This window comes from Shewanella electrodiphila, assembly GCF_023283985.1.
GTDB lineage: Bacteria > Pseudomonadota > Gammaproteobacteria > Enterobacterales > Shewanellaceae > Shewanella > Shewanella electrodiphila.
In genome coordinates this window covers 1-230,686 of sequence record NZ_JAKIKU010000002.1, presented here as the reverse complement: position 1 = coordinate 230,686, position 230,686 = coordinate 1, and the positions used below count along the sequence as shown (strand labels likewise).

At 40.6% G+C, this 230,686-nt stretch carries 188 protein-coding genes, 4 tRNA genes, 1 rRNA gene and 2 riboswitches (1 of these 195 cut by a window edge); of the genes, 62 read left to right on the top strand and 131 right to left on the bottom strand.

Translation table 11 applies throughout. The annotated features are described in order from the left end of the window. The 6 genes from deoC to prfC all read right to left on the bottom strand — a co-directional run. A protein-coding gene (gene deoC / locus L2737_RS04575) for a deoxyribose-phosphate aldolase (RefSeq protein WP_229368947.1) crosses the window boundary here: on the bottom strand, positions 1 to 54 show its beginning. Its footprint begins 720 nt before the window's first position; only the first 54 of its 774 coding nucleotides appear in the window; it begins with the start codon at positions 52 to 54; its stop codon lies off the left edge, out of view. 451 nt (positions 55 to 505) lie between these two features. Next, positions 506 to 1,366 (bottom strand): nucleoside-specific channel-forming Tsx family protein, encoded by an 861-nt coding sequence (locus L2737_RS04570; RefSeq protein WP_248954928.1) that lies wholly within the window; start codon positions 1,364 to 1,366, stop codon positions 506 to 508. A gap of 362 nt (positions 1,367 to 1,728) precedes the next feature. Continuing rightward, a complete protein-coding gene (locus L2737_RS04565) occupies positions 1,729 to 2,991 on the bottom strand; it encodes a NupC/NupG family nucleoside CNT transporter (protein ID WP_102526912.1) in 1,263 nt (420 codons plus the stop codon). Positions 2,992 to 3,172: 181 nt separating this feature from the next. Continuing rightward, complete coding sequence (locus L2737_RS04560) at positions 3,173 to 3,934, bottom strand: TatD family hydrolase (RefSeq protein WP_248954927.1); 762 nt, start codon at positions 3,932 to 3,934, stop codon at positions 3,173 to 3,175. Further along, positions 3,927 to 4,187, bottom strand: a complete 261-nt coding sequence (locus tag L2737_RS04555) for a DUF5363 family protein (protein ID WP_248954926.1) — start codon at positions 4,185 to 4,187, stop codon at positions 3,927 to 3,929. The genes L2737_RS04560 and L2737_RS04555 overlap by 8 nt, the downstream gene beginning before the upstream one ends. 120 nt (positions 4,188 to 4,307) lie before the next feature. Further along, on the bottom strand, positions 4,308 to 5,891 hold the full coding sequence (prfC, locus tag L2737_RS04550) for a peptide chain release factor 3 (RefSeq protein WP_102526909.1): 1,584 nt from the start codon (positions 5,889 to 5,891) through the stop codon (positions 4,308 to 4,310). Between the two features lie 262 nt (positions 5,892 to 6,153). Here prfC and L2737_RS22430 point away from each other — a divergent pair, with 262 nt between their 5' ends. After that, on the top strand, positions 6,154 to 6,807 hold the full coding sequence (locus L2737_RS22430; RefSeq protein WP_102526908.1) for a LuxR C-terminal-related transcriptional regulator: 654 nt from the start codon (positions 6,154 to 6,156) through the stop codon (positions 6,805 to 6,807). 8 nt (positions 6,808 to 6,815) lie between these two features. Here L2737_RS22430 and L2737_RS04540 read toward each other — a convergent pair whose 3' ends face one another. The 8 genes from L2737_RS04540 to pnp form a co-directional block, all read right to left on the bottom strand. Then, the gene (locus L2737_RS04540; protein ID WP_229368953.1) at positions 6,816 to 7,727 is read right to left on the bottom strand and encodes a hypothetical protein; all 912 of its coding nucleotides are present in this window, start codon (positions 7,725 to 7,727) and stop codon (positions 6,816 to 6,818) included. Next, entirely contained in the window at positions 7,717 to 10,173 is a 2,457-nt protein-coding gene (locus L2737_RS04535; protein WP_248954925.1) for a fimbria/pilus outer membrane usher protein, read from the bottom strand. Before L2737_RS04535 ends, L2737_RS04540 begins: the two co-directional genes overlap by 11 nt. Positions 10,174 to 10,175: 2 nt before the next feature. Continuing rightward, positions 10,176 to 10,985: a fimbrial biogenesis chaperone gene (locus L2737_RS04530; protein WP_248954924.1), complete on the bottom strand. Its 810-nt coding sequence runs from the start codon at positions 10,983 to 10,985 to the stop codon at positions 10,176 to 10,178. A gap of 60 nt (positions 10,986 to 11,045) precedes the next feature. Further along, complete coding sequence (locus L2737_RS04525) at positions 11,046 to 11,783, bottom strand: fimbrial biogenesis chaperone (RefSeq protein WP_248954923.1); 738 nt, start codon at positions 11,781 to 11,783, stop codon at positions 11,046 to 11,048. A gap of 55 nt (positions 11,784 to 11,838) precedes the next feature. Then, positions 11,839 to 12,327, bottom strand: a complete 489-nt coding sequence (locus tag L2737_RS04520; protein ID WP_102526903.1) for a hypothetical protein — start codon at positions 12,325 to 12,327, stop codon at positions 11,839 to 11,841. 97 nt (positions 12,328 to 12,424) lie between these two features. After that, positions 12,425 to 12,928 (bottom strand): hypothetical protein, encoded by a 504-nt coding sequence (locus L2737_RS04515; RefSeq protein ID WP_248954922.1) that lies wholly within the window; start codon positions 12,926 to 12,928, stop codon positions 12,425 to 12,427. 586 nt (positions 12,929 to 13,514) lie between these two features. After that, positions 13,515 to 14,423 (bottom strand): lipoprotein NlpI, encoded by a 909-nt coding sequence (gene nlpI, locus L2737_RS04510; protein ID WP_102526901.1) that lies wholly within the window; start codon positions 14,421 to 14,423, stop codon positions 13,515 to 13,517. 268 nt (positions 14,424 to 14,691) lie between these two features. Further along, the gene (gene pnp / locus L2737_RS04505; RefSeq protein ID WP_102526968.1) at positions 14,692 to 16,794 is read right to left on the bottom strand and encodes a polyribonucleotide nucleotidyltransferase; all 2,103 of its coding nucleotides are present in this window, start codon (positions 16,792 to 16,794) and stop codon (positions 14,692 to 14,694) included. Between the two features lie 383 nt (positions 16,795 to 17,177). On the opposite strand from pnp, the gene L2737_RS04500 reads away from it, so the two are divergent. Beyond that, positions 17,178 to 19,217: a putative bifunctional diguanylate cyclase/phosphodiesterase gene (locus L2737_RS04500; protein WP_248954921.1), complete on the top strand. Its 2,040-nt coding sequence runs from the start codon at positions 17,178 to 17,180 to the stop codon at positions 19,215 to 19,217. A 115-nt stretch (positions 19,218 to 19,332) separates the two neighbouring features. Here L2737_RS04500 and rpsO read toward each other — a convergent pair whose 3' ends face one another. The 14 genes from rpsO to rlmE all read right to left on the bottom strand — a co-directional run bounded on the left by rpsO (position 19,333) and on the right by rlmE (position 32,778). Then, positions 19,333 to 19,602, bottom strand: coding sequence for a 30S ribosomal protein S15 (rpsO, locus tag L2737_RS04495; protein ID WP_055023715.1), 270 nt, complete (start codon positions 19,600 to 19,602; stop codon positions 19,333 to 19,335). Between the two features lie 126 nt (positions 19,603 to 19,728). After that, complete coding sequence (gene truB, locus L2737_RS04490; RefSeq protein ID WP_248954919.1) at positions 19,729 to 20,673, bottom strand: tRNA pseudouridine(55) synthase TruB; 945 nt, start codon at positions 20,671 to 20,673, stop codon at positions 19,729 to 19,731. Then, entirely contained in the window at positions 20,673 to 21,113 is a 441-nt protein-coding gene (gene rbfA, locus L2737_RS04485) for a 30S ribosome-binding factor RbfA (RefSeq protein WP_102526898.1), read from the bottom strand. Before rbfA ends, truB begins: the two co-directional genes overlap by 1 nt. A gap of 61 nt (positions 21,114 to 21,174) precedes the next feature. After that, a complete protein-coding gene (infB, locus tag L2737_RS04480; protein WP_102526897.1) occupies positions 21,175 to 23,823 on the bottom strand; it encodes a translation initiation factor IF-2 in 2,649 nt (882 codons plus the stop codon). 25 nt (positions 23,824 to 23,848) lie between these two features. Next, the gene (gene nusA, locus L2737_RS04475; protein WP_102526896.1) at positions 23,849 to 25,348 is read right to left on the bottom strand and encodes a transcription termination factor NusA; all 1,500 of its coding nucleotides are present in this window, start codon (positions 25,346 to 25,348) and stop codon (positions 23,849 to 23,851) included. Between the two features lie 29 nt (positions 25,349 to 25,377). After that, positions 25,378 to 25,833 (bottom strand): ribosome maturation factor RimP, encoded by a 456-nt coding sequence (gene rimP / locus L2737_RS04470; RefSeq protein WP_102526895.1) that lies wholly within the window; start codon positions 25,831 to 25,833, stop codon positions 25,378 to 25,380. A 170-nt stretch (positions 25,834 to 26,003) separates the two neighbouring features. Continuing rightward, positions 26,004 to 26,080 (bottom strand) — tRNA-Met (locus L2737_RS04465). A gap of 82 nt (positions 26,081 to 26,162) precedes the next feature. After that, positions 26,163 to 26,247, bottom strand: a tRNA-Leu gene (locus L2737_RS04460). 100 nt (positions 26,248 to 26,347) lie between these two features. Beyond that, entirely contained in the window at positions 26,348 to 26,680 is a 333-nt protein-coding gene (secG, locus tag L2737_RS04455) for a preprotein translocase subunit SecG (RefSeq protein ID WP_248954918.1), read from the bottom strand. Between the two features lie 4 nt (positions 26,681 to 26,684). After that, positions 26,685 to 27,467: a triose-phosphate isomerase gene (gene tpiA, locus L2737_RS04450; protein ID WP_102526893.1), complete on the bottom strand. Its 783-nt coding sequence runs from the start codon at positions 27,465 to 27,467 to the stop codon at positions 26,685 to 26,687. Positions 27,468 to 27,636: 169 nt separating this feature from the next. After that, positions 27,637 to 29,046 carry a phosphoglucosamine mutase gene (gene glmM, locus L2737_RS04445; protein WP_283108254.1) on the bottom strand — a complete coding sequence of 470 codons (1,410 nt, stop codon included), beginning with the start codon at positions 29,044 to 29,046 and terminating at the stop codon, positions 27,637 to 27,639. A gap of 69 nt (positions 29,047 to 29,115) precedes the next feature. After that, positions 29,116 to 29,955 carry a dihydropteroate synthase gene (gene folP, locus L2737_RS04440; RefSeq protein ID WP_102526891.1) on the bottom strand — a complete coding sequence of 280 codons (840 nt, stop codon included), beginning with the start codon at positions 29,953 to 29,955 and terminating at the stop codon, positions 29,116 to 29,118. A 180-nt stretch (positions 29,956 to 30,135) separates the two neighbouring features. Further along, complete coding sequence (gene ftsH / locus L2737_RS04435) at positions 30,136 to 32,094, bottom strand: ATP-dependent zinc metalloprotease FtsH (protein ID WP_248954917.1); 1,959 nt, start codon at positions 32,092 to 32,094, stop codon at positions 30,136 to 30,138. A 54-nt stretch (positions 32,095 to 32,148) separates the two neighbouring features. Then, on the bottom strand, positions 32,149 to 32,778 hold the full coding sequence (gene rlmE / locus L2737_RS04430) for a 23S rRNA (uridine(2552)-2'-O)-methyltransferase RlmE (RefSeq protein WP_102526889.1): 630 nt from the start codon (positions 32,776 to 32,778) through the stop codon (positions 32,149 to 32,151). Positions 32,779 to 32,868: 90 nt separating this feature from the next. Between rlmE and yhbY the strand changes: the two genes are divergently transcribed. Beyond that, a complete protein-coding gene (gene yhbY / locus L2737_RS04425; RefSeq protein WP_055023703.1) occupies positions 32,869 to 33,168 on the top strand; it encodes a ribosome assembly RNA-binding protein YhbY in 300 nt (99 codons plus the stop codon). A 153-nt stretch (positions 33,169 to 33,321) separates the two neighbouring features. Here the strand turns inward: yhbY and greA are convergent, their stop codons facing one another. From greA to dnaK, 9 genes are all read right to left on the bottom strand, one after another. Beyond that, positions 33,322 to 33,798, bottom strand: a complete 477-nt coding sequence (gene greA, locus L2737_RS04420) for a transcription elongation factor GreA (RefSeq protein ID WP_102526888.1) — start codon at positions 33,796 to 33,798, stop codon at positions 33,322 to 33,324. Between the two features lie 266 nt (positions 33,799 to 34,064). After that, positions 34,065 to 37,289: a carbamoyl-phosphate synthase large subunit gene (gene carB, locus L2737_RS04415; protein WP_248954916.1), complete on the bottom strand. Its 3,225-nt coding sequence runs from the start codon at positions 37,287 to 37,289 to the stop codon at positions 34,065 to 34,067. Positions 37,290 to 37,316: 27 nt separating this feature from the next. Then, positions 37,317 to 38,474 carry a glutamine-hydrolyzing carbamoyl-phosphate synthase small subunit gene (carA, locus tag L2737_RS04410; RefSeq protein WP_102526886.1) on the bottom strand — a complete coding sequence of 386 codons (1,158 nt, stop codon included), beginning with the start codon at positions 38,472 to 38,474 and terminating at the stop codon, positions 37,317 to 37,319. A 180-nt stretch (positions 38,475 to 38,654) separates the two neighbouring features. Beyond that, the gene (gene dapB / locus L2737_RS04405; protein WP_102526885.1) at positions 38,655 to 39,467 is read right to left on the bottom strand and encodes a 4-hydroxy-tetrahydrodipicolinate reductase; all 813 of its coding nucleotides are present in this window, start codon (positions 39,465 to 39,467) and stop codon (positions 38,655 to 38,657) included. Between the two features lie 52 nt (positions 39,468 to 39,519). Further along, positions 39,520 to 40,134 carry a BamJ family beta-barrel-assembly machinery protein gene (bamJ, locus tag L2737_RS04400; protein WP_102526884.1) on the bottom strand — a complete coding sequence of 205 codons (615 nt, stop codon included), beginning with the start codon at positions 40,132 to 40,134 and terminating at the stop codon, positions 39,520 to 39,522. Between the two features lie 101 nt (positions 40,135 to 40,235). After that, positions 40,236 to 41,033, bottom strand: a complete 798-nt coding sequence (locus L2737_RS04395) for a M48 family metallopeptidase (protein WP_248954915.1) — start codon at positions 41,031 to 41,033, stop codon at positions 40,236 to 40,238. A 148-nt stretch (positions 41,034 to 41,181) separates the two neighbouring features. Continuing rightward, complete coding sequence (locus L2737_RS04390) at positions 41,182 to 42,423, bottom strand: DEAD/DEAH box helicase (protein WP_248954914.1); 1,242 nt, start codon at positions 42,421 to 42,423, stop codon at positions 41,182 to 41,184. Between the two features lie 143 nt (positions 42,424 to 42,566). Next, positions 42,567 to 43,700 carry a molecular chaperone DnaJ gene (gene dnaJ / locus L2737_RS04385; RefSeq protein WP_102526881.1) on the bottom strand — a complete coding sequence of 378 codons (1,134 nt, stop codon included), beginning with the start codon at positions 43,698 to 43,700 and terminating at the stop codon, positions 42,567 to 42,569. A gap of 87 nt (positions 43,701 to 43,787) precedes the next feature. After that, positions 43,788 to 45,707: a molecular chaperone DnaK gene (gene dnaK / locus L2737_RS04380; RefSeq protein ID WP_229368967.1), complete on the bottom strand. Its 1,920-nt coding sequence runs from the start codon at positions 45,705 to 45,707 to the stop codon at positions 43,788 to 43,790. A gap of 274 nt (positions 45,708 to 45,981) precedes the next feature. Between dnaK and L2737_RS04375 the strand changes: the two genes are divergently transcribed. After that, on the top strand, positions 45,982 to 46,905 hold the full coding sequence (locus L2737_RS04375) for a DMT family transporter (protein ID WP_248954913.1): 924 nt from the start codon (positions 45,982 to 45,984) through the stop codon (positions 46,903 to 46,905). Positions 46,906 to 47,001: 96 nt separating this feature from the next. After that, the gene (locus L2737_RS04370) at positions 47,002 to 47,352 is read left to right on the top strand and encodes a hypothetical protein (protein ID WP_229368969.1); all 351 of its coding nucleotides are present in this window, start codon (positions 47,002 to 47,004) and stop codon (positions 47,350 to 47,352) included. Between the two features lie 173 nt (positions 47,353 to 47,525). On the opposite strand, the gene L2737_RS04365 is transcribed toward L2737_RS04370, so the two are convergent. The 4 genes from L2737_RS04365 to L2737_RS04350 all read right to left on the bottom strand — a co-directional run bounded on the left by L2737_RS04365 (position 47,526) and on the right by L2737_RS04350 (position 53,880). Then, positions 47,526 to 48,794, bottom strand: coding sequence for a glutamate-5-semialdehyde dehydrogenase (locus tag L2737_RS04365; RefSeq protein WP_248954912.1), 1,269 nt, complete (start codon positions 48,792 to 48,794; stop codon positions 47,526 to 47,528). Continuing rightward, a complete protein-coding gene (gene proB, locus L2737_RS04360; RefSeq protein WP_248954911.1) occupies positions 48,784 to 49,923 on the bottom strand; it encodes a glutamate 5-kinase in 1,140 nt (379 codons plus the stop codon). Before proB ends, L2737_RS04365 begins: the two co-directional genes overlap by 11 nt. Positions 49,924 to 50,215: 292 nt before the next feature. Continuing rightward, positions 50,216 to 51,505, bottom strand: a complete 1,290-nt coding sequence (locus L2737_RS04355) for an NCS2 family permease (protein WP_248954910.1) — start codon at positions 51,503 to 51,505, stop codon at positions 50,216 to 50,218. A gap of 842 nt (positions 51,506 to 52,347) precedes the next feature. Then, on the bottom strand, positions 52,348 to 53,880 hold the full coding sequence (locus tag L2737_RS04350) for a M17 family metallopeptidase (RefSeq protein WP_229368973.1): 1,533 nt from the start codon (positions 53,878 to 53,880) through the stop codon (positions 52,348 to 52,350). 238 nt (positions 53,881 to 54,118) lie between these two features. Between L2737_RS04350 and L2737_RS04345 the strand changes: the two genes are divergently transcribed. Next, positions 54,119 to 55,579, top strand: coding sequence for an aminoacyl-histidine dipeptidase (locus L2737_RS04345; RefSeq protein WP_248954909.1), 1,461 nt, complete (start codon positions 54,119 to 54,121; stop codon positions 55,577 to 55,579). A gap of 73 nt (positions 55,580 to 55,652) precedes the next feature. On the opposite strand, the gene dinB is transcribed toward L2737_RS04345, so the two are convergent. From dinB to L2737_RS04270, 15 genes are all read right to left on the bottom strand, one after another. After that, entirely contained in the window at positions 55,653 to 56,750 is a 1,098-nt protein-coding gene (gene dinB / locus L2737_RS04340) for a DNA polymerase IV (RefSeq protein ID WP_102528443.1), read from the bottom strand. A gap of 326 nt (positions 56,751 to 57,076) precedes the next feature. Next, the gene (bfr, locus tag L2737_RS04335) at positions 57,077 to 57,544 is read right to left on the bottom strand and encodes a bacterioferritin (protein ID WP_102528441.1); all 468 of its coding nucleotides are present in this window, start codon (positions 57,542 to 57,544) and stop codon (positions 57,077 to 57,079) included. 12 nt (positions 57,545 to 57,556) lie between these two features. Continuing rightward, complete coding sequence (bfr, locus tag L2737_RS04330) at positions 57,557 to 58,027, bottom strand: bacterioferritin (RefSeq protein ID WP_220751761.1); 471 nt, start codon at positions 58,025 to 58,027, stop codon at positions 57,557 to 57,559. 393 nt (positions 58,028 to 58,420) lie between these two features. Continuing rightward, on the bottom strand, positions 58,421 to 58,642 hold the full coding sequence (gene nqrM / locus L2737_RS04325) for a (Na+)-NQR maturation NqrM (RefSeq protein WP_102528439.1): 222 nt from the start codon (positions 58,640 to 58,642) through the stop codon (positions 58,421 to 58,423). A 72-nt stretch (positions 58,643 to 58,714) separates the two neighbouring features. Next, positions 58,715 to 59,728, bottom strand: a complete 1,014-nt coding sequence (locus L2737_RS04320) for an FAD:protein FMN transferase (RefSeq protein ID WP_102528438.1) — start codon at positions 59,726 to 59,728, stop codon at positions 58,715 to 58,717. Between the two features lie 136 nt (positions 59,729 to 59,864). After that, the gene (nqrF, locus tag L2737_RS04315) at positions 59,865 to 61,112 is read right to left on the bottom strand and encodes an NADH:ubiquinone reductase (Na(+)-transporting) subunit F (protein WP_102528437.1); all 1,248 of its coding nucleotides are present in this window, start codon (positions 61,110 to 61,112) and stop codon (positions 59,865 to 59,867) included. A gap of 46 nt (positions 61,113 to 61,158) precedes the next feature. Further along, positions 61,159 to 61,767, bottom strand: coding sequence for an NADH:ubiquinone reductase (Na(+)-transporting) subunit E (nqrE, locus tag L2737_RS04310; protein WP_102528436.1), 609 nt, complete (start codon positions 61,765 to 61,767; stop codon positions 61,159 to 61,161). Between the two features lie 5 nt (positions 61,768 to 61,772). Beyond that, the gene (locus L2737_RS04305) at positions 61,773 to 62,405 is read right to left on the bottom strand and encodes an NADH:ubiquinone reductase (Na(+)-transporting) subunit D (RefSeq protein WP_102528435.1); all 633 of its coding nucleotides are present in this window, start codon (positions 62,403 to 62,405) and stop codon (positions 61,773 to 61,775) included. Beyond that, positions 62,405 to 63,199 (bottom strand): Na(+)-translocating NADH-quinone reductase subunit C, encoded by a 795-nt coding sequence (locus tag L2737_RS04300; RefSeq protein WP_229368978.1) that lies wholly within the window; start codon positions 63,197 to 63,199, stop codon positions 62,405 to 62,407. The genes L2737_RS04305 and L2737_RS04300 overlap by 1 nt, the downstream gene beginning before the upstream one ends. After that, complete coding sequence (locus L2737_RS04295; protein ID WP_102528433.1) at positions 63,189 to 64,391, bottom strand: NADH:ubiquinone reductase (Na(+)-transporting) subunit B; 1,203 nt, start codon at positions 64,389 to 64,391, stop codon at positions 63,189 to 63,191. Before L2737_RS04295 ends, L2737_RS04300 begins: the two co-directional genes overlap by 11 nt. Further along, positions 64,391 to 65,725 (bottom strand): Na(+)-translocating NADH-quinone reductase subunit A, encoded by a 1,335-nt coding sequence (locus L2737_RS04290; protein ID WP_229368979.1) that lies wholly within the window; start codon positions 65,723 to 65,725, stop codon positions 64,391 to 64,393. Before L2737_RS04290 ends, L2737_RS04295 begins: the two co-directional genes overlap by 1 nt. 430 nt (positions 65,726 to 66,155) lie before the next feature. Continuing rightward, positions 66,156 to 68,231 (bottom strand): TonB-dependent receptor, encoded by a 2,076-nt coding sequence (locus L2737_RS04285; protein ID WP_248954908.1) that lies wholly within the window; start codon positions 68,229 to 68,231, stop codon positions 66,156 to 66,158. A gap of 195 nt (positions 68,232 to 68,426) precedes the next feature. After that, the gene (luxS, locus tag L2737_RS04280; RefSeq protein WP_102528431.1) at positions 68,427 to 68,936 is read right to left on the bottom strand and encodes an S-ribosylhomocysteine lyase; all 510 of its coding nucleotides are present in this window, start codon (positions 68,934 to 68,936) and stop codon (positions 68,427 to 68,429) included. Positions 68,937 to 69,243: 307 nt separating this feature from the next. Then, on the bottom strand, positions 69,244 to 69,543 hold the full coding sequence (locus L2737_RS04275; RefSeq protein WP_102528430.1) for a BolA family protein: 300 nt from the start codon (positions 69,541 to 69,543) through the stop codon (positions 69,244 to 69,246). A gap of 153 nt (positions 69,544 to 69,696) precedes the next feature. Continuing rightward, complete coding sequence (locus tag L2737_RS04270; protein WP_248954907.1) at positions 69,697 to 70,335, bottom strand: alpha-ketoglutarate-dependent dioxygenase AlkB family protein; 639 nt, start codon at positions 70,333 to 70,335, stop codon at positions 69,697 to 69,699. A gap of 347 nt (positions 70,336 to 70,682) precedes the next feature. Here L2737_RS04270 and L2737_RS04265 point away from each other — a divergent pair, with 347 nt between their 5' ends. Continuing rightward, positions 70,683 to 72,398 carry a sensor domain-containing diguanylate cyclase gene (locus L2737_RS04265; protein WP_248954906.1) on the top strand — a complete coding sequence of 572 codons (1,716 nt, stop codon included), beginning with the start codon at positions 70,683 to 70,685 and terminating at the stop codon, positions 72,396 to 72,398. 62 nt (positions 72,399 to 72,460) lie between these two features. On the opposite strand, the gene L2737_RS04260 is transcribed toward L2737_RS04265, so the two are convergent. Then, on the bottom strand, positions 72,461 to 72,817 hold the full coding sequence (locus L2737_RS04260) for a winged helix-turn-helix domain-containing protein (RefSeq protein ID WP_248954905.1): 357 nt from the start codon (positions 72,815 to 72,817) through the stop codon (positions 72,461 to 72,463). Positions 72,818 to 73,001: 184 nt separating this feature from the next. On the opposite strand from L2737_RS04260, the gene L2737_RS04255 reads away from it, so the two are divergent. Both L2737_RS04255 and L2737_RS04250 read left to right on the top strand, forming a co-directional pair. Next, positions 73,002 to 73,835, top strand: a complete 834-nt coding sequence (locus tag L2737_RS04255; RefSeq protein ID WP_248954904.1) for a PH domain-containing protein — start codon at positions 73,002 to 73,004, stop codon at positions 73,833 to 73,835. Continuing rightward, positions 73,828 to 75,471 carry a PH domain-containing protein gene (locus L2737_RS04250; protein WP_248954902.1) on the top strand — a complete coding sequence of 548 codons (1,644 nt, stop codon included), beginning with the start codon at positions 73,828 to 73,830 and terminating at the stop codon, positions 75,469 to 75,471. Before L2737_RS04255 ends, L2737_RS04250 begins: the two co-directional genes overlap by 8 nt. A 218-nt stretch (positions 75,472 to 75,689) precedes the next feature. On the opposite strand, the gene L2737_RS04245 is transcribed toward L2737_RS04250, so the two are convergent. Next, a complete protein-coding gene (locus tag L2737_RS04245) occupies positions 75,690 to 76,121 on the bottom strand; it encodes a universal stress protein (protein WP_102526158.1) in 432 nt (143 codons plus the stop codon). A gap of 478 nt (positions 76,122 to 76,599) precedes the next feature. On the opposite strand from L2737_RS04245, the gene L2737_RS04240 reads away from it, so the two are divergent. The 4 genes from L2737_RS04240 to L2737_RS04225 all read left to right on the top strand — a co-directional run bounded on the left by L2737_RS04240 (position 76,600) and on the right by L2737_RS04225 (position 81,280). Continuing rightward, entirely contained in the window at positions 76,600 to 78,024 is a 1,425-nt protein-coding gene (locus tag L2737_RS04240; RefSeq protein WP_102526157.1) for a coniferyl aldehyde dehydrogenase, read from the top strand. A 141-nt stretch (positions 78,025 to 78,165) separates the two neighbouring features. After that, positions 78,166 to 78,855 carry a TetR/AcrR family transcriptional regulator gene (locus L2737_RS04235; protein ID WP_102526156.1) on the top strand — a complete coding sequence of 230 codons (690 nt, stop codon included), beginning with the start codon at positions 78,166 to 78,168 and terminating at the stop codon, positions 78,853 to 78,855. Between the two features lie 129 nt (positions 78,856 to 78,984). Further along, on the top strand, positions 78,985 to 80,079 hold the full coding sequence (locus L2737_RS04230; protein ID WP_248954901.1) for an alkene reductase: 1,095 nt from the start codon (positions 78,985 to 78,987) through the stop codon (positions 80,077 to 80,079). Between the two features lie 112 nt (positions 80,080 to 80,191). Then, on the top strand, positions 80,192 to 81,280 hold the full coding sequence (locus tag L2737_RS04225; RefSeq protein ID WP_248954900.1) for an alkene reductase: 1,089 nt from the start codon (positions 80,192 to 80,194) through the stop codon (positions 81,278 to 81,280). Positions 81,281 to 81,465: 185 nt separating this feature from the next. On the opposite strand, the gene L2737_RS04220 is transcribed toward L2737_RS04225, so the two are convergent. After that, positions 81,466 to 81,849 carry an MAPEG family protein gene (locus tag L2737_RS04220; RefSeq protein ID WP_102526153.1) on the bottom strand — a complete coding sequence of 128 codons (384 nt, stop codon included), beginning with the start codon at positions 81,847 to 81,849 and terminating at the stop codon, positions 81,466 to 81,468. 497 nt (positions 81,850 to 82,346) lie between these two features. Between L2737_RS04220 and bufA2 the strand changes: the two genes are divergently transcribed. The 3 genes from bufA2 to L2737_RS04205 all read left to right on the top strand — a co-directional run bounded on the left by bufA2 (position 82,347) and on the right by L2737_RS04205 (position 84,693). Further along, a complete protein-coding gene (bufA2, locus tag L2737_RS04215) occupies positions 82,347 to 82,805 on the top strand; it encodes a BufA2 family periplasmic bufferin-type metallophore (protein ID WP_102526152.1) in 459 nt (152 codons plus the stop codon). Between the two features lie 140 nt (positions 82,806 to 82,945). After that, positions 82,946 to 83,899, top strand: coding sequence for an MNIO family bufferin maturase (gene bufB / locus L2737_RS04210; RefSeq protein ID WP_248954899.1), 954 nt, complete (start codon positions 82,946 to 82,948; stop codon positions 83,897 to 83,899). Next, the gene (locus L2737_RS04205; RefSeq protein WP_248954898.1) at positions 83,896 to 84,693 is read left to right on the top strand and encodes an HvfC/BufC N-terminal domain-containing protein; all 798 of its coding nucleotides are present in this window, start codon (positions 83,896 to 83,898) and stop codon (positions 84,691 to 84,693) included. The genes bufB and L2737_RS04205 overlap by 4 nt, the downstream gene beginning before the upstream one ends. Before the next feature lie 75 nt (positions 84,694 to 84,768). Here the strand turns inward: L2737_RS04205 and L2737_RS04200 are convergent, their stop codons facing one another. From L2737_RS04200 to L2737_RS04155, 10 genes are all read right to left on the bottom strand, one after another. Continuing rightward, entirely contained in the window at positions 84,769 to 85,215 is a 447-nt protein-coding gene (locus L2737_RS04200; RefSeq protein WP_248954897.1) for a DUF3291 domain-containing protein, read from the bottom strand. Between the two features lie 29 nt (positions 85,216 to 85,244). Next, complete coding sequence (locus L2737_RS04195; RefSeq protein WP_248954896.1) at positions 85,245 to 86,585, bottom strand: ATP-binding protein; 1,341 nt, start codon at positions 86,583 to 86,585, stop codon at positions 85,245 to 85,247. A 47-nt stretch (positions 86,586 to 86,632) separates the two neighbouring features. After that, a complete protein-coding gene (locus L2737_RS04190; RefSeq protein WP_229368991.1) occupies positions 86,633 to 88,000 on the bottom strand; it encodes a sigma-54-dependent transcriptional regulator in 1,368 nt (455 codons plus the stop codon). 170 nt (positions 88,001 to 88,170) lie between these two features. After that, a complete protein-coding gene (locus tag L2737_RS04185) occupies positions 88,171 to 89,379 on the bottom strand; it encodes an ABC transporter permease (RefSeq protein ID WP_248954895.1) in 1,209 nt (402 codons plus the stop codon). A 22-nt stretch (positions 89,380 to 89,401) separates the two neighbouring features. Then, positions 89,402 to 90,715: an ABC transporter permease gene (locus tag L2737_RS04180; protein ID WP_102526145.1), complete on the bottom strand. Its 1,314-nt coding sequence runs from the start codon at positions 90,713 to 90,715 to the stop codon at positions 89,402 to 89,404. A gap of 20 nt (positions 90,716 to 90,735) precedes the next feature. Further along, positions 90,736 to 91,485 carry an ABC transporter ATP-binding protein gene (locus L2737_RS04175; protein ID WP_248954894.1) on the bottom strand — a complete coding sequence of 250 codons (750 nt, stop codon included), beginning with the start codon at positions 91,483 to 91,485 and terminating at the stop codon, positions 90,736 to 90,738. A gap of 91 nt (positions 91,486 to 91,576) precedes the next feature. Next, a complete protein-coding gene (locus tag L2737_RS04170) occupies positions 91,577 to 91,810 on the bottom strand; it encodes a hypothetical protein (protein ID WP_102526143.1) in 234 nt (77 codons plus the stop codon). A gap of 46 nt (positions 91,811 to 91,856) precedes the next feature. Then, positions 91,857 to 93,116 carry an efflux RND transporter periplasmic adaptor subunit gene (locus L2737_RS04165; protein WP_102526142.1) on the bottom strand — a complete coding sequence of 420 codons (1,260 nt, stop codon included), beginning with the start codon at positions 93,114 to 93,116 and terminating at the stop codon, positions 91,857 to 91,859. A 337-nt stretch (positions 93,117 to 93,453) separates the two neighbouring features. Then, a complete protein-coding gene (locus tag L2737_RS04160) occupies positions 93,454 to 94,260 on the bottom strand; it encodes a cobalamin-binding protein (RefSeq protein WP_346349191.1) in 807 nt (268 codons plus the stop codon). Between the two features lie 261 nt (positions 94,261 to 94,521). Further along, positions 94,522 to 95,559, bottom strand: a complete 1,038-nt coding sequence (locus L2737_RS04155) for a T6SS phospholipase effector Tle1-like catalytic domain-containing protein (protein ID WP_248954893.1) — start codon at positions 95,557 to 95,559, stop codon at positions 94,522 to 94,524. A gap of 238 nt (positions 95,560 to 95,797) precedes the next feature. Here L2737_RS04155 and L2737_RS04150 point away from each other — a divergent pair, with 238 nt between their 5' ends. From L2737_RS04150 to L2737_RS04100, 11 genes are all read left to right on the top strand, one after another. Then, the gene (locus L2737_RS04150) at positions 95,798 to 96,340 is read left to right on the top strand and encodes a hydrolase (RefSeq protein ID WP_102526140.1); all 543 of its coding nucleotides are present in this window, start codon (positions 95,798 to 95,800) and stop codon (positions 96,338 to 96,340) included. Between the two features lie 923 nt (positions 96,341 to 97,263). After that, positions 97,264 to 97,548, top strand: a complete 285-nt coding sequence (gene atcJ, locus L2737_RS04145; protein ID WP_102526139.1) for a cold adaptation protein ActJcold adaptation protein ActJ — start codon at positions 97,264 to 97,266, stop codon at positions 97,546 to 97,548. Between the two features lie 7 nt (positions 97,549 to 97,555). Beyond that, positions 97,556 to 98,092, top strand: a complete 537-nt coding sequence (gene atcA / locus L2737_RS04140) for a cold adaptation protein AtcA (RefSeq protein ID WP_248954892.1) — start codon at positions 97,556 to 97,558, stop codon at positions 98,090 to 98,092. Further along, positions 98,092 to 98,850, top strand: a complete 759-nt coding sequence (gene atcB / locus L2737_RS04135) for a cold adaptation protein AtcB (protein ID WP_102526137.1) — start codon at positions 98,092 to 98,094, stop codon at positions 98,848 to 98,850. Before atcA ends, atcB begins: the two co-directional genes overlap by 1 nt. 12 nt (positions 98,851 to 98,862) lie before the next feature. Further along, positions 98,863 to 99,762, top strand: a complete 900-nt coding sequence (atcC, locus tag L2737_RS04130; RefSeq protein ID WP_102526136.1) for a cold adaptation protein AtcC — start codon at positions 98,863 to 98,865, stop codon at positions 99,760 to 99,762. 252 nt (positions 99,763 to 100,014) lie between these two features. Continuing rightward, positions 100,015 to 101,322, top strand: a complete 1,308-nt coding sequence (locus tag L2737_RS04125; RefSeq protein WP_248954891.1) for an ABC1 kinase family protein — start codon at positions 100,015 to 100,017, stop codon at positions 101,320 to 101,322. Between the two features lie 183 nt (positions 101,323 to 101,505). Beyond that, positions 101,506 to 102,321, top strand: a complete 816-nt coding sequence (bla, locus tag L2737_RS04120; protein WP_248954890.1) for a subclass B1 metallo-beta-lactamase — start codon at positions 101,506 to 101,508, stop codon at positions 102,319 to 102,321. Between the two features lie 105 nt (positions 102,322 to 102,426). Beyond that, positions 102,427 to 102,807 (top strand): VOC family protein, encoded by a 381-nt coding sequence (locus L2737_RS04115; protein WP_248954888.1) that lies wholly within the window; start codon positions 102,427 to 102,429, stop codon positions 102,805 to 102,807. A 449-nt stretch (positions 102,808 to 103,256) separates the two neighbouring features. Then, positions 103,257 to 104,969, top strand: coding sequence for an RluA family pseudouridine synthase (locus L2737_RS04110; protein ID WP_248954887.1), 1,713 nt, complete (start codon positions 103,257 to 103,259; stop codon positions 104,967 to 104,969). A 262-nt stretch (positions 104,970 to 105,231) separates the two neighbouring features. Next, positions 105,232 to 105,651: a GYF domain-containing protein gene (locus tag L2737_RS04105; protein ID WP_102526131.1), complete on the top strand. Its 420-nt coding sequence runs from the start codon at positions 105,232 to 105,234 to the stop codon at positions 105,649 to 105,651. Between the two features lie 82 nt (positions 105,652 to 105,733). Then, positions 105,734 to 106,786, top strand: a complete 1,053-nt coding sequence (locus tag L2737_RS04100) for a DUF4339 domain-containing protein (RefSeq protein WP_229369352.1) — start codon at positions 105,734 to 105,736, stop codon at positions 106,784 to 106,786. A gap of 184 nt (positions 106,787 to 106,970) precedes the next feature. On the opposite strand, the gene L2737_RS04095 is transcribed toward L2737_RS04100, so the two are convergent. The 3 genes from L2737_RS04095 to L2737_RS04085 all read right to left on the bottom strand — a co-directional run bounded on the left by L2737_RS04095 (position 106,971) and on the right by L2737_RS04085 (position 108,346). Then, positions 106,971 to 107,255, bottom strand: coding sequence for a hypothetical protein (locus L2737_RS04095; protein WP_248954886.1), 285 nt, complete (start codon positions 107,253 to 107,255; stop codon positions 106,971 to 106,973). A 234-nt stretch (positions 107,256 to 107,489) separates the two neighbouring features. After that, positions 107,490 to 107,963 carry a Cys-tRNA(Pro) deacylase gene (gene ybaK / locus L2737_RS04090; RefSeq protein WP_248954885.1) on the bottom strand — a complete coding sequence of 158 codons (474 nt, stop codon included), beginning with the start codon at positions 107,961 to 107,963 and terminating at the stop codon, positions 107,490 to 107,492. 2 nt (positions 107,964 to 107,965) lie between these two features. Next, complete coding sequence (locus L2737_RS04085) at positions 107,966 to 108,346, bottom strand: VOC family protein (RefSeq protein ID WP_102526127.1); 381 nt, start codon at positions 108,344 to 108,346, stop codon at positions 107,966 to 107,968. Between the two features lie 155 nt (positions 108,347 to 108,501). Here L2737_RS04085 and L2737_RS04080 point away from each other — a divergent pair, with 155 nt between their 5' ends. Together L2737_RS04080 and L2737_RS04075 are read left to right on the top strand one after the other, a co-directional pair. After that, entirely contained in the window at positions 108,502 to 109,563 is a 1,062-nt protein-coding gene (locus L2737_RS04080) for a hypothetical protein (protein WP_248954884.1), read from the top strand. Positions 109,564 to 109,582: 19 nt separating this feature from the next. Continuing rightward, positions 109,583 to 110,152: a LemA family protein gene (locus L2737_RS04075; RefSeq protein ID WP_102526125.1), complete on the top strand. Its 570-nt coding sequence runs from the start codon at positions 109,583 to 109,585 to the stop codon at positions 110,150 to 110,152. 87 nt (positions 110,153 to 110,239) lie between these two features. On the opposite strand, the gene L2737_RS04070 is transcribed toward L2737_RS04075, so the two are convergent. The 13 genes from L2737_RS04070 to L2737_RS04010 form a co-directional block, all read right to left on the bottom strand. Next, positions 110,240 to 110,875: a Type 1 glutamine amidotransferase-like domain-containing protein gene (locus L2737_RS04070; RefSeq protein WP_248954883.1), complete on the bottom strand. Its 636-nt coding sequence runs from the start codon at positions 110,873 to 110,875 to the stop codon at positions 110,240 to 110,242. Between the two features lie 63 nt (positions 110,876 to 110,938). Further along, a complete protein-coding gene (locus L2737_RS04065; RefSeq protein WP_248954882.1) occupies positions 110,939 to 111,175 on the bottom strand; it encodes a hypothetical protein in 237 nt (78 codons plus the stop codon). Between the two features lie 205 nt (positions 111,176 to 111,380). Then, positions 111,381 to 113,990 (bottom strand): endonuclease, encoded by a 2,610-nt coding sequence (locus L2737_RS04060; RefSeq protein ID WP_248954881.1) that lies wholly within the window; start codon positions 113,988 to 113,990, stop codon positions 111,381 to 111,383. 64 nt (positions 113,991 to 114,054) lie between these two features. Beyond that, complete coding sequence (locus L2737_RS04055) at positions 114,055 to 117,186, bottom strand: ExeM/NucH family extracellular endonuclease (RefSeq protein ID WP_248954880.1); 3,132 nt, start codon at positions 117,184 to 117,186, stop codon at positions 114,055 to 114,057. A 34-nt stretch (positions 117,187 to 117,220) separates the two neighbouring features. Then, positions 117,221 to 118,273, bottom strand: coding sequence for a porin (locus L2737_RS04050; RefSeq protein WP_248954879.1), 1,053 nt, complete (start codon positions 118,271 to 118,273; stop codon positions 117,221 to 117,223). A 1,122-nt stretch (positions 118,274 to 119,395) separates the two neighbouring features. Then, on the bottom strand, positions 119,396 to 120,031 hold the full coding sequence (gene cobO, locus L2737_RS04045; protein WP_229369364.1) for a cob(I)yrinic acid a,c-diamide adenosyltransferase: 636 nt from the start codon (positions 120,029 to 120,031) through the stop codon (positions 119,396 to 119,398). Next, a complete protein-coding gene (locus tag L2737_RS04040; protein WP_248955109.1) occupies positions 120,028 to 121,671 on the bottom strand; it encodes a cobyric acid synthase in 1,644 nt (547 codons plus the stop codon). The genes cobO and L2737_RS04040 overlap by 4 nt, the downstream gene beginning before the upstream one ends. Before the next feature lie 207 nt (positions 121,672 to 121,878). Further along, a complete protein-coding gene (gene cobU, locus L2737_RS04035; protein WP_248954878.1) occupies positions 121,879 to 122,475 on the bottom strand; it encodes a bifunctional adenosylcobinamide kinase/adenosylcobinamide-phosphate guanylyltransferase in 597 nt (198 codons plus the stop codon). Then, positions 122,475 to 123,251 (bottom strand): adenosylcobinamide-GDP ribazoletransferase, encoded by a 777-nt coding sequence (locus tag L2737_RS04030; RefSeq protein ID WP_248955108.1) that lies wholly within the window; start codon positions 123,249 to 123,251, stop codon positions 122,475 to 122,477. The genes cobU and L2737_RS04030 overlap by 1 nt, the downstream gene beginning before the upstream one ends. Positions 123,252 to 123,323: 72 nt before the next feature. Further along, positions 123,324 to 124,391 carry a nicotinate-nucleotide--dimethylbenzimidazole phosphoribosyltransferase gene (gene cobT / locus L2737_RS04025; RefSeq protein ID WP_428848376.1) on the bottom strand — a complete coding sequence of 356 codons (1,068 nt, stop codon included), beginning with the start codon at positions 124,389 to 124,391 and terminating at the stop codon, positions 123,324 to 123,326. Positions 124,392 to 124,395: 4 nt separating this feature from the next. Next, on the bottom strand, positions 124,396 to 125,508 hold the full coding sequence (locus L2737_RS04020) for a FecCD family ABC transporter permease (protein WP_248954876.1): 1,113 nt from the start codon (positions 125,506 to 125,508) through the stop codon (positions 124,396 to 124,398). Continuing rightward, entirely contained in the window at positions 125,505 to 126,335 is an 831-nt protein-coding gene (locus L2737_RS04015) for an ABC transporter ATP-binding protein (protein WP_248954875.1), read from the bottom strand. The genes L2737_RS04020 and L2737_RS04015 overlap by 4 nt, the downstream gene beginning before the upstream one ends. Positions 126,336 to 126,470: 135 nt before the next feature. Further along, positions 126,471 to 126,664, bottom strand: a riboswitch (cobalamin riboswitch). Positions 126,665 to 126,813: 149 nt separating this feature from the next. After that, positions 126,814 to 127,716 (bottom strand): histidine phosphatase family protein, encoded by a 903-nt coding sequence (locus tag L2737_RS04010; protein ID WP_248954874.1) that lies wholly within the window; start codon positions 127,714 to 127,716, stop codon positions 126,814 to 126,816. 462 nt (positions 127,717 to 128,178) lie between these two features. Here L2737_RS04010 and metH point away from each other — a divergent pair, with 462 nt between their 5' ends. Further along, entirely contained in the window at positions 128,179 to 131,895 is a 3,717-nt protein-coding gene (metH, locus tag L2737_RS04005) for a methionine synthase (protein ID WP_248954873.1), read from the top strand. A 486-nt stretch (positions 131,896 to 132,381) separates the two neighbouring features. Here metH and L2737_RS04000 read toward each other — a convergent pair whose 3' ends face one another. Continuing rightward, the gene (locus L2737_RS04000) at positions 132,382 to 132,537 is read right to left on the bottom strand and encodes a hypothetical protein (protein ID WP_248954872.1); all 156 of its coding nucleotides are present in this window, start codon (positions 132,535 to 132,537) and stop codon (positions 132,382 to 132,384) included. A 1,153-nt stretch (positions 132,538 to 133,690) separates the two neighbouring features. On the opposite strand from L2737_RS04000, the gene L2737_RS03995 reads away from it, so the two are divergent. Next, positions 133,691 to 134,020 carry a hypothetical protein gene (locus tag L2737_RS03995; protein WP_248954871.1) on the top strand — a complete coding sequence of 110 codons (330 nt, stop codon included), beginning with the start codon at positions 133,691 to 133,693 and terminating at the stop codon, positions 134,018 to 134,020. Between the two features lie 152 nt (positions 134,021 to 134,172). On the opposite strand, the gene L2737_RS03990 is transcribed toward L2737_RS03995, so the two are convergent. The 5 genes from L2737_RS03990 to L2737_RS03970 form a co-directional block, all read right to left on the bottom strand. Continuing rightward, entirely contained in the window at positions 134,173 to 134,454 is a 282-nt protein-coding gene (locus L2737_RS03990; RefSeq protein ID WP_248954870.1) for a hypothetical protein, read from the bottom strand. Further along, on the bottom strand, positions 134,430 to 136,757 hold the full coding sequence (gene secA2 / locus L2737_RS03985) for an accessory Sec system translocase SecA2 (RefSeq protein WP_248954869.1): 2,328 nt from the start codon (positions 136,755 to 136,757) through the stop codon (positions 134,430 to 134,432). Before secA2 ends, L2737_RS03990 begins: the two co-directional genes overlap by 25 nt. A 571-nt stretch (positions 136,758 to 137,328) precedes the next feature. Then, the gene (locus L2737_RS22295; protein WP_283108250.1) at positions 137,329 to 137,835 is read right to left on the bottom strand and encodes a type II secretion system protein; all 507 of its coding nucleotides are present in this window, start codon (positions 137,833 to 137,835) and stop codon (positions 137,329 to 137,331) included. 302 nt (positions 137,836 to 138,137) lie between these two features. Then, positions 138,138 to 139,481, bottom strand: coding sequence for an MATE family efflux transporter (locus L2737_RS03975; protein ID WP_248954868.1), 1,344 nt, complete (start codon positions 139,479 to 139,481; stop codon positions 138,138 to 138,140). Between the two features lie 238 nt (positions 139,482 to 139,719). Continuing rightward, the gene (locus L2737_RS03970; protein ID WP_248954867.1) at positions 139,720 to 140,709 is read right to left on the bottom strand and encodes a zinc-dependent alcohol dehydrogenase family protein; all 990 of its coding nucleotides are present in this window, start codon (positions 140,707 to 140,709) and stop codon (positions 139,720 to 139,722) included. A 228-nt stretch (positions 140,710 to 140,937) separates the two neighbouring features. Between L2737_RS03970 and L2737_RS03965 the strand changes: the two genes are divergently transcribed. Further along, the gene (locus tag L2737_RS03965) at positions 140,938 to 141,831 is read left to right on the top strand and encodes a LysR family transcriptional regulator (protein WP_248954866.1); all 894 of its coding nucleotides are present in this window, start codon (positions 140,938 to 140,940) and stop codon (positions 141,829 to 141,831) included. A 150-nt stretch (positions 141,832 to 141,981) separates the two neighbouring features. Here L2737_RS03965 and L2737_RS03960 read toward each other — a convergent pair whose 3' ends face one another. The 3 genes from L2737_RS03960 to L2737_RS03950 form a co-directional block, all read right to left on the bottom strand. Beyond that, on the bottom strand, positions 141,982 to 142,854 hold the full coding sequence (locus tag L2737_RS03960) for a B12-binding domain-containing radical SAM protein (RefSeq protein WP_229369390.1): 873 nt from the start codon (positions 142,852 to 142,854) through the stop codon (positions 141,982 to 141,984). 329 nt (positions 142,855 to 143,183) lie between these two features. Continuing rightward, complete coding sequence (locus L2737_RS03955; RefSeq protein ID WP_229369392.1) at positions 143,184 to 143,585, bottom strand: nuclear transport factor 2 family protein; 402 nt, start codon at positions 143,583 to 143,585, stop codon at positions 143,184 to 143,186. Continuing rightward, positions 143,585 to 144,430 (bottom strand): enoyl-CoA hydratase/isomerase family protein, encoded by an 846-nt coding sequence (locus L2737_RS03950; protein WP_248954865.1) that lies wholly within the window; start codon positions 144,428 to 144,430, stop codon positions 143,585 to 143,587. The genes L2737_RS03955 and L2737_RS03950 overlap by 1 nt, the downstream gene beginning before the upstream one ends. A 770-nt stretch (positions 144,431 to 145,200) precedes the next feature. On the opposite strand from L2737_RS03950, the gene L2737_RS03945 reads away from it, so the two are divergent. Continuing rightward, complete coding sequence (locus tag L2737_RS03945; RefSeq protein WP_248954864.1) at positions 145,201 to 147,171, top strand: BCCT family transporter; 1,971 nt, start codon at positions 145,201 to 145,203, stop codon at positions 147,169 to 147,171. A 196-nt stretch (positions 147,172 to 147,367) separates the two neighbouring features. Here L2737_RS03945 and L2737_RS03940 read toward each other — a convergent pair whose 3' ends face one another. The 7 genes from L2737_RS03940 to L2737_RS03910 all read right to left on the bottom strand — a co-directional run bounded on the left by L2737_RS03940 (position 147,368) and on the right by L2737_RS03910 (position 160,639). Next, positions 147,368 to 148,138, bottom strand: a complete 771-nt coding sequence (locus L2737_RS03940; protein WP_248954863.1) for an outer membrane protein OmpK — start codon at positions 148,136 to 148,138, stop codon at positions 147,368 to 147,370. A 409-nt stretch (positions 148,139 to 148,547) separates the two neighbouring features. Next, entirely contained in the window at positions 148,548 to 151,124 is a 2,577-nt protein-coding gene (locus L2737_RS03935; protein WP_248954862.1) for an insulinase family protein, read from the bottom strand. 161 nt (positions 151,125 to 151,285) lie between these two features. Next, entirely contained in the window at positions 151,286 to 151,969 is a 684-nt protein-coding gene (locus L2737_RS03930; RefSeq protein ID WP_248954860.1) for an RDD family protein, read from the bottom strand. Between the two features lie 392 nt (positions 151,970 to 152,361). Further along, positions 152,362 to 155,499, bottom strand: a complete 3,138-nt coding sequence (locus tag L2737_RS03925; RefSeq protein ID WP_102526104.1) for an efflux RND transporter permease subunit — start codon at positions 155,497 to 155,499, stop codon at positions 152,362 to 152,364. Then, complete coding sequence (locus L2737_RS03920; protein ID WP_248954859.1) at positions 155,496 to 156,761, bottom strand: efflux RND transporter periplasmic adaptor subunit; 1,266 nt, start codon at positions 156,759 to 156,761, stop codon at positions 155,496 to 155,498. The genes L2737_RS03925 and L2737_RS03920 overlap by 4 nt, the downstream gene beginning before the upstream one ends. Position 156,762: 1 nt before the next feature. Beyond that, the gene (locus L2737_RS03915; protein ID WP_157936176.1) at positions 156,763 to 158,145 is read right to left on the bottom strand and encodes a TolC family protein; all 1,383 of its coding nucleotides are present in this window, start codon (positions 158,143 to 158,145) and stop codon (positions 156,763 to 156,765) included. Positions 158,146 to 158,524: 379 nt separating this feature from the next. Further along, positions 158,525 to 160,639: a TonB-dependent siderophore receptor gene (locus L2737_RS03910; protein WP_248954858.1), complete on the bottom strand. Its 2,115-nt coding sequence runs from the start codon at positions 160,637 to 160,639 to the stop codon at positions 158,525 to 158,527. A gap of 398 nt (positions 160,640 to 161,037) precedes the next feature. On the opposite strand from L2737_RS03910, the gene L2737_RS03905 reads away from it, so the two are divergent. From L2737_RS03905 to L2737_RS03895, 3 genes are all read left to right on the top strand, one after another. Further along, entirely contained in the window at positions 161,038 to 161,331 is a 294-nt protein-coding gene (locus L2737_RS03905) for a hypothetical protein (protein ID WP_248954857.1), read from the top strand. Positions 161,332 to 161,644: 313 nt separating this feature from the next. After that, positions 161,645 to 162,526, top strand: a complete 882-nt coding sequence (locus tag L2737_RS03900; protein ID WP_248954856.1) for a TolB family protein — start codon at positions 161,645 to 161,647, stop codon at positions 162,524 to 162,526. Between the two features lie 324 nt (positions 162,527 to 162,850). Beyond that, on the top strand, positions 162,851 to 163,438 hold the full coding sequence (locus tag L2737_RS03895; RefSeq protein ID WP_267869129.1) for a NapC/NirT family cytochrome c: 588 nt from the start codon (positions 162,851 to 162,853) through the stop codon (positions 163,436 to 163,438). An 18-nt stretch (positions 163,439 to 163,456) separates the two neighbouring features. Here L2737_RS03895 and L2737_RS03890 read toward each other — a convergent pair whose 3' ends face one another. The 3 genes from L2737_RS03890 to L2737_RS03880 form a co-directional block, all read right to left on the bottom strand. Next, on the bottom strand, positions 163,457 to 163,810 hold the full coding sequence (locus tag L2737_RS03890) for a HopJ type III effector protein (RefSeq protein WP_248954855.1): 354 nt from the start codon (positions 163,808 to 163,810) through the stop codon (positions 163,457 to 163,459). A gap of 184 nt (positions 163,811 to 163,994) precedes the next feature. Beyond that, positions 163,995 to 164,684 (bottom strand): cupin domain-containing protein, encoded by a 690-nt coding sequence (locus tag L2737_RS03885; RefSeq protein ID WP_248954854.1) that lies wholly within the window; start codon positions 164,682 to 164,684, stop codon positions 163,995 to 163,997. A 175-nt stretch (positions 164,685 to 164,859) separates the two neighbouring features. After that, a complete protein-coding gene (locus L2737_RS03880; protein WP_248954853.1) occupies positions 164,860 to 165,852 on the bottom strand; it encodes a cytochrome-c peroxidase in 993 nt (330 codons plus the stop codon). 486 nt (positions 165,853 to 166,338) lie between these two features. On the opposite strand from L2737_RS03880, the gene L2737_RS03875 reads away from it, so the two are divergent. The 3 genes from L2737_RS03875 to rpiA all read left to right on the top strand — a co-directional run bounded on the left by L2737_RS03875 (position 166,339) and on the right by rpiA (position 169,246). Then, the gene (locus L2737_RS03875) at positions 166,339 to 167,655 is read left to right on the top strand and encodes an ATP-binding protein (RefSeq protein WP_248954852.1); all 1,317 of its coding nucleotides are present in this window, start codon (positions 166,339 to 166,341) and stop codon (positions 167,653 to 167,655) included. Between the two features lie 11 nt (positions 167,656 to 167,666). Continuing rightward, the gene (locus L2737_RS03870) at positions 167,667 to 168,491 is read left to right on the top strand and encodes a mechanosensitive ion channel family protein (protein ID WP_229369409.1); all 825 of its coding nucleotides are present in this window, start codon (positions 167,667 to 167,669) and stop codon (positions 168,489 to 168,491) included. 92 nt (positions 168,492 to 168,583) lie between these two features. Next, complete coding sequence (rpiA, locus tag L2737_RS03865; RefSeq protein WP_102528908.1) at positions 168,584 to 169,246, top strand: ribose-5-phosphate isomerase RpiA; 663 nt, start codon at positions 168,584 to 168,586, stop codon at positions 169,244 to 169,246. A gap of 119 nt (positions 169,247 to 169,365) precedes the next feature. Here rpiA and L2737_RS03860 read toward each other — a convergent pair whose 3' ends face one another. Both L2737_RS03860 and L2737_RS03855 read right to left on the bottom strand, forming a co-directional pair. Continuing rightward, a complete protein-coding gene (locus L2737_RS03860; protein WP_248954851.1) occupies positions 169,366 to 170,454 on the bottom strand; it encodes a methyl-accepting chemotaxis protein in 1,089 nt (362 codons plus the stop codon). Between the two features lie 180 nt (positions 170,455 to 170,634). Then, a complete protein-coding gene (locus tag L2737_RS03855) occupies positions 170,635 to 172,500 on the bottom strand; it encodes a methyl-accepting chemotaxis protein (protein ID WP_248954850.1) in 1,866 nt (621 codons plus the stop codon). 342 nt (positions 172,501 to 172,842) lie between these two features. On the opposite strand from L2737_RS03855, the gene L2737_RS03850 reads away from it, so the two are divergent. From L2737_RS03850 to L2737_RS03835, 4 genes are all read left to right on the top strand, one after another. Then, positions 172,843 to 173,370 (top strand): RNA polymerase sigma factor, encoded by a 528-nt coding sequence (locus L2737_RS03850; protein WP_346349190.1) that lies wholly within the window; start codon positions 172,843 to 172,845, stop codon positions 173,368 to 173,370. Then, positions 173,367 to 173,960 (top strand): hypothetical protein, encoded by a 594-nt coding sequence (locus L2737_RS03845; RefSeq protein ID WP_248954848.1) that lies wholly within the window; start codon positions 173,367 to 173,369, stop codon positions 173,958 to 173,960. Before L2737_RS03850 ends, L2737_RS03845 begins: the two co-directional genes overlap by 4 nt. After that, positions 173,957 to 174,916, top strand: coding sequence for a DUF4097 family beta strand repeat-containing protein (locus L2737_RS03840; protein ID WP_248954847.1), 960 nt, complete (start codon positions 173,957 to 173,959; stop codon positions 174,914 to 174,916). The genes L2737_RS03845 and L2737_RS03840 overlap by 4 nt, the downstream gene beginning before the upstream one ends. Before the next feature lie 182 nt (positions 174,917 to 175,098). Further along, positions 175,099 to 176,040 carry a LysR family transcriptional regulator gene (locus L2737_RS03835; protein WP_248954846.1) on the top strand — a complete coding sequence of 314 codons (942 nt, stop codon included), beginning with the start codon at positions 175,099 to 175,101 and terminating at the stop codon, positions 176,038 to 176,040. Here the strand turns inward: L2737_RS03835 and L2737_RS03830 are convergent, their stop codons facing one another. Beyond that, positions 176,041 to 176,958: a LysR family transcriptional regulator gene (locus L2737_RS03830; protein WP_248954845.1), complete on the bottom strand. Its 918-nt coding sequence runs from the start codon at positions 176,956 to 176,958 to the stop codon at positions 176,041 to 176,043. 448 nt (positions 176,959 to 177,406) lie between these two features. Between L2737_RS03830 and L2737_RS03825 the strand changes: the two genes are divergently transcribed. Both L2737_RS03825 and L2737_RS03820 read left to right on the top strand, forming a co-directional pair. Beyond that, positions 177,407 to 182,407 carry a S8 family serine peptidase gene (locus L2737_RS03825; RefSeq protein ID WP_248954844.1) on the top strand — a complete coding sequence of 1,667 codons (5,001 nt, stop codon included), beginning with the start codon at positions 177,407 to 177,409 and terminating at the stop codon, positions 182,405 to 182,407. Between the two features lie 555 nt (positions 182,408 to 182,962). Then, positions 182,963 to 183,232 (top strand): hypothetical protein, encoded by a 270-nt coding sequence (locus tag L2737_RS03820; RefSeq protein WP_248954843.1) that lies wholly within the window; start codon positions 182,963 to 182,965, stop codon positions 183,230 to 183,232. An 83-nt stretch (positions 183,233 to 183,315) separates the two neighbouring features. Here L2737_RS03820 and rsuA read toward each other — a convergent pair whose 3' ends face one another. Next, positions 183,316 to 184,008 (bottom strand): 16S rRNA pseudouridine(516) synthase RsuA, encoded by a 693-nt coding sequence (rsuA, locus tag L2737_RS03815; protein ID WP_229369423.1) that lies wholly within the window; start codon positions 184,006 to 184,008, stop codon positions 183,316 to 183,318. Between the two features lie 317 nt (positions 184,009 to 184,325). Between rsuA and L2737_RS03810 the strand changes: the two genes are divergently transcribed. From L2737_RS03810 to L2737_RS03795, 4 genes are all read left to right on the top strand, one after another. Beyond that, a complete protein-coding gene (locus L2737_RS03810) occupies positions 184,326 to 186,398 on the top strand; it encodes a M13 family metallopeptidase (RefSeq protein WP_248954842.1) in 2,073 nt (690 codons plus the stop codon). Positions 186,399 to 186,697: 299 nt separating this feature from the next. Continuing rightward, entirely contained in the window at positions 186,698 to 187,492 is a 795-nt protein-coding gene (locus L2737_RS03805) for a RelA/SpoT domain-containing protein (protein ID WP_102528918.1), read from the top strand. Between the two features lie 174 nt (positions 187,493 to 187,666). After that, complete coding sequence (locus L2737_RS03800; protein WP_102528919.1) at positions 187,667 to 188,071, top strand: SMI1/KNR4 family protein; 405 nt, start codon at positions 187,667 to 187,669, stop codon at positions 188,069 to 188,071. A gap of 58 nt (positions 188,072 to 188,129) precedes the next feature. Next, positions 188,130 to 188,630 (top strand): DUF4447 family protein, encoded by a 501-nt coding sequence (locus tag L2737_RS03795; RefSeq protein WP_102528920.1) that lies wholly within the window; start codon positions 188,130 to 188,132, stop codon positions 188,628 to 188,630. Positions 188,631 to 188,702: 72 nt separating this feature from the next. On the opposite strand, the gene L2737_RS03790 is transcribed toward L2737_RS03795, so the two are convergent. Together L2737_RS03790 and L2737_RS03785 are read right to left on the bottom strand one after the other, a co-directional pair. Beyond that, the gene (locus L2737_RS03790) at positions 188,703 to 189,362 is read right to left on the bottom strand and encodes a glutathione S-transferase family protein (protein WP_248954841.1); all 660 of its coding nucleotides are present in this window, start codon (positions 189,360 to 189,362) and stop codon (positions 188,703 to 188,705) included. A gap of 157 nt (positions 189,363 to 189,519) precedes the next feature. After that, on the bottom strand, positions 189,520 to 192,114 hold the full coding sequence (locus L2737_RS03785; RefSeq protein WP_248954840.1) for a TonB-dependent receptor plug domain-containing protein: 2,595 nt from the start codon (positions 192,112 to 192,114) through the stop codon (positions 189,520 to 189,522). Between the two features lie 315 nt (positions 192,115 to 192,429). Here L2737_RS03785 and L2737_RS03780 point away from each other — a divergent pair, with 315 nt between their 5' ends. Together L2737_RS03780 and L2737_RS03775 are read left to right on the top strand one after the other, a co-directional pair. Next, positions 192,430 to 193,692, top strand: coding sequence for an Nramp family divalent metal transporter (locus tag L2737_RS03780; RefSeq protein ID WP_229369435.1), 1,263 nt, complete (start codon positions 192,430 to 192,432; stop codon positions 193,690 to 193,692). A 404-nt stretch (positions 193,693 to 194,096) separates the two neighbouring features. Next, positions 194,097 to 194,567, top strand: coding sequence for a YehS family protein (locus L2737_RS03775; RefSeq protein WP_102528924.1), 471 nt, complete (start codon positions 194,097 to 194,099; stop codon positions 194,565 to 194,567). Between the two features lie 59 nt (positions 194,568 to 194,626). Here the strand turns inward: L2737_RS03775 and L2737_RS03770 are convergent, their stop codons facing one another. Beyond that, positions 194,627 to 195,214, bottom strand: a complete 588-nt coding sequence (locus L2737_RS03770) for a C40 family peptidase (RefSeq protein WP_102528925.1) — start codon at positions 195,212 to 195,214, stop codon at positions 194,627 to 194,629. Positions 195,215 to 195,627: 413 nt separating this feature from the next. On the opposite strand from L2737_RS03770, the gene L2737_RS03765 reads away from it, so the two are divergent. Continuing rightward, the gene (locus L2737_RS03765) at positions 195,628 to 197,316 is read left to right on the top strand and encodes an NAD-dependent malic enzyme (protein ID WP_229369449.1); all 1,689 of its coding nucleotides are present in this window, start codon (positions 195,628 to 195,630) and stop codon (positions 197,314 to 197,316) included. 100 nt (positions 197,317 to 197,416) lie between these two features. Here L2737_RS03765 and L2737_RS03760 read toward each other — a convergent pair whose 3' ends face one another. Together L2737_RS03760 and L2737_RS03755 are read right to left on the bottom strand one after the other, a co-directional pair. Then, a complete protein-coding gene (locus L2737_RS03760) occupies positions 197,417 to 198,100 on the bottom strand; it encodes a Crp/Fnr family transcriptional regulator (RefSeq protein ID WP_248954839.1) in 684 nt (227 codons plus the stop codon). Between the two features lie 28 nt (positions 198,101 to 198,128). Then, complete coding sequence (locus L2737_RS03755; RefSeq protein ID WP_102528928.1) at positions 198,129 to 198,563, bottom strand: DUF3069 domain-containing protein; 435 nt, start codon at positions 198,561 to 198,563, stop codon at positions 198,129 to 198,131. A gap of 575 nt (positions 198,564 to 199,138) precedes the next feature. Here L2737_RS03755 and L2737_RS03750 point away from each other — a divergent pair. The 4 genes from L2737_RS03750 to queG all read left to right on the top strand — a co-directional run bounded on the left by L2737_RS03750 (position 199,139) and on the right by queG (position 206,201). Further along, a complete protein-coding gene (locus L2737_RS03750; protein ID WP_248954838.1) occupies positions 199,139 to 200,983 on the top strand; it encodes a tetratricopeptide repeat-containing diguanylate cyclase in 1,845 nt (614 codons plus the stop codon). A 6-nt stretch (positions 200,984 to 200,989) separates the two neighbouring features. Beyond that, entirely contained in the window at positions 200,990 to 202,915 is a 1,926-nt protein-coding gene (locus L2737_RS03745; RefSeq protein ID WP_248954837.1) for a diguanylate cyclase, read from the top strand. Then, a complete protein-coding gene (locus tag L2737_RS03740) occupies positions 202,912 to 204,906 on the top strand; it encodes a tetratricopeptide repeat-containing diguanylate cyclase (RefSeq protein ID WP_248954836.1) in 1,995 nt (664 codons plus the stop codon). Before L2737_RS03745 ends, L2737_RS03740 begins: the two co-directional genes overlap by 4 nt. Positions 204,907 to 205,052: 146 nt before the next feature. After that, complete coding sequence (queG, locus tag L2737_RS03735) at positions 205,053 to 206,201, top strand: tRNA epoxyqueuosine(34) reductase QueG (protein WP_248955106.1); 1,149 nt, start codon at positions 205,053 to 205,055, stop codon at positions 206,199 to 206,201. Between the two features lie 185 nt (positions 206,202 to 206,386). Here the strand turns inward: queG and L2737_RS03730 are convergent, their stop codons facing one another. After that, entirely contained in the window at positions 206,387 to 206,596 is a 210-nt protein-coding gene (locus L2737_RS03730) for a dodecin (protein ID WP_102528932.1), read from the bottom strand. A gap of 566 nt (positions 206,597 to 207,162) precedes the next feature. On the opposite strand from L2737_RS03730, the gene L2737_RS03725 reads away from it, so the two are divergent. Further along, positions 207,163 to 208,074, top strand: a complete 912-nt coding sequence (locus L2737_RS03725) for a LysR family transcriptional regulator (RefSeq protein ID WP_102528933.1) — start codon at positions 207,163 to 207,165, stop codon at positions 208,072 to 208,074. A 96-nt stretch (positions 208,075 to 208,170) separates the two neighbouring features. Here the strand turns inward: L2737_RS03725 and L2737_RS03720 are convergent, their stop codons facing one another. The 6 genes from L2737_RS03720 to L2737_RS03695 all read right to left on the bottom strand — a co-directional run bounded on the left by L2737_RS03720 (position 208,171) and on the right by L2737_RS03695 (position 215,542). Then, positions 208,171 to 208,923 (bottom strand): HDOD domain-containing protein, encoded by a 753-nt coding sequence (locus L2737_RS03720; protein WP_102528934.1) that lies wholly within the window; start codon positions 208,921 to 208,923, stop codon positions 208,171 to 208,173. A gap of 184 nt (positions 208,924 to 209,107) precedes the next feature. Beyond that, the gene (locus L2737_RS03715) at positions 209,108 to 211,093 is read right to left on the bottom strand and encodes a TonB-dependent receptor (RefSeq protein WP_248954835.1); all 1,986 of its coding nucleotides are present in this window, start codon (positions 211,091 to 211,093) and stop codon (positions 209,108 to 209,110) included. 139 nt (positions 211,094 to 211,232) lie between these two features. After that, positions 211,233 to 211,471, bottom strand: a riboswitch (cobalamin riboswitch). 243 nt (positions 211,472 to 211,714) lie between these two features. Further along, positions 211,715 to 212,371, bottom strand: a complete 657-nt coding sequence (locus tag L2737_RS03710) for a hypothetical protein (protein ID WP_102528936.1) — start codon at positions 212,369 to 212,371, stop codon at positions 211,715 to 211,717. 108 nt (positions 212,372 to 212,479) lie between these two features. Next, complete coding sequence (locus L2737_RS03705; RefSeq protein ID WP_102528937.1) at positions 212,480 to 212,797, bottom strand: DUF3622 domain-containing protein; 318 nt, start codon at positions 212,795 to 212,797, stop codon at positions 212,480 to 212,482. A gap of 108 nt (positions 212,798 to 212,905) precedes the next feature. Then, entirely contained in the window at positions 212,906 to 214,834 is a 1,929-nt protein-coding gene (locus L2737_RS03700) for a peptidase U32 family protein (RefSeq protein ID WP_248954834.1), read from the bottom strand. A gap of 141 nt (positions 214,835 to 214,975) precedes the next feature. Continuing rightward, positions 214,976 to 215,542, bottom strand: coding sequence for a phosphoribosyltransferase (locus L2737_RS03695; protein ID WP_102528939.1), 567 nt, complete (start codon positions 215,540 to 215,542; stop codon positions 214,976 to 214,978). 205 nt (positions 215,543 to 215,747) lie between these two features. On the opposite strand from L2737_RS03695, the gene L2737_RS03690 reads away from it, so the two are divergent. Continuing rightward, positions 215,748 to 216,395: a DNA-J related domain-containing protein gene (locus L2737_RS03690; protein ID WP_248955105.1), complete on the top strand. Its 648-nt coding sequence runs from the start codon at positions 215,748 to 215,750 to the stop codon at positions 216,393 to 216,395. 189 nt (positions 216,396 to 216,584) lie between these two features. After that, a complete protein-coding gene (locus L2737_RS03685) occupies positions 216,585 to 217,331 on the top strand; it encodes a thiol:disulfide interchange protein DsbA/DsbL (protein ID WP_248954833.1) in 747 nt (248 codons plus the stop codon). A gap of 199 nt (positions 217,332 to 217,530) precedes the next feature. Here L2737_RS03685 and L2737_RS03680 read toward each other — a convergent pair whose 3' ends face one another. From L2737_RS03680 to L2737_RS03660, 5 genes are all read right to left on the bottom strand, one after another. Then, the gene (locus tag L2737_RS03680) at positions 217,531 to 218,061 is read right to left on the bottom strand and encodes a cytochrome b/b6 domain-containing protein (RefSeq protein WP_248954832.1); all 531 of its coding nucleotides are present in this window, start codon (positions 218,059 to 218,061) and stop codon (positions 217,531 to 217,533) included. 128 nt (positions 218,062 to 218,189) lie between these two features. Beyond that, a complete protein-coding gene (hemG, locus tag L2737_RS03675; protein WP_248954831.1) occupies positions 218,190 to 218,711 on the bottom strand; it encodes a menaquinone-dependent protoporphyrinogen IX dehydrogenase in 522 nt (173 codons plus the stop codon). Between the two features lie 276 nt (positions 218,712 to 218,987). Further along, the gene (locus L2737_RS03670) at positions 218,988 to 220,565 is read right to left on the bottom strand and encodes a di-heme oxidoredictase family protein (RefSeq protein ID WP_248955104.1); all 1,578 of its coding nucleotides are present in this window, start codon (positions 220,563 to 220,565) and stop codon (positions 218,988 to 218,990) included. A gap of 250 nt (positions 220,566 to 220,815) precedes the next feature. Beyond that, the gene (locus tag L2737_RS03665; protein WP_248954830.1) at positions 220,816 to 221,979 is read right to left on the bottom strand and encodes an imelysin family protein; all 1,164 of its coding nucleotides are present in this window, start codon (positions 221,977 to 221,979) and stop codon (positions 220,816 to 220,818) included. Between the two features lie 81 nt (positions 221,980 to 222,060). Further along, a complete protein-coding gene (locus L2737_RS03660) occupies positions 222,061 to 223,485 on the bottom strand; it encodes a hypothetical protein (protein ID WP_248954829.1) in 1,425 nt (474 codons plus the stop codon). A 182-nt stretch (positions 223,486 to 223,667) separates the two neighbouring features. Between L2737_RS03660 and L2737_RS03655 the strand changes: the two genes are divergently transcribed. Beyond that, the gene (locus tag L2737_RS03655; protein WP_248954828.1) at positions 223,668 to 224,864 is read left to right on the top strand and encodes an MFS transporter; all 1,197 of its coding nucleotides are present in this window, start codon (positions 223,668 to 223,670) and stop codon (positions 224,862 to 224,864) included. Between the two features lie 32 nt (positions 224,865 to 224,896). Next, complete coding sequence (locus L2737_RS03650; RefSeq protein WP_248954827.1) at positions 224,897 to 225,727, top strand: TIGR03899 family protein; 831 nt, start codon at positions 224,897 to 224,899, stop codon at positions 225,725 to 225,727. 291 nt (positions 225,728 to 226,018) lie between these two features. Here the strand turns inward: L2737_RS03650 and L2737_RS03645 are convergent, their stop codons facing one another. Continuing rightward, the gene (locus tag L2737_RS03645) at positions 226,019 to 226,669 is read right to left on the bottom strand and encodes a hypothetical protein (protein ID WP_248954826.1); all 651 of its coding nucleotides are present in this window, start codon (positions 226,667 to 226,669) and stop codon (positions 226,019 to 226,021) included. A 489-nt stretch (positions 226,670 to 227,158) separates the two neighbouring features. Between L2737_RS03645 and L2737_RS03640 the strand changes: the two genes are divergently transcribed. Next, a complete protein-coding gene (locus L2737_RS03640) occupies positions 227,159 to 227,581 on the top strand; it encodes an organic hydroperoxide resistance protein (protein WP_248954825.1) in 423 nt (140 codons plus the stop codon). 126 nt (positions 227,582 to 227,707) lie between these two features. Here the strand turns inward: L2737_RS03640 and L2737_RS03635 are convergent, their stop codons facing one another. The 5 genes from L2737_RS03635 to rrf all read right to left on the bottom strand — a co-directional run bounded on the left by L2737_RS03635 (position 227,708) and on the right by rrf (position 230,406). Next, the gene (locus tag L2737_RS03635) at positions 227,708 to 228,232 is read right to left on the bottom strand and encodes a DUF3087 domain-containing protein (RefSeq protein WP_248954824.1); all 525 of its coding nucleotides are present in this window, start codon (positions 228,230 to 228,232) and stop codon (positions 227,708 to 227,710) included. A 168-nt stretch (positions 228,233 to 228,400) separates the two neighbouring features. After that, a tRNA-Trp gene (locus L2737_RS03630) sits at positions 228,401 to 228,477 on the bottom strand. A 143-nt stretch (positions 228,478 to 228,620) separates the two neighbouring features. Then, the gene (locus L2737_RS03625; RefSeq protein WP_248954823.1) at positions 228,621 to 229,556 is read right to left on the bottom strand and encodes a glycoside hydrolase family 16 protein; all 936 of its coding nucleotides are present in this window, start codon (positions 229,554 to 229,556) and stop codon (positions 228,621 to 228,623) included. Between the two features lie 549 nt (positions 229,557 to 230,105). Continuing rightward, a tRNA-Asp gene (locus L2737_RS03620) sits at positions 230,106 to 230,182 on the bottom strand. A 108-nt stretch (positions 230,183 to 230,290) separates the two neighbouring features. Continuing rightward, positions 230,291 to 230,406: ribosomal RNA gene (rrf, locus tag L2737_RS03615) — 5S ribosomal RNA — on the bottom strand. Positions 230,407 to 230,686 lie beyond the last annotated feature (280 nt).

Sequence of the window (230,686 nt, the reverse complement as noted above, 5' to 3'; positions counted from 1 at the left end):
CGTTAAATCCATTAAAGAGATACCTAATTGTGCTGCTTTTTTTAAATCACTCATGTTTGCTCTCCGAAACAAAAACCTAATAAAATCTTGTTTTGGCAATGCGTAAAGCTGGCAGTAGATTAATTGTGAGGCCGGGCCTTCGAGCATTGCCAGTAAATTAATTCATAAGTTACTGAACTAAGTATTCAATATGATAACGAGTACCACGACTTGAATCCTTGAAGACCGGAAGAGGTGAAACAATGACATTGTCCCATCCATTCCGCGAAAAATCCCTTTTAGCGCGCAAATCAATCCAAACTATTAAGTTGAACCATATATGACGAAATCATCAAAAGTTAGTTCAAATAAACCACTGTTTGGACGTTAATATTTATTTAAATACATTCTAACAAACTTTTCGATGTACTTAAGTAAAGACTAACATATTTTAAGATTTTTTTGGATATTTAAGAATAAATTTGGAGCCACTATTTTAGTGGCTCCAATCGCTTACAAGTTTAATTTAGAACTTGTAAGTTGCAGTGAAGTAATGTGCGAAACCTGTAGTTTCTAGGCCAACGATTCCGCCGCCATCTTCAAGTAAGTAAACGTCTTGGTATGCTTTAAGACCGTAACCTACAGCGTAGTTATCTGAATGCCAGTGCAGACCGAAGTATGCAGCACCACCACTAGTAGTTTGTGGTACAAATTCATTACCGTACTTTTCATCAGCACCAAATTGGTAATCTACGTAACCTTGGAATGATACGAAAGAACCATTATCAAAGTTCATAACTGGCTTGAACCAGTTAGCTGAGAACTGGTAACCATTCCACTCTTTTAGGTTCAAGTCGTAAAAACCGTATAAGTTCATGCCAGTTTTACCTAACCATGGAACCATAACGTCAGCACCGATACCAATAGAAGCGTTGTTTACGTCATTTGTCTCATTACCATTCACATCTGTACCACGGATAGCGCCGCCACCCCAGTTAAATAGAGTAGAGATGTAAACTTCTTGAACAGGGCCAAATGATAAATCTTTACCTGTAATTGCGTCTAAAGAGAAACGAGGAGCAAACTTCATGAACATTTTGCTTGCGCCGTTATTCTTATCACCGTAATCGCGGTTTGTGATGTTGAACACATCAACATAACCGTATAAATCAACAACACCAGCGCGACCACCAAATTCCATTTCTAAGTAATCATGGCCATTATCAGTAGAACCATCACGCGGAAGTTCATTTACTGCGTACATTGCATTGAACTGCATCCAGCTGTAATCACCAGCACGAAGATCAGTTCTGTCAGCAGCCATAGCAGGTGCAGACATTGCAGCGATAGTTGTAGCAGCTAAAGCTAAAGTTTTAACGTTTTTCATTATCAACCCCATTGATATATTTATTACCACCTTCGAGGGTGGCGATTTTTATAAACGTTTGCATTGTACATCTAATGAATAAAAGCTCAATAAGAATTGGTAAAAATACGAATACTTAATCCCAAAATGTGAACAATATCTCTACTTTTCACTAACAACTTAGAACGTTTATGTCTAATAAACTGCAATTTTTGACTAAATCAATATAAATCACTACTAACTTGTCATAGCAACTGACATGCCAGACAAAATAAAAACAGATTAAACTTTGGTTAAAGTTAGCTAAAATACACAAAAAAAAAGCCGTTATTACCTGAGTAATAACGGCCTTTAATAAGCTCATCGTCAAACCTATCTTAGGATTAAATCGCTAAGAATAGACCTGCTAGAGTTGCGCTCATTAAGTTAGCTAGTGAACCGGCCATAACAGCACGGATACCTAGTCTAGCTAAGTCATGACGACGGCTAGGAGCCATAGCACCTAAACCACCTAATAGAATCGCAATTGAAGATAAGTTAGCAAAACCACAAAGTGCGAAAGAGATAATCGCTTTGGTTCTGTCAGTCATCATCAGACCCGTTTCTGCTACTACTTGGTAACCTTCAGCTGATGCATCAAGTAAGTAAGGAGCAAAGTTAAGGTATGCAACGAATTCGTTAACAACAATCTTTTGACCGATGAATGAACCGGCAACAAGTGCTTCGTTCCAAGGTACACCGATTAAGAATGCTAAAGGCATAAAGATGTAACCTAGAATAAGTTCTAAAGTAATACCTTCAAGACCAAACCAACCAGTAACACCACCGATGATACCGTTGATCATTGCAATTAGACCAACGAATGCGATTAACATCGCACCTACGTTAAGCGCTAAATGCATACCTGATGAAGCACCTGCAGCAGCAGCGTCTAAAACGTTAGCTGGCTTGTCAGGATCTTCAGGAAGCTCAGACATTTCGTTCTTAGCTTCTTCAGTTTCAGGATGCATTAGTTTAGCCATCATAAGACCACCAGGAGCAGCCATGAATGATGCCGCAACTAAGTACTCAATTGGTACACCCATCTGTGCGTAACCAGCTAATACTGAACCCGCGATTGATGCAAGACCACCAACCATGATTGCGAATAATTCAGAGTTAGTCATTGTCGCGATAAATGGACGTACAACTAGAGGCGCTTCTGTTTGACCAACGAAGATGTTAGCAGTAGCAGACATAGACTCAGTACGGCTTGTGCCTAATGCTTTTTGTAAACCACCACCGATAATACGGATGATCCACTGCATAATGCCTAAGTAGTATAGAACTGCAATTAGAGAAGAGAAGAATACGATAACTGGTAAAACGTTAACAGCGAAAATGAAACCAACTTTAAATTGGGCTAAATCGCCGAATAAGAAGTTAATACCACTTTGTGCATAGCCAATAACGCTAGAAACAGCATCAGAAACACCTTTTAAGATGTCTTTACCCACTGGAACATATAGAACAAAACCAGCAAAGAACGCTTGGATAGCTAAAGCGCCACCAACAGTACGAACATTAATTGCTTTTCTATTATTTGATAGTGCATAACCGATTGCTAGTATGGTAACCACACCTACTAGACTCATTAGTATATCCATTAATCATCACCCTTATTTATGTTAACGATTTGTATATTTGTTGTTAACTCACCTATTTTCCGTTAATGATTATAACTGAGGAGCAGATGAAAATCGTGGATTAGATCATACTTTTAGAGTTTAATTTCAGGATCTTATGCAACATTAATATTAATTAATAACTGTGTTTAAAAAAAAAGAATTACAGCTCAAACAGTTGGGAGGCGTTTTTATTCAATCGTTCTAAAATAGAAACAGTTGTTTTTTTCTGTAAATATGCGATCTCTGAAACGAACTTTGGCAAATGAAGCGGCGTATTTCGTTTTTCAAGTGCATTATATGGCGTCATACTCGGTGAGTCTGTTTCAATTAAGAAATGTTTGATGTCTATTTCTGTGATCGTTTTGCGTAATTTTTTAGCATTAGGGTTCATCAATAATCCCCCTATTCCCAATTTATATCCTAAATCAATATAGCGCTTTGCTAGCTCAGGCCCACCATAAAAACCATGTATCACACCGCCTCGAGGGTTGGGGTTACGGATTAATAATTCAATTAACTGTTGATGACATTTTACCGCATGCAATATGACAGGAAGATGAAACCTGACAGACATTGTTAACTGCCCAGAAAGTAACTCTAATTGCATAGGAAAGTGTGGCTTTAATTTATCAAGACCACACTCGCCGAGCGCAACAAAACGAGCATTATCTTTATGTTCGATTATTTTTCGTTCTAATAAAGTTAATGAATCATCAATATTGTTAGGGACATACCAAGGGTGAATGCCTAAGGCGTAGTAGCAATTAAATTCAGCGGCAATCGCAATTTGTTTACACCATTGCGTTTCACTAATACCGGGTATGATTGCGTTAGTAATGCCATGGGCTCGCATTGTGGTAAATAACGTCTCTCGATCATGATCAAAATCCTCAAGGTCAAGGTGTGCATGAGTATCAATCATGCAGGTTCTCCTTCAAAGACTCAGTCCCCTCATCATTGTTATTACAATCCAATTGGGTTCTTTCAGGTTTTATTCGATTTTTTTTCATGTAAGCAAGAACATCAACATTCAGCTGGGGCTCTTCAATTCGAGGGGCACAACTTCTTTTATTCTCTAGCGTCAGCCCCATCTTGTCACACCAGCGAATATAAGCCTTCCAAGGTAAGAAAAGGTAGCGCAATAAAATCAGAGTTTTATTTGTGTTCAATGGCATAACGCTCCCTTAGAAAAACTGATGGCATACATTTATTGGCTATTGGCTCACTTATTAAAATTCAGGCAATAAAAAAGGCGGTTACCCGCCTTTAAAATTATACCAATATTGAATTAATGCTTAGTTCTCACGAGTCTTAGCAAATTCAATATCAGGATAACGTTCCATTGATAAATTAAGGTTTACCATGGTTGGCGCAATATAAGTTAGGTTATCACCACCATCTAGTGCAAGGTTAGTACTGCACTTACGACGGAATTCTTCTAATTTACGCTCATCTTTACAATATACCCAGCGAGCAGTCGAGACACTAATGCCTTCATAGATTGCTTCTACGTTATATTCACTTTTAAGACGACCAACAACGACTTCAAATTGTAGTACACCCACTGCGCCAACAATAAGATCATTGGTATCAAGTGGTCTAAAGACTTGAACTGCACCTTCTTCAGCAAGTTGCACTAAGCCCTTCAGTAATTGCTTTTGTTTTAATGGATCTTTCAAGCGAATACGACGGAACATTTCCGGAGCAAAGTTAGGAATACCGGTAAACTTAAGCTTCTCACCTTGAGAGAAAGTGTCACCAATTTGAATAGTGCCATGGTTATGTAAACCAATGATGTCACCTGGATAAGCTTCTTCAACTTGCTCACGATCACCTGCAACAAAGGTCAATGCATCTGAAATACGAACATCTTTACCGGCACGTACATGATGCATCTTCATGCCTTTCTGGTATTTACCAGAAACAATACGCATAAATGCCACACGGTCACGATGCTTTGGGTCCATATTCGCTTGAATTTTAAATACAAAGCCACTGAATTTTTCATCTTCAGCTTGAATCACTTTTGCTTCAGTCGCACGCGGCTGTGGCTTAGGTGCCCACTCTGTTAAGCCATCTAATACATGGTCAACACCAAAGTTACCTAATGCAGTACCAAAAAATACTGGTGATAATTTTCCGCTAAGAAACGCATCTAAATCAAACTCATGAGAAGCACCCACAACAAGTTCAAGCTCTTCACGTAAGATTTCAGCAAGCTCACTGCCAATTGCAACATCTAGTTCTGGGTTATCAATACCTTTCACTGTGCGAACTTCTTGGATCATATGACCTAAGCCAGACTGATACAAAACAGCTTCATCACGGTGAATATGGTAAATACCTTTGAATGATTTACCACAGCCAATAGGCCAAGTGATCGGAGCGCAGGCAATTTTCAGCTCATTTTCAACTTCATCCATCACTTCCATAGGATCGCGGATATCACGGTCACATTTGTTCATGAAGGTCACAATCGGCGTGTCACGTAAACGGGTCACTTCCATTAGCTTACGGGTACGATCTTCGACACCTTTAGCGGAGTCAATGACCATCAAACATGAGTCAACAGCAGTTAAGGTACGGTAAGTATCTTCTGAGAAGTCTTCGTGACCAGGAGTATCGAGTAAATTTACCAGACAATCGCTATATGGGAACTGCATGACAGAGGTCGTGATAGAAATACCACGATCTTTCTCCATTTCCATCCAATCTGACTTAGCATGTTGCTTAGAGCCACGGCCTTTAACGGTACCTGCAGTTTGAATAGCTTGTCCGAATAAAAGTACCTTTTCGGTAATAGTGGTCTTACCGGCATCTGGATGCGAAATAATCGCGAAGGTACGACGTTTATCGACCTCGACTGTGTGAGCTGACATGAGTTACTTTGCCCTAGCATGATAAAAATGGCGCAAATTATAGCTTTTCCAAGGATAGTTGGCTAGGTAAAGCGTACCCTACATAAACAAAGTCTATCTAGGTTTATTTTTTTCCCTAAGTATCATGGTAATTTAATATAAATAAGATATTTTTAGCTCAAAAAAACAACTATAATCACTCTTAGGTTAGAGGATATTACTTCTGTTGGTAATTTAACACTTATAGAGGATATGACTCATTCGACTAATCTATGATACTTAAGTGAAATACAAAATTAAGACTATGACTATCTATACCTTAACCTTGCTGGGCTCCGACAATATTCAAAATAGAATATTAAGCCAATTTATTAAAGATAACCTTAACCAAGTAGTTCGTATCTCAAAATGTGAATTGCTTTTGGCTCAATCGTGCCCTGAAAACAGCTTGTTATTAATTGATGTCAATAACTTAGATGAAGACGAAACCCTTCACTGGCAAAATATTCTAGCCTCTAACACTGGCAACATTTCAACAATTCTGCTCAATACTGATGATTTCCATGACAAACAAAAAATCTTAAGATGGCCTAATTGCTGTGGCGTTTTTGCCAATAATACCCCTCTTAAAGAGTTTATTATTGGTATGGAAAAAATTCTCAATGGAGAATACTGGTTGCCACGTAGTGTCATGACAGAGCTTTTGCAACACTATAGAACTGACTTTAAACCATCCGCACAACCAACAACGGCACTCACATCTCGAGAGCTTGATGTATTGGCATTACTACCAACTTGCAAATCCAATATTGAAATAGCTGATATTCTTTTCGTAAGCGAACATACTGTGAAATCTCATTTATATAAAGTCTTTAAAAAAATTGATGTAAAAAATAGACTGCAAGCAATGAGTTGGGTCAAAGAGAACTTACAGTAAGCAAAGTTTTATTCTGCAAAGCCGCCAGGACTAATATATATATGTATTTCATCAGTATATATACCACCTAATTTATCTTCGGTCTCACCAATGACAATTTTCAGAGGTAGACGTTCACCTTGGCTTACCGTTGCTGAGTTAGCATAAAATTGATTTTCATTATGAGATAAATCTATCTCAATATTGTTCAATGTAAGCTGATAATCAATATCCCATTGGCTTTGTTGATTTTGATGTTTCAAGACGCCCTTATTCATAGATTCAAAAGATAAAGAATAGTCAGTCGTACTTTTGACAAATAAATTAGGTGAAGCATTGATGACTTTCCCTGTTGATAAATAACCAAGATCAAGATGATAGGTATTATCTGATACGCCATAAAAGCTCACTTGTGCAGCCTGTTCAATAGAAGCGGCAATCAACTGTTGCAGTTCATCGATCACCTGACCACCGTCAGGTAATTGATGAAGTTTGGCTTCCAATAATGCGTCATAGTTACCATATGTACCAAATTGATGACTTGGAAAGCGTAATTGAAATCTAAAGCGGTCACTTGCGGGTGACACTTTGCCAAACCATCGATTATTTTGGACGCCACTGTCTAATGACTGAGGAACTGGCTCAAAAAATAAACTTTCATTCTTTAAGGAAGTTAATTTAGTTGTTGAATCAAAAGTAGATGCCGAAAAATAAAACAGACATTCCTCCCCTTCTACGACATCTGAAAAAAGCACCTTGGCTTCATATTGTTGAGTTAACCCATATGCTTCTGAGGTAAAAACATCGTAATCATCATAACTTCCAGCTTGAAGGTCTAATGATTGAATCTTCGCAGTGCATGCTAAAACCGCGACCGGACAACATAGATATGAAAAACATACCAATAACAGATTAAAATTTTTAAATTGCTTAATCGACATAGAGTTTCCCTAAGCGCAATAACGCGCTGCTATCTTCATCAATAACCAGTTCGAAGTATCGTGGTGTAGGTGTATTTAATTTAATCTTATATGTGCCAGGCCTTACACCGGAAATAGCAAAACGACCCGTTCTATTCGTAAAAAATTGTAATGGTTCAAGATCATCACGCCCGACCAAAGCCGCTTTTCCTGCGACTAATGTAATCGGTTGCTGAGTTTCTTTATCAAGCAGTGTCCCCATCAAGGTAATTGCTGCCTCTGAACCAATTTGTAAGTTGTAACCTTGACCATTGCCTGGGTAGACAGGAAAAACACCCGCACCTAAATCATACCCTGCAGGTAAATCTTCAACCTCATAAGAGATAACTTGTTCACTGTATGCAGCAAGATCTGGGATAAGTATTGGGCCTAGCCCATCACTATATGCTCTAGCGCCCATTGAAGAAGGAGAAATTTCTGTTCGGTTATCTTCAATGCTTTTATGCTGCTTTATCACTGCAAAACTTTCTCTAACTGGGCGACCAAAAGCCAATTGACCGCCAGAGAACGCAATACCTGTAGCGAGCTTAGCTTGAGTAACATGATTATTGGTATCTTCTGAGAAATCGCTATAACGGCTGACATGTTGAGCCCTCAAGGTAAAGCGATTAGCATCGTAATCAATACCGACATCACCATCAATATCATTAGTTTCGGAGTGAGTGGCCCCAGCAAACATAGAAATTCCGCCACTGTTACCTACATTTTTACGGTAAGAATATTCTGAACTAATTTCTTTGTTATCGGTTTTATAGCTTGAAATAACCCTAGATTCACTACCAAATGGCCAACTCAAGGTCAGTAGCCCTGAGAATTCGCTACTATCGTCTAAAAACTCTTTGTGGGTAACTCGTGCACTCCAAGTCGCACCTGTATCAAAGATAGAACCAGATAATGAAGGACTCAAAGTCCAGTAGCGTTGAGCGTCATCATAAGCATGAACATAATTGCCAGTAAGTGAAACTTTTAAAAACGGGTTGAAAGTATAATTAATACGGCTGGACAAAAAATGTTGATTAGCGTTAATTGGGGCTTCTGGTGTAACCAGAATATCATTCCTCGCACCAATGAAATATTGCGAGTAATAATCGTAATAAATACTAAACTCAAAAGTACTGTCGGTACTCGCACTACCAATTAAGTCATACCCAACACTTGCTGCAAGCCCTTTACCTAACACATCCTGATAACTGTAGGTTGTTTTAATATCAAAAATGCCAATACCTGTAGCAAATAAACTCCTATGACCTAATTGGTAACTGTTATCCCCAACCTGAAAGTTACCACCTAATGTATAAGCAGGTGTTATGCCGTACTCTAATTCACCATTAATAAGGTATTTTTCTCGTTCATACTCTGGTTCAGCATCACTAATATTACTTTTTATACCGCCATTAAAATTATATTCAAACTCACCTTCTTTTAATAAATCCATCCCTGTAGCGATAGAAAAACTGATCCTTTCTTCTTTTCCTGATGCATCTGTAATGATGAGCTCTAAGTCACTGACTCCTTCAGCTAAAGGAATATCTTGTAAGTTGTAAGAACCTGCGCCCAAGGTTAATCGCCGTACCACAACACCATCAACCAGTAGATCTACAGTAGACGCACGTTGAAGGGTGAATTGTCTTGCTGCTGTCGGTCTAACATTTTTGGTTGGAATAAGAGAAAAATCCCTCGCAATCCCTATCCCAAGCATGTCGCCTCCATCTTGAAAAGTAGCACCACTGGAATAGAAATCTCCGATGGTCAGTCGGGTTCCTTGCTCAGGAAAATCATAATTAATTCGGGTTCCTTGCCTTGAATAGAGTCCTTTTTGATTTTGATAATCATTATAAATAGATTCATATTCTAATACTGCACGCTCATAATTGAAGCCAGCATCGAGTGTGTGACTATACTGCACACCCACATCATTCTCGGGAGTGTTATTCTCGAGTCTTGAAGCTCCAGCGGATAAATTAATATAGCCACTGAATAAGGAGGGCGTTAAAAATGAACGTTGTGTTGGTTTATCTCCAAAATCAATTTGCCCTACTTTTAAATCTTCAGAGTTTGCATCAAGCACTAACTCCAGCGAAGACATTTCAAAGCTCAACCCTATATTGAGCTTGGTAAACATAGCTTGGCTAATCATGCCATCTAGCTGTTGCTCAGACAGTGAACTCAGAACTTCATCCGATAAAGTTGCATTAAGCAATGTGATTGTTGCTTCTGCAGGCATTAAAATGAGCTGTTCTTTGGTTATAGTCACTTCAACTTCACCAATCACAGTATCATGCAACCTTAATAAACTCGTTAAGTTAATATCTCGACCTGTGGGGTTTATTATTTCAGAGCCCATAACTGATGTAGTTAATAAACAAAGCAACATGATTAAAATTGAGATAACGGATGACTTAAACATTCCTAATCTCTTTGTGAATTATTGATTTTGAGTTTAGTACCTTGAACCCATAATTTTTCATAGGGAATAGATACCTTTTTAATCATTTGAGGAGGAAAGAATATATCCCCTAACTGGCTAAAAGCGGCTTCATTTAGTAATGGAGTAGTCGAGCCATCTGAGCTTACTACTGCTAAATGGTATGGTTTTAAATAACTGTAACGCTGACCATTATTTTTCACATCAAAAGCTAGCTTGTGTTCTTGTTCATTGAACTCTATTGAACCTTCAACAACGGTTAAATCAGCTAACAAATCATTCGCACTCAAATGAACAACAGCATTGAAATGCACAAAAACCTTAACTCCACTTTGCGTATTTTCCTGAGAATTTTCCTCTGACATAGGCAGCGATAAACTCGGTTGACTAAAACGCACGAAATAACTTACTGACTGCTTCACAGCATGTGTCCCTATCCATTGAACTCTTACTGACTTTACTTCTCCTGGCTCTAATACTAATGCAGGGGGAAAAACCAATAATTCACTATCATTTTCTACAGCTAACAGCGAAAAGGAATTACCTGTTGAAGCAGGATCAAATACAATTTGGTTTAAATTTATTTCAACAGGAACCGTCTTATTTGAAGGGTTTCTAACAAAAATTTGTTGATATTGAGGCCTGGAGTCTGACTTTAACTCAAGTGTCAGTGGGGATATTTCTAATGCGAACGAGTGACTCGTCATAAACAGTAATATCACCAAGCATAAAAAAGTGATTGAGGTGGAAAACGTATTAAGGTTAATCATCTCATCACTCCGTTTAGGGTTCATTATTACTGCTCTTGTTTTATCTAGATCAATGACCTATTTTTGAAATGTTTGAGATTACAATTACTGTTGTAACCATTTAATTTTTACGCTGGCATTAGCCATATCAATTTTATCTATTTGACTGACTGTAAAAATTCGAGATGCATTAGGCATCACCATCTTGCCTACAACAAAGTTCTTAATATTGTCGCGATCTAACGTCACTGAATGGTTACCATCTGAAACGACCCACTCCATTTCAGTAATTTTTGCAAAGCGGTTACCACTATTGACAACTTCAATGTTCCAGGTATCTCCGTGAGATTGGAAAGACTTTGCGTTTAACTCAGCCTTTGAATCATCAGGGGTAACATTCAGCATCGTTTTAAAGTTAAATGCGATCCCAAGTTCAGACGCTGAAACATCTTCCATCGCAACTGTAACTTGGTTAATCTCGATAGAATAAGTTTGTGATTGCTCTATCACAGGCTCACCTAAGTAACGAACCATAATAGTTTGTGACTTTCCTGGCTGAATAACCGCTGTCATAGGTATAACGAGTAAATCATTATCTGCAGGAGATAAGGTGTTTTTACCAAACTCATCTTGAGTAACGAGCCATGGAATAAATTCTAATGAAACAGGAAATGAATCGGTATTATCAACACGAAGAGAATACTGTGATTGCTTTCCAACAGGTTTTATTTCAGCAGACATAGGCTGAACCTGATAAGCAAGCGCGTAAGGATTGATAAGAAAAAAAGAAGTAAAGAGAATGAATATACTGAGTGTTAACTGTTTATTTGATAACTTTTCCATAAGTTTTATTCCGTAATAATGCGGGAGATGTTCTCCCGCATAGGTTGTTAAAGTCTTAAATTGCTGAGATTTGAATTGTTAACTGATCATAATATGCACCAGCCCAAGCACCAGTACCTGTAGTTAGCGCACCAAAGTTAATCTCCAATGTTGCTGCTGCGCCATTTAATAGCTGTGCACCAGTAAAGTCACGAGATTGTGAAGCATCATTAGTACCGGTGTTACCACCTGTTGTTAAATCCAAGATTAGGTCACCAAAACCACCTACAGAAAGCGTCGCTACATAAGGGATAACGAGATCTTCTGAGTCAATTCCTTGTAATCCACCTTCAGCACTTGTAATCGTAACTGTCGCACCATCACGGTCATTACACACAAAAGAAAAGCCTGACATTGTAGTCGTTGACATATCGCTAAGTGATGTTTGGGTAGCACTCGCTTCACAGACTTCTTGAATGTTGCCGCTAAGGTTAACTTCTACTGCGCTTGCTGAACCTACAAATAAAGTTGCTACAGCAGCTGCTGCTAAAGTATACTTTTTCATGGTAAAACTCCTTTTTAATATTCAGATTGGTTTTTTGCTACACCGATTTGTTCTCACCAACAAATCGGTGGTTTTCTTCTCTTCATTAGAAGAATTCTTATATTCCGCTATTAACGAAATTCGGATATACATCAATATGCAATGTATCTTGATATTCACCTGCAAACTTCAATGGCTCAAATAAACTCACTTTGATCATTCCAGATGTATTAAATGGAATATCTGCTCCGGTGATAAATCTTTGTTCATCTATTAACTCTTTAGACTTTTGTTTCAATGAAAAATTTAAAGAGTCGATATTAAGTTCAACTTGGTATTCAGCCACTAAGCTTGTTTCAACTGAACCGTCTATTAACTCCAGTCCGCCATAATCAGAGCGCAATGCTATGAGCATAGGCAAGTTACATTCAATTGATAGATTCGCTGTATGAGATAGCTCCATGCTAAAATCAAAGGGAATTGAATCTACAATTCCAACGACACAACGTTCTTCAATTACACCGCTCATGCTTAAAGTTAAAGAGTCGTTAGCGTAAACATTAGTTAAAGATGTAAGTTGTGCGATCAAAAAACAGATTACCGCTTTAACACACCTTTCCATTTTTACCTCTAGCTTATAAGCAGTAGAAACATCACGTTTAACTCAACTAGAACTTAATAGTCCTTCAATTTGTCATTAACAAGCTTTGTAAATAACTTGTGAGAATTTTAATATAGAAAATCCAAGCTTAAGTCTGATTTAAGGTATGAAGTATTCAGCACACTTGTTGGCAAACTTTTCAGCAACATTCTTTTACTGCTAAAACTTTATTTCCAAAAGCAAAGAAAATTTATCTTTCAAAGTTTGAATGATTGTTCAGATTTTAGTTTTTCGCTCATCATTAAGGTAAAGTAACAAACATAAGACACTGATTATTACTATCTTATTCTGACCCCAACAATTAATGATGGTTTTATAAATTAAGAATAAGAGAAGGTAAATGCAAACTTAACTGTAAGTTTGACATGAGGATAATGAATGGAAGTATGACAACTTTTCGGTGAACGGACTGAAGTATGATCATACTTTGCCTATAAAGTATGATCATACTTTTCGCATTATTAAATGACATAAAATAAAAAAGCTAGCCCCTGTATAGAGACTAGCTTTGTTTCTGACGTTAATACGCTGGGTTTAACGCATATAATTAAGGCTGCTTAGCTGCTTGCTCAGCTAACTTTTGCTGTGTTTGTGCAAGCTCTATACGTGCATAGCGATGTTCAACAAAATCATAAATGTTAGTTGCTAGCGTTAATCGATAATAATCAATCGCTAACTCATAATCCTGTTGCTCGACTGCTTTTTTAGCTAAGTAAAAGTAAGTTTCGCATAAACGCTCAGAGTACTCTTTAGGCTGAGATAAGTTCTCTTTCGCTGCCTCAAAGACCTGTTCTTTAGTCAGTGTACCTAAGTAGTAATCCACTAATACCGTTGACCAGGCTTGTTCGTTCAATGCTTTTCTGTTTTCAACTAATGCGAGTTGTGCAGTTTCAGTGTTTCTAGGCGAGTCAACTAAGTAAAGCCACAGCGCACGGTAACCATCTGATGGCTCTTTGCGTAAAAAGTCTTGCATATCTTGCGCGGCTAATTCGTAACGCTCACCGTAATACAATGCAATACCACGATTCAAATACGCATAGTCGTATTCAGGTGATAATTCGAGTACCCCATCAAAAGACTCATATGCACTTTCAAATTCACCTTCTTGGGTATAATAAATCCCTAAGAAGTTATAAGCATCCGCTAAGTTAGGCTGAAGTTTAATCGCTTGATGAAAGTCTATTCGGGCAAGTAAACGCAAGCCTACACTATCGTAGATAACACCACGGTCATAATGGAAACGAGCTCGTTGCTCAGGGGTTAACTCCATTGTGCCTAAGATTTCATTTAGCTTAGCCAAGGTGACTTCTAATTTATAATCTGGGACATTCGGTGCAACCATCACCTTACCGCTAGTTGCGCTGTCAGCACTTCCAGATAAAGAAGCACAACCTGACAATAATAAACTGGCACCCACACATAATGCGACGACTGTGGTACGTAATTTCTGTTCCATTTAAATACCTTATCAGGTTCTATAATTTCTTTGCATCATATCAACCTATCTACATTAGGGCTATGCAGATGCTGATAAAATTTCATTTACTGAATTTACACTAGCTTCAATTAATATAAAGCGAGCGAAAGTTGCTGCAAAAGCGATTCAACTAGCATTTTGACAAGTGAAGTAACATTAAGTGCCAATCAGCATAAAAAATTACTCTATGTCACAAAACAAAAAAGAGACCCTAAGGTCTCTTTTTAAGTTGAACTGATGTCAGAAGTTATTCTGCAGCAGCTTCTTCTTTCGCGTTAGCTTCTTTGATAGAAAGTCTTACACGACCTTGACGGTCAACTTCCATCACTTTAACGTCGACGTCTTGATTCATTTCAAGATGGTCAGAAACGTTAGCAACACGCTCTTCACTGATTTGTGAAATATGCACTAAGCCATCTTTACCAGGTAAGATGTTAACAAACGCACCGAAATCAACGATACGGATAACTTTACCTTTATAGATACGGCCCACTTCAACTTCTGCAGTGATTTCTTCGATACGACGGATAGCTTCTTTCGTTGCTTCACCGTTTGAAGATGCAATCTTCACTGTACCATTGTCATCAAGCTCGATAGTTGTACCAGTTTCTTCGGTTAATGCACGGATAGTCGCACCACCTTTACCGATTACATCACGGATCTTCTCAGGATTAATCTTGATAGTCGTGATACGTGGAGCGTGGTCAGAGATATCTTCACGTGCGCCACCAATTGCTTGGTCCATAACGTTAAGAATATGAACACGTGCGCCGTATGCTTGCTGAAGCGCGATGTCCATGATCTCTTTAGTAATACCTTCAATCTTGATATCCATTTGAAGCGCTGTAATACCGTCACGAGTACCAGCAACTTTAAAGTCCATATCACCTAAGTGATCTTCATCACCTAAGATGTCAGAAAGAACAACGAAGTCGTCGCCTTCTTTAACTAGACCCATTGCAATACCTGCAACTGAAGTTTTAATTGGTACACCCGCATCCATTAATGCTAATGAAGTACCACAAACAGAAGCCATAGAGCTTGAACCGTTTGATTCAGTAATTTCAGATACTACACGAACACTGTATGGGAATTCTTCTGCAGAAGGCATAACAGCGTTAATACCACGCCAAGCTAACTTACCGTGACCAATTTCACGACGCTTAGGTGATCCAACCATGCCTGTTTCACCAACAGAGTATGGAGGGAAGTTATAATGAAGCATAAAGCGGTTAGTACGTTCACCCATGATGCTATCAATCTTTTGTGCATCACGTTCAGTACCTAAAGTACAAGTTACTAGTGCTTGAGTTTCACCACGTGTAAATAATGAACTACCGTGAGTACGTGGAAGTACGCCAGCTAGTACATTCAATGCACGGATCATGTCAGGCTCACGACCATCGATACGTGGCTTACCACTGATGATGCGACCACGAACAACTTTCTTCTCAAGGCTGCCAAGTAAACCATCAACTTCGCGAGCATCAACATCTGGGTTATTAGTCATTAGTGCTTCTTTAGCAGCTGCTTTAACAGCGCCAACTTGAGCATAACGATCTTGCTTAACTTCGATTTGGTAAGCTGCAGTCATGCCTTCTTCAGCTAGCTCTTTAATTTGAGCAACTAAGTCAGCATCTTGAACAGGTGCAGTCCAATCCCAAGCTGGTTTACCCGCTTCAGCTTTAAACTCAGCAATGGCTTGAACGACAACTTGTTGTTGATCGTGACCATAAGTCACAGCGCCTAGCATGATTTCTTCAGCTAAAGATTTAGCTTCTGATTCAACCATAAGAACAGCTGAATCAGTACCAGCAACAACTAAGTCAAGGTCACTTTCAGCAACTTGATCAACTGTTGGGTTTAATAAGTACTCACCATCAATGTAACCAACGCGTGCTGCGCCGATAGGGCCATTGAAAGGTAGACCTGAGATAGATAGCGCTGCTGATGTACCAATCATAGCAACCATGTCAGGCTCAATTTGAGGATCAACAGAAACGACTGTGATGATCACTTGAACTTCGTTTTTAAAACCATTCGGAAATAAAGGACGAATTGGACGGTCGATTAGACGAGCAATAAGCGTTTCGTCTTCATTTGGACGACCTTCACGCTTGAAGAAACCACCAGGGATTTTACCTGCTGCATAGGTTTTTTCTTGGTAGTTTACTGTTAATGGGAAAAAGTCACGGCTAGGATCAGCTACTTTTTTACCAACGACTGTAACTAATACAGTTGTGTCGCCCATGCTCGCTAAAACTGCAGCGTCTGCTTGACGTGCAATAACACCTGTTTCTAAGGTGACGGTATGTTGACCATACTCAAAACTCTTTACTATTGGATTCACTTGACCCATTCCTTAATTATTGACCTTTAAATTACGCGCATAAGTATACTGCAATTTTTTACAATAGTTAAAGCGCATCGCAATATACCGCTAAAAAATAATTAAAATTAATCTTCTATCAGCCGATAAAACAGCTAATCACTCAATGAATAGATAACCTAACAAGATTCCACTGTTTGAAACACCATTTTTGTTTGAACAAAAATAGCCTATTGATATAAGTTGTAACAGCTATAATTAATGACTTTTAATGTTATTTTGTCTACAGTTAGTTGTTGTTGTCCCTAAATAAAAATAACACATTAAATGAGTTCAACATGTTAAATGCACCAGTTACCCATAAAAGCTGTGATTATTTAATAAAAACAAATGGAATCGTTTGAATGACGCAAAGGTTTAAGTCACTGACATGGAAGCAAACAAACTTAGTTGTATTTACTGCTTTGTTTTTTGCGATTGCCATTTTTGTCGTCGAAATTGCATTAGTTGTTGTCACGACTAAGCAGCAACTTACCGCTTCGCAAGAAGAGTTACTCAACTCAGTAGAACAAACTGCCTCTAATGCTGTCTGGGCGTTAGACGATAAACAAACCGAACAAACACTCGAAGGTATTATCAAGATTGATAATATTAGCTCAGCTGTGATTACCCTTGATGACGGCAGTTTATTTGTCACCGCTAGCAATAAGCCTAAGTTGTTCTCAGAAAACTATGACAACTTAAGCCATTTCCTGTTCAATGATTTAAACGAAATATCACGTCCTTTATATAGACCATTCTATTTCGAAGGGAACAAAAAACAGCAGCTTATTGGTACGTTAACCATCTTTTACGATACACAAGAGATGACTAACAACCTGTTTAATCAACTTCAATTAGGCTTTATTGCTACTCTCGCTCGCGCCTTATTGCTGACGTTGGTACTGACCATTGTATTCCATCGGTTCTTGACTCAACCGATTGCAAGGATCAGTGAAGCCATAGATAAAATTGATCCTGATTTACCTGATGAAAACTTATTACCTATGTCTGCAGCCCATAAAGATGATGAGCTAGGGCTAGTAACATCGAAGTTTAACCAAATTTTATTACAGTTTAGCCAAACACAAAATAAACTTAGAAAGATGGCAACCAGAGACCCGTTAACCAGCTTACCTAACCGTACCTTGTTACTGGAAACTCTCAATGTCACGATTCAGCGTGCTAGAGTTCACAAAAGACATTTCGCATTATTGTTCATTGATTTAGATCGCTTTAAAAACGTCAATGACTCATTAGGTCATGCGATTGGTGATCAGTTTCTTGCCCGCGTTGCCCGCATATTAGAAACTGTTGTCGGCGATAGAGGCAGTGTTGCCAGGTTAGGCGGTGATGAATTTGTCATTGTGGCTGATGATATTGAAACCCCAGATCAAGCTGCTGACTTTGTCGATAAGCTTCTACTACAACTCAATACCCCAGTGCAACTCAATGAACATGCGATACACCCTGCGGCTTCGATTGGTATTTCAATCTATCCTGAAGATGGCCCGGGCGCAGAAGATTTAATTAGACACGCTGATATTGCCATGTATAGCGCTAAAGCGGCTGGTTCAAACCAATGGGCCTTCTTTAAACAACAGATGACAGAAAATGCCGCTGTTAGGTTAAAGACCGAAGCATCACTTCATGACGCGCTAAAACACAATGAATTCTTGCTCTATTTTCAACCTAAATTAGATTTAAGAACCAATCGAGTCATTGGCTGTGAAGCGCTTATCCGCTGGCAAAAAAATGGTGAGCTTATATCACCAATGTCATTCATCCCCATTGCCGAAGAAACTGGGATTATTATCCCTATCGGAAGATGGGTGATTGAGCAAAGCTGTAAAGTTATCCGCGAGTGGGAAAAGAAATACAACTACGCTATCCCAATAGCGGTGAACGTCGCTTCACAACAATTTGCTGATGCCAGCTTGGTTTCTGACATCAAGCAATTAGCTTTACGCTACCAAATACGCCCTGAGCTACTTGAGATAGAGATAACAGAAACATCTTTGATGAATGATGTAGATCAGGCAATTGCTAAGCTTGAGCAGCTAAAGAGCGCAGGATTCGGTATTGCCGTGGATGATTTTGGTACCGGTTATTCATCCTTGTCTTATCTTAGACATTTACCAATCACAACCATGAAAATTGATCGTGGTTTTGTTTCCGACTTACCCCATGATGCAGCAATAGCATCAACCATCTTAATGTTAGGCCAGCAGCTCAATTTAGATATTGTTGCTGAAGGTATTGAAAACGAAGAACAGCTTGAATGGTTACAACAACATAACTGTCAAATCGGCCAAGGATTCTTTTTCAGTAAGCCTTTGCCGCTGGAAGAGTTTGAATCTAAATACCTAACAGAAATGCCGATACAGCAACTCGAGCAAGTTTAAGCACTTTCACGTTAAACATTTCGGTAAATTATACCTAATAAAAAAGGAGGCATAAGCCTCCTTTTTCACGGTTTGAATTTGAGTATGTTAACCATGCCCAAATTAAACGTCGATATTAACGACGTAAACCTAACTTCTGGATAAGAGCAGTATAACGAGCTACGTCTTTACGCTTTAAGTAAGCAGTAAGTTTACGACGTGCGCTAACCATACGTAATAGACCACGACGTGAATGGTGATCATGGATGTGCTCTTTGAAGTGACCTTGTAGATGGTTAATCTGCGCAGTCAATAAAGCTACTTGTACTTCAGTAGAACCAGTGTCGTTTTCGCCACGGCTATATTCAGCTACGATAGCAGCTTTTTGTTCATTACTTAGTGACATATTTATCTCCAGAAAAAATTAAATTAACTCTAGCCAATCACTAACTCAGCCAGAGGGGGCGACATTCTAACTATATTCAGACACTATCGCAATAAAAAACACAGAACAGTTAATAAAAGCTGTTAACTAATCTGCGCTATGATCAACAACCAAACGTTTAGGCGCTAATAAACCATCATCATTCATGGTGCCGATGCCGATAAACTGACGGTCTTCACCAGATGTCATCCGCACTAATACATCAGGTTCTAACCCTGATGCTTGTACAGGCTGACCTTGCATAATGTATTGCACACTTTCCTCAGGTAAATTAACCTCAGGGAAGTTCGCAACCGCTGTATCCATTGGCAGTAACAGCTCATCAAGTACGGTAAAAGTAGACTCATCTTCTTTATCCGTTCCTTCAGCAAGCTCTGTTAACTGCTCAATCGTAACCATTTTGGCATAAGGATATTCAGCGACTTGGGTACGTCTTAACATGGTGACATGCGCACCACATCCAAGCATTTCACCTAAATCATCAATAATTGTTCGAATATAAGTGCCTTTAGAGCAATGAATATCAAGAGTTAAATCATCACCTTCAAGGCTCACAAATAACAATTCAAAAACCGTTATAGGTCGAGCTTCACGCGGAACTTCTATCCCTTCACGCGCATATTTATATAAAGGCTGACCTTGATGTTTCAAAGCTGAAAACATTGAAGGTACTTGCATGGTATCACCACGAAAATGCTCTAATGATTCATCTAATAGTGCTTGAGTAAACTTAACCGGACGGATCTGGACCACTTCACCATCTGAGTCACTGGTATCAGTTCTTTCACCTAACTTAGCAGTTACCAAGTAACGCTTGTCAGCATCGAGCAGATGCTGTGAGAACTTTGTCGCTTCACCTAAGCAAACTGGCAGCATGCCAGTAGCTAAAGGATCAAGCGCACCTGTATGACCCGCTTTATTAGCGTTATAAAGACGTTTGACGCGTTGCAAAGCATGGTTAGAACTGATGCCAGTACCTTTATCTAACAGTACAATGCCATTAATAAAACGACCTTTGCGACGACGAGCCATTAATCTTTATCCTCAGGTTTTTCTTCAGATGCGTCAGCATCGTCAGTTCCAAACTCTTCATGTCTTGCTTTGTCTTGCTTAGCTTTGTCTTGTGTAATCACTTGGCTAACTAAGTTAGACATGCGCATCCCTTCAACAAGCGAGCTGTCATAGACGAAACGAAGCTCAGGCATAACACGCAATTTCATGCGACTAGCAACCAAGGTTCTTACATATGGTGCCGCAGCCGTAAGCGCTTCAATTTTTTGATCGACTAATTCTTGATCTTCTTCGAAAAAAGTAACAAATACTTTCGCAAAGCTTAAATCACGAGAAACATCAACATCGTTAACGGTAACAAAACCGATACGTGGATCTTTCATGTCACGCTGTAAAATCATGGCTAACTCTTGTTGGAGTTGCTGTGCAATACGGCGAGTACGACTAAATTCTTTTGCCATAACATTAATACCTTATAGCTTTGTATAAATAAAAAAGGCGGCTAACGCCGCCCTTTCTGTGTTACAGCGTTCTGGCCACTTCGACCGTCTCGAAGACCTCAATCTGATCGCCAACTTTGACGTCATTGTAGTTCTTCACACCGATACCACATTCCATGCCGTTACGAACATCGCTAACGTCATCTTTAAAGCGACGTAGCGACTCAAGCTCACCTTCGTAGATTACTACGTTTTCACGTAGAACACGGATAGGAGCACTACGTTTGATGGTACCTTCGGTAACCATACAACCCGCAATAGCACCAATCTTAGGCGACTTAAATACATCACGTACTTCAGCAAGACCAATGATTTGTTGCTTGAATTCAGGAGCAAGCATGCCCGTCATTGCCGCTTTAACTTCATCAATCAAGTCGTAAATTACGCTGTAGTAGCGTAAATCAACACTTTCAGCTTCGATGGTCTTACGCGCTTGTGCATCAGCACGAACGTTGAAACCAACCATGATTGCATTTGAAGCAGCTGCTAATGTCGCATCTGTTTCAGTTAATGCACCAACGCCACGAGCAATAATGCTAACTTTAACTTCGTCAGTAGACAGTTTAGTTAATGAATCACAAATTGCTTCAAGTGAACCTTGAACGTCTGCTTTAAGTACAATGTTAAGCTCTTGTACTTCGCCTTCAGTCATGTTGGCAAACATGTTTTCAAGCTTAGATTTCTGCTGACGTGCTAGTTTAACATCACGGAATTTACCTTGACGGTAAAGTGCAACTTCACGCGCTTTACGCTCATCACGTACAACAGTCGCTTCATCACCCGCTGATGGCACACCAGAAAGACCTAAAATCTCAACTGGAATTGAAGGACCGGCTTCAGTGATGCTCTTACCATTCTCATCTTTCATTGCACGGATTTTACCGTACTCAAGACCACATAGAACGATATCACCTTGGCGTAAAGTACCTTCTTGAACAAGAACTGTAGCAACTGGGCCACGACCTTTGTCCAATTTAGATTCAATAACAACACCTGCTGCCATACCTTCACGAACAGCTTGAAGCTCTAATACTTCAGCTTGTAAAAGAATGCCTTCAAGTAACTCATCGATACCAGTACCCGCTTTAGCTGAAACGTTAACGAACATATGTTCGCCGCCCCAATCTTCAGACATAACACCGTGTTGAGCTAGTTCACTCTTAACACGTTCTGGATCAGCTTCTGGCTTATCCATTTTGTTAACGGCAATGATTAACGGTACGTTACCGGCTTTAGCATGTTGAATTGCTTCAATCGTTTGTGGCATAGCGCCATCATCCGCAGCAACAACCAATACGACGATATCTGTCGCTTTAGCACCACGAGCACGCATTGACGTAAACGCCGCGTGACCAGGAGTATCTAAGAAGGTGATCATGCCATTGTCGGTTTCAACATGGTATGCACCAATGTGCTGGGTAATACCACCGGCTTCACCGTCAGCAACTTTTGCACGACGAATATAATCAAGTAATGATGTTTTACCGTGGTCAACGTGACCCATGATAGTTACTACAGGAGCACGAGTCTCTAGTACAACATCATCTTCATCACGATCGCCCAGTACTTGATGCTCTAATTCGTTTTCACGAAGTAGTACCACTTTATGGCCCATTTCTTCTGCAATCATTTGCGCAGTTTCTTGGTCCAAGATTTGGTTGATCGTTACCATTGAGCCCATCTTCATCATTTGCTTGATGATTTCAGTGGCTTTAATTGACATACGTGATGCCAATTCTGCAACAGAAACGGTCTCACCGATACGGATCTCGCCTTTTACTACAGCAACAGGCTTGTTGAAACCATGTGCCATTGATTCAGGAGCAGTACTCTTGTTACGCGCATGGTTGCTACGGTTATCACGACCGCCTTTACCACCACGTTTCTTGTTGTTGCTCTTGTTACGAGCACGACGTCCACGCTTCTCATCAGCAGCATCTGAAGTATCTTCAGCTGCACGAGCCGCTTTCGAAGTAGTGATATGGTGGTCACTATTTTTCTCAGCTTCAATACGTTGACGTTCTTCTTCAGCCCAACGCTTAGAGTTTTCTTCAGCAAGCTTACGAGCAGTTTCTGCAGCTTGCGCCGCTTCTTCTTTCTGCTTTTTAGTCATTGCTTCTTCTTGCGCGGCTTTAATGCGTTCAGCTTCAGCTTTTACTGCTGCAGACTCTGGGTCTTCAGCTTTAGCTGGTTTAGCTTCAGATTTGGCTTTAGCTTCAGCTTCTTTTTTAGCTTTCGCTTCAGCGTCTGCTTTAGCCTTAGCTTCTGCTTTCGCTTTATCTTCAACAGCTTTCGCTTCTGCAGCAGCTTTTGCTGCAGCTTCAGCTTCTTGTTGTTGCTTAGCTTGTTCTTCAGCTTCTGCAGCTAGCTCACTATCATCACGTTTAACAAAAGTACGTTTTTTACGTACTTCTACTTTAACGTCTTTAGATTGTCCGCCACCTGCATTTACACTTAAAGTAGAAACGGTTTTGCGTTGCAGAGTCATTTTTTGAGGCTCTTTATCGCCGCCGTGCTGCTTCTTTAAATGGTCTAGCAAAGTTTGTTTCTCTGTTTCAGAAACATTGTCAGCTTTACTTTTCTTAATTCCTGCTTCGGCAAACTGTTCAATCAGTCTGTCTACATTCTTGCCCACTTCCGCGGCCAATTTATCTATACTTGTATCTGCCATCAATTAAATCCCCCTGTTGATCGACTTATGCTTCTTCGCCAAACCAACAGATATTACGGGCAGCCATGATGAGCTCACCTGCTTTTTCTTCTGTCAATTCTTCAATATCGATTAAATCGTCAATTCCTTGTTCTGCTAAGTCTTCTAAGGTCGACACACCTTTACTTGCAAGAACATATGCTAAATGCTTTTCTAAACCATCTAACGCTAATAGATCAGCAGCCGGTTCAGCACCATCTAGTGCTTCTTCCGTTGCTAATGCTCGAGTCGAAATAGCTGCTTTTGCACGTTCACGCAATGCAGCAACAATATCTTCATCAAAACCGTTAACTTCTAACAGTTCTGCTTCTGGTACATAGGCAATTTCTTCTAAAGAGGTGAAACCTTCTTCAGCAAGAACCGTTGCAAAATCTTCGTCAACATCTAAAGTTTCAACGAATAAGTTTACAATTTTAGCGCTTTCAGCTTGATGCTTAGCATTAAGCTCTTCCACTGTCATGACGTTAAGTTCCCAACCCGTTAACTGAGTTGCTAAACGAACGTTTTGACCATTACGGCCAATAGCTTGCGCTAAACTGTCAGCTTCAACAGCAATATCCATTGAGTGGTTGTCTTCATCAACAATGATAGAAGCAACGTCAGCAGGAGCCATTGCATTGATAACGTACTGTGCTGGATTATCATCCCACATTACGATATCGACACGCTCACCGCTTAATTCGTTAGATACAGCTTGTACACGTGCGCCACGCATACCAACACAAGCACCAATTGGATCGATACGCTTATCATTAGTTTTCACTGCGATTTTAGCGCGAGCACCTGGGTCACGAGCAGCGCCCATGATTTCAATCATCTCATCTAAAATTTCAGGTACTTCAACTCTGAATAATTCGATGATCATTTCAGGCTTGCTGCGAGTTAAGAATAACTGTGCACCACGTGCTTCTGGACGTACTGCATATAGCAATGCACGAACACGATCACCTGGACGGAAAGATTCGCGGCTGATGATGTCTTCTTTGTAAATAACGCCATCAGCATTATTACCTAAATCAACAACGACACTTTCACGGGTGCTTTTCTTAACAACACCAGTAACAATTTCGCCTTCACGTTCAATGAACTGTTCAACGATTTGTGCACGTTCAGCTTCACGTACTTTTTGTACGATAACTTGCTTAGCTGTTTGCGTTGTAATACGGTCGAAAACAACTGAGTCAATTTCATCTTCGATGAATTCGCCAGGTTGAATTTCTGGTTCTTCGTAACGTGCAGCTTCTAACGTAATTTCGCTATATGGGTTTTCTAAAGCTTCACCTTGGTCATCGACAACCATCCAACGACGGAAAGTGTCGTAGTGGCCAGTTTTACGATCGATAGCTACGCGAACTTCAATTTCGCCTTCATACTTTTTCTTAGTTGCTGTGGCTAGAGCAATTTCTAGCGCTTCGAATATTTTTTCGCGTGGGACGGCTTTTTCATTTGATACCGCCTCTGCGACTAGCAGAATCTCTTTATTCATTATGTCTTGCCTCGTTCACCTTGAAACTATCAAAACTTCGCAATAACGTTGCCTTTACGCACATTATCTAAAGCCACAATCAAATCTTCACCATCTACATTAATCGTTAGCATTTGCCCTTCGATTGATGTGATAGCACCTTTTAAATTACGACTACCTGCAACAGGCATCGTTAACTGTACTTTTGCATCTTCGCCGATATACGCGGCGTATTGCGCAGCCGTAAATAGTGGTCTATCTACACCTGGCGATGAAACTTCTAGTGTGTATTCTGTCGAGATTGGGTCTTCAACATCTAGAACAGCACTAACTTGGCGGCTGGCTTCAGCACAATCTTCAATATTGATACCACTTTCACCATCAATAAATACACGTAATATTGAATGACGCCCTGCATGGACAAACTCAATACCCCAAAGTTGAAAACCTAGCGCTTCAACAGGTACTGTCAGCATTTCTGTCAGTTTAGTTTCTAATGTTGCCAAAAATGACCCCCAAAAACGAAAAAAAGGGCAAATAGCCCTCGAAAAGTCCGTAAAATCACGGAGTTACTAAGCTCCATATAACAGAAAACCCCGTAATAACGAGGTCTTAAATATAGAACCTTTTAATTGCCTTTACATTGCACTACTGCAAATAAGTAAAAACAATAAGCTGGTTGCGGGGGCCGGATTTGAACCGACGACCTTCGGGTTATGAGCCCGACGAGCTACCAAACTGCTCCACCCCGCGACAACTTGCGCAATTATATTAACTTACGTCTTTGCTTGCAATATTTAATCAAATTAACTTCAAAATGATTAATAAAATTTAGTGGTGCGGATGGTGGGACTTGAACCCACACGACCTAAGTCACCAACCCCTCAAGCTGGCGCGTCTACCAATTCCGCCACATCCGCTTACTACTAAATTTTTGCAGTCGTTATCATATTTAATTGAGGAAATTAAGATAACTCAATGACTGCGGTCTTACTTTATTTGCTTCTTTTAAGAGGCAAATTAATCAGGGATTTCAGTCTCTGATGTTTCGGCCTGTGTAGGAGCTTCTTCAACTTGCTCTACCGCAGAACCTAAATCGTTCCAAGCATCATCTTTTTTAGAATTGTTTGCGCTTAAGTTACCTAAAGTAAGGCTTAAAGCGAAAAAAGCAATAGCTAAAACAGCTGTGCTTCGGGTCAGGAAATTACCTGCACCGTCTGAACCGAATAGCGTCCCTGATGCACCAGCACCAAAAGAAGACCCCATATCAGCTCCTTTACCTTGTTGAATTAAAATTAGTCCTACAAGACCAATTGCTACAACCAAGTAAACTACAATTAAAACTTCATACATAATATTAAGCGCTCATCGCAATGGAACATAAACTTAAAAACTCGCTAGAATTTAAGCTAGCTCCGCCAATCAATCCACCATCGACATCTGGTTGGGCAAATATATCTGCAGCATTTGATGGAGTCACACTACCACCATATAAAATGCGAATATTTTCTCCAATAAATGGAGACACTTCAGAGAGTCTATTACGAATAAACGCATGAACTTCTTGCGCTTGCTCTGGAGTTGCACTTTTACCAGTACCTACAGCCCATAAAGGCTCGTAAGCGATAATGGCATTATCAAAAGCCATGGTGCCATTCTTTTCGATAACAATGTCTAACTCTTCTGCAATCACTTCAAAAGTTCGTCTTGCTTCACGAGCTGGACCTGATTCTCCAACACAAAGAATCGGCGTTAAACCATGTTTTTGTGCTGCAGCAAATTTCTCTGCAACGATATTACTTGTTTCGCCGTACATACGACGACGCTCGGAATGGCCGATAATCACATATCGACATCCTGAATCTTTTAGCATTTTACCGGAAATTTCACCAGTATAGGCACCGAAGTCGTGTTGACTCAGGTTCTGTGCGCCCATTCTTACAAGCGCACCATCTAAGGTTTGCTTATTTGCTTCAAGCAGTTGTCTAACACTTTCAAGATAAATTGAAGGTGGACATAAAACTACTTCTGCAGAATCATTTTGGAGCTTAGTAGCAAACTTGGTGAATAATTCTTGCGCTAAAGGCGCACTACCATTCATTTTCCAGTTGCCAGCTACCATAGGACGTCTAAGTGCCATTACTGTCTCCTTTGAAAGCGGCGTGAATAATAACGAACCGCCAAACAAGTTACAATAGCTAAGTCAGGAATATTTGTCATAACATGACAGAATGTTGCTTTTTTACGCGCTGACTTTAGATATTAATAAATAACCAAATAATAAATAAAAACTGCTGTCGATTGTATATTCAACTTTGCTGCAAGCCTACCTTTTTAACCACATCTACAATTTGATTTGCATAGGATGTGACAAGGTCAATATCTTGGCCTTCAACCATGACCAGAATGAGTGGTTCAGTTCCTGATTTTCTTAATAAAACTCGGCCAGTTTTACCGAGCTTAGTTTCGACATCATGTTTTATTGATAACACAATTTCTGATTGAAGTGGATTTGAATCACCTTCAAAACGGACATTGACTAATACTTGCGGTAACATTTTTAATGGCGAAACTAATTCAGCGATAGAAGCTTGTTGATTTTGCATCGCAGCCAGCATCAAAATGCCTGCCACAATCCCATCACCTGTTGTGCCGTGATCAAGGTTTAATATATGACCTGAATTTTCTCCGCCTATGCGCCAATCATATTGTCGCATTAACTCCATCACGTATCGGTCACCAACGTTAGAACGAACAAAAGGCACATTAAGTTCTGCCAAAGCTAATTCTAAGCCAAGATTTGACATCAAAGTGCCAACTACGCCGCCTTTGAGTTCATTGTTTTTTATGGCATCACATGCAAGTACATAGAGAATTTGATCTCCGTCAATCACATTGCCTAAATGATCAACCATCATGATCCTGTCGCCATCACCATCTAATGCAATACCCACATCAGCCTGATGTTTTAGCACTTCATCGCAAATAGCCTGCATTGAAGTCGCGCCAACATTGTCATTAATGTTCAAGCCATTAGGTTGAACACCTATGCATATTACTTCAGCACCGAGTTCTTGAAAGACACTCGGCGCAATATGATAGGTCGCGCCATGAGCACAATCGACCACCAACTTAAGGCCATTAAGGGTTAATTCAGCAGGGAAGTGCCCCTTACAGTATTCAATGTAACGTCCAGCAGCGTCATCTATTCGAGCAGCTTTACCTAATAGGTGGGATTCAACACAAACTAGCGGCTTAGTGAGTTCTTTTTCGATTTCAAGTTCGAGTTCATCATCAAGTTTACTGCCATTAGCAGAAAAGAATTTAATACCATTATCAAAATATGGGTTATGAGAAGCACTAATGACTATGCCTGCTTCAGCTCTAAAAGTGCGAGTCAAGTAAGCGATAGCCGGTGTCGGCATTGGGCCAACCAATAGCACATTAAGTCCTGCCGCAGACAATCCCGCTTCTAGTGCCGATTCAAATAAGTAACCAGAAATACGAGTATCTTTACCAATAATGACTTTCTGGGTACCACTGCGTGAAAGCACCCTGCCCGCAGCCCAACCTAGTTTTAAAGCAAGCTCTGGCGTCATCACTCCAGCGCCTACTTCCCCCCGAATACCATCGGTGCCAAACAGGTTTCTTTGTTGCTGTCCTTTATCTCGCTGCTCTTTATCTTGCTGCTCTTTATTTTGTTGGTTATGGTCCTGCATTAGTACCTCACATTAAGTGAATCAACACTAATTTAACCTATTTAAATCGACAACGCTTAAACCGAAACTTTACTGATGTAAACTGGCCATGGTCGCTGACATAACCTTAAGTACGTCAACGGTTTCTTTTACGTCATGTACACGTAAGATCTGTGCACCTTGCTGGGCTGCAATCATTGCCCCAGCCAAACTCCCAGCTAAACGTTCATTAGTATCGCGTTGCAGTAAATCGCCAATCATGCTTTTTCTTGATAAGCCAATTAATACTGGTAAATGTAAACTGTGAAGCTCAGGCAGTTTCGCTAGCAGCTGATAATTGTGTTCAAGTGTTTTACCAAAACCAAAGCCAGGATCTAAAATTATATTTTCTCTCGGCATACCTGCGGCAAGGCAATAATCCACTCGTAAGGATAAAAACTCTGTGACTTGTTGCATCACGTCCTCATATTGAGGCGCATCTTGCATGTTTTGTGGTTGGCCTTGCATATGCATTAAACACACTGGGACATCTAAACTTGTTGCCATGGCTACTGCACCTGGCTCTTGTAATGCACGTACATCATTAATTAAGTGTGCACCCGCAGCAACTGCTTTTTCCATCACTTCAGGTTTACTGGTATCGATTGAAATCCAAACATCATGCTGTTTAGCCGTGTATTCAATCACAGGGATAACGCGAGATAACTCTTCCTCAACAGATACAGCTTCTGCACCCGGTCTTGTTGACTCACCACCGATATCAACAATCAATGCGCCTTCTGAAACCACTTTATCAATCTGAGCGCAAGCTTGCTCTACGGTGGCGTGCTGGCCCCCATCAGAGAAAGAATCAGGAGTCACATTGATAATGGCCATAACCACTGGGCTAGTTAGCGATAAGGTTTTATCACCAGATTTAATTTCAAACACACAACCTCACTCAAATATTTTCAATACTGACTCTTCATAGAGCGCTATCTCAAATAATACGGCTCTACAAAAATTACACACTAATAAGTCTCTTTATAGAAATATGACTTATATATGACACTAGTTCAACAAATATAAAAAAACCCCTTTCGGGGCTTTTTAAAACTTCAAATCAGCAACTTACTTTGCAGGCGATTCGTCAGTTTTCGGTTCCGTATCTGGCTTTTCAGCAGATGGCTCTTCAGTCGTTTCTTCAGTTGAAGTCGCTTCAGGCGTTACCGGAGTACCTTTGTCTTGATCGTCCATAGAGTCATCAGCTTGCCAATCAGCAGGTTGACGCACTTCACGGCGATTCATTAGATCATCAATTTGCTCTGAATCAATGGTCTCATACTTCATCAATGCATCTTTCATTGAATGAAGAATATCCATGTTATCAGTCAAATATTGATTTGCACGTTCATAGTTACTGTCAATTAACTGTTTAACTTCTTGATCGATTAGACCAGCAGTTTCATCAGACATATTCTTAGACTTCGCCATGCTACGGCCTAAGAATACTTCGCCTTCATCTTCAGCATATAAAACAGGACCTAATTTCTCAGAGAAGCCCCACTGAGTTACCATGTTACGTGCAATTGACGTCGCATACTTAATATCTTGCGATGCTCCAGTAGAGACTTTCTCGCCGCCGTAAATTAACTCTTCAGCTAAACGTCCGCCATAGGCTACTGAAATTTGGCTTTCAAGTTTCCGTCGGCTTTGGCTAATTGCATCTGCTTCAGGTAAGAAGAATGTCACACCTAAGGCGCGGCCACGTGGAATGATTGTCACTTTATGCACAGGGTCGTGCTCTGGCACTAAACAACCCACAATCGCATGACCTGCTTCATGGTAAGCAGTCATTTCTTTTTCTTCTTCAGACATCACCATAGTGCGGCGCTCAGCACCCATCATGATTTTGTCTTTAGCACTTTCAAACTCTTCCATACCGACTACGCGGCGGTTACCACGAGCAGCAAATAACGCAGCTTCGTTAACTAAGTTAGCTAAGTCAGCACCAGAGAAACCTGGCGTGCCACGCGCAATAACGCTAGCTTTAACGCCATCACCTAATGGTACTTTGCGCATGTGAACTTTAAGGATTTGCTCACGACCACGAACGTCTGGTAAGCCTACGACTACTTGACGGTCAAAACGACCTGGACGAAGTAATGCAGCATCTAACACGTCTGGTCTGTTTGTCGCAGCAATGACAATAACGCCTTCATTACCTTCAAAACCGTCCATTTCAACCAACATTTGGTTCAATGTTTGCTCACGTTCATCGTGACCACCACCAACACCAGCGCCACGTTGGCGACCTACAGCATCGATTTCATCAATGAAGATGATACAAGGTGCAGACTTTTTAGCTTGTTCAAACATGTCACGTACACGAGATGCACCGACACCAACAAACATTTCAACAAAGTCAGAACCAGAAATAGTAAAGAACGGTACTTTTGCTTCACCCGCGATTGCTTTTGCAATCAGAGTTTTACCAGTACCTGGTGGACCCACTAGCAGCACACCAGTAGGAATACGGCCACCCAGTTTTTGGAATCGAGTTGGTTCTTTTAAGTAATCAACTAATTCTTTAACATCTTCTTTCGCTTCGTCACAACCAGCAACATCAGCAAAGGTGGTTTTAATTTGGTCTTCGCTCATCAATTTGGCTTTACTCTTACCAAATGACATTGCGCCTTTACCGCCACCACCTTGCATTTGACGCATGAAGAAAATCCATACACCAATCAGCAGTAACATTGGGAACCAAGAGATAAATATCTGGGTTAAGAAGCTAGACTCTTCAGCTTCCTGCCCTTTCATTGAAATCCCTTTACGATCAAGATCATTAATTAAATCTTGGTCATACATTGGCATAATAGTGGTGAACTTCTCTCCAGAACGTTTGATTCCTTCAATAGTTCGCTGGTCACTTTTGATTTCAACCGAATTGATATTGCCATTTCGGACGCTATCTAAGAATACGGAATAGTCCATCTTCGACGATGACGAAGAAGAGGGGGAGTAACCCTGAAAAACTGACATCAGCACAACGGCGATGACAACCCAGAGAATTAAATTTTTTGCCATGTCACTCAAATTTCTAGACCTCTTGAAGACCCACGATAATTAATCGTTAGACTACTATAACTTGTAACCAGTCGCCACTATATACACTTCACGTGAACGTGGTCGCGATGAATCTGGTTTTCGTGTTTTAACTGTAGTGAAAGCTTGTCGAACTGCTTTCATATATTCGTCAAAGCCCTCCCCCTGAAAGACTTTAACCGCAAAGCTACCATTAGGTGCCAAAACTTGATGACACATATCTAGTGCTAACTCTACAAGATACATCGCCCTTGGTTGATCCACACCATCTGAACCACTCATATTAGGCGCCATATCAGAAAGTACAACATCCACTTTATCCTCACCTACACGGTCAAGTAAAGCATCTAGCACTTTCTCTTCACGGAAATCACCTTGTAAAAAGTCAACTCCCACGATCGGATCCATTGGTAAAATATCACAAGCTACCAATTTGCCTTTTTCACCCACTAACTTAACAGCGATTTGTGACCAGCCACCCGGCGCGGCACCTAAATCAACCACTGTCATGCCTTGTTTAATCAGTTTATCTTTCTGTTGGATTTCTTCCAACTTAAATGCAGCACGAGAGCGTAAACCTCGCTTTTGAGACAATTTCACATAGTGATCGTCAAAATGCTCTTGCATCCATCGGCTTGAACTTGCCGAACGTTTTTTCGTTGCCATTTAAATTCCGTAACGATTTGGAGTTACATAAAGCTTATATAAGGGTAGAATAGCCGTTTTTCAACAGTAACATTCAAAAAGTTGGTACAAATGAACTTAACAACCAAACAAAAACAGCATTTAAAAGGCCTGGCGCATAACTTAAAGCCAGTAGTGCTGCTTGGTGCTAATGGTTTGACCGAAGGTGTGCTGGCTGAAATTGATAGTGCACTCACTCATCATGAACTAATAAAAGTGAAAGTAGGCTCTTCTGATAGAGAGCTTAAAAATGCTGTCGTTGACGCGATTATTCGCGAAACTCAATCAACCAAAATACAGCTTATCGGACACACCTTAGTTATTTTCCGTCAGTCTGCTGAAATGAAAGTTGCCATTCCAAAAGCAAAATAATTTCGTCAAACAACTTAAGGTCTAGGGTTCATCTTGCAGTCAATACGATTCAAATGTTCATTCTGACCTAAAAAAACCACTGTTTAGCAGTGGTTTTTTTATAACTATAAAATATCAATCTTAAGTCGTAATTAATATTGATATTAAATGCAGTTAGATATATTCAACCGCAGTAATTTCATACTCAGCTGTGCCGCCTGGCGTAGTGATAGCCACTTCGTCATCAACACTTTTGCCAATCAGTCCGCGAGCAATAGGAGAATTAACTGAAATTAAATTCTCTTTGATGTTCGCTTCATCGTCACCAACAATGCGATAAGTCGATTCAGCATCAGTATCAACATTTAAAATTGTCACTGTAGTACCAAAAATCACACGGCCAGAATTTGGCATTGAAGTCACATCGATGATTTGAGCGTTCGATAATTTGCCTTCAATATCGCGAATACGTGCTTCACAAATACCTTGCTCTTCACGTGCAGCATGATACTCAGCATTTTCTTTTAAATCGCCTAATTCACGCGCTTCAGCAATTGCAGAAGTAATTGACGGGCGACGCTCAAATTTTAATTCATCTAATTCTTTACGAAGCTGCTCAGCTCCAATAATCGTCATAGGGACGGTATTCATAATGTCTTATGTCTCCTTTAAAAACAAAAGCACCCCGTGCCAACCTAAGTCAGCACAGTTAAATCTCGATTAATTCGCATAGCGCACGATCTTTACAACATAAATGTTTTAATGATGTGGTGTCTTGCGTTGAGGATGCATCTAATGATGATGGTCTAAGCTTACATAAGCTTGAGTTTAGTTACTAGTGACTGTCAAAAAATAGTAATAAAAAAGGCTGCACGAATGCAGCCTTTTTAATCAAATCAGCAATAAATTAATCAAAATTAATTTTTAGCGATTCTTTCATGTAGTTCTTGTACAGAACTCACGTTATTTCTGTCATCAGCCGAATGCGCCATACAAGTAGCAAAGGCAGCATTTAGCGTCGTTGTGTAGTTCACTTTGTAACGTAGTGCACCACGACGAATTTGACGAGAATCTTCAATCGCTTGACGCCCTTCTGTCGTATTGATGATGTAAGTGTATTCACCATTCTTAATACGGTCGAGAATATGTGGACGGCCTTCGTGTACCTTATTAACGAGACGAGGATTAATACCCGCTTCGCCTAAAATAACTGCAGTACCGTGAGTGGCGTCAATTTGATAACCCAACTCAATTAGCTCAGCAGCAAGTTCAGCGACGCGTGCTTTATCACTGTTACGCACAGAAATTAATGCACGGCCTGACTTAGGCACTTCAGCTGTAGCACCAAGCTGCGCTTTAGCATAGGCTTCAGCGAATGTGTCACCCACACCCATTACTTCACCCGTTGAGCGCATTTCTGGGCCAAGCATTGGGTCAACACCAGGGAACTTGTTAAATGGCAAGACCACTTCTTTCACTGAGAAATATGGTGGGATCACTTCTTTAGTAAAGTTTTGCGACGTTAAGCTTTGACCCGCCATAACACGAGCAGCAATCATCGCTAGTGGAATACCAGTTGCTTTAGACACGAATGGCACTGTACGTGCAGCACGCGGGTTAACTTCAATCATATAGATTTCGTCATCTTTAACCGCAAACTGAACATTCATCAAACCAATTACGCGTAATTCCATTGCCAATTTAGCAACTTGCTCACGCATACGGTTTTGCACATCTTCACTTAAGCTGTACGGCGGCAGTGAACAACCAGAGTCACCAGAGTGAACACCGGCTTGTTCAATGTGTTCCATGATTGAACCAACAACCACGATTTCACCATCACAAACAGCATCAATATCAATTTCAATCGCGTTATCTAAGAAGCGATCAAGCAATACTGGAGAAGAGTTCGACACGCTAACAGCTTCATTAAAGTAGCGACGTAAATCTTGCTCGTCATAAACGATTTCCATCGCGCGGCCACCCAATACATATGATGGACGAACAACTAATGGGTAACCGATACGTGCAGCTGACAGTACCGCACCTTCAACCGTTGTCACAGTATCATTTTCAGGTTGCTTCATTTCAAGACGCTGAATCGCTTGTTGGAAACGTTCACGGTCTTCTGCACGGTCAATAGCATCTGGGCTTGTACCAATAATTGGCACGCCTGCAGCTTCTAAAGCACGAGCAAGTTTAAGTGGTGTTTGGCCACCGTATTGAACAATCACGCCTTTTGGCTTTTCAATACGCACAATTTCAAGTACATCTTCAAACGTAACCGGTTCAAAGTACAAGCGGTCAGATGTATCGTAATCAGTTGATACTGTTTCTGGGTTGCAGTTAACCATAATGGTTTCGTAACCGTCTTCACGTAATGCTAATGCAGCGTGAACACAACAGTAATCAAACTCAATACCTTGACCAATTCGGTTAGGGCCACCGCCAAGAATCATGATTTTGTCGCGCGTTGAAGGCAGAGCTTCACATTCTTCTTCGTACGTTGAATACATGTAAGCGGTATCTGTAGCAAATTCAGCAGCACAAGTATCAACACGCTTATAAACAGGGTGCATACCGTAGCTATCACGAATTTTACGCACTTCAGTTTCACTCACACCCAAGATTTCAGCTAAACGTGAATCGGCAAAACCTTTGCGTTTGAGCTTAAGTAAGAATTCTTGGTTAAGACCAGACATGCCCACTTCTGAAACTTTTGCTTCTTGAGCAATTAAGTCTTCAATTTGAACTAAGAACCAATGGTCAACATTAGTCAGTCTGAAGATTTCATCACGGCTTAGCCCAGCGCGGAATGCATCGGCAATGTACCAAATACGGTCACAACCAGGTTCTTTCAATTCGTGACGAATTTGCTGCATGCTTTCTGGCAATGAAATATCAACAACAGAATCAAAACCGTTACGACCGACTTCTAAGCCACGCAGTGCTTTCTGTAATGACTCTTGGAAAGTACGGCCAATCGCCATCACTTCACCAACTGACTTCATCTGCGTAGTTAAACGGTCATTAGCGCCAGCAAATTTCTCGAAGTTAAAACGAGGAACTTTAGTCACAACGTAATCAATTGCAGGTTCGAATGATGCTGGAGTACGACCGCCAGTAATATCATTCATTAATTCATCAAGCGTGAAGCCTACAGCGAGCTTCGCAGCGATTTTAGCAATCGGGAAACCGGTTGCTTTAGAGGCTAATGCAGATGAGCGAGAAACACGCGGGTTCATCTCAATGATGACCATACGTCCTGTATTTGGACAAATACCAAACTGAACGTTTGAACCGCCGGTCTCAACACCAATCTCACGTAATACTGCTAAAGAAGCATTACGCATTAATTGGTATTCTTTATCCGTCAATGTCTGCGCAGGTGCAACTGTGATTGAATCACCAGTGTGAACGCCCATCGCATCGAAGTTTTCGATAGCACAAACGATAATACAGTTATCGTTACGGTCACGAACCACTTCCATTTCGTACTCTTTCCAACCAATTAGCGATTCATCAATCAATAATTCGCTAGTTGGAGAAAGCTCAAGACCTTGAGAACAAATATCCTCAAACTCTTCTTTGTTGTATGCGATACCACCGCCACTGCCACCCATGGTGAAAGATGGACGGATAATACAAGGGAAGCCAACTTGGTCTAATACGCCGTGTGCTTCTTCCATTGTATGAGCAATACCAGCACGAGGACATTCAAGACCAATGGCTTTCATTGCAGTATCAAAACGACTACGGTCTTCAGCTTTATCAATTGCGTCAGCTGTCGCACCAATCATTTCAACGTTAAATTCTTTTAGTACGCCTTCAGCTTCTAGCTGAAGAGCACAGTTAAGTGCAGTCTGACCACCCATGGTAGGCAAAATCGCATCAGGTTTTTCTTTAGCGATAATATTGCGAACCACTTCCCAATGAATCGGCTCGATATAAGTTGCATCGGCCATTTCAGGATCGGTCATGATCGTGGCAGGGTTAGAGTTAACTAAGATAACTCGATAACCTTCTTCACGAAGCGCTTTACACGCTTGAGCACCCGAATAGTCAAATTCACACGCTTGACCAATGACAATTGGTCCAGCGCCTAGGATTAGAATACTTTTAATATCAGTACGTTTTGGCATTGCTTCTATCTTCTCCGAGTGACCTAACTATTTAGCGTTTGAACGAGATTGCTCAATCAATTCAATGAAATGATCAAACAGCGGTGACGCATCGGTCGGTCCAGGGCTCGCTTCAGGATGGCCTTGGAAACTAAACGCAGGTTTATCAGTAAGGTGAATACCTTGAAGTGAACCATCAAATAATGACTTGTGTGTCACTTTGATGTTCGCTGGTAGTGTAGCTTCATCAGCAGCAAAACCGTGGTTTTGGCTGGTGATCATCACATTACCTTTTTCAATATCGCTCACAGGGTGGTTAGCACCATGATGACCAAACTTCATTTTCAAGGTTTTAGCCCCTGATGCTAATGCAAGCAACTGGTGACCAAGACAAATACCAAATACTGGAATATCCGTTTTTAGTATTTCTTGAATGGCAGTGATAGCGTAATCACATGGCTCTGGATCGCCAGGACCATTTGATAGGAAAATCCCATCAGGATTCATCGCTAATACTTCTGCCGCTGATGTTTGCGCTGGTACTACTGTCACATCACAACCACGGTCAACTAACATACGTAGGATGTTACGTTTGATGCCGTAATCGAAAGCGACAACTTTATATTTAAGTTCTGATTCTGGAGTCTCATCAGGTAAACCACCGACTAAACGCCAGCTTGCTTTACGCCATTGATAAGTAGACTCGGTAGTGACTTCTTTTGCTAAGTCCATACCTTTTAAACCAGGGAATGCCTTCGCTGCAGCTAATGCTTTAGCTTCATCGATATCGCCGACCATAATACAGCCGGCTTGCGAACCTTTTTCACGTAAAATACGGGTCAATTTACGTGTATCAATATCCGCGATACCCACAACATTATTCGATTTTAAATAATCGCTTAATGACTGTTGGTTACGAAAGTTGCTGGCTAATAGAGGTAGATCTCTAATGATAAGACCACAAGCATGAACTGAATCAGATTCTGTATCTTCATCATTCGTACCGGTATTACCAATATGAGGGTAAGTTAAAGTTACGATCTGGCGAGAATATGACGGATCCGTTAAAATCTCTTGATAGCCTGTCATTGAAGTATTAAAAACTACTTCACCAACAGTGAGTCCATCGGCACCAATTGCTGTGCCAGAGAATACGGTTCCATCTTCGAGTACGAGTAAGGCAGACTGTGTCAACGCGACCTCCAAAAAAAAGAGCCAAGCCACTGAAATTATTTGTATTTAATTTTTACAAATCTACCAATTTACGAAATTTTGGCAAATTCCAGCGATTTTATATGAATTAAGTTAAAGCGTCTATGCTTAGTTATTTTATTTTGGGAAAATTTATTCCCAAAAAAAAACCACCGAAGGTGGTTTTTTTAAATATTAATTGAGTCCTAACACTTGCTGCATGTCGTATAAGCCTGAATCCTGATCGGATAACCAATAGGCTGCACGCATGGCACCATTAGCAAATGTCATTCGACTGGTCGCTTTATGAGTTATTTCAACTCGCTCACCGATATCGGCAAACATCACCGTATGATCACCAACAATATCACCAGCACGAATAGTAGAAAAACCTATGGTATTTCTATCACGCTCGCCAGTCATACCTTCACGACCATAAACTGCGCACTCTTCAAGATCTCGGCCAAGGGTATCAGCAATCACTTCACCCATTTTTAACGCCGTACCAGAGGGTGCATCCTTTTTAAAACGATGATGCCCTTCAGTGATCTCAATATCAGTGTAATCGCCCATGACTTTCGCGGTTAGCTCTAATAGTTTCAGCGTTAAGTTAACGCCTACAGACATATTAGGAGCAAACACAACAGGTGTTTGCTCAGCAAACGCATTAATCATCTCTTTTTGAGCATGATTAAAACCTGTCGTACCAATCACAATCGCCTTATTATTTTTTGAACACCAATCAAGATGCACAAGCGACGATTCTGGAGAGGTAAAATCAATTAATACATCAAAATGTTCTGATGCTATGTCTAATGAATCTGTAATCGCAACATTCATAGTACCCACGCCAGCCAACTCACCAGCATCAACACCAATCAGTGTAGAACCTGTGCGTTCAACTGCGGCACCTAAATATATCATGTCATGTTGCTTAGCAGCTTCAATCAATGTGCGACCCATACGGCCACTGGCACCAACAACAGCGACTCTTACTTTTGCAGTCATGTCTTTCTCCCAGTGATACAAAAACGCCTAAGTTAAACTTAGGCGTTAATCATTAAACGATTTCTAACAATTCTACTTCAAATACCAACGCCGAGAATGGCGGGATTGAAGCACCAGCACCACGTTCGCCGTAAGCTAAGTGTTGTGGCACGAATAATTTAAGCTTGGTACCAACTGGCATTAGTTGTAATGCTTCAGTCCAACCAGCGATAACACCAGAAACTGGGAATTCAGCTGGCTCGCCACGAGCAACAGAACTATCGAATACTTCACCGTTGATGAAAGTACCGTGGTAATGAGCACGAATTGTTGAATCAAGAGTTGGTTTCTCACCTTCACCTTGAGCGATAACTTCGTACTGAAGACCAGACTCAGTCACAGTAATACCGTCACGTTTAGCATTTTCAGCAAGGAAGTTTTCGCCTTCAGCTGAAGCAGCTGCAGCAGCTTCTTCTTGAGCAGCTTGTAAACGACGGCTGATTTCAGTGAAAGCCACTTGTAAGTCTTCCATTGCAACAGCGCTTTCTTTACCTGCAAACGCATCCGCTAGACCAGCTTGTACTGCAGGGATATCGATACCTTCGAAAGAGTTAGCAGCTAGTTGCTCACCCATTTGACGACCTACACCGTAACTTGCTTGCTGTTCCATTGTGTTGAACTCTGACATAACGTATTTACTCTCAATTCATCAGTTAAAATTTGCGGGGCAGTTTAGCACACTTTATAACGCTATGGGCGCTAATCTGCGATGATAATGACTATTTTTCATTAGCCTTTTTTACATTGTGTTGGGGACTGTTTTTTTGCCGCTTGATATAAAGGGGTCACCTTAGTTTGTAGCGCTTGTAAATCAGATATACGGCTTGAGTGAGATGGATGAGTAGAGAACAATTCCGGCCCTTGCTCACCGCCAGCTTTCGCCATGTTTTGCCATAAAATAACACTCTTGGCTGGATTGAAACCTGCCTTGGCCATTAACTCTAAACCGAGTTCATCCGCTTCACTTTCTTGATCTCGACCAAAAGGTAATAAAATCCCTACCTGCGCGCCAAGTCCTAAGCCTGCCATATACATGTCTTTATTTGAAACACCACCAGCGCCTAGCGCTACATCCGCTAATTGCATGCCAGTATTGGTCATTTGAGCACGAGACACTTGCTCATTACCGTGTCTTGCCAATACATGTGCCACTTCATGCCCAATAACCGTTGCTAGCTGGTCTTCATCGCTTGCAACAGTTAACAGGCCTGTGTACACCCCGATATGACCGCCAGGCAACGCAAAAGCATTGACTTGTTCAGAGTCAAATACCACGACCTCCCATTGCAAGGATTGATCAGGAAGCTCTGCGGTTATCCTGTTAGCAATGCAACTTACGTAAGCGATTTTCTGTTTATCTGTACTGACCTTTTGCTCTTTTTTCATCGCAGCAAACGATTGCCCGCCCATTTCTGTCATTTGTGTTTTATCAAATAACAGTACCTGACTTCGCCCCGTGGGTGACTTTGTCGTTGCACAACCTGCTAATAACACTGGAAGTAGTAATGTCAGAACTAGTTTTTTCATATTACATCCCTTTAAATATCTTGTTTACGCGTTAAGCCTATCTCATTGCAATTATTTTAAACTATTCCACCCGTTGATTGCACCTTTAGCCAGTTGCAGTTACAGCTACAGTCCATTGCAATATTACAGTCCACTTTCAAATTCAGTATCAGCGTATCTGCTTCTTACTAAATTGACTGGCACTGCGTTTTTTAGCCGTCCGTCGATTAGCCTGTTTATCTTTAGGCGGCCTTTTACTATTAGGATCGATGGGTTTATCCGTTACGGGAAAGCCTTCGAGTTCACTTACTGGCACGGATAACTGGCTTAATTCGCGAATAGCATTAAGCCTTGGCATTTCAGCATGACATATCAGAGATATTGCACAGCCGCTTAACCCTGCTCGTGCAGTACGACCTATTCGATGAATGTACACAGCTGCTTGCTCGGGTAATTCAAAATTAATCACCACAGGCAATGCGTCAATGTGGATCCCACGAGCCATGACATCGGTTGCCACTAATACCGTTAACTGCTTTGCCTTAAATTGGTTCAAAGTATCTGTACGTAATGCTTGGTCTTTATCGCCATGTAAGGAAGCCGCTGTCAGTTTTGCTTTATGTATCTTCTTACATAAAGCATCAGCGTCACCTTTAGCATTCACAAACACCAACACTTGAGACCAGTTATTACGTTTAATCAGATCAATGACTGCTTTTGCCTTACTGCCCTTATTGATGTGATAAATGGTTTGAGTAATATCTTCAACCGCTGTATTAACCACATTAGATTCCAGCCTAATAGCATCTCTAGCTAATATCTGCTGAGTAAATTGCAGCAAAGGTTCTGGCATGGTGGCTGAAAACAACAAGGTTTGTCTTGTGGGCATAAGTGCAATAAGTGACTTAATATCGGCGATAAAGCCCATATCTAATAAACGGTCAGCTTCATCTAGCACTAGGTGTTCTAGTGCTGCAAAGTCCACAGCACCTTGATTAACTAACGCCAGTAGTCTTCCTGGCGTCGCAACTATCAGATTTGCAGGCGTTGATAAGCGTTCAATTTGTAGTTCTGTATCTTCGCCACCACATACCACCTCTACTCGAAGATCTAAGTCTGCACCTACTCTAGATAAATCCCCAGCCACCTGCGTGGCCAATTCTCGGGTTGGCACAATAACTAAAGCCAATAGTTTCTGGCTCAGTTTCTGAATTGGCTTTTGACTCATACTATGCAAAATGGGTAAACCAAAAGCGTAGGTTTTGCCACTGCCAGTTTGCGCTAATGCCATTACATCCTGCCCTTGGATGATTTTAGGTATTGCCTGCTTTTGAATCTCACTGGGTTTCAACACTGAAGCAGGTAAAGCATCGACGAGTTTAGGGTTAAGTGAAAATGATGAAAACGACATATGATTACGCCTAATTAAACATGTGAACTCATTGAATCACGCTTTTAACAAGTGCTCAATAAGGTGATTTTATTGCAATAAAAAAGGCTGTTTACCATAGGTAATCAGCCTTTCAAAATATCAGCGTAATGTGTTTACAACGATTAACTGTTTAAATCGTGAAAAAACTTTTTAACGCCATCAAAGAAACCTTCAGCTTTAGGGCTATGTTTCTTAGATTCGCCTGTCAACGTCGCTTCGAATTCACGCAGTAATTCTTTTTGCTTTTCATTCAGGTTAACTGGTGTTTCCATCACAACCTTACAAAGCAAATCACCGACAGCATGACTGCGAACTGATTTAACACCTTTACCGCGTAAACGGAACATACGGCCAGTTTGGCTTTCTGCTGGGATCTTTAAGTTCACTTTGCCATCAAGTGTTGGCACTTCAATTTCGCCGCCTAAGGCTGCTTTACTGAATGAGATTGGCACTTCACAATATAAGTTGTTGCCATCGCGAACGAAGATATTATGTTCGCGTACCGTCACTTGTACGTATAAATCGCCTGGAGGTGCGCCAAACTCGCCCGCTTCACCTTCACCAGATAAGCGAATGCGGTCACCCGTATCAACACCAGCAGGAATTTTAACTGATAATGTTTTGCTCTTCTCAACGCGACCTTCACCATGACATTTCTTACATGGGTCTTTAATGATCTTACCGCGACCATGACAAGTCGGACACGCTTGTTGAACAGCGAAAAACCCTTGGCGCATTTGTACTTGGCCTTGGCCATGACATGTGCCACAAGTCGTTGCAGAGGTGCCTTTTTTAGCGCCGCTGCCATCACAGGTATCACATGATGCGAGTGTAGGGATACGTAACTCTTTTGATAAGCCACGTACCGCTTCTTCAAGCGACAGCTCAAGGTTGTAACGTAAGTCACTGCCTCTTGCTGCTTGACGTTGACCACCGCCACGACGACCGCCACCAAAAATATCACCGAACACATCACCGAAGATATCACCGAAATCGCCAGCGCCACCATGACCACCGCCACCGCGGTTAGGGTCAACACCAGCATGACCAAATTGGTCATAAGCGGCTTTTTTATTGGCATCGGTTAGAATTTCGTAAGCTTCTTTAACTTCTTTAAAGCTTGCTTCAGCTTCTTCATCACCTGGATTACGATCCGGGTGAAACTTCATCGCCAAACGTTTATAGGCTTTTTTGACTTCTCGTTCACTAGCATCGCGACCGATACCTAGAACTTCGTAATAATCTCGCTTTGACATAATCTCAGTTTTCTCAAGCAGGTATTGTACGAACGGGCGTTAGAGATTTCTCTCAACGCCCGCCTGAAAGTTAACTAACTAATTAGTTTACTTTTTGTCGTCTTTTACTTCTTCAAACTCAGCATCAACAACGTCATCTTCAGGCTTAGCTTCTTGTGCATCTTGTGCAGGAGCTTCACCTTGTTGCGCTTGTGCATTCGCTTGAGCAATTTCCATTAACTTAGCTGACGCTTCCATTAATGCTTGAGTTGCTTTATCAATCGCTTCTTTGTCGTTACCTTGAGTTGCGGTATCAACTTCAGCCATTGCAGCTTCAATTTTCTCTTTTTCTTCAGCTGGTAGTGCTTCGCCAGCTTCTTCGATTTGCTTCTTAGTCGCGTGAACCATGCCATCAGCTTGGTTACGCGCTTGAACTAGCTCTTCGAATTTAGCATCTTCGTCAGCATGTGCTTCAGCATCACGTACCATTTGCTCTACTTCTTCGTCACTTAGACCAGAGTTAGCTTTAATGGTGATGTTTTGCGCTTTACCGGTTTTCTTGTCAGTTGCTGATACGTTTAAGATACCATCTGCATCGATATCAAAAGACACTTCAACTTGTGGTTGGCCACGTGGAGCAGGCTCAATACCTTCAAGGTTGAATTGACCTAAAGATTTATTGTAGCTAGCTTGCTTACGCTCACCTTGAAGTACGTGAATCGTTACTGCACTTTGGTTATCTTCAGCAGTTGAGAACGTTTGGCTCGCTTTAGTCGGGATAGTGGTGTTCTTCTCGATAAGCTTAGTCATTACGCTACCCATGGTTTCAATACCAAATGATAGTGGTGTAACGTCAAGTAACAATACATCTTTTACGTCACCAGAAAGAACACCTGCTTGAATTGCCGCGCCTACAGCTACAGCTTCATCAGGGTTAACATCTTTACGTGGCTCTTTACCGAAGAAATCAGTTACTGCAGCCTGTACCTTAGGCATACGAGTTTGACCACCAACAAGAATAACTTCGTTGATATCAGAAACTGATAAGTCAGCATCAGCTAGAGCAACTTTTAGTGGCTCTAAAGAACGTTGAATTAAGTCGTCTACTAAAGACTCTAACTTAGCACGAGTGATTTTAACCACTAAATGCTTAGGACCTGTTGCATCAGCAGTGATGTAAGGCAGGTTAACTTCAGTTTGAGTGGTGCTTGAAAGTTCAATTTTCGCTTTTTCTGCAGCTTCTTTAACACGTTGCATAGCTAGCGGATCATTACGTAGGTCTAGACCTTGCTCTTTTTTGAACTCATCAGCTAAATAGTTGATTAGACGGTTATCAAAATCTTCACCACCTAAGTGAGTGTCACCGTTAGTTGCAAGTACTTCGAAAGTTTGGTCGCCATCGTTGCTATCGATTTCAATGATAGAGATATCGAAAGTACCGCCACCTAAATCGTATACAGCAACAACATTGTCGCCTTGCTTCTTATCGATACCGTAAGCTAATGCAGCAGCAGTTGGTTCGTTGATGATACGTTTAACATCAAGACCAGCAATACGACCAGCATCTTTCGTTGCTTGACGTTGTGAATCGTTAAAGTATGCAGGAACAGTAATAACTGCTTCTGTTACTTCTTCACCTAAGAAGTCTTCTGCAGTCTTTTTCATCTTTTTCAAGATTTCAGCAGAAACTTGTGGTGGTGCCATTTTCTTACCGTGAGCTTCAACCCATGCATCACCATTGTCTGTACCAATGATTTTGAACGGCATGATGTCAACATCACGTTGAACTTCGTCATCTTTAAAACGACGACCGATTAAACGCTTAATCGCGAAGAAAGTGTTAGTTGGGTTGGTAACAGCTTGACGTTTAGCTGGTGAACCCACCAATGTTTCATCTTCAGTGTATGCGATGATTGATGATGTAGTACGTTCGCCTTCTGCGTTCTCAATTACGCGAGCTTTGTCGCCATCAAGGACAGCAACACAAGAGTTCGTTGTGCCTAAGTCAATACCAATAATTTTGCCCATGAGGATCTCCGAAATATAAATTTTAGTGTTTCTAAATTTGCTTATGGTTGTTGATATGGGGTCAGGATTTGTAATTTCAAGTCCTAATTTTTTAGCCTCTCATATCAGCCTTACTGCATATATTGGGACAGCGATCTAAATTACAAGGGCGAGATCGTAAATTTTATTAAAAATATCTTAAGCAATGAGAAAATAAGTAGTGCATCCACTTTGTATATTGCATACAATCTCGGAAATTATTAAGCCTACGTTTTATTTTCAATTAGGAAAGACAGTGTCGAATACTTCTCTAGCTTATATTTATGGCCTATTGGCCGTATTGTTATGGTCAACTGTCGCGACAGCTTTTAAAATAGCGTTGGGTTATTTCACCCCATTACAGTTAGTTTTTGTTGCCGTCATCACCTCTATTTTCGCCTTAGGTATCATTGTTATCGCCCAAGGTAAATTTGGCTTAATCGCTAAGCAATTTATCAAACGCCCTCTCTTTTATTTATTCACTGGCCTATTGAATCCGTTTTTATATTATTACGTATTGTTTGAAGCTTATGATTTATTGCCCGCTCAACAAGCCTTATCCCTGAACTACACATGGGCTATTTTATTACCCATTTTAGCCGTACCTTTACTTGGCCATAAATTAACTAAGATAGATGTACTTGCAGCGATTATTGCGTACAGCGGGGTTTACGTTATTGCTAGCGGCGGGAACCTCACCAGTTTTAATTTTGACAGCCCTACAGGTATCGCATTTGTGTTAAGTAGTACTGTCATTTGGTGCTTTTACTGGGTGATTAATACGAAAGATGACGGCGATGTGATTGTTAGTTTATTACTGAGTTTTTTAATCGGCTTGCCTTTTGTCACAGCCGCAATGATGCTGCACCAACCCATTGAAGCGATCAGTTGGTCAGCGCTCGTGGCTGGGATGTATGTTGGCTTATTTGAAATGGGTTTAACATTCGTGCTTTGGTTAATGGCACTTAAAACCACTGATAAGACCTCCAATATCACCACGCTGGTTTTCCTCACCCCAGTATTATCTGTTGGGTTAATATCTGTCATATTAAAAGAGCATATAACTGTGAGCACTTATATTGGCTTGTGCTTTATATTATCTGGCTTAATGCTACAAAAAATATTGCCAAAACTGCTGCCTAAATTGAATCGTTTCTCAAAAGTAAAATATGCCAGTTAGCTGCTAATATATTGCACTATCATGCATATACTCAATAAGCTGGTTGTCAGGCAGCAGATTAATTGTTATTAATATGTTACAAGCAAAAAGAAAGCAATGGAGATATTGGCAATGGGAATGCCGCGTTGGAACTTTAGTGATGCCGTCGAAACCAGAATACGTATTACCTGTCTATTGATAACGGTAGGGATTATGGTTTATGAATATTTCAACGGTGACAGTTCAACACAATACCCAGCAATGTATATTTGCGTTTTCATTTTTCCAGCGGTCTATTTTACTAACCGCATTCAAACCAAATACTTCCCATTTATGAAGGAATATGTCCAAGCGACAAGGATTGCTGCAATAATAATGACACTCAGTAGTTTTGCCGTTTGGTGCTATGCCACGTATTTACGTTTATCAATTCCACCTATGCCAAGTCATCTCATTTTTACTCAATAACAGCTAACCTGATACAACATCCCTAATGGCTTGTAGTAAAGCTTACTAATTGGCAGATGGCAGAAAGCAAAAAAGCACCGAAGTGCTTTTTAACTATCAATCACAAACGTTAAGTAATAATCTCAAACATTAAGTATCTATCTCAAACGTTAAGTAAAAAAGAAGCAGACTAACTATCCACGTGCAGTGTAGTCACCTGTTGCTAACCATTTGTATGTGGTTAACGCATCAAGTGCCATTGGTCCACGAGCATGTAACTTCTGCGTACTAACAGCAACTTCAGCGCCTAGTCCAAATTGCGAGCCATCAGTAAAGCGTGTACTTGCATTCACATACACCGCAGCTGAATCGACTTGATTCATAAAATGACAAGTGGCATTAATATCGTCAGATAAAATCGCTTCAGAGTGACCGCTAGAATGCTGGCGGATATGTTCGATAGCCTGATCAATGTCATTAACCACTTTTACACCTAAGGTCAGTGATAACCACTCTGTTGAGTAACTCTCATCAGTAGCTGAATGGATTTCAAAGGCTTGAGTATCCACTAAGGTTTTGGTTTTATCACAAGTATAAAAACTGACACCTAATGCTGACATTTGCTTGAATAAGATTGGCAAAAATTCAGCAGCAACATCTTCATGTATCAGTAAAGTATCTAACGCATTACATACTGTTGGGCGCTGAACTTTTGCGTTAATAATCACTTCTGCACTGCGGCTCAGGTCGGCCATTTTATCTAGGTATAAATGACAAATACCAATACCACCTAAGATCACCGGGATACTGGCTTTTTCAGCACATAAACGCTGCAGCGTTTGCCCACCACGCGGGATAATCATATCGACGTATTGATCTAAGGTTAATAAACCAGTTACCAAATCTCTGTCGGTTGAGTTAATAAGTTGAACCGCATTCTCAGGTAAGCCTTGCAAGGTTAATGCTTTACGAATGACGTCGCTTAATACCTGGTTAGAAGTTAGTGTTTCTTTACCGCCACGCAAAATAACTGCATTACCCGTTTTTAATGCAAGTACTGCGATATCAACTGTCACGTTTGGTCTTGCTTCGTAAATCACTCCCACAACACCTAGTGGCACGCGACGTTGAGTTAAGCGTAAACCGTTATCTAACAGCTGACTGCTTGATTCACTTCCAACGGGATCGGCAAGATTAATCACATTATCAATATCTGCAATTATGCCGCTTAATCTATCGGTATCTAATAACAAGCGGTCAATCATGGCATCTGTTAAACCATTTTCTCTAGCCGCTGCGACATCTTTAGCATTGGCAGTAAGAATAGCTTCGCTGTTAAGTGATAACTGCTCACTAATACAATGCAATAATTCAGATTTATTTTGACTAGATAAATTCGCTAGGGCAAAACTTGCCGCTTTTGCTTGCTTGCCTAATGTGTGTAAATATTCTTTATGAGGCATGTTTGCTTCCTTTAAATTGTTCGCAGTCTAATAGAACCATATCGTTTCGATGTACTATAGAAGCGCCATAATCGTAACCAATTAATTCTTCAATTTGGTTAGAGTGTTTACCGGCAATAAGCTTCAGCGCACGTGAACAGTAACGGCTTAAGCCTTTAGCTATTTCATTGCCAGATTGATCGGTCAATAACACAATCGCACCACGCTCGAATTCGCCTTCGACACTGACTATACCTTTCGGTAATAAGCTGCTGCCAGTTTCAACCACCGCATGACATGCACCGTCATCAAGTTTAAATCGGCCTTCTGTTGCAGGTCCTACCAAAATCCATTGTTTACGGTAACTTAGTGGGTTTTTAATCGCACTAAAATGAGTGCCAATTGCTTCTTTTTTAGCAATTTTAGTCAGGACTTCTGGATGATGGCCTGAAGCAATTACAACCTCAACACCAGCTCTTTTAGCGATGTCTGCGGCTTCTAATTTAGTCGCCATGCCACCAGTGCCAAGCCCAGATACAGCGCCGCCAGCTAACTGACGTAAGTTGTCGTCAATGGTGGCTACGGTAGTGATTAATTTGGCATTGGGGTTTGATCTCGGATCTGCATCGAACAAACCTTTTTGATCCGTCAGTAGCACTAACAGATCGGCTTCGCATAGCAATGCAGCTCTGGCAGATAAATTATCATTATCCCCCACTTTGATCTCACTAGTCGCAACCGCATCATTTTCATTAATGATTGGAATGATGTTGTTTTCTAACAAGACGTTAATCGTATCGCCTGCATTCATGTATCTTTCAAGATCATGTAAATCAGCGCCAGTAAGCAACAGTTGACCGACATGCAAACCATAAATGCTAAACACTTCACTCCAAGCAAGAATTAACTGACTTTGGCCTACTGCTGCAAGAAGTTGTTTGTTGGGCATGTCATCGGGGAGTTCGGGGTATTGGAGGTGCTCTCGTCCTGCAGCTATTGCGCCTGATGTGCAAAGCACAACTTCAACGCCAGAACGAACTAACGCTGACATTTGTCGCGCTAATTCAACCATGTGCGCTTTATCAAGCTTATTACTGCCTGACGTCAGCACGCTGGTGCCTAATTTTACTACTACCCGCTGGTAAGACATTGGTACCTTTCCAAACAAAACAATTTTAGTGGAAGATTTTTATACCTAATTAGACTAAAGAATAATAGCAATGCTTAGCTATGTTAAAAGAAATTCATGACATAGATTATGATCCTGTATAAAAAAGGGCTATGCAATGCATAACCCTTAACAAAAAATCAATAAATCGATTTATTTTAGCTAACAAGATATATTTAATGAAGCCTGTAAAAACAATAGCTGAGGATTAAAATCCAAAGCAAACGAGTAAAATCAACGCAAAAAGTTAACTTAAACCCAACATCTCAACGGTTTAACCATATATAAATTTAACTAAGAATAAGACCGCAATAAATACAATGCCTAGATTCAAATCTTTAAAGCGACCAGTTAATACTTTAATGACAGCGTAAGAGATAAATCCAAAGCCAATTGCGTTAGCAATAGAAAAAGTCAGTGGCATCAGTAAACATACAATCACCACAGGCGCTGCTTCAGTGAGGTCTTCCCATTCAACATTCACCAAACCAGACATCATCAAAATAGCCACATAAAATAATGCACCGCTTGTTGCATACGCAGGCACCATACCCGCGAGTGGCGCAAAGAATAATGCAAGGATAAATAAAATACCGACCACAACCGCTGTTAATCCAGTTCTGCCACCAGCGCTCACACCCGCAGTACTTTCAATATAACTGGTTGTTGTAGAGGTACCTAAGCTCGCACCTGCAATAGTTGCCAAACTATCAGCACTTAAAGCACGCTTCACTCTCGGTAAACGACCTTGTTCATCTAAGAAACCACCGCGCTGAGCCACTGCAACTAATGTCCCTGAAGTATCAAAGAGATCGACAAATAAGAAAGCAAATATCACTGAAATCATGCTGATTTCTAATACGCTAGATAAGTCCATTTTCATGAAAGTAGGCGCAATAGATGGCGGCATTGATACAATGCCATTATAACTAACGTCGCCAAACGCTAACCCCAGCGCTGTGACGATAAAAATACTTAAAATTACTGAAGCTTTTAACCCTCGCTGAACCATAGCAATAATTAAAAAGAAACCGAGTGCAGCCATCACAGCTGGAAATGCCGTAATGTCGCCCATGGTCACTAAGGTTGCAGGACTTGCGACAACAATGCCTGCAGCCTTAAGGCCAATAAAGGCAAGGAATAAACCAATACCAGCAGCAATACCCAAACGTAAACTCATCGGAATACTATTGACAATCCACTCTCTAATTTTCACTAAAGACAGAATAAGGAAACAAATACCCGACATGAATACCGCGCCTAATGCTGTTTCCCAGCTATAGCCCATTTCACCAACTACGGTGTATGTGAAAAAAGCATTTAATCCCATTCCAGGTGCCAACGCGATTGGATAGTTGGCAACAAAGCCCATCACTAAACAACCTACTGCTGCCGCTAAACATGTCGCCACAAAAACAGCGCCTTGATCCATGCCCGCATCCGCCAACATCATCGGATTAACAAAAATGATATAGGCCATGGTTAAAAAGGTCGTGATACCTGCAACCACTTCTTGTTTTAAATTTGATTGATTCTCTTTGAGTTTGAACAGTTTCTCTAACATGAAACTTTAATCCTTGAAAAAGGGAATGGAACGGCTGTTGTCACGCCTTACTTGATCAACTCACTATGATAAGGAACTGATACAGGTGACATTTAAGTGACAAGGATTATAGGTATTTATAGGGAGCTTAACCATATTCACAATATAAACACTCATATTCGCTAGCAAGACAATTTAATAAACTGATTACTGAGGGAAACGTGAAATACAGGTAAAAAAAAGCCTACTCAATGAGTAGGCTGACAAGTTTAATCGTTTTCCGGTATGGGGATAGGAAAACTGAATCACCATTAAGTGATAAAACTTCAAAATAAACTAGCAATAGAGAACTAGCTTGTTGTCTAAGATCGCCGTGAGGCGACAGAAAAAAGGGTTGATACGGGTAAAACTTCAATCAAGGATGGGTTAGCCCTTGAATGTCATGGCATATAAACCACCTGATAAAGCATCTGAACTTAACCAAGTGTTTTGCCAATAAATATATTGATTGCCTGTATAAGACATAGTACGTACTCCAAATAAAGTTGTTTAAAACCTAGTCTTGCTGGGCTCGGTTCCTTGGAACTTACTTTTCTCAATCCATTGAGACAACTTACTTACTCGATTCCTTGGAGACTTTATCCTTCCTGGATGAACTAGAATTGAAAAGCACCGTGCTCTTCAACGAGACAAATAATACCAAAATGTAATTTTATTACAAGTATTATTTGAAATTATTTTAAATATAGCTAAAAAAGTAACTAAATTACATTTGTATGACTATATAAATACAAGCAGCTTTGTTACTTTCGCAACAAAGCCACTATATATTGTGCTCGGTTATTTTTTGAGCTACTAGAAGCTTACTTTATCGCATTATGTAATAAAGTTACCAAAGGTGATGCCGTCGGTTTTCCATACAAAGGGTGCCCTTCCGTTGCACTACCCGCAATGTCGATATGGGCAAATGGTAGCGGTGCAGCACTGTGACTGCCATGGTCGCCTAAACCAGAGGCATTAATAAGGAAAGCTGCTGGGTATTGATGACCACGGGCAGTAATGGCTGATGGACCATTATTAGATGACAGTAACTCACCTTGACCAGAAATGTTATTTACCTTAGCGAAATCATCATGACGTAAACGAGACAACTCAACCGATTCACCCCATAACTCAGCGACATCAGCAATTCCAGCGCCAATGCCCTGTGCTTTTGACACCGCATTTTCTACCACTGCAGTGTAACCACCGTAACAGCGCACCACATGGCCAGTTAAGGTAGCCACTGAAAATAATTGAGGATTAACTGCAGATGTGGCTTTTATTCTTAAATGCGATAATAAATCAGCGAGTACTAAACGCCCTTCTGCATCAGTATTACCAATTCTTACGCGCACACCTGCGTGGCTATTGATGATTTCATCAGGTACAAACGCATCACTACCAATGCTATTTCTGACTAAACCTAATTCTGCGATAACCCGAATACCTTTGGGTTTTAATAGAGATAAGGTTTTCATTAAGCCTGCAACTGCTGCAGCGCCGCCCTTATCACGGCTCATCCCAGCCATACCGCCAGCGACTTTGATATCTGCACCACCGGTATCGTATATAACCCCTTTACCAGCGAATAAAAATGTCTTCTCTATTTCACCTTCGCCAACGTATTCAACCTTTACAACACGAGGCTGATGCCTAGGTACACAAAATGATGCTCGACCAACTGCGCATAATAGCGGGTAGTCTCGTTCTAGCTCTTCTTGCTCATCCACCACTGAAACTGATAAACCACTGCCGTTAAAAGCATCGACACAATAATCAGCAAATGCAGGAGCTGCCATTCTTTCAGGTTCCGTGCCACATAAGTCACGAGCCAGCACCTTACCCGCTTCAACAGCATTGAGTAATTCACTGCAAGATTGAGTTACCAATAAACCAATCGCTGTCATTGCAGGCAATGTCTGTTCAGCTTCTCGGTACTCAAGGGATTGCCATAACTCTTGACCACATGCTAATGCCGAGACCTGTTGCGCATATTGATAACGCGTATCGCTATGTTGGCTTACCACCAATAATGGTTTTACCGCACCAGCAGCTTTTGCAATCGCAATCCCCTCACGTGCTGCCTTAGCAAACACAGTTACATCACTGTATTCGTTTTGTGCATTGAGCACTGGCGACACAATCAAACGCCCGCCAGCTAAGCCTGGCGCTAATAATAAGGTTGCGGTTTTACCAATTCTTTGATCAATTTGTTTGGCATGATTTGCCAGTAATTTGATTTCATCTTGTGCGATGACATCTAAATCTGAAGCAACAACAATAACGGCATCCCAGCCATTACCTTCGAAAATCGCATCATCACTTTGAACGTCTACTAGATCCACTTGAAACATGAGCCTTCCTTTTTAATCATTTTTATTTAGCTATGAACAGTTTGCCATTAAGCATTAAATAATAGCCAGTTTGCGCGGCCTAAGTATATAAATTTCAAATGACGACAGGGTTAATATTTATTTACATATATTTGCTATAACACAAACAATCAAATCGCCTCAGATCACAGTCTAACAGGCTTGATATGCTAGACTGTTTGCCATCTATTCCCACCTCAAAAACAATAAGGGAGTCTTCGTGACAGCGATCAATCAATTATATCCTCAGCCTTTATGGCAATGGTTTGAACAAATTTGTTCAATTCCACATCCATCAAAATTCGAACAAGCATTAAGTGAACACATACAACAGTGGGCTAAGTCAAAAAACTTAAGCGTTGTAGAAGATAAAGTGGGCAACCTCATCATTAAAAAACCCGCTTTTCCTGGCATGGAAAACCGCAAGGTTGTAGTTCTTCAGGCTCATATTGATATGGTTCCGCAAAAGAATGCTGATAAAGAGCATGATTTTGAAAAAGATCCGATTGAAGCTTATGTTGATGGTGAGTGGGTAAAAGCTAACGGTACAACGTTAGGTTCTGATAATGGTATTGGTATGGCTTCTGCTCTAGCAGTACTTGGCGCTGATGATATCAAGCATGGTCCATTAGAAGTATTACTGACCATTGATGAAGAAGCAGGAATGACTGGCGCTTTTGGTCTAGAAGCAGGCATGCTTGAAGCAGATATTTTAATTAATACTGACTCTGAGCAAGAAGGCGAAATCTACATGGGCTGCGCAGGCGGTGTTGACGCTCAATTAAGTGTGCCAATGTCATGGCAAGCTCCTGAGCAAACTAATGCCAGCTTTAGCCTAACTTTATCTGGACTAAAAGGTGGCCATTCAGGTGTAAACATCCACTTAGGTCGTGGTAATGCAAACAAGTTACTAGCACGCTTCTTATTTAGCTACGCCGATGAGCTCGCACTTGAGTTAGTTAACTTTACTGGCGGCTCACTACGTAATGCTATTCCACGTGAAGCCAACATCAGCTTTATGTTGCCTAGTGAAAACCAAACTAAGCTTGAACAAGCCATTACCGAGTTCCAGGCAATAGTGCGTGCAGAGTTATCGATTGCCGATCCTGACATGTTACTCACACTTGCTTCAATCGAGACTCCAGAAAAAGTCATGAGTGAAGATGCACAAAACACCTTGATCGACTTACTTCATGCTTGCCCTAATGGGGTAATGCGTATGAGTGATGAAGTTGAAGGCGTTACTGAAACATCATTGAATACTGGGGTTATTAGTACTGAAAATGAATCTGTTGAAGTGCTTTGCCTTATCCGTTCATTAATCGACTCAGGCCGCGTTGAAATTGAAACACAATTGACAGCACTCGCTAACCTTTCAGGTGCTAGCATCGAGTTATCTGGCGCTTACCCAGGCTGGAAGCCCGACAATAACTCTCCAGTGATGGCAATTGTTCGTGACACTTACAATGACATTTACAAAAAAGATCCAACCATCATGGTAATTCATGCGGGTCTTGAGTGTGGATTATTTAAAGAGCCTTATCCAACAATGGATATGGTTTCTATTGGCCCTACCATTCGTTATCCACATAGCCCTGATGAAATGGTTAACATCACAACCGTTGGCCAATATTGGGAACTGTTATTAGCAGTGCTAGAACGTATTCCTGCTAAAGGTTAATAAACTTAATCAGTACAAGACTAAAAGGCTGCCAATGGCAGCCTTTTTATTTGAATGGCGACCTTAAACTCTATTAGAAGTTTAAGTCCAGTTGCTCGCTATGCGTTAATGCCCCTTGAGACTCACTTGTTGAATGGCTAGCATCAGCCACAATATCAGCCAGTCCGACAGAAACACCCACTAATCGTATTCCTCTTCCATTTGACCGCTCTAGGGCTTGTGCCAGTAGGTCTTGAAACATGTTCACTGATATCTCGTCACTGCGATGTTCAATGGTGGTTTGTTTAAAGTCATTAAACTTCAACTTCACCACTTGTTTATGTATTTTTCTATCTTTAGCACTGCGGTTGACTCGAGCCAGCAATTCTTGGATCAACTGCGGCATCACATTATTACATTGCTCAAGAGTAAAAATATCCTGAGCCAGTGTGGTTTCGACTCCCACAGATTTACGAACTCTATTCGGGCTTATCTGACGATTATCGATACCTTGGGCTCGCTCTATTAATACTCGGCCAAATTTACCAAATCCCGCTATCAACTTTTCTTTTGGGTAATGTTGCACATCTTCACAGGTGTTTAAGCCTAATGCAGCTAATTTAGCAGAGGTCACTTTGCCTACGCCGGGAATTTTATTTAAGGTTAACGGTTTTACAAACTCAGCAATGGCACCAGGAGGGATAACATATTGACCATTGGGCTTATTCAAATCTGAAGCAATTTTGGCAAGAAACTTAATCGGTGCCACACCTGCTGATGCTGTCAGCCCAGTGACCTCAAATATTTCCTGGCGAATGGCTTGTGCAATCAAGGTCGCACTGCCCTTACATTGCTCACAATCTGTGACATCAAGGTAGGCTTCATCTAATGACAGTGGCTCGACTAAGTCGGTATAACGGTGGAAAATTTCTCTAATTTGAACAGATACAGATTTATATACATCCATTCGACCGGGGACTAGGGTAAGGTCGGGGCAAAGCTTAAGCGCGTGATAACTCGACATAGCAGAACGTACGCCAAACTCACGAGCCTCATAATTACAGGTACTAATAACCCCTCTTCGATCGCTTCTTCCACCCACAGCAAGTGGTTTGCCGAGCAGCTCAGGAAAATCGCGCATTTCCACTGCGGCAAAGTAACAATCCATATCGATATGAATAATTTTTCGCATAGATGAAGTCATTTAAAATCTAGAATCAAGGTTAATTTTTACTGTTTTATAATCATGGCATAATTATCGATAACGAAACCCGTAAGTTGAATTCGCATGCTGTTGAGTAAGTAACGACTACAAGTACGTATGAGTAAAGAATAGCTAAAACTTAATTCGAAGTACACTAAATACTGTATATAAAAACAGTACCGACAATCATAGGGCTAAAAATAGTCCTGATGGGACTCTTTACAAGAGGGCTTGCGCGCACAAAACACCAGACACAAAAAAGCCCAAGCTGTTATTAAACAGTTGGGCTTTAACAATAAAACAATTTAAATAGATTACATTTTTGTTTGTAGGTAGTTTTGTAAACCAACGCGATCAATGAGTCGAATTTGCTTCTCTAACCAATACATGTGATCTGATTCAGTATCGTCTAATAACACTTCTAAGATTTCACGAGTTTGGAAATCTTCTTTAGCTTCACACAAAGCGATAACTTCACGTAAATGGTCAGCCACGGCATATTCGTAGTTCAGGTCGTTTTTCAGCATTTCTTCAACATCTTTACCAATGTTTAGTGCTTCACGACTTGCGACATCTGGGGTTCCTTCTAGGAACAAAATGCGCTGAACTAGCTTAGCAGCATGAGCTTTCTCATCATCAGACTCATGAAGGATGCGAGTATAAAGCTCGTCAAATCCCCAATCTTCATACATGTGAGCATGTACAAAATACTGATCCATTGCCGACAATTCACCGGTTAATAGTGCATTCAGCGCTGCAATTACTTCTGGATTACCTTTCATGTTAATTTCCTATTAATCTTTAATTTGTGATTGAAGGTAGTTTTGAATACCCGTTTGATTGATTAGCTCTTTTTGAGACTCAATCCAATCTAGGTGCTCTTCTTCATCTTCGAGTAAATCTTCTAATAAATCGCGGCTAACATAATCACGTTCAGCTTCACAAAGCTTGATAGTCTCACGCAATACCACTAACTGTTCTGTTAGCGCTTGCTCATCACAATCAAGCATTTCTTCACAATGCTCACCAATCCGTAATTTATCTAACTGCTGAAGGTTAGGTAAGCCTTCTAAAAACAAAACACGCTCAATCAACTTGTCAGCATGTTTCATATCTTGAATCGATTTTTTGTATTCCTTTTCATTAAGGTTTTCTAAACCCCAATGTTTAAACATGCGTGCATGTAAGAAATATTGGTTGATTGCAGTTAGCTCGCAAGTCAAAACACGGTTTAACTGACTAATTACTTTTGGATGGCCTTTCATGATTTTGTCCTTTAAATGCAAGATTGATCTGGATCAATTTCCAACAGAATAGTACATACAATAAAAAAATACAAATATCCTTTAAAATCATAAGCTTAGTTAGTGATAATCATTATCATTACAACTTAGGTTATTAACTAGGTTTAACTATGCGTAAGTTACGTTAACTTCAATAGAATCACCCTTCTAGCTAAATAGGTAATATATTTCACCTGCATCAAATCACAAAATTAGTCGAAAATGTTACCTAAAAAGAGTTTTGTAAATTTTGTATCTAATACAATAATGCCATTATATTGGCCAATGATGACAACAAAAAAGCCCAATGAATTATTTATTCAATGGGCTTTATTGATATCAATTTAAGAGCAAGTTGACGCTCTAATCAGATGATTAAATAATCCGATTTTGATTTAGTTTAGCTTCACGTTCTGATTCAGCCATTCGGCGTTTACGCTTATCACATGGGTCATCGCAGTCACAGGCTTTTTCAATACCTAATACACCTAAACCACCGCAACTACCTTCAACCGCTTTTCTTTTAATAATATAGCCAATAGACATCAATAGAAAAAATAATAACAACACAACGAACGCTGCAATAAAGGTACTCATAATATTCTCCAACAATTACTTCTAATCGGCAAAAATCGCTAAATAATCCACAAACAACGCATAATAAAACGCTTACTGAATATATGGTGCGTAAGCTTCACTGTAAAAAACTTCGTATTGATCGCCATCTTTTTCAATTAACATCACAGGCAAATGCTCATCATGGGCTAACGCTAATGATGCTTCAGTGCCTAACACCATCATTGCAGTCGCATATGCATCCGCTGTCATGCTGCTTGGATGTAATACTGTCGCTGAGGCTAGCTTATGCTTAATTGGATAGCCAGTACGTGGGTCAATTAAGTGCGAAAAACGCTCGCCATTCTCTTCATAATATATACGGTAGTCACCCGATGTCGCCAACGCCATGTCACCAGGCTCAACAACTTGCTGAACAGAGGCTCCTTCTGACGACGGCTTCTCGACCGCTATACGCCAAGGCGCACCGTCATCTTTAACACCTTTAACGCTAATTTCACCGCCAATCTCAACAAGATAACCTTTAACTTGATACTTATTTAAAAGTTGCGCTATTTTATCAACACCGTAGCCTTTTGCTAATGAAGATAAATCCACATATAAGTCAGGATTGGTTTTTGTTAGTTTTAAACCATTAATAGTAAAACCGCTAATATCGGCTTTTGCTTTCACTCTATCAATCGTTTCTTTACTCGGGATCTCGGTTGGACGCTTATTAGGACCAAAGCCCCATAAATTAACCAACGGCCCTAATGTAATATCTAAAGCGCCACCGGTCACATCATAAAGTCTTAACCCTTCTTTAAATACTGTCATTGTATCTTGTGAAACGGTAATACTCTGATTAATCCCTAGCTGATTAAATTTAGATAATTCAGATTTCGGTCGGTAAGTCGACATTTGGTCATTGACTAGCTCAAGCGCAATATCGATTTCAGCTTGCAGTAATTGTGTCGTTGGTAATTGCTCATTTCTAACGACTTTAATATGGTAAGTCGTGCCCATAGTTTTACCGGCAAGCGATACCATCTTATCTTCAGTCCCGCATGCTGTGAGTAAAAATACAACGAGGGTAACTGCAATCGAATTTATAGAAATCTTTATCATCTCAAACTTAAAAATTAGTAATATCTAAAATAAAAAATTGCAGCTTACTAACTAGAGTGACCTCCGTGTCAGCGAGCTGCAATTCATGACGTTCAATGTCTTATAGTGTAATTGCTAATCTATGTTGATTAACGCATTAGCCACCAAAGTCATCGAGTAAGATGTTTTCATCTTCAACACCTAGGTCTTTAAGCATACCAATTACGGCAGCATTCATCATTGGAGGTCCACACATGTAGAACTCACAATCTTCTGGTGCATCATGGTCACGTAAGTAGTTTTCGTACAATACGTTATGAATGAATCCAGTATAGCCATCCCAGTTATCTTCTTCTTGCGGATCAGATAATGCAACATGCCATTCAAAGTTTTCATTGGTCGATGCTAGTCCGTCGAAATCTTCAACGTAGAACATTTCACGTTTAGAACGTGCACCATACCAGAAACTCATCTTACGCTTAGAGTTTAAACGCTTAAGTTGATCGAAGATGTGTGAGCGCATTGGGGCCATACCAGCACCACCACCAACGAATACCATTTCAGCATCAGTCTCTTTAGCGAAGAACTCACCAAATGGGCCCGAGATAGTGACTTTATCACCTTCTTTAAGACTCCAAATGTACGATGACATCTTACCACAAGGTAAGGTTAAATTACGCGGAGGTGGCGTAGCAATACGCACGTTCAACATAATAATACCAAACTCTTCAGGGTAGTTAGCCATTGAGTAAGCACGAATCGTCTCATCATCAACTTTTGATTCTAAGTTGAAGAAACCAAAGTGCTCCCAGTCGCCACGATATTCAGCAGGAACATCAAAGTCCGCATACTTAACATGGTGAGCAGGTGCTTCAATTTGAATGTAACCACCGGCGCGGAAAGGAACTGATTCATCACCAGGAATTTGCAGCTTAAGTTCTTTAATGAACGTCGCTTTGTTATCGTTAGAGATAACTTCACATTCCCACTTCTTAATACCGAAGATTTCTTCATCAAGTTCGATATCCATGTCAGTTTTTACATTTACCTGACAGGCTAAACGACAACCTTGACGAGCTTCACCTTTACTAATGTGATCAAGTTCTGTTGGAAGAATATCACCACCACCAGACTTAATATTAACGCGACACTGACCACATGAGCCACCGCCACCACAGGCACTAGATACGAAAATACCGTTATCAGCTAATGCGCCAAGTAACTTACTGCCCGCACCTGTTTTAATTGCTTTTTCGCTATCATCATTGATTGAGATAGTGATATCACCGCTTGCAACCAACTTAGATTTAGCGAATAGAATCACTAAAACCAAGATTAAAACGATTGCAGTAAACATACTCACACCTAGATAAACATCTATTGGAGTAGCGTTAAGAATATCCATTAAACTTATCCTTTAAGGTTCAAAGTAATACGTCGCTGGGTATCTCTTAAAGAGATACACCCGAGAACGACATGAAACCTAGCGCCATTAAACCTGAAGTGATGAAGGTAATACCTAAACCACGAAGACCATTTGGCACATCAGAATACTTCATTTTCTCACGAAGACCGGCTAGCAATACAATCGCTAATGCCCAACCAATACCAGAGCCAATCCCGAATACTAAACTTTCACTTAGGTTGTAATCACGCTCAACCATGAATGAAACAGCACCAAAAATTGCACAGTTTACGGTGATCAAAGGTAAGAAAATACCTAACGCGTTATACAAAGGTGGAAAGTACTTGTCTAAAGCCATTTCCAAAATTTGTACTAATGCTGCGATAACACCAATGAAGGTAATGAACTTCAAGAAGCTCAAATCTGCATCAGGAACACCAGCCCAAGCAAGTGCGCCTGGCGCTAATAAACCTTGATAGATGATTTGGTTTACAGGTACTGAAATCGCAAGTACGAAAATAACTGCTACACCAAGGCCCATTGCAGTTGTGACTTTCTTAGATACAGCTAGGAAAGTACACATACCCAAGAAGAAGGCCAACGCCATGTTCTCAATGAATATCGAACGAATTAACAGACTAATATAATGTTCCATTGCGCTTACCCTTTTGCTTCTACTTGCTCTGGCTTATAAGTACGGATAACCCAGATCAAAATGCCGATCAAGAAGAACGCACTAGGAGGAAGAAGTAACAAGCCATTAGGCTGGTACCAACCACCGTCAGAGATTTTGCTTAGGATTTCCACGCCAAATAATGAACCGTTACCAAATAGCTCACGGAAGAAGCCAACTGATAATAGGATTGCACCGTAGCCTAGGCCATTACCGATACCATCCATGAAGCTCATTAAAGGTGGTGTTTTCATCGCATAGGCTTCTGCACGACCCATTACAATACAGTTAGTAATAATCAAACCAACGAATACTGATAATTGCTTCGCAACGTCATAGGCGTAAGCTTGCAATACTTGGTCAACCACAATTACTAACGAAGCAATAATGGTCATCTGCACAATAATACGAACACTGCTTGGAATGTGATTACGTAAAATCGAAATAAATAAATTCGAGAATGCGGTAACCACTGTCAATGCTAATGTCATTACGATGGCAGTTTCCATTTTAGCGGTTACTGCTAGCGCACTACATACACCCAGAATTTGCAAAGCAATCGGGTTGTTATTAATGATAGGTCCGGTCAGAACCTGTTTAAGTTCTTTAGCATCAGCCATTAGCTAAGTCCTCCATTGCGTGCTTTTTCAATAAAGCGTGCAAAACCTTCTTCACCTAACCAGAACGTTAGTGAGTACTGAACACCGTTACTCGTTAGTGTCGCACCAGATAATGCGTCAACACCGTGGACTGAAGATGCGATAGTAGGGATCTTTGTCACTTGAATGGCTAGCTCGCCATTGTCGTCATAAAGTTTCTTACCTTGCCACTTAGCAACCCATTGTGGGTTTTGAACTTCACCACCTAGACCTGGGGTTTCACCAGAACCAGTAAAGTCGTAATACACTAAGCTACGAATTGTATTCATATCAGGTTCAACGGCTAAGAAAGCAAACATGGTTGACCATAAACCGTAGCCTTTAACAGGAATAATCACGGTTTGTAGTTCGTTGCTGTCATCTTTAACAAGATAAACAACACCCTGGTTTGCTACGCGCTTAACTGATGCAATATCGTTTTCAGGTTTGAAAGACGTTGCAGGAGTACGTGCTGCTTTTTCAACATCAAAAGTATCCGCATCACCTTCTACGAAGTCACCTGTTTTTAAATCAACAAGGCGAGCTTCAACGTACTTATTGTACTTTTCGATGATAACGTCTTTCTCTACTTTGCCAGCCTTAGTATCAACTAAACCAGCAGCTTCAAGAATGTACTTTTGCTTATCTAATAACTTATTTTGCTGTTGAGTCGGCTTTAATAACACTGCTGCCGTCGAAACGAACATTGAGCAGACAAAGCACAGACCGACAACAACAAATAATGTTTTGCCGATTGATTCTTTATTACTGGCCACGTGAAATCCTCCGCTTAACATTTGCTTGAACCACAAAATGGTCAAATAATGGTGCGAATAAGTTAGCGAATAGAATTGCTAACATCATGCCTTCTGGGAATGCTGGGTTAATAACACGAATAAAGACAGCCATGGCACCAATCAATAAACCATAAGCCCATTTCGCATTGTTAGTAAATGACGCTGAAACTGGGTCAGTTGCCATAAACATCATACCGAATGCAAAGCCACCTAAAACAAGGTGCCAATACCAAGGCGTTGCAAACATTGCATTGGTGTCACTTCCGATGACATTAAGCAGTGTTGACACTGCAATCATACCGAGTAAAACACCTGCAATAATGCGCCAAGATGCAATACGAGTATAAACAATCACCGCGCCGCCTAATAAGATAGCGAACGTAGAAACTTCACCGACAGAACCTGGAATGAAACCAAAGAAAGCATCCCACCAGTCTTGAGTGATACCGTATTCTAATGTGCCCTGTGCAGCTTGACTCAGTGCAGTTGCACCAGAGTAGCCATCAGCAACAACCCAAGACGTGTCACCTGACATGTTTAATGGGTAAGCAAAGAATAGGAAAGCACGACCAGCTAGTGCAGGGTTTAAGAAGTTACGACCTGTACCACCGAACACTTCTTTAGCAACAACAACACCGAAGGTAATACCTAGTGCAACCATCCATAAAGGAATTGTTGCTGGCAGTGTGAGCGCAAAAAGAATCGAGGTAACAAAGAAACCTTCGTTAACTTCATGGCCACGTACAGAAGCAAATAATACTTCCCAGAAGCCACCAACCGCAAAGGTCACAGCGTAGATAGGTAAGAACCAACAGGCACCGTACCACATCAAGGCCGCGATGCCAGAGTCTGCTGTTAGCTCAGTACCGAATAAGCTAAATAGGCTGACTTGCCATACATCAGGAGTAGCAAAACCAGCAATAAGCGCATCTTGAGCTTGTAAGCCAACGTTGTACATACCAAAGAACATTGCAGGGAAAGTACACGCCCAAACCGTAATCATCATACGCTTAAGGTCAAGGTTATCACGCACATGCGTGCTACCTTTGTTTACTTTACCTGGAGTGTAAAACACAGTCGCAGCCGCTTCATAAAGGGCGTACCACTTTTCGTACTTACCGCCTTTTTCAAATTGCGGTTCAATACGCTCGATAAAATCTTTCAAGCTCATTAGCCTTCCCTCTCGATCGTATCTAAACAATCACGCAGGTATGTACCGTAGTCATACTTGCCTGGACATACGAAGGTACATAATGCCAAGTCTTCTTCGTCTAGCTCTAATGCACCCAGTGCAGCTGCACCATCGTAATCACCAGAAACTAAATCGCGAAGTAACATTGTCGGTAAGATGTCTAACGGAACAACACGTTCATAGTTACCAATCGGTACCATTGCACGGTCAGAACCACCAGTACTTGTGGTCATGTTGAACAGACCAGTACGGTTTAAGTGACCTAAGAATGCACGAGTGATAGAGAACTTATCGCTGCCAGGCATAGCCCAACCGAATAATTCTTTTTCATTACCTTCAAGCAACAAACTAATTTGTTGATGGTAACGACCAAGGTAAGCGTGAGGACCTGCAGCTTGACGACCACTTAATACTGAACCTGAGATAACACGAACGGTATTACCTTCAATTTCACCAGCAGTAAGTTCGTTAGTGCTTGCACCTAAAACCGTACGAACGAGACGAGGGTTCTTAGCTTGTGGGCCACCAATAGCAACAACACGTTGAGTGTTAAGTTCGCCTTGGGTAAATAGCTGACCGATTGCAATCACATCTTGATAGCCAACATGCCACACAGTACGTGTTGCAGATGCAGGAAGTAAGTTATGTATATGAGTACCCACAAGGCCTGCCGGATGTTTACCAGCAAACTCTTCAACTTGAGCATTCCCAGTAGGAATATCTGCACCAGGCGCTTTAGCAATGAACACTTTGCCTTCAGTTAATTTTGCAAGCAGGGTTAAACCGTTTGCGAAATCTTCTTTATGCTCAGCAATCACAATTGCAGGATCTGCAGCTAGTGGTTGGGTATCTATAGCGGTGACGAAAATACCAGCGGCGACAGAGTCAACTGCAGGTACTTTACTGAAAGGGCGAGTACGCAAAGCTGTCCATAGACCTGATTCAATCAAGTTCTCTTTGACAACAGCTGCATCTAACGTGTTTAACGCATCAGCACTGTATTGAGTAAAGCTGACTTTGTCGTCACCTTCCACTTCAATAACAACTGACTGAAGTACACGTTTAGCACCCCGGTTAATTTCTAATACAGTCCCACTAGCTAAAGCAGTATATTTTACACCTAGGTTTTTTTTATCTTCAAAAATAACCTGGCCTTTCTTAACTTTTTCGCCAACCTTGATTTTCATCGTTGGACGTAAGCCAATATACTCTTCACCCAAAGTGGCGACATTCTTAATGGCTGGGCCATTATGGATAACTTGCTCTGGGCCACCTGCTAGAGGTAGTTCCAATCCTTTCTTTATTGTAATCATATCCACAAGCACTACGTTTGAAGGAAAGACAATGCGCCGCGTTCCTACCCAAAAAATACAAAGTGTTAACAAACACTTCAGTGTTGAGCTAGCGCAGATTTATCACGGAAATGCGATCGCAATCACGCTGGTCGCGCGCATTTTACCTCAAAATGTGCGCTATCGCCACGAAAATAATAGGTGATTGAAATTTTTGATTGTTCATTTTTAAACAATTACACCTATTTAGGGTGTGGAATAGACTGATATCACGCGATTCGATGCAATAATCCAGCAACATGAGCACTATAGCATTAATTTTAAAAGAATTAATAGAGGAAGTGGTTTATCTATTTGTTAACATTTGTAGCAGTTAGTATGGGCTAATTAAGCCCATACTAAAGCACTTTTAAAACAGTAAGCTAGGTAATATAGAAGGGATTGTATTTTTTTAGAAACGTGCTTGATAGCCGAAATATGTCAACATCTCACCTTGAGCATTAATGCCTAAAGTAGACTGTTGACTCACTAAATCCTCATCAAGTACATTTTCTATACGTAAATACACTTCATGCACAGTAGAAATATGATAATTAGCGGCAATATCGACTTTCCATTGCCCGTCAATTTGTTCTCCACCATTAAATGCTGTCGCATATCCTAGCTCTGACTGATAAAGCCCTTGGGCCATAAAACTAAACGCTCCAACAATAACACCACCACTAATGGCTAATTGCTGCTCAGGCACCCAAGGCAATTGTTCGCCTTTCACATATAAACCAATTAAGTCGTTAACACCTGATTCACCAAATTCAGCCTGGCTATACTGGTATTGAACGCTCAACGGAATGGAGAAACTCTCGAAAGCAAATTGGTAATCGGCAGATAAATCGACGCCATTAACACTCACGTCTTCAATATTTTCTTGCACATAACGCTGAGAATAGTCACATGCCATACTCCACATACAGCTAATGTGCTGATTATCGAAGTCTTGCATATAAAGATTTACACCGAGATTAAGCGAGTCTGTCTGGTAAGTTAACCCAAGTTGATAATGCATTGACTCTTGCGCTTGTTGACTGGCATTGCCTGCAGAAGCTGCACTCCATGCTTGTTTCGCTGCAAGTGCCGCTTTCCAAGCGCCTGTAGTATAGGCAATTTCAAGTGATGGTATCCAACCGTCATCAGAGAAGTCTGCGGCTTCAATGCCATATGCTTCAACACTGACTTCACGAGTGGTACTGACATTTTCAAACGCCAACCCTAAGTTAAATGATAAAGCGCCATAATTTAATTTAGCATCGGCTGTAGTGGTAAACACATTCACATCATCAACATACGCCATTACAGCTTTATCTACATTGACACTGGAAAGACTTCTATCGTCACTCCATAACCAATCTTGTTGACCAAATTTCATTTCAGCTTTATCTGAATGATACAGGGCACCGTAAGTTACTTGATGCTCACCATACTGACTCGTTCCTTCAGTTTGCAGCCCATAACCAGCATAGTGATTATCTTCTAACATAGAAGAAAGATTATTGCTTCCAACTGGGTTGGTATCAAAGTCAGCGATGGCTTGCAACTCAGTCAAACCAATAAAGTTACCGTCTAATGTATTAAGCTGCGCTTTTTTCTCATCATAGGACTGGTAATAAAAGTCTGACACCATTTGAGTGCCACCAGTTAAATCAACGATATGGCTAACTTGGTACTTGTGACGCTGGCCTTCTTGCTGATCATTTTGCGTCGCAGAATATCGAGTACCTGGATTCGTTCCCCAGTCTTGCGCTGTTAAGCCCACATTTGAATAACCGCTATCAGAGTCAGTGTACTGGTACATAAATTCGGTTTGCTGCGGATTACGCGCGCCAACTAAGCTATCAGCATTAATTTTAAACATAATGTCAGTTTGCGTTTGCTCATTATCAAAGCCGCTAACAAAACCGACTTCTTCAGCTGTGTTTTGATAATCCACCGCTAACATCATGCCGTATTCTTTATTCAATCCGCTGGCAATTGCACCTACGTGGCCATCACCATTTTCATTGATTTCAATATTTGCCTTACCGCCCAATTCATTTGGACTAATCTGCGCAGTCGTGTAATTAACATGACCAAAAGATCCCATGCCGCCTTTGGCCACATCTGTGAGAGTTAAAGCTGATATTTTACTTTGTAGCGCTAAATTAGGCTGAAGTACAAGCTGAGGTGCTGCATAAGGAGAAGGAGAAAAACTAACACGATCTTGTGTAATAGCAATACCACTCATTGCGCCGCGGTGAGTAACTGCTGTCGCCTGTCCTTGACTGCTAGGCAACACTGTCATTCCTGAAAAAGCTAGCGGAATGGTGCTATCTCGATAATGCAGCGGAGCCGTCTGAGGCTGGGTTAGCACAACAGTATTGTTCGACTCATCCATTGAGGCAGTAACGGATGTTCCAGCAAAACTAGAACCTGAATGGCAAACAAAAAGCACAGCTGAAGCAATTACAGACAAGCTGAATTGGCTTTTAGACATGATTAACTCCCAAAATACATCATCAGCATCGTTATATTCGATGCTTTATTGTTATAAATAACGTCCTATTATCAACTGATAACAATAACGTTTTCACACAAATAAGAACAGTATTTTAATAATTAATTAACCTCATAAAAACAAAGCGGCCGAAGCCGCTTTTGATAAATCTATGCTGTTTGCAAATTAAAACCGTTAAAGCGTTCCTAAAATATCATCGCTTAATTTCAAATCATCGTTACGATTGACGCTGACGCCTGCTGCGATAATAGCGCGAGCTATATCTTGAGCTTGTTCAAGTGAATGCATCTCAAATGTACCGCATTGGTATTCATTTAATTCAGGAATTTCAGTTTGCTCAACCACATTAAGCACATCTTCCATTGCAGCTAACCACGCATCTGCAACCATACGCTCTGATGGCACACCAATTAAACTCATGTAAAAGCCAGTACGACAACCCATTGGCGAGATATCAATAATCTCAACACTGTCACCATTTAAATGATCACGCATAAAGCCTGCAAATAAATGCTCTAAGGTATGAATGCCACGTTCACTCAAAATATCTTTATTCGGCGCACAAAAACGTAAGTCAAATACCGTAATGGTGTCACCTTTAGGTGTACTCATATGCTTAGCAACACGAACAGCCGGCGCGTCCATGCGTGTATGGTCAACGGTAAAACTATCAAGTAAAGGCATTACACATTCCTTAAGGTTGGCAAATAATCTGCTTGGCATCATAGCATCAAAATAAAATGCGAACAGCTAAGCAAACCATTGAAGATATCCATGCATATCACCTTCCAATGACAAGCTTATGACAATCGGTCAAACTTGAACCGCCCCATGGCTATTCATTGTAATTATTGATTGGGGTGATGCCGTCAAAATATAAGGCAATTAATGTGGTAATTGAAGAAGGTAAATTGGAGGCAATAAAAAACCCCATCCGCTGATGAGGTTTAAGAATAACTAACGTATTTTCACTGTATGACACAGTAAAAAACTAGCCTTTACAGTTCGGCGTTTTAGGCACTGTATCAAGGGCCTTCCACTCTTCTTGAGTATAAGCATTAATTGATAATGCATGAACACCATTAGCTAACTCTTCAGCTAAAACGCCGTTTACCGCGCGATGACGGGATATAAGACGTTGAGATTCAAACTCATCACTCACGACTACAACTTTAAAGTGTGTCTCAGAGTTTGGTGGTACATGATGACGATTACTTTCATTAAGTACGTCTAAATGGATTGGGCTAAAAGACTGGTTCAGTTTTTGGGTTATCACTTGTTCAACTGACATAACAAACTCTTTTTATCTACAATCTGAAAGGTTGAAGACTACTGTTTAACGTTTCAAAAATCAAACCGACATAAATTCAATAAGACATGTTTGGCAAAAAATGCTGACAATGCAAGCTTGCTCACTTTTTAACCCTAATTATTAACTTGAAAATTACTCATGAAAACCAACAACTAATTTGCGAAATGTAAGATTAATTCTCGGTTCAGACACTTTTAGGCGTTTTGGCACACTATGCTGCCAATTTTGCTGCATATCACCATGCATGATTAATAAATCACCAGAGTGCAATGTAATCGTCAGCTTTTGCTGAGTAGCTTTGTGCCTTAATACAAAATCTCTACTTGCACCAAGGCTTATCGACACTATGTCACTATTGGGCTCGATTTCTGGCTCATCATCACTGTGCCAACCCATGCTATCTGAACCATTTTGATAGCGATTTACTAATACGCCATTAGTATTTACATTAAGTTGCTGCTGCAATTGGTTTCTTAAGCTCAATAATCCTTGCGGCCAAGGTGTCGGGGTTATCAGTAAGGATGAATACTGATAGGCACACCCATCATCAGCAAACCATACCTGTTTACGCGGAATAGGATGCTGTTTACCAAATACAGTAACCATAGGCTGTGCAAAAGGATACGTTAACGATTCAGTTAATAGCGCTTGCTGTTGCTGCAAGTTCAAAAACGTTTTAATTAACGTTACAGGTGCGATAGCTTGCTCAGACCTAGGACTGACATTTTTAAGCTCTTCTTTTGGTAATAGCCCTAAACCTAGCTGTTTCATCTCACTTTACCTATTGATTTATCGCATGTTTAATTTTGACAAGCTCACCTTTGTGACTAATCCTTAAGTATGCAAACAAGGTTTATTACATAATTTTAATATTCAGTATCACTTTATTATGAGAACCTAAAATCAATAAAGCATTGAGCTATTCTAGTTGTAAAATATACAGTTAAACGAAGCTTAGCCTTAACAGAGCGTTATGAACAAACAGCGCTTAATAAACAGCTCTTAATACACAGCTCTTAATAAACAGCTCTTAATACACAGAACTCTAGCTAAATCGCACTTTGCTAGAACATGGATTTCAGCGTTAACAAGATAAATAATGGTATTTTATCGCACTTATGAAATGGATATTTACGTTAGCTATTAGTTTAATTCTTGGGTTGAACGTCTGCATAGTTCAAGCTGACGCCCTTCATTTATCTGAAAACCATCCAGAACCCATCGGCTACTCTCTGTCCCAATATGTTGAAAAGGACAGGCTGAATGCTTCTCAGGCTTTTGAGCTTTTAAAAAAAGGAAAATTTAGTCCCGTTAATCAAAGTATCAGTAACTACGGTATTAATGCCAAACCGGTATGGCTGCATCTCACTATTAATAATGATGCCTCAGAGCCCTTGAACCGAGTTTTGCATATTGATAATTATTGGCTCGACGAAGTCAGCGCCTTTTGGTTTGATAACGATACAATAGTCCACTTTGAGCACCAAGGCGACTTGTCACTTTACTACCAACAATCGGCAATGCAACCGAGTTTTAACTTTAATTACAGCTACCCGATAGGCAAAACTGATGTGCTTATCAGAGTACAAACACCCGATCCGATGGCAATTCCCGTTTATTTGTTTAACCAAAAAGAAATGCTACAAAAAAGTGCTTTCAATAATTATAGTTACGGGTTTCTCTATGGCGCGATCACCGCTTTATTAATCTACAACTTCATTTTATTCATTGGCCTACGGCTCAAAAGCTATCTTTTTTATAGTTTGTATCTTGGTAACTTTTTAATGCTCCACTTTGCCTACAGTGGTCATGGTTCTTTATGGCTGTGGCCTAACTCTCCCTTATGGCAACAATGGTCAATTCCCCTGCTGATGGTGACCTTTTGTACTAGCGGGATTTTATTCGCTTGCCACTTTCTACGATTAAAATTTCAATTGCCTACACTTAATCGAATTTTAAAAAGTTTATGCATCATTTTCCCAGTATTAATGCTGATGGCAGTAATGCTACAAGATAGAGTATTAGGGCTCATATTTGCCTTTGATCTTATGCTGTTATTTAGTGGCCTAATGATTGTATTAGGTGTTTTGTCACTTAACTTTGGCAATATCTCTGCACGATTCTTCTTAATAGCCTCCATTTCTTCAATGTTGGGCATCGCTGTGACTTGTTTAGCGGTTTGGAATTATATCCCCTTTAATCATTTCACTTATCGCGCTGCTGAAGTCGGTTTTTTTATCGACGTATTATTGTTGGCCCTTGCCTTAACCGAACGATTTAGGCGAGTAGAAAATGAAAAAACCATCGCTGAAAAAATGGCCAATATGGACCCGCTCACCCGACTTAATAATCGTCGTGCATTCTACCAACTAGTCGAGCCGATGTTTGCCGAAGAAAAAATTCAAAAATCCGCTTCTATTTTAATGATAGATATTGACCTATTTAAAGGGATTAATGATACCTATGGCCATAACTTTGGCGATGCCGTTTTGGTTAAAGTCGCTACTTTAATCAGAGATACATTGCGAAAAGATGATGTACTAGCACGCTGGGGCGGTGAAGAATTCATCATCTTTTTACCCCACACACAAGAACAAGAAGCCAATACGCTTGCTGCAAGATTGTGTGAGAATATCGCTAAGCTGCCATTCACCCAATCACAACGTAAAATCAATGTCACTGCCAGTATTGGTATTGTTACAAGCTGCAGTGCGATCAATCAGTTGCCCATGTTAATTGAAGTTGCCGATAAACATTTATATCAAGCTAAACGCTCAGGGCGAAATCAAATCTGTGGCGGACTTTCACCAGATGTAAATCGTGCCGTGAGTTAATGTCTAAGGTTATGGTTATGGTTATGGTTATGGGTTATGGGTTATGGGTTATGGCTTATGGGTCATGGAATGTCGATATCAAGTTGCTGACAAATATCTGCGATATTAGCTTCAACCCATTGATAGTTGATCGGGCCCCAATCTTTTAATTGATAATACCCTGCATTATGTCGTTCACCATCCTGGATAAATGTAATCTTTACGCCAATATCTAACATGGCAGCTAAGGTATCTTGAATGGTTCTACGGGGCATTTTTGATATCTGATGTAACGACAACAAGTTTTGCTGTTGCTGAGAAATTAAATAGCACAGATACAGTTTACGTAAAAAAGCTTTATGCGCCTTTGAAATGAGTTTAGGTTCTGCAGTGTCGTTAACGATTGAATTACTAGAAGATGCCATAAATACTTTTTCCATGTTTAGGTATAAATTTCCATACGTAGATATCAATAAGCTATAAGATTGCGTATTGATTAGAAAGCATTTTATAGATTTAATTCTATATCAATAAGCGATTATTCATGCTTGATTAACAAACATATAATGCTAAGTTTCACTGATTAAAAGTCGCAATCGCCTATTGGCACAATAAGGACAATTAATGACTTCAACGTCTGATTTATCAAGTAATGCATCAACTGCGGCAGCAACTTCTCAGCAGCTAATTGAACAAGGTTCTGAGCACGCAGAAACGCCGACAGATAAAACATTGCTGACCCAGTCACAGTGGCAACCCTATAGCGATTTATCCTTATCTGCTGTTGATAAAAATTATCCAAAACAAATCGCAATACAAACATCAGGGCTTGTTGTGGTTATCATTGCAATCATTATGTTCATCATGAATATCGACAACCAAGCAGGAATATCTCATTCACTAACCGTTTTCACCGTATTAAGCTTATTAGGCGCAGGCTTGGTAAGCCTGAAACATAAAGCCGCTAAAAATCTTGGCTATGGCGTGCTAGAACATGAACTTGTTGTTCGAAAAGGACTCTGGTGGATATCGACAACGACCCTGCCTTTCACTCGTCTACAACATGTCAGTTTGTCACAAAACCCACTGCAAAGAAGGTTTTCTCTGGCAACGCTAAAATGCTTTAGTGCCGGCAGTGGCGCCGCCGAAATCTATTTACCTGGATTATTATTTGATACCGCTGAACACCTAAGGCAGCATTTATTGCATCAAGCCACGGCGTACCAATCAAAACAAAGCTCAGACACATCGCTACAAACAGAGCAAACAAACCAGCATTTAACACCAAATGACAATGTCATAGAAAGTGAACATGACATTATGAATCAAGATCTAGATAAGGGTGTGGATGTGGATGTGGATGTGGATGTGGATGTGGATGTGGATGTGGATGTGGATGTGGATTTAGCCTCTGAGACTCGCTCAAAAAAAGCACAAGGCGATAAGCAAGATGACTGAGTCTAAAGATGCGACTTCAGTCAATAAACCACAAAAAAGTCACGGTGATTTTAGCCAATGGCAATCCCTTTCGCCTTGGTCAATGCTCAGCTTTAGCTTTGGCACCGCCAAAGCTATTTTATCCAACGGTTATGCCATTATCCCTATTGTTTTTGCCGGCTGGAAAAATGGGTTTGATTTACAATTAGGGCTACTAGCTGCCATCGTTTTGATGATTTTGTTGTCTGTATTTGCCGTTATTCAATGGCGTAAATACCGCTTTAAACTCAATGGTCAACAACTCAACATTAAACGAGGGTTATTGTTTACCCGCAAAGACGAAATCCCATTCAATAAAATCCAAAATATTCGATATGAACAGCCCTTTTACTTTAAGCCATTAAAGTTAGGCACCTTAGTCATCGAAACTGCTGGTTCAAAAGAAGATGAAGCTCATTTAGCAGCACTGAATGCTAGTGATGCAAACTTAATAAAACAGCAATTATTACAACTCCAATCAAGCTCAAACGAGCACCTTGGAGCAGACCAACTCGAAACTGGTCTATTCGAAACTGGTCAACTCAATAGCACCACTGCCAATGAAAATAGAATTGAAGACAATCCGCTAGAAGCTCACCGCCTTGATAGCGCACAAGTATCACAGTCTACAAGGCTTATTATCAAACGAGATTTAAAGCAGCTAATCCAGTTTGGTTTTTATCAAAATAATTTAATTTGGCTCGCGGTTATTGCCGGGCCCATCTTGGGGCAAATCAAATGGGAAGACATTGTTGAAATTCCGCTGGTGCAATATCTCTGGACAAACATAGTTAGTTTTAGTGGCGAAAATCTCACCCTTCAAGTTATCTCAGCAGTCATCATTTTCGCTTTAATCTATAGCTTGTTTTCTCTTATCTCTATTATTGCAGCTGTGCTGAAATACTACCCCTATCGCCTGGAAAAAAGACTGAAAACTCTGCAGCGCAGTGGTGGCGTGATATCGCATCAGCAAGATGCTTTAGCGATTAAACGCGTGCAGTTATTACATTTCAGCCAACCGGTTCTTGCTAGGTTTTTTGGCGTATGGACGGTTTACCTAAAACAAGTAAAAGGCCAAGAGGTCGAGCAAAAAGCGGCGCAACATATGTTGATCCCCACTGTAAAAACCGCTGAAATAAGCACGATATTACAGCATATCCCTGAGCTTTCAGGAGGATGTAATAGCATCCCCAAAACCTACCAAAGCATTGCGTTTGCCTGGTTCACTAGACGTGGGTTTATTGCGTTTATCCCAGCGGCGCTGTTAACCGCAATTGAAGGGCTCGATATCTTCACAGGGATACTTTGGTTGGTAGCTTTCCTAGTGATGGGGTTAATCTATTTAAGATATAAACAATGGGGTTATGTCATCGAAGATAATGTCGTATGGCAACATAGTGGGCTTTTCAGTCGTAACTGGAAAAGAATCCCTTTCGAGAAAGTCCAACATGTATCCATAATTCAAACGAAGGCGCAAAAGAAAAAAGGTTATGCCTATCTCAAACTCGGATTAGCCAGTGGTAGCTTAACCTTGCCTTATATAAAGCAACTTGATGCAAACTTTATTGCTGAAAAGGCAATGGCACGTACTAAGTATGACTCGAGTAACTGGATTTAGGCTAGGGCGTATTGATCTTTTTGGTTGAGTTTTGTGCGCCAAAAATTCGCTGTAAAAATAACCTTGAAAGATCAACACGCGCTAGTCATCAAATGAGTTGTCAGTGATATCCTGACAGCTCATTCCACTAACTAAACCTTGAAAATAGCCTTTAATCAAAGGCACGATTATCAGTGTATGATCTAAGTGTTCCGCACCACTAATAACTGCTCAGTTAACTATTTGACCACTAATACTGGGCAATCAGCTTGATTAGCCACTTCTTCAGCAACGTTGTCATGTAAAAAATGAGCTAAACCTGTTCTTCCGTGGCTGGCAATCACCACCATACCAATATCACCACTATTGGCTTCTGACACAATTTCTTCAATTGCGTCACCGCGCCTGATCACAGTTTCAACAGGCAGATCAGTTTTAAGCTCAGCTAGTAAACTGCGCATTTTATCTGCGGCTGCTTGCTCCATGCTTTTAGCCAGTTCTTCGGGGGTAATCGCAAGGATCATGTAATTTTCATCACCTAAAGGCTGGTCAACCACATGTAGAATACGGATCCCTACTTGGTATAAATTCGCCATTTCAATGGCATAACGTAAAGCATGGGATGCTGTTTCAGAAAAGTCTGTTGGCCATAAAATATTACGTGTACGCATAATGATTTCCTCCTGCAGATTGAAAACAAATAAATAACTCATCTATATTGTTCAGATAACTCATGGTTACCGATACTGCTTAAACCTTTATCAGGTCGACGATACTCTCATTGAATATACCAAGTTTTTTTTAATTTATACTTAATATTTTTGCACTGACCACATGGGTAATGATTAAAGGATGAGCAACTTATCGCACTATTGCCCAGGCTTAGTTTGACCTTAGGAACATAGTTAAACACGTACTTGAGCACTTATTTGAACACTTATTTGAACACTTATTTGAACACTTAACTTCAATCCAATTTTACCCACTAATAAAAGTGTAGAGTAAATCCATAATCACCTCCTTGATACAGCTCAAATTTCAAACTACTTGCTATTTATTCAATACTAGCCCATAGTAAACCGACTAATCAGTCGGTTTTATTTTATACATAACAGCAATCATGAAACATGGTTGATGCTAGGAGAATTTATGAATATGGCAGTCAGTGACAATCAGCAAACATCATTGCAGCTTTTACTGGAGCAGCAACGCAATGCATACCTTTCTATGCCAGCACCTAGCTATCAGTCACGTATAGAAAAGCTTAACAAGCTGAAAGCGGCATTACTTGAGCACAGTGAACAGTTCGTTAGTGCATTAGCCACTGATTATGGTCATCGTTCAGGCAATGACACCATGATTTCTGACATTATGCCGTGTATTAATAATATTAATTACTCGATTAAACACCTTAAGTCTTGGATGAAACCAGATAGACGTCATGCTGGTTTATTACTTGCTCCGTCTTCTGTCACCGTTCATTACCAGCCATTGGGTGTTGTAGGCATTATCGTGCCTTGGAATTTCCCTGTGATGTTAGCGGTAGGGCCTTTAATTACCGCTATTGCAGCAGGTAATCGTGCGATGCTTAAAATGTCAGAATTTACCCCTGCCACCAATCAGGTTTTAATTGCTCTATTGAGCGATATATTTTCCCAAGATGAAGTTGCTGTTGTAGAAGGTGAAGCAGATATCGCTGCTCAGTTCTCATCATTGCCATTCGATCATTTATTATTTACTGGCTCAACCACAGTGGGACGTCACGTTATGCGTTCGGCTGCTGATAACTTAACGCCTGTGACATTAGAGCTCGGTGGTAAATCGCCTGTTATCGTCGCGCCTGATATTGACATTCCAACAGCTGTTGAGCGATTAATCTATGGTAAGTGTTTAAACGCAGGTCAAATCTGTGTCGCGCCAGATTACATATTATGCCCTGAAGATAAAGTCGATGCGTTCATCAGCGAGTATCAAAAACGTTTCAATAAGATGTATCCAGATTTTGCCAATAACCCAGATTACGGCAATGTTATCAATGAACGTCAGTATTCGCGTTTACTCGCTGTATTAGAAGACGCCAAACAAAAAGGCGCAACAATTCACCCCGCTGCAGAATATGCCATTGATGCCAATGTGCGTAAGTTACCGACGCAGCTGATCACATCTACAACTGATGACATGACTGTCATGCAAGAAGAAATTTTCGGGCCATTATTGCCGATCATTAGTTATCAAAATATTGATAAAGCCATTGGCTACATCAATAAAAATGAGCGCCCTTTAGCGCTTTATGTCATGAGTTTTGATAACGCGACCCAGCAACACATCATTCAGAACACTCATTCTGGCGGAGTGTGTATTAATGATACCGTTTTTCATGTGGCAGCAGATGATGCACCATTTGGTGGTATTGGACCTTCAGGTATGGGGCACTATCACGGTAAAGAAGGCTTCTTAACCTTTAGTCACGCTAAAACAGTGTTAAAAAGCGGTAAATTCAACTCGGGGATATTTGTCCACCCACCTTACGGCACAAAAATCCAAGCATTATTGATGAAAATGTTTTTACGCTAAGTTATCTTACGATATAACAACTAGTTAGTGTTTTACGTAAAAATACAACGTAAGTAATGTTTAAAATAGAAACTGGAGATTGCTAGATCGTTTCAGCATCTCCATTGACTATATCGTTAATGAAATAAGTAAAGGTCACCAATGGAAAGTAAAGCGAAGTCGAGTAAGACGGATAAAAAACAAGCGATTTTAGACGCCGCACTTATTCTGTTTGTTGAACAAGGTTTTCATGGCACCTCTACAGCCTCTATCGCCAAAAAGTCAGGTGTCGCCACTGGCACCTTATTTCATCATTTTCCTTCTAAAGAAGCCCTGTTAAACCATCTATTTGTATCTGTTAAACAAGAGTTTGCGGACTCAATCACAGCATCGATGGCCAAACTTGCAGCCGACGAAGTGAGCATAAAACTGAACGATAATACGATCACGGGCTCAGCTGAGTTAAACGTGACTCATTCTATTTCTGCCGACGTTAATAACGCTGCGACCCTCAAACATAGTGCCAACAGCTTATGGCAACACGCTATCGACTGGGCATTACTTTACCCGATAAAACAGCGCTTTTTCTTGCAGTTCTCACTATCTTCAGAAATCGATGCCACCATCAGAGCGCAAGCAATGAATAGCATTTTGCATTTTATTATTGAGCTTATCGCCAAAGGCCAACAACTTAATATCATAGCTAATTTTCCGTTAGCATTGATGCTTGAAAATTGTCACGGCCAATACCTCGCCGCGATTCGATACTTCACCGACAACCCTCAATGGGGTCACGATATAACTCACCGCGAAGCCAGCTTTGAGATGTTTTGGCGTTCCATGAAAGCGTAATCTTGTCGCAAGAAAATTCAAATCTACACTTTTGCAATTTTAACAAAAGTAATTTGTAATAATTGCTATTTTTGTAACGTAACCGATTAGCTAACATAGCCTCAATTCGCAAATCATTGAGGACTTATCATGACCACTGCACTTTTTAATCCCATTAAACTCGGCAAACTCACGCTAGCTAACCGAATTGTCATGCCACCAATGACGCGCTCTCGTGCCAATAACACAGATGACAGCGCCACTGACATCATGGCAACCTATTATGCTCAACGTAGCAGTGCTGGGCTGATTATCGGTGAAGGCAGCCAAATTTCTGCTATGGCTAAAGGCTATGCTTGGACTCCCGGAATTTATTCAGATAAACAACTATCCGGCTGGAAAAAAGTCACTGATGCAGTTCATGCTAAGCATGGCATTATGTTTGCTCAACTCTGGCATGTTGGCAGGGTCACTCACCCTGAAAACATTGGTAATCAGCAGCCAATATCGTCATCAGCAATCAAAGCTGAAAACGTCAAAGTATTCATCGATGATGGTAAAAATGGTCCAGGTTTTGTTGACGTCGTTGAACCAAGAGAAATGACACATGCGGACATTCAACAAGTGGTTGAACAATTTAAACAAGCCGCACTCAATGCCGTTAAAGCGGGCTTTGATGGTATTGAGTTGCATGCTGCTAATGGTTATTTAATTAACCAATTTATTGATTCTGAATCAAACCTACGTACTGATGAGTATGGTGACTCACTAAGCAACCGTTTACGCTTTTTAGATGAAGTGATCACAGCAATGGCAAGCGCTATTGGCGCTGATAAAATTGGGGTCCGCTTAGCGCCTTTGACCACACTTAACGGTACAGTCGATGCTTCACCTGAACTCACCTATACCGCTGCAGCTAAGTTACTCAATCAACATGATGTTGCGTATATCCATATCGCAGAAGCTGACTGGGATGATGCCCCAGTAATGAGTATTGAGTTTAAACAAGCGCTCAGAGCGGCTTTTAAAGGCGTGTTAATTTATGCAGGAAAATACACAAGTCAAAGAGCTACTACAGCTATTGAATCAGGTCTTGCTGACATGATTGCGTTCGGTCGACCTTTTGTAGCGAACCCTGATTTACCAGCAAGAATAAAACATGGCCATGCTTGGGCAAGTCATAATCCAGAGACATTATTTGGTGGTGATGAAAAAGGCTTAACTGACTATCCAAGTTATACATAGCTCCGTTTTCACAATGCCGTCAGACAGTTAGTTTGCTTTGCAAGCAAACTATTAACACAGGTGGAGATGTGCTTATTAACAGCACATCTGCTCAGAAGAATTAGGAATTGTTATGTTATTTTCAGAATTTCCAATGGCGAGCGGCACACTTGCCAATCGTATCGTCATGGCGCCAATGACACGTTCACGTACCACTCAACCAGGTGATGTACCTAATGATTTAATGGCTAACTACTATCAGCAGCGCGCTTCGGCAGGACTTATTATTGCTGAAGGTACGCCAATTTCAGCTGTGGCACGTGGCTACTCGTTAACACCGGGAATTTATAGCCAACAGCATATCGAAGGTTGGAAAAAGACGACGACAGCAGTGCATAAACAAGGCGGCAAGATTTTCTTGCAACTATGGCATGTCGGCCGACGTTCGCACACTGATATTGCTGGCCAGCAGCCAGTAGCACCATCAGCAATTAAACAACCGGATCAGGTTTACGGTCCTTTGGCTGATGGAAGTTTCGGCATGGTTGAAACGTCAATTCCAAGAGCCATGACCAATGAGGATATTGAGCAAACCACCGCTGATTTTGTTCAAGCGGCACGTAATGCAATTGAAGCAGGATTTGATGGTGTAGAACTTCACGGTGCTCACGGCTATTTACTGGATCAATTCATGCGTTTTGTAAGCAACCAACGCCAAGATGAATATGGCGGCAGCCAGCAAAATAGACTACGTTTTCCACTTGAGGTGATCAATGCTGTTAATGATGCCATTGGCGCTGACAAAGTGGCTATCCGTTTATCACCATTAGTGGGTGAAGGATTTAAAGAGGTTGATAGCGATATTATTGAAGTCACGGAGCTGCTACTGAAGCAACTTGCTCCTATGAAGCTTGCCTATGTGCATTTTTCCGAAAACATCGGCGATTACACCGAAGCAACTGATAGCTTTAGACAGAAAATTCGTGATATTTATCCAAACCCGATAATGGTTGCAGGTAAACTCACTCAACAAAGTGCACAGGCTTTGCTTGAAAAAGGTTATGTAGACTTAGTCGCCTTTGGTACGCCTTACGTGACTAATCCCGATTTAGTCCAGCGATTTAAGCAAAATATGGCACTTACAGAGTTTGATGCAGATGCCAGATTAACCCTCTATGGCGGAGACGCTGAAGGTTATACAGACTATGCAGCTCATACTTAAATAAGACTGGTTTATAACATACTAATTTATAACAGACTGATTTATAACAGACTGATTGATAAAACTAAGTCATATAATCTAATTATTAAAAGTAGAGTGATATGAATTAGCCTAGAGTAATCACTACAAAAAAAGCGCTTATCGTTTATATAAACGGTAAGCGCTTTTTATTCATTCAAGCATATTTAAAAAGCTTGAAAGAAAATCCCAAAGGCACTAAATATTCCGACAAACCAAGCCAGTGAACGCATAGTGGCAATGCCTTTTAAATAAAGTAAGTGATAACTAACCCTTGCGATGACATGTACGATAGCCAAGGTCGACACTAGTGGGGTGACATTATCGGTAGCAAGCACTACAAGACAACTTATGCCAAAAACAATCAATGACTCAAACGCATTCTGATGCCCAGCTAATGCTCTAGCACCAACCCCAGTTAACTGTGCTTGTTGCGAACGTGGGTGAGCATTGTCATAACCGCCCAGTTTTGCCATAGCAACTGCCACAGGGCCTTTAGCCAAATAAGGTAATAACATAGCGATAAATAAACAGATAAGTAGAGTTTGCATTAATGCTTCCAAGCTTGCAGAGGACAATTAGCCGACAGTAAATCACTTTTTAGTGGCTTTAAAAAGGACTTTTCTACTCTCTAGATTTAAATTGTCAATTGCCTAGATTTAATTTTTCAATTGTCTAGACTTAAAAATAACCGCTTATGAAGTGATAAATAGGCTCAGTTAGCTGAAATCAGAAATTTATTTCATTAACATAAAACTGAATTTAAATTGTTTTAAATCAACTGTAAAACGCTATTCTCGTCACGCTTAGTTATAACATTTTGTTTACCTCACACAACTAATTTGAAATATCCCTGCCACCCTCACGGTCAATATAGTTACCTGCTATTAAGACAGATAACCGCGGACAGTATCTTTTAAGAGCAGCATCTTTTAATTAGTAGGAGCACATGTAAGTGTCTACTTACTCACTAATTAAGCTTACAACTCAATTGAACACTCAATAATATTGATTCATTTGAACGTTCAAATTTAAGCAAGGAACTATCATGAATACGAAAGCACAAACAGCACTTTCAGGTGCAGCACTTGCAATGGCAATGGCTGGGTTATCAGGTCAAGCAGTGGCAGGTGAATCTAATACTGCACCTTTAGCTGCGGGTGAAACCGATTTAGTCCACTGTTATGACGTCAATGTCTGTAAAGGACACAACGATTGCGGTACAGCTGATAATGCCTGTAAAGGCCAAGCAAGTTGTGAAGGAACTGGGTTTGTTGCTATGCCATCAAAGGCCTGTGGTGATGTTGGCGGTAAAGTCAAAGATGACTGGGTTGGTAAAATAACGAAGGCAGATTTGGTCCATTGTTACGGCGTCAACGTATGTAAAGGCCATAATGATTGTAAAGGCGCTGATCATGCGTGTGGTGGCAAAGCGAGCTGTAAAGGTTCAGGTTTTGTCAATACAACGGCTAAATCATGTGCTGACATCGGCGGTAAAACGGGTTAGCGATCATTTGAGCGAACATTCCAATAAGTGTTCGCTACTGTGAAAAAAGTAAAAAGTGATAGCTTGGTAAGATTCATCCCCCTAATTGCCAAGCTATTAACGTCCCGCATAATGCGATGCGTTCAATAAGAGGTAAGCCAATGTCAGAACAGAAAATCACACAAGACTTTATTGGTTTTGGCTTAGGGTTACGCACGGATCATTTCGAGTATATTTTGCAACACCAACCTGCTATTGATTGGTTTGAAGTCTTATCTGAAAACTACTTAGTTGCTGGGGGTAAACCTCGATACTATTTAGAGGCAATCGCAGAGCAATATCCGGTAGTCATGCACGGCGTATCAATGTCAATTGGCAGTACTGACCCATTGGATATGGACTACCTTAAATCTCTTAAAAAACTCAGTAATGACATTAATCCTAAATGGATCTCCGATCATATTTGCTGGACGTCAATTCATGGCGTTAACAGTCATGATTTATTACCTTTGCCCTACACAGAAGAAACTGTTAAACATGTGGCTGAGCGAGTGAAAATAGCCCAAGACGTTTTGGGCAGAAGGCTGCTACTTGAAAACGTATCCAGTTACCTATCATATAAAGACTCAACCATGGATGAATGGGACTTTTTATCACAAGTTGCAGAAGAAGCTGATTGCCTTATTTTGCTGGATATCAACAATATTTACGTCAGTGCTCGAAACCATTTTTTTAACCCACTAGATTACTTAAACAAAATTGATCCTCGTCGTGTACAACAATTTCATTTAGCAGGCCACTCAGACTACGGCGAATATGTGATTGATACTCACGACCACGATGTGCCGCCCAGTGTGTGGACATTATATCAAGCAGCGCTTGAGCGCTTTGGCCCCATCAGCACCATGATTGAACGAGATGCCAATATTCCAGATTTTCCAGTGCTATACCAAGAGCTGCTAGAGGCGCAGAAAATCGCTGAACTCACCTTGCCTGGACATCCTGCATTAAGCCAATCATCACTCGCCCCAATGGGAGCGATATCGCCAATGAGTACTAATGAAGATCTTATTCAGGATCCTTATCAGTTACCCAGTAAAAAGGTGGCTGTATGAGTCAACTAAGACAAACCCAACAAGCGTTTATGCAATATTTATTATCAGCCAAAAGCGATAATAACCTTGTTGATATCAGGGAGCGGGTTTCGGATCAAAAAGGGATTTCTGCAGACCATCGACTACAAATCTATGCCAATGCATATCGAATTCGTCTGAAAGAAACCATGGAAACGGATCATCAGATTTTAGGCCAATATTTAGGTGATGAACTATTTGATAAGCTAGCCATAGAATATCTCGACGCTCACCCCTCTTCAGCAACATCTCTGCGACAGTTTTGCGATAATTTACCAGCGTTTTTGCGCACAGATGACTTCTTTTGCCAATATCCTATTTTAGCTGATATTGCCCAATTTGAGCGTTTGTTACTCGCTGCTTTTGATGGCGCTGAGTCTACTCGAGCTGACTTCACAGATTTGCAGACTTTAGCACCTGAGTTATGGCCTGATTGCAGTTTACGCTTTCACCCAAGCTTACAAATGTTTAGCTGCAAAAGTAACGCTGTAGAAAGCTGGCAAGCACTTAAAGCTGAAACGGCTCCTGACGCCCCATATTATCAACAACAAAGGTATTGGGCTTTATGGCGTAACAGTGAAAGGTTGACTCAATTTGAATCATTAAATCAAAGCCAATACGTGCTATTAACAGGTTTTATTGAAGGAAATGATTTTGCCCATCAATGTGAGGCAATGCTGAATTGGTACGATGAACAGGCCGCACCTATGATGGTGCTGCAGACATTACAATCTTGGTTCAGTAAAGGCATTATCCGCGAGTTAGTCATTACTTAGAAACGAGTGCTTAGAAACGAGTACTTAGAAACGAGTGCTTAGTGCAAAAATTGGCTTTTAGTTTTAGTCCTAAAATCAGGCTATATCGCTTTCGGTAAAGTTACTTTTAAACGTAAAAGCGTATGCCGAGTCACCATTTTCTCTTAAGTGCATTAACCTTTCTTTTGCTTCGTGAACATCAGGAGTATGCCCTTCAGCGACCCACCACAAAACATAACTGTCTTCAGATAAGCGTTCAAACCACTCGCCTTTTCGGCGCATAAAATCGCGATGATGGGTGCGAAACATAAAGTTTTTTAGCGATTCAACATCTTCCCAAACGGACATATTGACAATCAAGCTCGGATCATCGAATACTTGAATTTGGGTGGCATCTCCAGACTCATCTTGCAGTCGCCATACAAAACCTAAACTCGCCTCCGCAATGCCATTGACCTCATCAAGATTATCAACAAAGTCTTTCATCTCTGGAGCTTCTAGTGGGTATTTACATTTTGCGATATTTAACTGTGCCAGTTTCATTTGCAATCTATTCCTTTAGTCTTCTATTTTTAAATAACCGATTCTTTTGGCAGCCACAACTTAACGCTAAGTCCACCTTGTGCACGATTTTGCATGGTAATATGACCGCCGTGAGCTTCTACTATTTCACGACATAAAGGCAGGCCAATTCCGGTACCTGACTGTTTAGTTGAATAAAACGGTAATAACGCTTGAGACAGCACTTCACTCGACATACCGCTACCATTATCTTCGATAGTGATAATAATGCCTGCTAGAGGATGATTTACCTGTTGAAAGCTTAAGCTGACTTTATCTTTATCTGCTCCCGATTCATGGGCATTTTTAAGTAAGTTAATCAGTACTTGTTCAAGCTGAACGCAATCTAATTCAATTGCCATTGTTGGTAAATCTGAATTCAATTTAAAAGCGTATTGCTCAGCTAATTGCTCAATTAAGTTATCCCAATTGACAACGGTTTTTCGAGGTAAGGGTAATTTGGCAAACTCTGCATAATGAGAGATAAATTGGCTTAAATGTGCCGTACGGTTTTCGATGGTGTCGAATATCAACTCAAGCTTGTCGTTATTAACGTCCTTGGTTAACACTCTTCCTGAATTCACCATAGACGCTATAGGTGCTACTGAGTTGTTCAATTCATGGCTGATAATGCGGATAACCTTCTTCCACACCGCCACTTCTTGGCGATTAAGTTCTTTGGTCAGCTGCTTGAGTAATATTAAATGGTGTTGTTGATTGTTTTGGCTAAACTTGCCCCGTGAGATATGCCAGGTCTCAACGTCATCATCACTACTATTTGGGTTGTCACCATCAATTGAAAATAGCCCTTCATGCTCGCTATCGAGTGCTTGCTTAAGCGCATGAGGTAGCTCTGCAATCAAATCAGATAACAACATACCTTCAATGCGTACACCTTGGTTAAATAAGTGTCTTGCAGCGTCATTGGCATAGATAATTCGTTGATTGTCATCCACCAGCAACATAATGTTGGGTGAGTTTTGAATAACTTTATCGAGCATCAATTCACGTTGATAGATGAACTGCCTTTCATTACGCAGCTTTTGCGATGCTTGGTTATACAGCTCTGCAATGGCGTCTAATTGTGGTTCGCCATAGCCATGTAACGATACGCTAAATTCATTATCTTTAAAGTTGAGTAAACCCACTTCTAATGCACTTAAACTATCGCTCAACGTTTGAGTAAGCCACATACTGATTAAGAAACAAATTCCCGCACTAATGACAATCGCCAGCCATAATTGTTCAGGGCCAAATGAAAACCAAATACTCCAACCACATAGTCCGCTGACGGCCAGGCTTAAAAGATTACCAAGCACTAACTTACTTCGAAGTTGCAGCGTATTTTTCATTATCTATGTTCACTTTTATTCGCATTTAATAAAGTTATCGCCATGGGCTACTTAGCAGAAAGGCCGTATTTATCCATACGGCGATAAAGTGCTTGGCGGCTTAAACCTAAAGACTTAGCCACCCTCGCAATCACACCATTATGAGCGATAAGCGCTTGTTCAATTTGCAACTTATCGGGTTCAGATACTGGCATATTCTTAGTTGATACAGGCGTAATCTCTTGAACTGTAGTATTGACGATTACAGATGTCAGCCCTAAATCAGCGCTGGTTAATACGGCATTTTGTGTCAGTAAAACCGCCCTTTTGCAGACGTTTTCAAGTTCTCTGACATTGCCAGACCACGGGTGTGATAATAATGCTTGCTGAGCAGGTTTATCAAAGCTAAACCCTTCACCAACAAAATGCAGTGCTAACGGTAAAATATCATCCACGCGCTGATTAAGTGGTGCTAATGGCAGCTCAATCACGTTTAAGCGGTAGAATAAATCTTCTCTAAACAAGCCATTGGCAATATCATCTGCTAAGTCTGCATTGGTTGCGCTGATCACGCGGACATTCACTCTTCGAGTTTGATGACTTCCAAGACGTTCAAATTCACCAGTTTGCAGCACGCGTAATAGTTTCACCTGCCCAGATAACGGCAAGTTACCAATCTCATCTAAAAATAGTGTGCCGCCGTCAGCGGCTTCAAAACGGCCTATGCGAACTTTGTTTGCACCAGTGAACGCGCCAGCTTCAGCGCCAAACAATTCTGCCTCTAATAAGTCCATTGGCAATGCGCCAATGTTCACTTTAATAAATGGCTTATGACTTAATAATGAGTTGGCTTGTAATATATCAGCAATTTTATCTTTACCTGCACCATTAGGGCCTGTAATCATCACGGACACATCAGACTTGGCCACTTGTAATGCTAAATCAATACAGCGCTGCATTACACCGCTGCCAAATACCATACCGCACAAGTCAGCATTGTTGATGGCACTCATGCGATCAGAGTCCACGCGGGTCAGTTGATTATTTTGCTTAGAAAGGTGATAAATCGACAACAGATTATTGATGCTGGTGAGCAGCTTGGCGTCATCCCAGGGCTTGCCCATGTAATCGGCAGCGCCTGCTTTAACCAATTCAACGGCGGTTTCTAATTGTGTCCACGCCGTCATTAAAATAATCGGTAAATTGGGCTGCTGCTGGCGTAAGGTATAAAACAGCTGCTTACCTTCTTCGCCAGAAGTCGTATCTTGAGTAAAGTTCATGTCTTGAATAACAAGACTAATATCTTGTTTAGATACAATATCTAAGGCTTGCTCTGGCGTTTCACAGCTCAATGCTCGATAGCCATGGATGTCTAACATCAACGTCAGTGCGCTGCATATAGCATGGTTGTCATCAACCACTAAAATACTATCCATGTGTATTATGTGTTCTCTTTGTATGTTCTGGCGTTATGTAATCCAGATAACGTTACTGTAAAAAGGTCTCTTTTGCGAGAAGCTTAAGCATGTATCAACCTAAGTTAGCATAGGCCATAGGATTATTTTGAGGTTAATGGCGACGACTCACCATTAACCTCTGATGTTAGTTAAACGCTGCGAGTTGCCATTGCAGGTGATATTTTTGCCGCCTTCAGCGCGGGGAAAATCACTGCCAATGTCGTCACGATTAACAAGCCAGCAATAGCGGCAATAGGATAAGTCATGGGTAACATGGGTAAACTATATAAACTCATTAATTGTTGACCTAATTGCAATGACAATAAGCCACCAATCACTCCACCAGCAAGACAAATCATGTAGTTTTCAACCATAAAGAAGTTAACAATATCGCGTTTTTTCGCCCCTAAAGCACGGCGAGTACCAATCTGCTTAGTACGACGCTGAATATTGAACATCACCATCCCTGTTAACCCTAAAGCAGTAATCAACAGCAATAAAATCACCATCATGCTGAGTAAGGTTGCCATTAATCTGTGGTTGCTATAAGACTCTTTCTTCATATCGAGTAGTGATGAAAAACCATCAATAACGCGATTAGGGTTTTCAGCATGAAACGCTTTGACAATGGCTTCTTCTAGAGCGGGAATATGTTCAGGTAAAGCACGTACCATATAGGTTTTATTCTTCAACCCACCGCCAAAATCAATATTTTGAATCACGCTATATTCAAAATTCTCATGATTAACCCAAGCCCCTTGTAGCTTTTCAATCACGCCAATGATTTCGATGGTTTGTGCACCTTGATACATGATTTTGCCAACGGGAGATTCATCTCCCCAGAACTCTTCAGCTAGAGGTTTCGATACCATCGCTACCATACCGCTTTGATCAAGTTGAGTATTGATTTCTTCAGGACGAAAATTACGCCCTTCGATAAGCTTAGCGCCCATCACATTGAGTAAATGTTCATTACCTAAATACAAAGCAAAGCCAGGCATACTTTTGGCGGTGTCTTCATCGGCACTATCAACATAGCGATCCATCCAGCCGCTACCACTGAGTGGCATCATGTTGGTTGAACTGGCATCAATGACATTGGGTAGGCCACGTAATATTTGTTGGTCGATAACATTTTGCTGAATGTTATCGATAGCAGGGTCAAAATTATAAACGTTAAAGCTTAAAACTTGCTCTTCCATTAAGCCCGAATCACGCTGCATCATGGTTAAACGTTCATGAATAATAAAGCTGGCATTAGCCACTATCGCAACTGACAAAATAATCTGTAACAGCAACAACACAGGACCACTTTTGCTGCGCATTAAACTCGATAAAATAGGTTTGATATGTAACATGTTGAATTCCTTTCTTTGCTCACTACTGCGCTTTTAAATACACGCTAGGCTTAGTGCGGCACACTACCCAAGCAGGATACACACCTGCCAGTACTGCCGTTGATATGGCAATTAGTGGTGTGATAATCCACATGCTGGTATCTAACCCTGTAACACTCGGGTCGACATTAAACTCGGCATGTAGCACAGTTAATGCCCCCCAAGCCCACAACAACCCTACAATGCCGCCAATAAAACCGATTAAGCCCACTTCCACCATATACTGGGAAAATATCTGCCCACGGCTGGCACCAATGGCGCGGCGAACACCCACTTCTGGCGCGCGTTTTAAAAACTTAGTTAGCAATAAACCTAAAATATTGACCAAACACACACTCAAAAACAGTACGCTGAGGCCGACTAAAATTTTGTTATCTCTTGGCACTACATCATTATTCTCAAGCCATAGCGCCACATCACTAATTTGAAAAGACTCTTGTGGAGTTTTAGCAGTATCAGTGAAACGACCAAAGCTGCGTTGTTGTTCAACATACTGAGCAAGCCAAGTTTGCAACTGTTGCTTGTCGGCAGCCGTTGGTAATAACGCCCAAAACTGAATCCAGGTTTTTTCAGAATTTAAGCGGTCTTGATAGGTCAACATTGGCTCAAATTTCCAGCCACTGGTATTACCCCAAACATCAAACTCTTCTTGCTCAGTCAGTGAGAATGGAATGAACACCTCTTCAGCATCATTGAATGCACCGTTCAGAGGATCATAGTATTTAGGTTGTGGATTCCATTCTTTAATCACTCCCACTACTTGGTAAGGCTTACGATTAAGGTAGATGGTTTTACCGACACTGTTTTGTCCATCAAAAAACGTTTGATTGAGTTTCTCACCGATCACCACTTGATAAGCAGGCTGACTATCGACCGTTTTACTCCAACGTTCACCATATAAAAATGGCACCTCGAAAATGCTAAAAAAGTCTCTGTCTGTGATTCGAATACTTTTTAACACAGGCTCAATATCTTGATTATCAGATTGCATCGCCAGCCCTGTGCGAAATGATGCAGCCTTAAGCGCTAGCTCGTTATTATTACGTAGATTAATGGTATCTGTGTAAGTAATATTCGACTGAAAATCATCCCAGGTATCTAAGCCTTGGCTCCAAAGCTGAATGGAGTTGATGCTATCACTTCTGTCTCCGGCAGGATTATATGACATGGTTTTGTAAACATTGAGCGTAGTAATCGTAATCCCAATACCAATTGAAATCGCTAAAACCATTAGCATGGATAGCATTGGGGTTTTCTTGATGCTGCGCCAAGCAAGATCGCAATAATATAAAAACATAAGCTTATCTCCTACTCAGATTATCCATTGCTACTTGCAGCTTGTTGTATGCCAGCAGCTTGCTGTAAATCGGTTACAACAGATTGTTCGGCTTTTTGATACATAGAAAAGTCACACACTTGGCCATCAACGATTTGAATATTGCGCTGGGCACGTCGAGCCAATTCTGCATCATGGGTCACCATAATAATTGTGGTTCCCGTTTGATTAATGTTTTCTAGTAGCTCCATCACTTGGCGCGCCATTAAGCTGTCTAAATTACCCGTTGGCTCATCGGCTAATAGAAACCTTGGCTCGCCAGCTAAGGCTCTAGCAATCGCAACACGTTGCTGCTGCCCACCTGACAATTGTGACGGTAAATGCTTCATACGCGCTGCTAATCCTACTTGCTCTAACGCTGATTCCACCCGGCGATTACGCTCAGCGCGATTAAAACCACGATAACGTAAAGGCACTTCAACATTTTCAGCTAAATTAAGATCAGGGATAAGGTTAAAACCTTGGAAAATAAAACCAATTTTCTCATTTCTGACTTTAGCGCTGTGGTTATCGCTTAAGTTAGATACATTGACACCATCAAGACAGAATTCGCCAGAGGTAAACCCTTCAAGTAAACCTGCAATATTCAAAAAGGTGGTTTTTCCTGAGCCTGATGGCCCTGTAACCGCGACAAACTCCCCTTCTTCAACTTCAAGATTAAAGTCACGTAAAGCATGAGTTTCTACTAAGTCCGTTTTAAATACTTTGCTAATATTTTTCATTGATAACATGTGTTCTTTCCTTGTTTAACTAGCTAATGCTTTAGCGCTAGTTATCATTATTTATTCTATAAGTTGGTTAATAAAATGGTTCTTTACAGTGCTAAAACTGCACAATAATCTGTATGGCAGTGGCAAAATCTAATTCAAATAGCACCTGCACTATGTCGCTGCTTAATCCATAACTAACCTGATCTGCGAGTTGATCTGTTAGGTCAATAATTTGAAAACTAAATGACAACCAGTTAAAGCTTTCATCTATGCGATAACTCACCGCTAAACTCAAAAACATCAACGCGATAAAGCCAGTGATTGGTTTTGTTTGAGATAATTTCATTGTGGCGTCCTTACTTAATGCTGTTGTAATCCAATAGGGTTAACATTTATCTAATTTGAATCTGTTCATCGTTTCTAAATGCTTCGGTGCCAGACACCACCCATACATCACCTTCTTTACCACCGTCGACGATTTCAACTTGGCTCATGCTTCTAGCGCCTAGTATCACTGGCGTTTTAACTGCCATATCTTGATTCATCACAAATGCAGTTGAACCACCACGATTTAAAAAGTCACCACGTTTTACCATTAATACATTCGGGCGATTCTCTAATAACACCCTTGCTGATAAACGTTGGTTTTGACGTAGTGATAAGCTCGGTTCAGGATTAAACCTAACTCGCGCGGTTACCTCACGATTTCTTACTTCAGGTGAAATAGAAGACAAGTGACCCATAACATTGACGCTGCCAAAACTCAGTTCCACTTCCATGCCAATACCTAAATCGTCTGCGTAAGACTCAGGTACAGCAAGCTCTGCTTCAAAGGCGCTTAAATCCACAACCGTTAAAATAGGCTGACTGGCACCAATTCGTGCTTTTTGTTCAACCAACCAGTTACCAATAATGCCTTTAACCGGTGCCTTAACTTCTAATGCTGAGATCTGACGAGCAAGCTCGGTAACAACCAAGGCTTGTCTATCGACTTCCAAAGCGCGATTTTTCAGTTCGAACGTTAAGGTATCGCGCATCAAATCGACTTCTTGAATCGCATGCTGATGCATTAAATTAGCTTTGCGTAACTCATCTTTACCTTTCTCAAAATCAATTCGGCTAATCAAGCTGTTTTGAATCAATTGATCGCCTCGGCGGCTTTCTCTGTCTGCGGCTTCCAAATCAACTTTCGCCATATCCAGTATTTGGGTGACTCGTAATTGCTCACGGCGTGCATCTAACTTGGCGCGCTCTAAATCACTTTCCATTGCGGCATATACCGATTGCTCTTGTTGAAAACGACTGCGTAATTTAGGGCTATCGATTTGAGCAACAACTTGGTTGGGTTCAACTTGATCACCAGGCTGACTCAATAGCGTCACGACACCTTGTTCAGTGCTATACAAAATAGGCGCATTGGCCGCAACGATTTTACCTGTGGTAGCGATATCACGAACCAAAGTGCCACGAGTTACCGTGGCTAAACGTAAGTCTTTGCTTTCAATTGAACGAATCGATGAATCATGTCCAATGCTTGCCCACACTAAGGCGCTCATTAACACACCTACTGTGCCAATAATGACTGGCATACGGAGTTTTTTAGAAGCACTTGGCTTAACGACAGTATCTTGTCCGCTGGTATCTTTAATCATCTCAGTTCCTTGAAACTCGCTAGATAATGTCCGTTATATGGTTATCTAGTCCGCTAATTCGATATTGATACCTAACAGATAGCACAGGGCGTGCCAGAAAATTAAAAACAATTAAAATCATGAACTTAACTAAATCGTAGTTCTTTTAACGCAATAGAATGTGTCCGCGGACACACTGAAAAAGTGTCCGCATAAAAGGAAAGTGTCCGAGCGGACACTTTATTAGCAATAGGTGAATCACAACAGGAAAGGTTATGCCTTATACTTTGAGCTTAGGTCTTATCTCGCTGTGCTTTGATAACAGCTAAACATATCGCTTGTGAGTATAAGTCAGATGTCATTGCGCTCTGACGTTATCTAAAGCGTCACAAAGTGCTTGCACACCTAGTATGGCTCTTGGGGAAGCGCGATGCAGTAAATCCGCATTAAGCTGATAGATATGATTATTTTTTACTGCGGGTAATTCAGGCCACGTTGACCAATCGACACCAATCACATTACCTTCATCTTGGCTTTGAAGAATCACTTCTGCACCGGTTAACAGTACATTCTCAACGCTTATCTGTGGGTATTCACTGGCAGCATCGATAAATACATTCTCGCCATGACAAGCACTGATAATATGCTCTATCCAACTGCCCTTTGATACCGTCATTAATGGCGTTGACCATAATTGATAAAAGACTTTCACAGCAGGCTTTTGTTGGTTTTCACTACGAATGAGCGATAACTGTTTGCGGTAATCATTAGCCACTCGCTTAGCTTGCTGTTGATTCCCCGTTAGCTCACCTAATTGTTCTAGCTCTTTGGCCACATCATCTAGGCTTTTAGGATCGCTATTAAACACATTAAAACCTAGCTGTTTTAATTGACCAATGTCTTCCATTTTATTGCCACTTTTCCACACCACAATAAGGTCTGGATTTAGCTCAATCACTCGCTCCATCTGAATGCCATAATAGCCGCCAATACTCGGGATATTCTTAGCTTGCTCAGGAAAGTCTGCATGATCCGTGGTAGCAACAATCGTCTCACCTGCACCTATGGCATATAGCATTTCTACTGCATGAGGAGATAACGCAATCACCCGTTTAGCAGGAATGCTTTTATCTACTAAAGCTTTGTTTACTATCTCTTTGCTCACTAAAGCTTTCGTTGCTAACACTTCTGTAGCCGCTTCTGTAGCCGCTTCTGTAGCCGCTGCATTGCCACAAACGCCTAGTACCGATAACGCTAAAGTGAAACTTAAGGTGAATATAAATCGATGAGCAACAAAATGAGCCACTAAAAATCCTTTGATAAGTGAAGTCACGGTTAATGTAACCAATAACGTAAAAATGAATCCAGTTTTAATAAACCAGCGCTAAAACGCTATTCTAGCAATTTATTAAGACTATTGAATGCGTTATAACACGAGTTCACTGGGCCAGCCATATTGCTCGATTAAGTCTTGAAGATTCTTAGGTCGGTATTTGGGGTCATTATCCCAACGATCTTTTACCGATTGATGGATCAACATTGGCAGACCCATTGGGGCCATATCTCGATACAGTTTGCGTTTAACACGATAAAAGCTACGTCGCGAGTTATGCAATTTAGCTAAAGGGGTTGGTGAAACCTGATTAATTAAATGTGCCTCAATACTTAAACTCTTCGCTTGAGCTTCAGACAACATCCATAACAAAGCATTATCCGATAACATCTGCCCATTTTTGTCAGCTTGGTAGCTGCCACCAATATTACTGTGGGCACCCGCAAACCAAACTTGTTTCATATCCATGGTATTTTTGGGTTGCCAAATTGTCGGCTCGAAATCTTGTCGATGCTCATCAATCGCTAGTGCATGGCGAGCCACTTTGACATTGCTGCCAATTTTCGTGTCATAAAACTCATCTTTATCTTCAAACAAGCCTAAAAAAGAGCTGGGGATCCCCATTGCGCCCACCGTGTCCCATACACCAACAAACTCAATATCTCGCGAAGGATGCGAATGTTGCTGCCTAAATGCCAATGACTTCGCGCCATCTGGTGCATATGCTGAAGCTTGGGTTTTATAGTGGTCAAAAGCTTGTTGAATGAGCTTGGCATCAGGGCGTTTTACGATGCCGCAGTTATTAATCAGTCCACACAAGCAGCGCATGGTATACGAGCCTCGGCTGAAGCCAAATAAGTAAATGGCGTCACCCGCTTGATAATTTTGCACAATATATCGGTAGCCATCGACAATATTTTTATGCAGACCTCTTCCGGTTGCGCCACCAATGATACCGTCGTAATAAGAGCCTACTCCCCAGTCATAAAATACCTGTTGGGGAGTGCCATCGGCAGCGACGGGGCTAATGGCTCTCGCTAGACGCAGCACATTGGTCGCTTGATCTTGGTTAATATCTTCTTCAGGTCGGTTCCAAGTACCGTCGGCACATATAATAATTCGCTTGTTCATTACTCTTCCTTGAAGGCCCAGTTGCAGCTCTATTGCTATACCGATAGCAACGCAGTCATAGCTGCTTAGCCATAGTCATAGCCATAACAGCATCACCGTATTAGATTTACAGGATAACTCACTTACCGTTTATCAGCTGATTAAGCTTGTTCGACTTTTCGACAATAGTCATTAGTGCAAAAGTATCGTTTACTCAGTATGACTCATACACCTAATTCTCCAGTAGTAAGGAATGGCCATGTTAACCACAGATAAATCGGTATTAGTGATCATTGATGTTCAGGGTAAACTTGCCCAAGTCATGCAACAATCTCCCGAACTCCACAAACAACTGGGCATTCTTATTCAAGGAGCGCAGCTGTTTGATATGCCAATTTTATGGGTTGAGCAATTGCCCGATAAATTGGGCGGCACCACAGAGGAGTTAGCTGCACTACTGAGTAAAACGACTCAAGTTATTCCAAAGTCATATTTCAGCGCTTGGCAAAGTCCAGAGTTTCAGCAGCAGTTAGCCAGACTTAATCGCACAGATATTATTCTTGCCGGTATTGAAACCCACGTTTGTGTTTACCAAACCTGCCAAGATTTACTCTCTAATCGCTATAACGTCCATCTTGTCGCCGATGCGGTATCTTCACGCACTGTTGAAAACAAACAACTGGGTATTCAAATGATGACGCAATTAGGCGCACGAACAACCAATACTGAGTCATGCTTATTTGAACTACAGCATCAAGCCAGTGGCGAGCGATTTAAATCACTGCTAAAGCTGATTAAATAGCCGTTAATAAATATAAAAACGCCAATATATGACTTTTGTCATCTGAACCCATGACAGTTCTCACTTATTTAGATTCACCTTCTTTTCTACACTGGCTGCATCTGAAAAAACAACGTGACAGCCGTTAAGTTGGAACAAAAAGGAGCTAAACATGGGTTGGGAATATGTCGCAATATTAAGTCTTTGTGTTGGTGCTATTAATCAAATAGTGCCAGTGATTTTAGCCTTAATCGAAAAAGACAACACGGAGAGATAAACTTACTATATTTGTTTGCTAACAATCGTTAATAGCAATTGTTAATAACAATCAATAGCAGTCGATAGCAGAATTATTTGTTAGGAATAGCTAGTCGATAAAGCTAGTCGCAAAAGCCAGTAGCGGTCGCTAAGATACAATATAAAAGAGCACCATGATGTGCTCTTTTTATTTTCAAAAGCCTAAAAATGAGAATAATTCAAAGCAACTGTCAGCCAAAGTGGACATTCAGATTATTAATTTTGTATTATTTTTATTCAATTTGAACATCTGAATTTTGTAATAAGCTAAACTAGTTGATAGTTTTATGGAAATGATTGTATTTCTGTTATTATTTATACCCATGTTACCTCAAAATGCTTTGTCAGGCACAAGCTCGGATAACAATGCAAGGCGTAAGCTGAGGTAATTGTTATTCACTTTTCAAAGCTTAAAACGTAGCAATGGTTTTCGAGCTTGCGCCCCGTAGGGCAAGGCAAATAGCACCAATCTGCGTTGTTATAAAATATCTATGTAGAATAACTATACTTCAATATTATGCCTAGCATCTTGGCACTATTTGCCTTGCTGACTTTGCATCTTGAAGTATCATGGGTATACAACCAAATAATCATAATTTAATGGATTAGCATCAGTCTATCCAAGTTCATATGCCATAGGTAAAAATATGATTAACCACTTCACAGTCCTCGGTGTTAAAGCCAGTGCCAAAGAAGACGAAATAAAAAAAGCCTATAAACGTTTATCAAATAAGTTACACCCCGATAAACTGATTAATGCTTCAGAAGAAGAAAAACATCTTGCAGCGCAGCAGTTGCATCGGGTCAAAAATGCCTATGATGTTTTGTCTGATAAAAAATTAAGAACTGCCTTTATTAAAGATTTTAATAATGTCATCGTGACCAATCCTACAGCGGCAATGACCGAGCTGTGGGACCAATTTTATTCTTGAGAAACCCATGAGCAAACCACTTAATATCTCACGTATTAATGAGTTAAAAAATAATGCCTATGACAATATCGAGTCGTATAACGATCCCGATAGCCCTGAAGCATTAGCCAAATTTACTGACTCAATGAAAGCGATCTTATTAGCGGATCCTTCGATGCTTGCCGCTGTGCCAGAATACTTACCTGTGGCGCTATTCAATCGAATTCGCTTTTCAGATGCTGCCAAAACCAAGTGGGCAACATGGATTGATACTGCGACGATGCCGTCGTGGGATGAGTTTAAAGTAACGATTCAATTTAATAATGATGATGTGCCTTTAGTGCTGGCAGTACGTAAGTATAGTGAAGAGTTACTGATTGAGAGCTGCGCCGTGGTGTACTTACTTAACACCCAAGATAATGTGGTAGCGCCGAGTAAATCATTCAGTAGTGCTTCAGACTCAGATTCATCTGACGACGGTTATGATCCATACAATGATGATGGTGATTATGACGACAGCGATGAAGAAGGCTATTACGATCAATATGATGACGAGGAGCGATAATGAACAACCTTATTGAACTCACAGCAGCAGAGATTAAAGATCTTGCCGATGTCGAGCCGCAACAAGCCAGTAAGCGCTTTGAAATTATTGCTAATACCATGTCGGATGATCAACTGGTTGATGTTATTGAGCACATGGATATTGTGACCTTAACGCAAATTAACAGTCACCATGATATTTCATGTCCATCAATCATGTCTGAGTTGATGTCGCCAGAACAAATCCGTGACATCGTTTGTCAGCAGCCACTGTATTGGGAAGAGCAAATTAAAACCAATGCCGATGAGCTCATGCACCATACATTTGAGTTTCTGACTTACCTCATTCGTATTCAGGGAACAGAAGAAAAGCAAACCGCTATTTTAGAATGTATTGCTGAAGATCCAGCTGGATTATTCTACTTGTCAATTCCGTTTATTGAGCTAATCCTTGCACCATCTGGCGAGCAAGATGGTAATTCGATTTACGAGAGTTTCGATGATGAAGATGATGGCGAAACTGTAGGCTACAGTAACTGGCAGGCAGATGAAGAAGCTCACAGCTTAGCGATGGACGACCCACGCAGCTTATTCGCTCTGATTAAACAACTTGCACCTAGTGTGGCTTCATCAATTAAGAACTTGCTACGTAATGAAAGTTCTGGCTGGGAGCAAATCATCGGTAAATTCGTTAATGAGCTTGTTCTACAAGCGAAAGAGAAAAACGAAGTGGCTGATGAATACGCTGAAGTCGATGACATGTTTACTTTTCTTGATTAAGGAATCGACTTAATGCAATTAGCATTACGTGATAATAACCAAGGTCCCTATTTTAGTCGTGTACTTGAATATGGACGTGCAGAAGAACGCTTAACCGATGAACATGTGACTCAAATAAAATCCAAAGCGATTTTAATGAGTTTGAAACTGGCAGATAAGTTTTATAACAAACACAAAATGCATTTGCTTGAGCATGCAGCTCACGATGTCATTGGTGTCGTAAGTATAGGACTTATTGCGCTAACAGGTGAAGAACCTGTCGCTTCAGTCGCTTTACTGCAAACGCCCGATGGCGTGCTTAAGTGTTTTCAAAAAGGCTGGAGCATGCTGACAACTGTCAGTAAACACATGCACGGAAGTGATAATTCGCTTTACGGTGGTATCAATCAGCTCTTGTTAGAGAAAATCTCTACTCCACCCGATACTGAAGAATGGTTAGGCTGGCAAGATTATCAAACAGCGCTGAAAGATCATCAAAACCAAGAAGCCACTAAGGTTTTATTAGAAACCTTTTACGCTAAAGTGGAGCTTGACCCTTTATTTAGCTTGGGCTTAGAAAGCGTATTAGCTGAAGCCGTTTTGTACCGTATTATGTTTGATGACGCCAGAGTGCGTGAAGACATGAAAAAGCGTTTACGCAAAATTGAATTAGATGAAAAATGGTTCAGTGTTGATACGATTACGCTTCATACTGAGCGCGCGCTAAGTCATTTACCCGACGCTTTAGCACAAACCATACGCGAAGACTTAGGTAAGCATTTCTATAAAGAGTTATTGCGTACCCTCAAGTTTGCCAAGAAATATCGCGAGTTAGCTCTTGATGATGCAAGCCCTGAAAAGCTTGAACGATATGAGCAAAAGCATGGCATGCAAGGTGTACTTTTAGGCTGGCAAGATACTATTGAATTCTAGAGACTGAATTCTAGCGATCAAATCGCTAACTTCGGAAATCAGCTAATTACTGACACAAATTTTAAGGACAACGAAGCTAACTTCGTTGTCCTTTTTTATTGCGTATTCAATTTGCCGAAAGTATCTCACTCACTATCAGGTTGATCTAAATCCAGTTAACCACGTATTGTTAATAAGCCGTATTATTGAAGCAGATGAATGAAGAATGAGTCTTCAGCAGTACCTCACTTTCCTTCAAAATGAGTTGTCACTATGAGTAAAGAAGTAGCCAAAGTTCCAAGTAGTCGTTTTTCCAGACTGAGTAAAATGGGTGGTCTTGCCTCACGTTTAGCTGGAAATGTATTGCTGGAAGGGGCAAAGCAGCTCAGTAAAGGCCAATCACCTAAACTTCAAGAACTGGTTCTTACGCCTAAAAATATTTCTCAAGTAGCAGAAAAGCTCGCCCAACTTCGCGGCGCTGCGATGAAAGTCGGCCAAATGATTTCAATGGACACTGGGGACTTATTACCCGCAGAATTAAGTGAAATCATGGCAAGGCTGCGTGATGATGCTAAAGCCATGCCTCATAAACAATTGGTCGAAATACTCAAGCAACAATGGGGAAATGATTGGTTATCGCCATTTGCCCAATTTGAACTGCGCCCTTTTGCCGCAGCATCAATTGGTCAAGTGCATCTTGCTTATTTAGATTCAGGGGAAAAGCTAGCGGTTAAAATCCAGTATCCAGGCATTAAAGACAGCATTGATAGCGATATTGATAACGTTGCTACCTTACTAAAAGTCGCCCAGTTGATTCCAGATCATGTGCAATTTGATAAATTACTCGCAGAAGCAAAAGCTCAACTGCATCATGAAGCCGACTATGAATACGAAGCTCGCCTTTTAACGCAATACCAGCAATGGGTTGCGGGTAATGAACAATTTATTGTACCTAAAATCTACCAGTCATTAAGCACGGACAGTATTTTAGTCATGGAGTTTATCGAAGGTGAAGCCATTGAAAATGTCGCTAAGCTTGAGCAAAGCATTAGGGACAATGTCGCCACCCAATTATTGGCACTATTTCTAGACGAGCTATTCGAGTTCAAGCTAGTACAAACAGATCCTAACTTTGCCAATTTTATGTACCAAAGCCAAAGTGACAAGATTGTATTACTGGACTTTGGTGCCACTCGTTCAATATCAGATGACCTGTCTGCAGGTTACCGAAAACTCATGCAAGGGGCGATGACCAGTGACAAAGCGTTAATGACACAAGCGGCCTCAGACATCGGTTTCTTTCAAAAAAACATCACCATAGAGCAGCAACAACTGATCGTTGATATTTTCCACCAAGCCTGTGAACCATTGCGATGCGACGGAGAGTATGACTTTGAAACCAGTAACCTTGCAAAACGCGTCACTGATGCTGCTAAATCAATGAGTACCAAGCCAGATGAATGGCATACGCCACCTACTGATGCAATTTTTGTTCATCGGAAATTAGCCGGAATATACTTACTAGCCTCACGCATAAAAGCAAAAGTTAACGTTCAAAAGCTGTTTTTAAAACATCAATGAACAGGTGACCGAATGCAACTGACAAGTGCAGCAAACGAGTGAAGCTAACAATTGCAGCAAACAAGTGCGGCTTTTGAGTTAAGTCTTAATGGCAAATTAACAAGGTTTAATACCGACAAGATATTCTAATCTGCGTAAATTATGGCAGTATTAAACACGACCTTTCATCATTTGAGTATTTTTATGTTCAACCGAACCACTCGCAAATCTATTAACTGGTTACTTATTTCACTTTGCTTCAGCGCTTGTTTAACCACGACATTGTTGTCAATGTCAGCCAAAGCAAACCCAAAGGCAGAGGCAGAGAAAGAAGCAGAAAAGCCTTCCTTGCAAGTTAAAGGCGAGTTAAGCATTACTCCTTTATCAGACACATTGTTTGTCCACGAATCCTTTATGCAAACCCAGCAATACGGATTTGTCGGCTCTAACGGACTCATTTTAATTGATGATAACAAAGCCTATTTAATCGATACCCCATGGAGTGAGGCTGATACGATCAAACTAGTCAGTTGGATTGAAAATCAAGGCTTCACTTTAGCGGCCAGCGTATCAACGCACTCACATGAAGATCGCACTGCGGGGGTGGATTACTTAAACCGAATCGGCGTGACAACCTATGCATCTGAACATACGAATAAACTCCTTAAACAAGCAGGCAAACCTACCACCACAAATAGCTTTAAAGCAGGTCAATTCGACTTTGTAGAGTCTAAAGCCGAAGTCTATTTTGTCGGTGCGGGTCACACGATTGATAACTTGGTAGTCTGGTTTCCTCAATCCAAATTGCTTTATGGTGGCTGCTTAGTCAAAAGCCTTGGCAGTAAAAGCTTAGGGTATTACGGTGAAGCTGACTTAGACGCTTGGCCATTCTCAATTAAGCAATTACAAACACAATTTACAGACACCGACAGAGTGCTTCCTGGCCATGGAAAAATAGGAGATAAACAACTCCTCAGTCATACTATTTCACTGCTTGAGCAACACGCAGAACAGCACTAAGACAGCGTTTACAACAAATACAGTAATATAAACAATGTATAAAAAATAAATAACCCCTCTGGATTTCCTAAAATCCAAATTGATAAAATACACGGAGAGTTAACTATGTTCAGTCACGTTATGATTGGCGCCAACGACATCGACACATCAAAGGCGTTTTACGATGCCACTTTAGCTGCATTAGGTCACGCACCAGGTATGATTGATCCGAAAGGGCGTTGCTTTTATGTCACTGAAACAGGTGTCTTTGCGTTAACTAAGCCTATCAATGGTGAAAGCTCAAGCCATGGTAATGGCACCACAGTTGGTTTCTCGGCTGCGAATGAAGAACAAGCACTTGCATGGCATGCTGCAGGGCTTGCTAATGGTGGCGTCACCTGTGAAGAATTGCCAGGTTATCGAGAATCACCAATGGGGCCACTATTTCTAGGTTACTTACGCGATCCCGCAGGTAACAAAATTTGTGTACTTTACCGCCCTAAATAACACCTGATTTATATCAATAGAATAAAGCCGTGACCCCACGGCTTTGCTCTAGCTTCTCTTTAGCTAAACGCCTCTTGCTTACGTCTCTCGCTAACGTCTCTCGCTAACGTCTCTTGCTAGGGTGTCTTGCTAACGTCTCTAGCTAACGCCTCTTGCTAACGTGTCTTTAATCCAACATCTATTCTAGTTAACAGCACTAACGCCATAACAAACCTGCGCTTGAAAGATCTTTTCTTAAGCCGCGACTAATGCCTTTTGACATCAATCAAGGTAAACTTATGCAGCGTAATAATTAACAAGATAATTTGCCATAATCGAGCGGTTAAAAGGCTTACAAAGCCATCTGTGTTCGTGTTAATGATTAACAATGGCTTTATCCATAATGTTATATCCCTACTCTTGCTACTTAGATTAGCTAATCAACAGTAAAACGGTTAAGGCTTTCCTTCATGTCACAATTCGATCCCCTTTTTAATCAGTTCAATGAATCGATTGCTGATATTCCTTTACCAGACAAATTTACTTTCCCGTTTTATTATCAGCCTCACCCTCTTGCTGTCATGGCTGCAGAGCAATTACAGCGCCACCTTACTCAGCAAACAGACTGGGTACATAACTTTGGTCTTGAAGATAAAACAGATTCGCCTCAACAGCGACAAAAGACAAAACTAAAGCCTGTTGGTAAAATGTTTGGTGTATTGGTCGTTAAAAACAACCAAGGTAAAATAGGTTTTTTAGCTGGTTTTTCAGGGAAAATTGCCGAACAAAATATCTTGCCCCATTTTGTTCCGCCAGTGTTCGACATGCTAAGTAGTGATAGCTTCTTTAAGCGTGAGTATGAAGAAATAAACCAAATAAGCCATAAACTAAAAGCGCTAGAATCAAATCCTCAATTAACCGAGTTTGAGCAAACTTATACCAGCGTAAAATTAGCAGCCGAACAACAAATAGCTCAACATCGCGAGTTGATGATTGAGAACCGAAAAGCGCGTAAAGCAAAACGTAACAACTTAATTGGCCTAACTGGTTCTGAGCAAACCGTATTATCCATTGAGATGAGTAGGCAAAGCGTTAACGATAAGCATCAGCTAAATGCATTAAAACGAGAATCCGATACTAACATTGCTCAAGCTCAACAACGACTCAATGAATTAACCAATCAAATTGATGCATTGAAGCTGCAACGCAAACAAGTTTCAAATGCACTGCAGCAAAAATTATTTGCTCAATATCAATTCTTAAATATCAAAGGTGAGTGTCGCGACTTAAGTGATATTTTCCAAGACGCACCGAATCATCAACCGCCTGCTGCTGCGGGTGAATGCGCGGCCCCTAAGTTACTCCAGTATGCATTTAAGCACCAATTAACTCCTATTGTAATGGCTGAATTTTGGTGGGGAATATCGCCAAAATCAGAGATCAAACAACACCAAAACTATTACCCTTCATGTCACGGTAAGTGCCGTCCTATATTGGGTCATATGCTTGATGGTATGAACGTAGATGAAAACCCCTTACTGACGAATCCAGCCGAAGGGGTTGAGCTGCCAATTGTTTATCAAGATGACTACATCGCCGTCGTCAATAAACCAGCAGAGTTTTTATCAGTGCCAGGAAAAAACATCAGCGACTCTGTTTTTAGCCGAATGAAACAAAGGTTTCCACAAGCGACTGGGCCTTTGATCGTGCATCGCCTCGATATGTCGACTTCAGGATTAATGGTTATCGCACTGTCTAAAGAAGCGAATAAACATTTAGTTCAGCAGTTTATTAACCGAACGGTGACTAAACGTTATATTGCAAAAATTGACGGTGTGTTAACAGAAGAAAGTGGCACTATCAGCTTACCTCTTAGGGTGGACTTAGATGATAGGCCAAAGCAGCTGGTATGCTATGAACACGGTAAGCATGCTGAAACATTTTGGCAGAAAGTCGCTATCGAAAACGATACTAGTTTGGTACACCTTTACCCAAAAACAGGGCGAACCCATCAATTAAGAGTTCATTGTGCGCATCATAACGGATTACATATGCCAATTTTAGGTGATGATTTGTATGGTAAAACAGAAAAGCGCTTACATTTACACGCCCAGTTTTTATCACTTAACCACCCACACTCCAATCAGCCAATGACATTCGAAGTAAACGCTAACTTCGAATAAAACAACCGTTTCAAACAGCCATTTAAATAGTCAAAAAAATGGCTGCCCTATCTGAGTGCAAAAACTTGTAAAATTAACTATTTCTAAGTAGATATGTTAATCAATATAAGTTAATGTAACCAGTTCGTATGATATGCGGTTTTATAAACAATAACCCTGCGAGCTGACGTTTTCCTTCGTTGTATTTTTGAAATCACCAAAAGCTGTTGATTGTATTCATAAAAACATTAGCTTACTACACTATTAAGGATAAGAGTGGACTATGAAAGAGTGGTATTTCTCAAATAATGGTGAAATCAGTGGACCTTTGGGCTTAGCTGATTCCAATAAATTTATCGCATCAAATCCTGATGTCTATGCTTGGCACCCGTCTTACGCACAATGGGTACCAGTGAGTCATGTAGAAGAATTTGACATCATTGTGTCTCCGCCACCGCCTCCTGCGGAGATCCCACAGCAGCTGATTGAACGTTTTACTGCAAAAGAACGTGAACTCAATTCTGCTTTAGGTCGAATTGATAACACACTAAAAACGATTAATTCTTCAATGTCAGATATTGGACGAGATTCGAGCCGTTACAAAGTCACGACCAAAGAATTGAACGAAAAAGTAGAAGCGACGCTTCGTAGCGTTAATGAACAATATGCTGCCCTTCAGAAAACACTTTCAGGTGTAGGTTAAGTTAAGTTTTACCCGACTTAAATACTTAATAATCTGAGTAGCATATGACAATTGTTGTTAACTAAATAAAAAGAATACGACTATGAAAAAATGGTATTTTTCCAAAAATGGTCAAGTAACAGGGCCGTTAAACGAAGTTGAAGCAAAAGAATTCTTATTGAAAGATGGTGACTGTTACGGTTGGCATCCTTCTTTTACACAGTGGAAGCCGGTAAGTTGCATTAAAGAATTTGCCCACATTGTGCCTGCAATGGTTCCACCAGCATTGATTCCTCAAGCATTGATTGAAGAATTTGCAGCCAAAGAAAAGGCACTACAAGTAAAAGTCGCTAGCATGGAAGAAAGCGTACTGTCTACCAAAGGTGTTCTGGTTGAATTCGAACAAGAAATCAATACATACAAAAAATTAACCATCAATTTAACTGATGAAGTTAAATCAAACATTGATCCTTTTGAGAGTAAATACAACACTTTCAAAGGCTCATTTGATGAGTTGATTTCAGCGCTATCGATTGCCAAAACGGAAGTGAATGAAGTCTCTACTGACTTCAATCAACGCGTTGCAAAACAAAACGCTGAGAACACTAATACTATAAGTGCACCAACGGTTGCACCAGTGGCTGCTCCTTCGCCTGCTAAAGCAGACAATGGCAGCATATCGCCAGACAACGTGTCTGAAATCAGCAACCAGATCCAAAAAGCACTTGCAGAAAGCATGCTTAAATCTGCTGAAGAAGACAACGCAGTTGCAGAGTTAACTGCTGCTAAAACGGTTAGTGCGACTAAAAGCCTTGACCCTGTGGCAGTCGCCCCTAAAAAACCTAAACCGAAAATTGATAAAATTGAATTTTCTGAAGATATCTCTGAAGACAAAGCTGATGATACAGCCGGAACTACTGGCGGTGTAACAAGTATCATTAAGTCTGTCTTCAAGGGGGACACTAAGAGAAATGAAAAAAAGTCCGAAACGCCGGATGATGTAGATCAACTGGCGGCGAGTACAGAAGAAAAAACGACAGCTAAAACTGACCAATCTGCGGATTCAGCAAATGATGGAACAGCAGAGGAAACTGAAGAAGAAAAAGAAGGTCGTATGAGACGTCGTAGAAGACGCACTCATTACATTGCTTCTTAAGAATTGGCCTCTTAAAAATTGGCTTCTTAATAGTCTCTTCAATGGCGTTTTAATACGTTGTAGTAATCGTACTCGTGCAGAAATCTGTGTTTGAAAGTCAAACTGATGTATAGATTAAACAAAAAGGCTTATCTTGCGATAAGCCTTTTTTGATGTCTAAAGCTGATACTTAGCTAACTAGCAATCAATTAACCACTATCACGTCGTCTGACTCAGTCACTGTGCTCGCATCAGCTCTATCAATAATTTTAATCAATGCCGTTTGAATCACTTCATCTTGCCTTGCATCAGCAGTGCTTTTAAATTTTTCCTGCTGCGCTTCAGCACCTTCCTCAAATATAAACTCAACCACAACCTCTTCGGCAATATCAGCTGTTTTTCCCTGATAGATAATATTGATCAGTGGGTAGCCTTTAAAGCCAGCTTTGACTTTCTTAGCGATTCTTTTTTTAGACTTATCTAAATTCATATTTATTTCCTGAGGAATGCATACTGTAATGACAATGGCTTAGTTCAGCTTAATCAACTCATTAATCAAACTAAGCAGCAAGATGTTAAACAAAGTTCACTTATAGACTTAATAACATATGGGACAATAATCTGATAGTGATTAATTTCGCTTATGATACTCAACAAGAATTAAACATGAACGCTTAAACACGATCGTTAATAGCTAATGAGTTATTCATTAACGGGCAAGCGCTTACCTTACCTCAGCAATCGACGCAAAAACACCCTGGGTTAACACTAATAAGTCTTGCGCAGATAAGCCGATTTCTAGTCCTCTTTTTCCTGCACTCACAAAGATTTGTGCTTGGTGTTCAGCAGATTGATCAATCACTGTCCTGAGGCGTTTCTTTTGCGCTAATGGACTGACTCCACCTAATACATAACCCGTGGTTTTCTCAACAAGTACTTTGTCAGCCATCAGCACTTTTTTAACCCCTAAGGTTTTAGCAAGAAACTTCAAGTTAAGCATTCCAAGTACCGGTACAACAGCCACGACTAACTCTTTGGTGTCTAGCTGAACAACAAGGGTTTTAAATACTTTCTCTGCTGGCAGCTTTAACTTGTCAAGTGCTTCATTTCCATATGATGCCACAGCTGGGTCGTGGTGATATGACAGCACTTGATGGAGTACCTGGTTCTTTTTCGCTAGATTAATCGCTGGTGTCATTATCAGTTAGCCTTAGCAATATCATCATAATCAAAGCTGGTAATCTCATAAGGATTTCCATCGGGATCGCTAAAGTAAATCGACCAGGTAATTTGATGATCGCTTACATTAAATTGAACCTCATTATCGCTTAACTTTTGTTGCCAAAGGCTGAAATTATTGGCATCGACACCAAAGGCGACGGTAGTGCGTTTAGCAGCACTTGATTCAAATAGCGCCAGATGTAAATCATCATGGGCAATGACTAAAGGGCCATTATCTACCGCCCAAAAAGATAAAGGTGCTACAGGTTCAAAGCCCATTACCTCTTGGTACCAAGTTAACGCTTTTGCTCTATCTTCAACGTAAATATGGATATGATCAAAACGGTGTAACTTAGCCATAAAGCTCCCTTTTAAAAATAATTAACGACATCACTAAATATCAGTATCAATCTGTTTCAATTTATTGACTCATTTATCAAATTTATATAAAACAGCACTTTACACTATAAATTTGCCTTGTAATATAACCCTGTCAATTTAAACAAGGACGTACAATGTCATCAGAGCCTGTCGCAGATGTTAACAACGAGTCTAGTGAGAAACCCGCGAACAATAAGGCATTAAGCGCTTTTTTGAAGCAGCTTAAATCCCAAGTGATTCATTCTCAATCTATTGATGTCGTCAAAGAGGCACTAGATAGTGCTATCGCTTACCCAAATCAATTATCTTATAAGAATAGCAACATACTTATCGCTGGGTTAATCGCCTTTTTATCAGCCGTTGTTTATTGGTTTTATCTTGAGCAACAGGGAAGCTATTATCGCTATTCTGAACTTGATTTTGGCATTTTTATTATTTGCATTGTCGGTCTAATATCAGCGATAGCAATATACCTTTCGCGCCGTACGAAACTTAAAAAAGTCTCCACACTCATAAGAGATGAAACCCTTAAGCATCTGTATAATATGCGTAGTTGCGACGCTGCTTTTCTCAATAATGCAGAAAATAAATTTGTCGACTTTAACCGAGGAAATCACTCGCAAGATGTTGAGTGGGGCAAAGAAATTGACTTTCACTCAGATATTGGACTAATCCGCGCCAGTGTGGTTTATCATCATTATGTCGACAGAAGAACTGAGACCTATACTGAATCAGATGGTAAAGGCGGTACGCGCACTCGCACCAGAACTGTCTATGACCATTACTATCGTCAAGGTGTAATATTTCCCCCAATTAATAAGACCACTCATTTAGTGTTAAGTGAATCAAGATTATCCAAACAATGGCAACAAAGCTTTATGCCAGCTTCTAGAGAGTTTGAAAAGTCCTTTCGCGTGCAAGCAGATTCTCAGTTTGACGCGGCAAAATTTCTTGAACCTGTTGTCGTGATTGCTTGTGAGCAACTTAGCCGTAAACTCAAAAATGTAACTATCGAATTTGCACATGATGGCAGTTTATTGATTAATCAGCACAACACTAATTTACTTAATCCCGAAATGGAATATGACATCACAACACCTGAGAAATTCAAACAAGAGTTGCTAAATGACACATCACTGTTCACAGTGAACAGTATCTTTGGCTTCGTTAATCAACTTATTAAGCACACAACTTAAGCTTCATAGAGGAAAAATCATGGACATGTCTTATATTTTCTTAGCGGTAATTATCCTTGGCGCAATCATTATTTTCAGTATTTATAATGCCATTGTTAAAGAGCACAATGCCGTTCAGCGTGGTTGGGCTGACGTATTAACTCAAGAAAGGCAACGTAGCAGAATTATTCCAGAATTAGATAGAGTGTTACAAGAGCATAAAGACTATGAAATGGAGTTACTGCCGAAGATTACTGCACTACGTAAAGGGATAAACGCACTCCAAGACAATAACATCGACACTAAGTTACAAAGTGATGTTGATAAAGCCTCACAGGAGCTGATTAAAGGTATTAATGTCGCGGTTGAAGCCTATCCAGAACTTAAAGCATCAGAGTCTTTCTCAAAGTTCATGAGTGAGATTACAGAACAAGAAGAAAATGTCGGTGCTGCAGTTCGTATCTTTAACCAAAACGTGGCTAATTTTAATAACTGTATTCAAGCTTTCCCGAATAATATGGTTAACGGTATGTTCAATAAAAAGCAGGTCATTGAAGTCTTTACTGACAGCAAAGCCCAAGCTGCTTTTGAATATAAGCCAAAGTTCTAGCTAGCATTGCACCTTGTAGTAAGCACGGGGCTTAAATTGACTCATTTAAGCCCTTTATTAATTTAAAGTTTTGATGATAATAAAAACTTATTTTAGCCAAATGGGTGTACCGAACGTTTGTTGCTTATTTCCATTAATAACCACAGCATCGGTGTCTTTACAAAGCAATAACTCATTGTCGCTTTGCAACTTAAATGTCTCTATTTCTGACAGATTACTAATGGGGTCACTCACATGAGGAACCATTAAAAATGACACTAAATGTAAGCCTCTAGTATCAGTTAAACCGACTGTATTTTGATCGCCACACAGTATTGCTGAATCAATGCTCGGCGTCATTATCATTGCCCCTGCACTCACTCCAACTATCACTGTACCTTCTTCAGCAAGACACCTTAATTGCTTATCAATACCGCGTTGCTTTAACCCATTTAAAAAACGATATGTATCACCACCAGATAGATGAATTAAACCTGCTTTTTCTAATAGTGTTGACGCATTGGCCTGAAAACCATCCTCGAGCTCGATATAGTCAACCTGCTTAAAACCTAGTTGCTGATACATAGTCTTAATAGGAGTAAAATACACTCGCTTAGAATCTGGCTGAGACGCAATATAAATCACCGGTAACGACAACAAATCCTTTGATAAGTTACCAATAAAAAATGTCAGTGCATTCATCGCTTCTAAGGAAGCTGTATTACTTAGTAGTACAAGGTTCATTGTCCATTAACGTCCTGTTCAGTATGGCTCATCTAGTTTCCATTCTTATTTCAATTCTGATTACTAATCTTCTGTTATTGAGTCAAATAGCCTTTGTTTCTCTTCCATAAAGGCTTTCATTGCTGCTGGATCTTGCATTAAGTGCGACATTTCAGCCATCACCTTCATATGTTCTGGTTCTTGCTGTTGAAAGATCAGCATCCCATGCTGTTTACTTAGGGCTTTCATCTCTTCAAAAGTTGCAGCGTGAAACTCGTGTTCACAAGCGCCACCAAGTTGTTTGCAAGTCATAGTTTTCATGTCTTTATCCTTGTATGTCTTATTAGACAATCACGTTTACGGAAGCTCACAGATGGTAAAATAATACATTGCAAACGAAAAAGAGCAACAAGCTAAAACTGTAGCCCTTAACTCATTTATACAAAAAAGCCAGTTGTACAAATCATTGCACAACTGGCTTTTAACCATTCAATTATCGTTAGGGCTATACACCCTCAATAATGAATTAAGATTGGCGACGACGCCATAACAGAGGAAGTAGCATTAATAAACCTGCACCTAAACTGCCCGCGCCTTCAGGCTTAGTCCAGCCTTCATCTAGTGTATTATTAACGTTAACACTTACAGAGGTAGTAAATTGCTCGCCACCATCAGTCACGACAAGCTCAAACACCAAAGCCTGATCAACTGTTACTTCTGGCGCTGTCACACTCAATACCAAGCCATCAGCACTATATTCAGCATCAGCACCTGATACTTGTTTCCAGCTATACTCTAGACCTGCAGGTTCATCAGCAATTGCAGCTGTAATAACAGTGCTATCGCCTTCATTGAGTTCAGTGTTGCCACTAAAGCTAATATCAAATGACAAAGGCACATTGACAACAGTAACAGCTACAACTTGCGTCGTTTCTAACATGCCATCACTGACAGTTAAGGTAAACGCGATTTGTGTGTCTACACTAACTTCTGGTGCAGTCACAGACAAAATGGCTGCAGAACCGTCAAATGTTAGTTCTGGGCCTGCTGTTTGTTCCCAGCTAAAGGTTAAGTCTGAACCATCTTCAGCCACTGTTGCCGATGCATCAAGAACCAGCGTTTCAGTTTCATTCACTTGCTCTGGCGCATCAATCACGACATCAACATCTAAACTTGGGTTTATTGGATCGCCACACTGATCCCCATACACTTCTTGTACCCACTCAGGGTAATCAATATATGGATTACGGTTTCCTTGATATTGGTAAATCGCGTCGTTACGCGTTATGTCTTTTGCGTCAACAGGATCCTGTTGGTGCCAGTCATAAAGTGTACACAGCTTGCCATGCAGTGGATCATTGTTTGAGACTTCATCAGCAGTAGTAATACGATCAACAGCAATCAAATCAGGCATGTTACTGTCGTTACCTTGGTAACGTGTATCCATGTACATGATCATCCGCGCCACATCACCTTTGATTGCATCTCTTGGCTCAAAACAACGAGCACTTGCATCAAGATAGTTACCAGGAGCATCAGCAACTTCAGTACCTGTATCACTACACTCGTTAAAGTCATAGTTGCTACGAGTAGAATTTACTTTTACGTTAGTTGGACGTAAATGGTGAGCATCTGTGTAACCTAACTGAGACTCACTTGGGAAGCCATGGCTTTTAGCCCAAACGTGTTCACGGTTCCAGTCACTGGTATTGCCACCGTTATTTTGCTTAGACACAGATAAACCCGTGTAAAGCTCAATCACATTACTACTATTAGATGGATCTTCATCTGAGTATGTCAACGCTGTCCAAACTTGCGCGTAAGTTAATTGTTGATGACCTGCAGTAATAGCGACAGAAATCGCGTTTTTCATTGCTTCAGCATCATCAAAACTGCCGCTAAGTACGTTGGTGTAGTAAACATTGGCATCAAAGGTAGCAGGATCTGCGACAGGGGTTAACTCATCACACCCAGAACAAGGACCTTCTGGCTCTGGCTCAGGATCTACAGGTGTGCTACCACATGCGCTTTCACCCATACAACCTAGTCCATCGGCAGTGTCTTTATCAAAGGTCACCCATTGATTATTGTCACCAGGGAATGCAGCAGTAGCATCTGTGTCACCAGCTGTAATGCTATTTTTACGACGAAGAGTTTTGTCTTTAGTCGAAAAATCTGGGTCGTTTGGATCTGTCCATTCTGAACCAGGATCTTCACCCAACTTACCTAAGCGATCGATAACCACATCGTCTTTATAAAGGACTAGTGCATCGTCACCGTTAAAGTAAGTGACTGTTGATTCTGTACCGACTTTAAAAACATCGTCTGCACTGCTGTTATGGAACACAATGCTCTCGCCAGCAGCTAAAATGCCCGTTAAAGTTTCAGTATTGCCAGCATCGGTACTGCCGTTGCCATATAAACTCAATGTGTAAACGGAAGCATCTAAATCTATGCTACTGCCACCCACATTCGAAAGTTCTACCGCTTTGTTACTTCCGCCACCTTCAACATATTCAGTGATAATTAATACGCCAGGTTCAGCAGTACAAGCACCTTCGCCAGGACAACCTAAACCGTCGCTTGTGTCTTTATCAAACACAACCCACTGGTTATCAGTTCCAGGGAAGTCTGCAGTTGCGTTAGTGTCACCAGTAGTAATACTATCTTTACGTCTTAAGGTTTTATCCTTAGTAGAGAAATTAGCATCATTAGGATCGGTCCATTCAGAGCCTGGATCTTCACCAAGCTTACCAAAACGATCAATGACAACACCGTCTTTAGTCAGCAGTAAAGCGTCATCACCATTAAAGTAAGTGACTGTTGATTCAATCCCTACTTTAAAGGCATCATCAGCACTGCCATTATGATAAACAATGCTGCTGCCTGGGGCTAAAGTTCCAGTTAATACTGATGAATTACCTGCATCAGTTGAACCGTTCGAGTATAGCGTTATCGCATATTGAGCGGCGTCTAGATCAATATTACTATCGCCTAGATTTGAAATTTCAATGGCTTTATTACTACCACCACCTTCAACATATTCGGTAATAACCAAATCTGCATGCGCGGCTGTAGATGCTGTTGCTAAAAGAAGGGTAACTGCTTTAGCGACTGCACTGATTTTATTATTCATAGTCGTCTCTTTTATTTATTGATGAGGTGCAGCCTTAACTGTCACCTCATCTTTTCAGTTCAACTTATTTTTGATTACGGCGACGCAGCGCTGCAAAACCAAATAAACCAAGAAGACTCAATAGCCCGGTACTTCCGCCACTGCCATCATGTTTTTCTTCAACGATTTCAGCAACAAGTGCATCTCGACTAGACACTTCAATATCCAGTGAAATACTTGAACCTTCAACAGTATTACCATCACGTTCAAGTGATACTTTGGCTGTATACCTTGCCGATGGCGCACCAAAGACTTCGAAGTTCACTAATGTTGCACCGTCTTGGGTTAACACCACATTTGGCTCAACTAATTGGCTCAAATCCAATTGGGCATCATCATCTTTTGGCGTAAGCTTGATTTTGGCTATATCACCCGCCATCGCGCCAGCAGCCTCAGGGATCTGATACGGCACTTTCATCAACTTATTAAGGTTAGTGAGATAGAGAGGCGTGCTTGAATCAGCTTCACCAGGGAGGTAACTCAAGGTCACTAGTGCTGGATCATGATCCGAAGAGCGGAAATGGTCTTCAGCATAGAACTTGTTATATTCATTGCTGTAATCGCCTTTGTACTCATTGTTGTAATCATAAAGGCTCGATTCAGCAGCATTAATGTGCCAATCCGAAGCATCGATCACACGGTCTTCTAACGATGGTGAAATCAAAATATGGTCCAGTGAACCGACTTCATCGTTATATGAGTAACTCCAAGGTGTTTTACCTTTTTCCTCAAAGACTTTTGAAATAATATCGATGTAACCATAGCTTTGTGTAATAGCTACAGGTGAACCATCAGTATTAAATTGCGGCTTAGTTCCCACGAAAGTATGGCTTGCCGCCATTAACGCTTTATTACGTGGGTTTTCAGTCAATACTAATAATGGATCTTCTTGAGCGTAGGCATTTAAGTCGCCTAAAATAATAGTATCGCCTTCAACAGACTTTAGCTCTTCAGCTAAATGTACTGCACCAGAAATACGGAACTCAGAACATGAACCTTGGAAGTCTAAATCTGGGGCATCATCTGTCCATGTAGTAGCATCGCCAAATTCAACACCTTGCCAATCTTCCCAACATGTTGAACCTTTTGATTTAAAGTGATTAACCGCTAAGGTTAAGCGCTTACCAGTTTGGTTTACTTTAAAGGTCACAACCAATGCATCGCGATGATAATTTTGGCCACTTTCTAAAATTTCATCTCTACCGTCTTTGATAACTTCATTGTTATCATTAACGATAGTCGGCGCTTTTTGCTGTGGCATTGTCACCACGCGAGTACGTTCGATACTTAACTTACTCGGACGATAAATAATACCGGTTGCAATTGCATCCGAACCCAATGCATCTAACTCATCTAAAACACCATTGCCGTTATGGTCAAAACCAACAAACACATAGCGATTTTCTGTTGAGTAAGGCTTGTCATGATTATTCGCGTACTCATCGTTGTAGTACACGTTGACTTCATTGACGAGGTCAGCAACAGCACTCTTTAAGCCATAACCATTGTTTTCCATTTCCATCAAACCAACAACATCAGCATCTAACGCACGAATCGCTTCTACTAACTTGGTTTTTTGTTGGATGAACTCGTTATAAGTGTCAGCCCCACGGCTTTGACCAAACTGGTTCTGATCGCCCCCAAATGGAGAATTAAAGTAATTAAACAAGTTTTGACTGGCGATACGGATAGCAAACTGGTCATCTGCAACCGTTTCATCAATATCAGGGCTGTCTGTTCTTGGCAAATTATGGATAAAGTTGGTACTGGTTAACTCGTTAGTTACCGTTAGGCTGTAATCACCAAAGCTATAGCTAATCACACCTTGCATTCCAACAACACTGTCATCGATGCGAATGTAATTATCTTGTGGTGCAATGCCAAAGTTAGGGTAATAAGGGATACTGTCATTATCCGCTTTAGTCGCACTTTCAATGACTAAACGGTAGTCATCATTTTGCGCTGCAGCAGCAATAGATTCAGGCGTGCCGGCAACATTCAGCTGGTTCGGCTGCATGTTCGGACGCAAATATGCTAGCGTCATATTGTTACGGTAGCTATCGTAATTAAAGCTAAAGCTACGTGATACTCGCATATCATAAACGCCATCCGCTTGAGGGCGTAGATCTTCCGGTAAGTTAACTAACATACCTTCATAGCGGCCAAGCGTTGTTGCGAACGAGCCGCCATCTGAGTCTAAAACTTCAATATCAGTTGCTATTGTTGCGGTAAAGTCACTGTTAGTGATTTCCCAGTTTTCAGCCATCAATTGTGTTTGGCCGTAGCTTTCTGCAACATCGCTGCCTAAACAAACAGTACGTCCAACTAACTCGCTATCTGCGCTGCCACTTTCAACAAAAATACCATCTGAAGTTAATGGATTACCATCAGCAACTTCATCACGTAAATAAAAGCCTTTCTTTGGCAACTCAACAACAGCTGTAACAACACCTTGTACTGCTACATTTTCGCCTTTAAGCGGTGATTCCCCACCTGTACCTTGGATATCACTAATACGGGTTAAATCAGCACAAACAAACGGCACATATGACTCGGCAAGGTTTGGAGCACCAACCGTCGTCATGTCTAATGGGCTAATAACTTCCCATTGAGATGCATCAAAAGTGCTAGACGGTGCAGGTGCATTACCTTCAACATCTTGGCGACGACGTAAAGTCGTATCTTCAGCCCAAACACTAGTATTGTCTGCAGCACCTACACGGTCGATGATGGTATCGCCATTTTTAATGTAAAAACCATCATTACCACTTAGGTAGAAGTCAGAGTAATTACCATTACCTTCACCAATCACATAATCACCACCGTTGTCGGTAATAATTTTCTTATATTCGTCACTAGCAGCGATATTAAGAACAACAATTGACTTACCGGCGTCTACGGTAATGCCTGTTAATAATGGCTCACCCGCAGCTGATAACATTTGATTTTCATACTTGCCGTTACCCCACATAAATGCAGCAGTATCATCGGTAAACGTAAATGACTCAGTAGCATGGGTATTGGTGATTTCAACAGAGCCAACTTCAGCTCCATAATTTTTCTGTACCATTTCAGTGATCAGTAGATCATTAACGCCTGCGTTAGCACCGACACTGATAACACTGGCAATGGCCAGTGAGAGAAAAGTTTTCTTCATAGTAAACTCGATATGTTTTTAACTGGAAATGAAACTAGAAATACATGCGTGCGTACGCATATCCGGCTTCTGGGGCTTCGCCAACACGGCCTTCAACAGACAATACGATGTCTCGGGTAGGACGATAGTTAAAGCCGACACTCGCCCAACGACGGTCTTTACCATATTCAGCGGGCAAACCGGTATAGTCGTAGTTAGGGCTTTCTACATCCCAGCTTTCATATTGCTCATGGTTTGCTGACGCAATAATTTCCCACGACTCTGTTAGGTCGTATTTACCACTAAGGGTCACACCATAGTTTCTGAAAGTTTCATAAGCTAAGTGCACATCGCCACTTTTGCGAGTGGCTAAGTCTTCATCTTCAATAAAACCGTTTAAGCCTAATGCAATATCATCAGTCAGTTGTACGCGCATACCTAAGCCAAATAACTGTTGCTCGCCATACTTAGATTCACCTTCAGAGCCGCCACGAGTCTCAAGACCTACAACAACAGAGACTACATCGGTCATCCAACCAACATAACCATTAACGATATCGCCTTGTGGTGATCCGTTCTTATGTTTACCTTCATAAGAATATGAAACGCCATAAACAAGGTTTTCGAATTTAGCTTCGTATTTAACCGTGTTTTCTTGATCGCCAGCTTCGCCCGTTTCTACCGATTTATTGAAGGTAAAGTCACCAAAGTGATCATATTCATCAAATGCGGTATCGGTTAAGCCAAGTTCAATCCAATGATTGTCATCAAACACATAACCGACATATAACTTATCAATAGCCAACTCAAATTCACCGTCACCACCAAGCCAATTTCTGCGTTGATAATCCAGCTCTAGTCGGTAGATGTAGTTTGAACGTTGCCCTTTAATGCCCATAGTGGCAAAGCTGTCGTCTACATACCCTTTGGTATCGTAAAACTCATCGTGGTTATAATCTGAATTGGTGCCGAAATGACCTCCGACACCCACTTCACCGTATAAATCTAGGTAATCACCATTGTCCTTTTGTTGTAATGTCGCAGCTTGAGCTGCTGATATACAAAATAAAGAGGCCAATGCGACTGCAACTGTAGTTTTTCTAAGCATCGCGTTTATTTCCATTAGTGAACTTCAACCTTTAGCTTGTAGGTTGGATTCTGACTTAATTATTATTAATGTGAGGTTGATTTATCGGCGAGAAGAATATCTAAAGGATTATCCATACAAGTAAACTCATATAAAATCAGGCGAAAGACATTCAAGAATGAAAAACAAACGGAAGCATGTTCATTTGTAAAAATGACAACATTTCAAAATACTCAAAAATCAAAATGTAAATAAAAATTATATTTAAATGGATGAGCTCTAATATTTATGTATTAGGCATTCCCACAAACTAATTTTACACAACCGCAACACATGCTTAATTATTAATCACAACAACCAGAATTAATCAACATTGGAATATTAAGTAAGTTACAGCACCATAGCAAGGCGACCAATATGAGCTACATCACAAAAACAATGCCGCCAATTAATTTAACAAAACAAAAATACCACTTACATTACATAAACTTAAAACCAATATGACGATACAGTTACAGACAAGTCATTTATCAAGATACAGAACAATAAGGTTAAACATTAATAACCACCAAAAATAAATCACAAGCAAATAATAAACAGCTAAAAAACATAAACCAATAAAAACCAACCCAAACAAAGATTTAATTAAAAATAATGTAAAACATAAAAGTCACACCACAACTAAAAACAGTACGAAATAGAGAACAAATAAAAATTAAAACATATTTAAAATAAGATACAATTTCATACAAAGCGTTACTTTAAAGGTTTAAATCCGAGTAATTGATAAAGGTAAGCTAATAAAACAAGCCGTTCAAAATCGAGTTTAAACAAATTAAAATTAACATCCTCCCCAAAATGCATAAAAACACCTGAATTAACTTTTATTCAACATGCAGCATCACTGAGGCTCATATAAATTCAAACCCAAATATTCAATCAAAAGCGATAAAAGTGAGCTCACAATGTGCAGTGCTAACTAAAAAGGAAGTGATAGTTGAAGGAGGTAATAGGAGAAAGTGATGGGTGATGGCAGTAGAACTCGCTAGATGTGAAAATTGGTATATTAAAATAATCCTAGTCATAGATGCCGTTAAGTGAGTTTGACGACTCAACGACACCTATGAATTCATGCTCACTGTCTTAATAATCAAAACCCAGTTGGGCTTTTATACCATCGTTAAAGGCATGTTTGATGGGTTGTACTTCACTAACCGTATCTGCAAGTTCGATGATTTCACGGTGACACGCACGGCCTGTAATAATAACGTGCTGCATTTTAGGACGATTCTTTAGCGCCTCTACAACACGTGCTAATTCAATATATTTATAGGTCACCATGTAGGTTAACTCATCAAGTAACACCATATTAATAGATTCATCTTTGAGTAACTTTTCAGCGTCTAGCCAAGCGGACTCAGCTGCAGCAACGTCCTTCTCTCTATCTTGAGTTTCCCAGGTAAAACCTGTGCCCATGACATAAAACTCAACACCCACTTTTTCAAGTAAGTTACGTTCGCCGCACTCCCAGCCACCCTTGATAAACTGAACCACTGCAGCTTTTTGTCCATGGCCAACACAACGGGTTACCGCGCCAAAACCGGATGTTGATTTTCCTTTACCGTTACCTGTCAGCACCAATAAAATACCCTTCTCTTCTTGAGCCGCTGCAATTTTTGCATCTACGCCTTCTTTGAGTTTTTGCTGGCGCGCTTTATGACGCTCAGCTTTAGTATCTGCTGCTTCATTGTTATCTAGGTTATTGTCAGACTGTGTCATGCAAGACTTCCTGTTAATTTGTCCATATCAAGATGCGCTTCTAGCACATCAGCTAATCTATCTAATTGCTGCTCTCTTATCTGATTGATATCCACCGTTTGAGCCTGTGCTAACCCTGCCCAGGTTAATATCAATTGGCACGCTGTTGGGCTATCGAACAGCCCATGAACATAAGTGCCCAAAATTTGGTTATCTGCGGTTACACAACCTTCTGAATAGGCTTGACCTGCAACGGCTGTAGCTGTGGTTGTGGTTGTAATTGTAGTTGTGGTTTTAGTTGCCGTTTCTGTTTTGGCTGCATCGTCAATTCCAGTATTATCTTGCGACTGCAAAGATAAAGGCTGACTATCATTTGGGTTAATGAACTCGCTTTGCCCACAGTGGATTTCATAGCCATTGACACTAGCCAGCTGGCCATCCAAGGTTAATTCTCCACTGACCTGTTTAAGAATTTTATGTTCGCTAAGCACGGTCTTCATGTTAATTAATCCTAGGCCGTTACTGCTACCAGCGACATCTTCGATACCATTTGGATCGTCAATCTGCACGCCTAACATCTGATAGCCGCCACAGATCCCAACCACTTTACCGCCATAACGTAAGTGCCGATTAACTGCTTTATCCCAGCCTTGAACACACATAAAAGCTAAATCGGCGCGGACATTTTTACTGCCAGGAAGAATAATAAGATCGGCACTTGGAAACAGCTTATTACTCGCTTGGGTTTGCATACTCACATATTGAAAGTCCACATAAGGGTTTAATCTCAGAGGGTCAAAGTCGGTATGATTGCTTATTCGTGGAAACACTAATACCAGCACTTTAATTTTCTGTTGCGCTTGCAACTGATTCGATGAGCTTGGTGAAGACTCATCAATAGATAAGTCTGAATTAGGAGCATCAACGGAAGCATTAGGAGCATCAACCAGGGCATCTTCTGCATCAAGATGTAAATCATGTAGGTAAGGTAAAACGCCTAACACAGGTTTATTGGTATAACTTTCTAGCCAATCAATGCCTGACTGTAACAAGCTAATATCACCTCTAAAGCGATTAATCACAAAGCCTTTAACTCTCGCTTGCTCAGACAAACTTAATAACGCTAATGTACCAACTAGGTGAGCAAATACGCCGCCTTTATCAATGTCAGCGATAATAATCACTGGGCAATCTACTGCTTCAGCAAAGCCCATATTAGCAATATCGCCTTCGCGTAAATTAATTTCTGCAGGGCTGCCTGCACCTTCAACAACCACCATTTCATACTGAGAAGTTAGCCGTTCAAACGACTGCAATACCGCGTTCATTGCAACCGACTTATAGTTACGGCTTTCTGGCCCGAAAAAGGCTTTGGCTTCAAGTGTGGATAGCGCTTTACCGTGGATAATAATCTGCGCGCCCGTATCTGAGCTGGGCTTAAGTAACACTGGATTAAAGTCGGTATGAGGCTCGAGATAGCAACCCACAGCTTGCAGCGCCTGAGCGCGACCAATCTCACCACCATCACTTGTCACAGCACTGTTTAATGCCATATTCTGTGGTTTAAATGGCGCGACTTTAGTGCCCTTTCTGGCAAATAGCCGACACAAGCCAGCCACTAAGGTGCTTTTACCAGCATCTGAAGTTGTACCTTGCACCATTAAGATTGAGGCAGCCCCAGCCTGATAACTATGATCAGTAACATCATTACTAAACTCGCTAATGACTTTTTCGTCTTCAGCCAGGGTTGAGTTTTCTCGATTGCTCATTGATGCCAATCATCCTTCATGCTTTGCTGTTTATGATGCATTTATTACCAATAATTCAACGTCGATAGGCAATAAGTTGGGGATTTTTTTAATAACTGTTTATTTAAGCGCTAATGGCAAACCCGCGACGACTAAAGTCACTTTGTCAGCTTGCTCGGCAATGGCTTGATTTAGCCAACCCGCTTCATCGGCAAAACGACGTGTGAGTTCACCTAATGGCACAATGCCAGAACCCACTTCGTTACTGATAAAAATGATATGACCTTTGAGCTGTGGTAAAGCGTTAAGCAAAGCAATTTTTTGTTGCTGCCATAAATCATCTACACCATTGCGGTGGGTTTCTTCGCTAGCAACTAAATGGTTGGTTAAATAAAGCGTTAAGCAATCAACCAGAATGACCTTATCAGCAGCACTTTGTTCCATGAGGGTGGATGCTAATGCCAGTGGCGACTCAATCAATAACCAATTCACTTTAGCATCAACACGGTCTTGTTGGTGACGTGCGATACGTTGACTCATTTCTTCATCTAGTGCAGTTGCTGTGGCGATATAAATACAACTGGGGCTTTGCGCTGAACATTGCTCAGAAACCTGTTCAGAAACCTGTTCAGAAACCTGCTCAGCATACGTTGCCGCTAAGGTTTCTCCATAACGACTTTTACCTGAACGCGCGCCACCTAAAACAAGATGGATCATTAATTCAATCCTATGGTTAACATGATGCAGTAACACATCAGTTCACTAATTTGTTGAGCCGCACCTAAGGTATCGCCTGTGTATCCACCAATTTGACGATTGAATCCCCAAATCAATAATTGTCTAAGCGCAACTAATACCAGCAACAACACAAATGCCACAAGGCCATTTAAACAAGCTAAGACGGCAAAACCACTAAGACATAAAATCAATAAATCATTAATATGCTGGTGCTGTGCTAACGGCTTAGATTTACTACCATCATCTTCAGTGACATATTGCTCAGAGAAAATCATACTCGCCGCAACGACTCGACTTAAAGAATGTGCCACAATCAGCGCAATTGCCGCTTTTAGTGGACTATAAAGTGCAATTTCAACCAATAGTTGCCACTTTAATAGTAAGGTTAAACCCACTGCCAAGGTGCCATAAGTGCCAATGCGGGAGTCTTTCATGATCTTTAATTTGTCAGCAACTTTCCAGCCACCACCAAAACCATCTGCGGTATCTGCTAAGCCGTCTTCATGAAAACCTCCAGTCATTAATACGCTAGTAATAATGGCTAAGATCACCGCAACACTATTGGGTAAAACAAACTGACTTAACCAAAATACCAAAGCACTCGCAGCACCCACAATTAAGCCCACTACGCCAAAGTAACGGCTGGCTTTATTGAGCTTATCGCTATCAAACTCTACCCATGCAGGAATAGGAATTCGAGTAAAAAAACTCATTGCAATAAGCAGTAAGTTTAGTTGTTTCCTGAACCAGCCCATATTGAAATAGGAGCCGATATCTGAACCCTGAGACATTCTCTAATCCTTGATAGCGTTAATGTTAATAGCAGCCTAAACCACATTGCTCACACCAGCATTTTCAAAACTGGCCATGTCATTGTAAAAATTAACAGCTGATTGAATAATCGGTAACGCCAGTGCTGCTCCCGTCCCTTCACCAAGTCTTAGCCCTAGAGATAAAATCGGTTGAGCATCTAACGCTTGCAGCATTTTGATATGACCTTGCTCATCTGATTGATGGGCAAAAATTAAATAACCTCGCGCATCTGGGTGCAGTGCTACCGCTGCTAATGCTGCTGCAGTCGCGATAAAGCCATCAATCACCACCAGCATTCTCTTTTCAGCCGCAGCTAAAATAGCCCCAGTCATTTGCACAATTTCAAAGCCGCCCAAACAAGCCAAAACATTAACCGGATCATTAAGATTATTACGATGTAGGTTCATCGCCACAGTTAATAACTCGGTTTTTAATGCAAACGCTTCATCGTTAATACCCGTACCGCGGCCAACACAATCTTTAATATCTAATTTTAATAAAGCTGCCATGACAGCAGCGGCAGATGAGGTATTGCCAATGCCCATTTCACCTAAAGCAATTAAATTACAACCTGAATCATAATGGCGCTGCACCACTTCATTGGCATAGCTAAAGCCATCTTTCACTGACAATAAGCTCATTGCAGGCTTTTGATGAATCGCTTGGGTGCCTGAGCCGAGTCGATGATTAGTCACACTTGGATGGTCACTTGGGGTGAGCATCCCGCAATCAATCACTTCAAGGTTTAAGCCCATTTGACGACAAAAGACATTAATTGCCGCACCGCCGGAGGCAAAGTTTGCCACCATTTGTTTGGTTACTTCACTCGGTGCAATTGACACCCCGTGGGCTGCAATACCATGATCCCCTGCAAAAACTAACATTGCAGGTTCTTTAATCGACAATTTGTGTCTGCCATTAAATTGTTTGGCAAACTGCACTTGAGCAATTTGCTTTGCCAAGGTTTCTAAAAGACCTAGCGCGCCCAAAGGCTTAGTTTTTTGGTTTATTTTATGTTGGATCTGCTCATCGATATGATGGTTAACCGGATCTACTGCAAACATTTTTATACTCCAAAACAGCGTCTTAACGACGATGGCGTAAAACAAATAGGAAGAACACACTACCAATAGCAGCCGTAATAATCCCAACAGGTAATTCTTGGTTAGCCAGTAAGCAACGGGCGAGTACATCTATCCACACCATAAATAATCCACCGACAAGTGCGGTAATTAAAATAGGCTGCTGCCCAGGGAAAAGTAGCCTAACAGTATGGGGGATCATTAAGCCCACAAAGCCAATACCGCCGCAACTTGCCACGAGTACGGCGGTGATTAATGAACACAATACCAACATATACAAACGCAGCTTGGCGACATTTACCCCCAATGAGTGGGCACTTTCATCGCCAGCCTGTATCGCGATAACTTGACGTTTAAATGCCAATATAATCAATATACTGGCGGATACCACCACAGCGGGTATCACCAGACCTTGCCAACTTGCTTTGGCAAAACTGCCTAAGCTCCAAAACAGCACTGACGCCGCAGCTTGCGGGCTAGAAAAATACAATACCAAGCTGGTCAGTGCGCCAAACATGAATGAAGTAGCAACACCGGATAACAGCATTCTTTCAACTTGGCTTGCGCGGCCAAAACCCGATAAAGACAACACCAATAACACTGAAAAACACGCACCAATAAATGCCCCTATGGGCAAACTGAGTGATGACCATGACCACCAGGCATCATGACTAAACCAGCCAGAACGCAGTATCGCCTCGGCTAAGTGGCTACCAGACTCCGACAGCCATTGCTGCACTAATCCTTGGCTACCAAAAAAACTCAGCACCAATACTGCGCCAAAAGAGGCACCTGAACTTATACCAAATAAATAGGGATCTGCTAACGGATTTCGCGTGACAGTTTGCAACACACTGCCCGCGAGCGCTAAACCTGCGCCAGCAATAAAGGCTAATGCAATTCGAGGTAAACGTAACTCAAACACAATTCGTTGCGTTAAGGCATTAGTGCTGTCAGCATCAGCGCCTAAAAAAGGTGAGGTAAATAAGCCAAGTACTTGCTCAAAACTAATGTTTGCAGCGCCAAAGCTTGATGCTGCAATAGGTGTCGTTAGGGTTAATAATGCGGTCGCAAAAATTAATAGCTTATATTTCATCGATGATGCAGCTAGGGTCATAAACTTGCCTCTGTTTCATCATCTTTACTATGACCACCACTTTGATAGCCATAAAAATAGGTAATCAAAGGTTTGCCGTGTTGAGGGTGTTTGGACACTTGGCAACATACCCCGAATACATCACCAATAATGGCTTCAGTTAACACTTCATCTGGTAAACCTTGCGCAATGCACTTACCTGCATTTAACAGTATTAAGCGATCGCACACAGCACTGGCTAAATTCAAATCATGAATAGAAGCAATCACACTGATCCCAAGTTGCCTAACTAGCTCTAAAATTTGGATTTGATAACGAATATCCAAATGATTGGTCGGTTCATCAAGAATCAGCAGCTGAGGTTTTTGCACAATCGCACGGGCAATTAATGCTCGTTGTTTTTCGCCACCTGATAACTGCTCATATTGCTGCTTGGCCTTTAATTGCAAACCAACTTTGGTAAGTGCATCAGCAATATCTTGTTTATCCGACGGAGAATCACTTTCAAACAAGCCTTTATGGGGCGTTAACCCCATTGCGACAATTTGCTCAGTGGTCATTTCAAAATAGTGCGGAGTTTCTTGCTGAACGACTGCCACTTGAGTCGCCAGTTGCTTTTGGCTAAAGCCATTAATGTTACGGCCAAAAAGCTTCACATTGCCTTGCTCTGGGGTGATATAACGATAGAGACAACGCAGTAAGCTCGACTTACCGGCGCCATTGGGGCCAATCAGTCCAAGCATTTCTCCCTGGTTTTGGCTAAAGCTGACCCGAGAAAGGATCTGATTATCATCAGCAGACCAACTGAGGTGTTCAACGTTTAACGCTGAAGGGATATCTGCACTCATATCTTTGTCGCCTTAGCGATAACGCCTACAGCGCTAGCGATAAAAAATGCATTAATACCTGATAAGGAAAATGAACGAATAAATAACATTAACACTCCGCCTAAGTCACCCGCTTAGGTTGCATAACGCTGTTAAACAGCAAAGAAAATAACGCTAGGTATCTGACTTAGTGGGCAAACGAACAAGCTAGCTTGTTATTTAATGCCACATCACAGTTGCGGGTACAGTTCATGCTAATCATCATAAGTAACTTATGAATGCCATGATTCCCTATTCATTTACTGGCTATCGAGTTTTACTAACGACAAAGCAGTAAATTAACGTTATTACATTTTAAACAAACAGTGATTATTAAGTGCTTGGCTTGCAAGCGGTTAAACTGTTCTCGCACTATTGTACGATATATCTCACCGAGTTTATGACCTTTTAACGATAATCTTTTAGTGATTTAGCTGCACAAGTTTTGCAGGTGATTAATTTAACTCGGCCAATGTAATCGGTAGACGGGTTTACTGTCCGCAGGTTTTGTCATTGATTGCATCGATTCAATTTCAGAAGCACAGTTAACTGACTGTTTAGTTACTGCCAGTTCTGGCCAATAAACATCAATCACCACTGTGGCGCCGTAATCTATCGCCAGCTGTGAATACAAACCAGCGCATTGTTCAAGCCCTAAAATATGACTCATGATGCAGCGGATCACGCCGCCATGGGTGACAATCAAAGCAGTCGCTTTCTCATTCTCAGTAGCAGTGCCATTATCAAAGTCAGTATCAGAATCAGAATCAGGCTCAGGCTCAGGCGCTGAAGCAAGGCTTGATTCAGCTGAAACCTGTTCATTTAATTGCTTCAAACTTGATAACTGAGCCGCAAGTTGACCAGACACCTCGGCGAGTCCATTAGTGACTCTAGCTTCAAACTCAAGCATCGTTTCGCCATTAGGTGGCGTATGCTTCCAAGGGTTAGTCCAATAACGATCTACAGCTTGGCCGTCATGTTGGTATAAAGCATCAAACGTTTGCCCATCCCAATCACCAAAATCTACTTCTTGAAATTGCGGCATCTGTATTACTTCAGCTAACAAGCTGGTTTGGCAATCAACCTCACGCTTGTTAACAGGTTCATTAGCATTAAGTTGTTGGCTGAAGCTGCGGTTTTGATTTATATCAGCGACTAAATTTTGGGCAAATTGCTGGCAGCGTATTAAAGGAGAGCTGTATATCGTTAGCGGAGCAGCCTGCAAAGCCCCGCCTAATTTTTTTACGCTAGCCTCCATGGTGGCCACGCCCAAAGGCGTAAGCGCAACATCGGTTTTACCACGTAAAATATTGCCACCTTCGCACTGACCATGACGCAGTAATATCATTTTGGCTTGTTGCATATTAACGCTTCACCCTTGTTTCGTTTCGTTCAGTTCAACTCAGTTCAGTTCAGTGCAACTCAATTCAGTGCAACTCAGCTCAATTCACTCTGCTTAGTGCCCTCATTCTGTTTCGTGCCTTCATTCAGTTCAAGCATGCACTCAGCTAACAGCCAGCCATTATCAAGCGTAAATCATTCACTTCTGACGATTATAAAGATTTCATAGACACTGAATTTAATCTAGCGTCCAGCTTACTTGTGTAATGCGCTTGCTCTTACAATCTATTTAAACGTATTATGGACGTCTATACGTTTAAATGTCCAAACAAATCTTGATGATGAATATTTTTGCAGGGATTTTTCACTTGTCAGCGCCTTTTATCAAATCAATAAAGGTATGCTAATGAGCGTTAATCGCACTGCCTCATCATCATATTGCTGGCCAATAGCACCAACTAATAAGTAATAAAGGTAATCAGTTATGACGAAGTCGACTTCCTACAGTCAGGTTCTTGAGCAACTTACCAATACGCTAAATGAGCGCATTGTAATCCTTGATGGTGCCATGGGGACCATGATCCAAGACTACAAATTGGAAGAAGCTGATTATCGTGGCGAGCGCTTTAAAGACTGGCATTGCGACGTAAAAGGCAACAACGACATGTTGATCCTAAGCCAACGTCAAATCATTAAAGACATTCACACCAAATACATGTTGGCTGGCGCCGACATTATCGAAACCAATACCTTTAATGCCACTACTATCGCCATGGCCGACTACGACATGCAGTCGCTATCGGCTGAAATGAACTTAGAAGGTGCTCGCGTTGCACGTGAAGCAGCTGATGAAGTGGCAGCGCAAACAGGCACGCCACGTTATGTTGCTGGTGTTTTAGGCCCGACAAACCGTACCTGTTCTATCAGCCCAGATGTAAACGATCCAAGCTTTCGTAATGTCAGTTTTGATGAACTGGTCGATGCGTATGTTGAATCCACCAGCGCCTTAATTGAAGGCGGCGCGGATATCATCATGGTCGAAACCATCTTTGATACCTTAAACGCCAAAGCCGCTTTATTTGCCATTGAAAAAGTCTTCGATAACTTGGGCGACCGCTTACCCGTGATGATATCGGGCACCATTACCGATGCGTCAGGCCGTACACTCACAGGACAAACAACCGAAGGTTTTTATAACTCATTGCGCCACATTAAGCCGCTTTCAATCGGTCTTAACTGTGCATTAGGCCCTAAAGAGCTGCGCCCTTACGTTGAAGAATTATCACGTATTGCAGAATGTTTTGTCTCTGCGCACCCTAATGCGGGTCTACCAAACGAGTTTGGTGGTTATGATGAAACCCCAGAAGAAATGGCTGAAGTGATTCAAGATTGGGCGGCCGATGGCATGCTCAATATTGTCGGTGGCTGTTGTGGTAGTACGCCTGAGCATATTAATACCATTCGTGAGTCTGTGATAAATCACGACCCACGTAAACTGCCTGAGATCCCAGTAGCTTGTCGCCTTTCAGGACTTGAGCCATTAACCATTGATGGCAACTCATTATTTGTTAACGTGGGCGAACGTGCCAACGTCACAGGTTCAGCTAAGTTCCTACGCTTAATCAAAGAAGAAAAGTTTGAAGAAGCACTCGATGTGGTGCGTGAACAAGTCGAAAACGGCGCGCAAATCATCGACGTCAACATGGATGAAGGCATGCTCGATGGCGCCGAGTCGATGAAAAAGTTTTTAAACTTAATCGCCTCTGAGCCTGATATTTCTCGTGTCCCTATCATGATTGACTCATCAAAATGGGAAGTGATTGAAGCTGGCCTTAAGTGCGTTCAAGGCAAGTCGATCGTTAACTCTATTTCGATGAAAGAAGGCGAAGAAGCCTTTATCAAACAAGCGACCTTAGTGAAGCGTTATGGCGCTGCAGCCATCGTAATGGCCTTTGATGAAGACGGCCAAGCCGATACCCGCGCTCGTAAAACTGAAATCTGTACCCGTGCTTATCGCGTTTTAGTCGATGTAGTTGGCTTTCCACCTGAAGACATTATTTTTGACCCGAATATCTTCGCCATTGCTACGGGTATTGAAGAGCATGACAATTACGCAGTCGACTTTATCGAGTCGATTAAAGACATTAAAGCCACCCTGCCTTATGCAATGATTTCAGGCGGTGTATCAAACGTCTCGTTCTCGTTTCGTGGTAACAACCCAGTACGTGAAGCGATCCACGCAGTGTTTTTATACCATGCGATTCAAGCCGGTATGGACATGGGGATTGTTAACGCGGGTCAGTTAGCTATATACGATGATATTGACCCAGATTTAAAGCAAAAAGTCGAAAATGTGGTGCAAAACCTACCTTGCCCCGTCGCTGACTCGAGCAATACTGAACAGTTACTCGATGTTGCTGAACGCTTTCGTGGTGACGGTAAACAAGTGGCTAAAAAAGAAGATTTAGCTTGGCGAAGCTGGCCTGTGGAGCAACGACTTTCACACGCATTAGTGAAAGGCATTACTGAATTTATCGACCAAGACACTGAAGAAGCACGCCTACTCGCCACCAGACCACTGGATGTAATTGAAGGCTCGTTAATGAACGGCATGAACGTGGTCGGCGACCTATTTGGCGCTGGTAAAATGTTCCTGCCGCAAGTGGTGAAATCAGCGCGAGTGATGAAAAAGGCGGTTGCTTACCTTAACCCTTACATTGAAGCCGAAAAAGTCGAAGGCCAATCAAACGGCAAAATCTTAATGGTCACAGTGAAAGGCGACGTGCACGATATTGGTAAAAATATTGTCGGCGTGGTACTGGCCTGTAACGGTTACGAAGTGATCGATTTAGGCGTGATGGTGCCCGTTGATAAAATCATTGAAGTCGCGGTAGCTGAAAACGTTGATATCATTGGCATGTCAGGCCTTATCACCCCAAGCCTTGATGAAATGGTGCATAACGTTAAAGCCTTCCATAAAGCAGGTTTAACCATTCCATCGATTATTGGCGGCGCGACTTGCTCAAAAATTCATACCGCCGTTAAAATTGCGCCACACTCACCCACTGGGGCAATTTACATTGCCGACGCCTCACGCGCCGTACCTATGGTGTCAAAACTGATTAATAATGAAACCCGTCAAGCCACCATTGATGAAGCCTATAATGAATACGATGTGATGCGTGAAAAACGCTTATCGCAAACCAAACGTAAAACCATCATACCCATTGAGGCAGCGCGCGAGAATCGTTGCCAGCATGACTGGGACAACTACACGCCGTTTACCCCGAATGTATTAGGTCGTCAGGTCTTTGATGATTACCCACTTGAAGACTTAGTTGATCGCATCGACTGGACGCCATTCTTCAGAAGTTGGGAATTACATGGCCGTTACCCTGATATTTTAGACGACAAGATTGTAGGTGAAGAAGCCCGCAAACTATACGCCGATGGTAAAGCCATGCTTAAAACCATCATCAGTGAAAAGTGGCTCACCGCAAAAGCGGTTATGGGCTTATTCCCAGCCAACACCGTCAACCACGACGACATTGAGCTATACACTGATGAAACACGCACCGAAGTTGAAATGACCACCCATCACCTGCGTATGCAGCTTGAGCGTGTCGGTAATGACAACTTCTGTTTATCAGATTTTGTTGCGCCAAAAGACTCTGGCGTTGCCGATTACATGGGTGGCTTTGCTGTCACCGCAGGTCACGGTATTGATGAACATGTCGAGCGTTTTGAAGCGAACCATGATGACTACAACGCCATTATGCTTAAGTGCCTAGCCGACCGTTTAGCCGAAGCCTTTGCCGAACGTATGCATGAACGCGTCCGTAAAGAGTTTTGGGGTTACGCTGCCGATGAAATATTAGATAACGAAGCGCTTATTCGTGAAAAATACAAAGGAATTCGCCCAGCGCCAGGTTACCCAGCATGTCCTGATCATACTGAAAAAGGCTTATTGTGGGATTTACTTAAGCCCGATGAAACTATCGACCTTAATATCACTGAAAGCTATGCCATGTTCCCAACCGCCGCAGTATCAGGCTGGTACTTTGCCCATCCGAAATCACGCTACTTTGGGGTGACGAATATTGGCCGCGATCAAGTTGAGGATTATGCCAAGCGTAAAGGCATGAGCATGGAAGAAGCGGAAAGATGGTTGGCACCGGTTTTGGACTATGATCCTGAGTAGAGAGTGATGTTGAGTAATCACTGATTACTCTTTGTTAGGATTCCAAACTTCGTTTGGATTAAAAATGTGGCCTATGAGCCACATTTTTTATGCCTAACGTTTAGCCTTTGAGGTATCGGCTATTATTCTAAAATCGCACCTTCATGGTTATCAATTGCCTGCCGCAGGCTTTCGTGCAAGCACAGCTGTGACACGCTGCAAGTTCATCCCTGAAAGCTCGGCCATGACGTCCATGTCATGGACGGTCACAGCCGCGCTTACACCTGATATTCTATCTCTTCGATTTAGTCTTATTTGTGACTACAATACGTGTAAACAGCCCTATCATTAAAGAAAACCTTGATGCCTACACGGTATTTTTATTTGATAACTGAGAATGCTTAAAGGGATACTATGATCCTACTAATTTTAACGAAAATAGCTGAACTTTTACCTAAATATTTTCTAATATATCTATAAAAACGCCCCATTTAAGGGGCGTCCTTCTTACCAAGGTAAGTTACTGATGAGCATTTCGATAAACTGCATCGAAGCGATCAAAACAACTGAAAAGCGGCTATTTTCAAACCACTTAAATGAAATCATGTGATGATGTATATGGTGTACTACCACATGAATATCTTTAGCTTTGTTGCTTTTCATTGTTCCTCCTTATAATTTGGAGGGGCAAAAACTACTTTACTTGGCAACTGACTATATTGTAAGTTATCTTTAACGGTAATCCGTTTATTGATAAGAAAGAAAAGTAATTGACCCCTTGGTTAATTGCAATGTGGTGGATTACCGTTGCCGCGGTAATTCATCACTCCCTTTTCGATATCCATATCTTCGTTTACACATAATGCTAAATCTTAAACACCCACTATATCTAGTATCAATCCATTGATTTATATCCAAGATAGTGAGGTTGGCGCGATTTTGCAAGCAAGATTCGTGGCAAAACCTGTGGATAACTTATGTGTGCTGAAACAAGTTAGTAAGAGCTAACCTGCAACCTTAAATTCATCTTTAAGTTTTTATTTGTGGTGAAATTCTAAACAAAAAAATGGAAATTTTGTTCGACACAATATTCAGCGAACGATCGTTTTTATATTAAAAAAGATTGCATTTCCGATTTATTTTAATTCAGCCATTACTTACTCTCCCTTACGACAATTATCAAATAAAGTCAGACGCTGGATGATTCCCCCGTTGGAAGTGTCCGAGTGCGTTAAGTGAATTGACGTGAGCTCGGCATAGATGCCGAGATAGCCTCAGTTGAGCCATGGATGGCGAATCTGAGGCGGTAGTCAATTAACTTAAATTAGCACAAGGAATAACACTTCGTCGGGGCGGCATGGGTGATCCAAGAGGGGGATTGCTGTTGTTCCCCCTCTTGGTCGGGTGTGGGCGAAGCGCCACGACTTACCTTGGCCGTAAGGCCAAAATAAGTGGGGACAAACTCTGACCAAACATATTTTGAAGTCATTTGGGATGGTGTTAAAAAATGCATCAAAGTCGGCCTCCTGCAGATGTCACTTTCTCCCCTGATAATATCACCACTGATTAAGCTATTTTTTGTATTTTCGGTTTGCTAATTAAGGGTTAGCTAAACTCACTACTTAGGTGGTTAAAATGACTAATTGTTTATTTATCACACAGAAATAAAATGAATATCATTTGATTTACTTTTGATATTCTTTTGACCAAAACCATTTAAAACCACTTTGAATCAGTCACTTAAGCGTTCATTTAAAAACTTGGCACGCAGTTTGTAATAACCTAGGTGTACCCCATAATTGAAAAGGAAGACACCATGTTTAACTCAAGCTCAAATACAAATTTAGTAGCTCGCTCAGCATCTACAAAAACTAACCGTACATTTAAAAAATTAGCGTTAATTGCCGTGATTGCAACAGCAAGTGTTGGCGCTCAAGCGAATGAATTGAGTAGTGCTGATGTCGTAAGTGCATTAGAAACACGTTTTACTGAAGCAACCACAGAAATGCTACAAACTGCGAAACAAGAAATTACTTTGAATCTGCAAAGTCACATCGCAGAGCAACTATTTGAACTGAGTTCTTCTCTTGAGTTGACTGAATCAGTAACTGAGCCAGATACAGCATTAGTCAGTAATGAGGACTAATAAATGGATTTAATGATGTTACTTAATTTAGCAGACCCATTAATCTCATTGCTTCTGCTTCCCGTTATCAGCTTTATTGTGTGTTCGTTGTTGATATGCGGGTTGCAGTGGTACCAATTTAGAAGCATAAATGCTGTTTCCAAAGAGTTTGTTTAACTGGAGATTGCGGGAAAAGCAGCATAACTTAACACGCCACCCATTGTAAAAAGTAATGTCACTGCTTTTAATAAGTGGGTCACAGATAATAAGTGAGTCGCAGTTATTATCTGAATTCTGGACTTAATCGCAAATTGAAATGGGAATATTGGAGAGTGCAGCGGTGTTTGAGTTTGTATATTCTTACGCAAAATATTCATTTGCCCCAACATGTTCCCAAAAAATGAGTTAGTTACTCTACCTCCAATAAATTTTATGCTAACTTCAACTTCTTCCATATACTGGCTATAAACTGTCTGTCTACAGCGTCAAACGGATTATCAGCGACCACATAAGATGAGGTCGATTTTGTCATTGCAAATAATTCACTGTTGGGATTAATGCCGTTTTCGTCTATGGCAAGGTTATTGAACAAATCAACCACCACCGTTTTTAATTCTGCCAATAATTGTTCAAAAACTTGCTGCACTTGCTGGACAAACACATGGTAAGGCTCGTTACCACTTAACATGAAACTGGTGCCCGCTGTCCCCACTAAATTAATACCTTCTTTGATATAGTCAATCTCAGACAAATGCTGGACCCATAGTTTGTCGATGGCGTGCATAACTACAATATTCAGGGCTTCATTGAGCTTTTCATCACTCACGACTGTACTGAGACTTTGCCAACGCGGTGTGACTTTGCTTTTAAACTGCTCAGCCCCTTCCCCCAGTAAAATGTCATTCCGTAATTGGTGGATCATTTGCCTTTGTTGTTCAACCAAATCACTGTATTTGTATAACGCTTTGCGTCTATCAAGATCCGCGCCTTCTAGCACTCGCTGGCCGTGGGCAATTTTTTTGCTGATACGGGCATTAGATAGCAACTCCCCAGTGTCACTTTTGCCAGACAACAAGCCACCCTGCCCCAAGTGATTAAATAATTTGTCTTCAAGGCTGACAAAATATTGCGAAGACCCCGGCTCGCCTTGTCTTGCCGCCCGCCCCCGCAATTGATCATCTATCCGTCTCGACTCAAATCGGCTAGTGCCGATAATATGCAGGCCACCAGCCTTTTTTACTTGTATATTACTTGCAGTGTCTTTTGCCCCCAGTAAAATATCTGTGCCGCGTCCGGCCAAGTTGGTACAGATGGTAACGGCCCCCAAAGCACCCGCCTGAGCAATTATTTGAGCTTCCTGCTCATCATTTTTGGCATTGAGCAGACAACACTCAATCCCTTTTTCGACTAACAAAGCATATAAGTTTTCAGACTCACGGACATTGGGCGTGCCCACCAAAACAGGTTGCCCTGTACGTTGAATCAAGGATATTTCATTGCAAATGGCAATAATTTTTTCGGCTTTTGTACTGAACACCCGATCTGGCTTGTCTATTCTAATGCAGGGTTTACGTGGAGGAATAACACAGGTTTTTAATCGGTATAACTGCTCAAAATCTTGCGCTGCCAACACTGCTGTGCCGGTCATGCCGCTCACTTTCTTAAACAAACACATCAAATGTTGCAAGGTGATTGAACCTAGGGTTTGACCTTCCTTTTTGACTGGCAGACCTTCTTTAGATTCCAATGCCGATTGCATACCATCGGGCCAGCGATGCTTTTCTGCAATTCTGCCGGTGAATTCATCAACCAGTTTGATGCTGTTGTCTTTAACTATGTAATCTATGTCTTTGACCAGCAAAACCTCGACGTGCAGTGCTAGATTGACGCTGGTCAGCAAGGGCAAATTATCGATATCAAATAGGTTTTCACAGCCAAATTGTTGCTCTATTTTACGACTACCGCTTTCTGTCAAATGAACAGAGGTGCTAAATTCATCGACCGCATAATCGTTTGTTTTGTCTAATTGTTTAATTACCGTCGCAATGTGCGTCAGTTGATCATTGTTTTGGTGGATATCACCTGAAATAACCAGAGGAATACGGGCTTCGTCAATCAGAATCGAATCGGCTTCATCAACAATGGCAACATCTAATCCCGACAATACTTTTTGCTGTTTATAGTGCACCAACTGATCACGTAAGTAATCAAAGCCAACTTCTCGGGCTGTGGCATAAACAATGTCGCAGGCATGAGCTTTTTTGCGTTGTTTACCCGACATGCCAGCTTGGATCATATCCACGCTCAAACCAAAAAAATGATAGAGGGGCTGTAAAAAGTGACTGTCTCGTTTAGCCAGATAGTCATTAAAGGTGAGTACGTGAACTTTGCGGCCAGCTAATGCGTTAACAATAACGGGGGCAGCTGCGGCCAATGTTTTACCTTCCCCGGTTTTCATATCGACAATATAACCGTCATGTAATGCTAACCCTGCCAACATTTGGCTATCGAAGGGCCTCATGCCTAATAGTCTGTTTGATATTTCTGACACAAAAGCAAAAATTTTAACTTGAGTGGGTATATTCATTGGCGGGGAAATAGAAGCACACAGTGATTGTAGCTGTGCTTTGAGTTCATCATCACAAAGCGATTTCAATGTCTCGCTGAAGGAGTCTATTTGTGTCAACGTTCTCTTAAACGGTTTAAGGTCGGATTCAATCGATGACCTTTGCAGTTTTTCCATAACCCTTTTAAACATACTTCCACCTGTTTGTTTATGCTTAAATTATATATTGGTTGTGGAAAGGCTTAATTCAAGTCAAAAGCCTTTAAATCCTTGTTTTACAATCTATTCAATGCTAACTACCGCACCTAAAATAACTCCTAAAGCAATGATTTTGTTTCCAATTAATAAAGAAAACTTTAAAGTAAATAAGTTGAAAGTAAGTGGGTAGAGTGATTGGCAAGAGCAACTTAATCTAAAACTCATCAATTCAAATTAGGTCGAACCCAATGAGGTGAATGCTATATCAATGGGGACGGCAAGACGTTTGATGCAAGAAGCGAAAAGGGAAATGTTGTTGTTTTCCTTTCGTCTAGTATGGGCGAAGCGCCACGACTTTCTCAGCCATTAATACCGTAAAAAATTGAGAGTCATTGGATCAGATCCTGACCATAACGACTCAGGCTAAACAACTAATGTTTAGGGTTAGGATTAGGATTAGGGCTAGGCTTAGAATCAGCAGAGAGGATTGTGTTATCCCTCTCGGTAACTCATGCTGGAAGAATGCGATGATATAAGCCTTTGCCCAATTTACAGTTAGGCTAATTTAACAGTCATCATCGACTAGAGTTAATGTTTTAGTCGCTACTTGCTGTGTAGAGTCAACTGAAACACTATATCTTAAATAACAGGATGTTAGCGCTCTTGGCGTGACAAAATCTTCTTCAGGTTCCATATTATTAGCAAACGTAATCACATATGCAATATCTGGGCTTACACCTTGACCACCCGCCCATTCAGTCTTATCTAAATCCATTGATTCAGCCTGATTGTTCCACATATCTGCACCACTTTCATGCACAATGCCGTAGACTAGCGATATCCCTTCAGGAGTATCATAATCAGGTGATTTTTCTTCACCTTCTATTGCTGCTGCAGCAAAATATAGCGAATCGTTAGAATGAATTGCGCCTTTTAGACCATTTAAAGCACTAATACGTGCATCGCGTTGAAGGTTGATAAATTTAGGCGCTGCATATACCGCTAAAATACCTAAAATAATAATTACGACAACAAGCTCAATTAAAGTAAAGCCACGTAGTTTTTTGCTCATGTAACAGTCCGAAAAATAAGAATAAATAAATTATAACTCGATACATGTCGTCAAAAGGCCTTATTCCATATGGAATAAACAATATTCCATATGGGGTACTTGGATGTGTCAGGAGGGCCCCAAAGCAGGATCATTGGGGCGGAGAAAACTAATTAGTAAAATTCATCAATTCAAATGAAGTTGGAAGCTTGATTCCCAGCAAGGATTGTCCGAGTAAGGTAAGTATATTGATTGAAACAAGCTTAAACTCTACAGCAGTAACTTTATCGGGCTTTGAGGCCACAACAAGGCCTGAAGTTGACTCATTGAGCCACAGACAACTTAAATGACTCATTAGTTTTAGCCACTTTACCAAGTTGTCTTTTAAACAATTGCCAGCTTGTAAAGCCGGCTAAAAAATTACCGACTGTTGCACCAATTAATACACCTTTAAAGCCGTGAAACTCTGCGCCTAACCAGACTAACGGTAAGTAACAAGCTAACAATCTAATTAACGATATAGCTAATGCAAAGCTGGGTAAGCCAATAGCGTTACTGGCAGATACACAAATCATGCAAACGCCCAATGCGCCATAACTTATCGGGACTAAAGCAAGGTATTGCGATAACAAGGCGCTAATGCCGTCATCAGTGGTTAGTAAAGCCGAAACGGGCTCCGCCGCAAGAATAAACAATAATGCTAATAGCAATTGAAAACCTAAAATGACACTGACGGCCGTTTTTACCAATGCGTTAATTTCAGTGTAATTTTTTTGCCCTTTCAGCTTGCCAATCATCGGCGGGAGCGCCATGGTCATCGCCAATATCAGAATAATTAATAGGTATTCAACACGGCTTGCTAAGCCCCAAGAAGCAATTGCAGCATGACCAAACGTTGCCACTAAGGCGGTGACCACGATAGCTGAAACAGGCGGAATAAATTGGCTAACCATTGCTGGTGCGGTAAATTTACTGATGGAGCTCACCCCCATTTTTATGACATTTAACTTGGTAGGTAGCGCTATAAAATGCTTATCTTTTATTGAGTTGAATATGATGATTAAGCCAATAGCAAAAGCGACACAGCTTGCCCAAGCCGCACCAGACATCCCCATATCAAAGGTAAAGATAAAAATAGGGTCTAACACGATATTGATAATGCTGGTTATTACCATCACATTTCCAGGAATGTTAGTGTCTCCAAATGCGCGGCTAATGCTGTAACCAAAATACAATATTGCCCCTAACCAACAACTGATTAACCAAGGCAGCCAGTAGTTTCTTAACTGATTGAATATTGAGGCATCACCACCTAACGCTGTAACGACCTCTTGTTGAAAAAGCCACAGTAAACCACATAGCAGCAATAATAGAACGCTGCCCATAGTGAGAATAATCGCACTCAAAAATCGGGCATAACGGATTTTATTTTCACCAATGGCGGTAGACATACAGGCTGTTGCGGCAATGCCAATACCCACTTGTACACCAACAATCAATTGATAAATAGGAATTGAAAAGCCAACGATAACCAAAGGTTCATCGCCTAATTGACCGATAAAAGCACTATCAATTAATTGGCTGCCCATTATTGCAAGTAAGCCGACCAACATTGGCAATGTTTGATCGAATAAGGCTTTAAATTGAGAAGAGGTTAATGAACTCATTTACTAGTAGCTCTAGGGAAAATAAATAAGGTAAAGCGCACTCTACGTAATAAAAATCACTTTTAAAAAAACGAATAAACAAGAGAGTAAAAATAGTAAGCAAGTAATTTCAAAAACAATGGGAGCCTATATTGGGCTCCCAATTTTATCGACTTCACTGCTGCTTTTTACGCTTGCTATTTACAGCAACTTTTTACAATTGCTCTATACAAAAAATGAGTGTCACTAGGTTGCTAAATTATACCGATACAACCACTTTACCCATTGCTTGACCACTGGCTAAACGATCATGTGCTTTACCGATGTCAGCTAAAACAAACGCTGGCTCATCAACAACTGGGGTTAAATGACCAGCATCGACAATTTCTGCCAATTTAGCCAATATCTCACCATGCTTGTTACGTTTGTGGTTGTATAACATTGGAATTAGCATAAAGACTACATTCAATGATAACCCTTTAAAGTGAGCCGTTGTTAAGTCAATCTCAGCCATTGATACTGTCGTTGAAATTTGACCATTTAATGCCGCTGCTTCAAACGAGTTAAGCAAGTTTGCGCCGCCAATTGAGTCATATACCACATCAAAACCTGCACCCGCTGTGTGAGTCGCTACATATTCAGCAACCGTTTCAGCGGTATAATCAATTGATTTAGCACCTAGCTTTTCAATTAACTTAGCTTGTGCTTCACCTGTACCCGTTGCAAAAACGTCACTACCCAAATATTTAGCCAGTTGAATAGCAATATGACCTACGCCGCCTGCCCCGCCATGCACTAACACTTTTTGGCCTGCGCCAGTATTTGCTCTAACTAAGCCTTCATAAGCGGTAATCCCCACAAGAGGGAGCGCGGCAGCTTCACGCATTGAAATCGTTTTTGGTTTGTGGGCAATCAGTTGTGCATCAGCAAGCATAAATTCAGCTAGCGCACCTTGAATGTCGGCAAGACCACCAGCACAGCCGTAAACTTGGTCACCAACAGAGAATTGAGTAACCCCTTCACCAACGGATTCAATAACACCAGCGAAATCCATACCTAACACACCAGGTAATGCAGGAGATAGCGGCGCTAAATCTTCACCCATTTGACGGATCATCATGTCTACCGTGTTGACACTGGTAGCAGCAACTTTTACAACAACGTGTCCAGGTTTTACTTGAGGCTTTGCTAACTCTGCAGCCATAAAAACATCACTTGCGCCAAACTCATTAAGAATCATTGCTTTCATAATTTGCTCTCTTTTATATACGTTATGTACTTTTTGTTAGGTACTGTCTGTTAGGCAAAGCCTGTTATATACGGCCTGTTTATTAGATGAACAGAGTATATTTACAAAAGTAATTATTGATAATAGGCTCAGTTATTGAATCAGTTTTAATTATTTATTAATAATCAGCTAAACTATTAATAAGAGCTATTAGCAAAACCTATTGTCAACTAATCATGAGTAACAACGATGAACAATGATCACCTCAGACTCTTTGTACGCGTAGCATCAACTCAAAACATCAGTATGGCTGGTAACGACCTTGGGCTATCGCCCGCTGTGGCCAGTATGCATTTAAATAAACTAGAAGAGTCTTTAGGCATAAAGCTCATCCATAGAACCACTCGAAAGGTGTCGTTAACCGAAGAAGGAAGAGAGTTTTTACCTCATGCTGAAGAAGTGCTTAATGCTGTCGATAGTGCTAAAGCCTCTGTTGGAGTAGGCAGTTTTACACCCCAAGGAACAATCAGGATCACTGCGCCATCATCATTTGGGCGGATGCATATTGTGCCCGCACTTAAAGAGTTCGTAAAAGCTCACCCGCAACTCAAGGTGGATCTGAGACAAAGCGACAGCATCGTTGATATGGTTGAAGGCGGCTTTGATATCGCCATTAGAAATGCATCGTTAACTGACTCAACTTTAATCGCCAGAAAGCTCGCAACTGATAAACGAATCATTTGTGCATCTCCTGACTATATAAAGCAATTTGGTGAGCCTAAAACGCCTAGTGACATTGTTAATCATCAAACCATTAAATTGATTGGCATCGATCATTGGGATTTTGATACCCCAGAAGGCGTTCAAAAAATCAAACCTCAAAGTACCATCAGGATTGATAATGGTGAGTCAGTAAGAGATGCATGTATCGATGGTGGAGGCTTAACGATTTGCTCGATTTGGTGTGCTTACAAAGCATTAAACAATGGCCAGCTTGTGCAAGTATTAAAAGATTATCCGGTTCACTCTGACACCGCTATTTGGGCTGTATATCCGAGCTCACGATTATTAGCACCAAAAGTACGCGCCTTTATTGATTATTTCCTCAAGTATTATGGTGATAAGCCTTATTGGGAGTCATAGCTATAATCACGCTGTGTCGCAAACATTCTCAGCCATAAACAATCTCGATAATATACAATCTCGATAATAAACAAACAGGACATCCATACTCATGGATGCCCTGTCTATCAATTTTTTAAGCGTTCTAAGAAGTATTAACTTCCCCTACACCTACCAAGAAAACGTTTGGATAACATTATCTTGAGTTATCGGGTTATTCTTTATGTTGTCAACAATATGATTTTTAAAACGTGCTTGGTCTTTAGGTAACCAGCCTCGCATTGTCGCGATGTTGTTACCATGATCGCCCCAATAAAAAGTTTCAAAATTCAAATTATCTAATAGGTACTTCTCTTCTTCTAAAATTTGCAATGGCGTTGCTCTAACAAATTTTCCACTCGCCACATCTTGCTCTAATTCTGTGCCGGGTTGAATCGCAAGCCCCATTGGCGCAATTTCTTCCGGCTGAGTTAGGTTTAAGATATTGGTAGTCGCTTCAATATGTTCTTTAGAACGTGTTTTGCCACCTAAACCAAAAATAAATGAAGCTAATAACCTAATGCCAGCTTCTTTGATCATGTTGGCACCTTCAACAACATGTGCAGGTGTCATTCCTTTATTAATTTGCTCTAGTACTACCGCATCACCAGACTCTAAGCCTGCGTATACCATAGTTAAACCCGCTTTTCGCATTGCGATTAAGTCGTTAACTGATTTACGACGTATATTGTTATAGCCAGCATAGAGAGCAATGTTTTTAATTTCAGGAAATGTGTCAGTGAGTTTATTTAAAATCTTAATCAACATCTCAGCTCTAATCGCCATCACATCGCCATCAATTAAAAAGATTGATTCAACAAATGGGTGGGTTTTGCGTGCACTTTCTATATCAGCAAAAATATCTTCGATATCTCTGATACGAAATTTCTTGTCTCTAAACATGCTGCAAAATGTACACGTATTAATTGTACAGCCTATCGTAGTCTGAATGAGGATACTTTCAGCCTCCATCCAAGGGCGATATACCTTACCTTCATATTGCATGTGTTTTCTCCAGTTATCTATTCGATATAGGCTCTTAGGCCTAATCAGTGAAAACAGTATAAATTGCACGCAATACTTTAATAATACCTAAGATAACTGAATCAGTTTTAATGAATAGTTAATAATCAACACTGACAAATTCGTTCCACTAACTTCATTAAAGTTTCCTTAGTGCACCGTAACCAGCAAGTCCCAGCGTTCAACATTAGTAACACCGGCCCAATGTGACAAATAAGCTATTTACATAAACCCGCTGTAGGTCATCGATTTCTTAAAATCCCATAAAAAAAGAGGCCCATAAGTTTCCTTAGGGCCTCACTTTTAACTGACTAATCAAAAAATACCCGCCTAACTTGGTCGGTATCGGCATACTCTTTGATGGTTTCAATTCTTCCATCTTTTACAATAATTAAATAATGATAAAGGTTGTTATAACGCTTACCATTTTTAAGTTCGCCCAATGACTCAACCTCAACTGCAACACGATTATCATCAATCGTCCAAGCTTTCGTCGTCATCATCAACTGACCAACCATCAACTCTTTAACGCTTATCATTAAATCTTTTATACCCTGCTTATCCATTTCTCCTGAAATAGGTAAGCCACCTTGCTGTCCCATCATTCGCCAACGAACATCATCATCTAATAAAGACAAAACACCATCGATATCAGACTCAGTGAATAATTCGAAAAAACGAGACACAAGTTGCTTATGCCCTGCGGCGTTCATTAGTTAATGTCCTGAACATTCATCACTAACTCGTTCCACTTGCGTTGATTTTCAATATCGTGCTCTAAACCTTGTTCATCAGCAATAGTAAAACGCTTAATGGCGGGTGTTTTACTGGTTGCTTGGTACAACCAATAAGCTTCAGCTTTTAACGCTTCATCAATGGGTTTATCGATAGACTCATAAACAGCTTGCTTACAGGCATTGATTGACTCTGCAGGGAACTGCGCAATACGGTTAGCCAAGTTGTCGACGTACTCACCAATTTCATCGGGCTCGAGCGCTCTATTAATCGTGCCATAGGCTTCTGCTTCATCGGCATCAAAGTCACGCGCACTTAAAATAATCTCTAACGCTCTACCTAAACCAGCTTGACGTGCCATACGAGATGCCCCGCCACCACATGGCAGAATGCCCATACCCACTTCCATCTGCATAAATTTAAACTTACCACGAGCAGCAAAACGCATATCTAAAGCCAGTGCTAACTCATGGCCACCGCCTCTTGCGAAACCTTCAAGTTTTGCAATAGTCGCTTGGGGAACTTTACTGATCCGTTCACATACGGATTGTAAATCTAACAGCTGAGCCTCTTCACGGGATACCGCTTCTACAGACATATCTTTAAGTAGTTCAGTATCATAATGACAAACCCAAATTTCAGGATTTGCAGATTGAAAAACGACCACCTTGGTATTGCGATCTCGCTCTAAACGCATTGCTAAGCTATTCAAGTCGGCAAGCATTTCTTGTCCTTGAACATTGACCGCGCCAAAATCAAATGTAACCGTTAAAACACCTGCTTTTTGTTCCGTTGTGAATGTTTGAAAACCTGCATATTTCATAATTAACTCTCCATAGAATAACGTCATTTGAATACATAGTTAGCAGCTATTGCATTGCTTCTAACTTGTGAATTCATCTTAGGTTATTCACTTAATGTTTATTATCGGGCAAACACTGCAATCAGTTTCAACAAAATATTAACAATTACCTTTTAAATGAGTTAACAACTTGAGTAGGCAGAGCTTTTAATTACTTGAGGCATTATTGCAACATTCATCAGGTTGGCTAAAAGACAAAATAAAAGTATTGTTTTTTAAAGTTAGGTCGAAGCAGATACCAAATGAGATTCAATGTTGGATGTTCGCTATTGATAATTTCACCGTTCTTTCATCAATGAGTCGACATGTGCCATGTTATGGCTTAATGAACCTCTAAATAAGTAAAAGGCCTTTTTCTAGTCGATTGTGACAGGGGAATCCACAATGTTGGCTTTAAGTCAGTGCAACACACCTGGTCATTGCCGAGCGTTTAAGTCATAGCACCAACCAGAGATTGAATTAGTAGGTGCATAATTAGTGAGATCAAAGTCAGACCTCCTTCAACTTTTTCACATTTCCCCTAACAAGCTGTTACACTGCGCACCCTAAAAATTTGTTAGCCCTAAACGACACGAGTTTATCTTGCTTTCCCCCTAAACCCGTTGTCCCTGTGAGTGTGCGAATTACCCAATAAATGATTGCTTTAGCCGCAATCGATTAGAACATGCCTATACTTAGCTTGTGTTAACAATAAGTCTCAGCGTTCATAACCCCATATACAGGTCCCAATCATGTTTAAGAAATCGAGTATTTATCCTCCGGTTTTCTTCCCTTCTGTGCTGCTTATATTTGTCATGGTATTTATCTGTGCGGTTTGGCCAGAGCAAGCCAGCATCTTTTTCAAATCCATTCAAAGCTATTTAGAAGTCAAAGCAGGCTGGTTGTATATTGTTGGGGTCGCGATATTCCTTATCTTTATCATCTTTGTCATGGTCAGCCGTTTCGGAGATATCAAACTAGGTCCTGATCACTCCGTCCCTGATTACAGCTTTAAAAGCTGGGCCTCGATGTTGTTTTCTGCCGGCATGGGAATTGGATTAATGTTTTTTGGCGTTGCTGAACCCGTGATGCATTATCTCGCGCCACCTGATGCAACACCTGAGACACTGGAAGCCGCTAAAGAAGCCTTGAATATTACCTTTTATCATTATGGTATTCATATTTGGGCGATTTATGCCGTTGTGGCACTTAGCCTAGCGTACTTCTCATACCGTCATAAATTACCCTTACTGCCTCGGTCTGCGTTATATCCTTTAATTGGAGAGCGCATTTACGGCCCTATCGGCCATGCCGTTGATACGTTTGCGGTGCTCGGCACCATGTTTGGTGTCGCCACCTCTTTAGGTTTTGGCGTACTGCAAGTTAATTCAGGCTTAAGTTATTTATTTGATGGGGTGCCAAATAACCCAACAGTGCAGGTGGTTATCATTATGATTATCACCGCTATCGCAACACTCTCTGTTTTTGCAGGCTTAGACAAAGGCGTTAAACGCTTAAGTGTACTCAACCTCACGCTGGCCTTGCTGCTGTTAACTGCGGTTTTACTGCTCGGCCCGACCGTGATGTTACTGCAAGCATTTGTGCAAAATACCGGGGGCTATTTAAGCGATATTGTCGGTAAAACCTTTAATCTATATGCCTATGAGCAAAAAGATGATTGGTTAGGTGGCTGGACATTATTGTACTGGGGGTGGTGGATTTCATGGTCGCCATTTGTCGGTACCTTCATTGCTCGAGTTAGTCGTGGCCGTACCATTCGTGAGTTTATCGCTGGGGTGTTATTTTTCCCTACTGGGGTGACATTCCTGTGGATGACGGTATTTGGTAATAGCGCCATCGACCTAATCAGAAACCAAGGCGCAACCTATCTATCTGAAGCCGTATCAAGTGATGTGTCAGTAGCCTTGTTTAGATTTTTTGAGCATCTACCATTTTCGACCGCATTATCAGTGTTAGCCATTTTCTTGGTGGTAACTTTCTTTATTACTTCGTCTGATTCTGGCTCGTTAGTGATTGATAATTTAACCTCAGGCGGCAATGAGCAATCACCCGCAGGCCAACGTGTATTCTGGGCCATATTACAAGGGGTTGTTGCCAGCGTATTATTACTGGCTGGGGGGTTACAAGCACTACAAACAGCTGCCATTGCCAGTGCGCTGCCCATTATGATTGTCATGCTTTTGATGTGTATTGGTTTATACAAAGCCTTGCAAGATGATCGCTTAAAGCTTGAAAGCGTGCAGCAACACCATACTGGGGTTCAATTTGCCAAAACTAGCATAAGTTGGAAAGAACGAGTCAATATATTGGTGTCTCACCCCAGTAAAGAGGATGCGCAACAATTCTTGAATACTGTTGCTAAGCCTGGCTTAGAAGAAGTGGTAAAAATATTTTTAGCCAACAATACCCCTGCTGTTATTACTCAGCATGATAAACGGGTGCGATTATTAATTGGTAATAATGAAGCATTACAGTTTGCTTATGGTTTACGTATTCGCGCATTTACAATGAATGGCGCTGATATCGAAGGCTTTGCTAGCGAGCAGGATTATTACCGAGTAGAAGTATTTTTAGAGCACGGCGGGCAACATTATGATGTGATGGGATACACCCAAGAGCAAATAATCGCTGACGTGATTAATCAATATGAACGCTACCTGCACTACCAACATCTATCTAATTCTGAGTTAGTAACAGACTAATCTGATAGCTAAGTCAGTATGAGAATGTACTCATACTGACGCTATTGCTTAACCCAAGTATTCAGCTTGCAGGTGACATTCAGGCTATCGACACTTCAGTCACTTTACCTATCTGAATCAGTAAATTGATAGTGATAACCAGCCAGAACTCATTACATCTTTATGAATAAAGTTAAGTAATAAGTTAATCCAGACATTAGAAATGGTATTTAACGAGTAAGCTGGTTACGCTTTGGTCAGTATCAAAGCCTGAACTGCTTTTTATACCGTATTTATTCTTCCAATAATCATATTCAATACCGACTAATAACGCGCTATCACCTAGCCCCACTTGTTTGCCTAAGTCATATTTAAGCTGCGGGTTAAAGTGGAAGTTTTTCTCATAGCTGCCATCAGAATCGACTACCCAATCAATAAAACCATCAAATACGATCGTTGATTCGCCAACAGGCCAACTCATTTTCCATGCTGGAGTAATTTGCCATGTATCGCCATCACGGCCATCAGGTAAACGCTTATACATATTTAATTGGAAAAAATCGAAACCTGGAATCGCTAAATCAAAGCCTGCACCAATTAAGAATGATTCAACATCGCCTTCACCAAACTCAACCGTCGTTGCTAATAAAACATCTTTTACAAAACCCATTTCTACAGGTTTATCTAACATTTTGCTAAAGCTAAAACGTGGGGCGAACTCACCGTAATAGGTTGTTTCGCCATTTAAAAAATCTTCTTCGCCATTATATTTAGTAAAGTCCACAAACATGAACAAATCACCGATATTCCAGCCACTAGCATGTTCAAATGTGATCGTTTGCTGGGTTTTCGGGTTCACTTTAAAATTATCACCATACAGATAAGACAAACTATTATCTTGCCAATGGACTATCTCTGTTGAAGTTGCGTCATTTGCAGCAACAAAAGGAGCCTGACAAAGCAGTATCAAGGCGAGAAAACGTTTCATATTAAGTCCTTGTAAATATAAGTTTTGTAAAACATACAGTGATGATTTTGCATGTAAAACAGCAAACACCTTTTGTTCTTATTTCAGAACAGCTCCAACTATTATGACATTTTATTTACTCATCTTTAAGCATTGACCAGTTTAAAATCACAGACTCTGTTTTAATCCCTATTGATAAGTTCGTTGTGAATTTATTCATGATTTATATGAGGTATTTGTTGGAAGATGAAAAGGCAAAGGTGGTTTCAGCTCTTGCTCTGTTTTTGATTTGAGGTTTGAGGTTTGAAAGGAAACAAAACAGCTTTCTATACTGTTTTATTCCACAGAGTCAGTTGTGTTAATAATTTCCAGCTATGACTTACACATACCATAGTTAAGTAACAGGTTAATAATTGAATTAACGGTATGTTCATTGTTCTAAAATAGCCAATAAATCTTCTTTGGTTATGCCTTTGATTACTTGATTTAAACAGTTTTTATAATCACTCAATGAGCTGCCAACTTGTAAGACTTGAAGTGTGTAGTTCGTTGGCTCTCGCAGCAAATTATCTTCCAGTTTGCGTAGTGTATTCACTTTAGCCAGTTTGATACTTTCATCACTAAACAAAGTGCCTGAATCTAATTGGTCTTTAAGATAATCTTTCACAACTATTTCTAACTCCTTAGAAGAATGATGTGATGACTCGATAATGAAAGTTAATGAAATACCTGAATCTACACTTAAATGAGTGTCTGCAATGTATGCTAGCTTTCTTTTCATTCTCATTTCTGCCTTAAATGGCGCTGCAATAACTTCATTGAGTACGCTCAACACTGCCAGATCAAAAACAGGATTATCGTTCAGCCATAAAGAATATGCAGCAGCGTTACCAGCATTAGGGAAACCAACCACTTTAGTTATTTTCGCTTTCTCATCTGTTTTCTTAGGTGTACTTTTTTTAAGATTTTTAAATGGAGGGGTCCCTTTGTTGGGAACGAGAATGAACAGATCATCAGGTAAGTTACTGAGTAAAGATTTATATTGTTTTAAAGTCATACTTTCAACAATAGATATCAATGAGTCACTCGACATAATGCCAAATTTTAGTAAGTTCATGTTAAAGAAAGCTTGTTTAAATGCCTTGTCTTCAGCCTTACTTTCCAATTCAAAAATGACCTTTTTCTTTGCTTGCAAGAATGATTCGTTAGAAATAGAAGGATTAAGCACTTCAGTTAATACTGAATTCAAATATGTCATTAAGTTTGATTTTTCGCCACTAAACACAATCTTTATAAAGTCAGCATCCGATTTAAAATTCATTCTGTAACCAGCCAGTTTGGCAAAGTAGTCGTTATCACCTAATGATGTTTCCAAATAAGCTTTTAGCATAATACTCAACGACATTTTATCAATTAAGGTTAACCTTTCATCTAACGCTATAGTGACCAAAGCGTCACTTTCTAGTCCAAGTATTTCGCCTGAAAACGTTCTTTCTTTATGAATACCTAAATTCTGTTTCTCTGTAGTTTTTGATATAAAAATATTGGGAGAGGGAAATGCTAGCTCACTTAAAGAGGCTTTCATCCAGGTTGTAGTTTGTAACGTTGAGAATATTGATTGTGAATAAATAGTCTCGTAATAAGGCGTTATAAATGTCTCACCTTCTATCTCATTGGTAGTCAGAAACACCTGCATGTTATTAGGAGAAATATACTGTAAATAATCTTGAATATCTGACTGAGAAAGTGAGTCTTGTGAATAACCAAAAATAATAGGGTCTTCTTGAGTAAATAGCATTAAATCTGAAATATCACTTACCCAATCACCAGCATCTCGACTAATTTGTGTATTCATTGCTTGAGCCTGAAGGTATTGAAGCTCTGCATTAATATAGTGAGGATGGGTATTTGTATTCAGCATATTAATGTAAGCAAAAACAACGTTAATGACTTCCTGATAGTTTTCTTTTCCTTCATCGGTTAGCTGAATGTAAACATCCAAGACTTCATTGTAGCTATCGCCCTGAAATCCTGTCGACACAGAATGTGCTAACCCTTCAGCTTTTAGGTAACTTAAAATGGAGCCTTTAGTCTCGTGACCAATTAACTCAGCAACATACCTTGCTAATGACCGATTTTTTTTATCAAATCTTGTTGGAATATTAAAGCGTATATCTACACTCGCGTTCGCAGATTTAGCATCTATTTTATAAAGGGAACTTAGTTGACTAGTATCGTGAAGGTCAACACGTTGAAGCTTCGGTATATTACCGCGGTCTAGTCTGCCAAATGTTTTGCTTACTAACTTTGCAGCCTGCTCATAATTCTGATTTGTATAAATAACTAAAACCATATTATTTGGGACATAGTAAGTACTATGAAACTGCTGTGCGGCTAACCTCAACTCTTGAGAGCTGCCATTCAAAGACGCTTTATTACCCGTCCCAAAAAGCTTGGCGCTATTTGCAGTTGACGTTGTCGCTCTTATGACAGACAAAATCCGCTGCCATTCACTTGTTTTACCCGTTAAGAACTCCTCATTAACTTCAGCGACTCCGATATCTACAACATCTACGGTGAGCAAGGGCTTAAATAGTAAATCTGATAATCGTACTAGAGATTGATAAAGATACTCATGCTCAATTTGTAAGTGATATCGAGTATTGTCTGGTCTTGTTGATGCATTTGACCATCCGCCTGCTGATTTGACAAAATCGTCCCAATCAGAGGGGGCAGGAAATGCGGTACTTCCCATGAAAACAGCGTGTTCAAGAAGGTGTGGTAACCCCTGATATTTTTCTGGGCTATGCCTTTGACCTGCGCCAATATTGACAGAAATAGCACTCGAGGTGGCTCTGGGATCAGAGATAATATTAACTAATAAACCGTTATCTAATTGCAGACTATGCGATAGTTCTGATGATGCCTTGCTCAGTGTTAACAATGGGCTAGCCGCAACTGCCGAGTTTGTAAAAAACATCAGCACAAGTAGTTTCAATAACTTCAATTAATACCTTCCAAGTTGGTAGTAGTACATCCAGTAGATTAAGTCTGCAAGCTTGTTTTCTTTAGGTGAAAATGATGGGAAATATCCACAATATTTATCAGCGTTTTAGGCTATACAATTGCAATAGGTAGCGAATTTAATAAAGCCGTTAATTGAATCATTTAATCATTCGTGATGACCACTACCGTCCTGCCAATAAAATCGTGTACTGCGCGGCGTTTGTCATTTAAAAGCATGGTGATGAATTCTGAAATGTTCCAACCTAACGCAAGTATTCCTATAAATAGTAGAGTGAAAATTAATGGTTCGATATTAGCAATATTAACTTTCAAACTAACAACGATAAGCAACAGTCCAATTAAACAAAATCCTAAGCTAACAGACTCCCTTAAAATAGATTGGTTTAAACCAATAGGAGTTTCATCTTCATGATTTACTACTTTTACGCCTGTACACATTTTACCAACTGTTTGTCCATAAAAAGCATGCATGAATATATAGTAAATAATGATCTGTAAGCCGTGTAATGACTGTTGTAATTGATCGTTTAAGTTAAATTCTACCCCGAAAATTAAGCACTCAAGATACAATATTGGTGCTAAAAAAAAACCATCAATAATTGCTGCGCCTAGGCGGTGCCAAAAGGTCGCGTATTTATTGGTGATTGCCTTTTGTTCTTCCTCGACAGCTTCTCTTGGTGATGCTTCTTTTGGAGAGGCTTCGTAGATTTGGATCAGCCTAGCGACTTCGTCAAAACGGTCTCGGTATATTGTCTTATCAATCTGATTACGCACATCTAGCAGCTCACCATACGTATATGATGAAAAATCAGGCATTCTATCCATAGAAATGGTTATTCCTTTTACATTTATTAACAACAAATCACGCTGTATTTTTAATATCTACAAGCCATCTTTAAAATCAGCTTTGGCTACTACTTCACATGAGTATAATTTTTTACAGCATCCATTCGTTACATTTAATCAACAATTTAAGGGTGAAGTAAACGGTGCAGGTTCTAGCTGCCTAAAATTCAAACAGATATTAAATTCCCTCCCCATTACCCCCATTAACCTCAATAAATAATCGAACGGCATCATTGTTTGGTTTAACACGATCAAAAAAGGGGAACAATCTCTGTTCCCCTTTTTGTGTCTTCGCTAATATAGACATTCAGACTAATTTAGCCCCACAGCTCTATGCGATATACGACGTACAATATATACGATATGCAGAACTAAGATTTAGCCACACCAAAAGCATCATCAAACGTCTGGTCTAAACTTGCGTGATCCACTTTATTGCCCTTTAATCGCTCAACCACAAGGTAATTAACTGGCACCAAAATCAAGGTGATAAAGGTGGCAAAGATAATCCCGAAGCCTAGTGAAATCGCCATTGGAATTAAGAACTGCGCTTGGGTAGATTTTTCGAGTAGCAAGGGCATCAGACCAATAAAGGTGGTTAAACTGGTCAACATAACCGGTCTAAATCGTTTTGTGCCTGCGGTTAATACCGCCTCGGCTAATGGCATACCTTCAATACGTTTTTTATTGATAAAATCCACCAGCACTAACGAGTCATTAACCACAACCCCCACCAGAGCAAGCATCCCTAAAATACTGAAAATGGTGAGTGGCGATCCCATAAACCAGTGACCGAGTACCGCACCAATTAAACCAAAGGGGATCACACTCATCACAATTAGCGGCTGAATGTATGACTTAAACGGTATCGCCAATAGGCTATAAATCATAAACAACACAAACACCAAGCCCCACTGCAATGAACCAAAGCTGTCTCGTTGCTCACGCGCTTCGCCTTCAAGCGAATGGCGCACACCAGGATATTGCTGCACTAAACCATCAAGATAGACCTTAAGATCGGCTTGAAGTACTGTCATATTCGTGTTGTCTTTATCCACATCCGCAGTGACATTTAACACTCGATAGCGATCGATTCTTCGAATACTAGATGGGCTTTTACCTGAGGTCATTTTCGCCACATGGCCAAGCGGCACTTGTGTGCCTTGACTGGTGGTAATCAATACCTTTTTAAGGTCATCCAATGACTGACGTTCATCCAATGGCAAACGTAACATGACCCGCACATCATCACGGCCACGTTGTATACGTTGTACTTCGGCGCCAAAATAGAAACTTCTGACTTGGCTTGAAACTTCCTGACGGGTTAAGCCTAAGGCTTTACCTTGCTCGGTTAACTCAATTAACAGCTCTTCTTTACCGTTAGATAAACTGTCGGCAATATCAAATACGGTCGGATAGGTTTTCAAGTGTTGTTTCACTTGGTCGGCAATTTCTCGCAATGTCTCAAGGGAATTCGCACTTAACTGCACATCAATTGGATCAGAGCTTCGGCCGATTTCAGCGCGATAGGTCACAGACTCCGCACCCGGAATATCACCGACACTACGGCGCCACTCAGTTAGTAACTGCCGTGAAGTAATATCTGACTCACGCTTTTCTGCAGGGGTGATTTCAAAACGAACGCCCCCCGCATTTGATGTGCCACCACGGCCACCTGTGGTCGCTAGAATATTAATGATCACACTCTCGCCCGTATCTTCATCTCGATACTTTTCTTGCAGCGCCTCAGCTTTAGCGGCAATAGCAATAATATGTGCGTTAGTCACCTCAAATGGGGTGCCTGCTGGCATGGTCAAGTTAAGACGTACCGTTTCACTGGGAATGCGCGGGAAGAAGGTAAACTTGGTCCAGCCCGTAGCCAGTAATGCTGCAATAATCAGCAAAATACTCAGGAATAAACTTAACGTAGCAGTTTTATGCTTTAGCGCTATGCGCAAGAATGGTTGATAAAACTTAATAATTGCATGTTCAAACCCATCTGCGAATTTTTGCTGAAACACCTCAAACTTATTGTATTGGTCCTTATCGTTACGCAGTTTAATGTACTTAAGGTGAGCAGGCAGAACAAACTTAGATTCGATTAATGAGAACAATAAAACTGGGATAACTACAATCGCAATCTGGCCAAATATCGCCCCTCGATTCCCCTCGATAAACAACATAGGTAAAAAGGCAGTAATCGTTGTAAGAATACCAAAGGTCACGGGCGCAGCCACTTCTTGCGTACCCAAAATAGCCGCATGTTCGCCATTGGGAGAAGTCTTAAGGTGAGTATAAATATTCTCGCCGGTCACAATCGCATCATCGACCACAATACCCAGTACCAGAATAAAACCAAATAAACTGATGACGTTTAATGAAACACCAAAAAACGGCATAAAGATAAAAGCGCCCATAAAAGACACTGGAATACCGATAAACACCCAAATCGCAATGGAAGGACGTAAAAACAGTGTCAGCAATAGCAGAACCAAAATACCGCCCTGCAGTGCACTGCCTGTTAACGTGGCAATACGGTTTTTAACGATTTCAGAATCATCATCCCAGTAGCTAAGGCCATAACCTTCAGGCAGTGTTGCCTGACGTGAATCAATATAGCCTTTGACCTGATCAGCAACATCAATCGCACTTTGCTGGCCAATACGATAGACATCAATAAAGGCAGCCTGCTGGCCATTAAAACGGGTTCTTACTGGGGTTTCTTCAAAACCATCTTCGACATTAGCAATATCACCTAAGCGAATAATGGTGCCATCTGCAGCAGATTTAATCGCGATATTGGAAAACTCATCTTTGTAATAAGCTTGGCCTTTTGAGCGCAGTAAAATATCGCCGCCTTGGGTTTTTAAGTTACCCGCTGAGATATCGGTACTGGAGGCATTAATTGCTCGCGACACTTCACTAAGGGTTAAATTGTATTGGCGTAACTTGTTTTGCGATAACGCTAACGACACCTCATAGTTACGCACCCCGCTTAAATCCATTTGGGTCACGCCATCAAGTCGCAGTAATTCATCACGCACGACTTCAGCAAACTCAATGGTTTCTTTTTCGCTGTATTTACCTGTTACCGTCACTGCAATCACTTCACGCTTTCGCTGGGCAAGCGCTATTACAGGTTTTTCAGCATCAGCAGGAAAGGTATTAATCGCATCGACTCGACTTTTAATATCGGCCAACATGTCACGTGGGTCGTAGCCACTATCAACCTCAATCGTCACCCGAGAGGATGACTCAGATGAACTCGACGTGATTTTTTCAATTCCTTCTAAATCTTGCACCGCTTCTTCAATGCGAATTGTCACCCCTTTTTCGACATCTTCAGGGGTAGCTCCACGCAGCGAGACACTTACTGATATTCGTTCAGATTCAACCGTTGGAAATACCTCTAGCGGGATCTGCGTAGACAATGAACCTAAACCTAATACCAGTAGCAACAGCATCAACAAATTGGCTGCGACATGGTTTTTAGCAAACCAAGCAATCATGGTCGTTGCTCCTCTTTGGTCGCTTTATCTGCTGCCTTATCTGCGATTAGCTTAGCTTTAGGCGGCTTATCACCTCGACGCGGACTAGGTTCACCTTTATCAGACTGAGCGGCTTTACTCGCTTGGCCCACGATTGAGACTGGCGTGCCAGAACTCACTTGACCAAGGGAAGTCGTTACCAATTCATCGCCACTTTGTAAGCCTGCACTAATTACTGAGTCTTGGCTGTTTTGCCATCTTGTGGTGATTTCTCTGCGCAGTAATACGCCGTCATTTACCACATAGACATAAGCGCCTTGATAAATAGCTTTAGTTGGAATAACTAACGCTTGCTTAAGTTTTTTACCGGCAATATTAGCTGTCAGGTATTGTCCAATTTTAAGCGGCATTTGCTGACTTGCTTGATACACAAATGGGTCGTCAATTTGCGCGACAACGTAAAGCTGCTGCGAGTTACTGTCGATGGCCCCTTCAGTGCGAATGAGTTCTCCTTCCCACTTTTGCAGGCCAATTAAATCCGACTCAAAACTTACTTTGGCAACGCTTTTCTTACCTTGCTCAGGGAGCTCAACTAAACCTAAATCGCTGTTGTTAATCGGTAAGCGAATTTCAACATAATCGGTTGCGTAAATAGTGGCTAACTGGCCATTGGTTGACACTACGCGACCCACATCAACATGCTTTTCGAGTATTCGTCCTGAAAATGGTGCGACTACATGAGTTCGCTCTAGTGCTAAATTGGCTTTCTCTAATGACGCTTGATTAGATAACATCGCCGCTCGCGCTGCGGCTAATTGTGGCTCACGTAATACCAATGAGGTTGGCTCACGGCCATTACTAAGACGCTGCCAATCTGCAAGTGCCTGATTGGTGCGGGCTTGTTCTTCTAACAATTGTTGTCTCGCCAGCATTAATCCAGATTCGGCAATTTTTACTTCTGCTTGATAATCTCGGTCATCAAGCTGGACTAACACTTCCCCTTTTTCAAAAAAGCCACCTTCACGGAAGTTAGGGCTAATAGATAAGATTTGCCCTGATGCTTGCGTCACTAACACACTTTGGGTACGCGGTTTTACCACGCCAAAGCTGCTCACCTGAATCTGATAATCCTGCGGTTTAACTATCAGTGTTTCTACCGACATTGCAGCCACAGCCATTGGTTTGCCACGTTTGCTACTTGGTGGATTTGAAGTAATCACTATGATACTGACGATAGCAATCGCAATAATGCCTGCGGGGATAAGGTATTTCTTATTCATCATATTATTCTTCTTCTGTAACACTCGCATCCAGATCGCCACCTAAAGCTAGGTGTAGTCCGATACGGTTGGCAATAATTTGGTTTTTTAAGCTAATGACTGAGCTTTGGGCAACAAAGGCGCGCGTTTGAGCATCCAACACAGTGGTATAGCTGACTAGACCCACCTGGTATTGCTCAAATGATAACGTTTCAGCTTGAATAGCATTTTCTTGAGCTTTTAAAGTCGCGCGATATTGTTGCTGCAGACTGGCATCTAAATCTAGGTTGTTCTCAACCCGTTCAAAAGCGTTAAACAAGGTACTGAGATACTGTTGCTCTTGCTGCTTCAGCTTTAATTTCTGTTGTTCTGTGAGCGACGCTAATCGACCCGCATTAAAAATAGGTGCGGTAATACCAGCAAACACAGACCATGAGCTGTAGTCACCACTTAATAAGTTGGCAATGTCACTACTGGCAGTGCCAATATCGGCCCCTAAACTCAATGATGGGTATCGCTGTTTTTGGGTATAAGCCACTAACGCATCTTGCGACAGTAGTTGGTACCAAGCAGCTTTTAATTCAGGTTTGCGTTTTACTAACTCACTGGGCACGCCAATTTTTATCCCTTGTGGCAGCAATGGTAGTTTTTCATCAATCAATAATTTGCCCGCAGGATAGCCACCTAACAGTCGCTCTAGGGTTCTGACATCTTGATTTCGCTGACTGCGCTGGGATAGCAGATTGGAGTTTTCAGTATAAAATTCATTTTGTGTTAGATAGACATCTAATGCGGCATTTAAGCCTTGCAGATAACCTGATTCAATAATCTCAAAATTCAGGCGAGCATTTTCAGTGCGGCGCTCAAACAACTTCACTAGTTCATTTGATGTCACTACCTTGTAATAGGCAATGACCAAATCTGCCACCAAAGCATCTCTTGCTTGCTGATAGTTAGCTTCAGCGGTTAATAAATTCAGTTTTGAGGCTCTGGCGTTATCAGATAATTTACCCCAGATATCGAGTTCATAACTTAAGTTTAGACTCAGGCTATTAGCACTAGAAGACGCATCATTATCGCCACTTCGGGAACTATTCGCACCAAGGTTTAGCTCAGGCCAAAAGCTTGAATCGCTCACATTGAGCTGCTGCTTTTTGACCTCAACTTCTAATGCTAGCTGTATGAGTGCTTGGTTGGTGTTTAAGCCAATGCTGATAAATTCTAATAACTGATCTGTCGCTATTGGTGTTACCCAACTTTGATTGTCTTTTAACGACTCAGCATCGGTATGCCAAGAAGGAGGAAGTTGCGGCTTAACCAAGGGCTCATCGACATAGGATGAGCTGGTGCAAGCAGACAAAATGACCAGCGAAGTTGCTAAAGCCACTTTAGTGAAATGTCTTTTCATCAATTGGAAATCCATTTTCGTTATTATTATGCAATTCATTATTATTGAGATGTTACGCAATTGATTCTAAATAGTTCACATTTTAAAGAAAATAGCCAAACAATAACTTTGCATAGCTTTACAAAGCGCTTCTAGTTACCCGCCTATGAACATCAATACATCAATACATTAATGATAGTGTAATGAAAAGTGAGAAGAGAATTAGCTGAGAGATAGGAGGGAATTAGATATAACATTGAATGAATAATGTCATGATGACATATCCCCGTCCGTTTTAAAGACAACAAAAAAGCGACCTAGGGTCGCTTTTTAATGTTAACTGTTGTCAATGAGGACTGCTGCCGAAGTTCAACAACGCAGTAGCAAGTCTAAGCAGCGATTAAAACTGGTACTTAACACTCGCGGTGAAATTAATCGGCTCACCCGGCATAGTCCATAACTTATGGTACGAGCTTTCAAAATACTGCTGATTAAATAAGTTATTTACATCAATCATCAGACTAAATCTGCTGGTTAAATCTACCGCCGCAGATAAGTTAACTAAGGTGTATGCAGGTAGAATATAGTCTGGGTCGGTTGTCTCACCTAGGCGGTCACCAACATAATTTACTGTGGCGCCAAAGTAGGCTTCTTTACCCATAATGTCTGTGTAATGTCTTAAAGCAACATGACCGACATGCTCTGCAACGTTGATTAAGCGTGAGCCTTTAGGAATTGGCACACCCCAGTCGTTATCAATCAAGTCTTTCGCAGTTCTTGCATCAGTATATGCGTAAGCGAGTTCAAGACTGGTATCATCGGTCAGTAATGTGCTCAGCTGAAATTCAACGCCCTGACTTTCTACTTCACCTAATGTGGCAGATAACCCTGTATCAGGCTCCGCTGTTAGCATATTGGTTTTGCTTGCGTCATAAAGTGCGAGGCTACCTGAAAATCTATCGGCGACATTTTGCCACTTAAGGCCCACTTCAAACGACTTAGTTTGTTCAGGTTCAAAGGCATTTCTGTCTGAATCTAGACCAGAGTTCGGTCTGAACCCTTCTGCATAGCTGGTGTACACATTGATATTGTCACCTAATTCATAAACAAATCCAAAACGCGAAGACACTTCAGTTTGGTCTTGTTCGTGTTCTTCGTTATCCAGTTTGTTCAAAATTTGCTGATTAAATCGATCAACCCTGAAGCCCAGCAATAATTTTGCTTTATCGGTTAACTCAATCAAATCTTGCGCATAAAAGCCAACACCTGTTTGCTCTTCTGATGTCAATGTCGTTGGTGATGTTTCAGGCTGAAACATAGTGTAATCAGGGTTGTTCGGGTCAATCGAATAAGTATCGTCACCTGAGCCCCAAGCTGTTCGCCATACTCGGTAATCAGTGTCTAACTGGAAGTTATAATAATCTAATCCAACTAAAAGATTATTCTTAAACCCTCCTAATTCTACGTCACCACTGATCTCGAAGCGCGCTGACAAATCTTGTGCTTGATAGTCACGCTCTCTTCGTTGTCTTGATAGCGTATTTGGATCGTTATAAATCAACTGGCGACCGTCAGAAAGCTCTGCATCTGAAGACTGTCCTTTAAACGATGAATCTCGATAAGCTAAGCCAGTTAATAAGTGCCAATTATTATTAAGCTGATGATTTAATAATAATTGGTGACCTAGTGCCTTAACGGTATGGTCGCCATCTCTGGTGTCACCATAAAATGCCGAAGTATCAACAGCATCAAAGTCATTATCTAAAACGTATACACCACGTTCTAACCGCTTACGTTGATCGAGAATTTCCATTTCATAGCTTAAGCTAGTGGCATCTGAAATATTCCACAAAAGAGACGGACTTAAGTTTAAGCTTTGAACATCAACATGATCGCGATAGGTATCTGAATCTTCATAAAAACCATTGATACGGTAAGCGACATCATCACTAATGCCTTTAGTGTGGTCAAACTCAACTTGCTTAGTATCGTAGTTACCTAAAGTCCCTTGAATATAGCCTTGTTCTTCAAACTGAGGCTTTTTAGTAACGATATTGACTGTACCACCTGGCTCACCTTGACCGTACAATGCCGAGCCTGGTCCTTTCATTACTTCAATGGTTTCAATATTGGCGGTATTTCTATTACCGTTATAACCCCGTGAGTTAAAACCATTCACTAAGTAACCTGTTGGATTGTTTTCATCCCCAGAAAAACCGCGAATAGCAAAGCTATCAAACATGCCACCAGAATTGTTTTGTCTTACGATACTTGGAGAAAAATCTAAGGCATCCATAAAACGAGTAATACCCTCGTTTTTTATCGTGTCAGCATTAATTCTATCGACAGCTTGTGGTGTATCAATCAATGGCACATTACCGCGATATGGCTGCCAATGTCTTCTCACCTCAATACGTTCAATATCATCATTCATTTCTGACGTTTGGTTAATATTATCCTGTGCTATCGCGCCATTAGAAATGACAATTAGTGAACATAAAAGCTGTTTTTTCACGTGCTTTTCTCTGTGAGGGGTTGATTTGAAGCGCGATGTTACAACATATCATTTTAATCGTCAAAGCTAGTCCATGAATTAATTGTTACTGTAAGTGCTACATAGTAATAAGCACTAATTTAATACCTCAATTTTTTAGGGTTCATGAGGTATAAGGTCACTCAATACCAATAGGCTGGAATCGAATACATGAGGTTCATTGCCTGCCTGAATTCCCACTCGTTTGCCCCTGCAAAAACATACACATTATTCGTTTCAATGGATTACGATTCTAATCTTAAAGCTCCAAAGATAATTATCTGCGCTAGACAGTTCATTTATTATTCAATAAGATAAAAGTGTGACGAAGATCACCTTTCTACTAATGCAGTTTAGAGAAATGAATTACAGGAGTTTTTATGAAATCGTTATCTTACAAAGTATCAATCCTAGCAGCGTCAGTTTTAATGGCTGCTAATGCGTCTGCTATGATCATCGAATGTAATGATTGCAGCCCAGAGCAACGACTATCTTCAATTAACAATCAAGTGTCTGGCCCAGTATTTGTCGTCGATTTTGTCAACAAAACTGTCGACAAGTATCAAGTCACTGAAGACGGGAAAACTCAAGTGCTAGATCCTACCAAAGCCGATGTTAGTCAACTAAACCAGCAGTTTGCTCATCGAAAAACTCATCTAAGAGATCCAAAATAAGCAAATTGTTAGATAACGTTTATGCGAACTTTTCTCATAAACGTTATTTTAATGATGTAGACCAAGCCACTGTTAACATGCCAACCTCTAGAATTATCCTCCCCAGTTATTAAGTATCCACTGTACAATTTTCTATCTAGATCTAATTTCCAACTTAAAGGGTCAGCTACATAAAACACCGAGGTTTTCGTCTCCACGAAAAGCGAATTCAAGTTCACATAAGTGTGGATTTATAAAACAAACCCTTGTATCCTCCGTTCAAATTCATCAAACCTGCTTTACTAAAGCAAAAGAAATCACCAATAGGCATTTCATGAAAAAAACCATAATAACAATCAGCTTATGCATGATGTCACTCCACACTTTTGCATCGACTCCTGCTTACCATAACCCTGGAGCGGCCAACAAAACTGTTGAATTCGCTCCTGGGATTATTTCTACAGCCGATCATTTTGAAATTAATACTGTGTTTAACAAAGCAGGAAATAAGGTCATTTTTGCCCGTTGTGCTGACGATTTTAGTCACTGCACTATGATGCAATCAGACTTTAGCAATGGTCAGTGGCAAGCACCGTCAGCCTTATCTATTTCTGGTGATTACCTCGATGCAGATCCTTATTACAGTGCCGATTACTCTCAGCTATATTTTGTCTCTAAAAGACCCATTTCAGAGGGTGAGGATGAAGCACCTGAGGTCAATTTGTGGCGAACGACTTGGGCTGAAGGCCAATGGCAAACACCTGAATACTTAACTGATGTTAACTCTGCCGCAGCAGACTTATACCCGTCACTCACTGACAAAGGCGAGTTATACTTTCCTTCATTTAGGGACAACGGTCGCCATATGTATGTTGCTCAGCCTAAAGGAGATGGCTTTGACACTCCAAGACCATTGCCAAGCCATATTTATGGTATGAAAGGTAACATTGGTGATTCGGCGGTTTCTCGAGACGGCAAGACGATCGTTTTTAGTATCAAGGATCGCGATGATAGCCTCGGAAAAGGCGATTTATATCTGTCTAAGTTAATCGATGGCGAATGGACAGTGGCAAAAAGTCTAGGCAGTAAAGTGAATACAGCAGACCATGAGTTCACTCCAATTGTCTCACCTAACGGCGAGTATTTGTTCTTTACCCGTATTGAAAATGGCAAAGGTAACTTGTACCAGATTAAACTTTCTGCATTAGCGATTTAACCAATTTAAAAATACATAGCAAGGGAGGTTTCCCTTGCTTGTTCCCTCCTCTTTCTAATGTCATTAAAAATGATCCATTTATCACTAAAAACACTATTACACTGATGACAGTATGTTCGCCAACGCCTTTAAGTTAGCTTCTTTTAGCAACCGTACTTTATGTTTATCCAACAAACAGCGCAGATAATCTGACACCGCTTATACTGATTGAGTAGGGTTTATTTTTTATATTACTGCTGCTAGCTGTCATCCATTACCTAATCGTGTAAAGAGTCGTTTAAAGAGTCAATTACAACTCCTTTTCTATTCATTTATGAGTGAAATATGAAAAAATTAATCGCGTTACTGAATACTGTTTGGCAAGTGATGAAAAAGCCAAGTGTCCATTACAGCTTAGGCTTTCTGGTAATAGGCGGCTTTATTGCTGGGATCATTTTTTGGGGTGCATTTAATACTGCATTAGAAATGTCGAGTACTGAGGAGTTTTGTAGCAGTTGCCATCAAAATGTCTATGAAGAAATGAAACCAACGATTCATTTTACCAACCGTAGCGGTGTACGAGCCACCTGTCACGATTGTCATGTACCCCATAAATGGACCGATAAAATAGCGCGAAAAATGCAAGCTTCAAAAGAGATTTGGGCGCATTTAGTGGGTTCGATAAATACGCCTGAAAAGTTTGAAGCTAAACGCCGCCAATTAGCCGAGCACGAATGGCGACGCCTTAAAGCCAACAACTCTTTAGAGTGCCGAAATTGCCATGAATTCGACTATATGGATTTCACTCGCCAATCAACTCGCGCAGCTGATATGCACTCAACCTACTTAGAAAGCGGCGCACAAACCTGTATTGATTGCCATAAAGGCATTGCTCATCAATTACCAGATATGGCGGGAGTTGAAGGTTATTAAAGGTTGAACTAGCTGCAACTATGCGCTTTTTAACGCTAATGCGCTGCTTGTAAATTTAATACCGTCCCAGCCATTAAGCATAAATTGACGGATATTTTGATGGTCATTCCCTTGTGGAGTGGCCACGACATCTCGATAATGCTGACCAAATAAACTCAAGGTTTGTTGCTCATTTAGCTGATGCAACATCCCAAAAGCAAACACCTTACAAGAGCCGGCATTTTCTCCTTCAGCATTGCTCTGTAGACCATTAGTAAACGCACATGGCGTAAACACATAATGCGCCTCAATAATCGCCATAGTATCTTCAAATAGAATGTTCTGTGGACTATCGATAGCCTTGATGAAGTTTGCTAGTGTTGATTGAGTCATTAAGTGCTGTCCTAGTTTATGTTGAGATCAATTGGGTTATATTCTTGCCTAATTCTATAGCTGCAGTGATCTGTCCATTGTAGCGATAACACCATAAATCTCCTGTAAAATAAGATCAATTGAAACAATTTCTTATTAGCACGCAAACGACAAGATTGATTTAATAAAAACCATATCAAGGCCGCTATTCATCTATCATCAAATGGCCAACCTTAACCAGAATCACCGTATCTTGTTCTACAAAGGGATTATGTTGGCTTAAGTGCGGACTGCGGATCCAAGTGCCTGCAGGGTAACGCCCTAACTCATCAATAAATTCGCCACTGATAACGTATATCTCTTCGCCGCCAAAATGACGGTGAGGCTGAAATTGACAGCCTGCTGGCCAAAACACTAATGCTGTCGACTCGGTTAAATGCTGATGCAGCGGCATCACTTGTAAATCACCTTGGCCAGGTAGCCAATCAGTATGATGAGTATCTACCCTGACTTGTTCAATGTCAGTGGCTTGAAACTGATGTAACTTAACCAGTAACTCGCAGCCTTGCTCACTAAATGGTGCGTGGCTGAAACCTTCAGGGTTACGGATATAGGTGCCCGCTGGATAATCTCCAGTTTCATCAGAAAAGACTCCTGATAAAACTAAAATCTCTTCACCTAAAGGATGCGGATGTGACGCAAAGCTTGCACCGGCATCATACTTAACAATACTGGTCGCATGGCCACGTTCCGCTTCTTCTCTGGCTAAACGTTTACGCCATACACCTTTGGCAGGACTTTTATCCCACTCCAGCATATGAGTATTAATAACAATTCGTTGGCTAAAATCCATATTTAGTGAATCAGTCTTACTGGTATTGTTAGCGGTATTCATATTCTTTTTCTCCACTCAATCTATGCCGTTATCATAGGCTTATTGGTGATGAATAAAAAGCAGGCACAATTTGGAGTAGTAGGTACTTTTAGGTCCTATTTATTGATTATTAAACATAAAAAAGCCTACTCAAAAAAATGAGTAGGCTTTTTTCAGCTCAATTGAGGGCTGCTAGTTACTTCTTAAATGGCACTGGACGTGGTGTGTTCTCATTCGAAGGTGGCAAAATTGGTAACATAATTTGTGGTTGGTCACCAGTTAAGCTCTTCAAGAAGTCTACCATTTGCTTGGTTTCAACTTCGGTCATAGTCTGACCTAGCTGAATGTCTGCCATAGTGTTAACGGCTTCTTCTAATGTCCAAACGCTACCATCGTGGAAGTAGGGATAAGTTAGTTCGATATTACGTAAGGTTGGTACTTTAAAGACGAATTTATCCGCATCTTTACCCGTTACGCCTTTACGCCCTACCGCAGGGTTGTCAGTATGAAACGGCTTAACTAGGCCCATTTTCATGTACATGGTGCCACCAACAGCAGGGCCGCTATGACAGGCTACACAACCTTTATCTTTAAACAATTGATAACCCGCTTTCGCATCAGCAGTAATCGCTTTTTTATCGCCTTCTAAATACTGATCAAACGGGCTATTTGGGGTTACTAAGGTTTTTTCAAATACGGCAATTGCATCGGTAATTCTGTCGATATTCACTTCATCTGAACCGTAAATAGCTTTAAAGCGTTCTACATACCCAGGCATTGAAGCAATAGTTCCGACTGCCAATTCATGGGTGTAACCCATTTCTTTTGGATTATCGATAGGGCCTGCAGCTTGCTCTTTTAAATCAGCCGCTCGACCGTCCCAAAATTGCGCTAGCATGTACTCAGCGTTTAATACTGTTGGTGAGTTAATTGGACCTTCTTGCCACTCATGGCCAATCGAGGTTGGCAGGGCATCAACACCACCTAAAGATAGATTATGACAAGAGTTACAAGAGATAAACCCAGACATTGACAAACGTGGTTCAAAAAATAGCATTTTGCCTAGTTCAACTTTTTCAGGTTCGGTGATCACAGCAGGCTTGATCACTTCGATTGGCTCACTGGCCTGTGAGGTAGAGATTGAAAAAATTGATGCAATCAAAATTGCAACTGAGGTTAGCTTCGTCATAACTAATAACCTTATAGGGTGTGTGGTTTATTTGAAGCCATCATATACGCCACTTTTTATGAGTTAAAACGACAAAATTCGATTGGGTCTATCGTGTATTTTGATGATAAAAATGCGACCTAAATCACTGTTTATTATTACAAATAAGGTAGGTTGTCAATTAATTAGCTTACAGCTAAACAGTGCATTCAAAATACCGGTTACAACCGAGATAGATCACACCCAAAAGAGAAAAAAACCATCACCTTTGATGTTATTCCTGCTTTAAAATGACACTTTTAGATTAGACATTTTTACAGTTTCACCTTCATGTACTGTCAATTTCCGATTTTTTAACCTTTAAGTTGAGCCGAAATCCCAATTTATTATTCAAGCTACTGAATAAGTGTTCGTTCAATTAAGTATGCTAAAGTTAACTTTAGCTAAGTAAAATCAATGGAATTAAGCCAAGAGCTTGCATGTGTCGACAATGAAGGTAGCGATTAAATGGATGTTCAACTCCCACGCGTTTCAAAAGCATGGCAATCAATAAAAAACCTAATATCAGGACAATCGACTAGCAGTCATGATGGCGACAGCATTGAAGGCAAACTTTCGCTTAAAGAAATAAGCCAACTTTATCCCCGTGACACAACCATACTTTCTGAAGTAGAAAAGTGTCTGCTTTATCATCCAATAAGAACTGACTTACAGCCTTTAGCAAATAAGCTTGCCGAGTCAGCCGCCCTTGATAGTCAAGATGTTCAGCTAATTCAGCAGTCAAATCAGCAGCAAATTGAAACGCCTCTCCAAGCTGAAAATAGTCAGTTTATTGGCCGAGATGTTCAGCAGAAAAAGGTCAGTGATGCGATATCTCGTTGGCAAAATAATAAAGGCGAGTTAACCGCGGTGATAGGCCCGTTTGGCTCTGGCGTTAGCTCTTTTCTGAATCAATTTCATCATCAATATCATCAACAAGTGCCAGTCACTTACGTCAGCTTTTACCACGCAGCGCTCACGACCAAAGAAGCCATCGCTAACTTGTGTTATTGCTTCAATATTACCGATGAGCCCAAATCCATCACTGAAGCAATTGCACTTATTAATCAACAAGACTCACACATCATTATCATTGATGACTTACATAAACTGATGTTGAGAATGATGGGCAACTATCAAGCTTTAGTGACCTTCGCGACAGTTATCATGGAAACACGCCAACAGCATTGCTGGATCCTAGGCTGTGAAACCTATGTATGGCATCGCTTATCGTCACAATACTCCATCACAAACTTCGTCAAAATTATCGTTAGATTAGAATACTTTTCTTTATTAGAGTTTCGAGATGTCATCCAAGCTAAAACCGCTAATATTAGCCTGACTTTAACAAGTGATGGCAATGAAGAAACAGAGAAAGCCGCATTTGAACAGCTAACAAAGCAATTGCACCAAGTCAGTGGCGGTCACAGCAAGCTCGCCTGTGTTTTACTATTTAATGCGTTAACCGAAGACCCTAACCACCCTTTAAGTATAAAACCAATATGCACACCGGACTTAGCAACACTTAAACAATGTACTGATGAAGATTTATTTAGCTTGGCTGAGATCTATGTTCATGGCGGCTTACGCATATTTCAGCATGCTGAAATTTTTGCCACCAGCATAGAACAAAGCTCATTAAAATTAGAATACCTTTCACGCCAGGGCTTACTTAAACCTCATTACTCAAAGCTGGACTTTGCTCAGCATTACTACGTCATTCCCCCAACATTAACCCGGCTTATCGCCAGTCATTTAGTTAATCACAATAAACTTTACTTGTAGGAGCAATAAGCATGGATGATTCACGTAAAGCACTACAAGCCATACTCGACATTATTTCTTTTGATAAATTATTAGCTTTTGCCACCGTTTGTTTATTTGCTTGGCTGCTTATGGTTATCGTGCAATTTGTGTTGAAACAGCTCACCATCAAACTGCCAAAATACCGTTTACTCTGGAGTCGTTTATACCCTTTTGCGCGCTTATTTGTTTGGGCTACCGTGATGATTTACACCATCACTGAAATCATCGACCCTCACGAGAATTTGATATTAGCCGTTATTGGCTCCATCGGGATTGTATTAGGTTTAGCGACACAAGAGCCTGCTAAAAATATGATTGCTGGACTGATTATTATGATCACCCCGCCTTATCGAGTGGGTGATATGGTCACGCTTTCAGGTCACTATGGTGAGGTGATTCAACTTGATTGGAGTGTCACCTGGCTACGCACTTTTGATGACAATACTGTCATGGTGCCCAACGCTGAGGCATTAAAAACGGCGGTGTCGAATGCTAACAGTGGCGCATTAGATGAAATGGTAGTGGTGACATTTAAGCTACCCATTAGCGTTGATCATCTGCACGCGATTCAACTGGCAAAAGAAGCCACTCAATGTTCGCCTTACACTTTTTTAGATAAGCCCATTACGGTCAATATTGCCACTGATTATCAATATGGTGAGCATCTGATTACCTTAACGGTAAAAGCCTATGTGATGGATATTCGATTAGAGCGTAAATTTGCTAGCGACATAAATTTTCGAGTGCTTAATGCCTTTAAACAGGCAGAATTTTATTCTGTGTCAACTTCTGAGACCATTGATGCAATTAATTAAATCCTTGTCATATCTTGAACAGGCAAGCATTTGCTATACTCTTGCCCAAATTAATACTTACCATAGCTAAATAGCCACCTTAGGATGTTGATATGACCCAAGATGAAATGAAAAAAGCTGCCGGCTGGGCTGCACTAAAATACGTCGAAGAAAACAGTATTGTTGGTGTAGGAACTGGTTCAACGGTAAATCACTTTATTGATGCGTTAGCGACAATGAAGCACGACATTCAAGGGGCAGTTTCTAGCTCTGAAGCTTCAACAGAAAAATTGAAGCAATTGGGTATTGAAGTATTTGATATGAATAGCGTTGCTGATTTATCTGTTTATGTCGATGGTGCTGATGAAATCAATGCTCACATGGATATGATCAAAGGCGGCGGCGCTGCATTAACACGCGAAAAAATTGTTGCTGCAGTAGCAAAGAAATTCGTCTGTATTGTAGATAACACTAAGCAAGTTGATGTGTTAGGTGAATTCCCACTACCAATCGAAGTTATTCCGATGGCTCGTTCATATGTGGCACGTGAATTAGTTAAACTTGGCGGCGATCCTGTTTATCGTGAAGGTGTTGTAACGGATAACGGTAACGTTATTTTAGATATGTACAACTATAAAATCCTTGACCCTAAAGCACTCGAAACTCAGCTTAACGCCATTGTTGGTGTTGTCACTAACGGCTTATTCGCTAATCGCGGTGCAGACGTATTATTGGTTGGCTCACCAGATGGTGTTAACACTATTTTGCCAGCATAAGCAGTCTGAAACCAAACAGTTTGCACAAATGGTTCATTAAACACTAAAAAGCCCAATCAGTGATTGGGCTTTTTGTTGGCTTGAATTTATTACAATTAAATTAATGTCTGCTAATTACCTTAGCTGCTTTGTGCAATCTCATCTAAACAAGCCATCACTTTCTCACTGGCTAACTCCATCGCTTCTAGGTATTTCAATGCATTTTCTTTCTCGCCAGCATTAATTAAAGAAAGCGCTTCAACCCCATTACGGTGCACAAGTTTATGTGGCTCATCTAGCCTTTTAAAGGCAGATAAATTGGCATAACTTTCCTTGCCTGTTGTTTGGTACCATTTACCTAATCGACACATAGTATGATCTGAAAATGTTCCTATCTCTTTTTGACTCGCTCCAGAAGCGACAGCATAAACATCGCCCTTCCATACAATATGATCCAACTTTACTGTTTGAATGAAGGTACGTAATGAAGCATGACCAATTGCATCTTTCATAGAGGTGCAGAATGAAATAATAGAATCATAATCCTCATTAAGAGATGACATCCCACCCGCTAACTCTGCATTACTTCCTTGAATATCTTCAACTGAAAAAACAGTTTCATTGGTCGATTGAATAATTTGTTGCACTAACTCAGCAACTTCTTTAGCAGAACCATTGGTATTGCTTGCTAAGGCCCTCACCTCATCAGCAACGACACTAAAACCTCGACCAGCATCTCCAGCACGAGCTGCCTCAATTGCAGCATTCAAAGCTAACAAATTAGTTTGGTCAGAAATTTTTGAAATAGTCGCAACAAACGAATTGATGTTATCTGCCATTGAAGATAAACCAGATATATTAGTCGTTAAGCCAGTCATTTTTTGAGTGATTGTCTCTATGCCCTCAACCATGCTTTCAAGTGATTGATTTGAAGCATCTAGCGAGTCGTTAATTTGTTCACTCGCTTCTTTCTCATTATTAATATCAATATGAGCTTGAAGGACAGTGCCTCTAACTCCTTCAATATGTCCTAAGGATTGAATCGCACAATCTAGGAGCATTCCTCTAAATTTTGTATCTGAATTTTCTTGAATAGCATTGAATTGTTCATTTAGATGCGCATTGTTATCAGCTAATTGAGCATTTTCATTAGATAACTGATTAATTTTATCTTTTAACGCATCATTTTCTTGTTGTAGTTGTGTATGACTCTTTCTTAAAACAAACATCGCTATCCCAATTATTCTTTTTATTTAATATCCACTTGAATTTAATATAAACCTTACACAAAAACACTTCACTGATTGGAACTCAATAATGTGGACTATTCCTGTAAATAGTTAATACTGATTTTAAAGCCAATTACATAAGCCCATTGCATATTAGAGCCTAATAAATGGCTTTTAGATTTAACTCACTTTAAATAAGCTCACCGCTTCATGTAATGACTCTGCTCGCTGTCTAACATCTTGTGTTGCTGCCGCATTCTCTTCAGTTGCATTGGCAGTTTCATCTGCAATATCACGGATCACCACTACATTTTTACCGACTTCTGCAGCCACCATACTTTGCTCTTCAATGGCGGTCGCAATTTGGGTACTCATGTCTGATATAGTTTGCACATCTTGGGTGATTGAGTTGAGTAAGTCCCCTGCTCCACCAGCTTGCTCGACGCTTTCTGAACCCTGCTGCTGACTGGCATCCATTAACTGCACAATCGAATGAGTACGGCTTTGCAAAGTTGAAATAATTTTCGAAATTTCTTCGGTGGACTCTTGGGTGCGCATGGCAAGGTTTCTGACCTCATCTGCCACTACCGCGAATCCTCTGCCCTGCTCACCGGCTCTAGCAGCCTCAATAGCAGCATTTAATGCCAGTAAATTAGTTTGTTCTGCAATACCTCTAATAACATCTAACACGCTGCCTATTGTTTCGCTGTCACGTTCTAAGTCTGCGACGACGTTTGATGAATCACTCAGCTGACTTGCTAAGCTTTGTATTTTCTCAATTGTCTGTTCAACACTGACTAAACCTTGCTGAGCATTGTCATTGGTTTCATTGGCTTTAAGTGCTGCTTGCTCAGTATTACTGGCAATCTCATCAATGGTCGCCCCCATTTCAGTAATGGCTGTTGCAACCATGTCCGTTTCACTTAATTGTTTTGAAACGCCTTCAGATGCCGTAACTGCATTTTGAGTCAGCTCTTCGCAGGAGATATTCATCGCATCTACTGATTCGTTCACTTGCTCAATCAATTGCTGAAAACTTAGCACCATGGCATTAAAGTGTTTTGCAATTCTTGCAAGTTCATCGTTTTTGCTTTCATCACAACGAAGCGTTAAATCTTTATTCTTTTCAACTTCTGAGATCACCCGATTGATATCATTAATCGGCACCACAATACTGCGTAAAATAAGATAAGCAGAAATCGATAAGATCACGGAGATAAGCACAAAAATACTTACCCCCAAAATCAGCGCATTAGTTTCAGCTCCTGCAATTTGAGCATTAGTTTGCTCATGCAGATGAATAAGATCGGTATCCGTCCTTTTAATGGCTTCTCTTAGTTTCAGCATGTCACCATCATAAGCGGTTAAACCAAATAGCTTTTCTTTATCAGTTAATAAGATAAAACTTTTTTGATAAGCATCAGCCAATCCTGATAGTTGATTCTTGGTTGATGAATTGAGAGATGAAGACTGAAGTTGGGATTGAAATAAATCTAAATTCTTTTCGAATTTATCTAGGTAGCTTTGGGTCCGGCGTAACATAAAGTCTTTCTCGTTACGGCGCAGCTGTAACATGGTGACTGATAACTCCGCTTGTCCTTGCTCTTTTAAAATGGTTTCAACATTATGAACTGACTTGCGTAAATCCCCATATAAACCCGTCTTCGGTGTTAAGCCTATTTCTGTTTGTAAAGTCACTAACTCAGCAAACATGACTTTATAGGTGTCCAGACTTTGGTTAAAACTCGATAAGCTTTGAGTGGATAAACCACGATCGGTTAATGCCTCATTAAGCGCAGCTATCGTATTATTAATGTCGACATAAATCTTGTCATGTTCATCAATATATTTACTGTCTAACCTGGCAAAAAAGTCTTTTTCCGTCACTCGAAGTTGTAAAACTTCTCGCTCAATTTCAGTAATATTGTTGGCAGCGCCTGCCAAAGTCGATTTCACATCACTGGTATAGAGTTGCAATAAAAACATCGCGACAAATGCGACTAGTGACACCACAACACTCAATATTAATTTGGTACGAATTAGCATATAAATCCCTAATAACCTTAAGGTACATTAAAAATATAGATGCTTAATTACCTATTAGACAACTTTTAAGCAAACTAATTTTTATAGCCTGTATAAGCTAATAATGTATTAGCTTTCAGGATACTGACTGTATCTTTATCGACCAAAAGTTGGTTTTCTAGATATTATTTTTTATATACGAGTAAACCTTTTACTAACTTGCTAATGTCTAATCTAGTAACTCGCACCCAATCGGATAAAACGGTGACCCTGAACTCCAACAACATTACTGACATTGATTGCCAGTTTCAGCAGCCAAGTAAAAACGCTGAAACAGATCAAAATCAGGCTAATCACGATCAAATCGATGGGCTTACGCCTGACGAGACATTAGTGAATCTAGCCAAGTCAGGTAATAAAGCTGCATTTAAGCAGTTATATTTGCGTCACCAGGGACGAGTGTATGCCATTTGTTTTCGCCTTAGTGGTAGTCATGATCATGCCGATGAAATCTGTCAGGACTGTTTTGTTAGATTGTGGCAAAAATTAGAACAGTTTAATGGTCAAAGTCAGTTCACCACTTGGTTGCATAAGTTATCGGTTCATCAAGCCATTAACAGCATGAAAGCCAAACAGCGTTTTTGGCACCGCTTTTTACCTGATAGCAGTATCACCGACGAAAACGAACAAGAAGCAAGTCGGCATTATGAATATCACCGTTTAGACAAGTTAATAATGAAGTTACCAGAAAGAACCAGAGTGGTATTTGTATTAAGCGCTATTGAAGGTTATCAGCATCAGGAAATTGCAGAAATATTGAATATTGCAGTGGGAACGAGCAAAACCCAGTACCACAGAGCAAAACAGATGTTACAGGAAATGCTGTCATGAAAAAAAACCAACCACAACAAGAGAACCTTGACGATTTGCTAGCCAGTTTACCCAAAGAAATCAGTCCTAAGGCCGATCTTTGGCAAGACATTGATGACCAAATTAGTGCTAAAACCAACAGCAATATGACACAAAACAGCATGGTCAAAGGGGATTCACATTGGAAAATGATTGCAATGGCCGCAAGCCTTGCATTTGTGATGGTATTAGGCTGGAAACTGTCGACGCCAAACATCAGCTCCACTGAAACCCTAACGGTCAATAACGCATTATCAAACCAGTCCACCGAAGATTTAATTGCACTGGTCGATCAAATTGCCCAGACGCATCAGCAACAAATTACCTCATTTGAAGACAACAAATACACCGTAGGTATGCAGCTTGATAATCAAACTAACCCGTTCAATAAAGGGTTTTCAGAACTAGAACTTGCCTCAAAAGAGATTCAGCAAGCCTTAAAGAATGACCCTAACAATAAACAAGTTTGGGATTTATGGCTTTGGATTATGAAACGCGAAATAGAATTGTTACAACAACAGCAACGCACACCAATGAATACAGCTCCATCAACTCAAGGAAATCAAATATGAATATCACCCTTAACCAGCTAGTCAGTCGAACGATATTCGGCTGCAGTCTGTTAATGACTCCACTGATGGCGCAAGCAGTCGAACAGATAGAGCGTGAAATGACCGTTTCTGCCAACCCTAACATTGAATTAAAAGTACAACGTGGCAAGGTTGAAATTATTGGTTGGGATAAGGATATTATTAGCGTAAAAGGTCAGCTTGATGAACTATCAGAGGGCTTTGTTTTTGAAAAAAAAGGCGGCGATATTATCATAGAGGATAAGCTACCAAGCAGCTACCGTGGTAACAATGATCAAGGTTCAAACTTAGTTATTCGTATTCCATCAAATTTAGCACTGGAAGCCGAAGGGGTTTCTGCTGACTACGAAGTTGAGAAACTAGTTGGTAAAGTTCAATTATCTTTAGTCAGTGGCAGTATGGAAGTTGAAGATATTGAAGGTAAAATCAGCTTAAACACTGTTTCAGGCGACATCAAAGCTGAAAAGCTTAACGGTAAAATTGAATTAGAAACGGTGTCAGGAGATATCAAAGACAAAGATGTGCAAGGTAAAGCAAAATATCGCCTGGTCAGTGGTGAGTTAGAATCTGAAAATAACTTAGTCACAGACTTAAGCATTGACCAAGTTTCTGGTGACGTTGAAGGCAGTTTTACTGCTGCGGAAAAAGTTAAAGTGGTTACTGTTAGTGGCGATATTGAAGTTAAACTGAGTGACGCCATCACTAAAGTATTATTCGATACTGTCAGCGGTGACATTGAAGTTAAGTTTACCAATATGCCAAATTTAGCATTCGAGATTGATGGTGGCCCAGGTGGAAGAATTGAAAATCGTTTAACGAATGATAAACCGATGAAAACCAAGTACACCTCAAGACAGTCTATTCAATTTAAAACTCAGCAAGGTGATGGTAGCTTTAATGCCAGCACCATTAGCGGAAAAGTCAGTTTAGAGAAATAACTTAACCTAAGTTTAATGAAATAATTCAACACTCAGTAAGCCCTTAATAATGATGATTGTTAGGGGCTTTTTTTGTATAGTTATTCAAGCGTTAATTGGTATTTTCATTAGCACTATTTCGACATTTCGTCTAATCCACAATACACTGTCTATACCCATTGTCTTACTTGCCTTCAAACACAATGAATAAAACCCCATTTGAGTCACTCGATCTGAATTTAATCAAAGTTTTTTTCATCTTGTACGAAGAGCTCAACACCCATAAAGCAGCTGAAAGACTGCACATGAGTCAACCAGCAGTCAGTCGAACACTACAAAAACTTCGTGATGCCTTTAACGATCCTATTTTTGTTAAGACTAGACACGGATTATCGGCAACAGATAAAGCCCACTTTTTAGCCCAAAGGCTGCCAAATACGTGGCAAGAGTTGGCTGATATCATTAATCATGTCGACGAATTTGAGTTCAAAAAACTAACCGGTAAACTCTGCGTCACGATTCACCCAGCTTTGATAGGTTTGATCAGCGATAAGTTATTTCTCGCTCTGCATCAGACTGCTCCGCAAGTAGAATTAGTCGTATCGGTATGGAATAGCGCAACGGAGCAGGATTTATTATTAGGTAAACAAGACTTTGCCATTACGATGATGGAACCAGACTTCTCCAAAGAAATGAGCATAAAAACACTGCCGAGTTTGTTTGCGAGGGTTTATTTAAACAAACAGCACCCGTTGATAGATAAAACTATCGATGAACAGGCTTTTACTCAGTACCCATTAGCGGTGTTACATGTGCCAGGTTGGAACGAGAATATAACCTATGTGGAAAAGTATCTTAAACGCCGTGGTTTAAGCCCAACTATTGCTTATCGTAACCCTCATCCAAGTTCTGTGCTCAGTGTGGTTGCACAAACCCAGTTAATGCATGCTGTCGGCACACAATATCATGGTATAAGCACAGAAAAAGTCACCAGTAAGGTGATACATATCGATGGTAAACCCGTCGAATTAAATAGCTATTTCTGCCATCATTATCGACACAGAAACAAGCCGCTTTTTCAGTGGCTATATAACAGCATTAATCAGATTATTACTGAGCAAAATAAAGCAGAAAGAAGTCGTTAATTAGTTTACTGAAATCGCTAAAGGTTCAGGGTTAATAAAGTCGATAAAAGCTTTGGCCGCAGGCGTTAAGCGTCGATTTTTAAGATAAACAATACTAAAAGATGCTTTTATGTCAGGAATATCCATCACAGGTAGCTCCACTAAAGACTGGGATTCTACCTCTCGCACGATGGAGATATCTGGCGCTAATGCCACTAAGTCACATTCAGTCAACGACTCCTTAATCGCCTGAAATTGTTCAAATTTCACTAATCCTGAAAAGTCATCGCGATACTTAGAAAATAGATCGCCAAATTGAACAAATAACGGTTTGGGTAAGGCTGATGGAATCGCAATCGGATACTGCTTAATATCATCAAGTGTAACTTGAGGTTTATCAGTTAAAGGGTGCCCTGCACGGCAGCAAAATACCGCTTGAAAACTGGGTAATGGAATCACCTCAATGTCATCTCTTAAATCCAGTTCCGTCGCTTTGGTTTCAGCGATAAATAATGACACTTCAGCTTTACACAGTTTTTGATACAAGCTCAGCCAATTACCCACTTTTAATTCAACATTGACGTTGGGAAATGTATTGATAAATTGGCCAATACTCGGGCCTACAATGCTATTTAATGGTATTGCGCTCGCCCCTACCATTAACTCCCCGGTTTCTAATCCTTGAATCGCTTTGATTTCTCTTTTTAGATACTCAACATCTCGAACGATACGGCTACCATGCTCAACAACTACTTCGCCAAATGGGGTTAATGTCACCGAGCGTGAAGTCCGTTCTAATAATTTAGCACCTAATAAATCTTCCATTTTTTGAATACTTCTAGACAAAGATGGTTGTGCCAAATTTAATTCGAGTGCTGCTCTATGGAAATGTTTTAAATCCGCAACAACAAGAAAATGTTTTAAATGACGTAATTCCATTAACATACCCAATTATAAAAAAAAGCAGAAAATCCGAAGTATTAATAGCAATTACGTCAACTTACTCATTATAAAAAAACATTTCAAATTTTATTAAAAGTGATAAAACATCAATATTAAAACAGAATTAATTTCTTAGTTCAACAATAATTAAAATTGATACAAAACCTCAAACTAAAATAGTAAACCACTGTAAATAAAGGGTTTATATAAATGCGTAAATGTATCAAAACGTATCACTTAATATTCAATTAATTAATTACAACTGCGCATTAATCCGATACAAAAATTGCATCAATTAAGATTAAACAACCAATTCCCATTAATAGTTTTTATGCATTATTTAATGCTTAATTTCGCATTGGATTATCCGGTAACAATTTTGCAATATCTGATTAACCACTTTTTTATTCGTGGTCATTAAAATAATAATTAATAGGAACTCATCATGAGAATTAAAAAATTGACATTGATGACATTGGCTGCGATATATGCAGGTGGTGTCGGCAATGTAGTCGCTGATAATGGACAGCACTCTACATTGGATACTCCACCGCAAATACCAACAAGTATTAATATGATGGAGCTTCATAAACAAAAACAACAAGCAACTCAGTATAAAACTGAAATGGGAACAACCCCATTACGCCGTGGTAGTTTAAGTAATATCCATTATCAACCTAAATCTGCACTTGATAAGATTAATATTGAAGAAGGTATTACTGGCGAACACACTTACATTGTTCGATTACACGACAAGCCCATTGCAACTTATAACGGGACTATTCCTGGTCTTCCTTCGACCAAACAAGCTTTGCGTCAAAGCACTCAGCAAAATAGTACAAATTCCGCTTCAATGGATCAGCAATCTATTGCTACGTATAAATCACACCTTTTATCTAAACAGCAGCAAGTTATTTCCGCCACTGGCGTGACCCCGAATCAACAATTCACAGCCGCAATTAACGCATTTACAGTCAAAATGACACAGCAAGATGCTATGCGCATGGCTGAGCAGTCGGAAGTTGCTTATATTCAACGTTCTACCAAACTACAACTGCACACAGATGTAGGCCCTGAACATGTAGGCGCTAGCGGAATTTGGGACGGCAGCCAAACACCTGACGGTCAAAAGTACCAAGGTGAAGGTATGGTCGTTGGTATTATCGATACTGGTGTGAATACTGACCACCCTTCTTTTGCTGCTGTTGGCGGCGATGGCTACGTTCATACTAACCCATTAGGTGCAGGTAATTATTTTGGCGGTTGTGCTGAAGCTGATTTTGCCGATAAATGTAATGATAAATTAATCGGTGTTTACACCCATGAATCGATTACCGGCCAGTACCCTGAGTCACTGCAATTTGGTGAAGATTACAACGGACACGGAAGCCATGTAGCCAGCACCGTTGCTGGTAACATCTTGTATGATGTCGATGTTGTAACTACATCTTTAGGTGGCGGGCCAGGTAACTCAATTGGTGTGCAAATGCCAATGATTTCTGGTGTCGCTCCACATGCCAACATCATTTCTTATCAAGTATGTACTGATGATGGTTGTCCTGGTGATGCGATATTATTTGGTATTGAACAAGCAATCCTTGATGGTGTCGATGCGATTAACATGTCTATTGGTGGCGGCGAAAGCTTCCCATGGAATGACGCATTTGAAATGGCATTTTTATCAGCCCGTGAAGCAGGCATTGCCGTTGCATTGTCAGCAGGTAACTCTGGTGCGGCTTATGGTACTGATAGTCTATACACTGTCGACCACACTTCGCCTTGGGTATTAAACGTTGCAGCGACAACGCATTCACGTTCAATCAATATTCATGATAAAGCCCTAAATGCTTTTGCTGGTGGCGACACGACTTTAACCCCTGAGCAACTTGATGGCGCTGGCGTTTCTGGTGAATTTAGTGGCAACTTTGTTATTGCTGGCGATCATGGTGATGCTCGTTGTAATACGCCTTTTGCTGCAGATACATTCCAAGAAACTGATATTGTTGTTTGTGAGCGCGGCGATATTGCCCGTGTTGAAAAAGCAATAAATGTTCAAGCTGGTGGCGCAGGTGGTTTTGTACTTTATAACACTTGGGATGAAGGTGATGATGTATTTGACGATGCTTATGTGATCCCAGGTATTCATTTAACCGCTACTCAATATTTCGGTAGCTGGAATGTGAAAGGCTTACAGCCTTGGTTAATGTCAGCTGAAGGCGAAACATTAACAGGTACCATTACTGCATCTCGTGCAACACGCGATATAAACCCAGACGATGCTGATTGGTTAGCAACGTTCTCTTCTCGTGGTCCTTCTAGCACAGTTGAAGAATTATTTAGTCCAGGTATCGCAGCTCCAGGTGTAGATATCTTTGCCGCATGGAATGATGAAAACCCATTCAATTCGCAAGCTGACACCCGTAATTATAACGCTATCAGTGGTACCTCAATGGCATCTCCACATGTTGCAGGTATGATGGCGTTGATCCGCCAAGCTAACCCAACATGGACAGCAAGCCAAGTACAGTCTGCCCTGCAAATGACTGCAGATAGCATGGCCATCAAAACACTGCACCCTAATACTGGCGAAACAAAAGTCGCTGGCGTCTATCGTGCAGGACATGGCTTAGCCAATGTCGAGCGTGCAATTAATGCTGGTTTGATCATGGATGAAACAGCTGATAACTTCCGCCGTGCTAACCCACAAAATGGCGGTTTAGTCCGAGACTTGAACTTACCACAGTTAATTAATAACGATTGCGGTCGTGATTGCTCGTGGTTAAGAACGGTTACAGCAACACAAGATGGCACTTGGGATGTGAGCGTGGCTCGTGCAAGTGAAGGCCAACCTTACTGGGATTACTCATTAGACCCTAGCGCTAACGTCAGCGTAACACCGTCGCAATTTAGCTTAAAGAAAGGTGAATCAATTACCTTAACCATTAACGGCTCGTTCCAAGAGTCTGATATGGCTTGGCATGATGGCACCATTGCCAATGCTCAAGGTGAAATTCATTTCATCGCTACTGATGAAACTATTCCTGCATCTCACTGGCCGTATTCAGCTACATTCATTGGTACAACATTGCCTAACACTATCAATGTTAAAGCCCATGATGACGCTGCTAGCCACATGATTGAAAACGTACCATTTGGTGTGCCAGCAAACACGTTATCAGGAGTTGTTTATACGCCTGTTGAAGCAACAACAATTGAATTTGATTCGGCACGTCTTCAGTTCGGTGAACAATTTGTTGATGATCAGGGTTTTTGGAATACCGATTTGGCAAGTGTTACCACTTTCCCAGTCACTGTCCCAGAAAACTCTGCAGTATTTAGAGCTGAAATCACTGACCGTATTAAGTCTTCAATGAATACGGAATACGATATATTTGCCGATGCTGACATCATGATTTTCCGTGATTTCAATGGCGATGGCATGTACCACTATTCTGAAGCGATTTGTGGTTCGCAACTGCCACAAACTAGCATTGGGGAATACTGTTCACTAGAAAATCCTGAAGCTGGCGAGTACGTCATCATGGTGCAAAACTATCTTATGTACCCATGGGAAAGTGTTGATACCTATGAGATGTCTTATGCTGTTGTCGCAAAAGATGTTACTTCTGACATTCAATTATCATTCTCTGACTCTGAAGAACTTAATTCTTCGTTGAACATTGAGTGGGATATGATGATGGAAGAAGGCAAAACCTACTACTCAGCAGCAGCTATTCATGCAGGTGCTAATGAAGAAGGTTCATTGACTTTAGTGCCTATGCAAATGACTCGTGGTAAAAACACAGTGTCAATTGATAGCACACAAGATGCTGCTCGAGTTGGTGATATTATCGATATGCGTTTAACTGTTCAGGCAAACCAAAGCGGCGAGAACCGTTTAGTTGACATAGCAGCAAGCTTATCTGACGGCTTACGTATTATTGATGGCTCACTAAGTGAAAGTATTGCAGGAGTCGTTGCTACCGATAATGGCTTTACAGTCCAAGTTGAGCAGTTAAACACTGCAGATAAACAGACTGACTATATCGTTACAACCAATGAAACTGATGCAATGTGTCGTACACCTTGGAACATTGAGTACCTCGATGGTACCTCAATAGACGGCGAGTATGTTGACCTTGCACGATTTGGTATGGCACCTTCTTGGGGCTCATTCTATGAAGTCAATGAATGGGGCTGGGGTACTTGGACTCATGAAATCATAATTCCTACTATCGATAATGCTATGGCACCTTTCGATAATGAAGAATACTTCGTGACAGACCAAGTGGTACTAAGTTCTCGTGGTTGGTTACAACTTGATTATGTTCAGTACAACCCATGGGACATCATGCCGCAGAAAGTTCATTTGGAACTACCTGCGACTGAATATACTACACCTGCGGATTTCATCGTAGCGCCGTTATGGAATGCTTCGCAAGATGAAAACTGGAACCAAAAAACCACTCTTTCTATGTATGAACCAAGTTGGGATCCTGCATTACAGAAAGGGGTTACCGTTGCTTACTTTGAAGGTTACACATTAGTAGAGTGGGATAAAGCGTCAACTCATGACTTCGGTTACGATGAAAACTGGCAACAAACTATCACTCCACGTGATGATAGTTATGATTTCCAAGTCTTCATGCGTGAGCGAACAGGACATGTAGACGGTGAGTATGAATACATCATGGCTTATAACAATGTTGATGTAGGCAGCCAAGACGGTAGCGGTTCAATTGGTGTACGTGGTTACAATGGCCCGCGTGCTGGCATGTGGCCATTAAATGGTCACCAAGGTGAATCATTTGCTTATAACGATTTAAACGATAAGTTAAAAGACGGTTTAGTGGTTTGTTATAACATCGATGGCCCACAATCTAGTCGTATCACGATTGAATTCCAAGCTGAAGTTATTGATGCTGCCTTAGGTATGGATCAAGAAATGACAGTAACAGGAACAGTTGATGGGATTGCTGATGCTAGTGCAACACAAACAATAACCGTTGCATCTAATATCAACATGTTAGCAATCGATGACCAGATGGTTGAAGAAAACATGACTCTTGAAGGCATTACTGTTCACTATACTGATAATGATGGTGGCATGTCTGCTAACACCATTACAGTCACTGGCGAAAATGTGACTGCTGTAGTCAATGGTCATACATCAGGTTCAAGTTTTGATATTACGCCAGCAGCTGATTTCTGGGGTGAAACCATGGTCACTGTGACAGTGTCTGATAACTTGTTCCCGAATGATATGAGCACGACAACATTCATGTTAACGGTTAACTCTGATGGTGTGGAACCAACTCCACCAGCAGCAGAGAATCCAATTGAACCTGAAGCAACTCCAGATAATGACGATGGAGGAAGTTTAAGTTTATTGGGGTTAGTTTTCTTAGGATTACTTGGCGCAAGTCGTCGTAAAAAGTATCACTAATAATTCATTAATATAATCAATCAAAAGGCCTTCAGATGAAGGCCTTTTTTATGCTTATAAATAGCCATAAACATATTATTCTAGAAGCTGATTGACTTAGCATAATTGAACATCATGGCTAAGAGCCTATGATGTAATTGACTATTTTGGTTTGACTTAGTCTTATACAAATACTATTTAAGCGCTGCTCAAGCACTACACTAGATGAGTCAGGTTGATTCTTTAACTCTTTTACAATTAACTCGACCTTGCTTAACGCCTCACCTTTACTTCAACAGTTACATCATGAATTAAGAATCAGCTCACATTGTATTCTTAAGGATTTATCTTCCTTTTATATATTCAATATCGGTTTTGCTGCTTGAAGTAGTATTGGCTACTTTAACCTAACCAACATTACCGCTTTCGGCATGCCGAGTAAGAAAATGGCTGCAAATGAAGTCATGGAAGAATTAACAGTGGAATACATGCACAGTGAAAACGTGTCGATTAAGTAGACGGTATGAGCTTTACTATCACTCCAGATACTGATTGGTATGGTAAACGGAAGCTAAAGTGACTGTGACCGTGACCGTGAAAGTGACTGTGACCGTGAAAGTGAAAGTGACAATGACAATGACAATGATGGATTCGGCTAATCAACATGACCAAGCCAGCACAAGCTTTATGCTAACGGTTAATTCTGATGATATCGATGCAGCACCACCAGCAGAAGAGGCGCCAGAAGAAACACCTGTGAAATCTGATTCAGGCAGTAGCATGGGGGTCTTTAGTCTTATTTTGGTCGGTTTATTGGGCGCTGCGCGACGTCGTAAACTACACTAATATAGCGTTCCAAAACTAGTGTTTGGGCCTTCTGTAAAGAAGGCCCTTTTTTATGGCCGATTATCTATCGTGGGGGTCGTAAACTATTTAACTGACTTTACTTCTTCATCAGTTAAAAATCGCCATTCACCTTCAAGCAATTCATCTTCCATTTCAATACTGCCGACCGCTTCACGATGAAGATTGACCACTTTATTGCCCACAGCGGCAAACATACGTTTTACTTGATGGTATTTGCCTTCACTGATGGTTAAACGAGCATGGGTGTCATCTAGAATTTCAAGCTGAGCGGGTTTGGTTAACCCATCTTCGCTACGTAACTGAACCCCTTCTTTAAAGGTCTCAATCAAAGCTTCATCAAGTGGCTCAGCCACCTCAACCCAATACCGTTTACCGCAGTCTTTCTTAGGTGAAGTGATTTTGTGCGACCACAAACCGTCACTGGTAATGAGCACTAACCCGGTGGTATCCACATCAAGACGGCCTGCTATATGTAACGTATCGACCTTTTCAATATCCATCAAACTCAGTACCGACTGATATTCTTCATCAATGGTTGAGCAAATCGTATCGACCGGCTTATTCATCATGATGTAACGTTCACCGATAATGGTTATCTGACGTCCCTCGATGCACACTTCAGTATCTTCAGCGACTTTATAACTGGCATCTTTTACCACCACGCCATCACAGGTAACTTCACCTGACTTTAATACTCTTTTTGCCAATGAACGAGTGAGCTCAGTACTTTCACAGATAAACTTATCTAAACGCATTACTACAACCAATTGAGTGTCTAATTAGCCGCTATTATGAGCCGTGAACCATCAAATGAAAAACAAATATTCCGCTTCTGCAGTAAAACGGTAATTTTTAGTTACATATCAGTTCCTGAAAAGCTCACATTTTATCAACAAAAATGCCCTATCCCCTTGTTAAATGCCCTTTTCAACACTTAACATGGGGTTCACAACAATAAAGACTGATTTTCTATTTACACTTTTGCTGTTTAAAAGAATAAATGAAAAATCAGCATCTAAAGCTCATTGAAGAGCTTATTAATACTTGATTTCAAGAATGCAAAGGAAACAACATGAATAAGTTTGTTATTGGGGGACTTTGTGCCTCATTGATCGCAGGTCTCAGTGCTTGTAGTAATAATGAAGTGCAAAACACCACCAAAACGGCAACGGCTGAAGCAGTTCAAACTGCATTAACATCAGGTATCGATTTTCAAAACATCGATAAATCAGTACGTCCACAAGATGACTTTTATGAATATGTAAACGGCACTTGGCTAAAAACAGCTGAAATCCCAGGCGATCGTACTAATATTGGCGCCTTTTACGACCTACGTGAAAATGCTCGTGAAGACGTGAAAGCAATCATTGAAGAAGTGGCAGCAATGCCTACTCTGACAGCTGGCACTGACGAACAAAAAGTAGCCGATCTTTATCGCGCGTTCATGGATGTTGAAACGTTAAATAAATTAGGTGTCACACCTATCCAAGCTGAATTTGATAAAATCACTGCTATTTCATCAAAAGCTGACCTCACTAACTTTTTTGCCTATAGCCAAGTTAACGGTTACGGCACCCCACTGGCTTTTTACGTTAATGTAGATGCAAAAGACTCAACCCGTTACGCCACCCATATCTGGCAATATGGCCTAAGCCTGCCAGAAAAAGACTATTACTTTAACGAAGAAGAACGTTTCGTTAATATTCGTAAAGCTTTCGTTGAGCACATTGAGAAAATGTTTAACTTAGCGGGTCTTGCTGATGGTAAGGCAGCTGCTGAGTCTATTTTAGCCCTTGAAACTGCCATTGCTGAAAAGCATTGGGATGTGGTTGAAAGCCGCGATAGCACTAAAACTTACAATAAAATGACAATAGCCGAGCTTGCAGAGCTTGCTCCGAACATTGATTGGAACCAATACCTGACAACTATGGGTGTTGCAGAGCAAAAAGATATCATCATCAACCAGCCTAGTTACGTGAGCGGCTTGAGTGAAGTGATTGGTGCAACAGATTTAGACACCCTTAAAACTTACATGACGTGGAGCGTATTAACCCATGCAGCAAGTAACTTGTCTGAAGCCATTGATGCAGAAAACTTTGCTTTCTTCTCTAAAACCTTAAACGGTCAAGAAGAGCAAGAGTCTCGCTGGAAACGTGGTGTAAACACAGTCAGTGGCACTTTAGGTGAAGTTGTAGGTAAGGTGTACGTTAAGCGTCATTTCACTTCTGCAGCCAAAGATCGCATGAGTGTATTAGTTGAAAACTTACGTGGCGCATACGGCACTAGCATCGACTCGTTAGATTGGATGAGTGCTGACACTAAAGTGGCCGCTAAAGACAAATTAGCCAAATTTAATCCAAAGATTGGTTACCCTGATAAATGGAAAGATTACAGCAAGCTAACCATTAAAGGCGATGACTTAGTCGGTAATGCGCAGCGTGCAAGCGTTGAAAACCACAATAAAGATATTGCTAAACTTGGCGGCCCAATTGATAAAGGCGAGTGGCACATGACGCCGCAAACCGTCAACGCTTACTACAATCCAACGATGAACGAGATTGTGTTCCCTGCAGCAATTTTGCAACCTCCGTTTTTCAACATGCAAGCAGATGATGCGGTTAACTACGGTGGCATCGGCGCAGTAATTGGCCACGAAATGGGTCATGGTTTTGATGACCAAGGCGCTAAATTCGATGGCGAAGGAAATATGCGTGATTGGTGGACTGAAGCTGATTTAGCCGCCTTTACCAAAAAAGGGAATGCGTTAATTGCCCAATATGATGGTTACCAAGTATTTGATGACTTACATGTTAATGGTGAACTGACACTAGGCGAAAACATCGGTGATTTATCGGGTGTGACTATTGCGTATAAAGCTTACAAAATGTCATTAGACGGTAAAGAAGCACCTGTGATTGACGGCTTAACGGGCGATCAACGTTTCTTTATGGGCTTCACTCAAATCTGGCGAGTGAAAATGAAAGAAGAAGCTTTGCGTAACCGTGTTGCAACTGATCCACATTCACCAGGCCATTTCCGTGCTTTAGGTGCCCTATCTAACATGCCTGAGTTCTACACAACTTATGACGTGAAAGAAGGCGATAAAATGTATATCGAACCAGCTAAACGCGTAAAGATTTGGTAGTCACTCACTTGAGCTACCCTTTATTTCTTAAAGGATAGAACGACTAAAAAGGACATCATTTCGATGTCCTTTTTTATTGCGATTTAACATTCTAGATTTAGCAAATCAAAGCCTGCTCAATATTCAATATCACAGTCTTAATAATCACTTTGTAAAGATTGGTAAACCTACCCATAGTCGATAAAATATTCAGCTTTGATTCAGCTTCCACCAGCTAAAGTAATCACATATCCCAAAAGGGTTATAACGAATACTTTATTACTCATGCCTTCATAACTTTAGAGTCAGTGGTAACGCAAATGAACAGAATTTTTCGTACCTTTTTTATATTTTTATTATTACTCACTACGCGAAATGCCGTAGCTGTTACTGTTGATACTAGTCCTGTTAAACCCGTTTACGATGTTAACCAGACCCTTGTTGATGATTTAGACAGTCTATTAAACCTAGCAAGTACTTCAGGTACTGCGCCGCAACAAGAAACTGATAGCTTACAACAGTTATTTGAACGCGCCCCTTTAGCGCAAACAGAACTGAGTAATTTACTCAACAACATCAGTCAAGAAAGCCATACTCATATACTGATGCCTGAGATTAAAAGTTACCAAAGGGCGCAACAAAAAATTGAACGAAAATTCAATGGCGATGCCAGTTTCATTACCGATATTGCCAGAGCAACGTTGGTTGCCGATGACGTTGAAACATTAATGCGCAGTTATGATGCCTTGGCTGAGACCACAGAGGTTGTGCAAGTTAAAAACCGCTTTGCAGACCCCAAAGCATCAGGCTATCGCGACTTAAATTTATTAGTGAAATTACCGCAAACAAAAATGATTGTAGAAGTGCAATTACATCTGAGCAAAATCGCTGAGATTAAAAGCGGCCCAGAACATCAAGTCTATGAACAAATACAGCATATTGAAGCTGTCGCACAAACCCAGCACCGCGCCCTAACTGATTTAGAGTTAATGCAAATTGTTAAGCTGCGTCAGTCATCACATAAGCTTTATCACAAAGCTTGGCTTAGCTATAAACGCCAAAGCCTTGCCCAATTTGACAACACACACATAGGAGACCAAACCCAAGCAGCTTAACCCCATTAAGCTTTGCCTATTTCCGTTCAACCCCCTTCCATTTTGGCACCTTAATTTAAGGTGCTTTTTTTTATTATTTTTTGCTGTTTTGTTGGTTTTTCGATTAATTCAAATTGGTTAAGAGCGCCATACAAGCTATAATCCCGCCATTATTGCCGATAACTGGAAACACTGATGAATGACATCATTGAAATGCTTCAAGACTTAAGCGAAACGGTCCCTGTACCACTTGAATTACCGACATTCGAGCAACTGGTAGAAGTTGAAGAGCAAATTTTAATTTCACTGCCCAACGACCTAAAAGAATACCTGCTATTTGGCAGTGATGTTATTTACGGTGCCATTGAAATGGTTACGGCATCTGACCCATATTCTCATACCTATTTACCTGAAGTGACCAGCTACGCTTGGTCTGTGGGTATGCCAAGAGAGTACATTGCGATTTGTCAGCAAGGGGATAACTTTTACTGTATCGACCAAGAAGCCAATGTGCGCTTTTTCAAGAATGGTCGCATGGCAGACATCATGTGGGAATCTCTTTGGGATTGGATTCAAGATATTTGGCTAAAACGTAAGTAATTAATTTGATTCACGTATGTTTTGCACCACAACACGACAAGATTAAATAGGAAAAACCATGGCTAAATCAAATAACTTGAATGCAATCGAAATGCAGTGTTTACGCTTATCATTAGGGTTAAGTGTCGAGCAAATTGCCGAACTAACTAAAACAACTGCTGAAGCAGTTACTGCTTGGGAAGCTGGCGAAACTGATGCGCCAGAAGTTGCACAAAAGAAGTTACTTGAAATTGAAGATACCATTGAGATGCAAGTACTCAATACCACTGACGGTATTGAAGCGCTATTCAAAACCGAACCAAAGCGACGTTTAGCCTTTGTGGTCTACCCAACTCAGGCTATTTATACTCAGTACAATCCTGAGTTTTTAAGCTCATTGCCTTTTACTGAGCTATACAATACTGCAGCATGGCGCATCAAAAAAGAATGCCAAATTGTATTAGAAGTAGAAGTCAGCCTTATTCCACTTGAAATTGAAGCTTATAAAAGTTTCCGCGCTGATAATGGTATGAGTGAATCTCGCGAAAGCCGAGCTAAATGGGCTGCGACTCAGCTTTAATAAGCTGAGTAGATAAATAAAAAAGGAAGCATTCGCTTCCTTTTTTCATGTCAAAAATTCACGATTTGATCGTTACTCTTCTTGAGCAGCCTTCGCAATCGCTTCTGACTTTTCTAACGCCTTAGTCATTGCAGGTCGTTGTTTCACTCTATCTCGATATGCCGTCAACTTTGGTGGAATAGTTTGCTCAAATACTGTCGCCCACAAAAGCGTTTGAGTCAGTAAGATATCAGCGATGGTGAGTTCATCACCACAAACATAACCTGTTTCAGGTACCCAGAGTTCAGCAATCTTAGCCGCTTTATCGAACTCAAATTTTGCTACTGGTAGCATGGCATCTACACGCTGCTCTTCTGGCAGCGCAAAACGATGTTTGCCCATGCTCCATAAAGGTTGCTCTAATTCGCATATAACAAAGCTAACCCATTGGTGATGCAAGCCCGCTTGCTCAGTGCCAGGTTCTGGTAAAAAAGCACCATTGCCATACTTTTCCGCTAGGTACTGCAAAATAGCCGCTGACTCAGTTAGCGCAAAATCACCATCAGTAATTACAGGCATTTTACCGCTTGGGTTCAGCGCTAAATATTCTTCAGAACGGTTATCGCCTTTGGCAAAGTTAAGAAAGCAAAACTGCCAATCAACTCCGAGCTCTTCCAATAACCATGAAACCCGCAGCGCTCTGCTGCGCGGAGTGCCATATAAGGTAATACCTGTGCTTGCTTCTATTTCCATGTTCTATTTTCCTTTGATTAATTACCTACTGAACCAGACTTCGTAAAATCAAACAGATTTAAAATGAGTGTCATCGAAAATGATACCAATAAAAAGGCGAGCCTAAAGCTCGCCTTCTGTCTTGAGCTAGGAGTTAACCTAACATATGTTCAGTTATTTAAAACTGATAACTGACTTTACCGTACCATAATGCACCGATGGCAGAATGGGTTGCCTGATCGTAACCCATGAAATCAGCGGCGCTGAATGAAGGCTCTTCATTCAATACATTATTAGCACCTAACGTCAGTGACCAATGATCGAAACCAATATAGGTGACATTTAAATCTAAAGTCATCATTGAATCTATGGTTCCTGTAGCTCCCGCATCGATATTATCTTGATATTCACCAATATAGTTTAAGCGCGCACTGGTTTGCCAGTTGGTGTAGCCCCAATCCATGCCACCCGTCCAGCGATATTCAGGGTGTTGGTATTCACCTGCAAGTTCACGGGTCGAACCGTCTTCACGTACTTGATCAAAACTATTGACCCAAGTGAGGTTATAATTAAAACCAAACTCACCCGCACTTTGCGTATTCATGGTGTATTGCACATCAAGGTCAACACCATCAGTCGTCTGGCTACCTAAGTTAGCAAACTGGTCATAGATTTCGATAATACGTCCAGGTACGCCATTGGCATCGGTAGGCTCACGTTTTACAACGCTTGGATCATCACCTTGAGTATTAACCAAATATTGAGTATCAGAAGTAATCAAACCTTCTTGATCATAATTCCAGTAATCCACCCCGACACTTAAGCCATCGGTAATTTCCCAGATCCCGCCAAAGTTATAAGAAGTTGACTCTTCAGGTTGTAAATCAGGGTTACCCGAAAAAATAACCGTGCGCTCTTGCGCGGTACAGTCTTCTTCAAGCCCTGTTAATGGACAACGTACCGCATCCACTAATCCCGGAGATTCCTGTGATGGGCCTAAGCCTAATTGCACTAATGATGGTGCTCTAAATGCTTCGCCCCAACTTGCACGGAAGGTTAAATTATCTAATGGGGTATATCGCAGAGCAATTTTAGGGTTAGTCGTATCGCCAAAGTCACTATAGTCTTCGTATCGCAATGCTAATTGTGCTTCGAGTTTTTCAAATACTGGTACAGCAAGCTCAATAAATAATGAGGTTTGATCGCGCTCACCATAGGCTTCAGTCGCTTCGGTACCAAATATTTCGCCACGCTTAAACAGCTCATCAGGATTATCTGATAATTTTTCTTCGCGGTATTCAAACCCAACCGCCATCGCGACACTACCAGCTGGCATATCAAACAAGTCACCAGCAATCTTTCCGTCAAACGCATTAGTGGTAGATTTACCATTACGGGTTGTACTGACGCTAATATCATCAATCACATCGCCTTGCTGGCTTGTTGCTAATGGATTAAACGCGCCTGAGTTAATGGCTTCTTGTAAACGTGGTGTCCACACAAAACCTTGTTCACCATATTCATGATTACGATTATAAGAATAGGTATAAGCCAGTTCCCACTCCCAATCCGATAACATGCCATTTAACCCTAATACAATTCTAGCGCTATCTGATTCAGATGATTTTTGGCGAGGCCCCGTTTCAGTGAGTCTTCGGCGCATGGTTAAGTCTTCACCAGGAAAAGGGTTAGTCGCAGCGCCGCTAGTAAACAATGGATTATCATTTAGCATATAAAACTCACCGAATGATGGGCTTGCCGCCCCTTTCACCACACTTTCATTATGCTGATACATCATTTCAGCAAATAAACTCAACTCATCGTTAAACTCGTAATCTTGAAATACCGATAACCCCATGCGAGTCGATTCTGGCACTGATGTCATCAGTGGTGCGTAGTCATAGCGGCAATAATTTCCTTTTACACTGTCCGCTGGGCAATTGACATCAGGCGTCCAGCTGAATAAATCAGACTTTGGCGTTATTGAGCCATCAGCGCCAATTGTCGCAGGAATGTATGAACCAGGGTTACCTGCAGATGAACGAAAATCATCACCGCCATTTGGTGTTTGATCGGCAGAGCTTGAATAGTCTCGGTCGGCAAAGAGAGTTTCACGTTCTTTAAAGTAATCAAATATTACGGTGGTATGCGACTTACCGTCAGCGGCTTCTGTACCCCACAAAATAGATCCCGCTTGCTGACCACCGCCATCTTCGACAGTTTCAGCAAGTTTACCGTTGACTTCAAATCCTTCGAAATCCTTTTTCATGATGATGTTTATCACACCCGCGATAGCATCAGAGCCGTAGGTTGCTGAGGCGCCATCTTTAACGATATCGATACGTTTCACTGCAGAAATAGGAATTGAGTTAATATCCACAAACGCGGTATCAATGGATTTAGCAAAAGATGACACCGCAATACGGCGGCCGTTCAACAATACTAAAGTGGCATCTGCCCCTAAGCCACGTAATGACACTGCCGCGCCACCATTAGCGGTATCATCAGAGTTATTACCTTGGGTTGAGAAAGTGCCACTCCCTGAAACAGGTAACTTACTCAATAACTGCGAAATATCCTGTGCGCCAGAGCGGGCAATATCTTCAGCACTTAACACCGTCATCGGTGAAGCGCCTTCTAAATCCGTGCGTTTAATGTGAGTACCTGTCACTTCAATGCGTTCGACTTCGGGCTCGGCAGCAAAAGCGGTAGGTGTGAGGATGAGTGATACAGCAGCAGCGCAGGCGCTCTGCCAAAATTGAGGTCTTTTCATAATTGTCCCTAATATGAATTATTATTTTAAATAGGCTCAACATCATTTTTAAGCCTTTATGTTCCTAATCAGAATGACTTACAAATCATCTTATTTAGGTTCATCTCATGCGCGCTTATATTAGCGCATCATGTTTTTCTAACATAAGTAATCCACATCAGAAGTCAATGGTTAGTTTTTAAACAGTTGTAACAGAACGCTTTATCACTTACATCTTGTAAACAATTTGTTATTTTGCGCATTCAGCAAAATATGACATAGTCATACATCATCTTGAAACTGAATAGTAATCTCACCTCAAACAATAAGAACATGATGCCGACGACTCAAAAAGCCACCAGCAGTAATTACTCAGCCGCCACATTTTTTGCCAGCCTTGGCCCAGGGATTTTGATGGCCGCCGCCGCTATTGGCGCATCACATTTAGTTTCCTCTACTCGAGCTGGTGCTGAGTTTGGCTGGCAATTGGTGTGGGTGGTATTACTCGTTAATTTACTCAAATACCCATTCTTTGCCGCTGGCGCTCGGTACACCGCAGCCACAGATGAAAGTTTACTCCATGGATATTTAAAGCAAGGACGCGGCTATTTGCTGATGTTTACTTGCTTAAACACTATCGCAGCGATTGCCAGTACAGCGGGGGTGTGCATGTTAACTGCTGCTATGCTGACCCAATTTGTGCCTCTGCCGATTGATGTACTCGCATTCCTAGTACTAGTGAGCTCACTGGCAATTCTCATATTGGGTCATTACCAATTACTGGATAAAATGACCAAAGTCATCATGCTGGCCTTAACCTTAACTACCTTGATTGCAGTCGCACTTGCTTGGCAACATTACCAAGCACCGGCTATAACGGAGGTGGCCGAGAGCCCTTGGCAATGGGCTTATGTTGGTTTTTTAGTGGCTATGATGGGCTGGATGCCAGCGCCAATTGAAGTCAGTGCTTGGAACTCTTTGTGGTTAATTGAGAAGAAAAAGACCCAAACGGTGACCAGTAAGCAAGCCATTTTCGACTTCAACTTGGGCTTTATTGTCACCGCTATTTTAGCGGTAGTTTTTTTAGCCCTTGGTGCATTAGTGATGCATGGCAGTGGCGAAGTATTTTCTAATTCTGGTGCTAAATTCGCAAGCCAGCTTATTGATTTATATAGCGATGTCATGGGTGAACAAAGCCGCTTTTTAATCGCTGCTGTCGCTTTTTTATGTATTTTTAGTACCACGGTGACCGTCATTGACGGTTATAGCCGAACGTTAGATATTGGTTGGCAGTTACTCAACAATCAACAGGATTGCGCTAAGCGATTAACAAGAGTGATGTTGCTTGTTTCTGCATTAGGACTAGGGCTTATTCTGTTTTTTAAAGGAGCGCTGCTGCCTTTACTTGAGTTTGTGATGACATTGGCATTTCTAACCACAGTGATTTTTGCGTGGCTTAATCTACGCTTAATGACCAGTGAAGCCTTACCTGAAAAACACCGTTACGGTATCAAAATGAAACTACTGGCATGGTTTGGCTTGGTGTATCTGGTTGGGTTTTCAGCTGTATTCATTTACTGGAAGCTTGCGATACAATAAATAGCTTCTCTTAATGACGATGAATTGCAGATAATCTGAACTATTACTCCATTTTCAGGTATATACCCATGTTACCTCAAGATGCTTTGTCAGGCGCAATCTCGGATAACAATGCAAGGCGTAAGCTGAGGTAATTGTTGTTCACTTTTCAAAGCTTACAACGTAGCAGTGGTTTTCGAGCTTGCGCCCCATAGGGCAAGGCAAATAGCACCAATCTGCGTTGTTATAAAATATCGATGTAGAATAACTATACTTCAATTTTATGCCTAGCATCTTGGCACTATTTGCCTTGCTGACTTTGCATCTTGAAGTATCATGGGTATAATCCGCGTCCAATTTTTATTTAAGCTAAGGTTTAATAATCCTCAGCTTAAAAAACTGCGCAGCCGCGCCCAGAGACTTATATGATTAACAACGATATTATTCGCCGTCTACGTTTTGTATTCGATTATTCAAACGCAAAGATGATTAAAGTTTTTGCTCAAGCCAATGTTGAAGTCAGCACAGATGAAATCATTAGCTTACTGAAGAAAGAAGCTGAAGAAGGTTATAAAGCCTGTAATGACAAAGTCATGTGTCAGTTCTTAGACGGACTAATTATCGAAAAACGTGGTTTACGTGAAGGCAGTGAAGTTCCAGCGCCTGTTAAAAACCTAACAAATAACTTAATCTTCAAAAAATTACGTATTGCTTTAGAGCTTCGCGAAGATGACATTATTGAAATTTGTGGTTTAGCTGATTTCGTTATCGGTAAGTCAGAGTTAGGTGCCTTGTTCCGTAATCCAGATCATAAGAACTACAAAACTTGTGGCGATCAGATTTTACGTAATTTCTTACATGGACTATCAATCAAACACCGTGGTGTTGAACTGTAACTCCCCTGTTTGATGTAACATTGAAATGCACAGCAATGGCTGTGCTTTTTTATGTCATTTTATCGCTCGCTCAGTGTCACTTCATCCCAATAAATGGCCTGTTTAAACTCTTCGGCTAATAAAGCATTCAGTTTTTCGAAACTCTTTACTGCGACTTCCTCTCCGTTTACACACGACCATACAAATCGATGACAGTTATTGTTAAATAAATCATATTCGCGATATTGATATATTGCCTGCTCTGCTCTTTGCTGTGCTTGTGGTGATATTAAAGGCTGATGTAAGTGATTACATGCTTGAAATATGCGTCTACCTGTCCGGTCTTGTAAAAAACGCTGCGCTGATACGGGTCTTATTAACCCGCTGCCATGAAGTTCAACCAAGTGATTATCGCCCACCCAAATACCGCTATGCTCAACCACACCAAAAACAAAGCAACAAACAATGCCTCCAGGTGCCGCTTCGACACGTACATCACTGGTATGCCAAATACTTGGGGTTAACGGACTTGCAGACTTTTCATTAGGTACTTTTGGGGAACGGCCCATGCGGCGTTCATGTTGTAGTGACTTGCGCTGTTTACGATCATCAGCAAGTAAAATAGCACCTACCGCCGCTGTACCAAGCCAAATTAAAGGAAGAGCCATTTGTACCTCACAGTGTAGAAATTGTGTACATAATCAGCATGGCATCTAATTTAATCAATATCGAGTCCCTTTCTAATTTTAGTCAGCTGCTAAAGTGTTACGAGTCATGACTCATTGACATATTTGCCCCCACTCTAGTCTTGTCTCTCACAATCCCTATCACAATCCCTATTACAATCTAGTTAATATCGTTATTAGCATTGAGTCGCAAACAAATCACAGCAAACGTTTTCAATATTCACAGCTCACATTCAAATAGAAAAAAAGTGTGAAATAGCTCACTTAACAGACCACAAAAAATATAACTTGTGTTAACCTTCTCCGATAACAAAAAACGTCTACTATTAGACAGTCATCGCCGTCTAATCCTAGCTATAAATAACAGTAATTCGACACTGATAATAAGGTTTCCAATGGACGATAATAAACGCCCTCTCTATCTTCCTTTCGCAGGTCCAGCCATTCTTGAGTCTCCTCTGCTAAACAAAGGTACCGCCTTTAGCGAAGAAGAGCGCATTTACTTTAACCTTGAAGGGCTTATTCCTTGGGTTATTGAAACAATTGAAGAACAAGCATCACGTGCTTATGAACAGTATAAAAGTTTCAGTAATGACCTCGATAAGCATATTTATCTGCGTAATATCCAAGATACTAACGAAACCCTATTTTATCGATTAGTGCGAAACCATATCAGTGAGATGATGCCTATCATCTATACCCCTACCGTGGGGTTAGCCTGTGAGCGTTTCTCGAAGAATTATCGCCGTAACCGCGGTTTGTTTATCTCATACGATAACAAAGATCGTATTGACGATATTCTAAATAACTCGACACGCCACAAAGTGAAAGTGATTGTGGTCACCGATGGTGAACGTATCTTAGGTTTAGGCGACCAAGGAATTGGCGGTATGGGGATCCCAATTGGGAAATTATCCTTATACACCAGCTGTGGCGGGATCAGCCCTGCATATTGCCTCGCAATTACGTTAGATGTGGGGACTGATAACCCTAATCTGTTAGATGACCCTATGTATATGGGCTCTCGTCATCCACGTATTGGCGGCGAAGAGTACGCTGACTTTATCGAAGAATTCATGCAAGCAGTCAATCGCCGCTGGCCTGAAGCACTTATTCAATTTGAAGATTTCGCTCAGAAAAATGCCATGCCATTGCTTGAACGTTATAAGGACAGATTCTGTACTTTTAATGATGATATTCAAGGTACTGCTGCGGTAACTGTTGGTTCGTTATTGGCGGCATGTAAGGCAGCTGATACGCAGTTATGTAAGCAACGGGTTGCTTTCTTAGGCGCGGGGAGCGCAGGTTGCGGAATTGCAGAAGCCATTGTGGCGCAAATGGTGGCAGAAGGCATTTCAGATGAGCAAGCTCGCTCACAAGTATTCATGGTCGATCGTTGGGGCTTATTGCTTGATAACATGCCGACCTTACTGGATTTCCAGAAAAAACTAGCGCAAAAGACGATCAACGTTGAGCAATGGGATGGCTTTAGCGATCACATTTCATTACTTGATGTAGTCAACAACGCTAAACCAACGGTATTGATCGGTGTTTCTGGTGCGCCTGGATTATTCACTGAAGAAATTATTCGCGCCATGCACAGCCATTGTGAGCGTCCAATAGTATTCCCATTGTCGAATCCTACTAGCCGCGTTGAAGCAACACCGAAAGATGTGCTGCACTGGACATCTGGCCAAGCATTGGTTGCTACTGGCAGTCCATTTGAACCCGTAGTTATTGACGGTGAGACCTTCGAAATTGCCCAGTGCAACAATAGCTTTATCTTCCCAGGTATTGGGTTAGGTGTATTAGCGAGTGGCGCAACCCGTGTATCTGACGAAATGTTAATGGCATCAAGCCTTGCATTATCAGAGTGCTCACCACTTGGTAAAAATGGTACAGGTTCATTATTGCCGGCACTTGAAGATATTCAAGAAGTCAGTAAATACATTGCCTTTGCGGTAGCGAAAAAAGCCATTGAACAAGAGCTTGCTCTACCTTGTCCAGATGAACTATTAACACAAAAAATTGATAGTAACTTTTGGGAGCCTGAGTACCGTCGCTATAGACGTACCTCTTTCTAAATGACTTAAGTTTAAGGTTTGGGTTTTACTTAACACCAGCACCTTACGAAACGAAAAAGCCTAGCAAATGCTAGGCTTTTCTTTTAGGTAAAACCATCGATTACATGACGACTTTATCTTCTAATGCTTTATTTAAACCAGCGTAGTTACTGATAATCATCTTGCCACGGACTAATTCAATAAGCTCTCGCTGAGAAAACTTATTCAACACTTCATTGACTCTAGGGCGGCTGACATTAGCAATTTCACTTAATTGCTGCTGAGTAATTTTAATTTCAATTCTAGGTAAATCCGTATTCTTTTTACTGCGAGCGAGTTCAAGTAAGAAAAATGCTATGCGCTCTTCTATACCATAAAAAGATAAATGCATGCCTTGAACAAGCTTAGGGGTATTCGTGCGCATGATGCTATATAACAGTTTATAAATTTCACCGTTAGTTTTTGCTAGTTCATTTAAATCCTTTTTAGGGAAAAATAAACTTCTAATAGGTTCAAGCTCGCAAGTATATAAATTAATTTTAGGGAAAATCTCAATCGCCACAGCGCCAACCCACATTTGTTTGCCAAATATGAAACTGGCCAATGGGCGATTATCTAAACTTGTGGTCGCAAATGTTCCCAGCCCCTGTGCACAATAAAATAGTCCACGCTGATGATCACAATCTAATAAAGTAGAATATTTCTCAATGCCCTCAAGCTCAATGGCAAGATCTAAAATCTCAGCTTTGGTTTGCTCGCTTAGTTCACAAGGCCAACTGATTTGGTGGGCTAATATTGATGTCATTGGGTTTCCAAACATTTGCTATAACAAGTTATGCCGACATAACTTGTTTAAAACTATTCAACATCGAACGATCCGTTCGGGCTTTTTTTAACTTTCTAATACTTTCTTTCAGTGATTGCTCAGCTAAACGACCAAATACACCGTCATATTCTTTTTCATCAATCGCTTCGTCAGAATCTGCATCGTCTGCAATCTCTTGAGCTACTCGGCTTAACTGCATCCACGCATTCGCAATATAAAAACCATGGAACTCAGCTTGTGGCATCAATTTTTGCGCACTTGCCGGCATGGCTTGCCAACTTTTATTAAACAAGCCAGCATTATCTTCAATTAACTCTTTAAACAAGCCTTCGTAAGCTTCAAGTAATGTCTCTGGTAATTTATCCATTGGCAGTACTTTATTGGCTACATTAAAAGACACCTGCTTTGCTGTTGCTTTATATTCTTCTGTCACATGACTCATTGTATATTTCTCTCTTAATTAATAGTGCCGCTGAAATTCAAATGCTACTGAGATGTTTGCTATAAATGTATATCCTGCAAAGGCGGCATACCTTAATGGCTTCAACTCATTCAGTAAAGCGCCATTATATATCCAAAGAAGTACAATTAAGTAATATACGGAATTGGCTGTTAAATTGACTTTATAACGGTTTGATTAACCTTTATCTAAGTCCATTGTGCATAGACTACATTCTTACGAACGTGTTCTCAGAAAGGTTGGATTAAATGTCTTTCATTGCTAAATGACATATCAACAAGTAAACATGAAATAAGAGACTATCAAAGTGAGTACACACCTGACTAGTCGTTCTCATTTCATTCAGCTGATTTTAACCTTTGCATCAATAAGCATTGTTACTTTGATAACATTAAGACCCTAATTTGGCTTAATTTATCGATCATTTAGATACAAATAACCCATTGAGTGGCTTTAATTGTACAAACCAAATTATATGTCATAATAATGCTAGGCATAGAAACCTATATGAGAACTATTCGATTAAAACCCTGCTGCACTTTGTATTAGCTATATCCTTGTGTTTTGCAATTAACACTGTTTCAGCTAATGCCAATGACATTAACAATCAGCAAAGAATTGATCATTTATTTGATATATTCGATGAGGGTGAAGAAGGTGATCTTGAAAAACTAGCCGGTTATATAATTGAGCTCGAAACCCTAATTCCTCAAGAAGATCTCAAGCAACAAGAAAAGCTCATTCCATTGCATTGCTGGTACCACCCATCAGAAACCTCTGAAGAATTTCAACAAGCAATAAAGCATGCAGAAGACTTGATGCTGCGTCATCAAAAAAGCTACCCGTCAACGCTGCATACAGAACTATTACTTTGCCGTGCATCTTACTACCAATACTCAGGCAATCCAAAACAAGCCAAACTTGATTACGACGCAGCAATACAAGAAGCCTATCAAATTGAAAACCTGCGCTTAATCGCCGATGGTAGGAGTTTACGAGGTGCTATGTTGTCTTATGAAGGTGATTACACAGGGGCTTTGGAAGATTTAATCCCTGCGCAGTCAATGTATGAGCAACTCAAGTTAAACTATTGGGCCAGAGTAAACTTAAGTGAAATAGCCAATAGTTACCGCCGCTTTGGCGATCCACAAATGGCACTGTCCTATCAGGAGAAACTTGAAAAAGCCTATTTAGATAACAATCAGCTAATGGATGCTATCGACATCAATACTCAGATTGCTTATTCCTACGAAGAACTTGGGAAAAACGAACTTGCGCTAGAACGATTTGAAAAAAGTTATCATTACTGGAATAAACAAGACAAACCTATCCTCACTGCGGGTGCTGGCATTGATATTGCGGGAGTTCAATTAAAACTAGGTCAAGTTGATGCCGCTATTGAAACCTTAGATAATGCCGAAAAAATCATCACTAAAGAAATCGATGGGTTATTCAGTTTTATGAAACTCTTTAGAGCACAAGCTGCATTACTCAAACATCAACCCGAGCAAGCATTGAGTTTTGCACAAGAGGCTGAAACCGCATTTGATGTCAGTAATAATGAACGTGGCTTAAGCCAAGTTTATACTCTACGAAATAAAATCTACCTGGTTTTAGAAGACTATCAGTCAGCCCATGAAGCCTTGTCAGATTATTTGCAACTGCATCTTAAACTTGATCAGAAAAGCTTAAGTAATCGCAATAGCGAAATGCGAGCACGCTTTAACACCGGTAAAATAGAATCAGAGAATCAAACTTTACAAGCATTGCAGCGAGTTAAAGAACAAGAATTAAAAGTATTGGAAAAAAATAAAGAATTACAGCAAGTGATTATCTTTCTTGTAGCAATAATTTTAATCATTATGACTTTTTATGCCGCTAAGCAAGTTAAAAGAAAACAATTATTTAAAAGTCTCGCATTAACTGACGAGCTCACACAATTAGCTAATCGTCGTCAAACATATAACTTAGCAAAAGACTATATAGAACAAGCACGTAAAGATAGCACTCACTTTTCGTTAATCTCATTTGACGCTGATCATTTCAAGAAAGTAAACGATAGCTTAGGTCATGATATTGGTGATAAAGTATTGGTATTAATGGCAGAAGTATCACGAAAATTAATGCGTAAATCTGATACGGTCGGCCGCGTGGGTGGTGAAGAGTTTTTGGTTCTATTACCTGGTGCTAATGAGCAACAGGCTAAAGAAATAGCCGAGAGATTAGTCAATAAAATTGCTGATGCCGATTGGCATGCTATATCGCCAGAGCTTAACCAAACAATCAGTGCTGGTGTCAGCCAGTTTAACAATGAGAACAAATTGGAAGCATTATTATTGCGAGTTGATAATGCACTTTACCAAGCAAAGTCAGCAGGTAGAAACTGCGTTAAGACGGTATAAATCACCTTGCAGAAACTTATTCGTTGTCGCAAAAATACACACTACCTCATCGGTTTAGTTTTATTTATTTTAATGTTTGTCGGCCAATTACCATTTAAAGCCGATGCAAATACTTTAGAAAATGAAGCAGCTGATGAATTGTTTAGTCAGTTTGAAAGTGATCAACTGACGAGCTCATTATATATTGATGAAAAACTACTAGAACTTAAAGCCTTGATTGCTGAGGATGACCACCAAAGATGGCAGCAGTATAAAACACTAACCTGCCCGCATATTCCTTCCGGCGAGCCAGATCAGCTACAAGATTTTGTAAATGAAACTGATGACTTAGCATCAAGAAGCTTTTCGGTCCCCTCTACACCTGTGTTATTAAATTTGTGCCGCGCAAGAGCTTTTATGTATTTAGGCGATTTGCAGCAAGCAGCTCAAATTAATCAAGATGTGTTAACTCAAGTACAAACACTACAAGATGCAAAATTAACTGCTGATGCGTACTTCTCTATTGGTCAGTTAAGCTTATTTAAAGGGCAATTTATAGGTGCAATTGACAATTTGTCATTGTCTTTTGAGCTATATCAGCAACTTGGGTATTGGAACACTGCCAATATTAATATTATCTCTCTAGCAAGTTCATATCGACGCTTAGGCGATAACAAAAAAGCCCTCTATTACTACAATATTGTTGAAGAGCATTTCACCAAAAATGATAAACCTAACTTACTGGCTATCGTCGAGCAGTCATTAGCTTACATCAAGCTAGATAACGGCGATTATCAAGAGTCTCTTGATTACTTTGAAAAAATATATGCTGTGGCCAATACTGCTAATAATCCCTTATACGCAGCAGAAATGGCGGTAGATATGTCAGCTCCGCTCATTAAACTAAATCGTTTAGATGAAGCTGAGCGTTGGCTAAATCAAGCACAGCCTTTAATTACGCCAATTAATTACTCTCACTTCGGCTATATGCATGCCTATTACCTCGAATTACGGTTACACCAAGGACGATACCTGGAAGCAATCGAGCATTTTAATCAAGCAAAGAACAGTTTTGACAAATATAACAATAAGAAAGGGTTAACAATTATCTATCCCATCATTGCTGAGTTATTTGCCGAAAAAGGCGACTTTAAATCAGCAAACCATTGGCACCATGAATTTCTTACTGTTCACAATCAAATGGATGAAGCCGCTTGGGCGACGTTTAACTCAGAAATGCGTATCCGCTTTGACTCACACCAACTTGAAAAACAACAAAAACAATTGATTGAATTTCAAACCCTAAAAGCCACTCAGCTTGAAGCCTTAACAAAGAAACAGCAGCTGCAATATGTCGCTATAGCCTTAACCTTTATTTTGCTGGTGATATTAGCGTTCTTCTTTATAAAATTAATTAGAAAGTCTATACAATATAAACAGTTAGCATTAATCGATCCGTTAACCGAGGTGCCAAATCGACTTTATGCTTATAAAGTGACTAAGCATTTATTTCGAAAACAGCAGGCATTTTCGATTCTACTGATCGATGTCGACCACTTTAAAGCGGTTAATGATAATTATGGTCATGATGTCGGTGATATATCATTGCAGTTAATCGCCCACACTATCAGTGAAGTTTGCCGTAAAGAAGACACCTTGGCCCGAATAGGAGGTGAAGAATTCCTCCTACTTATGCCTAATGCGCAAGCTGAAGATGCGATAAGTTTGGCTAGAAGAGTAAACAATCAAGTTAAGTTAATTGATACTGATTCATTGTCTATGAGCGAATGTTTTACTGTCAGTATCGGCATTGCAACAACAAGCAATGAAACAAGTATTTCCCCATTACTTAAAAAAGCAGATATCGCACTTTATCAAGCCAAAAATGCAGGCCGAGATGGCTATGTGAATTATCAAAGTCCAGTTGATTTTCAGCGAGAGGACGGTCAATGATGCACTTTCTGATGCTTCGGATTTGTAGCCTACGCCAAATGGTATGTCTTATCACGTTTGTACTCTTTTTCAACGTGACCTTGCCCGTATCTGCAACAGAACAAAAAGGGGCTAACGAAGCGACTCAAGCATTCGATAACCCTGAGTTTGAACAGATATTTATATTAATCGATAATGGCGATATCAATGATGCTAGTTACCCTAACCTCATTGACGAAATGGCGCAGCTTATTGATGATGGCGATATTGCTCGTACTTACCGCTTACTGCCCAAACAATGCTTAGCGTATAATTTTTTAGAAGAACAACAAAACCTAAATGCGCAAAAATTCTTAACCGATGTTTATCAGCGTTACTCTGAGATGCCAGTCGACATCAGAATCAACCTCAAACTTTGCGAGGCGACCTTACTTCGCTATCGAGGAGAAATTACTGATGCCAACCAGATGGTGCAACAAGCCCTTATTGATGCACAGCAAATAAATGATCAGCGCCTGACAGCAGATGCTTACTCCATCTTAGGTCAAATCGCCTCCTACACAGGTGATTTCGCAGTTGCCCTTAAGAATTTACTCCAAGCTTATGAGGGTTATCAAAAGCTCAAGTTAGTGACTTTAGAACGTTTAACTTTACTTGACCTCGCGATTACTTACCGCCGCTTAGGGGAAACAGAAACCGCTCTCAAATATTATTCCCAGCTCGAAAAAGCCTTTAGCGATAGCGATCAAATAGCTCTAGTCATGCTAGTCAAAAATGACATGGCGTATGCTTTTGAAGATATTGATGAATTTCAAAAAGCCGCTGATTACTATTTAGCTATTTATAATTATTACCAAGAAACTCAAAGCGACCCAACATTTGTCGCCCGTGTTGCTGTGGATATGTCCTCAGCGCTCATCCAACTTGAACAGTATCAACCAGCACTAGACTATTTATATAAATACGAAGCCATCATTAGCCCATCGGTTGATACCCATTATAGCTTTTTACATCTATATAAAGCCCAAGCAAAACATGGCTTAAAGTTAACAAAGGAAGCACTGCCTCACCTTGAAAAAGCCACTGTCGGCTTTAATAAAAACCACAATAAACGTGGCCATGAAATGCTACTTAAACTCAAGGTTGAAATTTTTGAATCTTTGGAACAGTGGCAACAAGCTTATCAAGCGCAACTTGCACTGTATGAAATCCATTTAAAGTTAGATAAAGCCCTTGAAAATCAAGCTAGCACAGAAATGCGGGTTAAATTTGATAGTGAAAAAATAGAAGCTGAAAATGCAGAGTTAGTGGCATATCACGAGTTGAAAGATCAACAATTCATCATTCAACAAGACAATGAAAGGCTGCAAATTTTAACGCTGGCTCTAGGCTTTGCATCCGTATTATTACTCATCATTTTTAGTCTTTATTTTAATAAAAAGTCTCAACAATTAAAGCAACTTGCATTAACCGATTTATTAACCCAATTACCCAATCGATTAAGCTTTTATCGCAATGCACAAAATGCATTTACCCGATTGTCAGAGCGCCAACAACCATTGTCTATTATCTCTATCGATATCGATCACTTTAAGCTCGTTAATGATCAACATGGTCATGACACTGGCGATAAAGTTCTCAAAGCTGTAGCTCAAATTTGCTTAGAAAACTTATCTGTTGTCCATTTGTCTGAACAACATTCATCTATGACGCGTAAAAGTCATACAGGTAGAAGTCATATCGGTCGTGTCGGTGGTGAAGAGTTTTTAATACTGCTACCCAATACGCGATCTCAAGCTGCAATTAACGTAGCCCAGTCCATTCTAAATGACATACATTCATTTGATTTTAGCCATATTAGCGAAAACCTTTCTGTCACGATTAGCGCAGGGGTAGCAACGTTTAAAGATGAAACCAACCTGACAGAGTTAATCAAAAAAGCAGATAAGGCGTTATATAGAGCAAAAAATCAAGGCCGTAATCAGGTAGTTTACTTTCATGATGATGCCTAAGGCGATAGCGAGTATAATAACTCTTAGTCATCATAAACCACTGTTACTCCTGCATGCCAAATTCTAAAACTGATACTCAAATTGAGCATCAACCATCTGTTGAATCGTCAAGATTATTAACGGTTGAATCGAGTCTCAGCCGTGAGATGACTTCGCTAGAATTATCTGAGCTTTCGCTACAAATAAAAAACTGGGCGCAGGAATTAGGCTTTGCTCAGTTAGGGATTACGGATACTGACCTTAAAGCTGAAGAACCCAAACTGCAACAATGGCTTGATAATGGTTATCATGGTGAAATGAGTTATATGGCGAATCATGGCATGATGCGTGCGCGCCCCCATGAGCTGCATCCAGGCACTATACGTGTGTTAAGTGCCAGAATGGATTACTTACCCCCAGAAGCTGGATTTGCCAGTAACCTATCGAATCCTAACTTAGGTTATATCTCCCGCTACGCTGGTGGCCGTGATTATCATAAGTTAATTCGTAAACAACTCAAAAAACTGGGTGATAGAATTGTTGCCCATTGCCAACAAATCGGCGTGACAGGTATTGATTTTAGACCTTTTGTCGATTCAGCTCCTGTGCTTGAAAGGCCACTAGCCGAAAAGGCCGGCTTGGGCTGGACCGGTAAACATTCGTTATTACTAAACCCCGATGCTGGCAGCTGGTTTTTTTTAGGTGAAGTGTTAATCAACTTGCCACTACCGATTGATATCCCACTCAATCAAAGCTGTAAGACTTGTGTAGCCTGCATAAAGTCATGCCCTACCAATGCGATTCTTGACAATAATGTGGTTGATGGTCGGCGATGCATTTCCTATTTAACTATCGAACTACAAGGTGCTATTCCTGAAGAGTTTCGACGCGCTATTGGTAACCGTATTTATGGTTGTGATGATTGCCAACTCGTGTGTCCTATCAATGCCAAAGCACCGTTAACTCAGCAAGCCGATTTCCACATTCGCAATCAGTTAATTCAGCCAGAATTATTAACCTTATTTGCTTGGTCAGAGAAGCAGTTTTTGTCATTAACCGAAGGCAGCCCTATAAGACGTATCGGCCATAAAAACTGGCTCAGAAATATTGCTGTCGCACTGGGTAATGCGCCTTTTAATAATGATATCGTGACCGCACTTAATGCACGCAAACAATCTGATGAAGTTGATGACATGGTCAGTGAACATATTGACTGGGCACTCAAACAACACTCACAAGCTCATGCCGAGTTAATCAGCCGTAAGACACAGCGAGTGGTTCGAGCTATTGAGAAAGGCTTACCACGAGATGCATAGTAAATACGGCTTGTTGTTCAAATAGGTCATGACTTACCACTATGACCACAACACCATGATCACAACATCTTGAACACAACACCTTCAGTCAAAATAGTTGTGGAATAAATTTTAAGCTCAGCAGTAAATAACCACTGCTGAGCTTTTTCGTTTAGACGACTCAAGTGAATTGATTATTGAACGTATTAACTTTGATCTAAGGTAAAGCCTACCTTGACGGTCACTTGCCAATGGGCAATCAAGCCTTCTTCCAAATGTCCTCTCGTTTCTACTACTTGAAACCAACGCATATGCTTAATAGATTTGTTCGCCGCAGAAATCGCATTCTTAATCGCATCATCCGAGCTAATGGGTGATGATCCTGTCAGTTCAATCAGTTTATAAGTATGGCTCATTATCACTCCGTCAGTATTGTTATGAACATTGACTGAGTATAGATAACCTATAAAAATCTGCGTAACTTCAAGATAATAAATGAACATGACTCTTATAGTTAACAATAAACTCTGAAGTGGCTTTGCCTGCCACAGCCCTAGTAGATTAAGACTACAACGGTCTCACTTGAGGCTTTAAGCACTCATGGTTAGTCGCTTAATTCAATACGGTCGCTTTACGTAAAATATCTAAACACAAGCTTGTGCTATTACGGCTTATCCTTTTGGTGGTAACTCTTCGCTAAATGTTTTTTAGGTCTTATTGTTAAAGATTCTTAAGCAATTCCATCTGAATATAGCGCTTTAGCACAGATATTTACTTGTTCACTATCATTTTCTTCAAACACTTAAAAAGCCTAAGTTTGCAATTTTTATATCAAAAAAACCAACAAATTAACAATTAACCTACACTTATGTAAATTAATCACACAGGCGTCTGGACGTCTAGAAGTTTATTGTGTTACTCTGCCATTAATCAATCGAATAGATTTCACCCGCAAGTTGAACAGAATTCATGTGAGGATAATATGATAGAGCTGAGACACCTTCGTACTCTTATGGCGCTTAAAGAAAGTGGTAGCCTTGCTGGTGCCGCGAAAAAACGTTTCGTCACTCAATCAGCGTTATCACATCAGATTAAAGAATTAGAAACCCGTATTAACTCATCTATTTTTATTCGAAAGAGTAAACCGCTGTCATTCACGCAAGAAGGCGCTAGATTATTAAATCTTGCTGAAGAAATTTTACCTAAAGTCATGGTGACTGAATCAGACCTTAAAAAGGGTTTGGATAGTGAGTCACAATCACTGAAGTTGGGTATTGAATGCCATAGCTGTTTTCGTTGGTTAATGCCGGTAACAGAAGCATTTAAACAACTTGCGCCCGATGGCAGAATTGATCTTTCAAGCCGACATCTTTTCGACTCATTAAATGCATTAGAAATGGGCGAACTCGATATAGTACTCACATCAGATCCTGTCCCTGGTCATGCACTGGCTTATCAGCACCTATTTGATTTTGAGGTAAAGTTAGTCGTGGCTAATGAAAACCCGCTGGCAAAAGAAGCTTTTATTAAACCAGAGCAATTAGCTAAGCAAACTTTGATTTCATACCCAGTACCATTGCAACGTCTGGATATTTATAAACACTTTTTAGAGCCTGCTGGTGTTGAAGCCGGTGAGCAAAAGCAGTGTGACTTAACCGCAATGTTACTGCAACGTGTCGCTTGCAATGACGGCATCGCTGCCTTACCAAGCTGGTCGATCAATGAAAGCCATGGGCTAAACCTTGCCTCAGTTAAATTAGGCGCTGAAGGGTTAAAGCGACCACTATTTGCGGCTTATCGTCGTAATGCTGCCAATACCACATTAATCCAAAAGTGGTTAACCTTAGTGGCTGCTGAAGGCTTGAAATTACAACGTTTAAGTCAGCAACACTAAAGCTGAGGCTTCCATCATACGAAAGTTAACACATAAAAATGCCACTCATTGAGTGGCATTATTGTTTGAAGGTTTTATATTCACTCTTACTGAAGGTTATTCAAACTCAGCAAGAGGGTTTATCAATACATTACGCTTGGCAAGCACATGCCTTAACACCATGCCTGCCGAGTTAGGATTATCTGTTTGATTAATATTATGGGCGACCATAAATTCGTTACGTAAGTCATCATCTAAACCTAATGCTTCAAAAGCTTCAATAGACAAACTTTGCTGCTGAGTATCAATTAAGGTTTTGATCACTTGCAATGCAATCGCTTTCTCTGAAGCATCATTCAAAAATGCAAACGCACTTAAGGTAATCACTTGGCCAAAGACACTGAATAGCGCCAATGTTTGCACTTCATCAGCGTCGATGTCTATGGGTTGGTCACTTTCTTCAATATCACGTAAATGTTGAACCGCATCAACAGCAATATTCTCTGTTAACGTCCAGTAACCTTTTACCAATTTACTATAAGGCTCTTTTAGTTCATCTAAACGTTCTTTTAAATAGAATGAGAAAGCATAACGGTAGATATTAACTTGGCCTAAACGGATAAGCGCATCTTTGATACTGCGGTTTTTAGTCGAAATAATACCACCAGCTTGAGCGGTATTACTGCGCCATAATAAATGGGCAGCTAAAGCAGGATCACTTGAAACAATATCAATGAGAATACGAATATCAGCTTCATTAATAAGTGCTTTCTTTAAAGGGATCAAAATACCGCGTCGACCGATCACCTGCTCTTCGTTGCCAATAATGGCTTTGACTTGAGTTAGCACTTGTTGCTCAAGGTAGGTCATATTGTACTGCTTCCCTTTAATCATTTTTATATATCTAATAGGGAATTTATCCACATAAGCGGCACTAAGGTCAAGTAATTAATCCGTAATCAAACAAAAAGCCGACAAGCAATTTGTCGGCTTTAGGTTTTTAGTCAATTACACTGCTATGCCTAAGCATAACTGTGTATTAATCAAACAAGCTTTAGAAGCGGTATCCTGCTGTCAAACGAATTGAGCGGCCATTACCTGAGTAGTAACCGTTGCCCCAAGCCGAGTAATAACCGGCACTAACATATTCTTCATCTAATAAGTTATCAGCACGTAAACTCGCAGACCAATTATCACGAGTGTAGTTCAGAGCTAAGTTCGCTAATACATAGCTAGATAACTTAGGATCAACGTTACCGTTATCCCCTTCAATGAAACGCTCGCCAGTGTATATACCTTCAACAAACACTTGCCACTCTGCAGCAATATCATAACTTAAGTGCGCACGGCCATTGTGTTTCGCTACCCAAGACAGAGCTTTACCTTCGTTTTCGCCTTCGGTGAATTCAGCATCGATATACTCATACGATGCCCCTAATAACCAATCAGCAGATAATTGAATATCGTAGCTAGTATTAACACCATATCGGCGTGATGCATCAGCATTAACATTAGCACCACCGCCTTGGGGACCATCTGTACGGCCACCGTCGTAGACAATTTCATCTTCTAAATCGAGACGGTACGTATTTAACTTAAATGTTTGGGTTGTGGTGGTCCAATCCCAGCCTGCTTCATAAGAGCGGCCTGTTTGTGGATCAAGCCCAATCGTCGTCACTGGCGTATAAGCTTGTTCATCCACCTTGGCGAAACGGAAATTATCATTGGCACGAATATAAAAACGATTTTCAAGGCTTGGGCGGTAATTTAAACCTAACTCAAATGCATGTGCATCGTTATCAAGCTCAACACCATTTGGGTATAAAGTTTGATCGGTTAAATCATCGGTCACTTCACTGTAACGACCACCCACGACATAAGATAACGTCGTCGTTAACGGCACAGAAGCTTGAGCGTAAATACTCGCAACTTTTTGCTCGTTAGTTCTTTGAGTGTAAGCCAAATCAAAATCTGCCTCACCAACACTTAAATCAATCCCAGCAACAATATCTAAATCGCCTTGTTCAAGCTGATAGTTAGCAGTGGCTTTAGGTGAGAAGCTCAATAAATTGCGTTCAATACGCCCAGCACTGCCCCAGAGGAAGTTAGTGGTTAACGTATCTGAATAGGTTAAGTCTGCGACCAATGCCCACTCTTTGTTTAACTGGTACTCATAACCACTGCGAAGCGCTGTGGTCATTTCATGGGTGTAATCATCATCAGTGAATGCAGCGGCTTGACTTGGATCACTTTCGAATTGCTCAAGCGTTAATGCGCCTGGCGCTTGACGATTATCATCAAAGTAGTTGGCTTCAACAAAAAACTGCTGTTTATCAGATTGGTATTGTAAGCGACCTAAAACAGAGCCAGTTTCGCTTTCATTATTATCGCGATAGTTGTCACTTTGGTTATAACTCGCCGCTAAGTAATAACGCCATGCGTCATTAATCGCCCCAGAGATATCGCCTTTAGCTTCATAAGTATCAAAGCTACCACCGCTAAGCTCAAAGCCGCCACCTGTACCGTTAGGCGCTTTAGTGATGATATTGATAACACCACCTACGGCTTGATCACCATAAAGCACACCTGCACTGCCATACAATACTTCTACGCGCTCAACTTGGTTTAACGGTACAGCATTAATACTAGGAGCTGAAATATCGATATTATTCAATCGACGGCCATCAATTAAAATCAGAGTATTACTCGCAGCTTGTGATGCAGTAAAACCACGCATGGCAAACACAGTACCTGAGTTATTGTCAGAAACTTGAATACCCGCTTGACTGCGAAGTAAATCCGTTAAACTCACCGCACCGCTCATTTCGATATCAATTTGATCGATAACATTGACGTTCGCGGCAATATTTAATGGGTTAGCTTCACTGCGACCAATAACCACAATGGTTTCGTCTGGTTTAATCTTGTCAGTCGTTTCAGCATAAGCTGATGTAGCAAGAGACATTGAAGCAATAGAGGCAGCTGAAAAGCTTAATACTAAGCTAAGTGCTGTTGCGATTTTTGTTGGATTAGTACCCATTTACCTTTAACTCCTAAAAGGAAAAATGGGGCATAGTTGCCGCAGCATAAAGCATCTTGTGATCCCAATAGCACGCATAAGCGCTATAGCATTCACAATGACGAAAAAAGGCTACATTTCGAGATCTGCCCACCGAAATCTCAAAATCATTTTTTGGGCCGGTCTCCGGACTCAGGTTGATGCCATGTATCATGACAAACGAAGCTGAATTTTTAACGTCGCTTTTGCTGGTTAATTATCAGCAAACAAGCTTACGCACTCAGTTCTCACCATTACCGTTGCGGGGGCAGCACTAGATTTTCACTAGTTTCCCGATTATCCCTTAGCTGCTTATCTATTGATAAACGCCGATAGGCACCACAAAAAATTGACTATAAATAACTCTCATTGAGAGTTATATAACATTGTTATGTTTGCTTAAATGCAAGTCCATATAACAATTGGCAGCATTATAACTGGTTAACGTTACTTTTTAATATAAAGAATGAAGATCATTCATATTATTCAACGCTTAGTTATAAGGGTTGAATAATATGAAGGTGTCGCAATGAGACCTGCGCTAGGGGAATGGCTTAAATAATAAAACAGAGCACGACTTAGAATAGTCTCTATATCGAGTGCTTAACGCTGAAATTTAAGTTGCAGCATTTTAGAAATAAAATCACGATGATTTGAGCCATTAAGTGGTGGGTTAGATTCATTAAATACTTCCCCTCTCATCGATTTATGTAGCAGATACAAATCTTCTGTATCTTTTAATACCGCATAATAGCCAATTTCACCCTGACGAGTTCTCGCAGTCGCACCGCCATACATATTCTTCATATTGGTACAGCCGATAATGCCGTGAACGGCTTCTTTGCCACCAATTTGCGTCGTACCAAGCTGTTCATACGTCACACTGCCTTGGCAAGAATCTTTATAGGTATCAGCAAAACGATTAAGAAATTGAGTGCTATCAATATCGGTTGCCAAGCCTTCAAATCCTTGAATACAGAATAAAGCAGACCAATCATTGAGGGATTCACCGGCAGGAACAAACTCAGCTTTATACATATTGCCTTTTTCTGAATTAAAGGCCATTTTCCAACCGACAGGCAGCTCAAATGACACTTTATTAGAAAAGATTGAAAGCTGTTTTTCTTCAGAACCGCCACCAGCATCTGAATTAGCTGTTATGGCGTTAATGTATGGTGGTGGCTCTTTGGCCACTACATTATTTGAAGGGCTCAATAACAACAGCCCCCCAGATATTATTAGGGTAGCGCTAGCTTTCATACCGAAATCATCCTTGGTATTGGTGCTGAAAGGTGAAACGTAGTTAATTCAAACAGAAATACAGCAACTATGTCACCAAAATGTTGTATTACTGTATTATTTTAACTGTTAATCTTCAAGCTCATCCGCTGAATCTGTCAAATCAATTTCACTAGACTCATTAGTTAATGCTTCTGCGGCAATGGCATCAGCAATTGATTTAGCTTTAATTTTCTTTTCAGTTTTACGTTTATTACGCTCAACTTGTGTAGTCATAAAGGCTGTTAGCTCTTTTTGACCCCATGCAACAGCTTCATCTTCTGTTGTAAAGCCATCATGGCTTTTTGACACGATTGTTTTAGTTGCACTCATACGACGAGTGATTTCTGTTTTAAAAGTATCGCCAACTGCTAATACTCTAAAATCGTACTTCTTACTTTTGCTCATTATTCGGTTTTTCCTAGCTGAACTCAGCTTAAATTAAGGTCGCGCAGTTTACGCGAACATTGTCTATTTCGCACTCATTTTGAGCACTTTTATCTTTAATCAATAAAATTACTGTTTTACTAATTGGTTTGAGCCAACAATCATCATTTCACATTTCTGACAATCAAAGACTAACTTCAATCTATCTTTACCAATATCTAACACCATAGGGTCGGCTTTAATCCCTTCAACTTCTTTAGGACATAAGTTGAAGCTGTAGCGCAAACAATGCTTAGTCACCATTAATGGTGCATCGGTTAGTACTTGGTTTTTCTCGTAAGTATCTTCCATTTGGATTACGCCATGCTGCTCGTAAAACTCACGAGACTTATCATTGGCCACATTAGATAAAAAGCTTAAATACTTTTGCGGGAAACGTGCTTCTTTATCATGCTCGCCTCTAAGAGGCCGTTGATAACCATTAATACGTGCTTCATCAAAAGCTGCAATCGCATCGCGGCGTAAACCATTAATTACTGAAGCCGGTAAAAACCAACGATTAGCGCAATTAACTTGCAACTGGTTTAAACGGTAATCACTGTTACCTAATTTACCTAACTGAGTCCGTAAATTCGCATCCGCTTTGGCATAATCTTTTGCAGGCTCTTTGGCCCACTCAAGTTCAATTGTCACAGTGTGTTGATGGTTATCCGACACCGTTAAGGCAATACCTTGTTCGGTATCATCTAACACCATATCAACCATAATTTTACGACTGGCAGAGTCTTTTGATAATAACGCATCAAACTGATGGTCGAAGTTTCTAAATAACTCCACACCCACTTTTAGATCTTTGCTGACGTCAGTTAAAAATAAAGTGTTACCATCGGCGCGGTTAACCCGTAAGCCTTTGGTTTTATTATCTGACAAGCGTTGTTTCTGATAGCCATCAATGAAGAAACACAAGCCATCACCATTATTAAACTCAATGGTTTTACCGGCTTTTGCACTGTCGACTTTAATAAAGTCTCGGCCAACACCCACAATAGTACCGACCTTTTCGCCAATATATTTGGGTGAACTAAAATGCTCAATTAAGGCAGTGCGTTGATTAATAAAGTAATCTGTTTTACCTCGGTTAAAGCTTTTTTCAGGATCAGGTGTGAAAGTAAATTCGCTGCGACCATGAGACATTGACTCAAGATCATTGCGGCGATCAATAATCGCATCAAGCTGTTGACGATAATGTGCGGTGACATTTTTGAGGTAACTGATGTCTTTTAAACGACCTTCAATTTTAAATGACGTCACGCCAGCATCAATCAAAGCTTCTAAATTCTCAGTTTGGTTATTATCTTTAAGGGATAATAAATGCTCATTTTCAGCTAATACTTCACCATCACGAGTCGACAAATCACAAGGAAGACGACACATTTGTGAGCACTCACCACGGTTAGCACTGCGATTAGAAAAGGCATGACTGATATTACATAAACCGCTGTAGCTGACACATAATGCGCCATGGACAAAGTATTCTAATTTAAGTTTTGTTGTATCAGCAATTTGCTTAATCTGCGGTAAGTTTAACTCACGGGCTAACACCACTTGCGAGAAGCCTACCTGTTCTAAAAACACCGCTTTTTCAGGCGTACGATTATCCATTTGAGTACTGGCATGCATTGCAATTGGCGGTAAATCCAATTGCAGCAAACCCATATCTTGAATAATCAGCGCGTCCACGCCTGCTTCATATAACGACCAAATTAAGCTTTGTGCTTGCTCAATTTCGTCATCCATTAAGATGGTATTAAGCGCAACAAACACTTGCGCATGATAGCGATGAGCAAATTCTGCTAACCGAGCAATATCTTCAACACTGTTACCCGCATTATGGCGCGCGCCAAACGCTGGGCCACCAATGTAAACCGCATCTGCACCGTGACGAATGGCTTCGATACCATAGTCAGCATTTTTTGCAGGCGCTAAAAGCTCTAACTGTTTCTTTTCAGTAGGCTTAGTTACAGTTGATGCTGGCGAAAATATTTCTACAGAACTCATAATCAATGTTTATCTTTTTCTAGGTAATAAAAAATGCATCAAGATAGTAGCTAAACACGGACTAAAACCACGTGTATGTCACTATCATTGACGCACTGTTCAGCTTGCTAGTTTAGCAAAAAATAACCAGTTTCGCGGCTTTTACTTAAACAAATGCTGAATATTCTTAAAATCACTTTTACCTTCAGCGATTTCCTGCGGATTTAAACCTGAGACCTCATGAGGGAAAACTAACCACTCTTCCGATTCATGAATGAAGTAATCTGGCTTTAAATCAACCGCAGTATTTTTGGGCTTGTAGTAAGGACAAGCAACACGAATATCGGTAGGAATGTTTTTACGCATAAACTTTTGTAGTTTATCAATTAACGCATCAACACTACGACCTGAGTCAAATACGTCATCAACAATCAATAGACCGTCATCTGCATTGGCATTTTCAATGATGTAATGTAAGCCATGTACTTTAATTTTTTTACTTTGCTTATCAGTACCAATGCCATAGTAAGAAGAGGTTCTTACTGCGATATGATCGGTTTCGACATTTTTAAAATCATAGAATTCTTGAACGGCAATACCAATTGGAGCTCCACCACGCCAGATACCAACAATAAATTGTGGTCTAAAGCCACTGTCATAAACCTGCGCCGCAAGTTTAAAAGAATCTTCCAGTAGCTGTTGTGCACTGATGTAATGTTTATCTGTCATTGGTTTTGGCCCCTATCATTTTTATTGCGGCGAATTTTATACCAAATATGCAGGGTTTGTCTGTGAGGAATACGTTTAATCGACATATTTGTTAAACAAAATGAGCTTTAAGACTTAAATTAGACTTGAACAAAAAAACACCATTGACTCCTTTCATGTCTGTGGCATAGTAAATTTAATGCCAATTCATAGCGAAACCAACACTATGCTTGCAGCAAATGATGCGCAACTTCGTCAACAGTCTGAAACTGATAGATTATCTTTGAAAAGTGATAATCCGCTGATATGGCCCCTCCTCACTCTGCTTCAGAGTTCGTGTCAAAGCTGGAAAGTCCATCACCTTGCCAGTGAACTTCAACATAAAGGCTTAATGCATAATCTGGATCCTGAGCCTGAAAAAGACTTATTCAAACGTAATTTTTTACTGATGAACGCATTATTTGAACTACAAGCTTTGTTACTGCCCAATCAATGGCTACAAGTGCAAGCGATGGATATTCAAATTTTTAGAATTCTCCCCAATGATATCGCCCAGCAACAACATCATGATATGCCGTTAAAAGAGTATTATCTCGATTGGCAGCACTACGATACTTGTGCCAATGTGGTGAAAGAAATGCTGGAGTCCTTTTGGTCAAGTTATCAAGAGTATATTGGCGTTAATCAAGTATTAATGCATGACAGCCATGCACTGAGTATTTTTGAGTTAGATGCAAGCGCCACCAATAAGGATATTCGTAAACAATGGCGTAAGCTGGCACTAAAACTTCACCCCGATCGCCCAGGCGGAGATGCACATCAGTTTCGTCAGGTTTGTGAAGCATGGCAAACTTTACGATCTAAAGCTGGATAGTACCTGACTTAGATGCAGCTATTTTTATAAGAAAGCCGCATCACATCACATATTTAACCCTGAAATAAATCATCGTTTAGGTCATAATTCTTGTTAATATTAAGGCAATTAAGTATTGGCTTAATTAAGACTATTTTAAGTTTTCTCGCAACTACCAGCGGGTAACGCGACACTTTTATTGAGGCTGAAATGATTAAGATTAAACCTATTGCATTTACTATGGCACTTGCGGCATTCACAATCGCCCTTACTGGCTGTGGTAAACCTGCTGAAGTCACTGCTGAAAAAGCTGTTGAAGTCACTGCTGAAAAAACTGTAGAAACAGTTGCTGTTCTTCCATCTAAATTTGTTGAAGGTCAGCATTACACTAAAATTTCTGATGGCCCAGCATCTAGCGAACCTAAGATTTCTGAGTTCTTTTCTTTCTACTGTCATAACTGTTACAACATGGAAACTAGATACCTGCCAGAAATCAAAGGTAACTTGAACAAAGAGATTGGCTTCGAAACTAAGCACGTTGACTTTATGAACAGCGAGATTGGTACTGAAGTGATGCGCGCATTAGCTGTTATTCATGAGGTCGGTAATGAAAAAGCGTTAAACACTGCAATGTTCCAAGCGATTCAAGGCGAAGGTGGTCATCACGACCATAGCGCTCCAGGCCACAGCCATGACGAGCCAGAAATTAACAACCGTGACGACATCAAAAACGTATTTGCCGCAAACGGCGTTGATGCTGAAACTTATGACAAAATTGCAGATAGCGATGCAACTGATGCGAAGCTAGCACTATGGCGTCAACAGCAAGTCATGTTCCAAGTACAAAGTGTGCCTACATTTATCGTTAACGATAAGTACGCAATCAACATGAACGAAATGGCGACCTTAGGTGACTTGATTGATGTGATGAATTACTTAGCGTTAGAAAAGAAGTAACTCATTTAGTCATGAGCGCTACTCGCGCTCTTTAAGAGATTAAAAAGCCCGACTTTAGCGATAAAGTCGGGCTTTTTGTATCTGTATTTTTATCTCTGTCTTTTTATAAATGCCGTATATAAATGCCGTTTGTAACAAACACTAGGTAATCTCGGACAAAAATAATAATCGGTAAACCACTACCATAACTTGAGCTGTGTTATGAGTTACGCACCATGTCGATAATATGAAATGCAGCAAACACAATATGGAGCATTAAAAAGCCAACAAACCCTTGCGCAAACATAATGTGGTATTTACGCCACATCAAAGCATCACTGGTGCCTTGTAGGATAAACCAAGCAATCCCCGTAATACTGACTAACGCCATTAATAGTAAGCCAATACCTTCCACGATACTGAAAATACCTTTACCGCCAGAACTCGGTAACTTGCCTTGTTTTAATTGCTTAATTTCATCGACGCATTGGGAAAAGTCTAATTTAAGCCATGGAAAGAACTGACGCCAATGTCCATTGAGTAAGTTTTTCAACAAAAACAGCAATCCGAAAATTGCAGCGATTAAGCCAATATAAACATGTAAGCTATCCCAAATACTGGCTTTAGCACGTAATCGGCTACCAATTAAAATCCACGGACTTGTCACTACCAGAAAAACACTTAACGTGATCACAATGACATGAAGCTTTTCTGATATCAGCTTGACAAATTTTGATGATTTTAGGCTCATATTGTTCCTTGTTGCATTCCTAACTAAGGGCTTGGTTCTTCATTTAGCGTTAAGTGCTGTATGAGGCTTAATATTGCAAGTCATTTAATCAATAAAGCCAACAAGTACATTGTTGGCTTTAAACTTATTTACGCTGACTGAATTTGCGCGACGTAGTTATCTACCTTCGCCCAATCAGTGTATTCAACTTTGGTATTTGGATCCGTTGGGCCTTTAGTGATCCACATAATGAAACGAATGATATTGCGATCCATCGGGCCATAAAATTGATAATCTAAATTGCCACCAAACACTTCTAATACCTTAGGTTGCCATTCACTTTGTTTTAAAAATGCCTGCATGTACATATTGGTATCTGGTGTATTTTTACCTGGTTTTCTGGCCACTAAACTCACTGAAAAGAATCCATTCGCCTTGCTATCAAGCACCTCTTTGTTATCAGCAACAAACTGATAAAGTTCAGGGCGATGTTTACCATGGCGAATACTGGCACCAATAAAGACTTTATCAAAAGCAGTTAAATCAGGCTTATCTTCAAGTGCTTCGAGGGTGACGGTTTCACCTGCTGCGGTAAGCTTGTCTTGCATGTAATCGCAAATCTTACGGGTTTGACCGTGGACAGTTGAATAGATAATTAGAATATTGCTCACGTTCACCTCGACGATAATAAAGAAAAAGCAGTTACGATTATTAAACCGTTAACGACTCAGCAAGATTTTATCCAACCATGCTATTACATCTAATCTTAATAGAAAGCGAAATATAATTACATGGATCAGATCACGCCAAATTAGCAACATCGACTATTAATAGTTAAGACTTTTGAGTGGCTCACAAAAAAGTGGATAACTCTGATAAGTTATCCACTTAATTTTTTCAAATCAGCAATTTAAAATTGTTGATTATGGCAACTGCGGGTTTAAAAGTTATAGCGACATTAAGAATGATACTAACTGGTCGCGCTCAGCTTTAGTTAGTGCCATAAAGGCCTCTTTGCTATTACTTGCTTCACCGCCATGCCATAAAATGGCTTCTTCCACTGTGGCTGCGCGGCCATCATGTAAAAAGCCCGCTTGCGGGTTAACGGTTTGCGTTAAGCCTAAGCCCCATAAAGGACGCGTGCGCCACTCATTACCATTGGCTAAAAAGTCAGGGCGACCATCGGCTAAGTCATCACCCATATCATGTAATAACATATCGGTGAATGGGTAAATGACTTGTCCCTTGAGCGAATCTATTATCTCAATACCACCAATATCGCCTACCGTTTTAGTGGTAAAGCTTGGTGTGTGACAGCCACTACAATTAACTTGTGTAAATAAACGTGCGCCTTCACGCACATCACTATCATCGACATTACGTCTTGCCGGTACCGCTAATGTTTCAGCATAAAATACCACTGCGTCACTAAAGGCCTGATCCGCCTCTGGCGCCCCATTTTCATCACTACCAGTATCAACAAAACCGGTACGGGTTAAGTAAGAGTCATGCAAGCTGGTGCCAACAACACTTTCATCAGGGAATAATGGATTAGTAATGCCAATATCACCGCGAAGTGCACCTAAAGATTGCACTCTGACACTTGGGGTATTCGCTTTCCAACCAAAACGCCCTAGTGATACTGGCGTTTCATCGCCGTTACGGTCTTTAATAGCATCAAACACCCAGTTTGGACGGCCAGATATGCCATCGTCATTCGCATCATTTTCATCTGCAAGGGCCAAAATATCTGCTTCAGGGATCGCTTCAAGTAAACCTAATCCAAAAACAGGCATGCCATTTCGCCAGCCCATTAACACGTCATCTTGGAGTAGATTGGACGTGACGTTAGCGCTTTGCTTAGTTTCACCTGGGGCGTCATATGGGTTTTCAACTTCAAAGAGCGGCTTTTTCAACTCAACACTTGTGCCATCGGAGTATGTTACTGTGCTACGTTCATAAGACAGATACACATCAGCTTGACCACCAAAAGCATTATCCTGCCAGTCAGCACGTGCTTTTAATACGCCACGGTGAAATAACTGCCCGCCAAAATCAGGGACTGCAATCGGCGCACAATAGTCGTTATCCGCAGTTGGGGTAATACACTCTTCATCGGGAGTTTTACTAATACGTAAAAAAATTCCCGCATCAGAGCCTAATTTCACCCGAGTTTCATCGGCTGCTAAAAATGGAGTTGAATTACGACCATCACGCTGATGGCATGAGTTACAATCGGCATTGTTAAAAACAGGCCCTAAACCATCTAATTCAGGATGTTCAGCGTTAGGAGCTGTGGTGAATGAAATTTCAAAGTTAGCATCCCCCTCTAAATGTAGCTCTAGATCTGAATCAGATAAATTTGGCGAAGGAGTAGAAAAACCATGACCAGAGTTACCTGCATCATAAGTTGTAGTGTCACCGCCACTGGCAGTGACATCTGTAAAATCTGGATAAATAACTTGTGGAGGTTCTATTATTGTTGGTGATTCATCGTCACCACTGCCACCACAGGCAGATAACATGAGTACACAGATAATGGAGGCCAGTAAGGTTTTACCATTAAAATTAGGGGAATTAGGGGCGTTAACAGCTTTGGGATTCTTGCTCATCTTAGACACTCTTATATCAAGACCGGTATCTCTACCGACGGTGTTCAAAACACTTTATTTGACTTGTCATGCTCTTACGGCCAACTTCATCAATGTCATTAAATCGCGCTACTGACACTGGCTCAGTATCAGTAGCGCTATTGTTATTACTATTTAATAGAAATTACTGGGCATTCCACTCAGATAATAGTGGGATAACATCTGACTCTAATGAGGCTTGTAAGGTTGTTAATGCGGTCACTGCCGTTTCAATGCGAGCACGTCCATCTTCATCTAAAATAGCTTGACGGAATGGCATGTTGTTGCTGCCAGAAATCGCCTGAATTTTTAGGATTGAATCATCAATTTCACTTGCTATACGCACTGATAAATCACTGTCTGCTGCGGCAACAAAGTCGATAATGCCTTGCTTGTCAGCACCGCCAATAAACTCACCTTGGTACACATTGCGAACACCTTGAATGTTGTCAGCAAAGTCGGTTAATGAATTCCAAGAGTATTGAGATTCAACTTTTGACGTATCTGCATTGGCAAGTGAGTCACCGAATGGGTCGGCAATTTTACCGTTACCCACTTCATCAACAATCCCAATCATGCCGTTAATTAACTCTTCAATAACAGCAAGCTCTGATGAATAAATGGTATTGCTGTCGCTGCCAGGTGTTTTTAATAAGTCAGCGTATGGTAATGCGTTAGTATCTTGTGGGTTATGAGAAACCTGCCAAGCATCATCAAGTTGTACTGCGTAGTCGCGGAAAACTTCTGATAACGCAATCACGTATTCACGTTCAGCTGTAGTTAGCTCACTAATTAACTTAGTGTTGTCATTAACACCGTCACCAAATAACAAGAACTCAATAGTGTGGAAACCTTGAACATCATCATTCCAGCTTTTAATTGTTTCAGCGTCAAAACCATTGCTGTTATCCAGCTGAGTTTGAAGATCTGTGGTATTTAAAGGCCAGCTATCTAAATGAGGATCGATACTCAGTGAATCAACAGGACCAAAAATATGTGATTCCCCCTGTTCCCAAGGCTTACGAGCCGCTTTCCATGCTTCTTGTGCAGCCACTAAATCAGCTTGAGACGTTGAATTTAATAGCTTTTGGGTAGCCAGTAACAGTGCATCACCTTGTGCAGCTAAATCAGCATATCCAGCAACAATCACGTCATCAGTTAAATTAGTTATCATCTCAGTTGCAGCGAAAGTAAACCCTGTAACAGGCTCTATTGGGTCTATTATTCCAGGTTCATCAGAGCCTGAACCACCACATGCGGCCAATGTACCCATCAAAGTTAATGCAATCGCTTTATACTTAAAATTCATGTAAAACTCCATTTTAATTAATAATATTGCTGAATTAATTCAGCACTTTCATTTTTAAATTTGTTGGTTCGAAGTAACGAGTTACAACGAAAATTGATAACCCACACCTAGCGCAAAGAAATTAGTGTCAGGTATGCTGGAAACTGCCACTTGCTGCAGACCACCTTCAGCTTTGATGACAATTTCAGGAATGGGGAAGTAGTTAACTCCGATACTGCTCCAAGTATTTTCATAACGCTTAGTCGCAGTGCCGCTTTCTACTTCCATTAAAGGATTTGAGTAGTCGATATTGGCGAAAACAGTCATCGGGATATCAAAGTAGTCATCAAGCTTGAAGCCCGCTTCTACAAAGAATGCTTGTGATTTAGAGCCTAACTGCGCAAAGTTACCAGGGCGAAGACCTGGGGTAGTTTTGTTAGCTTGCGTAATTGCATCAGTGTCACTCAAAGTGCCATACATATACTGACCACGAAGCACCCATGGCCCTTCAACAAAAGCCGCGGCTGCAGTAACGATGCTTAACGTGCCATCGGCATCTAACTTATTACTCTTATTACGGTTGCCCGAAGTATTACCATAGTAATAAGAAACACCAATAGCACTCCCGGTTTTAAAATTGCCGTAATCTAATCGACCCGCAAATGCTAAGTCATCAGCGTTTACGTGCTCAAAACGCGTTTGATGACCAGATGCAACCCAATCATAAGTTCTGAAATATTCAGAGTTAAGGCCACTGACGATTTGTGCTTGATAATGAAAATCAGAGATTTCACCATAAACGCCAATACCGTTTTCATTCCATACAGCAGGGATCATCGTCGCTTCACTTTTATGGCGTAATACTGTGAGATATTGATTAGGTTTATGCAGAGTGCTAGTTAAGCCGATTGGCAAATGGATATTACCGAATTTAACCCCGAAAGCATCACTTGGGCGATAACGTATTTCAGCTTTTTCAACAACGACTTCACCGCCTGCTTCTGTTTCGGTTTCAAACTCACCAAACTCATCAAAGCCATCATATTCAAGCGCGGCCCCAGTTCCGCCGTGCTCATATTCAATTTCAACTTCCATGCTCCATGCATCGTTAAATTGATAACCAAACTCAGTGACTATTCGTTCTAAATCAAAACGATTTCTTCTTTCTGGCGTCGTGTCTTGCACATTATCGAAGTATTCATCACTGGTGAAGTTGGCTGAACCATAAGACTTGAATGAGAATTTACTGTAACGATCTTCCGCTTGTGACACCGTTTCACTGACTTGTTTAACTGCGACTTGTTGCTCGTGTTGAGCCACTTCAATTTGCTTTTGAGATTCACTCTGAAGAGATTGCTGCTTAGCCAATTCTTGTAATTGTTGCTTAAGTGCCGCAATTTCAGCTTCTTGCTTTGCTATTGCTTTAGCTAAATCATCAGCCGATATTGCTGCATGTGCCACATTTGTTGCACCTAACCCAATTACACTCGCTATAGATACTGCCAACAGCGTTAACTTTTTGCTCATCTCATTCTCCACAATAATTGCGTGCTTTGTTATTACGGCAACACAATACTTCAAATGATAATCATTTGCATTAAAATTTACATTTATTTTTGCAACCTCATTTACAATAGATTTACACTTGGCGTAAAATTGCAAACTGTGTAACCATGCGTTTAATGGATTAAATTCAGGAAAATAGCCTTATGCCAGCCCATTCGAGTAAGAACCCTCAGCAACTTTTATTGTGGATGACCTTCGTTATGTCGATGGTTTTTGCTGTCTGGCAAGCGCTTCTCAACAATTTTGTTATTGAGAAAGCGGCATTTAGTGGTGCTGAAATAGGAATGCTTCAAAGCTTGCGCGAAGTGCCAGGTTTTTTAGCTTTCACCGCTATTTTCGTTTTATTACTTATTCGTGAACAATCTTTTGCATTAATCTCACTCGCTGTCTTATCCATCGGGATTGCCATCACAGGGTTTTTTCCTTCTGTGCTGGGCTTATATCTCACCACTGTTCTGATGTCGATTGGCTTCCATTACTTTGAAACCATTAACCAATCGCTCACATTACAGTGGGTAGATAAACAAGATACGGCTGGATTTTTAGGTAAAGCGTTAGCGTGGCGATCAGCTGCAGCACTGATGGGCTACGGTAGTATTTGGCTGGTGATGAGCTGGATGAAGCTCGACTATGTTTGGATGTATGGCATCATTGGCACATTGGGATTAATAGCTGTCTTAATCATGGCCTACTATTACCCAAGGTTTGAAATCGCTGAGCCGCAGCATAAGAAACTTATTTTTAGAAAACGATACTGGCTTTACTATGCACTGACATTTTTATCCGGTGCCAGAAGACAAATCTTCATGGTATTTGCTGGGTTCATGATGGTGGAAAAATTCGGCTACTCGGTTTCAGAAATTACTGCATTATTCTTAATAAATTACGTTGTTAATCTCTTTTTTGCCCCAGCTATTGGTCGTTTTATTGGTCGAATTGGCGAACGAAATGCTCTTGTTATCGAGTATGTCGGGCTTATCATTGTCTTTGCTAGCTACGCCTTTGTAGAGCACGCACAAGTTGCAGCAGCTTTGTATGTTATCGACCACCTACTATTTGCTATGGCTATTGCTATGAAGACGTACTTTCAAAAAATTGCAGACCCTAAAGATATTGCTGCAAGTATGTCAGTCAGTTTTACCATTAATCATATTGCTGCTGTCATCATTCCAGCCTTACTGGGTATTTTATGGTTAAGCTCACCACAATGGGTATTTATGATCGGTGTGTTGTTTGCGTTATGTTCATTGATATTATCGTTAAATATTCCGTCAATGCCACAGCCAGGAAACGAAACAAATTGGGGCAAATCAACTAAAATAAATGATGATACGATATAACCCAGTCAAGTACTTGGGCTAAGAGAGCAATAATGGCAGAGAATCATCCAAAACAAGCTGACAAAACAAATGCAGGCGTTTCTGCACGTAAAAAGGCACTATTACTTGGCAAAATGCTCGGTTTAGCAAGTGAAGATGAATACCGTCCATCTCAAGCATCTATCGGTGAACGTTCGCAATTCAGATTACAAAAAAATCAGATTTTGCATCAATTAAATTTAGAAACAATTTTTTCACTCGCGCTCAATTACACCCCTTCAGATGTAACAGGTGAAGACCTTGACCCAGACTGGAGTTATCAATTCTTTCAAATGGCTGAACAAATCAGCTCTCGCAGAATGCAGGATTTGTGGGCAAGGATCCTTGCCAGTGAAATAGTCAAACCAGGTAAGTTTAGTCTCAGAACATTAGCTATTTTAAAGCAGCTCACGCAACGTGAAGCGCAAATACTTGAAAAAGCGCTGGGAATGTCAGTTAAATTAAACACCGAAACCCGTTATAAACTATTGAACGGTTACCGAATTCAAGGTGGGATACAGCAGTATTTTAGAAAGACATCGACTGTAAATGTCGGCCTTTCAAAGTTTGGCCTGCCCTATTCAAGTATTCTCACTTTAATGGATGCTGGGATATTACATAGCAGTGAATTTGAAACCGGTATTTTAGAAAAAAATGCTGCTATTTTACTTAGCATGACAGAGCATCACATCAAAATATCCCCAAGAAGTAATAACTTATTATTCAGTTACTATCGCTTTACGCCTGTTGGAGATGAGCTGTGTATCTTAGTCCAAGCTAAAGCCGACAATGACTTCACTAAGGCTTTAGCCCAAAGCTTAAAAGTTGATTTTAATGTTACGTGATTTCAGGACGTGGTATTGAACAGCTGTCTTGCTTGTCGAGGAACAAGTGCTAAATAACGACAAGAGCTAGATAAGAAGAAAAGATATAAGAAGAGAAGAGAGAAGAGAGAAGAGAGAAGAAAGAAGAAAGAAGAAAGAAGAAAGAAGAAAGAAGAAAGAAGAAAGAAGAAAGAAAAGATAGAGCTAAGAGATAACAATTAGTCTTAAAAAAATAATTTAGTGACTATAACATCCTAGATTAGGTGTATAACGACGCTTATTATTGACCAGTATAAAGGTTAGAATCACCTATTAAGGGTTTAATTTTAAGATGTTATCTTCTTCATCTTTAGATGGGTTAGCTTGATGTTCGTAAAGGTATGAATATTTTGATTTATGCATCGAGAATAGAAACTGTCTTAGTGTTTCTCTTGATTCATCACTCACCACGATAGTCGCTGCAATGACACCATTTTCAGATCGTACAATTTGATATTCAATGTCAAAACTGATGTCTTTGGTTAAAATCAACTTAGCACGACGTGATTCAACATCATCCGAAATGTTTGGAGCATAAAGTGTTAAACCCGTGCTAGAAAGCGATAACACTTCAATAGCATGGTTGGTATCAAAATCGATGATTCTGACATTATCAAGTTCTTTCATTCTCCAACTGCGATCAGCTCCGCGTGTATCAACAACTTCAGGAATGCCAAGTGTAGGCGCAAACTGTCCCAATTCATCCATTGCAATACTTAAGGGAAACCAGAGTCTGTAATGACTAATTTCAGCCAATAGGGTTAATTGAGTTTTACCAAGCAACCTCGCTAATGTTGAAGGGATTTCAGTTGTTACAGCAATGGTGTCTGAATGAGTATCATCAGAAGCTTTAACAGCAGAAGGCTTCTTAGCAAATAATTCGCTAAAACAAGCTAATTCTTCTTTTGTTAAATTGGTATTCATTTTCTACTCACTCCACCTGTTAAACTTTGTAACAATCCTAACATGTACAACTTTAGTGCACAAATAATCAGCAAATATATACGTAAAACTATAAAGAAAAGAATGACTTTACTGGTTTAGTAACTGATATGTGTTACTTCTAACTTTATTGAACTGCGCTTATTATATGACCAGTGAAAGATATAAAAGTTGCAGTTAAAATTGACTCATCATTAAATAAGACCGGATTAATTAGATAAATATTGTACGGATTAGCTTTTCTTTTAGATCATCTGCTTTTCCCAACTACAAGCCGCAAGTATAGCAATAGCCACAGCCAGTAGAATATTGTTTTTAAATACAAAAATTTTCTATTCAATAATTCATCACAAATTAAGTTGCGCGCAATTTAATTTTGGCGTATCGTATTTATCATTGAGTCAATGGATAGTGGGTATCCAATTGAGTCACTCATTATCAATATAGAATTAAATCGATTAGGAGTTTTCAATGGATATCATATACGCAGCAACAGCAACTACAACAGGCGGCCGTGACGGTAAATCAGTTTCGTCTGACAACAAGCTTTCTGTTAATTTGAGTACCCCAAAAGAGCTTGGCGGCGCAGGTGGTGACGGAACTAACCCTGAACAGTTGTTTGCAGCAGGCTACTCAGCTTGTTTTATTGGTGCAATGAAGTTTGTTGCAGGCCAAGACAAGCAAATTCTAAGTTCAGATCTTACCGTTGAAGCCACTGTTGGTATCGGTGCCAATACAGCAGGCGTAGGCTTTGCTATTGACGTGGAATTAAAAATCACCCTACCTGGTATGTCTAAAGCCGACGCTGAAGCTCTTGTAGAAAAAGCACATCAAGTTTGTCCGTATTCAAATGCGACTCGCGGAAATATTCGCGTTGAGCTTATCGTTTTATAAGCTTTAAACTCATTAGTAATCAACACATACGCTAATGAGTCACAATAAAAAAGCCGCGTAACAGTTATCTGTTACGCGGCTTTTGAACTCTATGATTCGAATCAATAATCAAAACAACTATAACAACTAAATTTTATCGATTAAATCACTCGAAAAATCATCAAGTGTGATAGCCAAATTTAGGTCTGCAATTTGCGATTCAATTCTGTTGATATCAGTTTCTACCGTCGCCATCGTTAGCGTGTTGTTGTCCAGCTCATACACCTTCTTTTGACTATGGTAGTAATAAAGTAAAATCGTGAGTGCATTAATATCGTTTTCTTTTGCTGCAGCAAGCACCTTTTTAAGCTTTCGGTAAATACGATTTTGTAATTGCTTAACTTGCCACATCCAATATATCTCTTTCATGTACGGCTTTGTTTTAATCGCATTCATCACCAAACTGCAACTAATAACCGCTAAAAAAACACCAATAAAATTAAAATGAAAGTGCCCTGTAGATTCGCCACTCACCACGGTATCGTTTCCAAAAAGTTCAATAAGTAATGCCCCGAAACCAAGCGAGAGTATGGTTAAACTGGCGACTAAAGCAATCAGCAACACGTTAAGTCGTTTACGGTATTGTGGCTTGTCGATCGTGATAAATTGCATGTTGCGCCCTTATAAAGAATATCGGGCTATTTTACACCTAACAAAGCAAATCGACATACTGTTTCGAGCTTTAGTTATCTAAAACAGATCTAACTAAATTCAGTGTGAATAACAAAGCTAAATTTTAGATACAAAAAAGCCGAGCTATTGCTCGGCTTTTTCTAAATTTGGCAGGGGTAGCAAGACTCGAACTCGCAACCATCGGTTTTGGAGACCGCTGTTCTACCAATTGGAACTATACCCCTGTTGATGTGGAGCATTATGCTTAAACAGAGCTAAAAGGTAAAGTACTTTTTAGCTCTAAAGCCACTAACTGCGGCTTTTTCAATCAAGATATCTTTAAAAACACAAATATTAGCCAGTTTATTACTAATAGTCTTATTCAGCCTTATAAGCCACAAGGGGAAGCTAAAGCTGGTACCATTGGCTTGACCGTATCCAGATAATATTTTTTCTGATTTTGTAGTATTGAGACATTGCCTAGTACGTCCTCAGTCGACATTATTTGGTTAGCGCTATGGTATACCCAGTCTATGTCTTGTTGATACTCTCTCAAGTCGTCAGAGTCCACAGGCCCAATAGAACCATCTGCACCTTTGGGCATAAACCAAAGGTTAAAGTTAATGGACATTGGCACTTCTGGTGCTACTGCCTCTGAATGAGTAGAAATCAGTACTCCATCAACGTAGTAATTGACTGCATCCTTCTCAACAGTCATTACCAAAATATGCCAACCAGCGTAACTCCCCTCTTTACGAGTATATTCATTGACCTTGGTCCATGGGGTTAATTGAAAAGTCTCCCATGTTGTAGTCCACATAGCCGGGGAACTATCACTTCCCCAACCGCCATTTGGCAGGTACTCAAAATCGACTTCACTATAATTAGGGTCTAAAGGATATTCCAAAGGGCTAATAGTATAAAAAGTCTGGATGACTTCATCACCGTCTGGTCCATAAGTTGGTTTGTCACGAAAAAAGACTCTTGAAGCATAGGTACCTTCAAGATATTTACGCTTATGACAAAATTGAGTATGACGGGTATTTTCTCCTTCACCAGCCGTAATTGAACTCATACGTATTGCACCGTTATGCGCTTCGGTGTGTGCAGGATGGAAACTTAAGCCTTTCGCAGACCAAGTTGCCCCACTAATTCCTGGATGACCAGTCTCTGTACGTGCTTTCCAACCATTATTATTGAAATCTTTTATACTTTCATAGGCAAAGTCATCGAAAAAAATACCTTTTCCGCCGGCAAATGCACTGCCTATAAAGCCCATAGCTAAAATCAATGTCGTCGCTGAACAGTATTTGTCCTTTTTCATAAAATAAACTCCTTTAAAGTTAATGACAGCGCTGTCAACCTATCATTAGCAACTATGAATTGTTACTAGTATTTATTCTAATAATAGAAATAAAGCTAAAACATTAAGGAGTAAAACAGGTGTTTGAGAGATTTACTTATGTGAACGAGTTAGAGTAATTAAACCCGATTACAAGACATTGGCATTAGCATGATCCTATTTAGCATCAGGGTTATTTATTCAACGCAACAAAAAGTCTTATTTTTATATAAGGCTCTGGACTGTATGTTGGCAGAGCGGACTTTCTTCTATCATAAACTGAAATAATTAAGTTCTAGAACGAAAAAAGCCTCATCTTTGTGTTTGTGGGTGAGCACGGCGATAGCCTTGAGCTTACGAACACGAAGCTAAGGCGGACTATTTTTTGTAAAAGTCCGCGACGCCACAACAACTAGTTAGAATATTTTATATACAAAAAGCCATATCACTCTCTATAAACAAGAAGTAGTAGGGCTATAAACGCCAGACACGAAAAAGCCCTAACATTCCTGTTAGGGCTTATCGTAATGTTGGCGGAGCGGACGGGACTCGAACCCGCGACCCCCGGCGTGACAGGCCGGTATTCTAACCAACTGAACTACCGCTCCTTTAGTAAATTGCTTGCGCAGTATACTAAATTCTTTTTAAGTCGCTAACATGTCAAAGTTAGTAGACTGCTTTATCATAATAAAGCTACTCTTTCGAGTAAATTAGGCGCTTGGCAATGACCTACTTTCACATGGGGAGACCCCACACTATCATCGGCGCGATTGCGTTTCACTACTGAGTTCGGGATGGGATCAGGTGGTACCACAATGCTATTGTCACCAAGCAAATTTGGTTGTTAACCGCAAAAGCGATTAACTAAATTCGGAAAGCTGTTTGTTTCTTTGAGTTTCAAGTACATGGATGTACTTGATGTCATCAATGCAGGAGCATTTTATGACCGTACTTTATTAAGTGCTTTATATTCTTCACTAAGTCTTACCTTTTACAGTAAATAATAAATCTAGTTACCATCAACTCAGATAAAACTTATCTGGGTTGTATGGTTAAGCCTCACGAGTCATTAGTACAGGTTAGCTCAACGCCTCACAACGCTTACACACCCT

What these genes read in the sequence shown, in the direction of transcription:
- L2737_RS04570 (WP_248954928.1), bottom strand. Translation starts at nt 1,366, where the DNA reads ATGAAAAACGTTAAAACTTTAGCTTTAGCTGCTACAACTATCGCTGCA.
- L2737_RS04565 (WP_102526912.1), bottom strand. Translation starts at nt 2,991, where the DNA reads ATGGATATACTAATGAGTCTAGTAGGTGTGGTTACCATACTAGCAATC.
- L2737_RS04560 (WP_248954927.1), bottom strand. Translation starts at nt 3,934, where the DNA reads ATGATTGATACTCATGCACACCTTGACCTTGAGGATTTTGATCATGAT.
- L2737_RS04555 (WP_248954926.1), bottom strand. Translation starts at nt 4,187, where the DNA reads ATGCCATTGAACACAAATAAAACTCTGATTTTATTGCGCTACCTTTTC.
- prfC (WP_102526909.1), bottom strand. Translation starts at nt 5,891, where the DNA reads ATGTCAGCTCACACAGTCGAGGTCGATAAACGTCGTACCTTCGCGATT.
- L2737_RS04540 (WP_229368953.1), bottom strand. Translation starts at nt 7,727, where the DNA reads ATGTCGATTAAGCAATTTAAAAATTTTAATCTGTTATTGGTATGTTTT.
- L2737_RS04535 (WP_248954925.1), bottom strand. Translation starts at nt 10,173, where the DNA reads ATGTTTAAGTCATCCGTTATCTCAATTTTAATCATGTTGCTTTGTTTA.
- L2737_RS04530 (WP_248954924.1), bottom strand. Translation starts at nt 10,985, where the DNA reads ATGAACCCTAAACGGAGTGATGAGATGATTAACCTTAATACGTTTTCC.
- L2737_RS04525 (WP_248954923.1), bottom strand. Translation starts at nt 11,783, where the DNA reads ATGGAAAAGTTATCAAATAAACAGTTAACACTCAGTATATTCATTCTC.
- L2737_RS04520 (WP_102526903.1), bottom strand. Translation starts at nt 12,327, where the DNA reads ATGAAAAAGTATACTTTAGCAGCAGCTGCTGTAGCAACTTTATTTGTA.
- L2737_RS04515 (WP_248954922.1), bottom strand. Translation starts at nt 12,928, where the DNA reads ATGGAAAGGTGTGTTAAAGCGGTAATCTGTTTTTTGATCGCACAACTT.
- nlpI (WP_102526901.1), bottom strand. Translation starts at nt 14,423, where the DNA reads ATGGAACAGAAATTACGTACCACAGTCGTCGCATTATGTGTGGGTGCC.
- L2737_RS04500 (WP_248954921.1), top strand. Translation starts at nt 17,178, where the DNA reads ATGACGCAAAGGTTTAAGTCACTGACATGGAAGCAAACAAACTTAGTT.
- rpsO (WP_055023715.1), bottom strand. Translation starts at nt 19,602, where the DNA reads ATGTCACTAAGTAATGAACAAAAAGCTGCTATCGTAGCTGAATATAGC.
- truB (WP_248954919.1), bottom strand. Translation starts at nt 20,673, where the DNA reads ATGGCTCGTCGTCGCAAAGGTCGTTTTATTAATGGCATTGTACTGTTA.
- rbfA (WP_102526898.1), bottom strand. Translation starts at nt 21,113, where the DNA reads ATGGCAAAAGAATTTAGTCGTACTCGCCGTATTGCACAGCAACTCCAA.
- infB (WP_102526897.1), bottom strand. Translation starts at nt 23,823, where the DNA reads ATGGCAGATACAAGTATAGATAAATTGGCCGCGGAAGTGGGCAAGAAT.
- nusA (WP_102526896.1), bottom strand. Translation starts at nt 25,348, where the DNA reads ATGAATAAAGAGATTCTGCTAGTCGCAGAGGCGGTATCAAATGAAAAA.
- secG (WP_248954918.1), bottom strand. Translation starts at nt 26,680, where the DNA reads ATGTATGAAGTTTTAATTGTAGTTTACTTGGTTGTAGCAATTGGTCTT.
- tpiA (WP_102526893.1), bottom strand. Translation starts at nt 27,467, where the DNA reads ATGGCACTTAGACGTCCTATGGTAGCTGGCAACTGGAAAATGAATGGT.
- glmM (WP_283108254.1), bottom strand. Translation starts at nt 29,046, where the DNA reads ATGCAGGACCATAACCAACAAAATAAAGAGCAGCAAGATAAAGAGCAG.
- ftsH (WP_248954917.1), bottom strand. Translation starts at nt 32,094, where the DNA reads ATGGCAAAAAATTTAATTCTCTGGGTTGTCATCGCCGTTGTGCTGATG.
- rlmE (WP_102526889.1), bottom strand. Translation starts at nt 32,778, where the DNA reads ATGGCAACGAAAAAACGTTCGGCAAGTTCAAGCCGATGGATGCAAGAG.
- yhbY (WP_055023703.1), top strand. Translation starts at nt 32,869, where the DNA reads ATGAACTTAACAACCAAACAAAAACAGCATTTAAAAGGCCTGGCGCAT.
- greA (WP_102526888.1), bottom strand. Translation starts at nt 33,798, where the DNA reads ATGAATACCGTCCCTATGACGATTATTGGAGCTGAGCAGCTTCGTAAA.
- carB (WP_248954916.1), bottom strand. Translation starts at nt 37,289, where the DNA reads ATGCCAAAACGTACTGATATTAAAAGTATTCTAATCCTAGGCGCTGGA.
- dapB (WP_102526885.1), bottom strand. Translation starts at nt 39,467, where the DNA reads ATGACTGCAAAAGTAAGAGTCGCTGTTGTTGGTGCCAGTGGCCGTATG.
- bamJ (WP_102526884.1), bottom strand. Translation starts at nt 40,134, where the DNA reads ATGTCAGAGTTCAACACAATGGAACAGCAAGCAAGTTACGGTGTAGGT.
- L2737_RS04395 (WP_248954915.1), bottom strand. Translation starts at nt 41,033, where the DNA reads ATGAAAAAACTAGTTCTGACATTACTACTTCCAGTGTTATTAGCAGGT.
- L2737_RS04390 (WP_248954914.1), bottom strand. Translation starts at nt 42,423, where the DNA reads ATGTCGTTTTCATCATTTTCACTTAACCCTAAACTCGTCGATGCTTTA.
- dnaJ (WP_102526881.1), bottom strand. Translation starts at nt 43,700, where the DNA reads ATGTCAAAGCGAGATTATTACGAAGTTCTAGGTATCGGTCGCGATGCT.
- dnaK (WP_229368967.1), bottom strand. Translation starts at nt 45,707, where the DNA reads ATGGGCAAAATTATTGGTATTGACTTAGGCACAACGAACTCTTGTGTT.
- L2737_RS04370 (WP_229368969.1), top strand. Translation starts at nt 47,002, where the DNA reads ATGGAGATATTGGCAATGGGAATGCCGCGTTGGAACTTTAGTGATGCC.
- L2737_RS04365 (WP_248954912.1), bottom strand. Translation starts at nt 48,794, where the DNA reads ATGCCTCATAAAGAATATTTACACACATTAGGCAAGCAAGCAAAAGCG.
- proB (WP_248954911.1), bottom strand. Translation starts at nt 49,923, where the DNA reads ATGTCTTACCAGCGGGTAGTAGTAAAATTAGGCACCAGCGTGCTGACG.
- L2737_RS04355 (WP_248954910.1), bottom strand. Translation starts at nt 51,505, where the DNA reads ATGTTAGAGAAACTGTTCAAACTCAAAGAGAATCAATCAAATTTAAAA.
- L2737_RS04350 (WP_229368973.1), bottom strand. Translation starts at nt 53,880, where the DNA reads ATGTTTCAAGTGGATCTAGTAGACGTTCAAAGTGATGATGCGATTTTC.
- dinB (WP_102528443.1), bottom strand. Translation starts at nt 56,750, where the DNA reads ATGCGAAAAATTATTCATATCGATATGGATTGTTACTTTGCCGCAGTG.
- bfr (WP_102528441.1), bottom strand. Translation starts at nt 57,544, where the DNA reads ATGAAAGGTAATCCAGAAGTAATTGCAGCGCTGAATGCACTATTAACC.
- bfr (WP_220751761.1), bottom strand. Translation starts at nt 58,027, where the DNA reads ATGAAAGGCCATCCAAAAGTAATTAGTCAGTTAAACCGTGTTTTGACT.
- nqrM (WP_102528439.1), bottom strand. Translation starts at nt 58,642, where the DNA reads ATGAGTACCTTTATTGCAGCGTTCGTTGTGTTGTTATTATTTTTTCTA.
- L2737_RS04320 (WP_102528438.1), bottom strand. Translation starts at nt 59,728, where the DNA reads ATGATAAAGATTTCTATAAATTCGATTGCAGTTACCCTCGTTGTATTT.
- nqrF (WP_102528437.1), bottom strand. Translation starts at nt 61,112, where the DNA reads ATGGATATTCTTAACGCTACTCCAATAGATGTTTATCTAGGTGTGAGT.
- nqrE (WP_102528436.1), bottom strand. Translation starts at nt 61,767, where the DNA reads ATGGAACATTATATTAGTCTGTTAATTCGTTCGATATTCATTGAGAAC.
- L2737_RS04305 (WP_102528435.1), bottom strand. Translation starts at nt 62,405, where the DNA reads ATGGCTGATGCTAAAGAACTTAAACAGGTTCTGACCGGACCTATCATT.
- L2737_RS04295 (WP_102528433.1), bottom strand. Translation starts at nt 64,391, where the DNA reads ATGAGCTTGAAAGATTTTATCGAGCGTATTGAACCGCAATTTGAAAAA.
- L2737_RS04290 (WP_229368979.1), bottom strand. Translation starts at nt 65,725, where the DNA reads ATGATTACAATAAAGAAAGGATTGGAACTACCTCTAGCAGGTGGCCCA.
- L2737_RS04285 (WP_248954908.1), bottom strand. Translation starts at nt 68,231, where the DNA reads ATGTCTAAAAGCCAATTCAGCTTGTCTGTAATTGCTTCAGCTGTGCTT.
- luxS (WP_102528431.1), bottom strand. Translation starts at nt 68,936, where the DNA reads ATGCCTTTACTTGATAGTTTTACCGTTGACCATACACGCATGGACGCG.
- L2737_RS04275 (WP_102528430.1), bottom strand. Translation starts at nt 69,543, where the DNA reads ATGTCAGTTGAACAAGTGATAACCCAAAAACTGAACCAGTCTTTTAGC.
- L2737_RS04270 (WP_248954907.1), bottom strand. Translation starts at nt 70,335, where the DNA reads ATGAAACAGCTAGGTTTAGGGCTATTACCAAAAGAAGAGCTTAAAAAT.
- L2737_RS04265 (WP_248954906.1), top strand. Translation starts at nt 70,683, where the DNA reads ATGAAATGGATATTTACGTTAGCTATTAGTTTAATTCTTGGGTTGAAC.
- L2737_RS04260 (WP_248954905.1), bottom strand. Translation starts at nt 72,817, where the DNA reads ATGGAAAAAGTATTTATGGCATCTTCTAGTAATTCAATCGTTAACGAC.
- L2737_RS04255 (WP_248954904.1), top strand. Translation starts at nt 73,002, where the DNA reads ATGACTTCAACGTCTGATTTATCAAGTAATGCATCAACTGCGGCAGCA.
- L2737_RS04250 (WP_248954902.1), top strand. Translation starts at nt 73,828, where the DNA reads ATGACTGAGTCTAAAGATGCGACTTCAGTCAATAAACCACAAAAAAGT.
- L2737_RS04245 (WP_102526158.1), bottom strand. Translation starts at nt 76,121, where the DNA reads ATGCGTACACGTAATATTTTATGGCCAACAGACTTTTCTGAAACAGCA.
- L2737_RS04240 (WP_102526157.1), top strand. Translation starts at nt 76,600, where the DNA reads ATGAATATGGCAGTCAGTGACAATCAGCAAACATCATTGCAGCTTTTA.
- L2737_RS04235 (WP_102526156.1), top strand. Translation starts at nt 78,166, where the DNA reads ATGGAAAGTAAAGCGAAGTCGAGTAAGACGGATAAAAAACAAGCGATT.
- L2737_RS04230 (WP_248954901.1), top strand. Translation starts at nt 78,985, where the DNA reads ATGACCACTGCACTTTTTAATCCCATTAAACTCGGCAAACTCACGCTA.
- L2737_RS04225 (WP_248954900.1), top strand. Translation starts at nt 80,192, where the DNA reads ATGTTATTTTCAGAATTTCCAATGGCGAGCGGCACACTTGCCAATCGT.
- L2737_RS04220 (WP_102526153.1), bottom strand. Translation starts at nt 81,849, where the DNA reads ATGCAAACTCTACTTATCTGTTTATTTATCGCTATGTTATTACCTTAT.
- bufA2 (WP_102526152.1), top strand. Translation starts at nt 82,347, where the DNA reads ATGAATACGAAAGCACAAACAGCACTTTCAGGTGCAGCACTTGCAATG.
- bufB (WP_248954899.1), top strand. Translation starts at nt 82,946, where the DNA reads ATGTCAGAACAGAAAATCACACAAGACTTTATTGGTTTTGGCTTAGGG.
- L2737_RS04205 (WP_248954898.1), top strand. Translation starts at nt 83,896, where the DNA reads ATGAGTCAACTAAGACAAACCCAACAAGCGTTTATGCAATATTTATTA.
- L2737_RS04200 (WP_248954897.1), bottom strand. Translation starts at nt 85,215, where the DNA reads ATGAAACTGGCACAGTTAAATATCGCAAAATGTAAATACCCACTAGAA.
- L2737_RS04195 (WP_248954896.1), bottom strand. Translation starts at nt 86,585, where the DNA reads ATGAAAAATACGCTGCAACTTCGAAGTAAGTTAGTGCTTGGTAATCTT.
- L2737_RS04190 (WP_229368991.1), bottom strand. Translation starts at nt 88,000, where the DNA reads ATGGATAGTATTTTAGTGGTTGATGACAACCATGCTATATGCAGCGCA.
- L2737_RS04185 (WP_248954895.1), bottom strand. Translation starts at nt 89,379, where the DNA reads ATGTTACATATCAAACCTATTTTATCGAGTTTAATGCGCAGCAAAAGT.
- L2737_RS04180 (WP_102526145.1), bottom strand. Translation starts at nt 90,715, where the DNA reads ATGTTTTTATATTATTGCGATCTTGCTTGGCGCAGCATCAAGAAAACC.
- L2737_RS04175 (WP_248954894.1), bottom strand. Translation starts at nt 91,485, where the DNA reads ATGTTATCAATGAAAAATATTAGCAAAGTATTTAAAACGGACTTAGTA.
- L2737_RS04170 (WP_102526143.1), bottom strand. Translation starts at nt 91,810, where the DNA reads ATGAAATTATCTCAAACAAAACCAATCACTGGCTTTATCGCGTTGATG.
- L2737_RS04165 (WP_102526142.1), bottom strand. Translation starts at nt 93,116, where the DNA reads ATGATTAAAGATACCAGCGGACAAGATACTGTCGTTAAGCCAAGTGCT.
- L2737_RS04155 (WP_248954893.1), bottom strand. Translation starts at nt 95,559, where the DNA reads ATGAACAAGCGAATTATTATATGTGCCGACGGTACTTGGAACCGACCT.
- L2737_RS04150 (WP_102526140.1), top strand. Translation starts at nt 95,798, where the DNA reads ATGTTAACCACAGATAAATCGGTATTAGTGATCATTGATGTTCAGGGT.
- atcJ (WP_102526139.1), top strand. Translation starts at nt 97,264, where the DNA reads ATGATTAACCACTTCACAGTCCTCGGTGTTAAAGCCAGTGCCAAAGAA.
- atcA (WP_248954892.1), top strand. Translation starts at nt 97,556, where the DNA reads ATGAGCAAACCACTTAATATCTCACGTATTAATGAGTTAAAAAATAAT.
- atcB (WP_102526137.1), top strand. Translation starts at nt 98,092, where the DNA reads ATGAACAACCTTATTGAACTCACAGCAGCAGAGATTAAAGATCTTGCC.
- atcC (WP_102526136.1), top strand. Translation starts at nt 98,863, where the DNA reads ATGCAATTAGCATTACGTGATAATAACCAAGGTCCCTATTTTAGTCGT.
- L2737_RS04125 (WP_248954891.1), top strand. Translation starts at nt 100,015, where the DNA reads ATGAGTAAAGAAGTAGCCAAAGTTCCAAGTAGTCGTTTTTCCAGACTG.
- bla (WP_248954890.1), top strand. Translation starts at nt 101,506, where the DNA reads ATGTTCAACCGAACCACTCGCAAATCTATTAACTGGTTACTTATTTCA.
- L2737_RS04115 (WP_248954888.1), top strand. Translation starts at nt 102,427, where the DNA reads ATGTTCAGTCACGTTATGATTGGCGCCAACGACATCGACACATCAAAG.
- L2737_RS04110 (WP_248954887.1), top strand. Translation starts at nt 103,257, where the DNA reads ATGTCACAATTCGATCCCCTTTTTAATCAGTTCAATGAATCGATTGCT.
- L2737_RS04105 (WP_102526131.1), top strand. Translation starts at nt 105,232, where the DNA reads ATGAAAGAGTGGTATTTCTCAAATAATGGTGAAATCAGTGGACCTTTG.
- L2737_RS04100 (WP_229369352.1), top strand. Translation starts at nt 105,734, where the DNA reads ATGAAAAAATGGTATTTTTCCAAAAATGGTCAAGTAACAGGGCCGTTA.
- L2737_RS04095 (WP_248954886.1), bottom strand. Translation starts at nt 107,255, where the DNA reads ATGAATTTAGATAAGTCTAAAAAAAGAATCGCTAAGAAAGTCAAAGCT.
- ybaK (WP_248954885.1), bottom strand. Translation starts at nt 107,963, where the DNA reads ATGACACCAGCGATTAATCTAGCGAAAAAGAACCAGGTACTCCATCAA.
- L2737_RS04085 (WP_102526127.1), bottom strand. Translation starts at nt 108,346, where the DNA reads ATGGCTAAGTTACACCGTTTTGATCATATCCATATTTACGTTGAAGAT.
- L2737_RS04080 (WP_248954884.1), top strand. Translation starts at nt 108,502, where the DNA reads ATGTCATCAGAGCCTGTCGCAGATGTTAACAACGAGTCTAGTGAGAAA.
- L2737_RS04075 (WP_102526125.1), top strand. Translation starts at nt 109,583, where the DNA reads ATGGACATGTCTTATATTTTCTTAGCGGTAATTATCCTTGGCGCAATC.
- L2737_RS04070 (WP_248954883.1), bottom strand. Translation starts at nt 110,875, where the DNA reads ATGAACCTTGTACTACTAAGTAATACAGCTTCCTTAGAAGCGATGAAT.
- L2737_RS04065 (WP_248954882.1), bottom strand. Translation starts at nt 111,175, where the DNA reads ATGAAAACTATGACTTGCAAACAACTTGGTGGCGCTTGTGAACACGAG.
- L2737_RS04060 (WP_248954881.1), bottom strand. Translation starts at nt 113,990, where the DNA reads ATGAATAATAAAATCAGTGCAGTCGCTAAAGCAGTTACCCTTCTTTTA.
- L2737_RS04055 (WP_248954880.1), bottom strand. Translation starts at nt 117,186, where the DNA reads ATGAAGAAAACTTTTCTCTCACTGGCCATTGCCAGTGTTATCAGTGTC.
- L2737_RS04050 (WP_248954879.1), bottom strand. Translation starts at nt 118,273, where the DNA reads ATGCTTAGAAAAACTACAGTTGCAGTCGCATTGGCCTCTTTATTTTGT.
- cobO (WP_229369364.1), bottom strand. Translation starts at nt 120,031, where the DNA reads ATGACACAGTCTGACAATAACCTAGATAACAATGAAGCAGCAGATACT.
- L2737_RS04040 (WP_248955109.1), bottom strand. Translation starts at nt 121,671, where the DNA reads ATGGTGCAAGGTACAACTTCAGATGCTGGTAAAAGCACCTTAGTGGCT.
- cobU (WP_248954878.1), bottom strand. Translation starts at nt 122,475, where the DNA reads ATGATCCATCTTGTTTTAGGTGGCGCGCGTTCAGGTAAAAGTCGTTAT.
- L2737_RS04030 (WP_248955108.1), bottom strand. Translation starts at nt 123,251, where the DNA reads ATGGGCTGGTTCAGGAAACAACTAAACTTACTGCTTATTGCAATGAGT.
- L2737_RS04020 (WP_248954876.1), bottom strand. Translation starts at nt 125,508, where the DNA reads ATGACCCTAGCTGCATCATCGATGAAATATAAGCTATTAATTTTTGCG.
- L2737_RS04015 (WP_248954875.1), bottom strand. Translation starts at nt 126,335, where the DNA reads ATGAGTGCAGATATCCCTTCAGCGTTAAACGTTGAACACCTCAGTTGG.
- L2737_RS04010 (WP_248954874.1), bottom strand. Translation starts at nt 127,716, where the DNA reads ATGCAACAAGCCAAAATGATATTACTGCGTCATGGTCAGTGCGAAGGT.
- metH (WP_248954873.1), top strand. Translation starts at nt 128,179, where the DNA reads ATGACGAAGTCGACTTCCTACAGTCAGGTTCTTGAGCAACTTACCAAT.
- L2737_RS04000 (WP_248954872.1), bottom strand. Translation starts at nt 132,537, where the DNA reads ATGAAAAGCAACAAAGCTAAAGATATTCATGTGGTAGTACACCATATA.
- L2737_RS03995 (WP_248954871.1), top strand. Translation starts at nt 133,691, where the DNA reads ATGTTTAACTCAAGCTCAAATACAAATTTAGTAGCTCGCTCAGCATCT.
- L2737_RS03990 (WP_248954870.1), bottom strand. Translation starts at nt 134,454, where the DNA reads ATGGAAGAAGTTGAAGTTAGCATAAAATTTATTGGAGGTAGAGTAACT.
- secA2 (WP_248954869.1), bottom strand. Translation starts at nt 136,757, where the DNA reads ATGTTTAAAAGGGTTATGGAAAAACTGCAAAGGTCATCGATTGAATCC.
- L2737_RS22295 (WP_283108250.1), bottom strand. Translation starts at nt 137,835, where the DNA reads ATGAGCAAAAAACTACGTGGCTTTACTTTAATTGAGCTTGTTGTCGTA.
- L2737_RS03975 (WP_248954868.1), bottom strand. Translation starts at nt 139,481, where the DNA reads ATGAGTTCATTAACCTCTTCTCAATTTAAAGCCTTATTCGATCAAACA.
- L2737_RS03970 (WP_248954867.1), bottom strand. Translation starts at nt 140,709, where the DNA reads ATGAAAGCAATGATTCTTAATGAGTTTGGCGCAAGTGATGTTTTTATG.
- L2737_RS03965 (WP_248954866.1), top strand. Translation starts at nt 140,938, where the DNA reads ATGAACAATGATCACCTCAGACTCTTTGTACGCGTAGCATCAACTCAA.
- L2737_RS03960 (WP_229369390.1), bottom strand. Translation starts at nt 142,854, where the DNA reads ATGCAATATGAAGGTAAGGTATATCGCCCTTGGATGGAGGCTGAAAGT.
- L2737_RS03955 (WP_229369392.1), bottom strand. Translation starts at nt 143,585, where the DNA reads ATGAACGCCGCAGGGCATAAGCAACTTGTGTCTCGTTTTTTCGAATTA.
- L2737_RS03950 (WP_248954865.1), bottom strand. Translation starts at nt 144,430, where the DNA reads ATGAAATATGCAGGTTTTCAAACATTCACAACGGAACAAAAAGCAGGT.
- L2737_RS03945 (WP_248954864.1), top strand. Translation starts at nt 145,201, where the DNA reads ATGTTTAAGAAATCGAGTATTTATCCTCCGGTTTTCTTCCCTTCTGTG.
- L2737_RS03940 (WP_248954863.1), bottom strand. Translation starts at nt 148,138, where the DNA reads ATGAAACGTTTTCTCGCCTTGATACTGCTTTGTCAGGCTCCTTTTGTT.
- L2737_RS03930 (WP_248954860.1), bottom strand. Translation starts at nt 151,969, where the DNA reads ATGGATAGAATGCCTGATTTTTCATCATATACGTATGGTGAGCTGCTA.
- L2737_RS03925 (WP_102526104.1), bottom strand. Translation starts at nt 155,499, where the DNA reads ATGATTGCTTGGTTTGCTAAAAACCATGTCGCAGCCAATTTGTTGATG.
- L2737_RS03920 (WP_248954859.1), bottom strand. Translation starts at nt 156,761, where the DNA reads ATGATGAATAAGAAATACCTTATCCCCGCAGGCATTATTGCGATTGCT.
- L2737_RS03915 (WP_157936176.1), bottom strand. Translation starts at nt 158,145, where the DNA reads ATGAAAAGACATTTCACTAAAGTGGCTTTAGCAACTTCGCTGGTCATT.
- L2737_RS03905 (WP_248954857.1), top strand. Translation starts at nt 161,038, where the DNA reads ATGAAATCGTTATCTTACAAAGTATCAATCCTAGCAGCGTCAGTTTTA.
- L2737_RS03900 (WP_248954856.1), top strand. Translation starts at nt 161,645, where the DNA reads ATGAAAAAAACCATAATAACAATCAGCTTATGCATGATGTCACTCCAC.
- L2737_RS03895 (WP_267869129.1), top strand. Translation starts at nt 162,851, where the DNA reads ATGAAAAAATTAATCGCGTTACTGAATACTGTTTGGCAAGTGATGAAA.
- L2737_RS03890 (WP_248954855.1), bottom strand. Translation starts at nt 163,810, where the DNA reads ATGACTCAATCAACACTAGCAAACTTCATCAAGGCTATCGATAGTCCA.
- L2737_RS03885 (WP_248954854.1), bottom strand. Translation starts at nt 164,684, where the DNA reads ATGAATACCGCTAACAATACCAGTAAGACTGATTCACTAAATATGGAT.
- L2737_RS03880 (WP_248954853.1), bottom strand. Translation starts at nt 165,852, where the DNA reads ATGACGAAGCTAACCTCAGTTGCAATTTTGATTGCATCAATTTTTTCA.
- L2737_RS03875 (WP_248954852.1), top strand. Translation starts at nt 166,339, where the DNA reads ATGGATGTTCAACTCCCACGCGTTTCAAAAGCATGGCAATCAATAAAA.
- L2737_RS03870 (WP_229369409.1), top strand. Translation starts at nt 167,667, where the DNA reads ATGGATGATTCACGTAAAGCACTACAAGCCATACTCGACATTATTTCT.
- rpiA (WP_102528908.1), top strand. Translation starts at nt 168,584, where the DNA reads ATGACCCAAGATGAAATGAAAAAAGCTGCCGGCTGGGCTGCACTAAAA.
- L2737_RS03860 (WP_248954851.1), bottom strand. Translation starts at nt 170,454, where the DNA reads ATGTTTGTTTTAAGAAAGAGTCATACACAACTACAACAAGAAAATGAT.
- L2737_RS03855 (WP_248954850.1), bottom strand. Translation starts at nt 172,500, where the DNA reads ATGCTAATTCGTACCAAATTAATATTGAGTGTTGTGGTGTCACTAGTC.
- L2737_RS03845 (WP_248954848.1), top strand. Translation starts at nt 173,367, where the DNA reads ATGAAAAAAAACCAACCACAACAAGAGAACCTTGACGATTTGCTAGCC.
- L2737_RS03840 (WP_248954847.1), top strand. Translation starts at nt 173,957, where the DNA reads ATGAATATCACCCTTAACCAGCTAGTCAGTCGAACGATATTCGGCTGC.
- L2737_RS03835 (WP_248954846.1), top strand. Translation starts at nt 175,099, where the DNA reads ATGAATAAAACCCCATTTGAGTCACTCGATCTGAATTTAATCAAAGTT.
- L2737_RS03830 (WP_248954845.1), bottom strand. Translation starts at nt 176,958, where the DNA reads ATGGAATTACGTCATTTAAAACATTTTCTTGTTGTTGCGGATTTAAAA.
- L2737_RS03825 (WP_248954844.1), top strand. Translation starts at nt 177,407, where the DNA reads ATGAGAATTAAAAAATTGACATTGATGACATTGGCTGCGATATATGCA.
- rsuA (WP_229369423.1), bottom strand. Translation starts at nt 184,008, where the DNA reads ATGCGTTTAGATAAGTTTATCTGTGAAAGTACTGAGCTCACTCGTTCA.
- L2737_RS03810 (WP_248954842.1), top strand. Translation starts at nt 184,326, where the DNA reads ATGAATAAGTTTGTTATTGGGGGACTTTGTGCCTCATTGATCGCAGGT.
- L2737_RS03805 (WP_102528918.1), top strand. Translation starts at nt 186,698, where the DNA reads ATGAACAGAATTTTTCGTACCTTTTTTATATTTTTATTATTACTCACT.
- L2737_RS03800 (WP_102528919.1), top strand. Translation starts at nt 187,667, where the DNA reads ATGAATGACATCATTGAAATGCTTCAAGACTTAAGCGAAACGGTCCCT.
- L2737_RS03795 (WP_102528920.1), top strand. Translation starts at nt 188,130, where the DNA reads ATGGCTAAATCAAATAACTTGAATGCAATCGAAATGCAGTGTTTACGC.
- L2737_RS03790 (WP_248954841.1), bottom strand. Translation starts at nt 189,362, where the DNA reads ATGGAAATAGAAGCAAGCACAGGTATTACCTTATATGGCACTCCGCGC.
- L2737_RS03785 (WP_248954840.1), bottom strand. Translation starts at nt 192,114, where the DNA reads ATGAAAAGACCTCAATTTTGGCAGAGCGCCTGCGCTGCTGCTGTATCA.
- L2737_RS03780 (WP_229369435.1), top strand. Translation starts at nt 192,430, where the DNA reads ATGCCGACGACTCAAAAAGCCACCAGCAGTAATTACTCAGCCGCCACA.
- L2737_RS03775 (WP_102528924.1), top strand. Translation starts at nt 194,097, where the DNA reads ATGATTAACAACGATATTATTCGCCGTCTACGTTTTGTATTCGATTAT.
- L2737_RS03770 (WP_102528925.1), bottom strand. Translation starts at nt 195,214, where the DNA reads ATGGCTCTTCCTTTAATTTGGCTTGGTACAGCGGCGGTAGGTGCTATT.
- L2737_RS03765 (WP_229369449.1), top strand. Translation starts at nt 195,628, where the DNA reads ATGGACGATAATAAACGCCCTCTCTATCTTCCTTTCGCAGGTCCAGCC.
- L2737_RS03760 (WP_248954839.1), bottom strand. Translation starts at nt 198,100, where the DNA reads ATGACATCAATATTAGCCCACCAAATCAGTTGGCCTTGTGAACTAAGC.
- L2737_RS03755 (WP_102528928.1), bottom strand. Translation starts at nt 198,563, where the DNA reads ATGAGTCATGTGACAGAAGAATATAAAGCAACAGCAAAGCAGGTGTCT.
- L2737_RS03740 (WP_248954836.1), top strand. Translation starts at nt 202,912, where the DNA reads ATGATGCACTTTCTGATGCTTCGGATTTGTAGCCTACGCCAAATGGTA.
- queG (WP_248955106.1), top strand. Translation starts at nt 205,053, where the DNA reads ATGACTTCGCTAGAATTATCTGAGCTTTCGCTACAAATAAAAAACTGG.
- L2737_RS03730 (WP_102528932.1), bottom strand. Translation starts at nt 206,596, where the DNA reads ATGAGCCATACTTATAAACTGATTGAACTGACAGGATCATCACCCATT.
- L2737_RS03725 (WP_102528933.1), top strand. Translation starts at nt 207,163, where the DNA reads ATGATAGAGCTGAGACACCTTCGTACTCTTATGGCGCTTAAAGAAAGT.
- L2737_RS03720 (WP_102528934.1), bottom strand. Translation starts at nt 208,923, where the DNA reads ATGACCTACCTTGAGCAACAAGTGCTAACTCAAGTCAAAGCCATTATT.
- L2737_RS03715 (WP_248954835.1), bottom strand. Translation starts at nt 211,093, where the DNA reads ATGGGTACTAATCCAACAAAAATCGCAACAGCACTTAGCTTAGTATTA.
- L2737_RS03710 (WP_102528936.1), bottom strand. Translation starts at nt 212,371, where the DNA reads ATGAAAGCTAGCGCTACCCTAATAATATCTGGGGGGCTGTTGTTATTG.
- L2737_RS03705 (WP_102528937.1), bottom strand. Translation starts at nt 212,797, where the DNA reads ATGAGCAAAAGTAAGAAGTACGATTTTAGAGTATTAGCAGTTGGCGAT.
- L2737_RS03700 (WP_248954834.1), bottom strand. Translation starts at nt 214,834, where the DNA reads ATGAGTTCTGTAGAAATATTTTCGCCAGCATCAACTGTAACTAAGCCT.
- L2737_RS03695 (WP_102528939.1), bottom strand. Translation starts at nt 215,542, where the DNA reads ATGACAGATAAACATTACATCAGTGCACAACAGCTACTGGAAGATTCT.
- L2737_RS03690 (WP_248955105.1), top strand. Translation starts at nt 215,748, where the DNA reads ATGCTTGCAGCAAATGATGCGCAACTTCGTCAACAGTCTGAAACTGAT.
- L2737_RS03685 (WP_248954833.1), top strand. Translation starts at nt 216,585, where the DNA reads ATGATTAAGATTAAACCTATTGCATTTACTATGGCACTTGCGGCATTC.
- L2737_RS03680 (WP_248954832.1), bottom strand. Translation starts at nt 218,061, where the DNA reads ATGAGCCTAAAATCATCAAAATTTGTCAAGCTGATATCAGAAAAGCTT.
- L2737_RS03670 (WP_248955104.1), bottom strand. Translation starts at nt 220,565, where the DNA reads ATGTTATCTGCCTGTGGTGGCAGTGGTGACGATGAATCACCAACAATA.
- L2737_RS03665 (WP_248954830.1), bottom strand. Translation starts at nt 221,979, where the DNA reads ATGAATTTTAAGTATAAAGCGATTGCATTAACTTTGATGGGTACATTG.
- L2737_RS03660 (WP_248954829.1), bottom strand. Translation starts at nt 223,485, where the DNA reads ATGAGCAAAAAGTTAACGCTGTTGGCAGTATCTATAGCGAGTGTAATT.
- L2737_RS03655 (WP_248954828.1), top strand. Translation starts at nt 223,668, where the DNA reads ATGCCAGCCCATTCGAGTAAGAACCCTCAGCAACTTTTATTGTGGATG.
- L2737_RS03650 (WP_248954827.1), top strand. Translation starts at nt 224,897, where the DNA reads ATGGCAGAGAATCATCCAAAACAAGCTGACAAAACAAATGCAGGCGTT.
- L2737_RS03645 (WP_248954826.1), bottom strand. Translation starts at nt 226,669, where the DNA reads ATGAATACCAATTTAACAAAAGAAGAATTAGCTTGTTTTAGCGAATTA.
- L2737_RS03640 (WP_248954825.1), top strand. Translation starts at nt 227,159, where the DNA reads ATGGATATCATATACGCAGCAACAGCAACTACAACAGGCGGCCGTGAC.
- L2737_RS03635 (WP_248954824.1), bottom strand. Translation starts at nt 228,232, where the DNA reads ATGCAATTTATCACGATCGACAAGCCACAATACCGTAAACGACTTAAC.
- L2737_RS03625 (WP_248954823.1), bottom strand. Translation starts at nt 229,556, where the DNA reads ATGAAAAAGGACAAATACTGTTCAGCGACGACATTGATTTTAGCTATG.